Below are 191,263 nucleotides of genomic sequence, written 5' to 3' on the forward strand. Positions count from 1 at the left end.
TGTTCCCCATCCACATGCCGCCCCTGCGCGAACGGCAGAACGACATCCAGCCGCTGGCGGCCTATTTTGTAGACAAGTACGCTGCGGCCAACGGACGCTCAGGCATCCGCATCTCGCTGGCCGTCATGGACATGCTGCAACGTTATTCCTGGCCCGGCAATATCCGTGAGCTGGAGAACGTCATGGAGCGGGCCGTGCTCCTGGTCGGTCAGGATGGCCTGATCCTGCCCCAGCATCTGCCGCGTGAACTGCACAGTACGCATTGCCCGTTCGGCCCGGAGGCGCACAAGGGGGCTGTGGAGCCCTATACGGCTTCCGGCACCTTGCAGGATCGTCTCGACGAGCTGGAGCGCGCCTGCATCACCGATGCCCTTGCCCGGCACAAGGGGCACATGGGGCATGCGGCCCAGGCCCTAGGGCTCACGGAGCGCGTCATGGCCCTGCGTATGAAGAAACATGGCATCAGCTACAAGGATTTCCGCCAGCACTGATGCAAGGATTTGCTTGGGAAGGGCGGAGGCTGTCCCCATCCGTGATGGCCGCAGCGTCCGCTCTTTGCCTGTTACAGCACGAAAAAGGCCCGCCGGAGTCATGCTCTGGCGGGCCTTATGCATAAGGGAGCGCTTCGTGCCTTCCCCGCGCTCCGGTATGCCCTTGGGGAAAAGAGTGTCTGTCCTTCCAAAAGAAGACAAAAGTGTGGCGGAAGGGCCCTGCCGCTTTGCTGGCAAGGGCCCCTCCCCCGAATGAGATTTACAAGCTCAGTCCCTGCAAACGTTCCAGGGCCTCGGTGGTGTCCTCCTCACTGCCGAAAACGGTGAAGCGTACATAGCCTTCGCCGCTGGGCCCAAAGCCCGCACCGGGGGTGCAGACCAGGGAAGTGCGGGAGAGCAGAAAGTCGAAGAACTCCCAGGAACCCATGCCGTCAGGCGTCTTCACCCAGATATAGGGGGCATGGATGCCGCCGTAGCAGGAAAGGCCCATGCCCTCGATGCCGGAACGGATACGGGCCGCATTGGCCATGTAGGCCGCGATGGTGGCGCGGACCTGTTCCTGCCCCTCTGGGCTGTAGACGGCCTCGGCGGCACGCTGCACGATGTAGGGACAGCCGTTGTACTTGGTGCTCTGGCGGCGCTTCCACATGTCCTGCAGACGGACGCGGGAACCGTCCGGGCCGGGGATGGTCACCGCGGCCGGGATGGTGGTGAAGGCGCAGCGCAGGCCCGTGAATCCCGCCGTCTTGGAGAAGGAGCGGCACTCCACGGCCACTTCTTCGGCGCCGGGGATCTCGAAGATGCTGTGCGGCACCTCGCTGTCCGTATCCTTGATGAAGGCTTCGTAGGCCGCATCATAGATGATGAGGGCCCCGTGGCGGCGGGCATAGTCCACCCAGGCAGCCAGAGCATCCCTGTGCAGCACCGTGCCCGTGGGATTGTTGGGATAGCAAAGATAGATGATGTCGGGTACCGCGTCGGGGAAGTCCGGCACGAAGTCGTTGGCTTCCGTGCAGGGCAGGTAGATGAGGTCGCTCCAGCGCTCGCCCGTCCACCGGCCCGCGCGGCCTGCCATGGCATTGGAATCCACATAGACGGGATAGACGGGGTCGGTGACCGCCACGCGGCAGGACAGGGAGAACAGTTCCTGGATGTTGGCCACGTCGCACTTGGAACCGTCGCTGATGAAGATGTCCGCGGCGTCCATCTGCACACCGTGGGCTCGGTAGTCATGCGCAGCGATGGCCTCGCGCAGGAAATCATAGCCCTGTTCCGGGCCGTACCCCTTGAAGGAGGCGGACGAGGCCATCTCGTCCACTGCCGAATGCAGGGCCGTGATGACGGCGGGCGGCAGGGGGCGGGTCACGTCGCCGATACCCAGGCTGATGACAGGCAGGGCGGGATGCTGTTCCCGGTGCGCGCGGACCCTGGTGGCCACCGTGGCGAAAAGATAGGCGCCGGGCAGTCCGGCGTAATGTTCGTTGCTGCGGATCATGGCTAGTCCTCCTGTCCCTGGGCAGGGCTGTATTCTCCAGAAAAAACGGTGCGGGCCGGGCCGGTCATCAGGACGTGTCCCGTCCGTTCATCCCAGCGGATGTCCAGCGTGCCGCCGCGCAACTGCACCGCCACTTCCCTTCCCGTACGTCCGGTCAGATGGCAGGCCACGGCCACGGCACAGGCGCCGGTACCGCAGGCCAGGGTCTCTCCGGCACCCCGTTCCCAGACGCGCATGCGTACATGTCCCGCGTCCATGAGCTGCACGAATTCGGTATTGGTGCGGCTGGGGAACCAGGGGTGGTGTTCGAAGGCCGGGCCCACCACAGGCAGATCCAGACTGTCTACATCGTCCACGAAGACCACGGCATGAGGATTGCCCATGGACACGCAGGTCACGGCCCATTCACGATCCAGCACCCGGATGGGCTGGCCGATGCACGGGCTTTCGGGATCCGATGTCGTGTCGGGGCGGACGGGGATGCGCTGCCGGGCCAGTTCCGGCGTGCCCATGTCCACACAGACACGGGAGGGGCAGCCTCCGGCATCGTCCACCCGCTGCAGGAGCTTGACCCCGGCCAGGGTCTCCAGGCGGATGACGGGCCTGTCGGTCAGGGCATGCTCCCAGGCAAAGCGTCCTACGCAGCGGGAAGCGTTGCCGCACATCTCGGCTTCACTGCCGTCGGCATTGAACATGCGCATGCGCAGGTCGGCACTGTCCGGTGAGGTGGGCGGCAGGATGAGCACCAGCCCGTCGGAGCCCACGCCGTAATGCCTGTCGCTGACGGCACGGGCCAGCGAGGGGATGTCCCCTTCCGCGAGCCGCAGATCTTCCGAGAATCCGTCAAGATAGACGTAATCGTTGCCGCAGCCTTCCATCTTGGTGAAGGCGATCTTACGCATGGTCGTTCTCTCCTCGTGCATGGAACACTTCTTCGGTGGCGGAGGCGGTCTCCGCGTCGTGGGCGGCTTCCGCCTGACGGCGGAGCACGTTCTTGTAATCCAGCGGCATGACCTTGACGAAGAGCGGCAGGGCGGCATCCCAGTTGGCCAGCAGGGACGCTGCCTTGGCGCTGCCGGTGCAGGCCGCGTGCCGTTCCACCAGGCGGCGCAGCAGGGCCTGATCCTCTTCCTGCCAGACGGATTCCAGATCCACGCTTTCGATGTTGCAGCGGTTCTGGAAATGCTCGTCCAGATCGTAGACGAAGGCCGTGCCGCCGCTCATGCCTGCGGCGAAGTTGTAGCCGGTGCGTCCCAGGACGACGACGGTACCGCCGGTCATGTATTCGCAGCCGTGGTCGCCCACACCTTCCACCACGGCGCAGGCACCGGAGTTGCGCACGGCAAAACGTTCCCCGGCCTGGCCGCAGAAGTAGGCCTCCCCGGCGGTGGCGCCGTACAGGGCCACGTTGCCGGCCACGGCCTGTTCCGCCGCCACGAAGCGGGCCCCGGCATCGGGGTGGACCACGATGGTGCCGCCGGCAAGGCCCTTGCCCGCGTAGTCATTGACGCTGCCTTCCACCTCAAGGGTCACGCCGGGGGCCAGGAAGGCCCCGAGGCTTTGCCCGGCCTGACCGTGGAAGTGGAGGTGCAGGCTGTCCTGGGGCAGACCGGCGGCCCCGTGACGCAGGACGATGCTGCCGGAAAGGCGCGCGCCCACGGCACGGTCCACATTGCGGATGGTCCGCTCGATGCGCAGATAGTCGCACTGGCCCGCCAGTACGGGTTCGGCGGCCTGATCGAGGTCCTGTTCCAGGGCCGTGGGTTCACAGACCCGGGGGAAGCCCCCGGCATGGTGTTCGCAGGCCGCGTCAGGCGTCCAGAGCAGGCGCGAGAGGTCGAGGGAGGCCGCCCGGCCCGTGATGTCCGTACGCTGTGCCAGCAGATCGGCATGGCCGACGGCTTCGTTCAGGGAGCGGAAGCCCAGGGCGGCCAGTTCGCGGCGCACGTCCCCGGCCAGCAGGCGCAGGAAACGTTCCACATATTCGGGGCGGCCCTTGAAGCGGGCACGCAGCTTTTCGTCCTGGGTGGCGATGCCCGCCGGGCAGCGGCCCTTCATGCAGTTGCGGCACATGACGCAGCCCATGCTGACCATCAGCGCCGTCCCGAAGGCGAATTCCTCGGCGCCCAGCAGGGCAGCCACGAGCACGTCGCGTCCGGTGCGCAGCAGACCGTCGGTCTGGAGGGACACCCGCCGGCGCATGCCGCAGGTCACCAGCGCCTGATGCGCCTCGGCCAGACCGGATTCCCACGGCAGGCCCACATAGTGGATGGCGGAATGGGGGCTGGCACCGGTGCCGCCGTCATGGCCGGAGATGACCACGCAGTCCGCACCGGCCTTGGCCACACCCACCGCGATGGTCCCGACACCGCTTTCGGCCACCAGCTTGACGGAGATGCGGGCCGAAGGATTGAGGTGACGGAGGTCGTAGATGAGCTGCGCCAGATCCTCGATGGAGTAGATGTCGTGATGCGGCGGCGGGGAGACCAGGGAGACCCCGGGCATGGTGGCACGGACACGGGCGATGTCCACCGTGACCTTGTAGGCGGGCAACTGGCCGCCTTCACCGGGCTTGGCACCCTGGGCCGCCTTGATCTGGATCTCTTCCGCATGGGCAAGATATTCCGCCGTGACGCCAAAGCGGCCCGAAGCGATCTGGCGGATGCGGGAGCGCGCGTCATGACGACGGCCGTCCGCGTCCGTCCGGGGCGTGTTGCGGGCCGGATCCTCGCCGCCTTCACCGCAGTTGGAGGGCACGCCGCAGGCATTGCAGCCTTCGGCCAGGGTGCGGTGGGCTTCGTCACTGATGGCGCCATAGGAGATGGCCGCACCGACGAAGTGCCGCAGGATGGCCTCTTCCGGCTCAACATCGTCCAGAGGGACGGGGGCGCGGGCCGGGTCGGGCGCGATCTCCAGCAGGGAGCGCAGCGTGAAGCCCTGGGCTTCCTGTTCGTTGCAAAGGCTGGAGAAGGTCTGCCAGGCCGGGGAGGGAGCCTGTCCGTCCGTGTCTTCATTGACGGCCGTATGCAGGGCGCGCACGGTACGGGGGCTCCAGAGACGCGCCGCAGGGGCGGCAGCGGTGGTATCGGTATCGTCCCAGGCCTGCGCGTGACGCAGGGCGGCATCGCGGGCCAGGGTCTCCAGACCGATGCCGCTGATGGAGCAGGGCGTGCCCGTGAAATAGCGGTCGATGACATCCTGTGACAGCCCCAGGGCCTCGAAGGGCTGCGAGCCGCGGAAAGATCGCAGGGTGGAGATGCCCAGACGGGCAAAGGCCTTGAGCAGGCCCTTCTTCAGGGCGTTGATATAGCGTTCCTGCGCGTCTTCTTCGTCAAGAGGCCCGGCGTCCGTGCTCAGGCGACCTTCCCGTGCCATGCGGCGGACGGCATCCAGGGCCGCGTGCGGGCAGACGGCATTGACGCCGTAGCCGATGAGCTGCGCCATGTGGATGACCTCGCAGGCTTCGCCGCTTTCCGCGATGATGCCGCAGGCATGGCGAAGCCCGGCACGGATGAGATGATGGTGCAGGCCCGCGCAGGCCAGCAGGGCGGGGATGGGCGCCTTGTCCGCCGTCATGGCCGTATCGCTCACCACCAGGATGGTGGCCCCTTGGGCGATGGCAGCCTCGGCGTCAGCGAACAGGCGATCGAGGGCCGCGCGCAGGGCTTCCCCGTCGCCGTGGGCCGGGAAAGTGGCGTCAAGGGTGACGGCCCGGACGGCGGGACGCCGCGAGGCCCGGATCCGGCGCATGTCGTCCGTGGTGAGGAAAGGATGGGGCAGGCGCAGGACAGCGCAGCTTTCGGGGCCCGGTTCCAGGATGTTGCCCGCACGTCCGGCATGGCCCATGAGCGACATGGACAGCTGTTCCCGGTAGGGGTCGATGGGCGGGTTGGTCACCTGGGCGAAACGCTGCTTGAACCAGCGGAACAGGGATTGCGGCTCGTCGCTGAGGCAGGGCAGGGGCTTGTCCGTCCCCATGGAGCAGACGGGCTCCTGGGCGTTCTCGGCCATGGGCACGAGGACCTGACGCTGCCATGTGCTGTCGCAACCAGCCTGACGCAGACGGCGGTCCAGCGGCGGCAGGGCGTGCGCGGCATCGCTTTCTTCGCCCATGCCGTTCAGGGTCTCAAGGCGCACGGCGTGCTTCTGGAGCCAGCGGCGCCAGGGCTGGGAGCGGATGACCTGCCCCTTGATTTCCGCATCAGGCGCGATGCGGTGGTGTTCCACGTCCGCCAGGATCATGCGCCGGGACTGGAGCTGGCCGCGCTGGATGATGTCCTCTTCAGGCACGTCCACAAGGCCGCTTTCCGAGCCGAGCACCATCAGGCCGTCCCGGGAGACGCTCCAGCGGCAGGGGCGCAGGCCGTTGCGGTCGAGCATGGCGCCCACGCGCCGCCAGCCATCGGTGAAGACGAGGCAGGTGGGGCCGTCCCAGGGTTCCATGAGGGACGAGTGATATTCGTAGAAGGCTCGCTTGTTGTCGCCCATGACGAAGGTGGGCCCGAAGGGTTCGGGGACCATCATCATCAGGGCGTGGGGCAGGGTGTAGCCCGCGCGGACCAGCAGCTCCAGCACGTTGTCCAGGGTCCCGGAATCCGAGGTATCGGGATTGATGACCGGCAGGGCGTCCTTCAGATGTGCTCCCAGCAGGGGCGAGGCGAGCACGGCCTCGCGCACGCCCATGTGGGCCGCGTTGCCGCGCAGGGTGTTGATCTCGCCGTTATGGGCGGCCAGACGGAAGGGCTGGGCCAGGGGCCACGAAGGCAGGGTGTTGGTGGAAAAACGTTCGTGGAACACGGCAAAAGGCGCGGCGCAGTCCTCGTCCGTCAGATCGGTATAGAACTCGCCCAGCCGGGAGCCGGGGAGCATGCCCTTGTAGACGATGCTCCGGCAGGAGCAGCTGGCCACATAGAAGAGGCGGGTGTCCTGTCCCTGCCGGCGCAGTTCCTTCCAGATCAGGTTCTCGGCCATGTGCCGGGCAAGGAACAGGCGGCGTTCAAGGGCTTCGGGATCATGGAGCTCGGCGGCTTCGGAGGAGCTGGTATCCGGCAGGACGAGCAGCTGCAAAAAGCCGGGCATGGTCTGACGGGCGGCGGGAGCCAGCACGTCTTCGCGCACGGGGACGTCGCGCTCGTCTTCCACGCGCAGGCCGCAGGCCGTGAAGATCTCGCGGAAGCGCTGCAGACACAGTGCCCGCAGCGCCGTATCCCGGGGCAGGAAAAGCTGGGCCACGGCCCAGGGGGCGGCGCAGACCGACAACGCGGGCCACTGGCGCAGGAAGAAATCGCGCGGCAGAGGGAAGAGGATGCCGGCGCCGTCACCGTTCTTACCGTCACCGCCGCCACGATGGGCCATGCGGGTCATGGCACCCAGGGCCATGTGCATCACGTCATGACGGCTCTGGCCGTCCAGATAGGCAACAAAACCCACACCGCAGGCATCATGCTCCCGGCGGGGATCGAAAAGACCGTTCATATGTCACTCCTGGGAAGGCTGGGGGAGTGGAGGGAAAACGTCCCCGGGCGGGGATGGTCATGCCCGGCCCGGGGAGACAAAGGGACCAGTTCGGGGATCAGTGCAGCCAGAGCATCTCCGCATAGGAGGGCAGCGGCCAGACGGCGGCATTGAGCATGCGCTCAAGGGCGTCGCAGTGTTCGCGGCAGGTCTGCATGGCAGGGACCACGCCGTCACGGGCGATACGGGCGGCCGTGTGGGCGTCCGCAGCGGCACGCAGCGCGGCGAGCTGCTGTTCCAGGGCGGAAAGGGCAGCGTTCAGGCCCACGGTATGGCCGCGCAGGCAGGTGAAGCGCTCTTCTTCCATGGCGGCCTCGGTGCTGACGGCCCGGGTCTTGAGCACCAGATCGGCGGCAGCGGCCTGCTCCTGCAGGGCGACGGGCAGGATCTGCGTGCGGGACATGTCCAGCATGAGCGAGGCTTCGATGGCGATGGTCTTGGCGTAGGTGTCCAGCAGGATCTCCTGCCGGGCCAGCATCTCGCGTTCGGAAAGCACGTTCTGGCGCAGGAACACGTCCATGACTTCAGGCGTGTTGTAGCGTTCCAGGGCATCCACGGTGGTGGCCAGGTTGGGCAGGCCGCGACGGGCCGCCTCCACGGGCCATTCCTCCGAGTACCCGTTGCCGTTGAAGACCACGGCCTGATGTTCCCGGAACAGACGGGGCAGCAGCTCCTGCAGGGCGGCGTTGAGGCTCGTGCCGGAGCCCACGGTAGCTTCCAGCTCGGTGGCGATGTCGTCCAGGGCGCAGGCCATGGCCGTATTCAGGGCGATGTTCACCGGCGCGATGGACTGGGAGGAACCCACGGCCCGGAATTCGAACTTGTTGCCGGTGAAGGCAAAGGGGCTGGTGCGGTTGCGGTCGGAAAGATCCACGGGCAGGGGCGGCAGGGAGGAAACGCCGATCTCCATGCTGGTGCGGCCGGGCTTGTGGGTCACACCGTTCATGATGGTGTCGATGACGTCGGTCAGCATGTCGCCCAGATAGACGGAGATGATGGCCGGCGGGGCTTCGTTGGCGCCCAGACGGTGATCGTTGCCCGCACCTACCGTGCCCAGACGCAGGGCGGCGCTGTGCTTGTGCACGGCCCGCAGCACGGCGGCCAGGAAAACGAGGAACTGGGCATTGTCCAGCGGGGTCTTGCCGGGATCGAGCAGGTTGTTGCCCTCGGAATCGCTGATGGACCAGTTGTTGTGCTTGCCGCTGCCGTTGACGCCGGCAAAGGGCTTTTCGTGGAGCAGGCAGATGAAGTCATGCCGCGGCGCGATCTCGTGCAGCAGGTTCATGATGAGCATGTTGTGGTCGGTGGCGATATTGGCGTCCTCGTAGATGGGCGCGATCTCGAACTGACCGGGGGCCACCTCGTTATGCCGGGTCTTGGCCGGGATGCCGAGGCGGAACAGGGCGTCCTCCACATCCTGCATGAAGGCCATGACGCGCGCCGGGATGGAGCCGAAGTAGTGGTCCTCCATCTCCTGGCCCTTGGCAGGCGGGGTGCCCATCAGCGTGCGGCCCGCCAGCAGCAGGTCGGGGCGCAGGGCGGCCAGACGGCGGTCGACAAGGAAGTATTCCTGTTCCGGTCCCACGCTGGGGCGCACGAAGGTGGCCGTATCGTTGCCGAACAGGCGCAGGATGCGCAGGGCCTGGCGGGAAAGGGCGGAAATGGAACGCATGAGCGGGATCTTGCGGTCCAGGGCCTCGCCCGAATAGCTGTAGAACAGGGTGGGCACATGCAGGGTGCGGCCGATGATGAAGGCAGGGACCGTGGGATCCCAGGCCGTGTAGCCGCGGGCCTCGAAGGTGGAGCGCAGACCGCCGGACGGGAAGGAGGAGGCATCCGGCTCGCCGCAGATGAGCATCTTGCCCGAGAACTCGTTGATGACGCGTCCTTCGCCGGTGGGGGTCAGGAAGGCGTCGTGCTTTTCGGCCGTCAGGCCGGTCATGGGCTGGAACCAGTGGGTGTAGTGCGTGGCCCCCTTGCTGATGGCCCAGTCCTTCATGGCGCAGGCCACGGTATCCGCGATGTCCGGGTCAAGGCGTTCACCGCGGGCGATGGTGGCCTTCAGCGTGCGGAACACGGGCTTGGGCAGACGCTTTTGCAGGATGTCGAGGGAGAAAACGTCACAACCGAAGATGGTGTCGATATCGGTGGCAGGGGGCTGGTGGTCCAGATGGCTCTGGGCGATCTGCCGGATGGCATCAGTTCGAGCATTCATGGGGAGACTCCTTGGATCTCTTTTTTCAGGCGCGCCGGAAAGGAGAGGGTGACACCTTTCACGGCGGCCTGATGGGGAGGAAAACGGAAAAACTTTGGGTAGCGGATCCTTACAGGGCGTCAGGGCCGCGTTCACCGGTACGGATGCGGATGGCATCCAGCACGTCGTAGATGAAGATTTTGCCATCGCCGATCTCGCCGGTGCGGGCTACGGTAACAGCCTGCAGCACTTTTTCCAGTGCTTCGTCATGGACCACAATCTCGATCTTGATCTTGGGCAGGCAGTCCACGGCGTAGGTGGTGCCGCGATAGACTTCCGTATGCCCGTGCTGGCGGCCGAAACCGCGCACTTCACTGTAGTTCATGCCGTGGATGCCGATAGTGGTCAGCTGTTGCTTCACTTCTTCGAACTTGGAGGGGCGGATGATGATTTCGAGCTTTTTCATAGTAGGCTCCAGATATTCCTAGTGACAGGTGGAGATGTCTCGGCAGTTACAGGGTGTAGCCGCGTTCGTTGTGCAGGCTGAGGTCCAGACCCCGGGTCTCGGAGGCGGGATCCACACGCAGGCCCACCAGGGCATCCGTCAGCTTCAGCAGGATGCGGCTGACCAGGTAAACAAAGCCCCAGGTGGCGACGATGGAGATGATCTGAACCACAAGCTGCCACGGATTGCCGTAGAACAGGCCGTTGACACCGTTGATGCCGGCGGAGGCGAACAGACCGGTGGCAAAGGCGCCCCAAGTGCCGCCTACACCGTGGATGCCTACCACGTCGAGGGCGTCGTCATAGCCCAGGCGGTTCTTGAGCAGGATGCCACCGTAGCAGATCATGCCGCCGGCAAAGCCGATGGCCAAAGCAGGCATGACTCCCACGAAACCGGCTGCGGGCGTGATGGAGACGAGGCCCGCCAGCGCACCGGAGATGGCACCCAGGGTCGTGGCCTTGCCGAAGCGCAGGTATTCAAGGAGCATCCAGCCGAAGATGCCGCCGGCCGTGGCCAGATGGGTGGTGACCAGGGCGTGGCCCGCAAGGGCGTTGGCAGCCAGAGCACTGCCGGCATTGAAGCCGAACCAGCCGAACCAGAGCAGGCCGCCGCCAAAGAGCGTCATGGGCAGATTATTGGGGATCATGGGCGTCTTGCCGAGATCAGCGCGGGGCCCCACCGCATGGGCGCAGGCCAGGGCAGCTGCGGCGGAAGCCATATGCACTACGGCACCACCAGCAAAGTCCACGGCGCCCAGCTTGGCCATCCAGCCACCGCCCCAGACCCAGTGTGCCATGGGGCAATAGGCAAAGACCGTCCAGAGTGCGGAAAAGACCAGCATGGCCGAGAAACGGATGCGTTCGGCATAGGCACCGGAAATGAGCGCCACGGTAAGGGCTGCGAACATGCACTGGAAGGCCATGAAGACATTATGCGGCAGATTGGCTGCGGGGCCGTTGGCTTCGCCCCCCACGCCCATGAGGAACACATGGTCAAGGTTGCCGATAAGGCCGGAGATATCGCCGCTGAAGGCAAGGGAATAGCCGAACAGGGCCCAGATGATGGAAACCATCCCCAAGGAGGCATAGCTGTGCATGCATGTGGAGAGGATGTTCTTTGACCGGACGAGCCCGCCGTAGAATAAGGCCAGAGCCGGGGTCATGAGCATGACGAACGTGGCGCAAAGGATGATGAACGCGGTGTCTGCAGGATTCATGGAAAACCTTCCTGTGGTCTGGCGGTGCGACAGGTATCGGGCCTGTGCACTGCGGAAAATATGATTGCCGTTTTCTCAGACAGCGAGCAGCGGCAGACGGCACAGGACAAAGCAATCCTTGTGCCAGAAGCAGATATGAGGAAGGTTTGTTGATGTAATAAGCTAAAATTATTTATAAAAAATTTATATTTAACGAAAGCGCACCATAATGCAGAAGAAAAAGAGTCCTTGGGAAAGGTATATTTCTACCAAATGGTAGAAATGTGCCGAATGTACGAACATGCGCTTTACGGCACAAACGGGATTTGAGGTTGATAATCTTTATAAATCAACTAGATATGAAGATATTTTTATTTTTCTACCAGAATGTAGAAAGTGGATGCGCTCTGCATTGATTGAACACCCAATCACTGAAAATTGAAATATATCATATTGATATAATTATATTTTTTTAATTTTATACCAAAATGTGGACAAAGCGGAGCCGCAGGTCCGGACGGACAGACGCTATGTTACGAAGCGTTGTTTTGTGCCGGATAGTTCCCTGCGGACCAAGACAACAAGGGCGGAAAGATATGCCCTGGACAGGATCTGTGCAAAGGCGAAGCTGGCCTGCCTGCATGGTGAGGAATCCATCCTGCTTCTTGCCGGGAAAAGATGGTTTTCGTGCGCCCGCACACGGAATCCCGGGCGTGATGCGGGTATCTCCCTGTGGAACAAGAGGATGACCTTCAAACACAGACAAGGAGATCAGGATGCCCGGACAAGCATGGTTGGCAGGAAGGGGCGCAAGTGCTCTCAAGGTAGGGCGTGCCTGGCTGGGGAGCTGCTGCGGCCTGTTACTGGTGGTGGCTTTGGACAGACTGGCCGTAGGCGATTACGGCGTGCCCATGTTGATAGGTTCTTTTGGTGCCTCGGCGGTACTGCTGTTCGCAGCCCCGGACAGTCCGTTGTCCCGTCCACGCAATCTGCTGGGAGGGCACTTTTTTTCTGCTCTGGTCGGTGTGGCCTGCGCACAATGGCTGCCGCCCTTCTGGGCTGTATGCCTTTGCGTGCCCACAGCCATCGCCGTCATGCTGCTGAGCGGGACAGTGCATCCGCCGGGAGGGGCCACGGCCCTTATCGCCGTCACAGGCGGAGAGCAGATCCGGCAGCTGGGCTTCTGGTATGCTGTAGTCCCCTGCCTGGCGGGTGCTGCCCTCATGCTGGCTGTTGCCTGGTCCATGACGGCAGCGGCATATCTGTGGGCCCGCCTGTACGGTCGTGTGCGCGTGAAAGAGGGAGAGACGACGGGTCTCCATATCCTGTCAGGAAGGTAAAGTTCACGGGCGGTTGGGCAGGGAGCAGGCTGCCGCATGACAGGATCGGCGGATCCGGCAAAGAAAGGACTGTCCTCCCTGTATGTTCCCTGTTATCCAGCTGTCTTGCCTGCGGAAAGGGAATAGGCTACATTATAAAAGGAGTAACCGAAGCACTGTCCTCCAGTGGCTATTCCCTTTTTAAAGGAGATTGTTGATGATAAAAAAGGTCTTTACCGTGCTGCTGGGCCTTCTGGTGGCGGGCGCCATGATCTCTGTGGACTGTTCGGATGCGGCGGTCAAGCGTAACCGTGTGCGCCCGCGTACGGTCAGCAAACCGGTGACCCAGCCTGCCCCGACGGCCACGCAACAGACGACCGCTGCCCCGGCAGCGGCGGCTACGGCGACCGCTCCCAAGACGACTACGGCTCCTGCCGCTACGGCCACCCAGCCCACTACGGCCCAGGGCATGCCCTATGGTCAGACGATGGCCCCCGGCCAGACCATGGCCGCACCGCAGTCGCAGGGCAGCGGCATGGGCAGCGCCCTGCTGGGCGTGGGTGCCGGCCTTGCCGGCGGCTATCTGCTCAACAGCGCTCTGTCCGGCTCTGATGCCACCGCCGCTACCGCCGCTGCGCCTGCCGAAGGAGGGCAGTCCGCCGTGGCTGCTGCCCCGGCTCCTGCGGCTGCTCCGGCCTCGCCTGTGGCGAACCTGCTGGGCTACGACACGGCCAACTACTGTACCCAGCTCTCGCAGGGCAATGCTGACGTCATGCAGCAGTGTACTGCCGCTGAGGCCGCAGCTACGGCGGCTTTCCGCCAGTGTGTGGCCATGTCCACTGGGTTGAACGGCATCGGCAGCTACGATGCCCTGCTGCGCTGCCTGCGCGGCACGCCCGCTGCCCAATAGGTCGGGCTTCCTGTCAAAAGAATCGCCCCGTCTGATGGTTTCAGGCGGGGCGATGTTATTTTCAGGGCATGGCAGGAGAAATGGTAAATGGAAAGACGCCTGACTAGAAGGCCTGGCGAGGCTCTGCCAGCATCCTGTCGATATCTGCATACTGGATGGAATGCTTTTTCAGCAAGCCCTCAAGGGCAGGGCGGTCCCATAGGATAACGCCCGGTGACCACTCCCCGGAGTACGCTTCAAAAAAAATCATTTTCTTTCCTCAAGAGCATTGACAGGCTGTCCGCTTTTCTATAAGAACACCCTCACGACGCGCTCGTAGCTCAGCTGGATAGAGCAACAGGCTACGAACCTGTAGGCCAGGAGTTCGAATCTCTTCGGGCGCACCACAACAAAAACAAGCGGTTAGCTGTAACAGGCTGACCGCTTTTTTTGTATCTTTTCTTCAGCAGGGCGTGCGGGCAAAGATGCCGCATGCTATCGCGCTGTCCCTGTCCGGAGCCTCCCCCTTTGCTTGAAGAGGAAGGCTGAGCAATGTTTTTCGCGCCTAAAGCAAGGCGAGGAGAGGCTGACTATCGCTTTGTCCTGCTATCCTTCCTTCATTGATCTTGCTCATGGCGGACACCGGCCTCCCCGCTCTGGGGGGCGCCTTATTGTTTTGAACAGTGCAGCAGGGATGGGCTTCCCAATGTCCCAAGGGAGTCTGCCCAAGTAAGTTGGCTCCACCTCCGTTTCGCTGTTGTCGAGGCAAGTGTGCCCGGTCGTGATCGTATTACCGGGAAACCTCGGATACAAAAAAGGCCCCGCCGGAAGCGGGGCCTTTTTCATTCAGTCGGAAGCGGGGGCTTCGCGGCGGCTTAGTACATGCCGCCCATGCCGCCCATGCCACCCATGCCGTCAGGCATGGCAGGAGCGTCCTTCTTGGGTTCGGGCTTTTCGGAGATGGCGCATTCGGTGGTCAGCAGCAGGGAGGCCACGGAAGCGGCGTTCAGCAGGGCGGTACGGGTCACCTTCTTGGGGTCGATGACGCCGGCCTTGATGAGGTCTTCGTATTCGCCGGTAGCGGCGTTGAAGCCGAAGCCGTCCTTGCCCTGGCGGACCTTTTCCACAACGATGGAGCCTTCAAAGCCGGCGTTGTGGGCGATCTGGCGCAGAGGAGCTTCGATGGCGTTGCGGATGATGTTCACGCCGGCCAGTTCGTCGTCGTCAGCGGGCTTGATGCTGTCGAGCACCTTGGACACGCGGATCAGAGCGGTACCGCCGCCAGGCACGATGCCTTCTTCCACGGCAGCGCGGGTAGCGTTCAGGGCGTCTTCCACGCGGTCCTTCTTTTCCTTCATTTCCACTTCGGTAGCGGCACCCACATGGACCACGGCCACGCCGCCCACCAGCTTGGCCAGGCGTTCCTGCAGCTTTTCGCGGTCGTAATCGGAGGTGGATTCTTCCACTTGGGCGCGGATCTGCTTCACGCGGGCCTTGATTTCGTCGGCCTTGCCGGCGCCGTCAACGATGGTGGTGTCTTCCTTCTTGACCACCACGCGCTTGGCGGTACCCAGGTCGTTGAGGGTCATGTTTTCCAGCTTGGTGCCGGTGTCGTCAGAAGCCACCTGGCCGCCGGTCAGGATGGCGATATCCTGCAGCATGGCCTTGCGGCGGTCACCGAAGCCGGGGGCCTTGATGGCCACGACCTGCAGGGCGCCACGCAGCTTGTTGACCACCAGGGTAGCCAGGGCTTCGCCTTCCACGTCTTCGGCCAGGATCACCAGAGGACGATTGACCTTGGCGACCTGTTCGAGCACGGGCAGCATGTCCTTCATGCTGGAGATCTTCTTCTCAGTGCACAGGATGTAGGGGTTGTCCATCTCGCATTCCATCTTCTCCGCGTTGGTCACGAAGTAGGGAGAGAGATAGCCGCGGTCGAAGCGCATGCCTTCCACCACGTCCATGGTGGTTTCCAGGCCCTTGGCTTCTTCAACGGTGATCACGCCTTCCTTGCCCACCTTGGCCATGGCTTCGGCGATGATGTTGCCGATGGTGGCGTCGGAGTTGGCAGAGATGGTACCGATCTGGGCGATTTCCTTCTGGTCGCGGGTGGGCTTGGCCAGGTTGGCCAGTTCGCCGATCAGGGCTTCCACGCCCTTGTCGATGCCGCGCTTGATGGCCATGGGATTGCGGCCGGCAGCCACCAGCTTCACGCCTTCGTGGTAGATGGCCTGGGCCAGGATGGTGGCGGTGGTGGTACCGTCACCGGCGGCGTCGGAGGTCTTGGAGGCGACTTCCTTCACCAGCTGGGCGCCCATGTTCTCGAACTTGTCGTCCAGTTCGATTTCCTTGGCGACGGTCACGCCGTCCTTGGTGATGACGGGAGCGCCGAAGGACTTTTCGATGGCAACGTTACGACCCTTGGGGCCGAGGGTCACCTTCACGGCATTGGCCAGCTTATCAACACCACGCGCCAGTTTTTCGCGGGCTTTCACGTCGAAGAGAACTTCTTTAGCGGACATTATATTTTCCTCCTGGGAATAATCGAAAAGCGGAGAGTGTGTATGACCGGCGCGTATGCGTTAGTCGGTCAGGATGGCGAGGATGTCTTCTTCGCGCATCACCAGATGGTCGATGCCGTCCAGCTTGACTTCGGTGCCGGCGTACTTGTTGAAGAGCACCTGATCACCCTTCTTGACGGCCAGTTCAACGCGGGTGCCGTTTTCCAAGACCTTGCCGGGACCGGTAGCGATCACCTGACCCTTGCAGGGCTTTTCCTTGGCGGTGTCGGGGATGTACAGACCGCCGGCGGTCTTTTCTTCGGTTTCCAGGCGCTTGACCAGCACACGATCGTTCAGGGGCTGCAGTTTCATGGTGTCAGATCCTCCAAAAATTTTTATGGCCACGCTTGGGTGGCATGCACAGCGTCCGCGGGGCGGAGCTGAAATTATCGCGTCATGACCGCCGTAAACCATTGCTGCGGTCCCGCAACGGGATAGTAGATAAGACACTCTTTGCGCTTGAAAAGGGGCAAAAAGGAATTTTTTTTGCAGAAAAGTTATTTTTTAAGTATAAAATAAATAAAATCAATATGTTATAAAAACAAAAAACTTTTCTTCCCAGCTGTTTTCCCGGGTACTGGGGAATGGCCGGGAAAAACGCGGCAGGAGCAGGATGAAAAGCGGAGGATGCGGCAGCAAGCGTGCAGCCAGCCTTGTGCCGGCACAGGCAATCCGTGAGCTGTGAGGGCGGGGATACCGGATGCATCAGGGCAGGCGCCGGGCTGCTTGCGGGCCGAAAAAAGAAAGGCCCCGCATGGGCGGGGCCTGAAAACAGCTAGCTGCAAGATAGACTAGTCTTTGTTGCCGAACAGCTGATCCGGCGGCAGGACAGTGAAGCCGTTGCTCTTGAGCAGATCCACGGCCTGGTCGGTCTTGTCGAAACGGAAGATCATGATGGCACAGTCAGCTTCACGGGTGATGAAGGCATACATGTATTCCACATTGATGCCATGCTGCGAGACGAACTGCAGCACGCTGTCCAGACCGCCGGGGGTATCGGGCACCTGCACGGCGACCACACTGGTGCGGCCCAGGGTGAAGCTGTGTTCCTTGAGAACGGATTTGGCTTTTTCCTGGTCATCAACGATGAGGCGCAGGATACCGAAATCGGAGGTATCAGCCAGGGAAAGAGCGCGGATGTTGACGCCGGCCTCAGCCAGCGTATGGGTCACTTCGGCCAGACGGCCGGCGCGGTTTTCCAGAAAAACGGAAAGTTGTTCAGCTTTCATGGCAGGATCCTCTACGCTTTGGGAGCATCGTCGCCCGAGGTGGGCTTTTTGTCCTTGCCGGGGGTGATGTCGATCTCGTCAGGCTCGGACGAGGCCCGGCGGAAATTTCGGATGGCCCGTCCCAGCCCGCCACCGATCTCCGGCAGTTTGTTGGCGCCGAAGATGAGCAGCACTACGATCAAAATAAGTAACAGTTCCTGCATGCCGATGCCGAACATGGGGGCCTCCCTTGAATGTTGAGCCTTTCAGGCCATTGATTTGAAAAACATACGACGTGAAGGTGCCGAGGTCAAGACGTGCTGCGCTAAAGGACACCTCGCATGCGCTTGCGTACCTGCTGGGGAGAGGCGGGTGCCTTGAATCCCGCTTCGATGAGGCTGTGGGCGACCATGTCGCGGGCAGCGCGGCTCCTGCCGCCCATGACCACCACCAGCAGGCGGGTCTTGCCACGGCGGGCCGTGACGATGATGTTGTAACCGGAGGCCACGGTCCAGCCCGTTTTCAGGCCATCGACACCGGGGATGCCCAGCATGGTGTTGGTGGCCCCCAGGGTGCGCCCATTGAAGCGGAAGGAGCGCAGGCTGTGGTAGCGCATGGCCTGGGGATGGCTGCGCAGATAGGCGCGGGCCAGGGTGGCCATGTCGCGGGCCGTGGTGCGCTGGCCCGCTGCGGGCAGGCCCGTGGGATTCTTGAAGACCGTCCGGGTCATGCCGAGCTGGCGTGCCTTGTGGTTCATGAGGTGGGTGAAGTTGCGGCTGTTGCCGCTGATATGCTGGGATATGGCCATAGCGGCGTCATTGCCCGAAGCCACGGCCATACCGGTAAGGAGCTGGTCCACGGTGACTCTCTGGCGGGGACGCAAACGCATGCTGGAACCGCCCACCCGGGCCGTAGGATGGACACGGATGCTGGTGTTGCGTTTCAGGCGGCCCATCTTGATGCGGTCCATGACCACATACATGGTCATGACCTTGGTCAGAGAGGCGGGCGGGATGGACAGATTGGGGTTGTGCTCGTACAGCACCTTGCCGTTGCTCAGGTTGATCATGACGGCAGCGCGGGCCCTGCGGGCCGCATCGGCACCGGCAGGCAGCGAGAGCATGGCAAGGACAAGCAGCAGGACGCACAGCCAGCGCCCCGGGGTGGAGGGGGAGTGGAACATGAGCTTCAGGCCATATGGTGGTAGGTTTGATGGGCTTCTTCCACAGCCTGCATGGCGATGGCCAGCAGCACGGGGCCGATGATGAGCCCCATGGGACCAAAACTGCCAAGACCGCAGAGGATGGCGATGATCAGTACGAAGAAAGGAGCATTGATGCCCTGTTGCAGGAACAGGGGGCGCAGGATGTTGTCCACGCTGGTCACGGCCAGCGTGCCCCAGAGGGCCAGGCCCACGGCGGGCATGGTGGCGCCGGAGAACCAGAGGGAAAGACAGAGCGGGCCCCAGACGAGCGCCGTGCCCACAAAGGGGATGGGCGCCACGACCGTGGCCAGCAGCCCCCAGAAGGCAGGCTGCTTGATGCCCGCCACGGCAAAGCCGATACCGCACAGGACCCCCTGGGCGATGGCCACCAGGACGATGCCCAGCATGACGCCCTGCAGGGCCCGACGGATGGCCAGGACGAAACGGCGCAGCATGGTGGCCGGTATGTGGAAGATGCGGGCCGTAATCAGGTTGATGCGGCTTGCGTAGGCGGCAAAGATGACCGTGAGCGTCACGAAGAGGAACAGGGTCCAGAGGACGGTCATGGTGCCGCCCAGCACGTCCACGCTGCGGTTGATGAGCAGGCCCATGGTATCGGCCAGCATGGCATCGAGGTTGCTGAGGAACTCCGAGATCATCTTGTCCACTTTGGGATAGTCCGCCAGGCTGTGGCGCAGCTCCTGGAAGCGCATGACCCATTCGGGCGGCAGCTGGAAGTTGTTTGCCTGGAGTTCCCGCAGCCTGGACAGACCGCCGGCCACCTGGGGCGACACCAGCAGCACCAGGGTGCTGATGGGGATGACCACAGCCGAGAAGATCATGACGATATAGCCGTACAGCGGCAGGCGATGGGAGCAGGAGATCACGATGTGCCCCAGCCTGCCCGGATGGCGCAGGCGCAGACGCTTGCGCCAGTGCCGGATCGTGCAGCGCATACGCCGGTAGACGGGCAGCGTCAGGCAGGCGAAGCATCCGGCCATGACGATGGTGACGGGGTTGGGGCGGAGCAGCAGGAACCAGGCCAGTGCGGCAAGGATGTACAGGAGGCGCGGCAACATGTTGGGCATGCGGGGAACCTTTAAGCGGCAGAATGGGTCTGGGCGAGGATAGCACGCGGGGCCGGAGCTGCCAAGTTCCCTGTGGGAAGAGGGACGACCGCGGGGCAGAAGCCGAAAAAAAGCCCTGTGCAGGGATGCAGCAGGGCTTGATGGTGTTCCGGTGCCAACGGTTAGTCGAAGATGCTGGAGCCGCGGAAGGTGATGTCCACGATCTCGTAGGTGACGCGGCCGCGCGGGATGTCCACGCTCACTTCGTCGCCCACTTCCTTGCCCAGCAGGGCCTGGCCCACGGGCGAGAGGAAGGAGATGGAACCCTTGGCGGGCTCGGCTTCGTCGGGACCGAGGATGGTGTAGGTGCGGCTTTCTTCGGTATCCACGTCTTCCACTTCCACCGTGGAGCCGAAGATGACCTTGTCGCCGCTCAGCTTGTCCAGGTCGACCACCTGGTAAAGAGCCATGCGGGACTCGATATACTTGATGCGCGCTTCCGCCATGCCCTGGCGTTCGCGGGCGGCATCATAACCGGCGTTTTCGCGCAGGTCGCCTTCTTCACGGGCCTCCTTGATGGCCTGGATGATGGCGGGGCGTTCGCTCTTCAGGCGGGCCAGCTCTTCTTCCAGACGCTTGTAGCCCTGCTTGGAAATGGGGATATTGGTCACGGCCATGATACACCTCTGTTCGTCAGATGAAAAAAAAGCGTCCGCTGCGCGGGCAGCGGAGCGCGTGAAAACTGCATTCGTTATTTGGACTATAGCCGTTGCCCCAATATTGGTCAAGCCCCGCAGACCATACGGATCACCCGTCTGCCGGGATGCCGCCGGGCATGTTGAGGCTTGCACCGGGAGGCAGCTGCGTATATGATGAAGATAATTTGAACAACTTCTTACCTTGCCGGAACGCCATGAAAAAATACTTGCGTTACCTGGGGCCTGTACTCATAACGGCACTTTTCGTGCTGGCCATATATCTCCTGTATCACAAGCTCAAAGCTTACAGCATCGCCCAGATCAGAGAAAGCATCCAGCAGGTCTCCACGGGCAGTATCTGTTTCTCCATCGGCCTGATGATCGTCAACTACATCATCCTGGTGGGCTATGACTGGCTCGCCCTGAAGGCCATCCACAAATCTTTGCCCCTGCCGCGTGTGGGGCTCGTCTCCCTGGTAGGGCAGGCCGTCAGCTACAACTTCGGGGCACTGCTGGGCGGTACGAGCGTCCGCTACCGGTTCTATTCTGCCTGGGGCTTTTCCCTGGTCGAGATCGTCCGTCTCGTGCTCATGCTGGCCGTCACCTTCTGGGTCGGTGCCCTGGGACTGTGCGGCGTGGTCTTCCTGCTGGCGCCGCCCGTGATCCCTGACGAGCTGCTGGCCAAGATGCCCATCCATGACGTACGCTTCCTGGGGGGCATCCTGCTGGCCATTGCCCTTTCCTATCTGGTGCTGTGCTTCACCATCCGCAAACCGGTCCATATCTTCGGCAAGGAATTCGTCTTCCCCATTCCCCGCATCGCCGTGGCCCAGATGGTCGTGGCCGGGGTGGACCTGATCGCTGCCGCCGCCTGCATGTATGTGCTGCTGCCCGATGATCTGGGCATCGGCTTCATCGACTTCCTGCCCAGCTACCTCATGGCGCAGGTGGCCGTGGTGCTGACCCACGTGCCCGGTGGCGTGGGGGTCTTCGAGCTGGTCATCCTGCACCTGACGCATACCCCGCGCGAGCAGGCCGTTTTTGCAGCCGTGCTGCTGTTCCGCCTGATCTATTTCATCCTGCCGCTGCTGGCCGCCGCGGCCCTGCTGGCCGTGTACGAAGCCCGGCAAAGCCGCAATACCCTGCGGGAAGCGGGGCGCTGGCTTTCGGTACTTTCCCATTCCATCGCGGCCTACACCACCTTCGTGGGCGGCTGCATCCTGCTGGTCTCCGCCATGCTGCCGACGCTGCCCGCCGTGGTGGCGCAGCTTGACGACTTCCTTCCCCGTACCCTGCTCATGGGCGGGCATCTGGTCTGTGCGCTTTCCGGGGCCTTGCTGCTCTTCGTGGCCTATGGGCTGGAGCGGCGCCAGAACCGTGCCTTCTGGATGGCGGTGATCCTGTTGCTGTTGGGCATCGCAGGGGCTTTGCTCAAGGGCCTCTCCTTCCTGGCCGCCGGTGCCGCTCTGGTGGTGCTTATAACGGTCTGGCTGTCCCGGCGCCGCTTCTACCGTTCTTCCTTCTTCTGGGAAGAAGCCATCCCGGCACACTGGCTGGTCCTCGCCTTTGCGGCTCTGGGCCTGGCCATGGGCCTGGGCTGGTTCATCTACCATCCGGCATGGGACAGGGCCACCCTGTGGGGCTTTGAGCAGCACTTCAACGCTTCGCGCGTACTGCTGGCCGATGTGGGCATCGCGGTCGTGGTCCTGGTGTCGTGGCTCGTCCGGGTCAGCCTGCGGGCCCGCAAGCGCCTGCAGGAACGCAATCTGCAATCCGGGCGTGTCCCGCGCGCCTGAAGTCGAGATGTATCTGAGGGCTGTCCCGCATGGGGCAGCCTTTTTCGTTGGCGGGGCGGAGGGGCCGGAGTTCTTTTTGAGGCTGCGGGCAGACTGTCAGCCGCGGCAAGCATGACCGGGGCAAGCGTTTTCTCCGGTCGGACCGGTAAAAAGGAGGCCGGAGGGCTTCCGCCGTCTGGCTGCAGGTGTCCGGGCCGGGACATGGCATGTGCCTGGCAACGTGGCGGATGACAGGGCAGCAAAAACGCCGGCTATTGCCGCTATACTGGTGTTTTTTTGGGGCGTCTTTCAGGCTGGAAGACGCCCGTTACCATTTGGAGGTATGGACCATGATGACGGAAGAAATCCTGTATGCCCGCCTCAAGGAGGCATTGCGTGATGCCATCGCACGGCATCATCTGGACGAGCGCAGCATCAGCCTGAAAAGCCGCGGCCTTACCCCGGAAGAAGCCATAGGGAGGACCGCGCGCACGGACTATCCCATTCTCAACGGCAGGGAAGTCATGCTTCAGGCCCGGTTCGGCGAGGCCCTTGGGCAGGCCTTCACCAGTGCGCCGGTGGATTTCGAGGGCTCGCTGGCCGATGTGCTTGAACTGGACACGACACATGATCCCCAGGCAGCCGGGATGCTGGTGGCTACGCTCAATGCCGTTTTGCGGGCGGTGGGCGAAATCGGCAATACGGTCCACTGCCGCGATGACGGGCCGGAGCTGTGCGCGGAACGGTATGCCGCTCTTGTCCGGGAACGCTTCGGTACGCCGCGCATCGCCCTGGTGGGGTTCCAGCCTGCGCTGCTGGCACGGCTGTCCAAAGAATTCAGCGTGCGGGTGCTGGATCTCAATCCCGAGATCGTGGGGACGGTACGGTCCGGCGTGCTGGTGGAAGACGGCATGGCAGCCTATCAGGATGTGGTGCGGGACTGGGCCGAGCTGGTGCTGTGCACGGGCAGTACGCTTTGCAACGGTTCGTTCGTCAATTTTCTGGATATCGGCAAGCCGGTGCTGTTCTTCGGTACCTCCTGTGCCGGGGCGGCGCATGTCCTGGGGGCGGAACGCTTCTGCCCCATGTCGGCCTGAGGCCTGCCCGGCGGGACTGGCCATGGCGTCCTCTTGCTTGGCTGTCGGGAGAATGTCGGTTGTCCGACATCATCCTGACAGGTGAGGGGCTCCAGACTGTCGGCATATGCGGAGGTAAGCATATGACCGACAATGACAGGATACTTTGCCAGGTACTGGAACAGCAGCTTTCCCTGCGCCTGCGGGAAGGCTGCCGCGATGTGCTGCTGCATCTTCTGCCCGCGCCCCTGCGGGGGCTACTGTATATCGCCCTGCGCAGCAGTGCCGCAGGCTATGCCCGGATGTGGGCGGGGACCCGCAAGATGGAATACCGCAGGCAACAGCCCCGAAAGGCAGGTCTCCTGCGGCAGGAAGAGGTTTTGTGCGGCAGGCCGGCCTGATGACGGCGTCAAACATGTCCGGCCCGCATTTTACGAAACCTAGAATTTGTAGATGAAGCTCATGTTGACGTTCCAGGCGTCCTCGATGCTGTTGGCACGGTGCCAGCTGCCGTTCTTGCTGAAACCTCCCCAGACATCGGACGACTGATCCAGCCAGAGGGCTATATAGTTGGCTTCCACCAGCAGACGCAGGTTGTCATAGATCTGGTAGGAGCTCATGATGCCGAATTCCGCGGCATAGTCCCGCTGCGTCAGGTAGATGCCGCCATTGGTGTTGACGTTATTGAAGTCCGAAGCCGTGCCGTACAGGCTGCGGCCCGCATGGCCGGGAACGTCCAGTTCTCCCTTGATGTAGCGGGCCATCCTGGGGGCATTGGTCCCGTTATAGAAGTTGACACGGATGGTGTGGCTGAGTTTGTCGATGAAGCTCAGGTCCCGGATGCGCGCACCAAAGCCCCATGTACCGGCCAGGGTATAGCCCAGTACGGCATCGCGGCCGATGGTCCAGGTCCCGAGCGTCCCGAAGCCGGAAAAACCGCTGGTGCATTCGTTATTGTAATCAAAGGACGGCAGCCGCTCGGAACCGTTCGTCGGATCGTCGTCATCACCGCTGCTGTACCAGGCATAGATGCCGGGCGTGCCCCAGTCCAGTTTGTATTCGGCCAGCAGTGAGGCATACCAGCCGCTGCGGTTCAGGGCTTCTTCACCGGAATCGAAGGTGCCGTAATTGACGCTCCAGGCCAGCCGGAAGGGATCGGCAGCCGTGATCTCGCCGGTCAGGCCTGCCCAGAATGCCGTTCCGTAGGCATTGGCCGAGGTGCCATCAGCCTTGTGGGCGGGCAGGGCATACCACGAAGGGCCTATGCCCGAACCGTAGCCGCTACCATAGTAGTCATTGCCGGAGCGGAAGGCATTGCTGCCCACCATGCCCAGCATGGCCCAGGGGGTCAGGCGTACGCCTTCGAAGGTCAGGGGCAGCAAAAGGCCGAATACGTCCACATTGTCCAGGTAGTGGGTCGTTCCGTCCGCCCCCCCGCTCCAGTTGTCATTGAATGGCCGTGCCCAGAATGCCGTCACGGCGGCATGCTCGCCAAGAGGGGCGGACACGTTGATCCCCGCCACGTCGGCATCGAAGACCTGCGAAGCCTCGGAGGCGTAATCCGGCAGGAAGATACGCTGGATGCCCATGCGGGCCTTGACGGCCGTGCCGGGGACGACCCAGTCCAGATAACTGTGCTTTATCTTGACGATATTCTTGTCAGCACCCAGGGCACCTCCTTTGGATGCGCTGCCCCAGGTGGCGGCGCCGATCTCAAAATAGACGGTCCCCGAAAGGCTTTCCGAGGCGATGGCCTCCAGTTGCAGGCGGACACGTGTCTTGGCCTCGAACTCGTCCTCTCCCCAGCGTCCCCATCCGGTCACGTTATGGCCGTTGCGGTCATTTTTAACGAAATTTCCCCCGCCGCCGTACTCGAGCATATTGATCCATACGCCCTTGGCTTTGAAGTCCACGGCCTGGCCCTGCTGAGCTCCCCCCAGAAGCATGCCGGCCGCAAGAAAAAGGATGGCCAGGTGTTTCTTCATATCCGTTACTCCTTTGACAGTAGTTTTATGCTGTTGTTTTTTTGTTTTGGGGATCGCAAAGATATTTTTTTACAAGCTCAAGAAAGGTTTCATATTCCGTGGAAAGAGTCGTATTCCTCTTTTTGATGTAGCCAAAAGAAAGGCATTTTCCGCATCCATCTATGGGAATATCCCGGATGGCATACTTTCTGAAGGAATCATTCATCAGACGTATGCCGAAACTGCAGATATCCGTATGCAGCAGCATCTCGATGATCTGATTGTCGCTGTTGGTGGAAAAGAGACTTTTGAAATTTGCCGCTTTGGACATCCCCACACTGATCCTGTCAGGTGATGCTCTATGGAAAAAAAGTCATTGACCGGCTGGATGAAGCTGTTGTCATCAAGGTCGGAGAAGCTGATGCTTTCCCGGTCATACAGGGGATTCTTGGGTCCTACGTAGATGCAGGGCTCATGCTGCGAAATCTCGATGAATTCGATGTCCTTGTGGGCAAGGACATGCGAGAAGCATTTATGCTGGTCCTTGGAAAAGTAGACGATGCCGATATCGGAAACGCCGGTATGGACATTGTCCACGATGTCCTCCACCGTCCCTTCCAGAAATGACATCTTGTATTCATCGTGGTTGATGGTGTTGTACAAAAAGCAGAACAGCCGCGAGATCATGGTGGACGGATAGCAGGAGATGTTTATTTTCTTGTATTTTTTTTGCCGTCCCATCTGCTTCATAAGGCGGACGTTCTGCAGGATGGCGTGGGCCTGGTCATAAAATTCCCTGCCTGCCTCTGTCAGGGAAACACCGCGGTTGGAGCGGACGAACAGCGTGACCCCCAGCTCTTCTTCCAGCATGCTGATATTTTTGCTCACGCTGGATTGCGAGGTATACAGGGTCTCGGCAGCACGCCGGGTGCTGCCGAAATCGGCTGTAGTGACAAAGTGTTCAAGTTGGCGCAGTTCCATGATGATGCTTGCCGGAAGGCGTATTTTTTATGTGAAAAGGGCGCCTTGCGGGACGAGGCCCGTCAAGGATGCTTTTTCGCGCCCCGGACGAGGAGAGTGCCGGCATGTTGCAGACTGCCTGTGTTTCCGGGGCGGAGGCCCCCCGGAGAGGCGGATCTGCACGCTGGCCGGCAGCCCTTGTGTCTAGCCGTAGGCCACCAGGGGCGTACCGGCCTTCACGGCAAGAGAGACCGTCATGTACAGGATGATGCCGTCCTTTTCGGCCCGGTAGCAGTCGATGGCACGGCCAAAGATGTCGCGGACGGTCCCCAGTACCGTGCCCCGGCTGACAGGCGCTCCGGGCGTGACTTCCGGGTACCAGCAGCCCTGGTCCTTCGACGTCAGATAGACGGCATCCCGGATCTCGCGCTGCTCCCGGCAGGGCAGCCCCGTGACGGGCGGCAAGAGCTGCAGATGGGCCAGCAGCGCCCGGATGTCCCGCTTGTAGGCATCCACTTCGGCCCGGGACCAGACGCCGTTGCCGCCCCGTTCGATGAGCAGGGACGGTACGCCGCGCAAGGCGGCGGAGTTGTAGGCTCCTGTCGTGGCCGAAGAAAGGACGCGCACGTCCACATCCAGGACCTTGGCAGCCTCTCTTGCCCTGTCCGTGATCCGTTTTTCGGCCACGCCAGGGATGAAGACGAGGGGGTGCATGCTTTCGTGCAGATCACCGCCGTGCATGTCCACATAAAAATCGGCATCATCCTGCAGGCTGGTGATGAGATGGGCCAGACGTTCGGCCTGGCTGCCGTCATCCCTGCCCGGAAAGACCCGGTTCAGGTTCTTGCCGTCTTCCGCCACGATCTCGGACAGCCGTTCGCTGAATCCCGAAGCGTTGGCCAGGTGGACGATGGTCAGCCGTCCGGCCACGACGTCCTGGTCCAGTTCTGACGCCAGCTCTATGGCTGCCTGTATGCTGCAATATTCGCATCCGTGTATGCCGGCGGTAAGCAGCACGCGCGGCCCGGGTCTGTTGCCGTGTATGGTGGTCACGGGCAGGGAGAGGTCACGGTCACGGAGCAGGGCGATCGTTTTTTGTCCCGGGGCGGCTTCCGCCCGCGAAGCTTGATGAAAGTTCATGTACGTCTCTGTCAGGATAAGGTTCAGCAAAGGGCCGCGCCGCCATGCCTGAAGAAAGGCGCGTCACGCAGCCGGGGCCAGTAGCGCAGCAGGAAGAACGACCTGCCGGCATAAAAGATCAGGTATGCGCCCCACAGGCCGTGGTTGCCCCAGAAAGGGACAAAAGCCAGCCAGGCCAGACCAAAAGCCACGAGGGCCTGCAGGGTGGAGAGGAAGACCGGGCGGGTCAGGCTGCTGCCCGTGAACAGGCCATAGTAGGTCAGGCCCAGGGCCGCACATGCCGGGAAGCATATCCCCCAGTCCGCATACCGTTCCGCAGCGGCCAGGACTTCCGGCAGATCGGTGAACAGGCGCAGCAAAGGCGTGTGCCCCAGGGCGTAGATCAGGGTCATGCCCAGCAGCGCCGCCAGGGACCAGTGCAGGGTAAGGCGCCGTGTCCTTTCCAGAATGGCGGCACAGCCCTGTCCGGCGGCCTTTCCGGCAAATACGCTCGATGTATTGGCGATCCCCTCGAAAACATAGGAGAAGATCAGCATGATCTGGAGGATGACGGCATTGGCCGAGATGGTCAGGGTCCCGAAAGATGCCGTGGTGATCATGAAGATGTTGGTCTGGGTCAGCAGGCAGACCGTACGCAGGAACAGATTGCCGTTGACCCGTGCCATGCGCAGCATTTCCCCCACGCGGACGAGACTGGGGAGCGGGGCAGGGAGGGGAGGCAGGGAATCCCGCATGGCGACCAGCCCGGTGATGGTGGCAAACAGGCAGGCCAGTACGGATGCTGCGGCCACTCCCGGTACCCCCCAGCCGAACAGGCTTACGAAAAGCAAGTCGAGCAGCATGTTGACCGCATTGCCGCCTATCTGCATGAGCAGGGAGGCCCTGATGCGGGCCTGCCCCATGAGCCAGCCCAGTATGGCGTAGTTCAGCAGCGTGAGGGGAGCCGTCCAGATCAGGATGTCGTAATAGATCCCGGCGACTTCTCTGGCAGCCGGATCAAGGCGCAACAGGAACATGGCACCGGAAAAGACGGCATCCCGGCACAACAGGATGAGCGTGCCCAGCAGCAGGGCCATGAGGCCCGGCAAAAGGAATGCCTTCCAGGCGGCCTCTGCATCCCCTGTGGCCAGGGCCTGCGCGCTGAACCCCGTGGAGCCCACGCGCAGGAAACCCAGCAGCCAGTACAGGGTATTGAAGATGACGGCACCTACGGCCACTCCCGCGATATAGGAAGGGTCGGAAAGGCGTCCCATGACAGCCGTATCCACGGCGCCGATGAGCGGCTGCGTCACCGTGGAGAGGATGAAGGGCAGCAGCATGGCTGCATATTCCCTGCGGGAGGGGGCGGACAGGGCGGCCGCCTGGGGAGGAACCGGGGGCATGAATCTGTCCTTCTCAGGCAATGGCAGCGTAACGATCCTGCCCGGTGCGGGCAGCCCCGCTGCCGTGCTCCACACCGATGCCCATGACGGATCCCAGCAGGTTGCGGGCATAATCGTTACGGATCATGGCGATGCACCGGATATCGTCCACCTGTTCCACGATGGTGCCCGCGTCGATGAAAACGACCCGGTCACACAGGTAGGTGATGCTGGTCAGGTCGTGGGTAATGAACAGGTAGGAAAGCCCCAGATCCCGACGCAGCTCGATGAGCAGGTCCATGATCTGCACCTGGGTGGAAGCGTCCAGCGAGCTGATGGCCTCGTCCAGAAGGATGATGCGCGGCCGGATGGCCAGGGCACGGGCGATGCATACACGCTGCAACTGACCGCCGCTCAGTTCATGCGGATAGCGGGAGATGAACGCGGCCGGCAGGCCCACCTGCTCCAGCAGCTCACAGATCCGGGCACGACGGTCCACACGCTGGCCCGTACTGCGTTCCAGGGCCCGCAAGGACTCCCCGATGATATGTTCCACTCTGAAACGGGGATTGGCCGAAGATGTATAGTCCTGAAAGACGACGGAAAGGCTGTGGTGCAGGGCGGCAGCCTCGCGGGCGGAGCGTCTGGCATACAGATCCAGCCCGTTGATGCGCACTGTGCCCCGCTCCGGTTTGAGCAGGCCGGAAAGCACACGCCCCAGCGTGCTCTTGCCGCTGCCGGACTCACCGATGATGCCCAGGCATTCCCCCTCGCGGAGGCTCAGGGAGATGCCGCGCAAGACCTGCTGCCGTTCCCGGCCGAACAGGCTTTTCTGGTTTTCCTTTTTGAATGAGACGTGGATGTCGTCTGCATGGAGCAGTGTGTTCATGCGGGTATCCTTCCGGGGACAGGAGCATGCAGCGCATCCAGGAAGCGGTGCATGACGGCCCTGTGCTGTTTGATGAGGTGGCGGGTGTAGGTGTCCGTGGCGTTGTCGAAGATCTCCTGTGCCGTACCGCTTTCCACCGCCTTGCCGTCATGCATGACGATGAGCCTGTCAGCGATGAGCGACAGCACGCCGAGGTCATGCGAGATGAAAATCATGGAGACTTCCCCGCGCTGCTTGATGCGCAGGAATTCTTGCATGATGGCATACTGGCTGATGGAGTCGATGGCTGTCGTTGGCTCGTCGGCGATGATCAGCGAAGGCTGCATGCAGATGGCCAGCCCGATCATGACGCGCTGCAACATGCCGCCCGAGAGCTGGTGCGGGTATTTGCGCAGCACGTCCGCCGGATCGTGGATGCGCATCAGGCGGAGGATGTCCTCCATCCTTTTTTGCAGGGGCCTGCCTTTCAGGGCGGTGTGCTCCTGCAGGGTCTCGGCCATCTGCTCCCCGATGCGGTACAGGGGATCGAAGCAGGACATGGGATTTTGCAGGACCATGCTGATCTTGCCGCCCCGCAGGCGGCGCAGCTGCTCCGGTGTCTGGCTCAGCAGGGGCTTGCCTTCAAAACGGGAACTGCCGGTGACCTGGAAGTTGGCGTCCAGCAGGCCCAGCAGGGCCTTGCAGGTCATGCTCTTGCCGCTGCCCGATTCTCCCAGGATGCCCAGGCATTCTCCCCTGGCCACGGAAAAGGAGACCCGGTCCACCAGCTGCACCAGACGTTTCCCCTGTCGGAAGTGGACGGACAGGTCCCTGACGGTGAGGATATCGTTCATTGGCGCACCGCCTTGGGATCGAGGGCGTCGCGCAGGCAGTCGCCCAGCATGTTGAAGGCCCCTACCAGCACCACCACGGCGATGCCGGGGACGATCATCTGCTCGGGGTTGGAGACCATGACGTTCTTGGCTTCATTGAGCATGGCGCCCCATTCGGGCACAGGGGCCTGGACGCCCAGCCCGAGGAAGGAAAGGGTAGAGATGTTGAGGATGGCCCATCCCGTATCCAGCGAGGCCAGTACGGCCAGTTCTGCGGCGATGCAGGGAAGCATGTGCCGGGTGAGGATGTAGAAGTTTCCGGAACCGATGCTGCGGGAGAAAAGCACGAAGTTCATGCCCGTATACTTGATGGTCGCAGTCCTGATCATGCGGGCGTACCAGGCCCATTTGATAAAGATGCTGGCAATGACCACATTGCGGATGTCCACCCCCAGCAGGGCGACCACGGCCAGGATGATGATCTGGCTGGGGAAGGAGAGCATGACGTCCACCACACGCATGATGACTTCATCCACCGTGCCGCGGAAGTAGCCTGCGGTGATGCCCATGATCACGCCCAGCCCGATGGTGCCCAGCATGGTCAGCAGAGAAAGAAAGAGCGTGGGCCGTATGCCGAAGAGCATGCGCGAGAACACGCAGCGCCCCAGATGGTCCGTGCCCAGGGGATATTGCCAGGAGGGGCTGTCGAATTTGTTGAGGATGTCGTTGGCATAGGGATCGTTGGGGGCCACCCACGGAGCAAAGATGCCCAGCAGGGCCGTGACCAGGACGATCCCCATGCACAGCAGGGCCATGGGATTCTTGAAAAGTTGTTGCAACATTTACGCTTTCCTTTCGCGCAGGCGCGGGTCGGCCACATACTGCAGGATGTCGAAGAACAGATTGAAGAAGACGAAAAGCACGCCTACCAGCAGCACATAGGCCTGGATGACCGGATAGTCGCGATTGAAGATGGAGGCGATGCACAGGCGCCCCACACCCGGCCAGGCGAACACGTTCTCCACCACGATGGTGCCGGCGATGAGCTGGGGGATGCTCATGCCGATGGCGGTCACGCAGGATTGCAGGGAGTTCTTCAGGATATGGCGTACGAGGATGCTGCGCTGCTTCAGGCCGCGGGCCTGGGCATAGAGCACATAATCCTCGCGCATGTTTTCCAGCATGTTGTTGCGGATCAGGCGGATATAGGTGGAGATGTAGCTCAGCGCCACGGTGAAGGCCGGCAGGATAAGGCTGGAAAAGCCCCCGTAGCCGCTGGTGGGCAGCAGGTCCAGCTTGATGCTGACGATCCAGATGAGCAGCAGGCCTACCCAGTAAACGGGCATGGCCGTGGTGGCAAAGACCACGCCGCGCATGATGCGGTCGAACCATGTGTCCTTGTAGACGGCGCTCAGGAAGCCGATGGGCAGGCTGAGCACGATGACGTAGACCAGCGAGAGCCCGGCCAGTTCCAGGGTGGCCGGCAGACAGCGGCCTATCTCGCCCAGCACCGTCCGGGCAGGATTGGTGTAGCTCACGCCCAGGTCGAAGTGCAGGCAATCCCAGAGCCAGTGGGCATAGCGCACCAGAAAGGGCTGATCCAGACCCAGTTCGGCACGGGTTTGGGCGATGAGTTCTTCCGTGATGATGGGGGTCTGGCGGATGCGCAGGGCCACCTCGGCAGGGTCGGAAGGGATAAGGTTGATAAAGACGAAGCACAGGAAGGATATGCCCAGCAGCAGGGGCACGGTGGCCAGCAGGCGCATGATGATGTAGTTTTTCATGAGGCGATCCGGGCGGGAAAGGCGGGGAAGGGCCGGCCTGTGGCGGGATAGCCCTTCCCTGCGGGGACTTCCGTCCCGCTATTTCCCTTCAAAGTACATTCTGGTGAACGGCACTTCGTACTGGGTCTGGTTGAAGCCCACCCCCTTGAGGCGCTTGGTGAAGAGTGCCTTGTTGGTCTCGTAGGTCAGGGGGATGTAGATGGCATCCTCATGCAGATGGGTCAGGGCAAAGGTGAAAAGCTCCTGCCTGCGGACCGGATCGGTGGAGGACATGATCTCCGTGATGGCCGCATCGATCTGGGCCTTGTCGGGCAGGGAAAGCTGGGCGGCATAGTCGCCGTAGACGCGCTGGCGCATGGCGGCCATGGAAGACTGCGGGTCGTAAGGCATGCCCCAGCAGATGTTGAAGATCATGTCGAACAGGCCGTTCTTCATGTTGTCGCGATAGGACTGTTCTTCCTCGCCGCGCAGGCTCACCTTGATGCCGAGCTTGCCGTATTCATGCTGCAGGTATTCGGCGATGGTCTTTTCCGTCACGCTGTTGCTGTTGTAGAGCAGCCCCAGCTCCATGCGCTTGCCGTCCTTCTGGCGAATGCCGTCGGAGCCCGGCTTCCAGCCGGCCTCGTCCAGGATCCTGGCGGCCTTGGCCATGTCATATTCGTAGGGTTTCAGATCGATGTCGCAATAGGGGACACTGCGGGCATACAGCGTATCTGCGGGAAGTTCGGTATTGTGGAACACCCCCTTGGCGATGGCGACACGGTTGGTGGCATGCTGCAGGGCCTTGCGGACATGGATGTCGGCAAGCACGGGATTCTGCCCGTTGAGGACGATGTGCCGGGTGGACGTGGGGGCGGAAAGGGCAACGCCGAACCCTTTGCTGTCCTTGTATTTGTTCAGGGCATCGGCATCCAGCATGTTCTTGCCCCAGATCAGGTCGATCTCGCCTTTTTCCAGAGCCAGGATGCGGGTCTGGTTGTCGGGGATGACCTTGACCACGACACGCTTGATCTTGGGCTGTTCGCCCCAGTAGTTCTCGTTGGCCTCGAACACGGCGTATTCGTCCGTGACGACCTTGGTCAGCTTGTAGGGCCCGGTTCCCACATAGGCCGTCACGCCGTTCTTGGTGGATCCGTTTTTCATGGCCTTGGGCGAGATGATGGCAAAGGGACGGGTCACGCCCAGTTCCGTAAGCATGGGCCAGTACGGAGCCTTCATGAAGATGCGGAAGGTCTGGGCATCAGGTGCGTCCACCTTTTCCAGCAGGTGCATCATCTCCAGCCAGGTATGGCGGGCACGGTTTTCCAGGATGGCATCGAAGTTGGCCTTGATGGCAAAAGCATCGCACGGGGTCCCGTCAGTGAACGTGACGCCCTTGCGGATATGGAAGGTGTAGACTTTGCCGTCGGCAGAAATATCCCAGCTTTCGGCCAGGCAGGGCTTGTAACCGTCGGCCGTGATGTCCACCAGGGTCTCGAAGATCATTTCCTGGGCATACATCTCACCGGCATACAGGTGGGGGTTGAGATCACGGACATCCCGGTAGTTGACAAAATTCAGCGTATCGGTCGTGTCATTCGCGGCCCGGGCGTCAAGGCCGGGAAAAAGGAATGTCCCTGCCAGGGCAAGAGAGAAGGCCAGCTTGCCGAAAGTGGAATGAATGGTCATGCAGTCCGTCCTTTGTTATGGAATAAAAATTCATTTTCATTTCCAATGGACTCTATGCCATAACCTTCTGATGCCGCAAAATACTTTTTTCCCATTACCCGTGATAGGAAAGAGGAATCACGGCAGGGCGGAGCATGGGTATCCCAGGAGCCCTTCAGGCGCTGGGGCAAAGTAGAGTACGGACTGACTGAAACCTGCGTGGATGCGAACGGGGTGGCCAGGACGAAGTACCTGATAGAGGAACATCCGGTAGGGATGCACACAGGTCCGGCATCGTGGGTTACTCCCGCAGCCGCAGGGAGCAGGCCGCGGCAGGCGAGCCGCCGCTTTCGGCCGTGTCTGCCGGTTTGTGCGGCGTGTGGTACAGGCGGGCCATGGCATAGACCGTTTTTTTGATCTCCCTGCGCAGCCAGTCCGGGGCCAGCACCTGGGCCCTGTCAGCAAAGCCCAGCACCCAGGAAAGACACTCCGCTTCGTTATGCGCCCTGATAGGCAGCCTGACGGAACCGTCGTCATGCATTTCGCAACGCTGGCTCCGGCTCCAGCGGCGTTCGGCCGCATAGGTGGCGGCCTCCGGGGCAAAGCGCACGCTGACTTCGAAAGGTTCTTCTTCCATTTCCCTGATGCCCAGCCCCTCGCCGGACGGTGCGGGGATGTCCGGCAGGGCGGCAGAGCTGCGTCCGGTGACGCGACTGGCCGTGATGCGATGCACGCCAGCAGGGTCGTATCGTCGAACAGACGCTCCACCGGACCGTCATCCGTGACCATATAGCCTTGCACGAAAAGGCTCTCGCGATAGGCCAGCAGGCGCAGCGGCGCATACTGCCAGGTCTTTTCCTGCCGGTGCAGGGCGGCACGGTAGCTCACGGTACAGACGCTGCGCGCTTGCATGGCCTGGGTCAGACAGTCCAGCGTGGCCGCAAAGGGGTCGTAGTCGATATGGCCCTTGCTCAGCCGACCGCCGATACCGCCTGGCGGCAGGCTCTCCGTATCCGGCAGCCGGGCGGCCGCCAGATACGGGCTGTCACACATGACGCGGTGCATGTCGTCCGGCAGACAAAAAAGGCGTACCGGTATCCGGTACGCCTTTCGTGTTTCGTGCGTCCTAGGGGGCTGTGGCTACTTCATCTCCTGATAGAATTCGTCCACGGCGGCCAGCACTTCCAGCGGCGGGTTCCAGCCGATGAGCGTGGCCATGAAAAGGTTCAGAGCCATGCTGACGGGGCTTTCGAAGACCGGCGAGAGATCACGCGGGCGTGCGCCCTTGAGGATGGCCTCCACCAGACCGGCGCTGAAGCGGCCTTCTTCGGCCGTATTGGATTGCGCCACACTCAGCAGGGCCCCGTGGATCACGTCCGGTGCGCCCAGCTGGGAAAAGGTGGGGACATGCGCATCGGCCAGCGGCTGCAGCACCCTGCGCATGGCACCGGCCTGCAGACCGACATTATACGTGAGGTAAACAGCCTCGGCCCCTTGGTCCACCAGTTTTTTATGACAGGCCAGCAGACGCTCCGAGGCCAGGTCCGTGTCCTGGATGTCGAAGGTATCGGTACAGCGCAGCAGGGTGATCCCCAGTTCCCTGGCGGCATCCTCGATCTCGTTGAGGGCGATGCTGCCGCGGCCGGCCGGGGTATCTTCGTAGGCGATGCCGAGCTTTTTGAAGGCGAAGATGTCGTGGAAGAGCAGGACCTGGCGCTTGAAGCGGTCAGGCTCGATAGGGGCCACCAGATTGTCCCGCCCCGAATCTTCCACCGAGGGGATGATGCCCGCGTCCACCGCATTGGTCACGGACGAGACGATGACCGGAACAGGCAGATCCTGCGCGGCAAGATCCTGTCCGGCCCAGGTCCCGAAGGCCAGGACCATGTCCACGTCCTTCTTTTCCCGGATGCGGCGCAGGACCTCCTGGCGTACTTTTTCCCGTTGTTGGCCGTCCCAGTCCGCGGAGTAGAAACCGTCCGCCGGAAAGACAAGACGTTTGCCGCCTGCATGCTGGTGCAGCCATTCCCACATGCCGCGGGCTTCTTCGCTGTCCTTGGGCAGGGGCACATGCCCGTTCTCGATCAGTCCGCGTTCCTCCAGTCCCAGGGCCAGTCCCTGAAAGATACGCTGGTAATCGGAAAAGGGGCCGCCTTCCACATAGATCACCCGCCATACCTTTTCCCCGTCGGGATCGGCCTGCGCAGGGGCGGCAAAGGCGCAGTCCCGGAGCAGCAGAGGCAGGAGCAGCAGGCAGGCAAGCACAGGGGCAACATATCGTGACGTCTTCATGAAACCTCCGAAAGGGGCGCCGTCTCCTGCTGGAGAGAGGCGGGCCGGGAGTCGGGAAGGGATGGTCCCGGCAGAGTATCGTGGATAAGGGTCTTGCGGATGTGGGGCATACGGCAGGTACGGGCCACGGCCCAATAGGACGGGATGAACCGGACATGTTCCCCCGGCACGGGAGCCTGTGGGCAGCCGCTCAAGTCCAGGATGGCGTAATTGCCGCTGAAATCGGATATCCGCCAGTCCGGGCGGGCCAGGGAAAGGCCCCGGACGTCCGTATGCAGGCTGCCGCAGTCCACCAGCGCCTGGAGCCGTTTTCCCAGATCAGGGCAGTCGGCGTGCAGCCCCCGTCCGTTGTGGACGCTCTGTCGGGGCGGACGGATGTCCCGTTCCGTCACTTCCAGCACCGTGGCCGACAGGCGGAAGATATCCTGCCGGAAGTCCCCGGCCAGCAGGGCTTCGTCCCGGTACATGTCCCGGCCAAGCAGCAGGGGATCCCCCATGCGGAATTCCATGATGCAGCCGGGCGGCAGATGCGGTCCATGCCCGTGACGGCGGGCGAACCAGTTCCAGAAGATGCTCCCGCCCAGGCTGACCCGGTGCAGGGCATGCCCCAGCAGGGTGCCTGCCCGGGCCGCCAGGGCTTCGAGCAGGGCCATGTTCTCGTCGTCCGGACAGGTCCCGTACAGGCAGCCGAGATTGACGCCGATGCCCGCCACATGGGCGCCCGGCCCATGGGCCGCACGCTGCGACGCGGTCGCCACGGCCCGCAGCAGGGCGGGGGCATCTTCCTGCGGGATCCCTTCGCGCATGTCGCCTATATCCACCATGAGCAGGGCCTCGTGATGCAGACCCGCGGCACGGGCAGCAGCATCCAGGGCCCGGAAGGTCGTCTCACAGGAAAAGGCGCTGCGTTCGAACAGGCGGACGACGTCGTCCGCCCTGTCCGGGGGGGCCAGATTGATCAGGACGCGCCCTGTGCGTGCAGGCGGCTCCTGTCCGTACAGAAGATGCTCCGTCATATCCGCGATGCCGTAGCGGGCATAGCCCTGCGTACGCAGGAAATCGACGACGTCCGGGTGGGAAGCCACCATCTTCAGCACCGGCAGGAAACGGAAGCCCCAGGCCTGTTCCTGGCGCCGCACAAGACGCAGATTATGGGCCAGGGCATCCAGATTTATCTCCAGTTCAGGCATGAGGCATCTCCAGGGGGGAAGGCGCAAGAAAGGGCAGGCTCCCGATGGGCGGGGCCTGTTGCAAAAGGCTGTCCAGCAGCAGCGGTCGCATCTCCTGAGCGGACAGGTCTTCATAATGATACGGCAGCGAGGCTGCCAGGGCATGATCGACCCGGCTGTGCCGCAGTGACTGCCACAGGGCGGGAGAAAGGCCGCCGGCCAGCCAGAGGTCCGCGGCGCCGGCTCCCCGGCCGGTCTGCCGCAACGGGCCGTCAGGGCAGGGCAGACGCAGGGGCAGCAGGCCCGTGCAGGGCGGACAGGGCCGGAATGCCCCGGCGATGCGCGTGGCCGGCCCGTCGGCACCGCAGTGCCGCAGAGCCGTACAGATGCCCCGGATCATGCGCGGCAGGTACGAGGTCTGGAAGATGCCTCCGGCACAGCGCAGGCCCCTGGCCGCCGTCACGGTGGCGAAATAAAGGAAAAGCGAGGGGAGGATGCGCTCTTCCGTCAGGGCCCTGCCCAGGGTGCGGGCATCCAGCGGCAGGCGCCAGCCTGCATCCCGGACAGCCACCAGCGAGCGGAAATCGCAGGCAGGCCGCAGGGCCAGGGCCCGGCCTTTGCCGTCCACGCCCCAGAACAGGAAGGTGCCTCGCTGCAGGCCTTGCGCGTCCCCGGTCCAGCAGGCCCGTTGCCCGTTGAGGGCATCCCAGATAGCAGCGGCCAGCGGCGGATGCAGGAGCAGGTGCCGGACAAGGCTGTCCGGTTGTTCCAGATCGGCCGTGATCAGGCGACCGCACAGCCATTGCATGTCCAGCGAGACCAGCGGCGGGAGATCACAGCTTTTCGGGATGACCTGCTGCCACAGCAGGGCATTCATGAGGCTGGCCTGATCCCGGAATGTCTGCTGTTCCAGGACGCGGGGATGGCGGTAGACGGCCTGGACAAGACGGTCCAGAGCATGCGGCTCTTCCGGCTGGCCGGAAAGCTGCGAGGGCAGGATGACCTCGGCGGCGGTGAACGCCGGGCGCACGCTGATGAGCCCATGCCGGTCCCTTCCCGGCAGGATGGGCAGTTTGCGGCTGCGGAAACTCACCTCTTCCGGAGTGCCGCATCCCAGCAGGATGCCGCGAGGATACGCCACGTTGTTGGCCGGGACAGCGCCGCAGTTGAACAGGGGCACGGCGTGACGGCAGCTCATGGCGAACAGCAAGTCGCCCTGGAAGAATTCCGGGTGGAAATCCACACCGTGATGGTTGGCCGTGAGGGCATGGAGATCGCTCTCCAGTTCACGGCGCAGGGCCTGCCCCAGATCGGGCGAATACAGCCGGGCGCAGGTCGCGGCGGCCAGTTCCACAAGGTCGTCAGCGGCTTGCGGCGGCCTGGGCAGGGCGGCATCCGCGCCAAAGCCTGCCGCATAGTCCGCCAGTGTCTGCGCTCCTGCCTGTTCGAAGGCAGCCAATGCCTCTGGGCAACGGCTGCGGATCCAGTCCCGGGCGGAGGTCATGCCCTGTCTCCCGAATGGCGGGCCGGGCGGACCAGCAACAGGAAAAGAAGGGAAATGGCCACCAGGATGATGCCTGCCCAGCGGGCGGCGTCATCCACGCTCATGATGGCCATGACAGCCCCCACGCAGACCGGGCCGATGACCTGCCCCACGCGTTGCAGGGCATCCAGCAGGCTCATGGCCTGATCCACACCGATGGCCCGGGCGATGTCCAGTTCCAGCAGGAATTCGCTCTGGGCCGGGATGTTGAGACCGGTGGCCAGTCCCAGCAGGATGGAGCCCGCCACCGAAGCCGGCAGGGGAGGAAGGAAACAGAAACAGGCCACGGACAGGGCCGAGAGGATGCCGGCCCAGAAAAGGAGCGGGCCTTTGTGCAGGCTGTTGCCGACCAGACGGGCGAAAAGGGGACCGCTGTAGATGACGATGAGGCAGTTGAGCATGTAGATGCGTCCGATGTTGGACTGGGCCACATCGGCCTGCTTGAGGAAGACAGGCAAAAAGTAGTTGAGGAAACCCACGCAGAGCAGGGCCGAGGGCAGCAGAGCCAGCAGGATGAAAGCCAGGAAGTGGCGGTCCGCCAGCAGGCGGCGGATCTGCGGCAGCGTCAGTCTGGCGGCCGGGGCTTCTTCCCGGACGTCTTCCTGCTTTTCCTGTCCGCGCAGCAGACGCAGGGGCACCAGGGCCAGACAGGCCAGGATGACGGCGGAGATGGCGAAAACGGGACCGTAGCCCAGACGTTCGGCCAGCATGGCCCCCAGGGCGCTGCCGCACAGGGATCCGGCATAGACACCGGCAAACATGTCGGCCAGTTTGCCGTTCCGCACCGTGTAGGCTTGGGCAGTGAGCAGGGAAAGGCCGTAGCCCAGTCCCACCAGCGCCCGGGCGGCGATGAAAAGCCAGGGGGTCCAGGCCAGCATGGAGGCCAGATAGCCCAGGGCCATACAGATGATGCCCGTCATGAGGGGCGGCCGGGCCCCTTTGCGCTTCATCCATGTCCCGGCGATGAGCACGCTGAGGCCGGTCATGCCCATTTCTGCGGAGATGGGCAGGCCCAGCAGTACGTCGCGCGGGAGTATGCTCGTGGTGGTGAGTTCGGCCATGCGCAGGGGGATGAAGGAAATGGTCATGTCCATGGCCAGGATGAAGACGAACATCAGCGGGCGGAACAGGGCGCTGCGGTGAGCGTGGGATTGCGTCGTCCCCTGCAGGCGGGCTTCCAGACTGCGGGAGAGCAGCAGGAACATCTCCACCATGAAGATGAGGGAGATGGCCACCAGGGTCAGGATGTCCAGCCCGTTGGCGATCAGGCGCTCCAGCCAGGGACCGCGCGTGAGGGTGGCCCGCAGTTTCCAGCCCTGCTCCGGCGAATCCCCGCTGACGGAAAAGGCCGAGGCCAGCTCCAGCAGGGGGAATTCCTCGCCGGGCGGCAAAAGTTCGGGAAGGGGGCCGGAAGCGTGGCTCGATGCGAATACCTTACCGGAAGGCGCCAGGACCTCCAGGACAAGATCGTCACCGTGGGCGGTGGCGGCCCGGGTCAGATAGGCGGACAGGCGGCTGGTATCGTCCAGGGAGACACCCACCAGCAGCAGGCGGTTGAGGTCCTCGGTCAGGATGGCGCCGGTATGCGCGGCATCGTTCCTGAGCCCCTGCGTATATTGCCGGCTGACGGCATGCAGGGCCAGGGCCCCATTGCCCAGCATGAGCAGCAGGAAAATGGCGATGCACAGATTGCGGGGCATGCCTCCGGAACGGCGCAGGCCAAGGCAGAGGGACAAAAGCAGTATCCCTGCCAGTGCCAGCCCGCCCTGAAAGAGCAGCTGCTGCCGGAAAAGATCCCTGAGTGTGGCATCCAGATTGCGGGAAGGCATCCAGACCGCGATATGGCCCACGATGTGTTCGTCCCGGTCCGCGACGGGGGCCAGCAGCAGTTCCCCGTCCTTCAGGGAAAGGACAGCCTCTGTTCCCGTTTTCGGCAGGCGGTCGCTGATGTCCGGCAAAAGCGGGAAGCGCCCCCAGTGATGCAGGGCCATGCCCCGGGCATCCAGTACGGCCAGCGGCATATCGGCAGCCTGGCCCACACTGGCCAGCAGACGGTCGACATTGTGGTAGGTCTCCAGCTTTTTGCCAAAGCGGATCCCTATGGCCATACGGCTTTTCAGGGCCGTGGCCGCCACACTGGCCGATGCCTGCGTCCCCTCCCGTGTGGCCGTGCGCAGGGAGGAATAGAGCAGGGCATCGTACAGCAGCAGGCTGCACAGGAGGATGGCGATCCATCCGGCCAGGATGCGGCCCAAGGGCGCGCGCTGGTCCATCGAAGAGCAAGGCATGGTCATGAGAATGTCCGGGGAGAGGCAGGTTGGGCCACGCTCGCACTGTGCGTGCGACAGAAGGCCAGCATGGTGATGTCGTCGGATTGGGGCTCTTCTCCCCGGAAGCGGACAAGCTCCGAGAAGATGAGCGTCAGCAGTTCCCTGGGCGAGGCCCCGCGATGGGCGGCCAGGAAATCCTGCAACCGGGCCTCACCGTACAGTTCCTTGTCGCCGTTCATGGCTTCGGTCACCCCGTCGGTAAAGAGCAGGCAGGTCTCCTGTTCCTTGAGGGTTTCCGTGAACAGCGTGTATTCCATGTCCGGGATGACGCCCACCAGCGGGCCGCTCAGCTTGTCCAGCATGCGGGGCGGGGCGTCCGAGGCCGCATCGATGATGTAGGGCGGGCAGTGCCCGCCGTTGGCGTAGCTCAGTTCACCGCTTTGGGGGTCATACAGGGCCAGGAAAAGGGTCACGAACATGTTGCCCGGGTTGTGGGCCTCGAGCATGGCGTTGACCTGCGACATGGCGGCCGCCGGATCGAGCCCGGAGCCGAGGGCGTAGCGCACGAGCGTGACGGTCATGGACATGAACAGGGCCGCCGGGACACCTTTGCCGGACACGTCTCCCAGGACAAGGGCCCGCCGCCCGTCGCTGGTGACGAAAAAGTCGTACATGTCGCCGCCCACTTCCTTGGCGGGATCCAGAAAGGCCGAGGCCCGGAAACCGCACACTTCGGGAGCTCCGTCCGGGGGCGGGAGGATGCCCATCTGGATCTCGCGTGCGGCGGAAAGCTCGCCCTCCATACGTTCCTTGCTGGCGGTGGCCTCCATCAGATTGCGGATGTTGGTGGCAAGGGCCCCGCCCAGATGGGCATAGGCCCGGGCCAGCTGGCCCAGCTCGTCGCGACGTTCCAGCGGCAGCCCCTGGCTGAGGAGGGGCTCGAGCCGGTCAAGGGCATCGGGGGCGGCAAAATCCACTTCGGCCAGCTGACGGGTCTTGCGGGTCAGCAGTTTCAGGGGACGCAGCGTCCTGATGAGCATGAGCAGGGCCGCCAGAGCCACCAGCAGCATGATGGGCAGGCTCACGGCCAGCAGGCTGGCCAGCAGGCTGTCGGAAGGTTCCCGTATCTCGTCAAGGGGGGCCGTCAGGGCCACATACCAGCCAAAGGCCCGGATGCTGCCCAGCAGGCAGAGCATATCGCCCTGTGCCGACGGCAGGATGACCTTGGCCATGCCCGTCTGGCGGGCTTCTGCCCGGGCCGCGTCGAGGCCGTCAGGAAGAAGACCGTCACCACTGGAGACCAGGATATGCCCGTCACCGTCCAGCAGCGCCACGAGCCCGCCGGGATAAAGGGACATCTCCCTGAATTTTTCCCGCGTGTCCTCCAGCAGTTGCATCTGGGCCCGGACAGCCATCTTTTCCAGATCGTCCAGGGGGATCATGGAGACCAGGATCTCCCGTGACGGCCTGTGGCCGTCCAAAGGCAGGAAATAGGTCAGCACGGGGCGATAGGTGCCGGAGGGGACCATGCGGCCTTCGTTGGTGGCCACGAGGCGGGGCAGGTCAAAAACGGCAAAATCACCATCCCGGGACAACTGTTTGAGCAGGCGCTGCACGGGCCGCTGTTTGGCATCCCGCAGACTGGACGACAGGCCCAGAAGACTCGTCTGGCCGCTACGGAGTTTTTCCGTATCCAGGATCTCCATGCGGATACTGTCGACGTCATCCACCAGAGCGATGCTGGCGGCGTCCATGGCGGACAGCAGGGGTTGCAGGACGAGGTGGGCCTGCCCGCTGCCCGCGGGACGTTGCGGGGCCAGGGCCCGCAGCAGTGCCTGGACGCGGGCGGAGGTGTCCCGCAGCTGCGCCTTGCGCAGGAGCACGGAGCGCACCTTGGCCGCCAGATGGTTGAGGGTGGCCGTATTGAGCCGTTCCTCTTCCACCAGCAGCAGGGTGGCGAAATTTTTTTCTTCCATCCCGATCATGGTCTCCCCGACCCGCTGCCAGGTCAGGTAGAGGACCAGCGCGACGGTGAGGGCCACGGAACAGACCACCAGCAGGGCCAGCCGCAATCTCAGGCTTGCGTTCATGCCTCCTCCCCGTCATGGCCGTGGGCCGTCTTGTCGAGGCGCAGCAGTTTTTTGCGCAGGCCTTCCCGGGTGATGCCGAGCAGTTCCGCCGCCCGGCTCTTGTTGCCCTGGCAGGCGTCGAGGGCCCGCTGTACCAGCAGGCGCTCCGCCTGTTCCAGATTAAATGTCGTCCGGATGTCCGGCAGCGGTTCCCGGGGGGCGGTGGCGCTTGTCTTTATGCAGCCGTGGCGCGCCAGGGCGGCCAGCAGTTTGGGAGAAAGATCCGACGGACGGATGACCGTATCCACGGTAAGGGCCGCTGCCCGTTCCATCTCGTTGCTCAGTTCGCGCACATTGCCGGGCCAGTCGTAGGCCAGCAGGCACTGCTGGGTGGCCGGGGCCAGGGTCAGGGCAGCGCGTTCCATATTGTGCGCATGCTGGGCCAGCAGATGCCGGGCCAGCAGCAGGATGTCGTCGCCCCGTTCGCGCAGGGGAGGGAGCGTCAGCTCGGCCACATTGAGGCGGTAGTACAGGTCTTCCCGGAAGCGCCCCCGGGCCACGGCCTGCCGCAGGTCCACATTGGTGGCCGCGATGACCTTGATGTCCACGGGCACGGGCCGGGCGCTGCCCACGCGCAGGACTTCCCGTTCCTCGAGCACGCGCAGCAGTTTGGCCTGATTGGGCAGGGACATGTCCGCCAGTTCGTCAAGGAAGAGCGTCCCGCCCGAAGCTTCTTCCACCAGGCCGCGGCGGGCGCTGACGCCGGTGGCCACGCCCTTTTCGATGCCGAACATCTCGCTTTCGAACAGGGAGTCGGGGATGGCCGTACAGTTGACGGCCACGAAGGGGGCATCACGCCTGGGGGAGTGGTAATGGATGGTCTTGGCGAAGATCTCCTTGCCCGTGCCGGAAGGCCCCAGGATCAGAGTGTTGATGGGCCGCCGGGCGATGGCCAGGGCCTGGGCCACCACCTGGCGCATGGCCGGGCAGCGACCGATGATGCGGCGGACATTGTACTCCTTTTGCAGGGTCTCCACCACCTGCCGGTTCTCCTCGTGCAGGCGCAGACGGCTTTTTCCCAGCTCCTGCGAAAGCTGTTCCACCTTTTCCAGCAGTTCCGCCCGGTGGAATTCACGGGCTTCCACCTTGACGATCATCATGCCGAAGGCCTCGGCCAGACGTTCCAGCTCCGGCGAGGAGCTGCCTTCCCGGGTCAGGGCGAACAGGGCATCCTCGTCCGCGGGACGACCCCAGGCAAGGTCGTCGCACAGGCGTATCAGCAGGGCAAGGGTTCGGGCGTTCTTTTCGTGCATGGCTTATCCTTGGCGCAGGGATTGCACCCAGCGCAGCACTTCCGCCACGGGGCCGATGAGGTCCTGGGGGATATAGGCGTTTTCCGTGCCTTGCTCGTACAGGCTGCGTGCCAGCGGCACGTTGCGCATGATGGGGATGCCCTCTTCCCGGGCGGTCTCGATCATGCGCTGGGCCAGCACGCCCTGGCCCTTGGCCAGGATGACGGGCAGGGGGGTCCTGTCTTTTTCATAGTCCAGAGCCACGGCAAAATGGGTGGGGTTGGTCACAAGCACCTTCGCTTTCCTGACGTTGGCGATCTGGTTCTGGGCGATCATCTCCTGGTGCAGCTGCTTGCGCTTGCCCTTGATGAGCGGATCGCCCTCGCTTTCCTTGAATTCCCGTTTGACTTCTTCCTTGCTCATCATGTGCTGCTTGTTGAACTGCCACTTCTGGAAGCACCAGTCCGCGGCGGCGATGACGCAGAACACGCCCGCCGAAACAAGGACAAGGTCACCGCAAACGGAACCGAGAAGGCGCCACATGTCGCCGATGTCACCCTGCGGGATGCGGAACAGCTGCGGCATGTAGTCGGAAAAAATGACGTACACATTGATGCCCAGGATCAGCACCTTGATGATGTTCTTGAGGAACTCCACCAGGTTCTTGAGGGAAAAGACCTGCTTGAACCATTTGTTCATGCTCAGGTTTTCCAGTTTGGGCATGGCGGCCTGTACGGAAAACAGCACCCCCACCTGCATCATGTTGGCACAAAGGGCCACGACCATGACCATGCCGATGAGCGGCAGGGCCACACGCAGGGCGCAGAGCAGGGTGGACGTGACGGCCAGGGGCAGGGCCTCCTCGAACGGCCTGTCCATGAGCAGCATGGGGGCCTCGCCCATGGCCAGCAAGGTATTGAGCATGTCGGAAGACATGGCCAGCAGATAGACGGCCACCGCCATGACGGTCAGGGCCGAAGGCACGTCCTGGCTTTTGGCGACCTGCCCTTTTTCCCGGGACTCCCGCAGGCGTTTTGGGGTCGGTTGTTCTGTTTTTTCGCTGCTCATAGGCTCAAAGTCTCCCGCGCTCCGCATCTGCCGTCATGGCCTGCGGGCATGGCGGCATCATTCCCCTCCCGGCAGGAGATTATTCAGCTTGAGGATGGATTCCCGTGTAAAATCAAAAAGTTCCGGTGCATGCGACAGCAGCAGTCCAAAATAGAAGCACAGCAGGAAAGCCGCGATGCCGCACTTGATGGGCATGGCCAGCACATACACGTTGAGCTGGGACGCAAAACGGTTGATCAGGCCCAGGGCCACGTCGGTCAAAAGACAGGCTGCCGCGATGGGCCCGGCCAGCAGCAGCATGTGCCCCATGAGCCAGCCGACCTTTTCCGCAAAATACAGGGGCGCTCCCTGGGGCACATCCAGGGGCAGGAGCTGCGTCACCGGCCAGATGCCGTAACTGGCGTACACCAGCCCCATGAAGGCCAGGAACGCCCCGGAAGTATAAAAAATGTAGACCAGGCTCTGGAACAGCAGCTGGCCCAGAGGGCTGCTCTGGTCGCCGGAAAGGATGTCCGTTCCTTCGGCCATGCTGGCCCCGCGCTGGTTGTCCATGAAAAAACCGGCACTTTGCACGGTCCAGAAGACGATGCCCGCAAGAAAGCCGATCATCAGGCCGAGCACGGCCTCCTTGAGCAGGAGCAGGGCCAGCTTGCCGCCCACCGCCAGGGAGAGCGCTGCGGAAAGCGTGATCTCGTCGGTCAGGTGGCTGACGATGACGGGATGCAGGGGCAGGTACAGGGCCAGCACCAGCAGCAGACGTATCTGGCCCGTCACCACCGCAGAGCCCAGGAAGGGCGCCACCGTGACCAGGGCGAAGAGCCGCGGCATGCCCAGCAGCAAGGCCGTGAGGTGCCCGTAGACCCCGAGTTCCTGCAAAAATTGCGAAAAATCCATGCGTGTCCTGTCCGTGGCGTATCCTGGGGGCACCTCTTCCGTCAGCCGTATCCAGGCCTGCCGTTCAGAGTAGGTAGAAGCGGTTGAAGATGTCCTCGCTGTACCGCAATATCTCGCCGCTCAGCCATTTGCCCATAAGGAAGAGCGTCAGGCCCACGGCCAGCAGCTTGACGCCGAAGGCCAGGGTCTGTTCCTGCAGCTGGGTGATGGCCTGGATGAGGCTGAGCACGATGCCCACCACCGAAGCCACGATGATGGGCGGCAGGGACAGGATCATGACCAGGTACAGGGCCTTGACGGCGTAATCGATGGCAAGTTCCATGCCTAGCTCCTAGAGGCGGATCCGGTTCATGGGCTGGACGCTGATCTCGGGGGTGAGCTCCTGGTAGGAGACCACGGGCAGGCGGTAATGCTCCCCTTCGATAAGGCGGCGCACATAGCGCCGGATGTCCATGCTGGCCAGAAGGACGGGCATCTGGACATGCTTGCGGTAATCGCCCGCCGCTGCTCCCACGGCCGCGATGAAGCGGCGCGAGGTGTCGGGATCCAGCGCCAGGAAGGCCCCGGCCGAGGTCTGGCGGATGGCCTTGCGGATGGTCTCTTCCACCGAGGGATCCATAAGGATGGCCGGCAGCATGTTCTGGCCCCGTGAATACATGTAGCTGATCTGGCGCTTGAGGGCCCCGCGCACGTATTCGGTCAGCATGACGGTATCTTTTTCCTTGGGGCTCCATTCGATGATGGCCTCGAGGATGTTCCGCAGGTCGCGGATGGAGACCTGTTCCTGGGCCAGACGCTGGAAGATCTCCGCGATACGCTGCACGGGCAGCAGACGGGTGGCCTCGCGCACCAGGTCCGGGGCGCGTTCTTCCATGCGGTCCAGCAGGTATTTTGTCTCCTGCATGCCGATGAAGCTGGAGGCATGCCGTGCCAGGATCAGGGAAAGGTGATAGGCCAGGATGCGCGAGTGGGTCATACAGGAGAGCCCGGCCTGCTCCAGCAGGGCCTGTTTTTCCGCCGGGATCCACAGGCTTTCCACATCGGGCAGGAAGTTCTCTCCGCGCCGTACGTCCAGGCCGAGCATGCGCAGGGTGTCCTCGCTTTCGCGCGCCAGCACCATGCCCTGTTCCAGATGCCCGCGCGACATGGGGATCTCGTTGACCTGGAGCTCGTAGGTCAGGCCCGACAGGGACGAGGAAACGCGCAGGTTGATGCCCGGGAAGGGCACGCCAAGGTCGAAATACAGCGCACGGCGCAGTGCGGAGAGCTCGTCGTTGAGGTTGTCGTAGTCCAGGGACGCCGCCAGGCCCTCCGAAATGTCGAGGATGATGGGGACCGTGGGGGCAAAGTCGTCCTGGGGACCGGAGGGCCGCCCCTTGCGTTCCTTGCGGGTGGCGGACTTGAGGGACTGGTTGAGCTCCTTGCGGGCATCCCGGGGCGCGGGGGCGGAACGTATCCTGTCCAGGATGTAGCCGAGCCCGGCGATGGCGAAGGCCAGGGCGAACAGCTGCGGCTTGGGGAAACCGGGGATGAGGGCGAACAGGAAGATCAGCCCGCCCGCCATGAGCAGGGCCTTGGGCTGGGCGAAGAACTGGCCGCCGATCTGCGCGCCCACATCTTCCTGGGTATCGCCGGAACGGGTGATGAGGATACCGGCCGAGATGGCGATGATGAGCGAGGGGATCTGGGAGACGAGGCCGTCACCGATGGTCAGGATGCCGTAGATCTCCAGGGCTTCCCCGGCAGAGATGCCGTGCTGGGTGATGCCGATGACGGTACCGCCCACGATGTTCACCACGGCCACGATCATGCCGGCGATACTGTCGCCCTTGACGAACTTCATGGCGCCGTCCATGGCGCCGAACATCTTGCTTTCCTGGCTGATGACATCGCGGCGGCGCTGGGCCTCTTCCATGTCGATGACCCCGGCGCGCATGTCCGCGTCGATGGACATCTGTTTGCCGGGCATGGCGTCCAGGGTGAAGCGCGCGCCCACTTCGGCCACGCGTTCGGCACCCTTGGCGATGACCAGGAACTGCACGATGGTCAGGATCAGGAAGACCACGGCACCAACGACGAAATTGCCGCCCAGGGCGAACTCGCCGAAGGTCTGGATGATCTCGCCGGCGTCGGCGTTGAGCAGGATCAGGCGGGTGGTGGTGATGTTCAGGCCCACGCGGAACAGCGTGGTGAACAGCAGCATGGTGGGGAAGGAAGAAAACTCCAGCGGTGTCCTGACATACATGGTCATCATCATGATGGCGAAGGACAGGGCCAGGTTGGCGCCGATAAGCGTGTCCACCAGGGCCGTGGGCAGGGGCATGATCATCAGGGCGATGACGGCCACCAGCAGGCCCACCAAGGCCAGGTCACTGTGGCGCGTGGTCAGGGAGACGATGTTGCGTGCGTCGGAGAACAGGCTCACAGGCGGCTTCCCCCTGCGGCAAGATAGGCATTGAGGGCATTGCGGGCCTCGTCGGGGCGCTGCGCCTGCCACAGGGCACGGGCCCTGAGCAGATGCAGCACGGCATCACGGGAGGCCAGCGGTCCGCCCGCCAGGACGAGGTCCAGCTGTTCCAGGGCGCGCTCGGGATCGCCCAGCTCCAGCCAGGCCACGGCAAGACAGCGCCGGGCCCAGAGGTCGGCGGGATCCAGGGCGAGCAGGGCCAGGGCCAGCTTGCGGGCACGCTGGAACTGCCCCATGCGCAGAAAAAGATGGCCCAGCACCTGCAGGGCACGGCCCTGGCCGGTGGTGAGCGGGGAGGTGGCCTCCGCCATGCTAGCCTCCTACCATCAGGCCGGTATAGGCCCGGAGCAATTCGGTGTTCTCCAGCAGCGGCGCCAGCTCGTCACGCACGAAAGCCCGCACGGCGGGCTTGTCGCTGTCCCTGAGGGCCGTCAGGGCGCCCTGCAGCTCCATATGGAAAAGTTCGGGCTGGAGGAGGGAGCCGTCGCCCACGGGCGGACAAAGGGCCGCCTCCAGCTGCTGGGCTGCCTTGCGGCTGTTGTACAGCTCATCCAGACCGGCTTCACGCATGGCGCTGGAGGCCAGCGGACGGGCATCAGGCAGGTGCCCCGCCGTCCCGGGGTCCATGATGTTCTGTATCCCCAGTCCGGGATCCAGCAGGTTGATGGAGGATGTTGCCATGATCAGGCTCCCTGTAGATGGTTCATGACGCGGGCCAGCTCCATGACGGCCTCTTCCAGCAGGGCGGCCGTGGTCTGCCGTTCGGGCAGACGGGTCAGGAGGATCAGGGTATCTCCTTTCATGCCGGCGGTCAGGGAAAAAGCGTGTGCATGCCGGTAATGGCACAGGGCCAGGGCCCGTTCGGGCAACGTGCTGTCATGCGGGGGGAAGGGGCGGGCCAGATAGACCAGCAGCTCTTCCCGGCCATGCCGTTGCTGCTTTTCGAAATACAGGCGCCCCATGCCGCTGACATCAAGAGCCACCAGCCCCTGCGGTGAAAAGGCCAGTCCGGGCAGGCCCATGCGCATGCCGAAAGCGTTCAGTTCGTGGTCCAGCATAAGATCTCCGCGTATGTCTTGGACAAAGGCTTATCCCTGTTCCGCCAGCCAGGCGTCTTCCTCGGCGATGGCGGCGTCCACGGCATCCTGGACGGCATCCAGCACCTTCATGCGGCCCTCGTTGCCGTCGAACAGGGACGGGGCGAAGGAACGCGTAGTGTTGAGCAGCTCCTGAAGGAAAAGCACCTTGTGCTCGATGTCCGGGGCACCGGCTTCCTCGGCCAGGCGGCTGATGCGGCTGCCGCTGATGTAGCGCTCCTTGCGCAGGTCCAGCACCTTGCCCAGCAGGGCCATATCGTCCAGAGGACAGTGCCGGATCCCGTGGATGCTGCTCCAGCGTTCCAGCAGGCGGGCGCACAGGCTGCGGGCGCTTTGCAGCTGCCGCAGCTCGCCCAGGCTGCCGTTGACGTGCTCCAGATGGCTGGTCTCCATACTGGGCACGTCGGCCGCAAGGTCGCTGGCCAGTGCCTTGTAAAGGAAGTCCAGCGCGGCTTCAAAATTATTGCCGTACGTCTTCTGGATATGGTCGTAGAGGCTGTTGACGTCTTCAAAATGACGGACGGTTTCCCGATAAAAGCTCCCCAGCGCGCCGGCATCGCCCAGTCCTTCAAATCCCCGGGCATTGAGCGCGCCGTTGATCCCGGCCCGTATGGCGGGGCCTTCCGTGCGTTCCAGCTCTTCCAGAGCTTCGTTCAGGACACGCAGAGTCTCCGGCGAGGTGTCGGGGGTGGCGGACAGCTCTTCCTGGATGTCCTTGAGGGCGGCCCATGCCTCGGAGGGGTCGGGAAAGAAACGGCGCAGCTGGCGCAGGGCTTCTTCCTTTTCGGTCCGGGAGTCCAGAAATCCCTTGAGATCCCTTGTCTTCTGGACCTCGCGGGCTTCACGCATCATCTCCTGGTACTTCTTGATGCGTTCCTCCATGGCCTCGTTGATCTCGTCCCGCTCCTTGCGTTCCTCCAGTTCGAAATCGTCCGTGGTATCCACTGCAAAGGTCAGTTCTTCGGCAGCCTCGGCCAGCAGGGAAAGAGGAGATTCCACCACGGTGGCCGTATTGCCGAACAGCGAGCCTGTGGCTGCGGAGGATGCCGTCGTATTGCGGGACGTGGGCTGCACCTGGGAGTGCTGGATGGAAAAATCGATGCTCATGACGAACTGCGCCTCCCGATCCCGTAAAAAAAATGTTGGCAACACGATATGCGATATGCCAGAATCATGCCATATGTTTCTGGTAGCACGAGCCTGTGGCAACAGCAAGGGTACTCCCTGCGGGATCTGGCGTCCTGTTCGTAAAAAAGTCCTGTCCGGGAGAGTGTTGCGGGAATTTTGTTGTTTATCGGAGAAAATGAAGTATCAAAAAAGTTGGCAATCGGGAGCTTTGTTGGGCATTTTTGATGCGTTTTTAGCCAAATACAAGCATGGCACGCTTTATGCTTTGCCAATTGCAACCGCACTCAAAAGGAGATTTGTTATGTCGTTTACGGAACAGGATATGAAGAAGCAGATGGAAGATTTCGCCGCCCTCCGTGAAGAGTTTTCCCGTCTGGAAAGCCAGGAAAAAGCCATGCGCAAGCAGCTCGGCCTGTCAGAGCAGGAAAAGACGGATCCGGCCACCCTGACTCCCGAACTGCGTAAAATGGCCGAAGAAGCCGAGGCCGAAGCCCGTCGTGCCGGTGAAGCCCGTGCCGCCCAGGCCCGCACCGCTGCTAGGCCGGCCGCTGCCGGCGGCATCCCCGGAGGCGGCCGCCGGAATATCGTCCGCCTGTAAGCGGACAGGCATCGGGCCCGCCGTTTTTGACCATTATCCTTTGCGTCGTTGCAGAACAACAAAAATCAGGGGTTATACATGAGCAAAGTCAATTTCGATAGCACGTCCTCTGTTTCGTTCGGTGAACTGGGCCCCACCACGAGCCTGCAGCTGATGTTCGCCAAGCTGCAGCTGGAACTGGCCGAGACCGCCAAGACCCAGGCCAAGGACAAGATGGACGCCATCGCCAAGGCGCAGGACGAACAGAAGCTGGTCTCCCAATTGCTTAATGAAGCCCGGCAGTCCAAGGCCAATGCCAAAAATAAAAATAGCGAGGATATTACGACAACTTATTATAAATATGACAAGGATGGCAAAATCACCGGATCTTATACGGAAACAGCACCCAAGGGGAAGAACTATAACCCTATGAGCAACGATATGGTGAAATATATGGACGAGCATAATCTTGCCTATGACAAGACAGGGAACGACCACATGCATACTGCGGAAGAATGGGACGTGGCCATCACGGCCCTGGAAGGCCGTCTGGAAGAGCTGGGCACCAATACCCAGCAGGAGATGGTCTATATCCAGGATTACATGGGCCAGTACAACTCCTATCTGCAGGGCGCCAACACCCAGATCGCCAACTCCAACCAGACCCTCACCAGTCTGGCCCGTGGTCAATAGGCTGCGGCCGACATAAGGAACTGATATGAGCCAGGTCAATTTTTCCTCGACATCTTCTGTTTCGTTCGGTGAACTGGGCCCCACCACGAGCCTGCAGCTGATGTTCGCCAAGCTGCAGCTGGAACTGGCCCAGACCGCCAAGACCCAGGCCATGGACAAGATGGATGCCATCGCTTCGGCGCAGGACGAGCAGAAGCTGGTCTCCCAGTTGCTCAACGAGGCCCGTCAGGCCAAGGCCGATGCCAAGGCCGGGGTGGGCAATGACGCGGCCAAAACGGAGACGTTCAACGTGCCCAAGAAGGATGCTAACGGCAAAGTTTTAGTCGACGACAAAGGAAACATTATTTACGAAGAAAAGCCCCGTACCGAGACTGTGCCCAAGGGCAACAATGCGACTTTCATGAGCCAGGAAATGGTGGATTATATGGAGCTGCACGGTCTGGCTATAGACAGGACAGCCAACAATTATTCACATAGTGCCGACGAATGGGACGTGGCCATCACGGCTCTGGAAAGCCGCCTGGAAGAACTGGGCACCAACACCCAGCAGGAGATGGTCTATGTCCAGGACTACATGGGCCAGTACAACTCCTATCTGCAGGGCGCCAACACCCAGATCGCCAACTCCAACCAGACCCTCACCAGTCTGGCCCGTGGCCAGTAGCCGTCAGACAGGCAGACGGCATCCACCCCAAGGAGCGAGTATGAGTCAGATCACCGAACAGGAAAAAGACATCCAGTCCGCCCTGCTGGACATGGCCAAGGCGGCGGGGTTCACGGAAGAGGAGTTCCACACTATCCAGGCTGCCCTGGAAAAGGGGGCGACCCTGGCCGATGTGTTCAACATCAGCAAAGACACGCTGGAATCCGGTTATGCCTATGCCTACAATCTGTACAAGGCGGGCAACTACAAGGATGCCGAAAGCATGTTCCGCGGCCTGTGCATGTATGATGGCGACGATCCCCGTTACTGGATGGGTCTGGCCGGTTGCCTGCAGGCCCGGGAAGCCTGGCAGCAGGCCATCGATACCTACGGCATGGCCGGTGTGGCCGGCGGCCTCAAGGATCCCGCGCCGTTCTACTATGGCGGCCTGTGCCATCTGAAGCTGGGGGACGGCGAGAACGCGGCGGCTTCCTTCCGCGCCGCCCTGGGGCTGGGCGATGCCTCCATCCCCGCGCACAAGGCCGTCCATGACCGTATCCGTGCCCTGCTTGCCACGCTGGTCCAGTCCAAGGAGTGATGTCATGAGCATGGTTCAGGGAACACGGTCCGGGACGCCCGCGACCGATCTGGGCGCGCTGCTGCAACTGGCGGCGACCCAGCAGGGGGCGAACAAGGCCCCGGATGTCAAGGATCTGGAAGAGAGCCTCAACGCGCTGCGTTCCTTCCTGACTGCGCGCTGCGGTTCGCTGCTGCCGGATCTTGAAGAGCCGTCCCCGCAAAGCGGCACCACGGTCTCGCTGTCCGCTTTGACCATGAGCGGCCTTTCTCTGGAGACCCTGCTGGATGCCGTCGGCTTCGAGCAGCGCCGTACCGAGACCAAGGCCGGTGTGGCCTCGCTGGAGGCCCGCGCCCAGGAGCGCGCCATGGCCAATGAGGAAAAACTCAAGTCCATCCAGGAGCAGCTGGAAAAGGCCAAGAGCCAGAGTTTTCTGGATGGCCTGCTCAAGGCGTTCAAGTATATCGGCATGGCACTGGCGGCCATCGGCTCCGTGGCCATGATCGCCGCCGGTGCGGTAGGCCTGGCGGCCGGTGGCTCCGGCGCGGCGCTCATCGCCGTCGGCGTCGCGAGCCTGGCGCTGCTGACCAGCTCCATCATGGAGGAGGCGTCAGGCGGCAAGGCCGGCTTCAGTCCGGCATTCATCATAGGCAAGATCATGGAGGCGTGCGGCGCCAGCGATACGGCGATCCAGTGGACGAAGTTCGCCGTGGATCTCGCCACCACCATCGTCCTGGCGGCGTGCACGTTCGGTGCCGGGGCGGCAGGCGCGGCCGGTAAGGCGGCCCAGACCGCCACCAAGGCGGTTTCGGACACGGCCCAGACCATCCAGAAGGCGGCCTCCTGGACGGCCCGTGTGGCCACCATGGCCGGTGGGGCGAACACCATAGCCCAGTCGGCCACCACCATAGCTTCCGCCGTCAACGAAAAGGATATCAGCTTCCTGCAGGCCCAGCAGAAGCGTTTACAGGCCATTCTGGAGCGCATCGCCATGGCCAATGAGCTGGATGTGGAGCATATCAAGGAAATGATGCGGCGCTCCGAGCAGACGCTCCAGACCGTGTCGGACATCGTCCAGGAAAGTGTGCAGGCCAATGTGGCCATCCTCAGCGGCAATCCGGCCATGGCCTGATGCCTGAAAAGGGAGATAGTATGGACACCATCATCACGAATGCAACGGGATACAGCTCCGTCGAGTACAGCAGGCTGCTGGAGCAGGCCCAGGCGAAGGGTGTCAGCGCCGCCAAGGTCGATGAGACCCTGATCAATGCCATCCAGGCCGGCAAGGACTTTACTGCGGCCGTCAAGGACGTGCGGAGCCAGCTGCCCGACCTGGCGTCGCCCGGAGAAAATTCGGGAGACCTGTCGGGCTGGACGGCCCTTCCCAGCCCCGGCGCCCTGTTCGCTTCCGTGATCCTCAAGGATGCGGCGGAGCAACGGCGCACCAACCGCAGCATCATCCAGGCGCAGGGGTTGCAGATCGTCGACCTGATGAAACAGCAGGCCGACAAGATCGAGACGGGCGCCATCCAGAAATTCGCCTGCGCCGTGACCGGGGCCTTGGTGAACATGGCGGCCGGTGCGGCCAGCGTGGGCGTGGCCATCGCCGGTGTTGGCAGATCCTCGAGCGGCGGGCTGGACATGCTCGCCCGCAAATCCGCGGACGGACAGCTCACGACCGCTGTCGCACAGTCGTTCAGTACCATGATCTCTGCGGCCGGGAGCATGTTCACGGCGGGCGGGGAGTTCGGCCAGAGCCTGCAGTCTGCCGAGGCCAAGCGTCTGGAGGCCCAGCAGGAGCAGATCCGCACCATGATGGAGCAGACCAAGCAGACCAACGAGGCGCTCAAGGACCTTGTCTCCAAGTCTCTGGATTTCATGAATTCCATGCAGGCCAACATGAACCAGACCCGCACCAAGATCCTGGGATGATCCGGCAGCGCCCGTAAGGGCGCGCCGGTCCGGAAGAAAAGGTTTGACGATGACGCTTGTTTTTGCGTACCGTTGAACTGTGTTTGGACATGAAAAACGTATGCAGGACTGCCTATGGTTTCGCTGGATGACAAGGTCCGTGCCCTTGCGGTGACGGCCGGTTGGAAGTCCCCCCGTCCGGGACAGGACGGCTCATACAGCTTTCGGCTGGAGGATGGCCTTGACCTGAAAGTCTTTTCTCCCGACGGGCGCTTGTGTTTCCTTCTGGCTGACCTGCGCGCCCTGCCGGAGCCGGGACATGAACGGGACAGTCTGCTCCGCAATGTGGCAGGCCGGCAGGCCGGCATCTGCCGCGAGCGCGCCTCGGTCGTGGCCCTTGAACGACAGGAAGATGCGGCTGCCCGGGGCCTGGACGGGGAGCGCCTGATATTGCAATCCCGGGTGCCTGTGGACGTACCTCAGCAAGAGTTCGACGATGCTGTCCGGGATTTCCTCAATGACCTCGCCTGGTGGAAAAAAAGCCTGGGGGACTCGCCGCGTGAGGAGTTGCCTCCCATGTTCTCCATGCCGGGTACGTTTTTCGGAGGCGTCTATTGAAGCGCCTTGTAGCTGTCTGCCTGTGCTGGACCTTCTGTTGCCTTCTGGCAACAGAAGGTCTTTGCGCGTCTTCCCGCAGCGCCTTCCCGTTCCGGGCGGCGTTCTCTCATTATGCGGACAATGAAAATATCTGTACGGTCCTTTCCGCTTTTGCCCGTGCCGAGGGCTATGGCTCGGTATGCAGTCCTGCCCTCAAGGGGCAGATGAGCGGCCGTTTCGAGCAGGTGGACCCCCGTACGTTCCTCAACGGCATGCGTTCGGCCTTCGGGGTGCGCTGGTATACGCAGGGACGTACGGTGACGTTCTGGACCGACAGTGAACAGACAGAAGCCTTCCTGGCGCCGTCTACGGTCTCGGCCGCTGCCTTGCGGGACATGCTGCGCAGTGCGGGCATGATCTCGCCGCAGCTGCCTGTCAGGCTGCTGCACGCCCAGAATCTGCTTTCGGTCAGCGGTCCGCCCATCTATCTGGACCAGCTGCGCGGGGCCATGAAAGCCTTTGAGGATGCCCAGGGCAGCCGCAGCGTCATGCGCGTGTTCCCGCTCAAGTACGCCTGGGCGGAAGACATGAAAGTCAACAGCATGGATTCCACCGTGACCATCCCCGGTGTGGCCAGCATCCTGCAGGCCATGGCCAACGGGACCCCGCTGACCGGGTCACAGGTGACGGCGCAGCCGTCGGCGCAGGGTGGTCTGCGGGGCAAAGGGCTGATCGCCATGAACGCCTCGACGGATACGTCCCAGGCTTCGCCGGCAGTCCCCCAGAACGGGAAGGATCAGTCCGGGACGACTGCCGGGCCCAGCATCATCGCCGATCCCCGGGTCAATGCCGTTGTGGTGACCGATGCCGAATACCGCATGAGCTATTATGCCAAGGTCATCGCCGATCTGGACAAGCCTGTGGAGCTTGTGGAGATCCATGCGGCCATCGTGGATATCGACAGCGATTTCTCCCGTGATTTCGGCGTCAACTGGTCGGGTACCGGTGCTTACGGCAAGCACTGGACAGGCGGCGGCAGTGCCGGGGGCACTTCGACCAGCGGCATCTTCCCCTCTGCCGGGGCTTCCAGTGCCGGGGGCCTTTCCTATTCCACCCTGTATTCCTACGGCTCGGACTACTTCCTGGCCCGCGTCACCGCTCTGGAAGAAGACGGCCAGGCCCGCGTGCTGGGCAAGCCTTCCGTGCTGACCATGGACAACGTGCAGGCCTCGCTGGAGAATACCAGCTCCTACTACGTTCCCGTATCGGGCAACGAATCTTCCGACCTGTTCAAGATCGACTCCGGGACCGTCCTGAAGGTGACGCCCCACATCATCCCCGGCCTGCCGGGGCAGGCGGACAGCATCAAGCTCATGGTCAGCGTGCAGGACGACCGGGACGACGGCTCCAGCCTTTTTTCCGTGGATCCCAACAACCTTTCGCCCATCAAGCAGACCAAGATCAATACCCAGGCCATCGTGGGAGAAGGGCAGAGCCTGCTCATCGGGGGACATTATTACGAGATTCAGAGCGATGCGGAGACCGGCATCCCCGGCCTCAAGAACATCCCCATCCTGGGCGGCCTGTTCGGTTCTACGGGCAAAAAGCATCAGCGCATGGAGCGTCTTATCCTGATCACGCCGCGCATCGTCCGCATGGATACGGCCTCCAATGTGCCGTCCCGCGTGGATGACCCCCGTTTCAGCCGGACGCCGACACAGGCCGACTATGAGGAACGCCGTCCCAAGGAGATGCCTGTGGGCGGTTGTGCACGTCGCCGTGAACTGGCGCCGGACGTGCAGCCCGCACCTTCTGTGACGCTCACGCCCCAGCCGGTGCCTGTGCCCGCCACCAACAAGAGCATCCAGAATTCGACCATGCCGCAGCCCATACTGACTCCTGTCAGCACGGGGGCCCAGCCGGTGCCGGCCCCTGTCGGCAGCACGTCTGTTTCTGCCGGAGGGCGGCAGTGACCTGCAGCCGGGGCAGTGCCATCTGCCTGTATGTCTTTTCCGGGCCGCATCTGGGGGCCTGCGTTGAACTGACGGAAGGAAGCTGGGTCGTCGGGTCTGATGATGCCTGCGACATCATCCTGACCGGTCTTGCTCCCCGTCATGCCGTTCTGGACATTTCGTCCGAAGAGAATGCCTTTCCCGTACTGGCCGTGACGCCCCTGGATGGTCCCCTTCGCCTGCAGGGAGAAGAGCCCGTGGAGCCCGCCGAGGCCGATGGTCCCTTGCGCCCCGCAGCCGGGAGCGCCTGGTATCTTGGCACGACCTGTTTTGCCTGGAACCGTCCCGGAGTCCCCCAGGAAAGCCTTGTACCGGAGCTGTCCCCGCACGCCCGTACCGTCGGGGCCGAAGAAGCGGCGTCCGCAGAGGCAGAAGCTGTCCCCGCTGTCACGGAGACAGCGGAGCTGTTGCCGACCGCCAATGATCTTGGCATGGACGCCGGGGCTTCGGAAACACTGTTGCCGGATGTCCCGGAATCTTCTCCCGCTCGCCGTGTCGGCTGGCGGGCCTTGCTGCTGGTACTGGTGGCGATTTTTCTGCTTGCGTTGTCGCTGATGGTCAGGCCTGCGGACTCTGATCCTGAACATTATCCTGAGATCATTAAAAAATATCTTGAAGATGCCGGCATACGCGGGCTGGCTGTAAGCCGCCGTGATCCCGGAGTGGAGATCCGCGGGACAGTGGCGGACGATGCTGCCATGATCCGTTTGCGTGACATGGCACGTGGCTTGCATATCCCTGTGTACCTGGAAGTTGCCGTACAGGAAGACATGCTGCGTGCTGTGCGCAGTTCGCTTGGTATCCGCGGTTTCCATCCTGATGTCGTCCTGTGGGAGAACAAGGGCAATCCGCGTTTGCAGGTCAGGGCCTATATGAAGGACGAGCTGCTGGAGGCAGCGGCTTTCACGGCCCTCAAGGCCGAAGTCCGGGGCCTGCCGGCGGTGGACCGGCACATCGTTTACGAAAAGGATCTGGCGCCGGTGCTGGATGCGGCCCTGCAGCGGGAAGGTCTGGGGAGCGTCCGGGTCATCTACCTGCCGGGCAGGGTGGATTTTTCCGGTGATTTCCGGCCGGAAGACACCAGAAAACTGGACGCCATCCGTCAGGATGCCAGCGAGCTGTTCGGTGTTCGGTTGCACGGGACCTCGTCGGCGTCGGGCGCTCTGGCAGCTGCAGAGCGCTCCCTGACACCTTCCCGGGACGGTGAACCCGCCGCTGCCACACCGGCCCGGCCTTCGGGCGGTACCGGCGGGGATCCCCTGGGCGGGCTGCGCGTGACCGGTGTCACCATGTCGCCCATGCGTTTCGTGACTACCGCCGACGGCAGACGCCTGTTTGAAGGCGCCGTGCTCCCCAGCGGCTGGACCCTGGAGAGCATCGATACCAAAGTCCTTGTCCTGCGTAACGGCAGCCAGGTCGTCAGTCACAGATTGAGAGGTAAATGATGGAAATGGAATCAGCCTTTGACATGCTGGCGGAAGATCCTTCGGGCCGTGGCCTCAAGCAGCTTCGCGAGGAGCTGTTCGAGATGCGGACGGACGTCAAGCGCGCCATGGATGCCGGCATGACGTCAGACGAGATGGCTGTTGCCCGGCAGGTCATGACCGCCGTGGATGCCGCGGAGAAAGTGGCGGAGCGTGTCTACGATACGCTGAACCGCTGATCCGGGGAAAGCCGCCGCAGACTGCGGATGGCCGGTGTGGCCGGTCCCCGCAGCTTAGGAGCGGCCCTTCCGGCCGCAGCGCCGGGCAGCAGAAAGCGTAAGAGCAAGATGACCGCATTGCGGATCAGTCAGGAGAATATCATGAATATAGGAAGCTCGGGCGGGATCGATATCGGCCAGCTGTTCCAGAATGCCACCAACGGGCTGAGCCAGGACGGGCAGGCCCTGCAGGCCAAGATGGACCAGATCAGCGCCTCCGGCGAGGTGGACCAGATGCAACTGCTGGAGCTGCAGTTCGCCATGGGGCAGTACAACGCCAAGCTGGAGACCATCTCCTCGGTGACCAAGAGCATCCAGGATATGCTCAAGTCGCTGGCCCAGCGGACGGGCTAGCCTCCGGGAACGGAGGCGTGCAGGCAAGAATGTTGTGATGGGGCCGTTTTCCGGCCCCTAAAACGGGAGAGATATATGGTTTCCGAAAAACAGATGGCCCGCCTGCTGGATCTGGCCAATCTGGCCTGCCAAAAGGGGCTCGTCGGGGAGGCAAGGACCATTTTCCAGGCAGTCCTGGCGCTCAGGCCGGGGTTCGCGCCGGCCCTTGTGGGGCTGGCATTTTCTCATGTGGTCGTGGATGATTTCGATACCGCGCTCACCATCCTGGACCAGGTCCTTGCGGATAATGCCGCTGATGCCGACGCCCTTGCCATGCGTGGCCTTGCCTGTCTGCTGGCCGGGCGCAGAGGGGATGCGGAGCAGGCCTTTGCCGCCATTCCGCAGGATTGCGCTGCGGCCGATATGGCCCGGGCCGTCATGGAAGTCGCCTGACCGGCGGCATGACGTTTTGTCCACCGGGAGGCACGGCGTATGATCCCCGCATCGGCACAAGGGGCGACCAAGCTGCTGGAAGCTCTGGAAAAGCTTTCCCAGTGGGCGGGCGAGCCTTCCGGGGGGGGGCCTTCCGGTGCGCCGTCGCGTGAGCTGGTGCGGGCCTTCGAGGAAGCGCTCTCCACGGCTCCGCCAGAAGGCCCCGCAGCTGCGGCCGGTGAGGGCGGCCCCACTGCATCGTCGGCAGCGGCGCTCCTGCCGGGACCGGCGGAAGCCATGCCGTGCCCGCCAGTTGACGGGGCGGGGGCGGAAGGCTCTCTTGCTGTGGAACAGAGCGGGAATACTCTTGCCGTGGAGCAGCCCGCCGCAGCCGGTGGCGCTGATGTCCCCGCCGGGCAGGAGGTGACGGAGCCTCAGGCCGTCTTCCAGAGCGAAGGGATCTCCCGCCAGGATGTTCTGGAAGAGCTGGGCCAGTTGCTGGAGCGTGTCTCCGCGCAGGGGGCGGCCATCAGCCCGCAGGAATTGCTGCATGTGCAGCAGCTTGTGGGCATACTCAACGTACAGGCCAAAGTGGGTGTCCAGACATCGCAGCAGACGACGCAAGGCCTGGAAGGCCTGCTGCGCCAGTCCGGTTAGGCACCCGTATCTTAAGAGGTTTTTTCATGCTGCGTCCCATGCTTTTTTTGCTGCTTTCCCTGCTTCTGCTCCTTTCCGGCTGTAAGGTGGAGATGTACTCCGGCCTGTCCGAGGATCAGGCCAACCAGATGCTTTCCACCCTGCTGCGACGGGGGATCGAGGCGGAAAAGCAGGCCGCAGGCAAAAACGGCTATACGCTGCTGGTGGATGACGACCAGCTGGTGCGCGCCCTGCAGGTCCTCAAGGAGAACAGCCTGCCGCGCGAAGCCTTCAAGAACCTGGGGGAAGTGTTTGCCGGTGACGGCATGATCTCGTCCACCTCCGAGGTCCAGGCCCGCATGTCCTACGCCCTTTCGCAGGAGCTGGCGGACACGCTCTCGCGCATCGACGGTGTGCTGACGGCCCGCGTCCATGTGGTGCTCGGCGTCAACGACAAGGTGAACAACATCACCATCGCGCCTTCAGCGGCGGTCTTCCTGCGCCATACCCTGGATTCGCCCGTAGTCAACCTTGTGCCCGAGATCAGGGAACTGGTGGCGGGCGCCGTGGCCTCGCTCAAATACGACAATGTGAGCGTGATGCTGGTCCCGGTGCGGGAAAGCGTGACGGTACCGGATACGAAGCTCCCGTCCCCGCTGCTCTCGCCGGGGGCCCATACGCCCGCCCTGCTGTTGCAGATGCTGGCCATGGCGGCCGTGCTTCTGGCCCTGGGCGTGGGCGGCTGGGTCTATGGTCGCCGTCTGCTGGCCCGTCGTCGCGCTGCCCGTGAAGCCCTTGAGGCCGGGGAAGGGGATGACACCGGCAAGCAGGGTGAGGCCTGATGCACAAACAGTTTTTTGCAGACGTCCTCGCGCGTCGTCCGGCTTTGTGGCAGCGCCTGCTGCAGGCCAATCTGCCGGAAGGCGGACCGCGACTGCCGGATGACTGCCGTGAACAGCTGGGCGGGGCTGCGGACAGTCTCTGGGCCTGGCTGCAGCAGCGCCCGTTGACGCACGGGCCGGACGCTGCTGAAAGCGAGCCTGCCGTACCGGTCCCCTTTTGGGATTACGCCGAGGAGTCGCGCCGCCTGGCTCTTCTGGATGCTCCGGCGCTGCTGGAACTGTGCCGGGTGACGGGTGTCGTCCTGCATGCTCCGGCCATCGCGACGGTGCTGCTGCGGGATGAGGTCCTGCCCTTGCGGGAATCCCTAGGAGAGGAGACGTATCGGTACGCCCTGCAGCGGGGCCGCTACCAGCTGGGGGGCGTGCGGCGCTTCTTCCAGTGGCGGGATACGGATCTGCCCCTGGCGGAACGCTGTGCCCTGCACGGCAATATGGCGCTGCGTCTGGTGGCCGGGCTTTGGCCGGAAGACGTGGCCCTGCGCGTCTGCGATCGTCTGCCCGCGCTGCCGGAGGCGGCCGTGCTGCCGTCCCTGGCGGAAGATGAACGCCACGAACTGTGGCGCGGGGTGAAAAAACTGCTGCTCAAGGAGGTGGCTCCGTCATGGGCGCCGTGTTTCGACTGACGGGCAATACCGTGATGCCCGCCCCTGGGGTGCGGGTGCTGCGCGCGGCCGATTATGCTCGTCTTGTGGAAGCCAACGATGTGCTGGCCGCTGCCCGGGAACGGGCTGCCGCCATGGCTGCCGAGGCGGAAAAAGCCTACGAGGAGCGCAGGCAGGCAGGTTATGAGGACGGCCTCATGGAAGGCCGCATGGAGCAGGCCGAAAAGATGATGGAAACGGCCATGCAGGCCGTGGAATACATCGAAGGTGTGGAAGCCAAGCTCGTGGGCGTGGTGACCTCCGCCGTGCGCAAGATCATCGGCGAGCTGGACGACCGGGAATGCACGGTGCGCGTGGTGCGCAATGCCCTGAACGCCGTGCGCAGCCAGCAGCGTGTGCTCATCCGTGTCTCTCCCGACGACAAGGACGCGGTGCGGACCTCGCTGGCGGCCATGATCTCGTCCGCTCCCAACGGCGCCACGTTTCTGGACGTGACGGCCGATCCCCGCATGAAGCCCGGGGACTGCATCCTGGAATGCGAGCTGGGGGTCGTGGACGCCAGCCTGGAGACCCAGCTCAAGGCTATCGAGCACGCCTTGCTGGGCAAGATCAGGGAGTCGTAGATGGCCTTCGAATACATCGGCGACCTGCTGGAAGAGGCCGTCCGCGACGTCAATCCCCTGGAGACGCGGGGACGCGTGGAGCAGGTGGTGGGCACCATCATCCGTGCCGTGGTCCCCGGTGTGAAAGTGGGGGAACTCTGCCTGCTGCGCAATCCCTGGGAAAACTGGAGCCTCAAGGCCGAGGTGGTCGGCTTTGTCAGGAACGTGGCCCTGCTGTCGCCCCTGGGCAATATGCAGGGCATCTCTCCGGCCACGGAAGTCATCCCCACGGGCGAGATACTCTCCGTCCCCGTGGGCTATGAGCTGCTGGGCCGCGTGGTGGATGGTCTGGGGCAGGCCATGGACGGCGGTCCGGCCATCAGGACGCGCACCCACTATCCGCTGGTGGCCGAAGCGCCCAATCCCATGACCCGCAAGGTCATCAGCAAGCCCATCTCCCTGGGCCTGCGCGTCATCGACGGCGTGCTGACCTGCGGGGAAGGGCAGCGCATGGGCATCTTTGCCGCAGCCGGCGGCGGCAAGTCCACGCTGTTGTCCAGTATCCTCAAAGGCTGCACGGCCGATGTCTGCGTGCTGGCGCTCATCGGGGAACGCGGCCGCGAAGTGCGGGAATTCATCGAACGCGACATCGGTCCGGAAGGGCGAAAAAAGGCCGTGCTCGTGGTCTCCACGTCGGACCGTTCCTCCATGGAGCGGCTCAAGGCCGCCTATACGGCCACGGCCATTGCCGAATATTTTCGCGATCAGGGCAAGAGCGTGCTGCTGATGATGGATTCCGTGACCCGTTTCGGACGCGCCCAGCGCGAGATCGGTCTGGCGGCCGGAGAACCGCCGACCCGCCGGGGCTTCCCGCCGTCGGTCTTCTCGGAGCTGCCCAAGCTCATGGAACGGGCGGGCAATTCGGACAAGGGCTCCATCACCGCCCTGTATACGGTGCTGGTGGAAGGTGATGACATGACCGAACCCATCGCCGACGAGACCCGGTCCATCCTTGACGGGCATATCGTGCTTTCGCGCAAGCTGGCCGCTGCCAACCATTATCCCGCCATCGACGTCCAGGCCAGCGTCAGCCGCGTCATGAACGCCGTGGTGGACAAGGAGCACAAGGCCGCGGCCCAGGCCCTGCGCAAGATTCTGGCCAAGTATGCGGAAGTGGAGCTGCTGGTGCAGATCGGCGAATACAAGAAAGGGGCCGATGCCGAGGCGGATTTCGCCCTGGGACATATCCAGGCGGTCAATGCCTTCTTGCGCCAGGGGCTGGAGGAAAAAAGTTCGTTCGAGGAGACCCTGGCGGCCCTGAAAAAGGTCGTGCTGTAAGCGGGGCCCGGCCTCTGCATATGGCAAAGGTGCATCATGGCGCAACGACTCTATCCCTTGCAGGCCCTGCTGTCCGTTCGCCACTATCGGGAGGACGCCGCCCGCAACGCCTTGCGGCTGGAGGAACGCCGGCTGGTACAGGCTCGTGAGGAAGTGGGGCGGCGGCAGGCCGAGCTGGAACGCTACCGCATCTGGCGGCAGGAAGAAGAGGAGCGGCGTTATGCCGCCATCCTGGGGGCCAGCCTTTCTCTGGAAGAGGTGGCGGATTTTCGGGCCTCTCTGGGCATGCTGGCCACCGGAGAGCAGGAACGCTTCCAGGCCGTGCGCCAGGCGGAAGAGCAGGTGCGGCAGCAGGAACAGGCCGTGACCGGTGCGCAACGGGCCGTGGCCCTGGCCCGCCGGGAAGCGGCGAAGATCGAGAAACATCGTGACATCTGGCAGGAGAACGCCAAACGGGAGCAGGAGCATCTGGAAGATCTGGAGCTGGAGGAGTTCGCCACCCCTTCCCGCGCCAGTGACGATGCCTGAGGCCCCCCGCAGGGTGTTCGGCCGGATCCGCATGGCGGCATATGCTGGAGGTGCCCATGGGCATGGAGATCAGTTCCCGACGCTTGCAGGAAGCGGATTCCCGCATGCAGGCGGAGCGTGAAGGCGCGGATCGTCCCGTGGACGACAGGGACAAGGAACGTTTTGACCGGGCCATGCAGGAATCCCGGGAACGGGACGGGCAGGGCGGTCAGGAAAATGGTCGGGGCGGTTCCCGGCAGGATGCCCTGTCGCCCCAGGCGCTGCTGGACAGCCTTTTCGGCAGCCGCATGCAGAGCATGCAGACGAGCGCCGCACAGGCGGCTCCGGCTCCCGGGGATGTGGACGCCCTTGTGAACGAACTGGTGGACCGTATCCTGGTCTCCGAGCCGGGCAAGGGCTCTCCGGAAGTCCGCATCACGCTGGGGCAGGGCCCGCTTTCGGGCGCGGAGCTGTGTCTGGCACGGGCGCAGGACGGCCAGCTGTTCATCCGGCTCGCCTGCGCCGATCCGGCGTCCTTCCAGACGGCGGTGGGGGCACAGGATGCCTTGCGCAGCGCTCTGGAGCGCAGTGGCGAGAACGTTCGCGTGGAGATCGTCCAGAGCCGGGCGGACGGCGGCAATGAAGGCGATGCCCGGCAGCAGTCCCGGGGCCGCCAGGATTACGTCCCTGACGTGGAGTAGCTACGGCCGCCACACGGCGCGCCACGATATTTTCCCCCTCCGAAGGGGAGCGGACAGATCCCGCTGATTTCGGAAAAGGTGAGTCATGTCCCAGGTGATCCCTTCCCGGCCTTTCATCCCGCCAGCGCTGCCGCCGTTGCAGGCGCGGCTGGTCAATGCCCTCGTCTGCCGGGCCCTGCCGCTGACCGTAGCGCTGGATGCCGGTGCGGAGCAGCCTGTTCCCTGTACGTTGTCGTTCAATGTCGCGGCGGCCACCGCGGAGCAGGATGCTCCCTTTGTTCCGGCGGCCGTGCTGTATCTGAGCAGTGGCGAGGATCTGTGGCGCTTGGAATGGTCATCTCTGGAGGCACTGGCCCTGAGGCCGGATCTTGCCGCCTGGCGCAGCGCCCTGCCCGCAGGGGAGCAGACCTTTGCCCGCCTGCCCGGCGAATTGTGTCTGGCTGTTCTGGAGCGTTTGCTGCAGCCTGCGCTGCAACGGCTGGAACCCTTCCTGGGCTGTGAACTGCGTTTTAGCGGTACACCGCAGGCCGGGATCGCCTGGGGCGGTTCGTTGCCCCTGCGGCTGGATCTGCCCGGTGGTGAGGCTGTCTTCCTGCGTCTGTCCTGGGCGAAGGAAAATGCCGCACGCTATGTGCTGGAGCGGCTGGAACAGCTCCCCATGCGCACGGAGGCCGGGGTCTGTTTCACGGGGACATTGGCCTGTCCGCTGGAAGCGGGGCGCATGCATCTGTCCGCAGACGAGGCGGCGACGCTGGTCCCGGGGGATGTCCTTTTGCCGGAGAGCTGGGCCCCTGAGACGCCGCGTCTGCGCCTGCCGCAGGGCAGGGCACTGGCCTGCCGGCTTGGGGAAGGGATCTTGTCCGTGCTGGGGCCGGATATGGGTGATCCCGGCCGGGAGTCTGCAGAGAAAGAAAGCGAGGACGGCATGAGTGAGGAACAGCTGGCCCCTGCCGGGGCCGTCCAGGGCGATGGGCCCGCCACAGAAGCCCCCACGGTGGCCCCCGCACCTGTCGGGGCACTGGAACTGCCTGTGGTCTTTGAGATCGGCAGGCTGCATCTTCGTCTGGACGAACTGGCGGCGCTTGTCCCCGGGCATACGCTGGCCCTGGGCGGCGAGACGCCGTCGCCCGTCGTGGACATCCGTGTGGCGGGGCAGCTGCTGGCGCAGGGACGTCTGGTGGATGTGGGCGGCATGCCGGGCGTGCAGATCACCCGCATGCATGCTGCCGGACAGGACGGCGGTACGCCGCAGGGGGTCGGGGATGGAACTGGCCGGGATTAATCCCCTCTATCTCATCGCGGGCCTGGCGCTCTTAGGGCTGGCGCCCTTTTTGCTCATGATGGTCACGTCCTACGTGAAGATCGTGGTGGTCACGAGCCTTGTCCGCAACGCGCTGGGCGTGCAGCAGGTGCCGCCTGCCATGGTCATGAACGGCCTGGCCATCATCCTGACGGTCTTCATCATGGCGCCGGTGGCCATGGATACCAAGGCCCTGCTGGAGGAACAGCGGTTCAGCGCGAACCCGAAGCCTTCGGAGATGCTGGAGACCCTGCAGGCCGTCTCGCCGCCGTTGCGGCAATTCCTGGAAAAGAACACCAGCCCCGCCATCCTGCAGGAATTCATGGGTACGGCCCAGCGCATATGGCCGGAGCATCAGCGGCAGAGCATCACGCGTGACAACATGTTCATCCTGGTGCCGGCCTTTACCATCACGGAACTGACCAAGGCGTTCCAGATCGGCTTTTTGCTCTATTTGCCTTTCGTTGCCATAGACCTTATCATTTCCAATGTCCTGCTGGCCATGGGCATGATGATGGTTTCGCCCATGACCATTTCCCTGCCGTTCAAGCTGCTGCTGTTCGTGACGCTGGACGGCTGGCTGAAGATCAGTCAGGGCCTGCTGCTCAGCTATCAGTAGCCAGATTCGGAGGTTCTATGGAAGTCATCGTAACGGAACAGGACGGTATCGCCATCGTGGAGCTTGCAGGCCGCATGGACGCCACGACGACACCGGAATTCGAAAACGCGACCCGCGCCCTGCTGGAAGCGGGCAAGCAGCGTTTGCTCATCGACATGTCCCGGCTGGAATACATCAGCTCCGCCGGACTGCGGGGCATCCTGGGGCTCGTCAAGGCGCTCAAGGCCTGTGCCGGCAAGCTGGCCTTCTGTTCCCTGCAGCCCATGACGGCGGAAGTGTTCCGCATCTCCGGGTTCAACGCCATGCTGACTGTCCGGGACAGTCGGCAGGAAGCCCTTGCGGCTCTGGCCGGCTGAGAGGGCAAGGAGGTAGGCTGTGGCCAGAATCATGCTTCCCGCCCGTGTTGACAGCTGCGCGCCGGCCATGGAATTCCTGCGTGAACACCTGGCCGCCGACTACGCCGACATCCTTGGTTTCGTGGAACTGGCAGTAGAAGAACTGCTGGTCAATGTGGCCACCTATGCCTATGCCGGCACCTGCCCGCAGGAAGGCGACAGGAGCGCCCACTGGGGGCAGATGGAACTGGGCTTCAAGCGGGTGAGCATGGACAGCGCGCCCTTCCTCTGCGTCTGGATACGGGACTGGGGCACGTCTTTCGATCCGTTCATGGAGACCGCCACGCCGGACACGTCGCTGGCCGCAGAGGATCGCCCCATCGGCGGTCTGGGCGTCCACCTGGTCAAGAACGTTTCCGCGCACCACTGCTACAGCGGTGATGACGGCACCAATACCATCGAACTCTATTTCCAGCTTGCCCACGACGAAAATTGAGCCGTGAAGGATAGCCGCTGCCTTCATATTTTCTGTTTTTTTTGCCTGCTGCTGTGCCTTTTGCCGGCCGGGGGCTGTGGCTCCCGGACGTCCGGGCATGTGGCGCCTCCGCCGGAAGCGGCATTGCCGCCGGTGCCCCTGCAGCCCGGTACGGGCATCCTTTCCCATGAATATCAGGAGCAGAAGGTCCTGCCGCGCATGGTACGGGTCGCTTCCCTGCCGCAGAAAAAAGCCCCGGGCGATGCCCGGCAGGCCGCAGCGGCCATGACGGCTCCTGCCCCCCAGACCATGACCGTGGCCGCCGTATCAACGGCTGACCGGGACGAGCGGCAGGCTTTTGCTGCCGCACCGGAGGAATGGCGCCGTCTGGCCCGTGAGGCCGAGGAGATCTTCGGCCTTGATGCGGGGCTTGTGCTGGCGGTCATCCAGGCCGAATCCTCCTTTGACCACACCGCAGTCTCACCCGTAGGGGCCCAGGGGGCCATGCAGATCATGCCCCATACCCAGGAAGAGCTGGGACTCATCGACCCCTTCGATCCCCGGGCCAATGTCTATGCCGGTTCCCAGTATTTGATGCACCAGCTGCAGCGCTTCGGCTCCGTGGAGCTGGCCCTGGCGGCCTACAATGCCGGGCCCGGCAGCGTGGAGCAGTACGGCGGCATCCCGCCTTTTCCTGAAACGCAGGAATTCGTCCGGCGCGTCCTGGTCTACTGGAACCGGAACATTCCTGCGGACCAGCCGACGCATTCTTAAGAACAGGCGGGGCGGGAGCCCTTGCTGCCGTCTCTCATCTCCTCTGCCAGCCTTTATGCTGACGTGGGGCCGCCGCAAGCCTCGCCTCCCTGGTGCCTCGGCTGAGCCCTTCCGGCCCTGAGCCGGTGCCCTTCCCCTGTCTATCTTCTCTTTTCCTTCCGCTTCCTCGTTCCCTTTTGCTTCCTGGTTTCCATGGCCGAAGGCTAAGCTGCCTGTCGGCGCATCCGGGATTTCTCGGGCGTATCCTGTCCGTATCGATCCTTCCGGGGGCCTGTTTGCCGTCCTCTCCCGGCTTACTGCGGGCTCTGGACGTTCGCCCGATCAAGGATGATACGTTCCCCTCGTGGTGCCGTCAGCGGGGAATGACGCCGGATGTAGTCGCCCGTCAGCTCCCTGACGGACAAGGGACTGGTGGCCAGCAGACGGCCTTGCCGCAACATCCCGAAACCGTCGCCGCCTGACGCCAGAAAATCGCTCAGGACCACACCATAACGGCCCTGAGGATCGAGCACATGCCGCCGACCGCGTTCGTCCACGATATGGACGGCCTGCAGACGCCGGCCTGCAGGGCGGCTGGTGTCCGCCTCATAGGCCAGGCCCGCCACCTGCAGCAGCTGCGGCCCTTCCCCGTCGGGCCCGGACACGGCGTGCTCCAGGGCGTCCATGATCTGTTTGCCTGAATATTCGCGGACATACACCTGACCGTCAAAAGGATGCAGGGCCAGCAGATCTCCCCGGGAAATGTCGCCTGCGGGCAGGGAGGCCCGGATGGCGCCGCCGTTAACCAGAGCCAGGCGGGCCCCCTGTTTCCTTCCGTATTCCAGAAAAGCGTCTGCCGTCAGCAGGCCGCTGAAGCAGTCGCCCTTGCGGCAGGCTTCCATGCCGTCCGGCATCCGCACGCTGTGGCGGCCTACGATCTCCGTACGATAGCGCTCCAGGCTCTTCGCGTAGCCGGCCACCAGACGGGTCATGGCTTCGTCCTGCGGCAGGGCCGGGAGGAGTTCCCGGGGACCGCCCGTCCAGGACACAGGGGTGCCCGCCGCATCGAAGGTGATGCTCAGATCCCCCAGATAGCGGGTCGCACGGGCGGCTGTCACCACGAGGACAGGAGCGCCATCCGGCGCGTGTTCCACGATGGGGTAGGGGCCATCCTTGGAGCCGGGGCCGAGATAGGTGTGGGTATGGCCGCCCACGATGACATCCACGCCGTTGACGCTGCGGGCCAGCTCCCTGTCCCGTTCCAGCCCCAGATGGGTCACGATGATGATATGCCGGATGCCCTGAGCCTCCAGCTCGGCGACGTACTGCTGCAGTGTTGTCCGTGCATCCCGGAACGTGGTCCGGGGGCAGGCGGCCGCCAGTCCGGTGACTTCGTCATTGGCCAGCCCGATGATGCCCACCCTGGTCCCGCGTACCGTCCGGACAAGGTAGGGGAGTATGCGGCTCCCGGCCAGCGGGCAGCCCTGCTGCGGCGTCAGATTGGCGGCCAGCACCGGCAGGGGCTGGGCCTCCAGGAAACGGGCCAGTTCGCGGCATCCTTCGTCGAACTCATGATTGCCCAAGGTCATGGCGTCGTAGGGCAGCAGCGCGTCCGCAGCGGCGATCACGGGCCACTTGTTGACGCTGTAGAACAGGGTGCCCTGGAACTGGTCGCCCGCGTCCAGGGCGATGACGTTGTCCTGCTCCTGCCGGGCAGTCTGGATGGCTGCGCTGATGCGAGCCAGGCCGCCGCGGCAGTCCGCGGCCTCGAAACAGGCGTTCATGTGCTCATCGATACCGGCAAGAAAGGCATGGGTATCATTCACGTGCAGGAGGCGCAGCTCCAGACCTGCATCCGGGGTTGTCTTGCGGTGCGCAGGAGCGCAGGCAACCATGAGGAGGAAAAGAGCACAGAGGAGGGCCGTGAACGGCAGGAGCCGCATTCGTTCCCGTAGCAGGTGATGCATGGATATATCCTTTCTGTTTGCCTGATGTGCGGGAGAGCCGACGCCAGCACGATGGTGAGGGCCCCAATGCCTGCCAGGCTTATGCATGGAGGCATCCGTTGCAGGATCGCATGGTGAGGCTGGTCATGCGCAGGCAGCGTGCCTGTGCCTTCCTTGGGGCAGGATGGCCGCAGCCGGACGGTATGCACGGACGGGATAGGCAACCCGTCCCTCGCCCGACGATTGTTATACGGGGAGGGCGTGAAAGGGAAGGGCATATCCGGGGTGGCGGGTGTGCCTTTGTTTTGCTTTTGGCTGAGGCCCCCGGGAACAGAAAAACGGCACCTGCATGACTGCAAGTGCCGTTGGACATGTTGCCGGATCGGGGCAATGGTGTGTATGGCTGGCAGCCTGCCGGTCAGACAGGCCGGGGAGAGGCGTTAGAGCGCTTCCCGGTAGATGTTGATGGCATCCTGCAACGAGACGCTGCGCGGATTGTTGCCCAGCAGGCGGGTCACTTGCAGTACGGATTCGGCCAGTACGGGTACATCGTCGGGCGTGACGCCGTAATCGGCAAGATGACGGGGCACCTGCAGGTCGCGGGCCAGGCTTTCCAGAGCATCAAGGCAGCGACCGGCGGCCTTTTCGTGGCTCAAACCGGTGGTGTTTTCTCCCAGCATGGCGGCCAGTCGGGCAAAGCGTTCCATATTGCCTACCATGTTGAAGCGGAAGACGGGCAGGAGCATCAGGGTATTGGCCAGACCGTGCGGGATGTGGTAGCGCGCGCCGATGGGATAGGCAAAGGCATGCACGGCCGTGACGCCTGCATTGCAAAAGGCCACACCGGCGTAGAAGCTGCCGGTCAGCATGGCCTGCCGGGCCTGGATGTCCTCACCGCGGGCCCAGGCCTTGCGCAGGTTGGGAGCGATGAGGGCGATGGCATGCTCCGCCCACATGTCGGTAAGGGGCGTGGCATGGATCGAGGTGTAGGCTTCCATGGCGTGGATGAGGGCATCCATGCCGCTGGTCGCGGTGGGGCCCTTGGGAAGGCTCAGGGTCAGTTCGGGATCCAGGATCACGCTGGCGGGCAGCATATGGCGGCTGACGATGCCCATCTTAAGCTGGGCGGCTTCGTCGGAGAGGATGGCGATGTCCGTGACTTCGCTTCCCGTACCGGCAGACGTGGGGACGAGGATCAGGGGCGCTCCCGGCTTGGACACCTTTTCGATGCCGTACAGTTCGCGGATGTCCTGCTGGTTGCCCAGCAGCACGGAGCAGGTCTTGGCGGTATCCAGCGAGGAGCCGCCGCCGATGCCGATGACACAGTCGGCCCCAAAGGCACGGGCCTGCTCGGCGGCGGCCAGGACGCTCTCCACCCGGGGTTCGGGTTCCACGTCGGCATGGATCGCCACCTCAAAGCCCTTTTCACGCAGCAGGGCCGCGGTCTTCTCCGTCAGGCCCAGCTTGGCCAGGATGGGATCGCAGACCAGAAAGATCCTGTGGCCGTTCAGCGAGGCGGCCTCTTCGGCGATATTCCCGTAAAAGCTGCCGCATCCGTTGACGATACGGCGACAGATCTTGAACGTCGTGATGTCCATGGTGTTCTCTTTGATGTTGATGGTTCCGGTACGCCTGCCTACAGGCTGCTGAGGCCCAGCAGCTTCATGCCGTTCTCATAAAAGAGCTTGCGGCGGCATTCTTCAGTAAGATCGAGGCGCTGATATTTTTCGACGGCCTTGTGGACTTCCACGAAGGGATTGGCGCTGGCAAAGACGACTTTGTCCGTGATGTATTCGTTGGCGGCCTGGATGTAGTTCTGTCCCATCAGCTTGGATTCGCAGGTGGAGAAGTCCATGTAGACATTGCTGTGGCGCAGGACCAGGGCGATGGCTTCCAGCACCCAGGGATAGCCGCCGTGGCTGAGCAGGATCTTCAGTTCGGGGAAGTCGGTGGCCACGCGGTCGATGTGGCGGGGATCGGTAGAATCCAGGACTACCTTGGGCATGAAGGGCGAAAGACCGGCGGTCATGATGACGGGGATGTCAAACTCGCAGCACATGGCGTACAGCGGATAGAATTTGGCATCGTCCACGGCACAGTGGGCCATGGCGGCGTCGATGGCGGCACCGCGGATGCCGTCTTCGAGAACGGCCTTGCGGAAGCGGCGCACTGCCGTCATGCCCTTGTGGGGATCATAGGCCCAGAAGCCGATGAACAGGTCGGGTGCGGCCGCCATGCATTGCAGCACGTCGTCATTGGTGCTTTGGATGGCATAGGTGGATTCGATGTCGCGCCCGGAGACCACAGCCTTGGCGATGTCGAGGCCGCGCAGTTCGTCAATGCACTCCGGCAGGCTCTTCTCGGGGCGGGAGCAGAAATCCGTCTTTTTGATGTATTCGCAGTACACGGGGTTTTTGATGACACTGTCGAGAGAGGCACGGGTGCTGGGACGATAGCGGAAGTCGATGATCTTCATGATGTTCTCTTATAGGTTGATGGTGAGGTTCTTGCGGACGAGGGAAAGGGCCAGAGCGAAGACGCCCGTGAGGCAGAGGACATAGGAAACGATGCCGAAGTGGCTGTAGACCATGACAGGCAGCCAGGTCCCCAGGGCGCTGAAGGTGTAGTAAACGGAAAGATAGACGCCATTGGTCATGTTCTTTTCGGCCAGGCTCATGCGGTTCACCACGCCGGGCAGCGTGGTGTAGACCAGTACGAAGCCCGTCGTCATACCGAATATGGCCAGGAGCAGGGAGAGCGGGCTCGAAGGGAGAAGGCTCGGGACAGAGGCGAGGAAGAGCAGGACGCCGCAACGGATCGTGCGCATCTCACCGTGCAGCAACCGCATGATCTTTTTGGAAAAGATCCCCAGCAGGGAGCAGATGAAGGCAGGGACATAGAGCAGGCCTGTAGCCCAGCTGCCGGCATCAGGCAGGAGTTCCCGCATACGGAAGGGCGCCAGGTTCAGGACAGAGGCATGCGCGAAGATGCACAGGGGGCCGATGAGGATGAGCAGCAGCAGGCCCGGCTGGCGCAGCACCCCTAACAGGTGGGCCGGGGAGAAAACGTCATGCTGTGCGCTCCTGGTCCGCTGCAAAAGCAGGAGGCAGGGCAGTGCAGATCCCAGCAGAAGGGCATATGTCAGGAAGGCGGCCTGCCACCCAAGCCAGCTGGTGATGAAACCGGAACCTATCCTGCCCAGGAAGGCCCCGAACATGGTGGTCGTGGTATAGATGGCCATGGCCCGTTGCAGGGACTCCTGCCGGCTGTGCAGGGAGATGTGCGTCATCAGGGCCAGCAGGATGGCAGGGACCAGCAGCCCGGTCAGGGTGCGCAGGGCCAGCAGCTGCCAGAAGGCCGTCGTAAACGAGGCTGCCAGCAGGACAAGAGCGCACAGAGCTGTGGTCAGCTGCAAAAGGCGGCGGGTACTGCACAGGTTGAGGATATAGCCATAGCAGACCGGCGCCAGCCCCAGCGGCAGGATTGCCAGCGTCATGAGCAGACTGGCAGACTGGCTGCCGACCCCGAAATGTTGCTGGATGACCGGCAGCAGAGGCTGGGGACCATAAAGAGCGGCAAAGGCCGCAAAGGTCGTCCAGAGCAGGACAAGGAATTCCACCTTGCCCAGGCTGGGGGCCGGTGAACGCATGGACATGGGGACTGCTTCCTCCGCATGGTTTTGGGGAGGCTGGCAGGATCTCCCCGTTGCGGAGGGGCAAAGCAAAAAGGGTGCCGTTATGGGGAATTTACTATGTTTTTACGTATAACTAGTTTATAATATTTATTAAATAGTTTTTTATGGATGGCCTGCCCCTCGCAGACAGGGGAGGAGTATAGAAGGAGGGTATTGCATATTTGCATTGCGCAAATGCATGATGATCCCTGTAGCAAAGGAAAGTCTTCACAATTTGCATAAATGCAGTATCATCGCAAAAACAGCCGGGGCCGCTCCGGCCTGCCGGTCTGTACCGTGACATATCTCCAATCTTTTCAGGGCGTGCCATGAGTTCTATGGGTATTCAACTTTTGCCGCAGCAGCTTGTCCCCCTCATGCCCATCCTGGATGCCATGAGCGATGGTGTCCTTGTGGTGGATGCCAGCGGCAGCATCATTGCCGTCAATAAAAGCATGAGGCGCTTTTACCAGGGGGGCGAGACGCCTTTTCCCGGGTATCCGCTGGCGGATTTCAATGCCGCTGACTGGGTGGAAGCCAAACGGGTCCTGACATCGGGAAAACCGCTGCTGGGGCAGACCATGCACCTGCCTGCGGCCACGGTGGTGGCCAACCGGTTGCCTATCCTGCAAAACGGCAAGGTGGCGGGCGTGGTCTGCGCCATGCAGGAGATCTCATCGCTGGATGCCGTGGTGCGCCAGCTGGGGGCGTATCGGGAGCTGGACAGCCAGCTGAAAGGATTGCTGGAGGCCTTGCCGCAGGCCGTACTGGTGACGGATGCGGAAGGGCGCATCCTGCGGGTCAATGCTCCCTGCTGTCGCTTGTGCGCCATGGAGCGCGACAGCTTGCAGGGGCGCAACGTGCGCGAGCTGGAAAAAGATTTTCCCGAGCTGGCCGTGGAGGTTGCGCACTGCCTCCAGCGGGCCCTGCCTGCCCAGAGCATCGCCCGCTGCCAGGGACGGCCCCTGCTGTTGTGGTCGGTCCCTTCTCTGGACAATCACAAAAAGCCCCGCTTCGTCGTGGTCTCGCTGATGGATCTGGAGCGTTTCGATTATGTGCGCCAGCAGCTGGAAGACAGCCGCCGGAGTGCCGAAGAGGCGGAAGCCGTGGCACACGGGGGCGACATCTTCAGTCAGGTGACCCAGGAAGTGGGCATGGTCGTCCGCAGCGCGGCCATACGTCGCGTGGTCGACAGGGCCATCAAGGTCAGCCAGACGGACAGCTCCGTCCTCCTGCAGGGAGAATCGGGGGTGGGCAAGAGCATGCTGGCGGCCATCGTCCACCGTCTTTCGCCCCGGAAGAGCGGGCCGTTCGTTTCCATCAACTGCGGTGCCATCCCCGAGCAGCTCATGGAGAGCGAGCTTTTCGGCTACGAACGTGGGGCCTTCAGCGGCGCCAATCCCAAGGGCAAGACAGGCTTGCTGGAAGCGGCCCACGGCGGTACGGTCTTTTTTGACGAGATCGGCGAACTTCCCCTGCCCATGCAGGTCAAGCTGCTGGAAGCACTGGACAAGCACGCCTTTTTGCGGGTGGGGGGGACGAAGCCGGTCTCCGTGGATGTCCGCATCGTGGCGGCCACCAACAGGAACCTGGCCGAGGATGTGGAGCAGGGCAGGTTCCGCAAGGACCTTTTTTACCGGCTCAACGTCATCCCGATCCTGATCCCGCCATTGCGGGAACGCAAGGAAGATATCTATGCGCTGGCCCTGGACATGCTGGACAGGCATAACGCCCGGCATGGCTGCCGGAAGCGCCTTTCTCCCGAGGTCATCGACCTGCTGCTTTCTCACTCCTTTCCGGGCAATGCCCGGGAGCTGGGCAATATCATGGAGTGGATGCTGGTCATGTCCGAAGGCAATGTCCTGCGGCCCGAAGACCTGCCCCTCGCCATGCGGCAGGGAGGGGCGGCGCAGGCGGCAGCCCCGGCCGAACAGGAGGGGGATGCCGCGAGCCTGGTCTACCAGCACGGCAAGCCCCTGAAGGACATCCTTTTTGCCGTGGAGGAGGAATGCCTGCGGCAGGCGCTGCAACGCTGCGCGACCATGCATGAGGCGGCCCAGATGCTGGGCATGCATCCCACCACCCTGTGGCGCAAGCTCGCGCAGCACAACATGGGACAGGAAGGTAAGGCGTGATGGCATACGGGGAAGCAGTGGAGAATCTTTCCAGAGAGATGGTCCTGGTCTCCCATATCCAGCGGGGGGCCGTCCAGGACGGGCCCGGCTGGCGGACGACGGTCTATCTCAAGGGCTGCCCCTTGCGCTGCCCGTGGTGCTACAATGCCGAGAGCCTGCATTTTCAGCAGGAATTGCGCTATGTACCGCAGTTCTGCATCGGTGCGGCGGCCTGCGGCAGGTGTCTGGAGGTATGCCGGTCCGGAGGGATCGTCCCGCCGGGACCGGATACGGACGGCAGGCCCGTGGTGCGGCGGCAGCTTTGCCGTGTCTGCGGAGAGTGCACGCAGGTCTGTCCCTCGGGGGCGCTCTCGCTGGTAGGGCGGGCCATGACGGCCGCGGACATCGTGCAGGAAGCGGAAAAAGACAGGGATTTTTACTGCACCTCCGGCGGGGGGCTGACCCTGAGCGGCGGTGAGCCGCTGGTCCGGCCGACCCTGGCCGCCGCAGTCATGACGCTGGCCCATCAAAAGGGACTGCATACCGCTATCGAGACCTGCGGCTGGTTCGATCTGGATGCCCCGGAAAACAGGACGGCCCTGCGGCATTGCGATTTGCTGATCTTCGACCTCAAGCATCTGGACAGCCGCCAGCACCGGGCGTTCACCCATATGGACAACAGCCGGATACTGGAAAATCTGGACAGGATCGTGCGTGAGTTCCCGGCCTTGCCCCTTTGGGTCAGGACCCCGGTCGTCCGGGGCTTCAATGACAATGAGGCGGATATCCGGGACATGGCACGGCATGTGGCCCAGTTGCCCACGGTGACGCGCCACGAGCTTTTGCCGTGCCTGCCGGTGGGGGAAGAAAAATATGCCCAGCTCGGGATGGTCCGTTCCCAGCTGGCCAGCGTTGGTCCCGACAGCGCCCAGTTGCAGGAGCTGCGGGCCGTGGTGGCGGCCTGCCGTCGTGAGGCGCGGCACGGACGGGCAGAAGGGGCGGCGTGATGAAGACTGTCATGACGAGTCCGCGGGCACGTACGGCCCGCATATTGTCCCGCTTCGCGGGCCAGGTGCCTCGCCTGTCGGTGGACAGAGCACGTTATTTCACCCGTTCGTTCCGCACTACCGAGCACCTGCCGCTGGTGGTGCGCTGGGCCAAGGCCCTGGCGCACGTCATGGAGAATATAGACGTGCGGATCCTGCCGGACGAGCTCATCGTGGGCAGGGGCGGGCCTGAAGGGCGCTACGGCATCCTTTATCCCGAACTGGAAGGAGCCTATTTTGCCACCGCCGGCAGCCTGCTGGAGTCGGCGGAAGATATGCCGCATCATTTTTCCGGGCAGGACATCGCCGTCATACGCGACGAGCTGCTGCCCTTCTGGGCCGGCAGGACCTTCCGGGAAAGTCTGGCCGATGCGGTGCCCTTGCATCTGCGCAGGCTCCTCTACAAGGACGGGGACATCTACGTACCGTCCTTCATCATCCACGAGACAGCCACGGTCCGCCATTCCCTGCAGTGGGTGCTGGATTACGGCAAGGTCCTGCAACGGGGCTTTTGCGGCATCTATCAGGAGGCCGCCCGGCGCCTGGATGCCCTGGACATCAACGACCCGTCCAACAACTGGGACAAGGCACCTTTTTACCGGGCGGTGATGATCCTTTGCGAAGGCATACGGAGCTTTGCCTGCCGCTATGCCGCGCTTGCCCGGCAGCAGGCGGCGGCCTGTGGCGATACCGTGCGCCGTGAAGAGCTGGAGCGCATCGCGGCCATTTGCGAGCATGTGCCCTGGCAGCCCGCCCGTACGTTCCACGAGGCCTTGCAGGCCCAATGGTTCACCCAGCTGGTGTCGCGCCTGGAACAGCTGCACGGCGGCATCATCAGCAACGGCCGCATGGATCAGTACCTGTATCCTTTTTACAAGAAGGATAGGGAGGAGGGCCGCCTGGACGAAGATCAGGCCCTGGAGCTGCTGGACTGCCTGTGGCTGAACATGGCGCAGTTCGTGCGTGTCCAGCCGACGGCGGCCGGGATCCAGATCTATGAAGGCAATGCCCACTGGGAACACACCTGCATCGGGGGCCAGCTGGCGGACGGCAGTGATGCCACCAACGAGCTTTCCTGGCTGCTGCTGCGTTCCCGGCGCGAGTTCCCGCTGGATTATCCCGAACTCAGCCTGCGGATCCACGAAAAGACGCCGGAAGATCTGCTGCAGGCGGCCTGTGCCGCCATCCGGGAGGGGCGCGGACCGAAATTCATGAACGATGTCGAGATCATCGATCTGCTCGTGAGGAAAGGGGCCGGCCTTGAGGAGGCGCGTGACTACAGCGGCTCCGGGTACAGCGAGGTGCGTCTGATCAACCGGACGACTTATCTGACCGGCACGACCTGGTTCAACCTTGCGGCCGTGCTCGAGATGGTGCTGTATGACGGGCATTGCAGCATGGAGGGAAGCGGCCGGCTGGGGCTGGAGACAGGCGATCCGTGTGCTTTCAGCACATACGCTGCCTTTGAGGAAGCCTTTTTCGCCCAGCTTTCCTTCATTCTGGAGCAGGTCCTCATCCAGCAATATGTGGCGGATACCCTGCGCCCCGCCCATGTGGCGGCACCGTTGCTTTCCAGCCTGCATGACCTGTGTATGGAGCAGGGCAGGGACATCAACGTGGGCAGACTGGAAGGCGCCCTGATCCTGGGCGGGCAGATCGGCCCTACCGGCTTCGCGACAGTGGTGGATTCGCTGGCGGCCATCCGCTGGCTGGTCTATGAGCGGCGCGTTCTGGACATGGCCCGCCTTCTGGAAGCTCTCAGGAACAACTTCGAAGGTTTCGAGCTGGAGCGTCAGTACTGTCTGGCCGCTCCCAAGTTCGGTAATCAGGATGACAGGGTCGACGACATCGCTGCCAGGCTCGACCGTTTCATGGTCGAGTTCTGTGGCCGCCATCTCAATTATTACGGCGGCACCCCCGAGATCTTCTACGTGCCTGTGACCAGTCACCGGGCCATGGGGGGCGTCACGGGCGCCACGCCTGACGGGCGCCGGGCCGGCGATGCGCTTTCCGCAGGGATCTCGCCGGGGGCGGGCTGCGCCCGCAACGGCTTTACGGCGATCCTGCATTCCGTGGCTGCCTGCAAATATGAGCGGGGCCTGGCCCGTGCCGCCCGCATGCTGGAGATCCCCATGCCGCCGCGTGCGGTGGCTGGTAAGGACGGCTGCGCCAGGATGGCGGCTTTTGTCAGGACCTGGAGCCGGCAGAAGCACTGGCACCTCAATATCTGCATGCAGGATGCCCTGCAGCTGCTGGCCGCTCGTAACGACAAAGAAAAATTCTATGCCCAGATGATGCCTTTCGAGGGCTATGCGGCCCTTCCGGGGCCGCTTCGACCGGAGGTCCAGGCGGAATTGTTGCGGGATGCGCTGGAGCAGGACATCCAGACATGATGGCCTGTTTCATGTGAACCTTTTCCTTATATGCGAAAAAAGGGAACGCTGTGCGTTCCCTTTTTTTGTGCCCTGATGTCCTTTGTCGGCATCATTTTCCCCTTCGTTTTCGAAAGGATGCATTCCATTTAATATTATGGATAATCATTATTTACTTTTACATTGCATCCCTACAGTATTGCAAAAATGAAATAAATATTATAACTATTTGTTTTTATTTATTTTATTTATGAAATAGAATGTACACTGCGAATTTGCAAATGTGCAGGCGTCGCACGGGCATTGATTATTGCAATAATGCAATAATCACAAAAGGAATCGAGAGGATTATTTTTTAACATATTGAAAATATTGCTTGTTATTTTTGTGGCACAGCCTTTGCTTTATACGGACCAAGAAATCAACAGGAGTTTCCCAATGGCAAACCATAAGATCACCATTTACCATGACGGTACCATCCTGACCATGGATGCGGATTTCCCCCAGGTCGAAGCGCTGGCCGTGATGGACGGGCGTATAGTGGCCACGGGCTCTCTGAAGGATGTGAAGCAGGCTGTGGGCGATGGCGCCGACCTGGTTTCTCTGGAAGGGGGCACGCTGCTGCCGGGATTCATCGACGGGCACAGTCATTTTTGCAGCGGCGGCATGAACCGTCTGTATGCGGCCGACTGTGCTGTGGAGAACATGGAAGCCCTCAAGGAGAGCCTGCGCCGCAAGCTGCATGACGACCGTCCTTCCCAGTGGGTCGTCGGGCACAGCTTCGACGAAAAAGGCATGGAGGAGCAGTGTTATCCCACCCGCGAGATCCTGGATGAAGTTTCCACGGACGTTCCCATCTTTTTCCGCCGTGTGACGGGCCATACGGGCATCGCCAACAGCAAGGCCCTGGAGATCGCGGGCATCACCCGTGATACGCCCGATCCGGCCGGCGGCATCATCGGCCGTGATGCCCAGGGCGAGCCCAACGGCATCCTGGAAGGCATCCCGGCCCAGACCCTGGTGCGCAAGCACATCCCCGGCTTTACCCTGGACGAGATGCGTGCGGCCCTGGCTGACGACAGCGCCCGCTATGCCTCTTGCGGCATCACCACGGCGCAGGGTGGCCCGGCCTTTTCTCCCATGGATGCGGAACTGGGCCACAAGGTGACCGAGCTGGTCCTGGACTGCGTGCACGACGGCACCCTGACCATCCGTACCGTGCTTTTCATCCGCGCCAATGACATGAGCCGCCTGGCTCCGTATCCCAACCATGTGCCCGGCACGGATCTTTCCGGCAACGGCCGGGTGACCATGGGCGCGGCCAAGCTGTGGGCCGACGGGGATCCGCGCGGCCATACCGGTTACTTCCTGGAGCCCTATCCCTTCGTGGATCCTGCCAAGGGCGCGGATTACCGCGGTGAATTCCTCTATACCGTGGACGAGCTGGTGGAAAAGATCCTGCCCATCCACAAGGCCGGCTGGCAGATCGCCATCCATGCCAATGGCGACGGTGGCATCGAGATCGTGACCCAGGCCTACGAGCGCCTGCAGCAGCTCCATCCCCGTCCCAATGCGCGGCACCTGGTCATCCATTGCCAGTATCCCAGCTACAGCCAGTTGCAGCGTCTCAAGGCTGCCGGGGCCTATCCCTGCTTCTTCATCAGCCCTCTGTACCACTGGGGCGAGATCCATGCCGGTTATGTGGGCGCGGACCGTGTGGCCCGCTTCTGCCCCTGCCATGACGCTGATGAACTGGGCCTGCCCTACAACCTGCATACCGACGCCCCCATCACGCCGGTGGATCCCCTGATCCAGGTCTGCACGGCCGTGACCCGCACCAGCCGCAAGGGCACCGTGTACGGGCCTGACCAGGCCGTGACGGTCATGTCGGCCCTCAAGGCCGTGACCATCCATGCTGCTTTCCTCAACTTCGAGGAGCATGTGAAGGGGTCCCTGACGCCCGGCAAGTACGCCGACATGGTCCTGCTGGCCGAGAACCCCCTGACGGTCGCCCCCGAACACATCAAGGACATTGCCGTGCTGCGCACCTATGTGGGCGGCGATGTCGTGTACAGCCGCTCCTAGGATGGAGGAGATCATGGAAAACCAGTCCCTGATACATCGCGAGGCCAATTGCCTGTCCCGCTTCGACCGCCTGCCGGTCAAAAGCGAAATGCTGAAGATCATCGCCGTGCTGGCCGCGGTGAGCGTGGTGGAAGCCTTTGACCTGGGCCTGATCGGCCAGACCGTGCTGGTCCTCAAGCAGATCTGGAACCTCGGCCCGGCGGAGACCGGCCTGCTGGCCACCTGCTCCACCATCGGTGTGGTGCTGGGCACCTTCAGCTGCGGCTTCCTTTCGGACCGTTATGGTCGCAAGCGCGTCCTTTTCTGGGCCGTGTTCATCTTCACGGTCTTCACCTTCATGGGCCCCCTGATGGAGAACTTCTACTGGGTCGTGGCCATGCGCTTCCTGAGCGGCCTTGGTTCGGGCGCCGTCTTCCCCATCCCGTACCTGTACATTTCCGAGCTGGTGGGGGCCAAGCAGCGCGGCGTCACCTTTGCCTACTGCAATTCCATCCTCGTGCTCTCCTATGTGCTGCCGTCTTCCTTCGGCGCCTGGGCCGTGGCCACCTTCCCGCTGGAAGTGGCCTGGAAGCTGCCCTTCCTCGTGGGTGGTCTGCCCATCGTGATGCTATACTTCATCCACAAGTACATGCCGGAATCTCCCCGCTGGCTCATGCGCCACAACCGTCATGACGAAGCCGAGGCCCTGGTGGAACGCCTGGAAAGCAGCCTGGGCATGGAGCATGACAAGAACTACATGGATCCCGCCATCCTGACCGCCGTGAACGAAGCCCGCTCCGGCAACAAGCCCAAGGTCAGCTGGACCATGCTCTTCAAGCCCCCGTACCTGAGCCGCACCATCGTGTCCTACTCCATGTTCTCGGCCGCCCTGGTGTTCTGGTACGTGGTCATGGTCTATGCGCCCACCATCCTCACGGGCAAGGGCTTCCAGATGTCCAGCTCCGTGCTGATGGGCGGCCTGATGATGGCCATCGGTGCCGTGGCCGGCATGGTCTGCGGCCACATGATCGAAAAGTACGGCCGCAAGCCCATGTACATCATCCTGGCCCTGCTGACCGCCGGTTGCAGCATCCTGCTGACCATGGTGGAGAGCCTCAATGCCTGGCTCATCGTGGGTACGGCCCTGGCCTTCTTCGGCAATGCCATCTTCTCCATCTGCAAGCTCTACATCGCCGAACAGTATCCCACGGAACTGCGCGGTACGGGCGCCGGTCTCGGCGAAGCCGTGAGCCGCATCTGCGGCGGCGTGCTGGCGGCCTACTTCATCGCCTTCCTCATCGCCTCCGGCAACCAGCACGCGGTGTTCTGGTTCCTGGCCATCTGCTACCTCGTCTCCACGGCGCTCCTGGCCATCTGGGGACAGGAGACCATGGGCAAGAGCGTGGACGCCACGGGCAGCTCCAGCGGCAAGTAGAGGATCGTACAACAAGAACAAACAACGGGCCTGCGGGCCCTGGAGGAACATATCATGTCGTGTGCCTGCACTTATTCCGAACAGGAACAGCTCCTTCTCGATACCATCGCCGGCAAGAGCAATCCCTATGCTGAAAAGCATCCCCGCCTGTACCGTCTGGTGGCTGCCTTTGAAGGTAAAAAGCCCCATATCGACGTGGAGCGCGCGCTGCTGTTCACCGAATCCATGAAGCAGACCGAAGGCGAACTGCTGGTGCTGCGCTGGGCCAAGGCCCTCAAGCACATCGGCGAGAACATGACCGTCTACATCGACGATGACCAGCTCATCGCCGGTCGTTGCGGCCAGCAGGGCGCCCGTTACGGCATCCTGTATCCCGAACTGGACGGCGACTATCAGGCGTCCGCCCTCAAGGAACTGCCCGGCCACGAGGCTTCCCCCTTCGACGTCAACGCCGAAGACGCCCGCGCCGTGGAAGAGATCATCACCCCCTACTGGAAGGACAAGACCTTCCACCAGGATCTGAACAGCCGTCTGGATCCCGAGTCCCACCGCCTGGCTTATGCCGACAAGGGCGGCTACATCTCCCGCTACATCTGCTGCGAAACGGCCTCCAATCGTTCCAGCCTGCAGTGGTGCCTGGACTGGGAACGCCTGTTCAAGCTGGGCTTCAAGGGCATCCGTGAAGAAGCCCTGGCCCGCATGGCCGAACTGGATCCCGACGATCCGGTGGACCAGAGCGAAAAGCGTCCCTACCTGGAAGCCATCGTCACCGTCAGTGAAGGTATCGTCACCTGGGCCCGCCGCCATGCGGAACTGGCCCGCCGCAAGGCCGCCGAAGAGACCGATCCCCGCCGCAAGCAGGAGCTGCTGACCATCGCTTCCAACTGCGAATGGGTGCCCGAGAACCCGCCGCGCACCTTCCATGAAGCCATCCAGGCCCACTGGTTCACCCAGGCTTTTGCCCGCCTGGAGCAGAAGATCAGCTCCAACCCCACCAACGGCCGCATGGACCAGCTTTTCTGGCCCTACTACCAGAAGGACCTGGCCGAAGGCCGCATCGACGAGGAAGGCGCCATCGAGCTCTTCCAGTGCATGTGGGCCAGCATGGCCCAGTGCCTGGACCTGGCCATCACGCCCTACAACAAGGCCACGCATGAAGGCTATTCCCACTGGGAAGCCGTGACCGTGGGCGGCCAGACCCGCGACGGCCGCGACGCCACCAACGAGCTGTCCTACATCATCATGCGTTCCAAGCGGGAATGCCCCCTGCATTACCCCGACCTGGCCGCCCGTGTGCACAGCCGTTCTCCCGAGCGCTTCCTGACTGCTGTGGCCGAGATGATCAAGCAGGGCTGCGGCTTCCCCAAGCTGCTCAATGACGACGAGATCATCCCCCTGCATCTGGCCAAGGGCGCTCCCCTGGAAGACATCTATGACTATGCCGCTTCCGGTTGTGCCGAGATCCGTATGCCCCGCGTGGATACCTACACCAGCGGCCATGCCCAGATGAACTTTGGTGCCGCCGTGGAACTGGTGCTCTACAACGGCCGCATGAAGAAGTACGGCGACGAACTGCTGACCGTGGAAACCGGTGACGTGCGCAACTTCACCACCTGGGAAGAGTTCTGGCAGGCCTACGCCACCCAGCAGAACTACCTGATGCGCCACGCCTTCATGCAGCAGTACCACATCATCAAGGCCCGCGCGCAGCACTTTGCCACGCCCATCTCCGATGCCCTGCATGTGCTGGCCATGAAGGAATGCGTGGACCTGCACCAGGATCACCACTACGAAGGCGGCCTGGATCTCGGCTACTTCGAATGCCTGGGCTACAGTACGGCCATCGATTCCCTGTCGGCTGTCCGCAAGCTGGTCTTCGACGACAAGAAACTGACCATGCAGGAGCTGCTGGACGCTCTGGAATGCAACTTCGAAGGCAAGGAAGACGTCCGCAAGATGCTGCAGAGTGCCCCCTGCTACGGCAATAATGATGATTACGCCGACAGCATCGGCCTGGAGATCGACCGCCTGGCCCAGGAATTCAGCAAGAAGTACGCGCCCCGTCTGGGCATCAAGTGCGACTTCCGCATGGTGCCCTTCACCTCGCACGTGCCCTTCGGCCGCGTGGTCTCCGCCACGCCCAATGGCCGCAAGGCCTGGACGCCGCTGTCCGACGGCTCTTCCGCTTCGCACGGCGCCGACGTCAACGGGCCTACCGCGGTGCTGCTCTCCAACTTCAACTCCAAGAACTACAACATGTTCCAGCGTGCCGCCCGCCTGCTGAACATCAAGTTCACCCCCAGCTGCCTGGCTGGCAAGGAAGGTACCCGCAAGCTGGTGAGCTTCATCCGCGCCTTCGTGGACCTGCGGCTGTGGCATGTGCAGTTCAACGTGGTCAACCGCCAGACCCTGGTCAATGCCCAGAAGGATCCGGAAAAGTACCGCGGCCTCATCGTCCGCATCGCGGGCTACAGCGCCTACTTTACGGAACTGTCCAAGGATCTGCAGGACGACCTCATCGCCCGTACCCAGCACGAGCAGGTCTAGTAAATCGCCAATCCAACCTCAGGGAGGGGGCTTCGGCCCCCTTCCGCCTTTCGGGAGAGATGCCATGTCGGACAAGAATCGCGGTACCGTTTTCAACATCCAGCGCTATTCCGTGCATGACGGCCCGGGCATACGGACGCTGGTCTTCCTCAAGGGCTGTCCGCTGCGCTGCCTGTGGTGCAGCAATCCCGAATCCCAGGAGGCCGCACCGCAACTGGCGTACAATGCGGACAAATGCCTTGGCTGCGGGCGCTGTGTGGCCACCTGTCCGCAACAGGCCCTCCGCCTCGAGCAGGACGGCATCCATCGGGACAGGGAACGCTGCGATCCTGCTTGCCGTGCCTGTGCGGAGGTTTGTCCGGGACAGGCGCTGACCTTTTACGGCAAGACCATGACGGCCCGCGAAGTGCTGGACAAGGTGGAAGAAGATGCCGCCTTTTATGCCCGCTCCGGCGGCGGCCTGACCCTGAGCGGCGGCGAGCCGTTGCAGCAGGGGGATTTTTGCCTCTCCATCCTGGAAGAGGCGGAACACCGGGCCGTGCATACCGCCATGGAAAGTTGCGGTCAGGCCCCCGAAGAGACCATCCTTGCCGCCTGCGGCAAGCTCGACTACCTTTTGTTCGACATCAAGCATCTGGACAGCAAGGCCCACAAAAAGGCGACGGGCATGGGCAATGAGCGCATCCTGCGCAACCTTGCGGCTGTGCGGAGCGCGTATCCGCATCTGCCCATCCACCTGCGTACGCCGTTCATCCCCGGTATCAATGATGACGAAGAGCTGATCCGGCGTATCGTCGAGCTGGCCCGCTCCATGGATGCCGTCCATTACGAGCTTTTGCCCTACCACCGTATGGGTGAGCAGAAATACCGCTTTTTGGGCAGGGAATATCCCTATGGCGGCCCTGCTCAGGTGGACGCCGGGATACTGGCGCGCCTGCGGGGTATCGTCGAGGAAGTTTTCCCGGAAAAGGACTGATGTCCGTTAAAGAATGTGTCTCCATTGCCGGAATATCCTCCAGTGCTGCCAGCATTGGAGGATATTTTCATTTTTGAATATAGGTATGTATTGATTTTTTATCCTGATAATAGAATGTTGTTTATGTATTTCTTGAATAGATCATGTTATATGTTTTAATAGCTATTTATTATGTATTAGAATGATGACGGATTGTTTATTTTTCGACTAAATTGTTTTTATAATAAAATTATTGCTTATTGTGTATTTATTCTTGAAAGCATCATCCTTGAAATAATTTTTTATTTTTGCTATCGGTGCCGTCGGCATCCAGGAAAGGAAGGAAGAGAAGCCAGGATACATGATGAAGGGAGTGCTTTCTGCTGATGCAGAAAATATTGCCTGCTGATATGCCAGGGAATTAGCTATTGATTAGAAGTCATTTCATAATTCTGGAGAAAATTTAAGGTTTCGGTTAGTCTCAAAAAATGAGCAAAGCCGAAATGCTAACTGATGATCAATGGTCTGTCCTGGAACCTCTTTTTCAGAAAGAGCGCACAGGCGCAGGACGTCCACAAATTCATTCTGACAGAGAAGTTTTAAATGGCGTCCTCTGGGTCTTGCGTACAGGCGCGGCATGGGCGGACTTACCGGACAGGTTTCCATCTTCCGCAACTTGCTATCGGAGATTCAGCAAATGGGTAAAAGATGGAAGGCTTCGAAAAATTCTGGAGTCTCTGGCCCGGCATCTTGAAGATAATGGCCTGATAAATCTGGAAGAATGCTTCATTGACGGCACATTCGTTGTCGCAAAAAAAGGGGCCCAAAAGTGGGAAAGACCAAGCGGGGCAAAGGTACGAAGCTCATGGTTATTGCTGACGCTTCTGGTTTACCTATCGCCGTGTACACGGATTCTGCTAACCCTCATGAAGTCAGACTTGTCCAGGCTACAATCAATGAAATTGTCACGTTGGGACGATCCCGAAGAATTATTGGGGATCGTGCCTATGACAGCGATCCGCTTGATGAAGCCCTTGCTTCTCAGGGAATTGAACTCATCGCGCCGCACCGCAAGAATCGTAAAAAGCCGGCGACGCAAGACGGACGGCTCTTGCGCCGTTACAAAAGAAGATGGAAAATTGAACGCCTTTTTGCGTGGCTTAACAAATTTAAAAAGGCAATAACTCGTTGGGAAAGGTGCGTTGAACGTTTTACGGCTCTTGTCCACCTTGCTTTTTCTATGATTTTGTTGAGAAGAGTTATAAAAATTGCCCATTAATTATGAAATGAGTTCTAGCTTGAGGAGAATACTGTGAGAAACGTGTTTGTGCTGATGCTCATGCTTTTGGCGATACCTTTGAATGCATTCGCTTTTGATATCCGTGGCTGGTGGCAGCTTGAAGAGATGCCATCCATCTTCATGAAGATCAACGAAGAAAAGATATACGGATTCAAGTATAGGATAAGCAAGGAGACCGAGGAAAGGGTGGAGATCTTTGTCGATAACTCGGATGTTCCCTGCTATCTTGATAAAAAAGGCGAAGATGGGCTTTTGCTCATTAATGCCCTTGGAGAGCAGAAGTCCTACAAGCTGGTGACGCGAGATACCAGCCTTCCGCAAAAGGACGTACGGAAATTGTGCGGTATTGAAGAATAGTCCCCCTGTGCCCCAATATTGGGGGGCAGGGGAGAGTGCTTTTGGAATATGACGGCATGCCTGCAGATAACGGGCATGCCGTTTTTATGTATGCTCTGTAGAAACGGTATCGTATGCTGTGCGGTAGCAGGGTACCATGCGTATGATGCTGGCATGTGGAGGCGTCCCGGTGTTGCTGGGGCTTCTTTTAGGGAGGAGCTTGCACTTCGGCGTAGACATCTGGAGCTGTCATCCCACGCAGGAAGGGAATGATGGGCGGCCTTACGGCCAATGGGTCCCCACCCATGTCATCGCCGAGCCGTACCGCACCATCATCCACTGGCACCCCAATACGGAGTTTCGCGAGGATCAGTCCAGCTGCGAGGCCCTGTATCAATCCGTTCTGCAGGCCAATGAGGTTTACGCCCAGGAGCAGGCCAAGGCGGATCAGGAGCGCCGCGAGCGGGAAAGCCGCTGCGAGGCCTTCTGGCAGGAACACACGTCGGAATGGGCCAAGGGCTACATCGTCGCCGAGCTGCGCGAGGAATGAGAGAGATATCATGACCGACTACTTCGCGCATAGCGTGACCAGGCGCGTCCTGCTGGGCTTCTCCAAGTCCGACCGCAACAACTTCCGCGAGATGCGCAAGCTGGCGGCCACCTTCGGCCCCACGGAAAAGCTGGCCACGGAAGGGGAGGAGAATCGCGAGAACTATGCGGGCGGCTCCGGCTACTACCTGAGCGGCCCCTATCGTCACTCCGGTTGGACAATCCGCAAGGAGAGCCTCAAGTACGGCCTGCCTCGCGGTAGCCAGGCCGTTCTGGATGTCGCCCACTGGCTGGAGACCGCTTCCCGCTAAATGACAAAGGCCCCGGCAGAAGCCGGGGCTTAAAGAAATATGCAGGAAAGATACAAGTATTTACTGACGTCTATAGTAAGTATACATTATACTATTATTCTTCAGGATAGACGCGCTCAACAAAACTGAGGAACTTTTCTGATGCGCGCAGTACTTCTAAATCTCTATCTTTATTACACTTTTAGTTACACGGTTGGTAAGCCTCCTTTCGAGGGGCTATATCAACACCACCTCTGGTGGTATCTGATTTTTCGATTGTAGTATCAAGATACCTTTTGCCAAAACAACTCAAAAAGTACGAATACTCTTCAATTCCGCTTTGCTGTTGATATTCAGTTTGCGGTATATATTTTTTAATATAGTGTTTACAGTGTGTATACTGATACAGAGTCGCGCCGAGATTTCTTTTGCGCTCAGCCGCTCTCGGGCCAAGACAAATACCTCACGTTCCCGCAGTGTCAACAGTAAAGCTCCCTCCTGCTCTTTCCTCAGGCGTACTACTCCTCGTTCACGGCGGGAACAGACGGCCCGCAATTCCGCAACCTGTTGCGGCATGAGGGCAAAAAGCGGCTTGAGGTCGGAAGCCAAGCGGGCAAACGGAAGATATATCCCGTCCGGCAGGGCAAGCTGCAAAGCCTCTTCCATATGGGAGGCAGCGCCCGACATGGCACCTTCCCTCGCTTCGACTATGGCCAGATACAAGGCATGGTACAGTCGAGGAAGGATATAGTTCATTGCGCGAGCCTGCTGCATAATCAGATCCTCGCACCTGCGCAATTCCGCGTGTCGTCCCTCCAGCAGGAGATAGTGCTCATACAGAATCAGGGCATAGGGAATGCTGTGGGTGTAAACTACCCGCTGTATTCCCGCAATATCGCGCAACCATTGAGGAATATTCTCAGTCTGTCCCAGACTGAGGTCCAGGGTCGCCTGACATAGTTCCCCTAAACGCAGCACGGAACGTTGCCCTGATTCTTTCATATTGCGGACAATGCTTTCACGGGTCATTCCATAGGTTTCAACGTCTCCGCGCAGAATCGCGACTTCGGCCAGGAGAAGATCCGCGCTGAGAATGACTCCGTATTGCCCCTCCTTGCGTGCCCGGTATGCAGCCTTGTAAGCCATGAGTTCCGCTGCCTCGTCATCACCGGAGGCAAGAGCCGCCTCTGCGCGGAAAATGTGTTCCGCTCCAGCACCGTGTCCGGAAGCCAGCTCAGAATACACTGGCAAGTAGGTGTCCATAAGATCCGTCAGATGGCTCAGACTGCCCAGGCTATTCCAGTACAGGCAAAGAACAGAGACCGTACCGAAGGGCATGGTGCCCCGGAAAACCTCGGAACGGGGAATGTCCGAAACAGCCCGCAGATGATGCAGGGCCTTGCGGTGGAACTCCCCCATTCTGGCGATGTCGTTATATTCGGTGAAGGACATGAGCATGGCATATTCACCGCAGGCTTTCTCCCATTCAATTCCATGCCTTCCTTTGTTCGCCTCAAGCAGATTACTGAGAACTTCCGTGGCATGCCGAAAATAGGCATGAGCCCCTCTCCGAAAAAAATTATACGCCATGAGTACGAGAAAAACCGGGTGAGCCTGTAGAATTTCCCGTGGGCATCTGTCCATTAAGCTCTCGAACAGGGCTGTGATGTCCCGTTCTTGATTATTATAGACATACTGGGTGGATATGGGGAGGGCCAAAATTGCCTGGTAGTCTTCCACCTTCATGAAGAAGAGAGCTGCCTGCAACAGGTCGTCTATATCAAGACTGGCAAGGGCGGCCTTGCGGTACGCTGCTTTTTTGAACTCTGCGGACTGCATGGAAAAGCGTTCCAGCAGATAATCTCGCAGGATGCTGTGCATGATATAGGCCTGTCTATCCGCTGCGTAGCGAATGAAGAAATCAAGAGAAAGCAGCTCCGCGACAGTATCTGGCAACGCCATGCCGCCACTCATGATGGCGGCCTGATGGCTGTTGAAGGACTCCAGCAGGGAGAGTGCCATTATGAGGTTCCGTTCTTCGGGTGAAAGTCGATTCCATATGGCAGTTTCCACCAGAGGACGAATGTCACTGAAATCGAGAAAATTTCCGGTGTGCCTGTAGTTTTGCAGCTGCAGACGGATGGCGGCTACCCAACCCCTTGAGCTCGTCTGGAGCAACTCTATCTGTTTCTGTGAGATGTCTATGCCCGTCAGACGGCAATATTCAACAATGCATTTATTATCGAAAAAGAGGTCGCGCGTCGTGATACCGAGATATGGCTGAGCATGAAAGGTCAATCCTTTTCCTTCATCCTTGAGGGGCTGTGTCACTAGAATGATATGTATGTTCTCATCCCGGCAGGCGGAAAAAGCGGCGATGCAGCGCTTTCGCACCGGGCTATCGAAGAGCTGGTAATTGTCGATGACCACAAACGTGGGTTCTGCGCAGGTATAGCCGGAAATGAGAAAAGCTATATCAGCCAGATTCTCCAGAGAGGGTTCACCAAGTTCCAACAGCTCATCCGTTATGCTGTCCTCCGCCCCGCCGAAAAGTGCGCAGATCCCCGCCCATGTCCTGCCTGCTGATTCGCCGAAACAGGTATACCAGCGCACTTCGGCCATTTGTTGTTCCCGTGCCAGATATTCGCGCAACGCCGTGGTTTTGCCGAAGCCTGACGGTGCCTCAATGACCGTCAGGCCATACATGGGAATATCCGCCAGAGTTTCCCGAATGTGTTGAGAGAAGTAGTAACTGTTATTCTTTTGCGGACTGCACCTCATGGGGTTCCCTCACCTGTTCCTGATTCTCTTCCTGTTTGCTCTCCTGTATATACCTAATTTCTGGTGATAGCTACTTTCTTCTGTTTGGGGTAGTCAGATATTTAAATTAGCATGACCCTATAATGGTAGAATTGCAGGGAGAGACTGGTATGAAACGGTTTACTTCATTCGGATGCCTGATGATGTTTTTTCTCCTTTTGACGCCTCTTCCGGCCAGGGCGGAGATGACTGTAACTATCGTCAATGGTTCGTCACTGGAAATCAATTATCTGTATCTGGATAGTGGAGAAGGCGGTATGGGGTCATCGATGAGCCTTGTCCCCGGCAACAGAATCAATATGAATGACGGCAATGCTTCTATCCTCAAGGGGCTTACGGTATTTGCCGGAACCAAGCGCTATGTCTTTGAGTCAATGAGTCTTCCCGGCCCGAAGCAGGTCCTGCGTTTTGTCCTGCACGATGACGGTGTACCGGCGCTTGTCCCTGAGGGAGAGTCCCAGTCGTCTGCCCAAGGAGAGAGCTTTGATGTTGAAACTGGTCCCATCTGGGACAACGATGATGCTCAGGAACGCTGTCCTGAAGTGCTGGCAGCCTGGATGGAAGCCAATCCCGGCAAGGAGGCCGAATGGACAGGCAACTGGACGACGACTGTTGAAGGGGAGACGAGTGTTTGCAATCTTCGGCTCAGAAATGCTTCTTCCAAGGTTTCGGCGTTATCTTCCGGAAGTATCACCGGAAAATCAATCCCGCTGATCCCCGAAGGAACGGTACCCGTTGACCTGGCACAGGTGCTTGCCGCCCACACTATGGCGGATCTACGCCCGATGAACATCACTGAAGCATCCTATCCATTCGCGGGTGAATTCTTCCTGCCTGTAAACTTTGCGGAGACAACCTGGCTGGCCAGAATTATTCCTGAAAACAGTGGAGAATTTTTCGGCAAAAACGTGGATGAATGCCCCATCAGCAGCATCGTGTTTCATACGGCCATTGACGATGAAGGTCTCAAGAACATCATTCTCGCTTTGTCCTCCGCAGGATACCGCCCCTGGTTCGCTTATGTGAAGAACGGGGAAAAGATGAATATTACCGATGCAATACATTTCTGGGATAATGCGGATACGCCCACTCAGTCCGATGCCGAGGAAACGATGGCCGAGAGTTGCGTTACTGTTTTCAGCGAGACCGATCCCATCATCCTGGAAGGTATTTATATTTCTGCGAAATGCTGGGACGAGGCCGTCAAGGGGGAAAACCCGGTCGCCCCTGTCATGCGTCTGCATGTTACCTCCAATAAGAACCTTTCCCTAGTCTGGATGGCCGATGGTTCCACGCTTATTGAGGCAAGCCGCGAATAGAATCATGCGTAGGGGAGTAGCGATTGTAGCGACGATAGTAGCCTGTGCCGTACTGTTCTGGGTCATGGGAGTCCTGCTGCTGACACGGCAAACCTGCCAGCTGCTGATTCTCATGTCCGGAGTAGGTATCGGGGCCATCTGTATGGCTTTCCACGCCCGGAAAAGAGGCAGCCGAGTTCTTCTTGTCATTGCTCTTGCAGGCTTGGCGCTGGCTGTGGGGCTTGGCTTCATGGCCCTAGTGGACATGCTCGAACCGGAAATCCTCTCCTTCCGGATCATGCCGGAATATTCGCCAAAAACTCTCTCATAAGCCACATGTAGGTGAGGAAGGTATGAAACATTATTTTTTCTTCTGGAATGTCTGTCTATGCACACTTCTGCTCTGTTTTGGTCCTTGTTGCGGACAGGTGTTTGCCGAGAATGCTGGTGAAGTTCGGCCCGGCAAATGCGCGATTACGTCCGGTGGACATACATACAGGCCTTCAGGTTGTCTAATCAGGAAGGGAACAGATGAGGGGCTCGGCTGGCGTATTATCGAGAAAAAGGACGGCAGCCCTTTGCTGGATGAAATACTTACCGTTTCCATAGTCGAAACTGGCCCCGGGACTGCCGAGGTAAGCGGACTGACGCAAGGCGGCATCAATTCCCGCTGGGGGGAGGCCAAGCGCGACGGAACCTGCTGGTCAGGAGAAGACTTCCGTATCTGTATCGAATAGGATGATCGATTTTGCGCACAACGCAGAGCAGGAAAAAACTCGGGAGGATACATGAACATCTGGCTTTTGGGGGCGCTGGCAATCGTGGTGGCAGCGGTTCTGTGGTACATCATGACCATGAATCGCTTCGCCAGACTTCTGGTGAAAATCAGGGAAGCCGATTCCGGTATTGAAGTGGCTCTAACCAAGCGTTTCGATACCCTGACCAAGATGCTGGAGGTGACTAGGGCTTATGCTAGGCATGAGGCCGACACTCTGGGGAACATAGTAAAAATGCGCCAGGGGATGAACATGACGCAGCGGTCTGATGCCAACAGTCAGATGGATGTCCTGCGTGAAAAAATCAACGTGCTGGCCGAAGCCTACCCGGAACTGCGTTCCAGCGACAATTTTCGCGCATTGCAGACCTCCATTACAGACGTCGAAGAAGACCTGCAGGCCGTGCGGCGTATTTATAATATGAATGTCTCGCAATTCAATCAGATGCTGGTGACTTGGCCAGACAGTATTGTGGGGCATATACATGGACATAAAAATCAGGATTTCTTTAAGGCAGAGAAAGATAAAAAACAGGATGTGGCAATACATTTTTTCCTGTAACCTTTAACATCTTTCCCGATAAGGAGTGGAAGATGAAACACACACTGAAGAAGCTGTATACATATTTTTCTATAATACTCTTGACTGCATTCTGTACTTTTTCCTTCGCTCAGGATGCCTTTTCCGCGCCAAAATGGATCAAAGTCACCTACAGTAAGCCTACACTTCAAGTTATCGGAAAAGATAAAAATAATTCAGGCTACCTAGCTTTAAAAGTTTCTGTGACCCACAAAAACAACAGTAAAAAGGGCGAAGTAATTAAAGCTATTTTTGATAAAACCCTTCAGGTTTCATATGCATTAGGACCAGGCCGGTATACTTCCTTGTCTAACCCCGTCAATGTCACCTCAAGAGTTAAATCAAATAAGGTTAATAAAGTCGAGATATACCCTGGTCAGAAATTCACCCTTTACTATTTAGTTCCCATTGATAAAAAAGGAAGTATTGGTAAAAGCTGGAGTTCTTTAAACGATCAGATTATTTCTGATTACAAGGCAGGGAGAGTGAACGATATTTTTAAAAATAGAAAATATGCTTATGACTTCCAGGTAAAAAAGGGCAAATAGATTTCATGGAGTTAGGCAGTAGAATGCCATAACGGCTCTTCCTCTCTCAAGAGTTTTTATTGATGAGCGGCCTTTGGTGAAGGATGTATTTTTGATGTGCATACATCAAATTGCACAGCAGCATATACGTTGTATGCGTGTCTTGGTGCTGGCTGTAGCGCTGTTTTTTCTACTGCCCGTGAAATGGAGTTTTTGCTCCCCAAATGACATTTCAGTACATTTCAAGGAATTTGTAGTCAGAGATGGCAGATGGGGAGCAAAATTCTCGCTGAAGAACAACACCAGAGATCATGTGGTAACACACATCGACTACCGCGGCGAATATAAGAAAGATGGCAAGAAGAAAACCTTCACGAGAAAACGCGAGGGGAAACTGAAGCTGAATAAACCGCTGCTGCCAGGGAAATCCTTTACACTCACAGTTCTTTTGTCCGCTCCTGCGACATCCCATATTGAGAATATCACTCTTGCCGTTACTGATTACAGGTATAGAAATAAAGCCCAAAAAAGTACCTCTCCGGGAGACCATCTCGGCAAACAACTCGCTGCAACAGTGCAGGATTATCTGGGAAGCCAATATGTCTGGGGTGGTACAAGTCCTGCAGGCTTCGATTGCAGCGGCTTGGTGCAGTATGTCTGCAAGAAACATGGCATTACCATCCCCCGCACCAGCGCAGAACAGGCCAAAAGTGGAATATTTGTTGCCAAAGAACATGTTCGCCCCGGAGATCTGGTATTTTTCGGCCGAAAATCTTCAGGTCCGGTGGATCATGTAGGCATATATATCGGCAATGATATCTATGTTCATGCTCCAAACCCGGACTATACCGTCATGAAGACACGCCTCAGCGACAACTCCTTTACCATGGATGGCACTCGTTATGTTTTTCAGGGGAAATATGTGACGGCACGGCGGGTGACTCCCTGACGCCATATTCGTTTTATTCCAAACCGGCACACGTTGCTCAATCGATATGTCTGACGTTATTTTTATTGTCATTGCCCTTCTTTTCGAGTTTGTCGGCCCTGTTCTGCTTGCGGGTCTGCTGATCTGGGGAATCTGGAAATTCATACGGATCCGCCGTCTCCGCAGGAGTCTCAAGGCCGCAAAGAGCGATGCCGCGGCCCTGCAGATGGAATATACCCGCATCGGAGCCGGCGCTGTTACCTTTCTTGGCTGGGCGTCGTTCCCTGTGGTCATGGCTGCGGCCATGAGTATGGGAATGGAGATGGGAGTGTCCCTGATCTTAGCGAGCCTGTGCTGCAGCCTAATCCTGTATGGCTCACAGCGTCTGAAAGGCCGCTACAACCAGGATTTCAAGGAAAAAGTTGTCCGGGCGGAACTGGAAAAAGCCTTTGACGATCTTTCGTTCCAGCCTGAGGGCGGCCTGAATACCGATGTTCTGGGTTCCCTCGGCCTGTTCCCTTCCGGCAGCATACATTGCAATGACCTGATCACAGCCAAGTATCACGGTCTTGACTTTTCCCAGTGTGATATCCGCATTCAGGAGAACAGCGAGGTCGTCACCACCACGGAAGACGGTCACGAAGAGCGCCATACCTCCAGACAGACGTGTTTTCAGGGCAGGGTCATGCGTTTTGCCGTCGCCTCATCGGTCAAGGGCCCTGTGCAGGTGATACGGCGCGACTTCAGCGCTGCCTGCGTACTTTCGAATCCGGGCCAGTGGCAGCGGGTGGAAACGGAACTCGCGGCCTTTGGGGAGCGCTTTGAAGTCTTCGCACACGATCCGCGGGACGCTATGCGTGTCATGACGGCACAGATGATCGAGGGGATGTATTATCTCGATCGAAAGCTCAATGTTCCCTTGGCGTTCCATTTTGAAAACGGGGAGATGTTTGTCTTCATAGCCCTGCGCCGCGACGCATTTGATGTCTCCGGTAAAAAAACACTGCTGGAAGAGCGGAAACTGCTGGAAGAAGATATCAGCCTGATCACGGGATTTCTGGACACCATGTACTTCAAGGAAGACAGGAGGCACATGGATGGCGAAGGGAACGAGGAGAAGGCGCGAGAAACGGCAGCATTGGAAGCGGCATCTGCCGGCAGTGCCGGATTTCCCCTGCCCGGCAGACTTTCTCGCCTGAGAGTTGGGCTGCAAAGGCCCATTCGACTGCTTTGCCACCTCGTTTTCTGGCTTCCCGCCGCTGTGTGGGGAATTTCTGTGATTGCAGCATTCCTGCGCCTGCCGGACGGCATCGCTCTTTCCTTCAGCATCACGAACGGGACAACAGAATTAACGGACTCCTGCAACACATTCGCATATATTGTAGTGGGGGCCTTTTTTGTTCTGCCGTCGGCCTTTTTTGTGGGGAGCGTTATGGCCAGGGCCTTAAATGTGTTCCTGCTGGGCGGAGGGAGCGGCATTAACAGCGGCAGCCGCATTCTCCAGATGCTCAAGTCTCTCGTTCAGGCCCTGTTCGTCGGTATTCCCCTGTGGCTACACCTTTTAATCATCAACATCAATTTGGACGCGCTCTAGGGACGATTCCGCCGGAGGCTACCAAGGAGAATGTCATGCACGCACTTCACCCGAGAAATCTTTTTGCGCTGTTTTGTCTTCTGCTGCTGACAGCATCGGCGGCAGCCGCCACCCCGGCAAATCACGATGCCCTCATGACCGACGGCGAATACCGGAAAGCCTTTGAGGCCTATTCCACAACAGAGCAGGAAGCCGGGGAACGCCTTGACGCCCAAGATTTTGCCGCCGTCCAGAAAGTTGTGCAGGCAGAAATGGCGGAATGGGCCGAGATGGAAATATCCGCTGGCTCATCGGAAACCGAAGCATGGAGCAATGCCTATGCGACGGGACGCGACAGCCTGAACCGCGAACTGATGTGGGACTGGCTGCGCCGTCACCCTGAAGGCGTTCAGGGATTCTACCGGATGCAGAGCAAGACCTTTGACGGCTGGATGACCGTGCGGAAGGAAAAAAACGCGGATATGTACGCAGTGCATATTGTTGCCAGCCAAAAGAGCACTCCTTTCAACAGCGGTGAGCTGGATGGCGTGAGCAGGCTCAAGGACAACAGCATGCAGGTTGCGGATCAGTCCGATGAAAAGAATCCTGTCCAGATTGCCTTTCATGGAGAGACGGCAACCATCGTCGAACCCGAGGCTTTCAAAAAAAGCGGAGCCCTGGGCTCCGGTGTCAGCTTTGACGGTGACTTCATACGTGAAAAGAAATTCGAGGAAAAAAACTTTTCTACGGAAGAGAGAAAACGTATGAGCGTATTCCTGTCTTATTTCACCGAAATCGGTATGATGAATTTCACGGCTGAAGATGTGCTCAGTACAGATACCCCCTATGAAATGATTCGATTCGGCATTTGGCATAATTTCATGAACGACGATAGCCACATTCAACCTTGTGCCGCGCATGGATGTCCATGGGGTTCTCTGACCATAGACTGCGCTTACGTCAAAGACAGCCTTCAGCATTATTTTGGCTATAACCTCAGGCAATGTCTCTCTGCAACACATCCGGATTCGAGTTCTCCCTATGACAAGTATCAGTTCGATGGCACGCGGTATCATTTTGAAGGGGCTGCCGGTGAGGCTGTCTACTATACGCAGGTCAACGAGGCCAGGCAACGCACGGATGGGTTGATTGAGATGAAAGGCATAGTCTACAACGCGGACGGCAAAAAGGACATTCTAGGCAACGTTACCGCCCTAGCCAAACCTCATACCTGGAAAGGAAAGGACACTTTGGCTATTGTGAGCCTGAAAACACAATTCAAAGAGTAGCTTTGTATCTGTTTCGGAACAAGGCCAACCTATGCAACCTGATAAAGGAGTAGACAATGCCTAAAGCCATACCTTTTCTCTTTCTTGTCCTCTCGTCTTTTTGTCTATGCCCGTTCGCTTTCGCTCTGCCGCAGCAGCATGAGGCATGGTATCAAGATAATGATGCCTACCGCACAATGTATGACCGTTACGAGATCGGGCTTCAGAGAGCCTATGACGCATTACCCGAAGAATCATACAAAATATTGGAGAAAGAAAATGATGCGGCCATTGACGAAAGTGTGAAGCATGCCGAACCTGCAGGGAAAAACGCCGCCTTGACCTGTGCTCAGGCTTTGGCGGAACGCATCTTGATTATGGAAGAAATGGTGAGCAATGCGGACTCGGAACGGGTTGCGGGCACGCCCAATCCTCTTGAGGGATTCTACCGCCTGATCGGGCGTCAGGGGGATGATGGCTATCTGACCATTAGCCGGGATGGAAACGGCTGCTACTGCCTGGAAATTGCCGTATGGCAGACAGACACGCCGCAAAGTTTCGGGTGGAGCCAGGCTCAAGCAGCTACAGTGAGCGATAGTTTCAGCACTACGGCGGTGTATCATCCGCAAGCTGCCGAAGAAAGCAACGCCAGGGACATCCAACTGCATTTCACCATCAAAAGCGGCCAAGCTACGGTCACTACCACAGAAGTATTCAAAAAAGGGGGATACGTCTGGTTTAGCCGAGGAGAAAAATTCGTTGCAAAAAATATTATCCTGGATGGAACCTATCGGCGTATGCCCTACAGCCAAACTGGCAAGTAACAATGGATGCGAAAAATAACCTCGGAATGGCCGCCTGGAAAATCTTTGTCCCTGTTTTTGACGTAGAGCCGTAAAATTTGTAGGGCAGAGCGTGGTTCCGTTCGAGCCTCGGGAATAATTGCTGTATAGACTCTCCCGTTTCTCTTCAGCAGACCCAAAACAGCTATTTTTCCGGCAGATCTCCGCCCCCGTTTACCTTTTCTTACTCCTCCAAAGTAACTTTCATCAGCTTCTATCTCACAGGCCATGTGATAACTGGGGAGATGAGAAGCAATAAGACGGCGTAAGCGCATGAAATAGAATGCAGCTGTGTTACGTTTTACTCCGACTATCTCTCCCGGCAGCCCTTGCCGTAGCACCTGCTACAAAAAATTTTATGAGTTCTGTCTGTTGCCGATTACTTAGTTTGCTGCGCCTTTCACATATATGTCGCTATCCTCTGTCCAGGATGGAAGCCGGAGGTTTTCTGCCTAACGCCGAGTGAGGACGGAGAAAATTGTAATACTGTGTCCATCTCGGCAGGCAGACTGTCCTCTTCCATGAGTGGGTATACGTTTACGCGTATGCCCACTCTTTTAACGCCGTTCGGATGAACCGCTCCGCTTTACCGTTGGTTTGGGGTTGGTAAGGACGAGTACGCTTGTGCCGAATACCGAACTCACGGCAGGCTTCCCGGAATTTGTATGGTCTGTAGCAGTAAGTACTCTTTCAATCCTGATGCCGCAGGAGGCATACCAGGCAAAACCGCACACCACAAAAACTCGACGGCGGATTCGACAGTTTCGTCTGGGTAAATGCCCGTACAGGCTGCCCGGGAAGCATCATCCACACAGACATGCAGATATTCCCAGCCGGGACGGCGACGAGGGACTTGTCGCGTTCTCGTCTTTCTGTGTCCCACGCCATCAATCTTGCCCAGACGCTTGATATCCAGATGAAGCATTTGTCCGGGCTTTTCCTATTGATAACGTCGCACAGGAAGTTTTTCCTCCAGAGAGGAGAGGTGGGCGCAATCAAGTTTGTGCAGGATGCGAAAACCGTACTGCGCGAAAGGCCGAGACTTGCCGCTATGTCATCGCCGGTCTGCCGTTGTTTGCGCAGGGCAAAAACTTTTCCGTGTATCGACTCTGTCAGCTTGCTTCGACAGCGGACAGAGCGGGAACTCCTGTCAGCCAGAACTTCTACGCCACCCTGCTGATAACGTTTTTTCCGTTTTCTGGCGGTTCGTACACTCACGCCAAAAACAGCCGATACTATCGCGGCTGGGCTATGCGCCATCCGCCTGACCATTTCCTCTCGACCTCGTGCCGTCAATTTGGCATTCTTATGGCTGTTCACCTTCTCCCCAAATTCTGTTGCTGTTCTATGATAAGAGAATGTCCGGCCTACACCTTGCTATACCAGTTTTTTCCAAAGGATACAGGCCAAAGCAAGGTAAAGTAGTCCCATAAAATTGACGAGGTAACAACAGTAGCGAGTGCGTAAGCTCCGAAAACCCTTCAGCCAGGCAAATGTCCGTTCCACTACCCAGCGGCGGGCTGGATTCCTCCGGCCTTCACGGACTTCTTCCCCCCGGCTGCGGATATGTTCCTCAAATCCGTTAACATAAACTTCCTCGCTGACTCGCGGATAATCATACCCCTTGTCCAGACAGAGGTGTCGAACTTCAGCCCCCAGGAACCAGCCGCCCATTTCCCGAGATTTTTTCAGCGTTGCTCCTATCAGGCGGCTGTCATGCTCATTGGCGCCTACAGCCGTCACTCCCAGAGGAATACCCTGACCGTCCACATGGAGATGGATCTTGCCGCCACTTCGCCCTCTATCCGTCGGGTTGCGTCCGAGGCCCTCAGCCGCTGATTTTTTGAGAGCGCGTCGGCGCTTGCAGCAAGGTGCCGTCCATAGCTTGCCATTGGGCATCTACGCCGACCTTTTCCCCATATTCCGCAAGAAATATGCGAAAAATCTCCGCCATGACACCGGCTTTGTTCCAGCGTTGGAAGTGTTCGTGGACAGTGCTTTTTGAGCCATAGCAGGCGGAAAGCATGGCCCATTGGCATCCGCTCCGGCATTTGTAGAGAATCCCGGCAAGAATCGTGCGCTGTGAAAGCGGCTTGCTGCCGCCACTTCTTTTTCGTTTGAATGGGGCAAGAAGAGTCTCGATACGTTCCCACAGTTCATCAGGCACATCGCGAAAGTCTGTCTGTTTCATGGGACGAGCTTACCAGATTTTTTTAGAATCAAAAATCATGCCGGATATCCTCTTAATTCTGGATGATCTTCACACTCTATACCTTCTGGAACAATGCGATATATTTTATCCCATAAGAGCGAGGCTCCTAAAACCCAATTCTTATATCTAAAATTTATTGAAGGATAATAAATTGCTGCATTCATTTCTATTCTTCAAGATCATTTGTTGACTATATTTTGTGCAAGCACTTATCTATCCTGCGCATCAAGATATGCATCCAGTGCCGCCCGCACGACATCAACCTCTGAGCGCTCCTGTTCAAAAGCAAAGCGGCGCAAACGTTGATTCAGGCCAACAGGCAAGGCAAAGGACTTGACCTTGACGGCCTCTCCCTTTGGCCTGCCAACGGGACGTATTTCGGCTTTTTCCACGAGGGACTCTCCTGATGCCGCCGTGCCAGTAGTCTCAGTCGGTTTGAAAAGTTCATTTACTTTCAAAGCATTGCCCTCGATACGGTGCTTTCCTCGTTCGCCAAGGCCCATATCCCTATCTCCATATTTTCATATATCACTATTATTATTTTTTAATATAGAAAAATAATCATATTTTTCTTGTGCGTGCAAGGAACTCGTTGGCAAGAGCGCCGTAATCCTGTGCGCCAAAGGACTTCGCCCGGTACTCAAAAATGCTCTTGCCATTACTGGGCGCTTCGGCCAAGGCAACATTGTCGCGGATGCAGGTAGAGAACAGCATATCCCCCAAACTTTCCCGCAGTCCCTCGGCCACATCCCGATTCAGGGACTTACGCTTATCATAAAAAGTCAGGAGAACCCCCAGAAGAGACAGCGATGGATTGAGGGCCTCCCGCACGCTTTGCATCGTCTGCTGGATCAGTTCCAGCCCCGCCAACGCATAATATTCTGCCTGAACCGGGATCAGCAGGCTGTGCGCTGCGGTCAGGGCGTTGACGGTCAACAGCCCCAGTGAAGGAGGACAGTCAAGCAGGATGTAGTCATAATCGAGACCCAGCAAAGCCTTTTTAAGCAGGTTTTCCCGTCCCATGCGCGTTGCAAAGGCCAGTTCGGCCACAGCAAGATCCCGCGACGCCGGGAGAAGATGCAATGTATTGGACAGAGGGAATACTGCCTCCGGGACAGCTCTGTCTCCTGCCATGACTTCGTAGGAAGACGCCTGAACATCGGCAGAGGCCAGTCCGCAGGCATCCGTCAGATTTCCCTGGGCATCGAGATCGACCAACAGGGTTTTCATCTGGCGGCTCAGGGCCATTCCCAGATTGTGCACTGTGGTGGTCTTGCCAACGCCCCCTTTCTGATTTGCAACTGCGCAAACATGCATAGCGCACCTCCTGTTTTATATAAAAATATATCTATATTAAAATTTTTTCATGTCAATATTTTTTCATATGGAAATATTAAAAAGCAGTTTCCAAGTCCTAGAAAAATCATCGTCTCCCCGTCCGCACAAAAATCTTCTTAGGCGTAACACGTTAATAATAAATAAAAATATGAGAGTATTGCTAAAAGAATGATAAAATATCTTCTCTTTGCCCGTTCACATGAAATCTGGCAAAGAGAGATATTGTGAGATCAACCATTCGCAAGGACCTTGAAACCACCTGAGATTTACGTTTGAAACGGGCAAACCAGTGTCTTTGGCGGGCATTATTTCGTTCAATTCGCACGGTTCCCCGTTTTCCTTGAATGAGGTCGTCCTCGGGTATTTCCCGTGGATATACTTTCCAGTTGTCGGTACAGAAGAACCAGACAGACCAACAGCGAAGCCTTGCCATCAATCTTGCAAGAGTGCTTTGGTCACGATTGCCACATTCCCAGTCAATGAGTTGACCGGTATCGCGACAATAAGCTTTCCAGAGCCATAGTTTGTTTTTTTTGAATGCAAATAGTGCCACATCTCATCAAGTTCTATGATGACAGCTTCCCCAGGAGAAGGCTTTTCATAAGTTTTTTCAGCGAAATCCCGGACCCAACGCATGACGGTCGATGTTGCAACTCCATAAATACGTGCTATGGCATTAAACGAAAGGCCCAAAGTATAAAGCAGGATGGCCATTGCCTTTTCCGTTGCCGGTCGTCCTCTGGGAGTGTCACGGGTAAATTGAAAACCGCAGTCTTTGCAGCGAAATCTCTGACGCTCCAAGTGTCTTCCATTCTTCACAATCCGCTCTGACGCACATTTTGGACAGTATTGCATAAAGAACTCCTTAACTGGAGTATGCCATTATAACATTCTTTATGCAATACTCTCAAAAATATCAGTTCCCCCTTCCTGACAGTCGGGATTCTCTCCCTGCTTTCCTTGGCCTGCCGAATAGGGTATACAAAGGTTTCTTTAAGATTTTTCAGGAGTTCCGGCAATCCATGAAAATTATTGACAATATCAATATTCTTCTTGGTGATGACCTCAAAAAAGCACTTGGAAGAAAGGGCCGTCTGAAAATAGCGGCTTCCTGTTTCTCCATGTACGCCTATGAGGCATTATGCAAAGAACTCAAGCACCTGGAAGCCTTTGAGTTCATATTTACGGAGCCGACATTTGTACCGGACGAGGCCGCAGGCAAGATCAAAAAAGAGCGGCGTGAATTTTTCATTCCCCGGCAGCATCGGGAAAGCAGTCTGTACGGCACGGAATTTGAGATACAATTACGCAACAAGCTGACGCAACGGGCCATTGCCCGGGAATGCGCTGACTGGCTCCGGCGCAAAGCCACGTTTCGATCCAACCGGACACAGGCTCCCATGCAGCAATTTGCCTGCGTGTCATCTCCGGAAGGAGAGACTGTCTACTGCGGCATTCAGGGATTCACGGCTGTAGAGCTTGGCTATCAGAAAGACAATGCCGTCTCCCGCATGATCAACTGTCTGGAGGAACAGCCCTTCACATCAACCTATCTTGCCCTGTTTGACCAGATTTGGAACAACACCGACCAGCTCCAGAACGTGACGGAAACAGTCTGCGACCATATCGCTTCCGTCTACACGGAGAATGCGCCGGAACGCATTTATTTTTGGCTCTTGACTAGCTGAGAGGATTTTCTCTGAGCAGTTTTAGCACCAGAAGGTAAATGTTCTCTTGTCTATGATTAAACCGAAACTCACATTCTTTCAAATGGAGATAAAACGTTTGTTTTTGAAGGCCCCTAAAACGAACCAGCCGGGTTTTTGCATAGCTCCAAAAACTTTCTATCCCATTGATATGTGAGTGCTTATTGGAAAATTCATTGTGCGAATGCTGGACGCGGAAGTGTTTTTGGTATCCCAAATCGACGAGCCCGTCATAACCTCGCCAACCATCGGAATGAATGACGCTTTCAAGGTCTACACGTCCACGTATGATGCCCTGGAGAGTGGCTCTGGAGCAATCAGGAACGATTTCCGTATAGACGTTATCATTGCGTTTGAACAGGCCGAAAACAATGGTTTTTTCGCGTGCTCCACGGCCTCTGATGCCCCTGACCCGGCGAGCGCCGAAGTAGCTTTCATCAACCTCGACTTCCCCTTTGACGGGAGACTCCGCCTCGCAATAACGGGCAATTCTTTCCCGGAAAGCCGTCACATACCGGTTGACGGTGTTTCGGTTAACACCGGACAATTCCGCAATCTGTGAAGCTGTCAAATCAACGGAAAAAAGCTTCACAAGTTGCCGAATTTTTGCCTCGGAAATTCTTGAACGATATGCGTACTTGTTTTTCATTGCCATGGCTGCCTGGATAACCTTTTTAGGATATCTCAGCTAGTCAAGAGCCAAAATTAATAGCAAATATCTTATTATGCGATCTTATACTGTCACTATTAACCTCAGTATTCTCTGTTTGTAATATCTTTGGCGTCCATTGTGAGATATAGCTGGCATCCTCCTGCATCCGTTGCAATTCACGAATGACGGCGCTGTTATTCTCGCGTGCCAGCGCCAGTTCCGCCTTCTGGGGGAATTCCTTGCCCAGAGCGTCCTGTACTGTTGCCAGTTCGGCCTTTTCCTGTCGGCATTTCTCCCTGAATTTTTCCATACTTTCGTCCAGTCCCTTGCCCAGAAAGTTGTCCATGCGCAGGAACAGACCGGACAGGCTGAGTTTGTCATCGAACGTGTAGATCAAATTGTCGGGCCTGAACTCCTGCTCTCCAGGACCACTGACGACAATACGGAACCCGTCCTTGCCGCCAAAGGGTTGCGTATAGCGCACAATGTGCATGGCAAAGCCCCGGTAGGAGCCGAACAGGGCCTTTGCGCCGACATTGCGCGTAACACCCTTGACGCAGCCCAGCAGCAGGTCTTTCATCTTGTCGCCGTCCTTGTCGGTCAGCAGCCCTTCATCCGTGCGCAGCTCGATCCGGATTTTCTCTTTGTCCTTTTCCCGGACAATATGCGTATTGGCGTCGCGGCAACGCAGATTTGCGGCATGGTCGGCTTCTGCTGCGGCAAGACGCGCATCCGTGCCTTCGAGCCATTTCAGGCGGTCACGCAGGCGATGCTGGCCACGCTGATGCTGGGAATACAGCGCTTCCAGCTTGCGCAGATCGGCGGCAAGCTGCACCTGCATGAGTATGAGCGGATTGCCGGATGCGGCAGCCTTCATTTCCGCCGCGTTGGCGGCCTCGCTCTGGACATCGTCAATCACGCGCTGCAACAAGTCCCCCTTGCGGAACTGCTCAATGGCAGCCGCCTTGTACTCGATGGTTTGCCACATCCGGGCGTCATAGGTCTGCTTTGTGGCATAGTTGTAAATGCCCACCGAAAAATTGTCGGGATCGCGCTCATAGAACAGATTTCCCTGCCGGATGATGCGCCCGTTCCGCTGCTCCAGGTCGGAAGGACGCCACGGCGCATCCAGATGATGCGCGGCCACCAGACGTTTCTGGACGTTCATGCCCGCTCCCATCTTGCTGGTGGAACCAAGCAGAATGCGAACGTGCCCGGAGTTCATGTCGGAAAAGAGCTTTGCCTTGCGGACATCGGTATTGGCCTCATGGATGAAGGCAATCTCTTCTGCCGGAATCCCCCGCGCAACGAGTTTGCTTCGAATGTCGTCATACACGGAAAAGCGGGATGACAGCGCAATAACGGCATCCATATCAGAAGCAACGGTCGCGTCCTCGCCGTTCTCGTCTCCCTCTTCAAGGCTATCCGTGCCGCGTGCCGCCAGTTCCTGCCGTTCCGGGATCAGCGTCCCGTCCACGTCCAGCAGCGTTTCAAATTCCGTATCCCGCTGAGGGCTGGCATCAGTAAAGAGTACCTTGCCACCCTTGGGGGTGGACAGATCGCAGAAAACAAGCTGCGTTCCTCTGTCGGCTGCCGTGCCCTGCCAGATGCTATGAATGCGCTCGACAGCAGCATTGATCTTGGAGCCTGCAAAATCCTCGGCTTCCGGGAGAATCAGGCGAAAATCCAGACCTGCCTTGCGGGCGTCATTGGTAATCTTGAGCGGATTGTCCTGACGCGGGTCTGGCGGCAGATTCTCCATGCGGTGAATGATGCTGTTCATGTATTCGGCCTGATTCGGAGATCGCTCAGCCACGTCATTATACGGCTTGCCGCCGGTAACAGGGGGCGTCAGAGGACACAGCCCGGCCTGCTTTGCCTGTTCGTCAAGATCGTTCTTGGTGACAACATCGGCAAATGTCCGGTACATAGAGAGCAGTTCCGGGATATTCTGGAACTTTGCGAACCGGCTTTTCAGCTTGTAGTTGACACTTGTTTTATGTCATAATTACATGAAATAATAGATTGAACACTCCACCGGCTAAAGCCGGTGGATTCACCGTGGCGACTAAAGTCGCGTTCCGGCTAAAGCCGGTATGGCCCCTGCTGAAGCAGGCTGAAGTCATTCCCCCTCAATTCGGAAGGTTTCATCTGCATCTTCCTGTTGCGTGATGTATTGCTTAATGACCTCATCGGTCACATTGCCACTGCTGCAACAGAAATAGCCACGCGCCCACATATGACGTCCCCAGTACTGGCGGCGCAACAATGGAAATTCATTTATCATGGCATGCGCGGTTCGGCCTTTCAGTTGTTGCATCAACTTGCTCACAGCAAGGCTTGGTGAAATCGAAACGAAAAGATGGATATGGTCGGGTGCTATATGTCCTTTGAGAATTTCCACCTGATGCTTTTCACAGATGCCGCGTATCAGCGACCTGGCTCTCTGGGCGATGTCGCCTGACAAAATCTTTTTCCTGTACTTGGTTATCCAGACCAGGTGCAGGTGAATTGAAAAAACACTGTGGGAGCCTTTACGATAATTGCTCATGCCCACAGACTACAAAAGAAACGCTAAAGCCGCCACCTAAAGGTGGGGGTTTTACCCCTCCCTGAGTGGGACAATAAAAACTTTAAAAATATTTTTGATACCCTGAAATTTACCCTGTAAAATACTGGATGAGAAAAGCTGCTCCTAGTCAGTACCAGACAGAAATGAGGGGCGGCGCTGTACCGGGATTGATCAGTATGTCCAAGGAACGAATAGGCTGGTAAGCTGCTTGCCGGGTAACCTTTTGCCTGCTAACCTTATATTTCAGAAATTTTTCATGGAGAAGAAAATGGGGAAGCAGAGTACAAGCAATATTGGTTTTGAAAAACAGATATGGGATGCCGCCTGCGTTTTGCGTGGCAATCTGGATGCTTCTGAATACAAATCCGTCGTGCTTGGGCTTATTTTTCTCAAGTACATATCCGATAGCTTTGAAGCCAAATATCAGGAGCTTCTCGCTGCTGGAGAGGGGGACGAGGAAGATCGGGATGAATATACCTACGAAAATATTTTCTTCGTGCCTCCTTCTTCCCGCTGGTCTCGCATAGCGCAAGCGGCGCATACGCCGGAAATCGGTGTAGTTATTGATGAGGCTATGCGCGAGATTGAAAAGGAAAATTCGCGCCTCAAGGATATATTGCCCAAAAATTTTGCCCGCCCGGAGCTGGACAAGCGTCGCCTTGGGGATGTGGTGGATCTCTTCACCAATATCAAGATGATTGAACACGGCAATGAGAAAGATATTCTGGGGCGAACCTATGAATATTGCCTTTCCCGTTTTGCTGAGCAGGAAGGCAAGCTGGCTGGAGAATTTTACACGCCTTCCTGTGTAGTTCGTACCCTTGTGGAAATTTTACAGCCTTACAACGGCAGAGTGTATGACCCATGCTGCGGTTCCGGCGGCATGTTCGTCCAGTCGGCAAAATTTGTCGAAAATCACGGCGGCACAATCAACACCATTTCCATTTTCGGGCAGGATTCCAATCCCACCACATGGAAGATGGCGCACATGAACCTTGCCATTAGGGGGATTGAAGCCAATCTTGGAAAATTTCATGCCGATACGTTTTTTGACGACAGGCACCCCCAGCTCAAGGCGGACTTCATCATGGCTAATCCGCCCTTTAACCTCTCAGACTGGGGCGCGGACAAGCTGAAAGATGATGTGCGCTGGAAATACGGCCTTCCTCCGGCGGGAAATGCCAACTTTGCCTGGATGCAACACATGATTTTTCATCTGGCCCCACGGGGGAGGATCGGGCTTGTGCTGGCCAACGGCTCGCTTTCCTCGCAATCCAGCGGAGAGGGAGAAATCCGCAAAAAGATTATTGAAGATGATTTGGTGGATTGCATCATTGCCATGCCGCCGCAGCTTTTCTATACCACCCAAATCCCCGTCTCCCTCTGGTTTCTGGCTAGAGACAAGAAACAGAAAGGAAAAACGCTATTTATGGATGCCCGGAATATGGGCACAATGGTGACGCGAAAGTTACGAGAACTAACCGGAGAGGACATAGCGAAGCTGACGAAAACCTATGTCGCTTTTACCGAAGGTTCCCTTGAAGAGGTGAAAGGCTTTTGCGCTATTGCGGCAACGGCTGATATTGCCAAGCAGGATTATATCCTCACCCCCGGACGTTACGTGGGTATTGAAGAGCAAAAGGACGATGGCGAACCCTTTGAAGAGAAGATGGGGCGTCTGACAAAGGAACTCTCGGAACTGTTCCAGAAGTCCCATGAGCTGGAGGCACAGATTAAGAAACAGCTGGAGGCGATTGGGTATGAAATATCGTAAACTATCTGAACTATGCGAATATGCAAGTGACAAGATTTTAGTAAGTATATTATCTCGGCAAAATTATATTTCTACAGAAAATATGCTTCAAAATCGTGGTGGGATATGTGACGCAGAGATATTACCAAGTACATTGAAAGTATCTAATTTTGCAGAAAATGATATCCTTATTTCCAACATCAGACCATATTTTAAGAAAATATGGAGAGCAAAATTTTGTGGCGGTTGTTCAAATGATATACTTGTAATGCGTGCAAAACAAAATTGCAATCCGATTTTTTTATATTATATACTTTCTAGTGATAGTTTCTTTTCGTATGCTACACATACATCAAAGGGCACAAAAATGCCTCGCGGTGATAAAAAAGCTATTATGAATTATCAAGTTCCAGATCTTTCATATCAAGCTCAAAAAATAATAGGGGAATTCTTAAATGTCTTTGATCGCAAAATCGAACTGAACAACAAGCTAAATGATAATTTAGCTGAAATACTTCAAACGCTTTATCAGCAGCAGTTTTGCTATTCAAAAGGCACTGGTAATCAGGGGAGACTGGCCGATCTCTGTGACTACTCTAAAACAAAAGTTGCCGTAGCAGAACTTTCGCTTAGCACTTATTACTCAACAGAAAATATGCTACCTGGAAAAGCTGGTGCAGTAGATGCTGCAAGTTTGCCAACAACAGCACAGGCGACAAAATGTCAGATTGGCGATGTTTTAATTTCTAATATCCGCCCCTACTTTAAGAAGATTGTCTACTGCCATTCTGATTGCGGCTGTTCTGCGGATGTTCTCTGCTTTACTCCTAAAGTGTCACAGTTGTCAGCCTATCTATATAGCACTCTATATGTGGATTCTTTTTTTGACTTTATGGTAGCGGGTTCAAAAGGAACTAAAATGCCGCGCGGCGATAAACAACAGATTATGGCTTATGTTATCCACATTCCCACTGAGGAAGAGATTAGAACATTCAATAAGCTTGCCATACCAATCTTGGGGCAAATGGAAAGCACTCATCGCGAAAATATGCGTCTATCATCTTTACGGGACAGCCTTCTTCCTAAACTCATGTCCGGCGAGCTGGATGTCTCCGAACTCGACATTTAGGCCGCTAAATTATCATTTATCGGCGGATATTGCCATTCTGACGGTTTCCTGCCATACCTGCAATGAGCGATAACGCGGAGAAAACGCCATGTCGGAAAAATATTCAGAAAGTAATTATGAAAATGCCGTACTGGAGATTTTCAGAGCCTCGCTTGGCTATAACTATATCTATGGTCCTGATTTTGAAAGGGATTACCATAAACCTTTCCATGAAGCAGCGTTGCGGGATGCCCTGCCGCGCCTCAATGCGCATTTGCCCCGTCAGGCTATTGCCGAAGCCCTTTCCAAACTGGAAAATCTGGAAAGTGGTTCGCTGCTTCAAAAAAACATGGTTTTCATGGATTATCTGCAAAACGGCATTCCTGTAAAATTTTTTGAAAACGGTACGGAACGTTCTTCCATTGTCCATCTGCTGGATTACAATGATCCATCAAAGAATAATTTTGTTGTTGCCAATCAGTGGACATTTATTGAGCATTCAGAAAAACGGCCAGATATTATCCTCTTTATCAATGGGCTTCCTCTGGTTGTTATAGAACTGAAGTCTCCTTCTCGTGAAGAGACGGATGCTTCCGCAGCGTACCGGCAACTGCGTAATTATTTCCATGAGATCCCTACCTTGTTTGCGTATAATGCCATCTGTGTCATGAGCGATATGACGACCTCAAAGGCAGGCACTATTACCTCCGGTGAGGATCGCTTCATGGAGTGGAAAACAAAGGATGGAAGCTATGAAAATACGCAGTATGCGGATTTTGATACCTTTTTTGAGGGGATGTTCGAGAAGGAACGTTTTCTCGATATTCTGAAAAATTTTATCTGCTTCAATGTCGATGGGCAAAATACTTTCAAAATCCTTGCGGCCTATCACCAATATTTTGCTGTGAAAAAGGCTGTGTCCTCAACACTGACTGCTAGTGTTGGCAATGGGAAAGGCGGTGTCTTTTGGCATACTCAGGGAAGCGGGAAATCCCTCTCGATGGTTTTCTATGCTCATGCCTTGCAAGAGGTGATGGAAAGCCCGACCATCGTTGTGCTGACAGACAGAAACGACCTTGACGACCAGCTGTATGGACAATTTTCCCGCTGCCGCGATTTTTTGCGGCAAATTCCGCAGCAGGCAGAAAGCCGAAAGCATTTGCATGAGCTTTTGGCCAATCGACAGGCCAACGGTATCATTTTTACCACCATGCAAAAGTTTGAGGAAAGTTCCGAGGCTTTATCTCTGCGAAAAAATATCGTCGTTATGGCGGATGAGGCACATCGCGGACATTATGGATTGGTGCCCAGAATACAAACCCGCACACGGGAAGATGGCGAGGTGGAAACAAGAACAATAACAGGCTCAGCCAAAATCATTCGTGATAATCTGCCACATGCCACGTTTATTGGCTTTACCGGTACGCCAATATCCTCCAGAGATCGCAGCACACGAGAAGTGTTCGGCAATTACATTGATATATACGATATGACTCAGGCGGTCGAGGATGGAGCAACCCGCCCGGTATACTATGAAAGTCGTGTTGTCCATTTGAATCTTGATGCTGAGATTCTCAAACTCATTGACGCCGAGTATGATTTGATGGCGCAAAACGCCGAGCCTTACGCCATCGAAAAAAGCAAGAAAGAACTTGGCAAGATGGAGGCCATTCTCGGAGCGGATCAAACACTGAACTCATTAGTTGATGATATTCTTGAACATTATGAAGGAAACCGAGCGTTTTTGCTGACAGGCAAAGCCATGATAGTGGCCTATACACGCTCCATTGCCATGAAGATTTACCACAAGATACTGGAACGGCGTCCTGACTGGACGGATAAGGTGGCAATCGTCATGACGCAGGGGAACAATGACCCGGAAGAATGGAGAAAAGTCATTGGAAATCAGGCCCACAAAGAGCATATGGCGCGTCTCTTCAAAGATAATGCCTCGTCCCTGAAAATTGCCATTGTCGTTGATATGTGGCTCACGGGGTTTGACGTGCCATCTCTTGCCACCATGTACGTCTACAAGCCCATGTCCGGACATAACCTGATGCAGGCTATTGCCCGTGTAAACCGTGTGTTCGGCGACAAGGAAGGCGGGTTGGTGGTGGATTATGTGGGTATCGCATCGGCACTCAAACAGGCTATGCACGACTATACCGGACGAGACCAGAAAAACTACGGCGATACGGACATCAGCAAAGCGGCTCTGCCCAAATTTCAGGAAAAGCTGTCCATTTGCCGTGACTTTCTGCATGGTTTTGACTATGGGGCATTCCTGCACGGCAATGATCTGGATCGGGCGAAAAGCATCAGCGGCGCGGCCAACTTCCTGCTTGCAAAAAGCACTGCTGAGCATCAAGCCGGGGTTGATGACAAAGATACCAAGGAAAAATTCATCAAAGAGGCCTTGCTGCTGCGGCAAGCTCTCTCTTTATGTGCGAGTTTGGTAGATGAGCTTACCCGCCTTGAAGCCGCTTTCTTTGAAGCCGTGCGCACTGTGCTGGTGCGTCTTGCCAGCGGAGGAACAGAGCAGAAGTTATCCCTTGATAAAATAAATGCCCGTATTAATGAGTTGCTGAAACAGAGTATTAAAAGTGATGGAGTCATCAATCTTTTTTCGGATGTTCAAAAAGGATTTTCACTTTTTGATCCAAAGTTTCTTGAAGAAATAGCCGGTATGAAAGAAAAGAATCTGGCTATAGAAATACTGAAAAAGCTTATCGCTGAGCAGGTTTCGGTATACCGAAGAACAAATATTGTCAGATCGGAAAAATTTTCTGAAATCATTCAGCGCGCTATGAATCAGTATCTCAACGGTATGCTTACCAATGAAGAAGTAATTCAGGAACTCTTGAAGCTTGCTGGTGATATTACCGCTGGAAATGAAGAAGGTGAATCTCTTGGCCTTACGACAGAAGAACTGGCCTTTTATGATGCCTTGACAAAGCCTCAGGCTATCAAAGATTTTTATCAGCATGAAGAGTTGAAGTCACTTACCAAAGAATTGACTGAACTATTGAGGAAAAATCGTACTATCGACTGGCAGAAGAAACAAAGCGCACGCGCCGGTATGAGGATACTTGTGAAGCGTCTTCTCAGACGTTACAAATATCCTCCTGAGGGTATGGAGGATGCTATCCAAACTGTGATGAAACAATGTGAATTATGGGTAGATAATCAATAGTAGTATAGGATATTACGATGGAAAACAATTTTTGCGACATTTCTGTAGATGATTTTGTGGAACTTTTTCGTAATGCTCAGGTAATGCACAGTACGAAAGTGAAGATTTTAAAAACACATTTTCAATGCACAGAACATACCGCGACAGCAAGACAATTATCTGAACTTCTTGGATATAAAAATTTTAATGCTGTTAATTTACAATATGGTCTATTTGTAAAATCTTTAGCTCTAGAATTTGGGATTTCAAAAAATCAACAGAATTTTGATTGGCTTTTCTTCCTTATGGATTTTATTCATCAACCAAATGAAGAATGTAAGTTAAGGCTCAGAGAGAATACTGTTCAGGCATTAAGAAAAATTGGTTGGTGAAAAACAACATGTTCGTAGTGTTATATGGAATTATGAACATGACTAGCAGTAAAAATAAAGGAGCCTTAGAATATATAGGTATAGATATACTATTTCAATATGTTATTAAATAAACAAACATGCTGCATCCTGTAAAAATAAGTAATAGTGCCGAGATTCCTTGTTTCCATATCCCCTTTTTTTCTTCGACGAAGCTCTTTGCGCTCAAAACGCCGCAAAATAACCCTGCCGCGAGACACAGCCCGCTGATGAGCCAGCCTGAGGGCATGTGCAGAATTGCCGCCAGAGGAACATCCCGTCCGGTGTTGATACGGAAGCCCGCCCAGAGCATCAGACTCCCGTAGGCCAGCAGGCAAATCAGAGCAAGCAGTCCCATCGGCACCAGCCTGTCGTATCGAATTTTCGAGGCAAGATTCCGCGATTCCTTCACCACACTGTTGGTAAGCCGGGCTTGGGCGGCGGCAGTTTCCTTTTCGGCGGCAGCGGCCATGCTGTCCACGATGGCTCTGGACGCTCCGGCGATTTTTTCCGGCAACGCTTCATAGTAGATGCGTTGATATTCCATCGCGGCCAGCAGCGGCCAGAGCGCGTCATCCTCCCGGAGATTCAGCCTGTTGCCGATTTCCCGCAAACGCGCCGCTTCCGCTTCGGACAATTCCCTGCCGCACGCCTTGCCGAGATCAATCACAGTATCCATGCTCATGACGCTTCCCCCATGACGGAATCAAACATGTTCGCGCACACTCTCCGCCAGCGCTGCAATTCCACCCGTGTGCCGATGGGCATTTCAGTCTGGGCGGCGCGGATGGACATGCGTCTGGAATACAGCCAGTCGGCCACGCGGTTGCCGACCGCCGGAAAGTCCAGCGTCCTGCCGTTCTTCTCCACCGCTTCCCGTGCCTTGGAACTGTTATACATATCAAAACGCCGCGCTTCACCGAAATACAGATTCCGGCAAACGTGGATGGGCACGTCCGTGAATACTTCCTGAAAGGAGTGCAGAAGCTCGATGGAATCGCGGTGACGATTGATTATCCAGAAGACAACCAGTTCCCGCCGCATCTCTCGCAGAGCTTGCTTCATGATGTCGCCGTGACTGGCCGTGCTGGTCTTGGTACGGGCGGCGGCATTGATGACCACGGCATGATCCGGGTAGTTCTGTACAGTGTCCAGCAAATCCGCCCAGCCGTCGGCGTCGTCCAGACAGTTCAGACGGCAGAGCAGATTCGGCAGGGCAAGCTCCTTGTGCGCCTTGAAGACATCAGGGTTGTCGGTATCGGTATCCACAAGCAGGACGTTTGCGTTTCTGTTGAGAAGATAGTCCACAAGGGCGAAGGAAAAGAGGCTCTTGCCGACGCCGCCCTTGCTGCCGCCGACATAGAATACGCTGTTCTGAATGTTCATGATCAAAGCTCCGAATCGGGTTTGTCCGGCGTGTAGAAGTCCGGGATTTCTTCCTGTGCGTGGGACGTGACGGGAGGAGCCGCGACGGGTTTCGCGGTTTCGGGCCGGGGCTTCGGCTCACGTTTTCGCGAAGCCGCCTTCGCGGGAAGCACCTTTGCCCTGATGACGGGCGCGGGAATGACCACGTTGCCCTGGGCCAAGATGTCCGCCAGCTCCTTCACCGTGTATCCCTTTTCAAACGCTTTCAGGATATTGGCGTTGAGCAGTTCGGCGGCTTCCTCCCGTGTCTTGCCGAGATTTTTGTCCGGCAGGTCGTCAAGGATTTTCCGCATGGCATTGATGTCTTTCACCGGAATGCGTTTGAACTTTCCCATGCGCGTCGCTCCCTATCGCATCCGCATACGCGGTCGGTTCTGCCGTTCGCCTTCTATGCGCCGTTTTTCAAGGTCGCCAGCAAGGTCTGCAAGCTGCTGTACACTTCGCTGACATCGGTGAACAATCGCTTCAAGGTGCGCAGTTCCGTCTGAATCAGCATCTGCCTGTCCTCCAGTACGTCGATCCTCGTGCCGAAGGCCGTCAGTCGGGCGTTGCAGTTCTCCTCCATCCGTTTCAGGCTTTGCATCAGCATCCGTTCGGTTTCGGTCATGAAGGGGCTCCTCCTGAAGCTGGGGCAAAAGAAGGGCTTCCTCGTCAGGGAGCTGTTTCCATTTTGCCGGATAGCGTTTGATGTTGCAGGCGGCGCGTTTTTCAATGACGCGCTCAAAAGCCGGTTGCAGGCGGGCGACCATGCGCCGTGCTGTTTCCTTTTTCTTTTCTTCGGATTCTTCTTCCTGAGCGACTTTGGGTGTCCAGCCTCTGGCGTAAAAACCTCCCCGGAAGCGCATCTTCATGCCGCTGTTCGGGGCAATGACGCTGATGTAGTCCCTGCCTTCGCGGTTGATGCTCAGCCCCTGTTCCTTCAGGGCGCTCAGAATATCTTCCCGGTTCCGGACAAGTCCCTGCGTCACTTTTTCCTTTAGGAAAGCATGGATAACCTCTTTGGCCCGGTCGCGGTCGCTTTCTCTGATTTCCTTGCCCCATCTCGCCATTCGCGCCTTGAACAGGTTGGCTTTTTTCGGAAGCTCATCCCTTGCCCGCGCCGGGTCGTCAGGCCGCGCCCAGCCTTCGCGCCAGTTGAACAGGTCGCGGAACACGTCAAAGTCCTTTTGCCAGCCGGGAGGACAAGCATTGAAATCCTTGCCGCTGGAAAGCTCCAGGCGCGGAATGAGGAAATGCAGCTCGTGATGCCCGGCATGGGTATGCCTCACCCAGAGGATATTGCGCTGATCCGCGTCCAGACCGGCGAAGGCCACCCGCTCGAAAGCGTCCATGACTTCCTCTTCCTGTGCCTCGCTGATCTTCTCATCCGGGTGCCATGACAGAACGCCGGAAGTGAATTTCCATCGCCGCTCTATGCTGTCGATAAGCGCGCGGGTCATGACTGGATCGCCGCGCAGCACCTGGGGCGGGGCTGTGTCTCTCCCCGGATAATCCGGGCGTACAAGATAGCGGCTGGGCTTGTCGCCTTCTCCGGTGCCGTGCGGAAAGACCTTCATCAGCATGGTTCCGCCTCCGGTTCATCTTCCGTTGAGGCGCATGATGCGAACTCGATAATGCGCTGTTCGATGCCCGCCAGCGCCACCAATACCTCCACGGCTTCCGCCGCGCGTTTATAGGTGTTGGCCCATCTCGCAAGTTGATTGATGTTCGCGCCGATGCGTGCCAGTTCCCGCAACCGCCGTTTCTCTTCCGGCGTTTTCCGCAGACGGATGCCAAGGCAGGTCTGGCGGATGTACTCCGACATGCTCATGCCGTGCAGCCCCGCGTTGAGGCGGAGGATGTCGCGCTCCTCCGGGAACACACGCACGACGACAGAGGCAGTGCGAACGGGTTTGACGCGTTTCACCGCTTTCCCTGCCTTTGGGCTTTGCGGGGTTCAAAGGGGCAGCGCCCCTTGCCAGCCGTGAGGCTATACGCGCAGCGTATAGACGAAACGTAGGCTGGCCCTCGGAGACAATGCCGGACGAGCGAACAGGCATCCGCGCAAAAACGGGGATGCATGATGCGGGCATCGGGAATGCGGCGGGTGCGTATCGGGCGCGGCGCGGACTTGTATTCGGCGAGTCGCTGGTGGGTATACTGACGGCTCCAGATAAACATCCGACACATGAGGAGATGGTATGCGGCAAATGCCTGAACGCCATGCACAAGCCGTGTAGTCAGTATCCGACACAAGGCAAGGTCGGCATAACGCACATGACGGCGCGGACATATAAACGCTGGGCGGGCGGTCACAGCGCATGTATGGGGAGAACTCTGCGGAGCGCAAGCCGGGGCGGCCTTATGTGCATCGTGTCCGCCGCTTGTCGGTATGCGGGAAAATTGCGGGAGGCGGAAAATGCTTTTTTGTATTGCTGCGTTTGTGTTTTTGAACAGCGGACTTCCTTTGACAGAGCCCCCGCCGGAGGCTTCCTCGTCCGTCGCCCGCAACCGTCCATAGCCGGAAAGCAAGGGCATCCTGTCAAGGCCCGCGAAGCGGCCCGACAGGGCATGGCCTTGACCGGATGACCGCTTCCGGCACCCGTGCGGGTGTGACGGACGAAAAGCCGGGGAAGAAGCGAAGTTCATTTTTCCTCCGGTTCGGCGGTGAGCTTTTCCAGAAGTGCGGCAATATCCGCCGCTCTCCACGCCGTTGTGCGCGGGCCGAGTTTGACGGGTTTCGGATAGCGGCCGCTTTTGCAGCCCGCCCACCACGCGCTGCGGCTGACGGGAATGAGCGCGAGTACCTGCGGCAAACGAAGCAGAGCGTTATTGGGTATATTTTGCATGGAGTTCCTCCTGGCTGGTTATGTTCGGCACAGTATATCATGGGTTTTCCCGCTCTTTCGTTTTCGAAGTCCCCGCATACAGCGGGATAAATCCAATAGCGTCCTGTGAGATGCCGCTTGTGTTCAAAAAAATTCAAAATACAGCTTGACATGTTTTTGTGCTTTAAAGCGATATCGTGCAATATATTGAAATTACACAACTCTAACAACACATAAAAACACTGTTTGCACTGTGTTGTATTAGCCGTATTTGTCTTTTACGGACTTCAGATGGCGCTATAGCATGTCATTGTCCGTCTGTGTTGCTTCGCGCAAGCCGTCCAGATAGTCGGCCCATGCCTGCATCATCTGGTGCCGCTGGGGAAGATATTGGGCATGGTTGTAGGCGAACCGGGAAGTATTCTTTTCCTTGTGGGCCAGCTGACGCTCAATCCAGTCAGGCTCAAAGCCCTGTTCATTGAGCAGGGTTGAGGCCATAGCCCGGAAGCCATGAATACACATCTCTTCCTTGCCGTATCCCATAGCGCGTAACGCCTGTAAGGGCGTGGAGTAGTGGATAGGCTTCCTCACACTGTTCCTTGAGGGGAAAAGGTATGTTCCGCCTCCGGTGACGGCGTGAAGCTCTTTGAGAATGGCAACGGCTTGTGATGACAGCGGAACAATGTGCGGCTTTCGCATTTTCATGCGTTCGGCCGGTATGTGCCATTCCCGCGTTTCCAGATTGAACTCGCTCCATTCGGAACGGACAAGTTCGGCGGAACGGACAAAGAACAGGGGAAAAAGGCGCAGCGCGCATTTGACCTGAAAATGTCCGTGATAGTTGTCCAGCCTGTTCAGAAGCACGCCGATTTTTTCGGCGGAAACGATGGTGGCCCTGTGCCTGCCCCGATGCGGACGTATGGCTCCGCGAAGATCGGCGGCAATGTTGCGCGGCACTCTGCCTGTGGCAACCGCATAGCGGAAAACCATGCCGCAATACTGGATGATTCTGTGGGCGATAAGTTCCTTTCCCTTTCTTTCAAGCGGCTTGAGTATCAGCAGCAGGTCTTGCGCCGTGACCTCGGAAATGGGCTTCCGTTTCAAGGCGGGGAAAAGATAGTGTTTGAACGTGTGCAGTTTTCTCCCTCTGTCTTTTTCGGAATTGTGGACTGTCTGCGTATCGTGCCATTCACGGACAACATGCTCGAAGGTATTGGCTTCCGCGAGGAGGGCGGCGTTTTTCATCTCCTTCTTGCGTTTGCCCGGATCAATGCCGTCGGCAAGCAGCTTTTTCGCCTCATTTCGCTTTGTCCGGGCATCCTTCAGGGAGACAATCGGATATTCCCCGAAGCTGAGCAGCTTTTCCTTATCGTTGAAACGGTACGCCATACGCCAGAGTTTTGAGCCGGTTTTGGCGACATAGAGGTACAGGCCGCCGCCGTCCGCGTACTTTTTCGCTTTTTCAGCGGGCTTCAGATTCCTGATTTGCGTGTCGGTCAGCATGACGTACCTCCCTGACTGGATGTATCCTGCAACGCCTTGTCCCGCAGAAGAAAAAGATATCTGGCCCATTCCCGCATCATGGTTTTTCTTTCCGACAGATGCCGCCACGGGTCAAAACGTGTGCGCCCGGAGTGTGCCAGCTGCACGTCGATGATGTTCTGTTCGTACCCAAGGTCGAACAGTAATTTGGCGACAAGAGAGCGGATTCCGTCAAAGGACAGTTTTACGCCGTCATATCCGCGTCTGCGCAGGGAAACGGTGATGGTGGATATGTCGATGGGGCGTTCAGGAGAACGGACGCCGGGGAACAGCAGGGTTCCATGACCGGAGTATTCCTTCAGTTCCCTGAGTATTTTGACTGCCTGTGGCGCGAGAGGCACAACATGCTCATGTTTCGTCGCCATGCGTTTCGCGGGGATAACCCAGAGCCTGCGGGAGAAATCAAATTCATTCCATGCCGCACAGCGCAATTCACCGGAACGGACGAACAGCAGGGGAACCAGCCGCAGGGCGCACCGCACAGGGAAATAGCCGTCATGCCGCTCAAGGTTCAGCATAATCTGACCGAGTTTCCCGGCGTCGAGCGCGGCGGCTCTGTGCCCTGTCTGTCTGGAACGCAGCGAAGCGGGCAGGTCTTCCGTGGAGTTCCGCGCGGTCTTGCCGGTGGCGACGGCATAGCGGCATATCTGGCCGCAGACATCCGTCAGCCTGCGTCCTCCGCGCAATTTCCCGGATTGCCGCAACGGTTCGATGGCGCTCATAATGTCCTCGGCGGTAACGTCTGTCATGGCCTTGCCGCCGAAGACGGGAAAGAAATATTCCGTCATCCCCCGCATCATGAAGGAGCGATAGCGGTTTTTACAGTGAAGGGTTTCCCGCTCGTACCATTCCATAGCCACGGATTGGAACGTAGCGTTGGAGGCGGATGTCCGTGCGGCCTTCCTGTGTTCCGCCGGGTCGATGCCGTCCTTGAGCAGGGCCTTGGCTTCATCCCGGCGTTGCCGTGCGGCGCGGAGTGATACCTGAGGATATTCACCGAAGGAAAGGAGCTTGGCCTTTCGCTCAAAACGGTACGCCAGCCGCCAGAGTTTTTTGCCGCTGGTCGGAATGAACAGGAACAGCCCACCGCCGTCCGCATACTTTTTCGGTTTGTCGGCGGCTTTCAAGCCTTGAATAATGTGGTCATCCAGCATGATTTTCTCCGTATTCGGGATACCCGTAAATCCCCATGAATCCAGTGGTATCAGATACCCACAAATAAAAATATTTGTAGTATTATCAATTGACTATATGAGAATATTTCAGAATGCCAATTTGTATGGATACCCTGAATAATACCCGGAAAACAGCGGGATGCAAGGCGCTATTTCTGGACTTCTCTGGATGACTGTTTTAATATAACATATTGAAATATAAAATATTATAACTCTAAACAAGTCTATTTGGACGTAAAATGAGAGTTTGTAGTTTACCCCGGTGGCATCAAGTTCCCAGCCGTTGGTAATCTGGCCGAATGTGGATGCCCAGGCATCAAAATGCTCGATGCCCTTGGCCTGCAATTCCTCATACTGCATATAACGCTGGAGCGTGTAGACTTCGGCTATCGTGTTCGATATGGGCGTGCCGGTCAGGAAGTAGACGCCGCGCCCTTCATTCTTGCGTTGCAGATAGCGGCACTTGATGAACAGATCGAGGGCCTTGGCAGAGCCGGTGATATTGCCCAGACCGGAAACATTCATGGTCGTCTGATAGGCAAGATTCTTGAATTCGTGACTTTCATCCACAAAGAGCGCATCAACGCCCAGATCGGCAAAATCAACGGACGTATCTTTCCTGCCCGTTCCGGCCAGCAGAAGCTCATAGCGGGCCTCCATCTTTTCCCGCTGTTTCTCAAGCTGCTTGATCGTCGCCCGTCCGCCTTTGGCTTCTTTGACGGCTCCGATGGCGTCCACGACAGCGTCAATCTGCTCCTTCAGAATTTCCTGCTGAATGTCACGGGGCATGTCGATCTTGCGGAAGGAACTGTGCGCGACCACAACGGCATCCCAGTCCCCCGTTGCAATACGGGAAAACAGGCGCTCCCGGTTCTGTTTGGTGAAGTCCGTCTTGTCTGCCACAAGAATATGCGCATCGGGATAAAGCTTGTAGAACTCATCCCGCCACTGATGCAGCAGATGGTTGGGGACGACGACCATCGGCTTGGAGACAAAGCCCATGCGCTTGGATTCCATGATGGTGGCAATGCAGGCCATTGTCTTGCCCGCGCCGACAACATGATCATAAAGGGCGGTTCCTTCCTGAATGGCTCTCCAGACAACGTCCTTCTGATGCGGGCGGAGCTTCACTTCTGCGGAGGCTCCGACCAGCTCAAGGTGGGAACCGTCATAGCGGGGCGGCACATGCGTATTGAAGCGGTCATTATACAATCTGGCCAGACGCACCCGCCGGTCGTCATCCGTCCATATCCAGTCCACAAAGGTCTGCCGGATTTCATCGGCCTTTTGCATGGCAGCCGCCGTCAGCTCCTGATCCAGCTCCATAATCGGCCTGCCCTGTTCATCCCTCTGGCCGGTATCCTTCTCCACCTTGATGGGCTTGTTCATGAGCAGGGCTTCGATAATCCTGCTTGCCGGATATTCGGGAATGCCCCAGACGCTGGTATTCAGGGCCCCGTCGGTAATACCCACATGCGCATTCCATCTGCCGAGCGTCGGCAGATATTCCACGCGTTGAAAGCCGTGCCCGCCATGCAGATGCTCAATGAATGCGTGCACCACGTCAGGCGGCAGCCAAGTTGAGCCAAGTTTTACCCCGATATCCACGGCTTCGATGTCGGGGGGCTGCGCAGCTGTCAGGGCTTCCACATTGCTTAAAAAACGGCTGTCCGTTCTGGCGGCTTCCTGTGCCAGTCGCAACTTTTCCCGGACATTGCCGGTCAGATATTTGTCGCGTATCTCCCAGAGTTCCGTCCCAGGATTGAGAAAAATCAGCCCCTGCCCCTGCAGCTCCTGCCGCACAGTGTCGGCAGGCTTCCCAAGGAGCTGCTCCATACGGGCAAAGTCCACCTTGCCGCTTTCCCTCAAGGCAATAAGTAGCGCATCCTTGGGACTGTCGGCAGTCTGCGCTGTTTCCGCCGGTTTAAGAACGCGCTGCCGGAAGATGGCCGCCTTTCGTGCGGAAGCCGGTCTGGCGGCCCTGCCGGTCTTGCGGGCCATATCCGGGGAAATGCCCTTGTCATACTCCATTTCCAGAGATTCCAGCAGGGCATGTTCCGGGTCTTCCCGCATAAGACTTCTGTTTGTCTGGGAATTGAGATGGCCGTATTTTCTGACAAAGGTGTCATACTGCGTATTGAGCCTCTGTCGCAGCGAGGCCATGCGCCCTTCATCGCCGCTCCCCTTTTCCTCATTGAGCAGCTCGCGCACGCTGTCCCTGATTTGAATCATAGAAATCAGACGTTGCCGGGCAGACTCGCTCTTTGTGGAAACAGGTTCATAGCCGCCGTCGCCAAAGTTGCCGGAGGTCTTGAAAACGATTTTTCTGCTTCGGGGTTCGAGGCAGAATGCCCCCATTTTCAGCGCCTGGAAGTAGGCGGAGTCAATAAACTCCCGGTTCAGCGTCTGTGAGGCGGGCGCTTTTTCCTGCTGTTGCTCTCGCGGCCTGAACTGTGCCGCAGGCAGGATCGCAAGGCGGGACTCGATCTCCTGTCCCAAATCCGTAGCGGGACTGTCTTTGACGCAGTTCAGCGCATCGGCAAACATGCCCCCGGAGTAGACCATTCTCCCGATAATCTGCTCCGGGTGTGCGGCAAAGAAGCTGTTGACGACAGCAGGCCGCCTGATGCCCTGCTTGAGGTCGTCAACCTCAATTTCTGACGTGGTAATCCAGTCCCGGCTGCGCTTGTTTTCGCCGTTGTGCTTCTGGAAAAAGACAATATCCGTCGTAACGTCCGTCAGGGCATTCTGACGGAATGCCGTCTCCGGCAGGCGCACAGCCCCCAGAAAATCAGCCTGATCGGCAATATACTCACGGGCGGACGAGTCTGCCGCATCCATGAAATAGCGGCTGACGACAAATGCCGCTATGCCGCCCTCACGGAGCAGCCGCATGGACTTGGCAAGGAAGTAGTTATGGATGGAAAACTTTTTCAGTTCCGGGAAATCCGGATCATACAGGGACTGCTGGCCAAAGGGCGGATTCCCTATGATGAGATCAAAGTTCGGAGAAAGAAGACCGGAAGATTGAAAGCCCTTATTGTTATGGCTTGATTTGGGATACAAATAGCTGGCGATAGCCGCCGTCGTGGGATCAAGCTCCACGGCCAGAAAACGCGCATTGAACTCTTCCGGGCAAAGGCCGATAAAATTACCGATGCCCGCCGACGGTTCAAGGACATTCAGTTTTTTCCCGGAACCGACGCCCAGCCGGGAAAGTCCCTGATACATGGCCCGGATGACGGTTTCCGAAGTGTAATGCGCATCCTGGGTGGAACGGCGGGCGGCAGCATAATCACCCGGAGAAAGAATCCCTTGCAGCTCCCGATATTCTGCCGCCCACTGCTCATTCTTCGCATCAAAGACCTGCGGCAGGCCACCCCAGCCGACAAAGCGCACCAGCGTCTTCTTCTCTTCCGGGGTGGCCAGTTTTACGCCGCCAGCCTGTAGCTGTTGCAACAGGCGAATGGCGGCCACATTGTCCGCGTATTTGCTTTTTGCGCCGCCGACGCCGAGACGGTCTTCCGGCGTTATGCGGTAGTTGGCAGGTTCAGTTCCACCCCGCAGCTCTCCAGAATTTCCCAATCCGACATCCCCCTCAGGCTCGCCTGCCGGGCTGTCTCGCTGCACAGAATCCTTCTCTCCAGAGATTGCTGCTGATCGAGGCGAATCATCAAGTCGAGATTGTCTCTCGCTTCCAGCTTCTTCAGTTCGTCCGGGCAGTTCAGCGCCCAGCGATCCAGAATCAAATAGGCTGAATTGGGAAATCCCCCCGTCTTTACTTCCTCTATTGTTTCCGGCTTGAGTACGGTTCTTGCGATGTCCAGCGGGTTTGTCGGCTTGTCCAGCATGTTGTCGCTCCAAAGAAGGGGAATGTTGTTGTCTGAAGGCTGCAACTTCCTGAATCGTCAGGAAGTTGTGGTTATTTTGCAGGAACAGTTCTTCCGGGGTGCTGCCGTCTCCGTCAACGGTCTGCATGAATTCGGGATTACGGCTGTACATCCGTACCCCGTTTTCCATTTCATATACCGTCTCTCCGCGTCCGTTGAGGCCAAGCGGTCTCATCGTTTTCGGAGAATCGCCGAGCAGCTCGAACCAGCCTCTGGAAGGCCTGGTCTGCCTGTCTTCCTGAATGTTCTGTTGGTCTGATGCGGGAATAACGCTTGCAGGCCGCTGTTCATCCCTTGGAAAAGACGCCGACTGCGCCTCTTCCCGCATGTCATCCTGAATATTTTCTTTTCGTATCTGCTCAATATGATGCACCATCGCATCGAACAGAGACATCTGGCGGGGATCATGGGTCTGCTTGCGTCGTCTGGCCATCACTTTCGTCCCTCAAGGCGCAGGAAGCGAAAGCGCGTGGCGCGCCCTGTCGATTCCTATTCGCCGGAATTCTGTCTGGGCGCGACTGTCAGCTTTGCGGCATTTTCCACAACAATGCGCCCGTTTTCTTCATAAAAAACGACTTTATCCCCTTCCTGCACCTCAAGTTTTTTCCTGATGGCCAGGGGCAGGGTTATCTGTCCGCGAGACGTTACCTTGGCAATTTCCATGACCTTTTCTCCCTGAATCTTACTTAAAAGATTTTCATTGAAAATAAGATTTACAGGGAGAAAAGGCAGGTGTCAACGGGAAGGGTCACATCAGGGCTTCATGCAGCAGACCATGCGTAATCATCTCAACGATACGCTCCCCGGCTTCCGCATCCCCGGAACGTGCCCTGTCGGCAAGTTCCAGAGCATGGCGAAGCTGCGCTGCCGTAAAATCGCAGGCAGGGAAACGGATTCCTTGCAGCACATAGGTAGGCGTCGAAGTGATGCGGGAACGCGCGGCAAACATATCCGCGCTTACCAGCGTGGACGCCTTGCGCAGGGCGTCTCCAAAGGCTTCTGGCGCAATGGCCGCTTCCTGCAGCGCCGCTTGAAGGATGCCTTCATAGGGGGCGGGAATCCCTAGTTCCGTTCTGGGAACAACAGCATCCCAGAACCGATGCGCGGCATTGACTGAAAAGCTGTGCAAGGCCTCATAGCAGAGCGCCTTTTTCAGGGATTCTCCATAGGCCTCTGCGGGCGCATGGCGCACCACAATGCACAGATTGATATCTTCGCGCTGTGCCCTGATGACTTCCTGAATGCCGCAGTAGGAGGTAGAGTAGGGGCGCGTTATCCGGTCTGGATGCACTACCCCTCTCTCCGAACCGTGCTTGCACCTTTCGATGCACACGGCTCTCACGGATGCCTCCTTGCTTTGGCTCGCCAATAGGGAAGGTCACGGCGGTGAAGCTCATTGTGGCAATCAACACAGAGAACCATGGTCTTTCGACGCATGGCGCACATCATTTGTTGCCACAGTTGCTTCTTTCCCTGTACATCCTTCAGAGCTTTAATGTGATGAACCTCCATATATCCCCCTGTTTTCCCACAATATTCGCAGGTGTTTGCATTTAATCGCTGCACCAATTCTGAACGAGTCATTGTGAATCGTGTAGTATCCCAAGGAGTATCCACATTAGAATTATGGATTTTTGGAGGTTCATGGTCTTTCAACCTGAAAAGCCTGTAGGATTTTGGAATTCCGTTGATATTTACCTTCAGTTCATATCCAGATTGAGCAGATAGTTTCATTTTACGAGCTACTTTTCCTATGGAACTCTTGTGCTTATGAGAGAGTGTTGCAAAGAAACTCCATTGGGCTAGACCAATAACTCTTTGCAGAGCTGTTTTGTAGCCTTGAGCAAGGGAATAATAATTTGCTAATCCTCTCATTTCCGCATTATATGTCATCAATATTTCCACATCGCTACGCCGTAACAATGCAGGACGACTTTTTGGGCGGAATATTGCCATATCTCCATAGCCATTTTTACTCGCGTATTGGAACATCTTTTCAGATGGAATGTGGAGCTGCATTTTTTCTGAAATTGTCCTTCGATTACAAGTTCCCTTTCCCCATGCAATTTTTGTCGTCTTTGTGCTTGTGTATGTCTTTATATCATACCCAAGAAATCTAACTCCATCATTTGCATCTGCGATACAAGTTTTCTCTTCAGACACTTCAAGCAGAAGAACATTATTTATATATTCCTTCACTTGTAGCATTACTGATTCAGCTTCTTTGCGTGTACCAATGACTCCAATGATGAAATCATCAGCATACCTAACGTAACGAAGCCTCCTATATTCAGAGTCAACGTGTAATCTGGAATTGATAACTCGCATTTTTTTCTGTATCTCTCGGCGTTCGCGTAGTATCTCCTTGCGGGCATCATTCAAAGGTTTGCCTTCTTTGAATTTCTGCCTAAGCTCTCTAAGCTCACGATTGATTATAATCATCTGCCTACACAGCTTTTTGTAATCGGGATTATCCTTTCGTCTTTCACCTTTGTTGAATTGGCAAATCATATCTTCCATAAACGTATCAAGTTCATGAAGGTATATGTTAGCTAATATTGGTGAAATGACGCCACCTTGTGGTGTCCCACTCCATGTAGCATTGTATTTCCAATCTTGAGCGTATCCAGCTTTGAGCATTTGACGAATAATATGAATTATGCGCTTGTCATCAATCTTCTTCTCCAGAAATTCAATCATCTTATTATGATTGATATTGTCAAAGAATCCTTTGATATCAAACTCAATAATCCACTTCGTTCCGTTCCAGACGTTTTTTACCTGTCGCAAAGCAGAATGACAGGATTTTCCCGGTCTGAATCCATGAGAATTTTCAGAGAAAATAGGCTCATAGATTTGCTCAAGAAGGATTCTGACCACTTCTTGCACCAGTTTGTCGTCTCCGGTTGGAATACCGAGAGGACGCAACTTTCCATTCTTTTTGGGAATGTATGTGCGCCGTACAGGTTTCGGACAATATTCACGCCTTGCCAACAGCCCAATCAAATGGTTCACCCTTTCTTCGGAGAACCCATCAAGCGTATTTCTATCTACGCCCTTTGTTATGGCTCCCTTGTTAGAGTATATGTTGGCATAGGCTTGCTTCCACAGAACTTCAGGGTTGGTCGCCAGCCTGAACAGGCCATTGACCCTTCTTCCACTCATGGAAACCTTTGCAATGGAATTCATAGCCTTTATCGTAGTTTCTGTTCGCATTAGCGCAACCTACTTATGACTTGTAATTCCGACATCCATAGCTCCCTTCCCCCACATATTTCCGGCTTTCGTCGCATTCCTGCTTTACTTATACCGTAATTGCGGACCGATTGGATACGTTCTGCCATTGTCATTACAACATGACTTTGGGTACTACGGAGCCTCCGTTGCCATACAGGTTGTCTTTTATAACAAACCAGCTTAGGCAATCCTGTGTTTATCTGTAAGTAAAGATACGTCATGGTTAGGTGCCCTTTTCGTCTTTTCATCCCTATTGGGAAGTGCCATGAGGCAGCAAATTATGACAGATAGAATGCCAGTCCATCATATACCTCATTACAACGTCTCAATCACCTTTTCTTCGTTGTTATAGAAACCAAATATTGCTCAGACTAGGGTTCAGGCAATTCAGCTTTCACCATACATGACTTGCACTTGCATAAGACTATGACCGGTGATTGTCATTCTTTGTGCCTTTTCCAGAGATGCTATGTTCACGTTCCGCTTTCGCAGTTTCAGCTTTTACAAGCACCGCTAACTCTGGCGTGCATGGAATCTATTTGCAATTCCAGGGTATTCAACCCACTTCCCTTACAAACTTACACAGCGCACCATTCAAGATTGGCCCAGTATTCGACGACTTCCCCCTGAATGCCGTCCACGGGCCTGCCGTCAAGACAGCGTCTGCCGGAAAGATCGGACAAGGCCGGAGGCGGCAGGGCCAGGTCCTTTGCAAGCTCCGTTCGTACTCCGGCCTCCACGGCAACACGATCCGACATCGGCGTTCCGGCCCGAAGCGACGACACAGGCAACACGAAAGAACAGGCAATCGCCAGTATGAACAACACATTACAGAGCGGATGCATGACTGGCCTCCTGAGATATTTGAAGAAGCTGGGGGATTCGCAGCTGCGCATTTTTCAGGGGAGGATTGGCAAAGAACATATCCCCGCGAACAATCTGTCCGTTGAAGATGAAATGTGCCTCGCCTTCGATCTGCTCCTGCAAATCCCGCAGGACGACGCGGTCTTCCATCTCCACCGTTGTGGCGTTGGCATCCCGATATTCAGGACTGATTTTTTCATCAATGCTGTAGCCGGTGGTGCGGAGAACAGTGCTTTGTCCGGCTTGTCCGCGCAGCAATTCCCAGGTTTTCTCGGCATCCTGCATCTTCATGAAGATTTTGACGCAGGTATTGGCAACCATCTGCTGCGCCCCCTTCTGGTCAGCTTCAAGGATGCCCGCATAATCCTGACTGGCCACAATGGCGGCGATGCCCAGCCCGCGTCCCTGAGTGAGGACAACTTCAAATCCGGGAGTGACAATGGCCGCATACTCGTCCACGATGCAGAGGTAAGGCCCTATGCCTATGGTATCTGTGGGCAGAGACTCCAGCACATCGGCGGCATTACCTTCGATACGCGCCCCAAGACCCACGGAACAGGCATTGCGAATGGCGGAAAGACTGATTTTTCCGAGGCTCTCAAGTTCGGCGGGAGCCTTTTCCAGAGAAGGCAGGGGAACAACCAGAATCCGGCGCTGCATGATGGCATCAGCAAAGTCCACTTCTCCATCTTCCACGCCATAGATATGGGAATAGGTATCCGTCAGACTGGCCAGCGTCTTGCCGAAATATGACTGGGCGTAGCCGAACTGCTCCGCAAAGGACGGCGGCTGATCCTTCAGCTCCCGTCCGGCAATCCAGCTGGTGCTTCCCAGAGCTGCCTGAATGGAGGCGCGGGATTCCTCGTCCAGCTCCGGGCGCATGGCCAGCTCTACGCACTTTTCCAGCGTCAGCGTCTCACGGAGGACTCTGGTGGAGAGCTTGATCAAGCCCTTGTCGCGCAAATCCACCAGCGCATACATGATGCCGGTGATCAGAGTCTGCGCCTTGTCGGCAAAGATGCTGTTTGCTCCATCCGAAACCGACATCAGGGAGACAAGAAGCTGGGTCAGGCCCTCGGCACTGCCGAATGTGAAGGGATTGTTCGTGTTTGACAGCCGTTCCGGCGTCTTATCCCGTGTTTTGCCGCTGGTGCTGTAGTTGAGAACCCGGAAATCATCGTCACGTCCCAGAAAACGCGCCATCTGCCAGAGTTGCACAGGGAGTTTGGCGCTCGATTTGGGATCGATGTAAAAAAGGCCGCTTCCTGTGGCCAGCGCATTGTAGGAAAGCGAGACAAGCGTTTCCGTCTTGCCGGAACCGGTTGTGCCGAACAACAGGCAGTGCGTGAGAATATCCTTGGCTTTCAGCCAGAGTTCCTGCCCGTCCTGCGTGCGATTGCCCAGAAAGAAGATTCCTTCCGGCGCAGCGTATCCGCGCCGTCCGGGCAAGGGATCGCCCCAATCCTTTCCCCTTTGTCCCAGCGGCATACGAAAGGGCAGATGCTCTCTGGGGATGGCACAGCGCCGGGCGGCAAAGAAAGCCATGCCCACACAGAAGAGCGGGATGGCATAGCCGGGAAAGAGGACAAGACACAGCCCGGCCGCACAAAGACCGCCGGTCTGAACCTGTCTCAGCTTGAGCATATCGTTCAGACGCTGCAAGGGAGAGCGCACATCCCGAAGGAGCTGTTTGCGCTCCTGGGTTTCATGATCTTCAAGACCGCGTATTTTTCTGGTCATAGAGCCACCTCAGTACTGTTCCTGCGCCAGAGTCTGATCTTCATTAGCGTCATATTCGGGATCGTCTTCGGCTTTGGAAAAAACGATTTCCGGCAAGGATGCGTCATGGGCGCCGGACATGGGAGGAATGAAAATCTCCGTCAGCCAGCCCTGGGCATTGAGCGCCGCCCTGAGACTGTGCACGACAGCGGCCACATGCGGCTCGGAAAGAGCCTGTCCGGCCTGTTCTTCCGCATGGTAATGCGCCCATGCGGCAGCCCCTTCCATCATGGCCGTGCGTCCCCCGCATTGGCAGAGCGCATACCAGAGGGGCCGATCCAGCGGACGCAGCCAGAGAAATTGCGAATTGGCCAGCACCCCCTTGCGCCGTGCGCGGTACAGCAGGGCCATGAACCACGGCAGTTCAAAGGCCGCATGGCGGGAAAGGCAGCGCTCGGAGAGCAGCGCGTTATGCCGCTCCCAGAGTTCTTTCAAGCGATACTGGAAGGTTTTCTTTTGCAGAATGGAGCACGTCGCCCACTCTCCTTTTTCGACGTAGGACAGGGACATGGCATCCAGAATGGAGACACCGCTTTTTTTGTCCCCACCTGCGTATGCCAGAAACGCAACGGCCAGAGCCTGGCGGCATGGCGCAAGTTCCGCATAGTTCTCAAACGGTTTACCGAGTTGCGCCCGCAGCACCTCAAGCGTTTTTGCCTCGTCCAGACGGGCATTGCCCCAGACGGGAAGTTCCGTATCCGGGAGTCCGTCACGCAAGCCCTGTTCGGGGGAAAACGGCTGTCCGTCCGCATCAAGCAGCAGCCCCTGCTCCAGCGCAAACTGGCCAGGCGTGCGGGCAATACGCCACAGTCCGCTATCAAAGGATTTCTGTGAAAGCAGATAGCTGCCACGCTCGACAACAGGCCACAGACAGGGGAAGGAGGCCGCATTGTTCTTCAGCAGACGATTCATGTTGAAACGACGAACAAGACGCCCGACACGGTCATGGAAAAAGACATGCAGGAAGCAAAGGGCAAGAATCAGTGCCAGCGGCCAGCGTATCCAGGAAGCGGAGTAATGCAGGATATGCCGCATTTGCTCCCAGTTCAGCGATGCCGGGTCTATGTCAGACAAGCGGGCGAGGGCTGTCCGGGCTTCTTCCGAAAAAGGCGCAAATATCTTGACCTGCGCCAGAGCCAGACGGAGCAGCGGCCCGTTGATACTGCCGCAGTGAGCAGCATACAATCCCGGAATGACGACACAGAACAGAATAAGCAAGGCGCAGCACAGGAAGAGCAGATCATCCCTGTTATCGGAAGGCTGACTCATGGGCGCGCCTCCTGAAGGGATGGCAACATGGCAATTCCCCGGTGATGCAGCTTCTCCAGATTGGCCCGTACCCGCGCCATATAGGCATCCCGGTGATGGGGGGTTCTGGAGTGATATGCGCCGATGGCCTGCCAGATGTCTCCGGTACGCAGGTATTCCCTGCGCAGCAGCCAGGCTGCCGCATACGCATTGACGCAGCCGTCCTGAAGGACGGCTTCCGGGGCGATGCCCATTGCCGCCAGCGTATCGACATGAACCGTATTGACTTGAAACGGTCCCATATCCCATGTGCCATTGGTGTTGCGCAGAGCTTCGCCCGTCTTGCCGCCTTCTGTCGCAAGGATGCCAAACAGCGCGGCTGCAGGCAGACCTCCGGCACGGGCCGCATCAAGAACGCAGGCCGCCGTCAAGGGGCGTGTCTGCGGTAACGTGACTCTGGCGCGTTCGGCGGCACAGGAGATGCCCGCCAGGAAGCAAAGGGCCACAAGCGAAAAAAGCATGGCCGGCACCTTCATTTGAGGCCCCCTTTCAGCTGGAGGAGAAATTCTCCGCTTGTGCCATAAACCTTGAAGGGGTTGTTACCGCCGATGCCGTTGACGCTGTTGAGCACCTGATTGTGGGCGTCATTGACTTTCTGCTGGATCAGGGAATCCACCTGATTGCACATGCCCTCGATAAGCTGTTCTATGCCCGGCAGAGTGACGCCGAGATTGAAGGCATCGCCAATGTCATTGACGCAGTCCAGACAGGTAGCCAGAGGTTTTCGTTCGGACTCAGGATCAGGAACAAGGGTGTTGTAGACATCCGTAATGCGCCCGTTTCGCTGCTGCATGGCCGTGCCTGCAACGTCCTGAACATCCTGACACGACGAGGCAGGACAAGGAGAGGCGAAGGAAAGGCAGAGGACAGAAAGGAGAAGAATGCGCTTCATTTCCTGCTCCTTTTTTTCGTGTCGGGAGCGCCATTTGCGCCGACAGGATAGATTTGCTTGCAGGCGGGATAGCCCGAACAGCCAAAGAACTCGCCTTTTGCACCTGTCCGCAGTATCAGCGCCCTGCCACAAACGGGGCAGACATGTTCAGATAGTACCGGTCTGGCCCTGGGAGTGCCGGGTTTGCCCTTGTCATCGGGCAGCAGACGCTTGCAGGCCGGATAGGCGGAGCAGCCCCAGAACCATGAGCCGTCTTTTTTGCTTTTGCGGCGCAGAAGGGCCGCGCCGCAGTCCGGGCAGGGATAAAGCGGCTTCTGTTTACGCTCCAGAATCGGGGCCAGCAGTTCGGGCAGAATGCGCTTCTGCTCCTCAAGGAAGAATTCCAGAGATTCCTTTCCCTGCGCTATGGATTCCAGTCGCTCTTCCCAGGCGGCTGTGGTGACGGGGTCTTTCAGCGCCGGGGGCGTCAGGTCGATGACTTCTCTTCCAAGAGGCGTGGAAACAAGCGATTTCTTCTCAACAGCCAGATAACCGCGTTCCTTCAGGGTTTCGATGATGTTGGCGCGAGTGGCTTCTGTCCCGATGCCATTGCTGTCCCTGAGTGTGGCTTTTGCCCGTGCATCCTGAACATGGCGATGGACATTGGCCATTGCCTCAATCAAACTTCCTTCTGTAAATCTGGAAGGCGGAGCAGTCTTTTTGAGCACGCTTTCCGCAGTGTCACACCGCACGCCGTCCCCCTGTTCCACCAGAGGAAGAAGGGGCTGTTCCTGCGCATCTTCGTCTTCCTGCTCTCTGGCAAAGGCCGTCCACCCGGCTTCCAGAAGACGGCGTCCCGTGGCTTCCCAGCGGGTATCTCCAAGAGCAACCACGATTTTCTGCGATTCATGGCGCATGGGAGGATGAAATTGCAGGCAGAAGGCTGTGGCGATCAGCAAAAACAGAGAGCGTTCATCCCCGGAGAGCTGTTCCGGGCATTCGCCGGTGGGAACAATGGCATGATGCGCTGTTACCTTCCGGGTATTCCAGACAGCACTTTTTCTTTTGCCGTCCGCCTTGCCCGCGCACTGTTCCAGACCCGGAATCGAGGCCAGTGCCTTCAGGACTCCGTCAGCTGCCTCAAACTGCTCCTCCGGTAGATACCGGCAGTCAGTTCTGGGGTAGGTGGTCAGCTTTTTTTCATAAAGGGATTGGGCGGTATCAAGGACGCGCTTCGCGGACATGCCGAACCGGGAAGAGGCGGCCTTTTGCAGCGAAGACAGAGAGTGCGGCAAGGGAGCGGGAGTGCTTTTCTTCTCCCGCAGGGATTCCAGAATAGTCCCCTGTACCCCATTGACCTGCTCAATGATGGATGCAGCCTGTGATATGTCCACAAGACGTCCGGCGTCATCCAGCCCGCCCTGTGTTTCAGAAGGCATAAAGACGGCTGAGAAGTTGCCGCTGGCATGAGCAAGCCCGACGCGCAACACGAAATAATCCGAGGGGGTAAAACTGGCGATTTTCCTGTCGCGACCAACGACCAGCGCCAGTGTGGGCGTTTGTACGCGCCCCAGGGACAGCACTTCCGCTCTCCCGCTTTCTCTGCCCGAAATGGTCAGGGCACGAGTGGCATTCATGCCCACCAGCCAGTCGGCCAGCATCCGGGCGCGTGCGGCATCCCGCAACGGGGCGTTGGGCGCATTGTCCCTGATATCGTTCAGCGCGATACGAACAGACTTGTCATCAAGAGAGGGAAGCCAGATACGGAACACTGGGCCGCGATAGGCGAAATGTTCAAGCACCTCGTCAACAAGAAGCTGCCCTTCGCGATCCGGATCACCGGCATTGACAACGGCAGCCGCGTCACGCAGCAATTTCCCGATGAGCTTGAGCTGGGCAGCCGCCTTTTGCTTGACGACATATTTCCAGGAAGAAGGAATGATGGGCAGATGCTCACGCCGCCATTGCGCATATTCCGGCGCGTAGGCTTCGGGCCATGCAGGTTCAAGAAGGTGTCCGAAGCACCAGGTAACGCAATCGTCACCGCACCTGATATGCCCGTTTTCCGTATGACCGCCGCCAAGTCCTCTGGCGATGGCCTTTCCAAGACTGGGTTTTTCGGCAATAAAAAGTCTCATGCTACAACCTCATACGCTGCGCGGCAGCCGCCCGCTGTTCTTGCAGGGGTTCAGGATTTTCCAGAGTTCCCGGAGCGGTACGCATTTTTTCGTCCGCTTCCATATGAAGCACATGCGCCATACGGTCACAAAGCCGGGCCAGATCCAGCATGGAATGGGGGTCTTCACGAAGCGCCAGATCAAGAAAGTCCGGGCTTTGCAGGATGATGCGGGCCCTGCTGACAGGGTTGTCCGTTCTCTTGAAGGCAACAGCGGCCTCATCAAGTGACAGCGGCTCCACAGGTTCCCTGCGCTGAAGGGGGCGCTCGAATATCTGTGTACCGGAGTCTTCCTTTTCATGGACAAAGACGCCGCTGGCCACATCACGCTGCATTTGCAGCTCAATAAGTTCCGGCCACGACTCACTTTTGGGAAACCACCGGGCTGCGGGCTGCTCGCCCACTTCAAACTGATGCAGCATGGTCAGGATGCGGGCAGCTTCCGATGCCGCCTGAAAAACAGCTTTGGCATCGCCGCCGGAAAAGGTTTTGTTCCAGTGTGCGATGTAGGCCGCGGAATTGGTCTCAGGCATGGGCAGTCGGAGATGCGCGCCTGCCAGCATGGAAAACATTTCAGCCCGCATCTCCTCGAAGGCATAGCCCTTGAGCGTCTGCACCTTTTTCTGCTGCCGGTTCTCCCGGCTTTCGTGTCCGGTTGCATGAAAGAATTCATGCAGCTTGGCAGCATAGTATTCATCCGTACCGCTGAATCGGTCAGGATAGGGCAGAGACACTTCATTTGTCTTGTGGCTGAAAAGAGGATCGCCACCGTAGTGTTTGACGATAACGCCGGAACTGGCGATGAAGCGTTCCACCAACTCATTCCGTTCGATTTCCGTCATAGTATGCGAGGACTGTTCCTTGGCGGGAAAGCCTTCGATCTGGGCGGCATTGAACACCGTGAAGGGATAGAAAAGCGTCTTGCGCTCCACGTCGGGCACCACAGCCCCCTGCGTCTTGAGTTCCTCAAGACGGCGAAGTTCTTCCCGGCCAAGAAATTTCCAGCTCCCGTCTTCCTCTACGATGTAGGCAACCTCTTCAGGGCGCAGCACCTTGACACCATGCTCTCCCTTGCGAATATTCATCTTCAATTCGGGATGAGCTTCCTGAAGGGTCTGGAGCTGTCTGAAGGTCATCCAGCGGTCATCGGCATAGCCTCTGGCAATACTGGCCAGCAGCAGACGCACCATATTTGCACCGCTGTATTCCCTGCCGGTCACAGGACAGAAGGGCATCCCCACAGGCGTGTCGGAAGTCCACCCCTGCTGCCATTTACCGGCCTTTTCCGCCAGCGAGAGCATGGTTTCGGCAATGCCGTTGACGAACTCCTCCTGAACTTCACGGCTGACCTGAAAGCGATTTTTCCTTTCTTTTGCAGGGCTCACTGGTCGGCCTCCCTGATGTCGATAATGACGCAATCCTGCATATCCTGCGGATTGAGGAAACCTGCCGCGACGGCTTCTTCCCGCGGCAGCAGAAAGGCTCCGGCATCAAGCTGGCGTTCAATATCTTCGCGTGAAAAAAGCACGCATTCCTTTTCGCCAGAGCGCCGGGAAGCGTCGAAAAGTCCGAGGCTGTTACGCTGATTGTTCTGCATACGCAAAATCTCCACGAAGCAAGGCGGCTTACCACCGGCACCGCTTGCGCCAAAGGGTTTCGGAATATCTGGTTTCCCGCCTCCTGCCCATAATCGCCGTTCGGATGGCGCGAAGGCAGGCAAGAGGCGACATGCCGGTACGCTGAACAAGATACAGACCGATGATGCCCAGCATCGCAAGGCTTGCCGTCCACCATGCCCAATGGAAAAGCCACAGAAGCAGCGGAAAGACGGCGCGGGCATCCAGAACAAGGATTTTGGGCGTAATGCCCGTATCCCGCCAGAGAATGTCGCCGGTCATCATGCTTTTACCTCCCGTCTTTTGCGTTCCGCCAGAATTGCCAGATAGTTCTCCCTGCCGATGCGCCCGGCGGCATAGGCGCGTTCCGCAGCGTCCTGAATCCGCTGGCCGTATTCGCCCAGCAGGATTTCCGCCTGCGGAATCAGACGTTCCAGCGGCGTGTCCAGCAGTCTTTCCCGGATTGTCGGCGTGAAGGCCAGATATTCGCGCAGGGCCGTGCGCCCGCTGTTGTCCGGCAAAGGGACAAGGCGCTGCGAAATGACAAGGCGCAGACTGGCCAGCAAGGTGGCAGTAACCTGAAGACGTTCCGCAACGGGAAAGACATTGATGATGCGGCTGAGCGTTTCCGGCACGGAACGGGTATGTACGGTCGAATAGGCGGCAACACCGATTTCAGCACTTTCAATCATGCCCCGGAGCGTATCGGGGTCGCGACTTTCCCCGATCAGCACCACATCCGGGGCTGTCCGCGTGCTGTTGCGCGTCGCAGTCAGAAAAGACTTCAGATGTTCCGGGATGGTGCTTTGCGATACCGGCCCGCCGGGATGGGGAATGGCGTCAAAATCGAACTCAATGGGAGCTTCATAGGTACTGACGTTGCGCCCGCCTTTTTCAATGATGCGGCGAAGAATGGCGGCAAGCAGCGTACTTTTTCCGCTTCCCATGACGCCCGTGACCAGAACCAGCCCATGAGGCGGCATGGCATGTTCAAGAATCTCCGCTTCGACATGCAGGTCTTCCAGCGCGGGCGGCATGGAGGGAATTGCCCGAAAGACAATCTTGACGCCCGTGGAATATCCGTCGGCAACGGGCGTGGCATTGCCGCGATACCGAAGGCGAACCCCGCGCGATTCCTCTATTTCATGGGCAAAATCATAATCGGACTGACCGGACTTGATCAGGGCGGCAACGGAATTGTTGCGCGTCAGACGCTCCAGCGCTGCCAGCAGCTCATCCGTGGAGATGGCCTTCTTTGTCACAGGACGCCATGTTCCGTTCAGGCGCATCCAGGCCGGAAGCCCGGAACGCAGGCATAAATCAGACATACCGCGCTGTGTGGCCCAAAGCAGGAGATTGTTGAATTCGCCATGATCCCAGCGGATACGCGGCTCGTATGGATAATAGTCCGAAGTCATCTGCCTGCCCCCTTTTTCGGGGAAGTCGGCAGCGAAACCGTAAAGGCCGATGGGGCGGTAATCCTGTAGACGCGCTGACCGATATGCAGCAGATTTCCCTTCCCGGAGGTGCGCATACCCGTCTCGGAGGATGCCGTGCGGATACGACTCAGAAGATGCTGCGCTGTCAGAAGGTGATAGAGCATGGCTCCGCGATAACTGCGCGTCATGCGGGCCACATTGTCCGCATAGAGCAGATCCGCTTCCGCCAGCCCCTGTGCCCAGGCTTCACGCACGGCACTGCGCCAGATGGCCCGCTCTTCGCTGTTTCTGGGCAGTACCGCGGGGTGGGGGCTCTCCGGCGCGGGGAAGTCATCCATCATCAGAAATTCGCGCCAGTGCGGCGCAGCAGCGATATAGCGGGCCGGTTCCAGCAATTCATAGGTGGACGTTGCCGCCGTGGCCGTCATGCTGTCTTCAATCCTCATGGACGCGCCGGATCGCGCAATCAGAGGCGGCATAATCAGCGCATCTCCCTGCGTCAGCAGCAGAGGGGAAAAATTGAAAGCGGCATCCATGACGGCGCTATGGCGTTCCGTCTGCCTCACAAGCTGGCCATAGCGCCAGGCAATGGCCGTCTGAAATGTCACGAGCTGGGCAGCCTCTCTGATAGCATTGGGACGCATCCGGCTGACAGCCGTGTTGCCGGCGCTTTTTTCTCCCTTCATTTCCAGAAGAGATGTCAGTTCCGCAGGCTCTCCCGGACGAGGGCCGGAAGCCGTGTCCACTGGTGTGTGAACCGCCAGATACTGCCCGGAACCATCTTCACGATAGGATGCGTCATGAGGCGTAAAGGCATTCTTGGTCCTGTTGCCGTTCGCAGGTGCGGGAGCATTCTCAACCGTGGGCGGAATCGGGGCGGGATTGGAAATATCTCCCTGTGTTTTTTCCGCACAGCCGGTCAGCATGATGCAGACCAGCAAAGGAAGAAGGCAGGATTTAAGATAGCGGAAACCGTCTTCCCCCAGCCGGTCAAGATAACGGCAAAGCGTCGAGACAAGACGCGAGGTATGACGGGCAAGCAGGCCACAGGCAAGCAGCAGCACTACCATACCGCAACCGCACAGTACGAAACCAGCGGCAGACATGTCCGCAGCGGCAAATCCGTCCTGAAAACCGTCCCTGTAGGCTGTCTCATGGGAAGGTACAAACTGTGCACGCGGCATGGGGGCGGGGATCAAATCACTGCTCATGACCGCTTCTCCCTGTCGGATGTTCTTGCCAGCGTAATGGTTCTGTTGATGGGATCGACACGCACAAAAGCCAGCGGCTGCGCCTGCCAGGCAATATCCTCCAGCAGCTCATACGCGGGGCGATTCTGCCCCCGTACAACAACAGTCATGGTCTGGGCGGACGGCCTCCCCACTTCCTGATAGCGATAGCCGACTTGCAGGCATATTTCCTTGAGCGCTCCTTCCATCGGCCCTGTCCATGCCACGGACACGGGACGTTGCAATGCCGGATCAGGAGGCGGCAACAGTGGCTGCATTCCCTGACCGCGCAATCTGGCGACCATAGCCAGGTCTTCATGCGCCTGTTCCGCAGCCTGACCGAGAGTTGTGGAAACGATATCCGCAGGGGACGGTACAGACGATGCGCTTTCCCTGACCGCGCAGGCACAAAGCCAAAGGCAGCACAGGCACATTGCAAATTTTTGAAACATGGCTTCCTCCTTTCTCAACGCTGAAATGAGACACACCCCCGCCCCTCATGCACGCCTGCGGCATAGCCCGACGCAGTGCCACAGCCAGCGCCCGAACGGCAGAAAGCGACGTTGCCGCAGGATGGAAATTCTCCAGGCTGTCGTCATGATCCCCAGAAGGCAGGGAGGCACAACAAGACATGCGGTAATCAGGGCCAGAGGGCTTTGCTGCCATGCTGCCGCCGTCAGGGCAGCAGCAGAGGGAAAACCGAACAACGGAAAACGCAGACGCAACCCTCTGATGACGCGAGGGATGGCCGCTGAATCCTCAATGCCCCATGCCACAAGCAGAAGATGAAATTCCTGCGTTACGGCAGCCTGCTCCGGGGCGGAGCGGTGCTTACGAAAGGCCGCAATGCGCGAGCTGAAGCCGGAACCAAGTGCCGCAAGCTGTTGTCTGGATTGCCGTACTGCGGTTCTTACCCCTTGATATTTTGTGTTTTCCTGCATGGTATTCAGCTCCTGAAGCTCTCCTGTGAAATAGATTCAGATGGGGCGGCAGCCTGTGGGGCTTCCGGGGCCACGGACGGCGGCTGATTCCAGCGTCGCACGGCATCCCCGCGCAGTTCACGCGCTCCATGCGCCCCGGAACTGACAGCATTGGTGGAGCCGACAAAAACATTCTTGGCTCCGGCCTGATCTTCCTTTTCTCCAAGGCTATGAAACTGCTGTCCAATCCAGTTCGTCACATGTTCCGGTAGGTAGTGAATGAGGGAAAAAAACTTGTTAGCCGCCATGATGACGACAATGCCAAGGATAACCAGCATGGCGAACGTGCCTGTTATGCCGATTATTCTGGTCTGTGCCGTTCCGGCAATGAACAGCTCAAACCCCGCCCCGACAAGTCGGCCCAGCACATTCATCAAGAGAATCGCGGCAAAAAAGCCTGTCACCATCAAAGGAGGACGAATGACGATGCCCAGCAAAAGGATGTAGCCGCGCCTGCCATGTTGACCGGCTGCGCCGTCGCCTTCGGGTAACGCATGGGCACAAAGCCAGAGAGGGGCCGCAACAAGGGCTTCCACGATAAGGATGATCCAGCCCACCAGCGCGGAAATCCAGCGAATGAAGGGAATGGCCGGCAGATAATAGGCCAGTGCCAGGCCGTACAGCAGAAGGGGGAGAAAGACGGAAAACAGCGCAAAGGAAATATATTTGTCCAGATTGGGAACGGCCTTGCCGACAAGAGGCAGTGCCTTGCCGAGAGCGTGCGTCACGTCCACAACGCCCAGAGCAGAAGCAAGGCCCCAGGCTGTGCCAATCAGGTAGTCTCCCACATTGGAAACCGCCAGAATGGGGTCCTGACTGGAGAGTTTCTCAACCGCAACAGGAAGGATATTCCCGGCAACAAGCTGATTCAGCGTGGAGCGCAGCCAGTTGATAATCTCGTCAAAGGCCCTGCCCTCATCCGTAACGGCGGGAGTGGAGGCCGCGCGGGGAATTTCCCGGCGGATGGAATAGGCGGTCTTGATATAGTTCGCTACCCGTTCCCTGACGGCTTCGTAATCCTGTAAGCCGCGCATTTGCGCATGAAGTTCCGATTCCGTGTATTCATGCGGACTGTAGGCAATGCCGGAATACATGGCTTCCCGAACTTCTTGATTGATCCACGCCACAGACCAGTAGGAAGAACCGGCCATGATCCAGCCGTAGCGGGCAGCCCATTCCTGAAACTCTCCGAGCTTGCTCTGAAGCTGGCCTTGTCGGGCATACTCTTGCAGATTGGAAAGAATGGCCTCATTAACTTGATCCGCAGCGTCATAGAGGGCACGGGCCGGAATGGCTGACGCTGGCGTGTCAGGATTGGCCAGCTCACGGGCAACAGCCGAAAGAGACGAAATGGCCGCCCCGACTGCATTGACCTTCCCTCGGCACAAGGCGTCGCCTTCATTAACACAGCTGACGCTGATACTTCCGGCATTGCCACTGAAGATGAACGTATATTCACCACCGGACTGAAACCAGTTTCCGCTGTACTGCCATGCGCCCCCCGGAGAGACATTCAGACCGCGCCGCTCGCTCATGTAATACTGGAGCGTCAGGGATTCCAAAGCGCCATTGGTAATGGCCGCATAGTGGGAGACATTCTGGGGCGGAGCCTGCACGGACATCTGCCCCCCATGTTCCACAAAGTAGTCTGTTCCCAGTTCCCAGACGTAGTTGCCGAGATTGATGGAAAAACCGATGCAGGCCAGAATGGCAACCTGAAAGAGGCTCAATCCCTTGAAAATAGGAGCAAGCGCCCCCATAGCTCCCACAAAACGCACAGGCATCCAGAGAGAGCTGTACCGCTTGCCGAAAGGTACACCCTCATGGGCAGTTCCAGCTACGGCAATGGCTGACACCCAGACGAACAGCGCGGAAATGACAGCCAGAGCCACGAGATTAAAGACGCTGAAAAGTTGCAGCATCAGTTCCGCAGCCTGCGAACCGCCAAGCCCTTGCCCCCAGGCATCCCAGCCCTTTCCCAGAAAGGCATCAAGAATCTGTTTGCTGCCGTCCGTTTCCAGCAGGACTTCCGAAGTGGCGGGAATGTCAGAAGCGGCCATAGGTCACTCCTCGGCAGAATTGACATTATGCCCAAATGGGCTACAGTTAGCAAAACAAGGAGAAAAACTATGCCTGCCAATGATTATGTTCGTGCTCGTATCGATCCATCTATTAAGAATGAGGCTGCTGCAGTGCTGGCGGGGATGGGCCTGACGGTTTCCGACGCCTGTCGTATGATGCTGACCAAGATTGCCAAGGAAAAGTGCCTGCCTTTCGGGACGGAAGTCCCCAATGAATTGACTTGCAGAACGCTGGAAGAAGTTGACAGAGGTGAAAATCTGCACCGCGCCAAGGATGCAGACGATCTTTTTCGTCAGCTGGGTATTTAAATGCGTAATCCTGTTTACTCGACGCAATTTCGCCGCGACTTGAAAAAAGTGGAGCAACGAGGATATGACCTTGAAAAGCTCAAGGTGGTCATGCGTATTTTGTTGAATGAAGAAGAATTGCCGCCGGAGTACAAGGATCATCCTCTGAAGGGTATCTGGAAGAAGCACAGAGATCTGCATATTGCTCCAGATTGGCTGTTGATTTATAAAATTGATGGAAAAGATTGTATTTTTTCCAGAACAGGGACTCATGCGGATATTTTTTCTATGTAAAAGCATGTTGTCATCCTACTGCTGTGCACCGACCATGCGGGCATAAAGGTCTTCCATATCTTTACCTGAGGTTCCCTCCATACGGGCGAGAAAGTCCAGCGAGGCTATGACGCTCAGTCGATCCAGAAATTCAGTATTCTTGCGCGTCAGCTCCAGTTGCAAGGCCTGCATCATGGCAAGCTCACGCAACAGGCCGGTATCTGTCGATGCGGCAAGCTGGGCAAACCAGTTAGGATTGCCGACGCGCATCTGCGAGAGCAGCTTGAACAGACCGACTTCTGAAAGTCTGCCATCCACAAGGCCGGGAGGCGTTCCGCTTCCCCCGGCTTCTGTCCACTGATTTTGCGCCCATGCGGCCACGTCTTCCGGCAGCGTGGGAGAATGCAGCACCACATGGTGATTGAGGGCTTCGGCTACAGCGGCAAGCCGGTTCTCATGGATTCTGCGGGCGGCCGCGTAGGTCTGTCCCGCTGCCGTCTTCTTCTGCGCATCCGTCACCACCGGCAGGGGGCGCGGATTGGCCAGCGTCTTGATACTTTCATGCGCCTGCGCCACCTGCTCCCCGGTCAGCGTGCCCTGCAAGGGGAACAGTGCTTCCAGTGTTTCCTGTTCCGAAGGATGCTCTTCCGCCAGAACTCGTTGCAGAAACTCCACAGGGCGGGCGCCCTGGGTATTGCCGTAGTCATGCTGCTTTTCACGCATGGTCGCCTGAAGTTCCTGTCCGGCCCGTGCGCCAAGCTGTATGCCTGCCCCAAGCGTACTTGCCCCGCAAAGGCCGGACGGCTGGGCAGCCTTACCGTACATATCCTCCGTTTTCAGGCTTTCATCCGCCATGCCCTGCCCCTTGAGGGCTGCCGCATTGCTTTCCTTAAGGGCCACAATCGCCCGGATAATGGTCGCAGACTCACTTTTGATCGTGCCGATGACATTCTGTGCCGTAAGAACAATTTCTGAACGGATGGCCTCAGCTTCGGCAGCCGTATGGGCATTGACAGCCTGTATTGTTTCCATCTTTGCCGCCGTAATCATGCTGTTGATGGAACCGCAGCTACAGCCCCCCGACCATGCCTGGGCAGGAACGAAAATCAGCAGCAGGGCGAAAAGCATCTGTTTCATTGTTCCCCCTCGATTTCGTCTACGATTTCAAGGATCACATTAGCGATTTTCTCATCGCTTCCGTCTGATCTCCGACCAGACGACGACGGCGCTCCACTTCTGCCTTGGCGGAACCTCCGGGAAAGCGACGCGCCAGTCTGCGCAGGGCTTCCGAAGGCCCAAGCCGACGATAGAGATGGTTGCGAATGGTCACGTCTTCCGTCGTTGTGGAGAAGGCCCAGAGAGACTGCGGGCCAATGGTCAAGCTGAGGACGAGCTGGGACATGCCCGCGCCTGTTCTGAACAGCGCAACAAGATTGGAGCCTGCTCTGTCCGGTTTTCCCAGACGGGAAAGCGCATGGCGGCAGCTTCCATTCAAGCCGAACCGCCGGGAAAGATTATCGATGCTCTTTTCCGTGCCGGAGCCGAGAATGACGACGGTTGTTGCCAGTTCGTCGGTAATGATGGGAGGGATATCGTCAACGGATTGCGTGTACAGGCCGATGGACAGATTCCATTTGCGGCTTTCGCGGGCCATTGTGGTCATATCCGCCTGGAGCTGGCCGGAAACAGAGGTGTTTACGGTCACACGGTGCGCTTCATCGTAGCTCAGTCTTTTTTGGTAAATATCTACTTGATATAATTTAATAAAAATTTTTTTGAAAAAAATTTACCCTGCCAGTTACCCCAAAAAATTCGGGATAGCTGAGGACGTTTGCGGACGGGATTAGACAGAAGGGAGCGGGACTCGGAAAAATTGGGCAACTGGAGTGGGACGAAAAAGCGGGGTAAACGTATTCCATTTTAAGGCATTTTTTGATAAGCACATCGGAGAAGCACAGCTAATGCTCATAATTTCAAAATGCGGAGACGGGATTTAAATTACCTATTTAACTCTCTTAATTTATACGGCATATTTAGAAAAATAAATTTTATACCCCTAAAAATTTTAGCTTTGAGTGGACATTTTAGGGTTTGCCCGGACAAGCTCTAGGTGTAGAGTGTCAACACGTTGTTCACCCTCCGTTCAGCCTTGAGGCTGGAGGTTTTCTGCCAAGAGCCGTATGCGGACGCACAAAGTTGTAGCGATGCGTCCAGACCGGCAAGTTCGCTGTTCTTTTCTCTGAGTGGGTATACGTGTGTGCGTATGCCCACTCTTTCAAGGCCGTCCTGATAAAGCGTTCCGCCTTGCCATTGGTTTGAGGCCGGTAAGGTCGGGTCCGTTTATGCTTTATGCCAAACTCCCGGCACGCATCCCGGAATTTTTGGGATTTATAACACGCTCCATTATCCGTCAGTACTCGTTCCACTTTTATGCCGTGGGCGCTATACCAAGCTACCGCAAACCATAAAAACTCTATCGCTGATTCCGCGGTCTCATCCGGGAGCACCGCTGTATACGCTGCCCTGGACGCATCATCCACGCAGACGTGTAAGTATTCCCAGCCTGGGTGGCGGCGACGGACTTGCCGTGTTCCTGCTTTCTTGTGGCCAACGCCGTCAATCTTGCCCAGTCGCTTGATATCCAGATGCAGCATTTGCCCGGGCTTTTCCCACTGGTAACGCTGGATGGGCGCTTTTTCCTCCAAAGATGAAATCCGGGAGCAGCCGAGTTTACGCAAGGCCCGGAACACGCTGCTGCGGCAAAGGCCAAGACGTAACGCAATTTCATCACCAGTCAGGCGCTCTTTGCGCAAAGCCAAAATGGAACCAAAATCTTGTTCCGTCAGTGTGCCCCGGCATCGCTTCGGGCGAGAACTTCTGTCCGCAAGATTCTCAAAGCCTCCCTGCCTGTAGCGGCTCATCCACTTTCTGGCGGTACGCAGGCTTACACCAAAACCCGCCGCAACTGCGGCTGCGGGCTTTTCGCTCATCCGCCGGATCATTTCCTCTCGACCGCGTGCAGTCAATTTGGCATTCTTATGGCTGTTCACCCTGTCCTCGGCTCGGTTTACTGTTGTCTGTCAACTCCAGCTTTACCGGCTTGAGGCAGGGTGAACAACCTATTGGAACATTACATCTAGGTTTGAACATAATAAAATTGGGGGCTGTCCTAGCTAAGAAAAAAGAGCTAGGATAAGACCATGTATGAAAGACGCAGCAGACTAAATTATCGGCAACAGGCCGAACTCATAAAATTTTTTGTGGCTGGTGCCACGGCAAGGGCTGCCGGAGAAATGGCAGGAGTAAACCGTAACACAGCCACATCCTATTTCATGCGTTTGCGACGTCTCATTGCTTCGCATCTCCCCAGTTATCGACTGTCCGGTGAAATAGAAGCCGATGAAAGTTACTTTGGAGGTGTAAGAAAAGGTAAAAGAGGACGGGGAGCTGCCGGAAAAATAGCTGTTTTTGGTTTACTGAAGAGAAACGGCAGAGTTTACACGGCAATCATTCCTGATGCCCGCACTGAAACACTTCTCCCCATCATCAAAGAACAGGTGGAACCCGACAGTATAGTCTATACGGATACATTTTCAGCTTACAATGCCCTGGATATCAACGGATTCCATCATCGCATCAATCATTCCCAGAAGTTTGCGGAACAGCATAATCATATCAATGGAATAGAAAATTTTTGGAATCAGGCCAAAAGGCACTTGCGTCGCTTTAACGGTATCAAGCCTGAACACTTTTACTGGTTCCTCAAGGAATGCGAATGGCGTTTCAATGGAGGCAATCATAAACAGCTCCTAACTCAGCTAACTTATTGGGTAAAACAAGCAAAACATTAGTCTTAACTAGGACAGCCCCTAAAATTGAAAAAAATTTTCAAGCTGGACAGGCATAATCAAAAAATATTTATTCCTAAATAATTTCTTAACAACTCTCCTGTAAATCTGAGCTCAAGACGGCTGGCAACCCGCTGAATGTAGCCGGTCCCAGCAGGCAACACGCTTGAGTGTTCATTTTTACATACCTGGAGGGTATTATGAAAAAGCTTCTTTCCATTCTCAGCATTACGGCCATTATCTGCTCACTGTCCTTAAGCCAGGCCATCGCCATGGAAGCCAAGTCCGGCGACATGAAAAGCGACAAGACCATGATGGACAATGGCATGAAAAAAGACGGCGCCATGGGGAAAGACCATAAGATGATGGACGACGGCATGAAAAAGGACGGGATGATGAAAGATAAGGGCATGAAAGACGACAAGGGTGTGATGAAAGGCGACAGCATGAAGAAAAAAATGTAGCTCCCAAGCTGCCGGTGGTGAGCGGGGCCTTTGCCTTGGCCCCGCTTTCCACCGTTAAAACAGGGGAGCCGGAGGCCAAATTCTCCATTGTGCCTCCGACGCCTAGAAGCTAAGTTTGGCGAAAGCTGTGGAGAACTCCCTACTACGCTGAACAGCAGGTGTTTATGTACAATATTTTGGTAGTGGAAGACGAACTGAAAATCGCCCAAACCGTGATGGACTACCTTCGCCGCGAGGGCTACGCGGTGCTCCACGCCGCGACCATCGCCGAGGCCTTGAAACTCGTCAGTTCCGATATCGACCTCATCGTACTCGACCTGATGCTGCCCGACGGCCAGGGTGAAGACCTTTGCGCACACGTGGTCGGCCTCTACAACACGCCTGTAATCATGCTCACCTCGAAACGTAGCGAGCAATCCAGAATCAACGGTTTCGCCTCTGGGGCCGACGACTACCTGGCCAAGCCTTTCAGCCCGCGTGAGCTGGTGGCCCGGGTAAAGGCCGTGCTCAAACGCTGTCGCCCGATGGAGAACGTCATCCACTTGGGCAAAAACATTGCAATCTACATGGATAAACATACGGTCAGCAAAAACGAGACGGAAATCAAGCTGACCCCCAATGAATACAAGGTGTTGCTCTGCCTTGCCAGCAACAGCAAAGCCGTGGTCAGCCGCGACAAACTGGTGGAATACATCGATTCGCCGGATGCCATGGATCGTATTGTGGATGTGCATATTGCGCACCTACGCCAGAAGCTTGAAGACGACCCAAAAAAGCCGGAGATTATCAAAACCGTTCACGGCCAGGGCTACAGCCTGGGGGTGGAGCGCCATGCGTAAAAACAAGCCATTCCGCAGACTCTTCACGGCCTATTTTGTGGTGATAACGGGCATCACCGTGGTTGTATTCATCTTTTTCGGCCTACATATCATCGACCGCTTCTTTTCCTATTACGTGGACAAGGTGCATGAAGAGACCCAGCACATGCTGGTCATGCAGGTGGCCATGCACTACAAGATGTATGGTAGTTGGAACGGCTATGACGGCAGCGAGACCGGGGCCGCAGCCAAACTCTCCGGCGATTATTTTACCATAACCGACCTGGCCGGAAACACTGTTTACACCAGTGAAAAAGGCGTGGAGCGCTGTTGCGCCAACCCCAACCACAAGTACACGCGGGTCAGGCTGCCCATAACGGTTGACGGCAAAACAGTTGGCGAACTTACGGCCGGCTATTTCAGCAACCACATCAGTTCACCCGAAGCCGATGCATTCCGGGGCGGCGGCATTTGGCTGGTGGTGCTTTCAATAATCTGCATCAGCGTGGTGGGCGCGGCCATCTCCATGCTGTTCTTTTACCGGCTCTCCAAGCCAATCCGGCAAATTGCCGTGGCGGCCAAGGATATTTCGACCGGGCACTTGCAAACCCGTATAGCCATCAAGGGCAATGTGGCCGAAATGCACGAGATCGCGGATTCCATCAACACCCTTGGCGAATCGCTGCTTAACCAGGAAAAATTCCGGCAGGAGCTAATCGTCAGCCTTTCGCACGAACTGCGCACGCCACTGCAAATTTTGCTTAGCCAGCTTGAAGCCATGCTCGACGGCATCTACGAGGCGGACAGGGAACGGCTTGAGGCAATGCGCGCCGAAGTTGCCCGCACCGGCGAGTTGCTTAACGAGCTTGAAGACCGCCTGATTTACGAAAACGACGCCTTTGATCTGAACATTACCCAGGTAAACGTTTCCGATCTGGCCCACAGGGTCGCCATCGGCCACGAGGGCGGCTTCGCGCAAAAAAAACTGGATTTTATCTACAATATTGAGCCGGACGTGATTATCGAGGCAGACTCGGTACGTCTGGCCCAGGTGCTGATTAACCTGCTTTCCAACTCCATCAAGTACACACAGGCTGGCGGGGCCAGCCTAAGCCTCAAACGCGAGGGCCGGAACGTCGTAATCGAAATAACTGACAGTGGCGAGGGCATGGATGAAGAAACGGCAAAGAATATCATCAACCGTTCCAGTCAGGCTTTCAAGGCGGTAAACAGCAAGGGCGTTGGCCTTTATATCGCCAAGCTCATCGTGGACAAACACGGCTGGGCGCTCGACATTGAGAGCCATAAAGGCCGAGGAACCACGGTCAGAATAATCATGTAACGAGGCCGCGCGTGGTCATGCAATAGAGTAATATTATGGAAATGCTCACAATGGGATTTGTAGCCACGGTGTTTGCCGCTGGCCTTCTATCTTTCTTCTCGCCATGCGTGCTTCCGATCTTGCCGGTGTATTTCGGCTATCTTTCCGGAGGCGTTAACTCCGCACAGGAGCAAGACAACACCAGCCTTTTTAAAGCGTTTGCCTTTGTTGCGGGCCTGGCCGCTTCCTTTTTCATTCTTGGTTTCGGAGCCGGAGCTTTGGGCGGGCTCATAAGCAACAGATGGTTCTTTATGGCTTGCGGTGCAATAATCATCGCCTTCGGACTGCATCAGACCGGATTGATCAGCATCCCCCTGCTTGAACGGGAAAAAAAGCTGGATGTGGCTTTCAATCCACGCAAAGGTTTGATCGGCGCGTTTGCCCTCGGCTTTCTTTTCTCTTTCGGCTGGACGCCCTGCGTAGGGCCGGTGCTGGGGGCAGTGCTCGGCATTTCCTCACAGCAAGGCAGCGCCCTTACCGGTGGCGGGCTGCTTTTGGTCTATGCTTTCGGCCTGAGCCTGCCCTTTGCCGTGCTGGCCCTTGGCTCAAGGAGTCTGTTTGGGCGCATCAAAGGCATATATCCGCATTTTCCCAAAATAAAAATTGCCGGGGGTATCCTGATCATCCTTATGGGTTGCTGGATGATTTGGGGGCAAATCACGTTGCTGAGGGCCGGGCAGAATGAGCCAGTCTCAAACTCTGAAAGGCATCCCGCCCGCATGCAGGCCCTTAACGCCGCCCCGGCCAGCCTGGACGATTTCCGGGGCAAGGCTGTGTGTATAAAGTTCTGGGCTACCTGGTGCCCGCTCTGCTTGGCCGGTCTCGAGGATTTTGCGGCATTATCCGCCGAGTATGCCGGCTCAGAAGATATAGCCGTTATCTCCGTGGTCGCTCCCGGCCTGAACGGCGAGGTAGGCAAGGATGATTTCACTGCCTGGGCCAAGGCGCAGGGCCTGTCTTTCCCGATTTATTTCGATGAGAACGGCGCTTTAACCAAGGAATTCGGAATCAGAGCCTACCCTACTTTCGTCTATCTGGGAAAGGACGGCAGGCTGTTCAAACAAAGCGTCGGAGACGAATCCAACGAGCGCGTCATTAAGGAACTTTCAAACCTCGGCGCGCAAGAGAGGTGATATTATGAAAAAAAATATACTCATGCTGGCTGCGGTCATACTCGGCTCAGGCTTTTTTGGCGTAAGCGCCCAAGCAACTGAACCCCTAAAAGATGCCTATTTCGCAGGTGGCTGTTTCTGGGGTGTGGAAGAATATTTTTCGCGTATTCCGGGTGTGCTTGACGTCACATCCGGCTACGCCAACGGGAATACTGAAAAACCAACTTACAGGGAAGTCTGCTCGGGAAAAACCGGCTATGCCGAGGCCGTGCACGTCAGCTACGACCCGGCCAAAGTAAGCCTGGAAACATTGACCAAGCAGTTTTTCAAGATCATCAACCCCATCAGTGTGAACAAGCAGGGCAACGACCTGGGCAGCCAGTACCGAACCGGCCTGTATTACGCCGATGAAGCCGACAAGCCGGTTCTGGAAAAGGTCTGGAAAGAGATACAGGGCAAATATTCGCAGCCTCTGGCTGTGGAGCTTCTACCCCTGAAAAATTACTATCCGGCCGAGGAATACCATCAGGATTACCTGAAAAAGAACCCAGGCGGCTATTGCCATATCAGCTTTGACAGTCTCAAAGATATTCCTGCAAGCGACAGAGACTCGCTGGACGCAAGCAACTACTCTAAGCCGCCGGCCGAAGAGCTGAAAAAGCTGCTCAGCCCGGAACAATACAATGTAACCCAGAAAAACGGCACTGAACGGGCCTTTTCAGGCCGGTATTTGGATAATGAAGAGCCGGGCATATATGTTGACGTGGTAACCGGCGAGCCCCTATTTTCTTCCGCCGACAAGTTTTACTCCCGCTGCGGCTGGCCCAGCTTCACCAAGCCCATCTCGCCGGTGGTGGTCACCGAGCACAAAGACAGAAGTTTCGGTATGCTGCGCACCGAAGTACGCAGCCGGGTCGGCGACTCGCATCTCGGCCATGTCTTCGACGACGGCCCGAAAGACCGTGGCGGTTTGCGCTATTGCATCAACAGTCTGGCGATACGGTTCATCCACTATGACGACATGGACAAAGAGGGGTACGGAGATTTGAAAAGCGCCGTGAAGTGATGGTCTTAGTGTCTGAAGCCAGCCTACCGGCTTTAGATAAAACACGGAGAGCGCCTTGTTTGAGGGCGCTCTCCGTGTTTCAGCGCATTCTCATACGGTATTGCGGCTGTTCTTCCGGCGGCTTGGGTTTCTGCCGCTCGGCTTCAATCCGCTCCGCTTCCCTCTGAAACGTCTGTATGAGTTCTTTTGTGGGCTTGGCCGCCGCAAGGTCAATATCTCCGGGTGCGCCAAAGGCGTACCAGACCATGCGCCGGGCATAGTCTATCCAGTCGCGGTTTTCTTTCTCCCGCCGGAGCGGACGGGCCTGCCTGTACATTTCATTGGCGGTTTCCTGCGGGGTGTATCCGGCAAGGCGCATGTGCAGGGCAAGCAGGCTGTCCATGCGGGAAGCGTCGATAGCTCCGGGATTTTCCTTTTGCAGAATTTCCAGACAGGCGCGGTACGGCGCGGCCAGACTGCCGATTTTGGGAAACTCGAATTTTCTGACTTCCATATCCGGCCTTATGCGCTTCCTGAAGCGCCAGAGATTGGCAAGGCGGTTGCTTTTCCGCCCAAGCCAATATTTGAAGCTGCCCAGCGGCGTGGGCTTGGGCGTTTCTTCCCGTAGCCGTTCCCTTTCTTCCCGCTGTTGCTCCTTGAGAAAATGCCGGGCAATGTTCAGCATGGGGAGGCCGTGCGGCGCGAGGGCGGCAAGGCTCTTTCGCCGCTGTTCCCGCTGTCGCTCCCGTATTCGCCGCCTGTCGGCGGCAACGCGCTTCCTGCCGCTTCTCCGGCGCTCCGCTTCATCGGCGCGAGCCTGCCGGTACTCCCGCCATTGCTCGATGAAAACTTCGCTGACCGGCTCCGGCTCAATTTTCGGCATGTCCTCCGCTTCCGGCGGGTACACTCCGGCTTTATACTCGCCAAGCCGTTTGCAGAGCCTGGACAAGCCGAAATTGCGGTCTATGGACGAGGCTTTGACGGCTGTTTCACCCACAAACACGATTGCGCCTGACCCTTTCTTTTCAAAGCGCAAGCCGACCGCCGCCAGTTTTTCATGCAGTTCTTTCCAGCTTCCGGCAGTCTTGATGATTTTGTGGCCGCGCTCCTGGGCGATACGCATGGCCGATTTTTCGCCGGTAGCGTTTTCAAAGTCTTCGGCCTTGGCCGTGGGCTTGACGGTTTGCGGCATTTCAAGAAACGGTATCTACTTTATATTGCGCACTATCTCGCCTTTTTCGTTGACGCGATAACGGGCTTTTTCCTGACTTGCCCAGCCCTGCTTGTGGGTTATGAGGGCCGCTATCCTGTGGCCTTCCTCAATGTCAAAACCCCGGTGCGGCTGAACCGTTTTCATGGTGTAGGGGTTTGTCCGGTTGACGGCGATATGCACATGATAATTGCCGGTGTTCCCGTGCAGGGTGTAAAACGCCTGATGTTCCTGTAAACCCATGCGTTCAAGAAAAATATGCGCGGCCTCGTCAATCTGTTCATGGCTCGGCAGTTCGTTTTCCTGCCAGGACATAACCCAGTGGGCAATCGGCATTTTGCTTTGTACGGATTCCTCGGCAAGAGCAATCATTTCATTTTTTTGCGCCGCCAAAGTCCCTGTGATGAAGTTCAACGCTCCTGAATACATCAGCTTGTCGTTGCCGTATTCGTCCTTTTCGGCAAAGATGTAGTCCACCAGGGCGGCTATCATGGTCGCCTTGGGCTTCTCAAAATTGGTGCGCTTCAGCTTTTTCAGGATCATTATCTTTCGCTCAATCTCTCAATGACCGCCCGTATGGCGTTCAGGGTCGCGCTCAATTCCGCAAGCTCATTCCTCCCGCCTTTTTCCCTGACCGCTTCAAAATTGTATTTGAGCAAGCCGCCAAGTCGCCGCAACTCCCGGATGGTCTGGCCGTCCGTCTTGGCGACAAGCGGTCTGCCCCCAAAGAACAGGCGGCGCATGTATTCGGAAACGGAGATTCCGGCGATTGCCGCCTGTCCGCTCAAACGCGCGTCCTCCTCGCCGGTAAGCCTGAGCGTCCGGCGGCACTGAAAACGCGCGAGGGTCTTGTCTTTTGCTTTCATGCCTTTCCTGCCTTTTCAGCGCGTGAGAAGCGAAGCGCCGAATGCGCTGTGGAGTCCAGAGGCGCAGCCTTTGGCAAGGTGTGTGGCTGTCGTCAGACAGCTACCAACTTGTGAAGAAAAACCGCAATCGTTATGCAAAACAACCTCCATTCAATCCAGTAATCAGCGCATGACGCTTTCCGCTGAATTTTGTTTGGAACATATATGAGATTTTTCTTTATGTGCAAGCAAAAAAGGCAAATGGACGGTATTATTCTTTTGAGTACAATAGCCATTTTCTGTATGATGAAACATGATTTTTCACTTCATAAAAAAGTTACTGTGCATATTTGTGCGCTACAGTCTTTTCTGTGCATTACTGTACAATGCCGTCTTGCCCTTGGTACTTGAAAATAAAGTCGCAATTATGATATGTCTGTTCGCAAAAATCAGTTTCGCAACAGGAGATAAGGCAATGGGAAAAGCGCAACGCTACACAATGGAACAGATTCAGGCCGCGCAAAAATCATTGCGGGGGCTGGCGGTGAAAAACGCCGGAAAGACCAGAGCGGAAACGGTGGAGTTTCTGGCGGCGGATATTCGCAAGGCCGTGGAGCAAGGTTACAGCCTGAATGAAATCAGGGACACTCTCGCCAAAGCGGGCATATCGGCTCCGCTCTCGCGCATGAAAGCTCTGCTTGGGCAAGGCGAGGGTGGAAGCGGCGCAAACGGTCGGGGATATGCCGGAAATTCCGGGCAAGCCTGAACCGGAAAGCATGGTCACGGCTCAGGCTGATACTGCCGTGACTACTGACCTGCCCGGCGGGAAAAAGTGCAGTTATTTTTAACTGTGAAGGGTAAAAGCGGTTTCAGAAAAGGCGTGAGCGTATTTTGCCTTTCGGCCTTTCTGCCTTTTGCTTGTGTGGAGTTTTTTTGTTCGGAAGCCCCCTGCGGAGCGTTTTTTCGTCCCGTCGCCCGCGAAGCGGAAACGCCGGAAGCACGGCGGCGAATGTCAAGGCCGGGCAAAGCCCGCCCGCATAGCGGGTTGCCTTGACAGAGCCGCCGCTTCCGGCACAGTTGCGGGCGTGACGGGCGAAAACAGGGGCAATTTTCATTTCTGCTTTTCGTCCTTTTTCTCCTCCGCTTTTTGTTGTTCCCCCGTCAGTTCCCTGAGCGTTTTGGCAATGTCCGAGGCTTTCCAGACCGTTGTTTTGGGGCCGATTTTTATCGGCTTTGGGTACTTGCCGCTTTTGCAACCTTGCCACCATGCGCTTCTGCTTATGGGTATAAGCTCCAGCACTTGCGAGATTCGCAAAAGCGCGTCTTCGTTTATGGTTTGTGACATACTTTCCTCCGTTGGTTGTGGGTGTTGTTTCAAAAATTGTTTTCATACACCACCAAGACTGTTGCGCGTTTTTTCGCGTAATTCATCAAGGTAGTCGGCCCATTCCTGCATCATCTTCCGCCGTTCAGGCAGATATTCGGCGCGGTTGTATATGCCGCGAATGATGTTTCTTGGAACGTGCGCAAGCTGGCGTTCTATCCAGTCAGCGTTATAGCCAAGCTCGTTAAGCATGGTGGAGGCCATAGACCTGAAGCCGTGCGGGCACATTTCATCAGTGTCAAAGCCGATGCGCCGTATTGCCCCAAGCAGGGCTGATTTGCTCATGCTCCGCTTTTCTGTTTTGTAGTTGGGGAATACATAAACGTCATTGCCGGAGTAGTTTTGCATTCTCCGCAGTATCGCTATGGACTGGCGGCTCAGGGGTATCAGGTGGTCGCGGGACATTTTCATGCGTTCCGCCGGAATGCGCCACAAAGCGTCATCAAAATCAATTTCCCGCCATTCGGCGTTGCGCAGTTCGCCGGTGCGGCAAAACGTGAGCGCCATAAGTTGCAAGGCGCTCCGCACAACAAGAGTTCCGGGGTAGTTGTCCAGGGCAATCAGCAAATTGCCCACGGCTTCCGGCGTGGTCTGCGAAGGCAGGTTTCGGCGTATGCGCGGGGCAAGCGCGCCTTTCAGATCCGCCGCCGGGTCGCGCTCGGCGCGGCCGGTAGCAATGGCGTAGCGGAAAACGCACGAACAGATTGTACGCACACAATGCGCTATGTCCCTCGTTCCCCGCGCTTCGATTTTTCGGAGTATCGCCAATACTTCCGGCGCGGAAATTGTGTTGACGGGCTTTGAGCCTATGGCCGGGAAGAGATTGCGCTTCATGCGGCAAAGGTTGGTCTTGGTGTATGCTTCGCTCCATTTGTCGCGCTGTTGCTCATACCATTCCATAGCAACCAGTTCAAAAGTGTTCTGGTAGGCGACTTTTTCCTGTTTACGCTGTTCTGACGGGTCAATACCGCTTTCAAGCGTCTTGCGGGCCTGTTCGGCGCGTTCTCTGGCGTCCTTCAGGCTGACGGTGGGGTACAGGCCAAGGGAAATGAGTTTTTCCCTGCCGTGAAACTGGTATTTGAACCGCCATGCTTTTGTGCCGTTGGGGGACACGAGCATGAAAAGTCCCTTGCCGTCGAACAACTTTTGCGCCTTGTCGCCGGGCTTTACGGCTCTGAGGGCTGTATCGGTCAATGCCATTGGGGTAATCCTCCGTGTTGAGATTGATTTACCCCATACGCTACCCCCAAAAATGGGGTATGTCCATGCGTCCAAGAAAATCCATGTATATCCAAATTTTCAAATTTATCTTGTATTATCAATATGTTTTATATCAAAACGGATGATATTTTTCTGCGATAGTCCTCTTCGTAGCAAAGCCGCTTGGGGTCTTCCCGGATCGCCTCAATACGCATGGCATGGTAGGCTCGATAGCGTTCGGACATCAGCTGCACATCGCTGGGCATGAGGAAGAAGCGTCCGCCCAGAATATGTCTGGCCAGCATGTACATGACTGCCGACTGCCTGTCTGCGGCCGACCCTCCGCGAGGAGCCACTTCATCAAGATCGAGGCTGACTATCTGGGCATCGCCAATATCGAACTGTGTCGGTTCCTTGAGCAGCGGATAAGCCTCAATGGCATCCGACAGAGCACGCCAGACGCCGAGAATGACAGGCGGCTCATAGGTGTTCTGAATTCCTGTATTCTGGCGAAGCTGCGTCAGAACATCCGCAAGCAGGGGGACTGCATAGCGCTGCGCCAGCAGAGCCTGATGCGGATAGCCTAGATCAAACAGGGCATCCACCACTTCCCACCAGCTTGTCGAAGCATCCAGAGGAACAGCGGCCTTGAGAAGCAGCTCATGAATTTCAGGCAGAGTATTCGCCTGATAAAGCCGGGGATGTCGTTTGTCCGAAAGTTCGTCATAGGCAAGGCTGACGGCTCTGCCGATAATGCCGGGCACGCTGTCGGCAGGCGCTGACGATTCCAGCGGCGTTGCCAGCAGATTGAGGAAATTCGTCAGAAAGGCCTTGTGCGACGGCAAGGGCGTGCGATTACCGAGCGGTAAATCAAAGGGATTGACGGCATAGTCGGGCGTCATCCTGAGACGGTGATATGCCGCAAGATGCTTTTGCCCTTCGGGAAGATTCTCTTGCAGCAAGGTGATCAGGCCGGAACTGGACGGCCCCACGTCCACAATGGACAGCCACGGAAGGCGGGAAAGCCCGGCCTGCGTCACAAAGGCAAAGTTCATGGCATTGAGGAAGACCGACTTGCCCCCGCCCATCGGGGCAACGCCAATATCTATCCATGCGGCCTGCTCCGAAGAATTGGCCGCAAAGGGAATGATCTTGCCGTCTCCGGTACGGAACAGCAGACTGCCTTCCCTCCAAGGAGAGGCGGGACGCAACGGCGTCATGCCGATGGCATCCTGCAAGGGGGCGGCTGTTACCGGAGCCGGAGACGCGGGCATCATGCCGGGAAGCGTCGCCGTCACACCAAGAAGCGGATCGCCAAGAGCTTCGGCCACATCCGTTGTGCCCCAGCCCTGAATAGTCTTTGCCAGTTCCGCAACGCGGCGTCTGAGCAAAAGAAATGCCTCCTGTTCCGGCAGCTCCCGCACGCTGGCCCAGGTGCAGAGGCAGATGCGGAACTTCACGCAGCACATGCCTTCAAGGTTCAGCGCTCTCAGCACATCCACAGCCTTGTTGAAGCGCTTGTTATCCGAGGAGGTAAAAGCAAGGAGCGTGGAAAGCAGAGGTCGCAGCCCCATACGCAAACCTCCGTCCTCGATAAGAAAGGAGATGCGGTACGGCAGACGCTCATCCCGCCTGGCAAGAATGCGGAACAACTCCTGAAAGGGCTTCGGGGTCTGCGGCATGAGGGTCATGATTAGCGGCCCGTAAATCCTGTCTCCGATGCGGATGGCGTTCCGGGAGAGCAGCTGCCCTTCTTCCGGCCAGAGCTGCGTCCTGAAATCCGGGTACAGCATGTTGTGACGCTCATCCCCTGCCTCCGGGTCCGGCAGACGAAGAGGCAGCGGATCGCCGGGCATGAGGGCTTTCCAGTTCCGGCTTGTCAGCTCCGGGGCGATGCACGTTCTGATGTCCCGCAAGGCCGCATGGGCCGACAGCGGCCATGCCAGCAAATCCGTCTGTCGGAAAGCATCCAGAACGCCCGTCAGAAAGCCGTTGTGCGCATCATGCAGCGCGGAGACGGCACAGGAAACCTGCTGACATCCCGGAATGACCGGAGTCTTTGACATGGCGGCAGCCCGCTCTTTCAGTGCCGTTTTCCGCAGCGTATCGGAAAGCACAGAAGGCCGTGTCCACAGAACCAGCCAGCATGTTTCCAGAGCGCAATATCTTTTCAGTGCATTTCCCCAGTCATCCAGAAGACTGCCGACATGCAGGCCAAGATTTTGCGCGGTAAGCCGCGAAGGCCGCAGGAGTTCCGCAATCCGCTCCCCGCTTCCCTCCGGGTCATACTCAAAAAGCACCTGAACAAGATGGCCCGGTCTGGAAAGGCTGGATTGCAGCTTTTCCGTCAGAGAGGAAACAATGGAACCAAACTCTTCGACGCCAATCTGTTTGAGCGACCCCTCAAGGCGCAGCAGGCTGATCAGGCTGCCGTCATCGGCTACCAGTACGCCGTCATCCACCGTTTCCAGCCGGCAGTAGCTGTGTACCGGCCCGGCAAAGACTTCCGACAGGGCACGAATGCCGCAGTCCACTCCATGAACCAGACGATCAAGCATCACGACTCCCTCTTCAGAACGATCTGCTGGATAACGACGCCGCGCGGCGTTATGGCCGTGGAAGCCCGGCGCACAAGAACAGTGGCAAGAAGGCGTTGCGTACTTTCAACGCCCTGGCTGGATTCGTAGGAAACAACAAGAGGGAATTCGATACGCCATGTGGCCGTATCTCCTACCAGACCGGAGGCGATAATGACCGGCGCTCGCGTGGCGACAGCGGATGCGGAAAGGCGCTTCTCCCTGATCATCTCCAGAATGCCGGAAGTTTTCAGAGACGCGAGAAAGGACTTATAGGCATCCTCATCGAAATGGCTCCGCAGGGCTTCCAGCTTCTTGCGCCATTCCAGAAAGTCCAGAGACATGGCCCCCGCAATGGTATCCGCTGTCCATGAAAGGAGGCCCTGCTGCGTCAGCAGGGGCTGATTCAGCGGGATCATGGGAGCAAGCCGCAAATCGGGAGTAGCCGCGAAATAACGCGGCGTCGGGCGATGCAGAAGGAGCAGCGCAATGACTCCCAGACTGACGGCCAGCGCAACGGATAAACCCAGTGCCAGCTTCATGACGCGATAAAACTGCGCTCTGTACCAGCTCAGACCGCCAATGACGCCTGTTGCGTCATGGACAGAAAAAGAGGCATGAGCATCCGATTCGCTCATGGTCTGCGCCGGGGGCCTGGATTGATGTTTCTGTATCCATGTGAAGATGCTCATGCCTCATCTCCTTTTATGGGGTTACAGGCCGAGTTCTCCCAGGCCGGAAGTCTGATCGGAACCGAAAAGGGTAGCCGAGCCGGAACCGAGCGTCTCTCCCAAGCCGAGGATGATCGCGCCGATCAGCAGCTTGATGATGCCGCTGGTATAGGTGGACTGCCCCTGCTGACGTGTGGCCTTGTACATGTCCACGCAGCCCCAGACCCCCATAGCAAGACCGGTTGCGAATCCGGCAAGGGATATGCCCTTGGCAACACCCTTGGAGTTTTCAGCCACATTCTGCCCGATTTCTCCGAGCGGAACGGCAGCCTGAACAAGTTCGGGTGCAAGCAGCCAGACAGCGGCGATGCCGAGCCCTGCGGCTGTCCAGCGGCATGACGAAATGAGTCCGGGATTCCCTGCAACGCTCTTCATGACTTCCTCCGAATGTCAGCCAAGGATTCTGGCGACATATGTTTGGACGTCACCGCCTATCGTAGCTCCAAGGCCACGCAGGAAGGTGACGAGGTTGACGGCGAGAATGCCACCAAACAGGTGCACGATTCCCCTGCTGAAATTCATGGCCTGATTGGGCGTATCGCGCATAAGATACAGCCCGCGCGCAATACCAATGACGCCGACCGTAGCGATGGCGTAGACGGCAAACTGGATGTAGACAGAACCGGGAGAGGACGGCGGGCTGTAGCTCAGGCTCTGTTCTGAGGACTGATTGAAGACAGTCATGGCCAGTGAATCCATGAGTGCCGGCAAGTTGAGCAGCAAAACAGCGCAAACGAACGTCCAGACAGCCGACGAGCGATTGAAGCGATGTTTGCCGCTTATCGCCAGCACACAGGCTGTCAGGGCAAAGCCCAGTCCCGCCAGGTACGACAGTCGAATGATGACAGGCCACCATTGCTGCAAATGGGGGATGACATTGGCAACATAGTTGTCCATCGCATCACCTGCCCTTGACACTCACGATGAGGATACCAACAGGCGTTCCGCTCTCAAGGCGGACAGTCGGCGGACGATCAAAGCCCCTTTCAAAGATTTTTCCGGCTTTTTCCCCAACCTTCCCGGCAGCTATCCATGCCTGATCGCCCACGCTGTAGGTATTCCAGACCATCTGATCGCTGGTTTCGCCGTTGTAGCCGTAGATCGTACTCTGAGAGCCGCTGTAGCGCTTGGCCGTTCCCAGCCCCTCAAGAAAAGCCGATGCAATGAGTCCGCCCCAGCGGCTGAAAAAATGGGTATTAACCGAACTGGCCACCGACGCTTCGGACGTGCCGGGGTCAACCGCATAGGCTTCTATCTGGACGGGTTCACCGTCAGAAGGAATGATTCTGTTGAACGCCAGTACGAGGCGTTCATCATGGCGCTGAAACGTGCCCATGATACGGGCATTGCAGTATTTGCCGGAGGTAATGGTTGCCAGTACGGCAGACGGCACATCGGAATTCACGCTGATGTCGATGATGCCGTACAGCAAATCTCCGGCCCGGATTGCCACCGGAGCAACGGGGGACTTTTCCGGGGTGGCCAGCGTCCGTCCTTCATCGGACACAGAAGTTTTCTCTGCTTCCTTTGAAAAATCCCGCTGATAAACGATTTGTCCCTGTCCTGTCGAAGCTGCGGCCAGCCGGGCATCCAGCGTCGCCAAATCTTCCTGCATACGCTTGAGCATGGCGTTATCCGTGCGCGGGGGCTGGACAGGCGCGACGCGCACAGGAGCAACAGGGGGCGTGGCAGGAGGCGTTTCCGCCTTCTTCACGACCACGGGTTTTTTGTCTCCCACAGGCGTCGGGACAAAACTTTCCCCGCTCTTGAGCGCCTCGCTGGCCTGACGCTGATCATGTTCCCGGAGCTTCTGATTGTACTCCTCGGAACCAATCCCCCCGGCCTGCCCGCTGACACGATCCGATTTTGCAGGAGACATGCGGGCTGAGCTGGACGGTTCTTCCGCAGCAAAGAACAGGGAAAAGGCAAGGACAAGGACGGAAAGCCCTATCACTATGCCAAGAGCCAGAACCACGAGGCGTCTTTTCTTTTCCAGACTTGTCATGTCGCTCATGGCACAATCCCTATCTGCCTTCCTTCAGGATGAAGGTTTGCATGGAACCTTCATGCGAGGTCATAATCCGTGCGGTCACGGGCAGCTCATAACATTTCGTTGCCCCGGCTCCATTGACGACGGCAGTCCATGACGGCCACATCAACGTCTGCGTCGTTCTGGCATAATGTCTGCCGCCATACTTCCAGACCTGTAATGATTCTCGGGGCGGCTCCACACGAAGGCGAACGGCTCCTTCCGGCGGAACACGATCCAGAAAGGCCAGCATGACGCTGTCTGCCGTGTCCCTGACTTCCCTGATCAACGGCACGGCGGCTCTGGGGCCATGATGGGCTATCTGGAAAAGCACCAGAGCATCCGCCTTGCGTTCCGGGGAACGGACGGAATCAGACTCAAGGCGCACAACAAGCGGCACATCCCGTTTTTCCAGCGTAACCACGAGCGTGGATGTCGCATGTCCCTGCAAAGGCATGACACTCAGAAGATTTCCCTCCGGCAATTCAGGATGCAGTACCTGAAAAAATGTGGGGCCGCCGTTGGTAACGGATGTGATGGGCCACGGCTGGCCTGTCGCATCGTGAAAAACCAGCGAGGTAGCGACATTGGCCGTCGTCAATACCGGCACAGGGACCCGCCCCGGCTCCAGAGATACGCGCACAGAGCGTGTTCTCAGGCTGGGCGGCACTGGCAGCAATGCGCGTTCCCGCTGATCCGAGCGTTCCCGATATTGCTGAATATGCTGCTCATCCAGCGGCATCATCTGGCGCAGACTTTCCTCAAACAGTGCCTGCGCATCCTGTTTGGGGGCTGGAGCAGCTTTCCCGGCAGCAGGCTGCTGATCCTGCTGCGTCGTTATCGGAGCTGTTGGCCGGACAGAAGATTCGGCCTCTTGCGAAGACGACGTTTGAACCGCCGGGGCGGTTCCCTCCGACATCATCAGCAGCACCACAGAAAGAACCAGTGCAATAACCCCTTTCACAACAGCTCCTTTCATGCGCACGCGGTTACGGTTGCGAAAGACGCGACACTCTTCTCACAAGGAACAGGCTCTACACCGTAAGACTGACTTACAGGCGTTTTGCGCAGGGAGGTCAGATAGCGTTCTTCCTGAGCTTGCCTCTTTCTCTCCCGCAGAAAGGCCATGATGTTCCTGCCTGCTGTCTCAGGGACATCCGCAGCCGATGGCGCACAACGCAGCGAATGCAGGTGCATCCAGATGCCGAAAGCCATTGCTTCATTGTCGGGAGCATCGAATTTCGCGGCAAAGGCCCGGAACAAAGGGCGGAGTCTTTCTTTCTCCCGGCATTGCCGCGACAGCTCCAGTTGTTCCCGCTCTTCTTTCTGCCGCATGAATTGCCGCACACGGGGATCAGGCGCGGGAACACATGGCGACACGGGCAGAGACGAGTCCAGCCAGCGCTGTCCGCGCAGCCAGTTAGCCATTTGCGGGATAAAGCGGCCCTGTTCCTTCTGCCAGCTCTCCGATGCGCTGGAGCGGGCAATGGCTGACAGCAGCTCCTGCAACGACGGAAGCTGCCCGCTGTGCAGAAGTTTGAACCATGCCATCCGGGCAAAGCCCTTGGCTTCCTTTCGGGGATAACTCTCCCAGGCTGTTTCAAAATCCAGCTCAGCAGAACCCACGCCCCCCGCCGAAGGCGCAGAAGATGACAGCGCGTCTTTTCTTTCCGACTTCATGGGGGGAAGGGGGGGATTTTCTTCTTGTTGTTTGCTAAGATTATTTATGTGGCCAGATTCTGGCTGCCCGAAGTCAGATTTTGGCCGCTCTCCGGCAGGAGCTGCCCTCTTGCGCAACGCTTCCGGCTGAAGAATGTAGTAGACCGAGGAACGGTAGTTTTCATGGCGAACCTCAATCAGCCTTTCCCGTACCAGCTCCGCGAGGTAGTTCTTGATGCTGCTGACGCTGCACGCGAGCCTTGCAGCCAGCGTCTTTTGCGAGGGCCAGCAGTGATCCTTGTCCGAAGCGTAATTGCACAGCAGCGCGTACATGACCTTTGCTCCTAATGAGAGGGGCATCTCTAGGATGAATTGCGGTAAAATAGGGCCAAAAATATTTCCTTTGGGGGCGAACGTCTTCATGCTTGCGTCTCCCAGTCCCCAAAAGACGACAGAGCAGACTCACATCTTGACAATATGAGGCCTTTCGGCTAACGTCCTTTCAATGTTCGTTTGAAAAGCGTTACTGCTTTGGAAGCCGTTGAGTTGCCGCTCAACGGCTTTCTTTTTTGGGGGCTTTGTCTGCCTCAAACTTGTTGAGGTTGCTCAAGAGCGGCTGGCTCATCAGGCCGTGACCACCACGTCACGACGACATTCCTCCCGGCTCTGGCGAAAGACGACACGAAAATGCCTCTCAGAGCATGGGAATGTTTCGCTGCCTTTTCCGCGTTACGGGTGCAAAAAAAGCCCTACCTGCCAACGGCAGGGGGGGCTGATAACAAAGGCAGCGAAGGCCAGAACGCGCAGAAAAGCTTGCCGCGCATTGCTGGTGGCATCACTTTTCGGAGACGCGATAAGAAAAGCTAGATCAAGCGCGGAATGAATGGAGCCTTGCCCGGAAATGCGCTTGAAGGCAGGGTTACAAAAAAGGGTTACAATCGCATATGCTCTTGGGTGCATCTATATGCCCTCATATGCAGTTGTAACTTGCTGAAATCTAAGACGGGCAGGCGCATGACAACGGCCTTTCACGCCGTCGACAGGGGTTCAAATCCCCTTGGGGACGCCAACGAAATCATGCCCTTACGAAAAATCGTAAGGGCTTTTTTCGTTTTGAGGCATTTTCAAAAAATGTCCGTGCACCCCAGCGGCTATTCAGCTGCGATCCCTACCACACTCTCCCAGACATACTACTCCGGCCGCCGTGTAATCCGGCACCACGAACATAGCGGAACACCTTCCCCCTGCCGCGCTCTGGCATTCTAATACCTCGGGCAAATCACCCAATCCTGATTATACGTCTACTGAAGGACTTTTCGCATCATCGGACACGGCCTCGGTGGAGATACCGCGAGCGTGTATTTGGCGCGTGCTGACACAACATCCTGATTTGTTGATCTCTTGCCTTGCGTGACGCTGCCGGCCGGGCAAGCAAGATTCGTGTCCCACCCCGGACAGTGCACCCATGGCTGAGCCAGTCGGGAGAAAATGGGCTGGCAGCAGACAGGCCCAAGATGACCGTCAAACGGCTTCGGAAGCAATTCTTCGTAAAAGTCCAGCCGAAGGCAGGTGGCATGGTGGTGGGGCGGTATAGTCTCCGCGCAGATCATCCTGCTGACCAGCTGCGCGTCCCCCCCAGCTGGTCAGCAGGGTCTTGTGCGATTGAACACTCCACCGGCTTTAGCCGGTGGAGTGTTCAATTTTTTCTTTCAATTTTCTGAAAATCATCGCAAAGGTATAGCCTTCGGAAATCATCGTTTCTATTTCTTGTTTTGCAGCAAGAAATTCAACACGGGCAATTCCATAGTGCATATTCATGGCTTAACAGGCGTATCGTGCTGTTTTCAGGAAATCCAGGACACTCATGCTCCCTTCGGGAGCCGTGGACGCATCCGGGGCCTTCCCCTGACGCCAGAGCAGTGACCACAGGCCCCATGCAGGCCCCCGCTTTATGTGTCCGTCAGCAAAGCGGGCCAAAAAGGCTTCAAACACAGGGCGAGCCGCTTCCAGTTCCGGTTCCGTGCGTCGCCAGCTTCTCTCAAGCTCATCCACACGCTGCCTGATACGGCCCGACCGGACGGAATCGGCGGCGCATTCCGTGATCGGGGGGAGGGAACTCCCCTGATGGGGTTCATCCAGCCAGCGCTGGCCGCGCAGCCAGTTCACAAGATGCGGGATGAAGCGCCCATGTTCCCGATTCCATGAGGGGGATTGCTTGAAGCGATCCAGAGCGGTCAGCAGCGTGCCCAGCGACGGCAGCAGACCACGCCGCCAAAGACGATGCCAGACGGCACGCGCAAGTTCCTTGGCTTCTTTGCGTGGATAGCGCTGCGAGAACTGCTCGAATGAAGAATCGGCAAGAGAAGAATCCCCCCTTCCGCCCCGGCAGGGGCGTGGACGCGGAAAGGTTAGAGCCGAGGAGGAACGGCCACATGCCCGTTCACGGGGGGAAAGGGGGGAATATTTATTCTTGTTTCTTAAACTTATTTCCGTAGCCAGGGGTTGCCTGTGGCTTTGTCCAGCAGTAGCCACGGTCTGGCTATCGCCGGACAGGGGCATCCCGGACGTCCCGTCAGGGCCGGAAGGTGTGGAGCCATCAAGAGCGGCAGGGCAAAGCAGGTAATAGGTACTCGTGTACCTGCCTTCTTCCCTTCGGATGGCGATCAGCTTGTTTGTCACCAGCTCATGAAGCCAGTTTTTGATGCTGGAGACACTGCAACCAAGCTCACCGGCCAGAAGCTTGTGGGACGGCCAGCAGTGGTCTTTGTCATGGCAGTATTTGCAAAGAAGCGCGTAAAGCAGTTTCGCGCCGGAAGAAACCTCTTCCCGAAGGATAAAGGACGGCAAAAGAGACCCGGACAGGTCTTGCGGAGTGATGGTGTCCATGTCTGATGCTCCAGACAGGCCTTGGAAAAAGCGTAAAACAGAGCTGCGGAGCTTGACGCCGCTAAGCCTTTCGGCTAGAGTTAATCCACAAAATTTGCGGATGCTCCCGCAGATAGCTCCTGTGTTCGTACCACAGGAGCTTTTTTCTTTTGGCCTACAGTTTTCTCAGGTTCGCTCCAGCGATTGAGTTGTTTGTTGTTCGAGCGGGCTGGCTCGTCAGACCGTGGGCACCTATCCCCCGGTGACGCTGGTCGTAAAAACGCCAGCGTTTCGCCTTTCTTTTTCTGATCCCCAGGAATCGTCTCCGGCGGGAAATTTATGTAAGCGTTTACAAGCAAGGCTTGCCCGGACGCGGGAGGGCATTCCCTCTCCGTGGACTTTCGGGTAAGACAATGCCTGTCAGTCAACTTGCTCGTGCAATGGAGAAGGTGGAAAAGACAAAAAGCCCCTTCCAGGCTGGATCACCAGCGCTGAAAAGGGCTTTTGAAAAGGAAGGGAGATTGAGAAAAGAAAAAAAGCGTAGAAATATACTTTGAAAAGCACATTGCTACGCTTGATTTCTTGTTGGCGTCCCCAAGGGGATTTGAACCCCTGTCGACGGCGTGAAAGGCCGTTGTCCTGGGCCGGCTAGACGATGGGGACGCACTATGAAGTTGTGATGGCTGGGCTGCAAGGACTCGAACCTTGATTAGCGGAGCCAGAATCCGCCGTCCTGCCAATTGAACGACAACCCATCGCGAAAATGGAACCTACGCAAAACCGCCTCTCTTGTCAACAAAAAAATCGAAAAAAATTTAAGGCCTCGTATCCGGCAGAAAAAATGCGGGAGCGGACAGGAGGGAAGTGCCCTTTGGCACAGCTACGGGATGCCGCATTACAAAATATTTCACATGATATCTAACCTGTTGATTTTCCATGGCGACATGATGGGATGAATGTTTCTATCCTGTGAGAATAGTTTACTTTACTTTGCCCCTTTGCCCGGTATTATCCTTGGGATGTGCGGCCTGTGCGCGCCGCAAGAGCAAGATGGTTTGTGAAAAAAGCCGCTGTCTTTTTTCGGGATGGGAGGGAACGCTCCGCAAGAAGCCTTCTTGTTGCCATTTTCAATACGACGTGGCGGGGAGCAGCCCGGCCGCAAACGGAGGTTGTCTGTTATGGAACAAAACAACGAAGTCGTTGTCGACCGTGCCAAGTCGCAGTGGTCCGACTTGTGGAAGAAGGAAGACTACTGGGCCATCTGGATCGGCTTCTTTTTCCTGATCGTGGCCGCATGGCTGTGCTTTGGCCAGCGTCCGGCCCTGGAAGCCAAGTTCAACGAATATGAGACCATCATCAAGGCCGAGGAAAGCAAGCCCTTCAAGACCATCGAATGGTACAAGGCCACTGCCGCCCAGAAAAACGTGCAGGCCCAGAAGCAGTCCCAGGTGGCTGATGTCATCGCTTATCTGAAAACGCCCGCCCGCTGGACCGACAATCCTCTGGATGCCCTGATGATGGATCAGGCCCGCGCGGACGAGCGCAACGCCGCCCTCAAGCCCAAGGTCGACGCTGCCAAGCAGGCCGCTGCCGAGGCTCTGGCCACGGCTAAGGCCGCCCAGGATGTCGCCGCCGCTGCCGGTTATCAGGACGCCGGTCTGAATGATGCCGCCAAGGCCGCCATCGACTCCTGGCAGAGCGCCGAGAAGAAGGCCTCCAAGGCTGCTTCCGGTCTGGCCAAGCCCTTCAACCGCATCCCCACCCTCATCGTGCTGGGTCTGGTGCTGGGCGCCCTGTGCACCGTCGGTGCCGTGTTCATGGGCATGAATCCCGGCAAGTTCTTCGTCTCCTTCCTCATCATCTACGCCCTCTGCGTGCTGGCCAACATCCTGGGCAACCAGAAGACCATGCGCCTGTACGGCATCAACGCCGAGATCTGGTCCATCGCCATCGGCATGATCATCGCCAATACCATCGGCACGCCCAAGCTGGTCAAGGACGGCGCCCAGGTGGAATACTTCATCAAGGCCGGTCTGGTGCTGCTGGGTGCCGAAGTGCTGTTCCACAAGATCCTGGCCATCGGTATTCCCGGCATCTTCGTGGCCTGGGTGGTGACCCCCATCGTGCTCATCAGCACCTTCATCTTCGGCCAGAAGGTGCTCAAGATGCCTTCCCGTACCCTGAACATGGTCATTTCCGCCGACATGTCCGTGTGCGGTACCTCGGCGGCCATCGCCACCGCCGCTGCCTGCCGCGCCAAGAAGGAAGAACTGACCCTGTCCATCGGCCTGTCCCTGACCTTCACCGCCATCATGATGGTGGCCATGCCCGCCTTCATCAACTGGGTGGGTATGCCTGAGGTCCTGGGCGGCGCCTGGATCGGCGGTACCGTGGACGCCACCGGCGCCGTGGCCGCTGCCGGTGCCTTCATCGGTCCCAAGGCCCTGCAGGTGGCCGCTACGGTCAAGATGATCCAGAACATGCTCATCGGTGTGACGGCCTTCTGCGTGGCCATGTACTGGTGCGCCAAGGTGGACGTGCAGGAAGGCCAGAAGGTCAGCGCCATGGAAATCTGGCACCGCTTCCCCAAGTTCGTGCTGGGCTTCCTGACGGCTTCCATCGTCATGTCCGTGGTCAGCTCCTCCCTGGGGGCTGATGTGGGCAAGATGCTGGTGGATAACGGCATCAACAAGATCTCCGTGCCCCTGCGCGGCTGGTTCTTCGCCCTGGCCTTCGTGTCCATCGGTCTGACCACCAACTTCCGCGAACTGGGCAAGTACTTCAAGGGCGGCAAGCCCATCCTGCTCTATGTTTGCGGTCAGTCCCTGAACCTGGCCCTGACGCTGCTCATGGCCTGGATCATGTTCTACAAGGTCTTCCCCGAAATCACGGCCAAGATCTAAGTTTCATCTGCAATCAAGGGGGCCGCTCCGGGAACGGCCCCCTTTTTTTCCCGGATGTTCCGGTGTAGGGTGATCCTCATGAATGACAGAATCTTCAAGATGGGCAAGCTTGTCCTCTGGGGCGTCGGCCTGTGGGTCTTTTTCGCGGTCATCACGCCGCGCCTTGTGGCCCTGAGCCCTGCCTGGCAGCATTATGACCGCGTCCAGGAAGAGAATGGGCTGGACAGCGGTGCCCTGTATTACACCAATGTCCCTGTGGTACAGTCTGCCGAGGAGGCCATGAAGCATGCCGTCAAAGCCGGGATGGCCGAGCGGCGCGAACTGGCCATAGCCCAGCGCCGGAATGCGGAGCTGTGATGACGACGCCCGTATGCCGTTTTGTGGTCAGCGCCTGTCTGGCCGGGGAATTTTGCCGCTATGACGGCGGGAGCAACGCCTGTGCTGCGGTCCAGGAACTGGTGCGCAGGGGAGAGGCCGTCACGGCCTGTCCTGAAGGGCTGGCCTGCCTGCCCGTGCCCCGCCCGCCGTGCGAGATCAGAGAAGGGCGCGTCCTGTCGCAGGATGGCAGGGATTTGACGGAGGATTTCCTCCGGGGGGCCCGCCTGGCCATGGAGACGGCCCGCAGGCACGGCTGTACGGCGGCCATCCTCAAACGGCGTTCGCCCTCCTGCGGTGTGGGGCAGATCTATGACGGCACGTTCAGCCGTACCCTTTGTCCCGGTGACGGGCTGTGGGCACGCATGCTGCGCGAGGCCGGGTTCGCCCTGTATACCGAGGAACATCTGCCCGAAGATATCTAGACCTGCGAAAGGTCGTTGCCGTCGTTGCCCGTCTTCCCTGAGGACGGGCTTTTGTTTTGGGGCGCTGCGGCTTGTGTTTCTCCTATCCATCAGATAAGAAAAAAGGCCGGCAGACGCTGCCGAATGGACTTTTTACGGAACGAGGAACCCATGAAAACCGAATCGCTTTGCCTGCATGCGGGCTATACCCCCAAGAACGGTGAGCCCCGGGTACTGCCCATCGTGCAGAGCACGACCTTTACTTATGACTCCACGGCCGAAGTGGCCAAGCTTTTTGACCTGGAAACTTCCGGCTTTTTCTACACCCGTCTGGGCAATCCCACGGTGGACGCCGTGGAGCAGAAAATCGCGGCTCTGGAAGGCGGCGTCGGCGCCCTGTGCACCTCTTCGGGACAGGCTGCCAACCTCATCGCCATCCTCAACGTGGCCCAGAGCGGCGACCATGTGGTCAGCATGGCCAGCATCTACGGCGGCACCTTCAACCTGTTCGCCGTGACGCTGAAGAAAATGGGCATCGAAGTGACCTTCGTGGACCAGCGGGCCGATGACGCCGAGATCAAGAAGGCCATCCGCCCCAACACCAAGGCCGTGTTCGGCGAGCCCCTGACCAATCCTTCCATGGACGTGCTGGACATCGAACGCATCGCGGCCCTGGCCCATCGTCACGGTCTGCCCCTGATCGTGGATAATACCTTTGCCACGCCTGTGCTCTGCCGTCCCTTCGATTTCGGTGCCGACATCGTCGTCCACTCCACCACCAAATACATGGACGGCCATGCCCTGCAGATGGGCGGCGTCATCGTGGACAGCGGCAAGTTCGACTGGACTTCCGGGCGCTTCCCCGAATTCACCGAGCCCGACGCCTCGTATCATGGCCTGATCTATACCAAGGCCTTCGGCAAGGCCGCTTACATCGTCAAGGCCCGCGTGCAGCTCATGCGCGACCTGGGGTGTTGCCAGACGCCGCAGGGCGCCTTCTACATCAATCAGGGCCTGGAGACCCTGCCCCTGCGCATGGAACGTCACTGCCGCAATGCCGAGGCCGTGGCGACCTTCCTGGCCGGGCACGACAAGGTGGAGAGCGTCTGCTACCCTTGGCTGCCGGACAGCCACGACAAGGCCCTGGCCGAAAAATACCTGCCTAAGGGCTGCAGCGGCGTCATCTCCTTCTCGCTCAAGGGCGGCCGCGACGCCGGGGCCCGTTTCATCGACAGCCTGAAGATGGTGTCCCTGCAGGTGCATGTGGCCGATATCCGTACCTGTGTCCTGCATCCGGCCAGCTCCACGCATCGCCAGCTCAGTGACGAGCAGCTCACGGAAGCTGGCATCACGCCCGGCATGGTCCGCCTGTCCGTCGGTCTGGAAAATATCGACGACCTTCTGGAAGACCTGTCGCAGGCGCTGGCTCAGGCCTAAGCCATAACAAGACGGTACAAAATGAGAGAGCGGGTCCCGCAGGGGCCCGCTCTCTTTACGTTGTGGCTGATGGGCTGATCCTGCTCCGTCAGGGACAGGCAGGAGAGGACGTATCAGACTTTTTTGCTGTCTTTTGCAAACTGTTTCAGTCTGCATTATTGGCGATCTCGGCCATGGTGGCGCCGGTGGCCCGGCACAGGTCGTCCGGCGAAAGGCAGAGCTGCACCCCGCGCTGTCCGGCGCTGATGTAGATCTGCTCCCAGAGGATGGCATGCTCATCCAGAAAGACGGGGTAATCCTTTTTGGCTGCCAGCGGCGAACAACCGCCGCGGATGTAGCCTGTCAGGGGCAGGACTTCCTTGAGGTGGACCATCTCCACATGCTTGTTGCCGGATGCCGTGGCCAGGGCCTTCAGGTTCAGTTCCGCCGCGGCGGGGATGCAGGCCATGATGACGCCTGTTTTGTCACCGCGGGCCACCAGGGTCTTGAAAACGCAGCCGGGATCCACGCCCAGCTTGTGGGCCATGGTCACGGCGGAAAGGTCGCTTTCGTCCACATCGGCCTGATGCAGGGTGAAGGGGATCGCCAGACGCTCCAGCAGGCGCGCGGCATTGGTCTTGGCTATTTTTTTGCTGCTCATAGTGCTTGCGATAAATTTGTGATCGAAACGGGGGATGGCGTCATTTGACCTGCCAGCAGGCCGTGACCTGCCGGAGGATATCATCCTGTGCCTGTTGCCGCAGTGCTGTCAGCTGTTCCAGCAGGGCAGGGATGCGGGCGCGAAGGTCCGCCGGTGTCCCGGCATTGTCCACCACCAGATCGCTGGCGGCTTCCTTGCGCTCGGCTGGCCACTGCCAGGCTTCCAGAGTCGCGGCTTTTTCTTCGTTCCAGCCGCGGGTGGCCATGATGCGTTGCAGGCGGATCTCGCGCGGGCAGCGTACCGTCAGGCTCAGGGCACCGGGCAGACCGGCCTTGTGCCAGCCGCATTCGAAATACAGGGGGATCTCCGCCACGGCGCAGTCCTTGCCCTCGGCTTCCGCCTTGTCCCAGAAGGCCAGGATGGCGTCCCGGACAAGGGCATGGACCATCTGCTCCACTTCTTTGCGCAGGCCGGGGTCCTGCTGCATGGCCTCCAGCAAAGCGGGTTTGCACACGCTGCCGTCATCCTCCAGCAGACGTTCCCCGAAGCGGCGGCCCAGATAATCGGCCATCTCCCCACCGGCGGCATAGAGCTGCGCCACCAGGGCATCGGCGCTGACCGTGGGCAGGCCCGCCTTTTCCAGGGCATGGGTGAGGGTCGATTTGCCGCAACCGGGATTGCCGGTGATGACCAGCCGCTGCATGCGGCTGCTGTTGTTCAGGATGGTCCGGAGCATGTCGTCGGGCGGCGGGCAGAAAAATTCCAGCGCCTCGCCCGACAGGGGATGGCAAAAACTGATGTGCCAGGCATGCAGCATCTGGCGCGGGGCACGGGCTGCCACAGGGGCCGGGGCGTACAGGGCGTCGCCCAGCAGGGGATGGCCCACATGCGCCATGTGGACGCGGATCTGGTGCGTGCGCCCGGTATGGATGCGCACGGCCACCAGCGAGAAATCCTTGCGCGGGCTGCTCCAAAGCACGCGCCAGTCGCTGTGGGCCGCCTTGCCGCCCCGGTTCTCCGGGACAACGGCCATCTTGACCTTGGCGGTAGGATGGCGGCCCAGAGGTTCCCGGCAGGTGCCCGTCTGCGGGGGCACGCCCTGCACCAGGGCCAGATACTCCTTGTGGACTTCCCGCCGGGCAAAGGCCTCGCTCATGCGCAGACGGGTGGGCTCGTCCAGGGCCACGAGCAAAAGGCCGCTGGTGTCCTTGTCCAGACGATGGACCACACCGGGGCGCAGGCCTTCCTGTTCCCGCAAACGCGGGAAGTGGTGCAGCAGGCGCTGGACAAGCGTGTTTTCCGGGCAGGAGGGACAGGGATGGACCGTCAGGCCCGCGGGCTTGTTGCACAGCAGCAGATGCTCGTCCTGCCAGAGGATGTCCACGGCTTCGTCTTCGGCGCGAAGCTCGTTGGCCGTATCGGGCAGATCAAGACGGACCTCCTGGCCGGCCTTGAGCTTGAGGGACGCCGTGGAGACCGGCAGCCCGTCGATGCGGCAGGTACCGGCCGTGATGGCACGCTGCACGGCGGCCCGTGAGAGGTCGGGCAGCAGACCGCACAGGGCCTTGTCCAGCCGCTGCCCCACCAGAGCGCCCGCCACGCGGAAGTCCAGCTGACGAGGGCTTTCCCCGCTCATCAACGGCCTCCCAGGACGGTGATGCTGTTCACGCGGTCACCAAAGGTGGTGGTGCGGTACAGATTGCGCAGTTCGCTGCCGGGCGTGATGGAGCTGACCACGGCACGGCCGATGACGAAGCGCTCGTTGTCGCTGGCACCCTCTACGGTGCGCACGCCCCAGACGTTGTGGAAGATGGCGGGCCGCCCCTTGTAGGGCCCCACATAGAGCATGATGTGCCCGCGCAGCCAGACCAGGGTCAGGAAGGGGACGCCGTCGCGCAGGATGGCCTTTTCCTTTTCCTTGATGCTCATGCCGTCCAGCATGATGCGCCGTCCGCTGCGCGCCTGGGACAGGGAGTTGCGGGGCAGCCAGATGCCGAAGGGCGTCAGCAGCTCGCGGGTCAGGGCGGAGCAGTCGCGGTCGCCGAACATGCCGCCCCAGCCGTAGCGCTGCCCCATCATGACGTTGCCGATGAGGGCCACCTGCGCCGGGGTCATGGGCAGGGGCTTGATGGCGGCGTCTTCATGGGCCAGCGTCAGTGTGACCACGTTCGCCCGGCTGCCGTTCTTGACGGGGACCAGCACCGCCAGGCGGGTGTTGTCGCTCTGGGACGGGGCCAGAGGCAGGACAGTGCCGATATTGACCTGTCCGGCCAGGCTTCCGGGCAGGGGGACGTTGTCGCGCAGCACGGCCACATAGCTGCCGGTCTTGTAGCTGGCCTCGAAGGCCTCGTCCACGATGCCGATATCATTGGCGTCCACCCAGCCCGCGGCCACGGGGGTCTCCACATAATACCAGTTGCCGTCACGGCTGGTGTGGGCGATGAAGACCGGCGTCCCCACCGGCAGCAGGGAATACTGGAAGTAGTCGAAAGGATTGATGCGCGGGTCAGGCGTGGGCTCGCTGAAACGCGGCGTATGGCTGGGCATCTCGCGCAGGTCGGCATTGCGTACCGTGATGCCGTACATGGCCGTGTTGGGGAAGCTCTTCAGACCGGCGTTGGCACGCATGGCGTCCCATTCGTCCTGGGTCCAGCGCACGTCACCGTATTTGTAGCCCTTGGCCTTGCGGAAATAGATCTCCACGTCCCGTTTGCGGATGGAGGTCTTGCGCATGTCCCAGGGGCCGAAAAAGATGCGGTTGAAGCGCGCGTCCTGCTCCGCCTGGGCCTGGCTGTCCAGCAGGGGCGTGTCGGCACCGGCCTGCTGGGCGAACACGGTCAGATCCTGCGGAAAGCTCCGCATGTCACGGATGGTGCCCAGATGCGGGGAAGGGATGCCGTCACGCGGCGGGATCTGTTTGCCGCCGCAGGCGGCCAGCAACAGCAGCGAACACAGCGCCGCCAGCCGTACCCCTGTCCAGAGGAAAGACCGAGTCATGATGCCCCCTTATTTGAAGCTCACCTGATACTTGCGCAGAAAGTCCGTCGGCAGATAGGTCATCTTGGCCTGGCGCAAGCCTTCTTCATCCAGATCCTGGGCCCGGTTCAGCAGCTCGAAGCCGTTGCCCGCCTCTCGGGAGAAGCAGGCATTGATGGTCTGGTAGACGCCGCGGAAACCGTTGAGCCCTTTTTCATAATGGACCCCCAGCGTCTTTTCGTCCAGTGCTTCCCCCACGCTGAAGGCCACCATCTGGCCGTCCACATACAGGGAACCGCCGCACAGGCCGTCCAGAAGTTCCCAGTGGGAGAGCACGCGGTTGATGGCTTCGTTCTCGGCACGCAGGGAAGGGGAGTCCTCGCATTCATGCCACTGGCACCAGTCGTCCTGCAGGCCCAGCACGTCTTCCACCATGGCGTCGTCCAGCGGCCGGTAGTCGATTCCGTAAGCCTTTTCGAAGCCGCGCAGGTGGTTACGCTTTTTATGGTAGCGGTTGCCCGGCAGGGTGGCCAGATCGCTCTGCAGATACAGGTATTCCCACTGGCCGCGCGAATCATGCTCTTCGACCTTGTCCGGCAGGGCCGCGCGCCAGCGCTCCAGCAGTTCTTCGGGCACGCGGATGAAGCTGCGGCAGGCGTCGATGCCGCTGGCAGCCCAGTCCACGGCGTCCCAGTCGCCCACAGGGGCCCAGTAGGTGACGAAGGGCACGGTCTGGCGCAGCCAGCACAGATCGCCGTCAAAGGCCCACTGCAGGCCGAAATACTGCTGCCAGCCCCAGATATTGGGCAGGCTGTAGTCCAGGGAACGACGCGGGGTCTTGTGCCACAGTTCATAGAATTCGGAACGACCGTCCAGGGTGACGGGAGTGAAAGAAAGATTCTTCATCAGGGGAACCTGTTGTTATCTGTTGTCGTGATGGTGCCGGGCGCGCATGGCAAAGCGGGCCCAGTCGCGGTACAGCAAAACATAAAACATGATGGCCGTTTGTAAACACTGCGAGACCAGCATGGCCAGGAACACGCCGGAGGCCGTGCCCCACAGCCAATGGCCCAGCAGCCAGCCCAGCGGCAGACGTACCAGCCAGAAGGTGCCGCCGTAGACCATCAGATTGTAGCGTGTGGCGCCCGCGCCCACCATGACGCCGCCCATGACGGTGCTGGCGATGGAAAAGGGCGTGGAGAGCAGATTGTAGGTCAGATAGTTGATGATCTGGGCCTGCGTGCCCGCCTCGTGGGAGAGCAGGGCCGCCAGTTCGGCCCGGAAGGGCCAGAGCAGGGCCGCCACGACGCTCATGCCCAGCGAGGCGATGACGATCATCTGCAGAGCGACGCGCTTTGCCTTGGCGGGCTCGCCCATGCCGAGACAGTTGCCCACCAGCACGGAGACGCTCATGTTGAAGGCCATGCCCGGCAGGAAGAGCAGGGCCTCGATGCGCAGACCGGCGGTGAGGCCCGCCAGGGCGTTGATGCTGTCGAAAGGCAGGGAGGCCACCAGGACGAAAAGCATGAGATAGCCGGACTGCCAGACGATCTGGGCCGCGCCCGCAGGCAGGGCCACCTTGAGCAGGTAGGGCAGACCGGCCCGCAGCCAGCGAGTGGTGGGCATGGCCCGGCGGCACAGGTAACCGGCACGGCAGAGCAGCAAACAGTTGGCCACGGCTCCCAGACACTGGGCACCGGCATTGGCCCAGGCGATGCCCATATAGCCCATGCAGGGCAGGCCGAACCAGCCCAGGCCCAGCCCCAGACAGCCCAGCAGGTCGAAGATGCAGACCGTGGCCGCCACCCAGAGCGGCGGCAGGACCTGCCGGGTGGCACGGAACATGACGCCGGTGGCGGCGTAGACATACTGGGCGGGCAGGGCCAGCATGGTGATGTCCCAGAAACCGGCGGTGACCGGCAGGATGCGCTCCGGGACCTGGAGGACGCGCAGGATGGGGCTGCCCAGCTGCCAGCCCAGCAGGGCCACCAGGATGCCGGCCAGCAGGCTGCCCAGGACGGTGGTGCCCACATAGCGCTGGGCGCGGCGCATGCGCTTGGCCCCCAGCGACTGGCTGACCGCTGCCGTGGCGCCGCTGGACATGGACATGGCCACGACCATGAGGAACAGGCCGCACTGATTGACCATGCCGAGCGCGGCCTGCACGTCGGCACTGATGCGTCCGGCCACCCAGATATTGATGAAGCCCATGAAGAAGACCAGATACATCATGAGCATCTGCGGCCAGGTGAGCTTCCATATGGCACGGGGAGAAACGCTGAGATCCGGTTCCGGCATGGGGTGTTCCAAAGATGTTTGCGTGCGGATGACACGGAAAAGGTTGGTGGACAGCAAGGGGGCTCTGGCCGGGAAGGCTTCCTGCTCCGGCAGCCCGGCGGCAGGCCGTGAACGGCAGCGCACCGGCGTATCGGGGAGTCGTACGCCCCGGCAGAGCTGGGGACAGGCGACGTGCAAATACTGTGGCCCTGATGGGGGATCAGGTCCCGTGGACTGCCGGGCAGGGCAGGACGCCGTCACTGCAAGGAAAAAGGAGGAGCGATCGTAGCTGGCCGAAGCACTCGAAGGGGGAAGAGGGCGCTTTCCCGCTGGAAAAGTCCCCTTCCCCCTTCGTGGAAATCAGGCAGGCGGCCCAGGATTACAGCAGGCCCTCGTAACAGGCGGCCAGATCTTCCAGGGTCTCGCGGCGGCGGATCAGACGCACGCTGCCGTCGGCCTGGATCAGGATCTCGGCGGCCCGGCAGCGCTGGTTGTAGGAGGAGGACATCACGAAACCGTAAGCCCCGGCGTCCAGCACGCCCAGCACGTCGCCTTCATGCAGCAGGGGCAGCTGGCGGTTCTTGGCCAGGATGTCGCCACTTTCGCAGATGTTGCCCACGACGCTCTGTTCCACGGTCTCGGTATCCGGGCCCTGCGCGCCCTGACGGTACACTTCCACATCATGGAAGGAGTCGTACATGGCGGGACGCACCAGCACGTTGAAGCCCAGGTCGGTACCGGCATAGCGGCTGTCACCGTTGGTCTTGGTGGCGTTGACGCTCCCCAGCAGGACGCCGCATTCGGCCACCACATAGCGGCCGGGCTCCACCAGGAAGCGGCCGGTGTAGCCGGTCTTTTCCGCCCAGCCGCTGATGAGGCCGTGCAGGCGGCTGCCCAGGTCGTCCATGTCCAGACGGGGCTGGTCTTCGTATTTGTGGTAGGGGATGCCGAAACCGCCGCCGAAGTCGATGACTTCCAGTTTTTCCAGCACGTCGGCGGGCAGACGTTCGGCCAAATGCAGCAGGACCTCGGCAGCGGCGATGTAGCCGTCGGCCTCCATGAACAGGGAGCCGATATGCTGGTTGATGCCGGCCAGATGCAGGTCATATTTTTTCAGGATGGCGAACAGGTCGTCCAGCAGTTCCGGCGAGACGCCGAACTTGGTCTCCTTGCCGGCGGTGACGACCTTGGCGTGATGGCCGGCGCCGATACCGGGGTTGAAGCGCACCATGACCTTGCCGCCGGGATTGACGCGGCCCAGGGTCTCCACCTGGGAAAGGGAATCCACGCTGATCAGCACGCCGTGCCGGACGGCATTGCGCAGCTCGTCTTCAGAGATGTTGTTGGAGATGTAGAGGATCTCGTCGGCGGTGAAGCCCGCCAGCTGGTCCATGTACAGCTCGCCGGGGCTCATGGCGTCCACCACCAGGCCTTCTTCGCGGATGATGCGCAGCAGCACGGGGTTGGTGTTGGCCTTGACCGAATAGTTGACGCCAAAGCCGGGCAGGGAGGAAAGGGCCTTGAGTTCGCGGCAGCGCTGGCGCAGCACGGTCTCATTATAGACATAGAGCGGCGTACCGAACTGTTGGGCCAGATCCAGAGGAGAATGGCCACCATAAAAATTGATACTGTCGGTATAGCTGGAGCGGATCTGGGACATAGGGGATTCCTTGGTCTGAAAGGCTGCCGGCTCTGGCCGGCTCAGGAATTGTTTGGGCGCTCAATATATGCTGTTGCCTCCCCCGGCTGTCAAGATGGCAGGCCCGCGGCAAGGACGATTTCATGGCCGCCCGGGCCATGCCGCAAGGGGAGGGCGGGCCCGCCCGCATTGACATGGCAGCCCCCCTGCTTTATTCCAAAACAGCGGACCGGTGGAAAATGCCCTGACGGCATCCGGGTTCCAGCCTTTCACGCGGCCCTTTGCCGCGCATTCTTTTTTGTAATCAACCGGGCTTGCCCGAATCATACGGAGTATCCATGGCTATCAAGAATGGCGACACCCTGCGTGTGCACTACACCGGCACTCTCAGCGACGGCACTGTTTTCGATTCTTCCCGCGAACGCGAACCCCTGGAATTCACCATGGGCAAAGGCATGCTCATCCCCGGCTTCGAAGCCGCCGTCATGGGCCACGAAGCGGGCGAGACCGTGACCGTCACCATTCCCCCGTCCCAGGCTTATGGCGAAAGCGATCCCGAGCTGGTCTTCACCGTGGACCGCGCCCAGGTGCCCGATCATATCCCGCTGACCGTGGGCGTGCCGCTGCAGCTTTCCAATGAACAGGGCCAGATGGACGTGACCATCACCGAAGTCACGGACGAAGAGATCACCCTGGATGCCAACCATCCCCTGGCCGGCAAGGAACTGACCTTCGAAATCGAAATCGTCAGCGTCAACTAGGTTCCCGGACGTTGACAAGGGAGCTTTCATGAGCAGCAATTCCGCCCGCAGAAGTGCCGTTCAGGCCATCACCACCTACAAGCCGGAAGCGTCGCCGCTGAACTTTTACGATACCAAGCCCACCGACATTTTCGGCTGTAACGTGTTCACCGACAAGGTGATGCGTGAACGCCTGCCCAAGGATGTCTACAAGGCCCTGCACAAGACCATCGAATTCGGCGAACGCATGGATCCCGGCATCGCCGATACCGTGGCCGCCGTCATGAAGGACTGGGCCATCGAAAAGGGTGCCACCCACTTCACCCATATCTTCTACCCCCTGACCGGTCAGACGGCGGAAAAGCACGACAGCTTCCTGATGCCTGACGGCCAGGGCCGCATCATCGCCGAATTCTCCGGCGCCATGCTGATCCGCGGCGAGCCCGACGCTTCGTCCTTCCCCTCCGGCGGCCTTCGCTCCACCTTCGAGGCGCGCGGCTACACGGCCTGGGACGTGACCAGCCCCGCCTACATCATGGAAAACCCCAACGGGACCTTCCTGTGCATCCCCACCATGTTCCTTTCGTGGACCGGTGTGGCCCTGGACAAGAAGACCCCGCTGCTGCGTTCCGGCCAGGCCCTCAACCGTGAGGCCCGCCGCGTGCTGAAGCTGTTCGGCATCGAGACCAAGCTGCCTGTGGTCTCCTACGCCGGTCTGGAGCAGGAATACTTCTGCATCGACCACAACTTCAACTTCGCCCGTCCCGACCTGCAGGTGGCAGGACGCTCGCTGTTCGGCGCCCGTCCGGCCAAGGGCCAGGAATTCAGTGACCAGTACTTCGGGGTCATTCCCCAGCGCGTGCTGTCCTACATGATGGAAGTGGAACGCGAGCTCTACAAGCTGGGCGTGCCCGTGCGCACCCGCCATAATGAAGCCGCTCCCAGCCAGTACGAGATCGCGCCTCTGTACGAGGCCAGCAACCTGGCCGTGGACCACAACCACATCATCATGTCCACCCTGCGCAACGTGGCCAAACGCTACGGGCTCAAGTGCCTGCTGCACGAAAAGCCCTTCTACGGCGTCAACGGCTCGGGCAAGCACGTGAACTACTCCATCGGCAATGCCGAGCTGGGCACGCTGTTCAACCCCGGCGAGACCCCGCACGCCAATGCCAAGTTCCTGGTGTTCTGTGCGGCCATGATCCGCGCCGTGCACAAGTTCGGCGGCCTGCTGCGTGCCACTGTGGCCAGCGCCAGCAACGACCACCGTCTGGGCGCTCACGAAGCCCCGCCGGCCATCATGTCCATCTTCCTGGGCGATCAGCTGACGGAAGTGTTCGAAGCCTTCCGTGCCGGTCGTATCGACGATGCCGCCAACAGCAAGAGCGGCCGCGTCATGAACGTGGGCGTGGATACCCTGCCGCCCCTGCCCACCGACCCCGGTGACCGCAACCGCACCAGCCCCATCGCCTTCACGGGCAACCGCTTCGAATTCCGCGCCCTGGGTTCCAGCCAGTCCGCGGCCGATTCCATCACGGCCCTGAACGCCATCATGGCTGATTCGCTGGGCCATGCGGCCGACTTCCTGGAAGGCGACCTGGCCCGCGGCAAGGACCTCAACACGGCCATCCAGCACTATGTGCAGCATGTCATCGAAGAGCACAGCGCCGTTATCTTCAACGGTGACGGTTACTCCAGCATCTGGCATGCCGAAGCCGAACGTCGTGGCCTGTCCAACCTGCGCACCACGCCCGAGGCCATGCCCGAGCTGATCCGTCCCGAAGTCATCGACCTGTACGAGCGTCTGGGCATCCTGAACCGTGCCGAGCTCAAGGCCCGTTATGACATCTATCTGGAGCAGTACTGCAAGACCGTACGCACCGAAGCCATCCTGACCATCCGCATCGCCCGGACCATCATCTTCCCCGCGGCCATGCGTTATCAGGGCGAACTGGCCGAGACCGCGGCCCGCATGAAGGCCATCGGCAAGGACTTCCGTACCATCACGTTGGACGAGGTCACCGAGCAGCTGCGCGGCCTGCAGGATGCCACCCGCAGCCTGGAAGCCACGCTGGCCAGTGTGGACGGCAAGGGCGACTTCCTGGCCCGCGCCACCCGCTACTGCGAAGAAGTGCTGCCCATCATGGGCGAAGTGCGGCGCTATGCCGACCTGCTGGAGACCCGCGTGGCCGATGACCTGTGGGATCTGCCCAGCTATCAGGAAATCCTTTTCGGAAAATAATTGACAGCCGAAAAGAATTGTGATTTTCTACGCAAAGAACTTTTAACCAACAGGATTATTTCCATGTCGTGCACTTTCTCCAACATCTGCTTCCGCACCTTCTGGTGGCGCGCGAGTCAATGTACGGGGGACGTGCAGGCATAGCCTGTTGCGATTGATACGTCACATGCATTGCGCAAGCGCCGTTCCCCCACAGGGGAGCGGCGCTTTTTTTTATGTTTTGAAGGAATGACCCTATGAATACGACCACACTTCCCGACGCGGCCTCCCATGCTCCTCTCGTTTCCCTGCAGCAGCAGGCCCGCTGGCGGCCCGCCGACATGGATACGCCCATCAGCCTGTATCTGGGCATGGTGGGCCGGCAGGACGGCATCCTGCTGGAAAGCGCGGAGGTGGACGGCCGCTGGGGTCGCTACAGCGTCCTGGCCTGCGATATGGCCCTGTATGTCCGCTGCCGTGAGGGGCGGCTGGATCTGCGCATCGAGGACGAACGTCTTGCCCCTCTCGCCGTCCTGCAGGGGCTGCCTTTCGTGGAAGGCCTGCGCCGCCTGATGCAGGGCCTGCACCTGGAGGCCCCGGCACAGATCGACGGGCTCCCGGCCATCACCCGTGCCCTCTACGGCTGGGCGGGATTCGGTATGGCCTCCCTGTTCCAGCCCCGTCTAGCCGCGGTCATGCCGCCGGAAGAGGCGGAGAGCATGCTAGTGCTGCCCGGGACGCAGCTGGTCTTCGACCATCTGTACAACAGGCTGTGCCAGATCAGCCTGGGCGGACACCGAAAGGTGCTGGGCAGCCGCGGGGCGGAAGGAAATTTCACTGTCCGCGGCGATGTCCGTGCCGATCCCGGAGAGGCCGGCTACAAGGCCATGGTGGAAAAGATCAAGGCAATGCTGCACCAGGGCGAGGCCATACAGGTGGTGCCTTCCGTCAATTTTTCCGTGGCCTGCGAAGGGGATCCCTTCGTGCTGTACCGGCGCATGCGCCGTTACAATGCCTCGCCGTACATGTTTTTCATGCGCCTGGGAGATTTCTGCTTCTGGGGGGCCTCGCCGGAGGTCATGGTGCGCTGCGAAAAGGGGCGTCTGCAATTGTCGCCCATTGCCGGAACGCGCCGTCGCGGCCGGGACGATCTGGAAGACGCCCGGCTGGCGGAAGAATTGCGCAGCGACCCCAAGGAACAGGCCGAGCATGTGATGCTGGTGGATCTGGGGCGCAACGATCTTGGCCGGGTGGCCCAGCCCGGCAGCGTGAACCTGGAGCGTTGCATGGATGTGGAGCGTTTTTCCCACGTCATGCATCTGACCAGCCGGGTCACGGCCCGTCTGGCCCCCGGGCGGGATGCCCTGGACGTGCTGGCGGCCACTTTCCCGGCAGGGACGGTGAGCGGGGCGCCCAAGGTCAGGGCCATGGAGATCATCCGCAGCCTGGAAGGTCGTGCCCGCGGGCCCTATGCGGGCTGCATCGGCTGGCTGGGACTGGACAAGGACAGCGTGGATCTGGACATGGGCATCGCCATCCGCAGCATGTGGAGCCGCGAAGGGCGCCTGTTCTGGCAGGCCGGTGGCGGCATCGTCCATGACTCGGATGCCGCTCTGGAATGGAAAGAAGTTTGCAACAAATCAGCCATCATGCGCCTTGTGCTTGAAGAGGGTGACGACCATGTTCCTGCTCATCGATAATTACGATTCTTTTACCTACAACCTGGTCCAGGCGTTCTACGCCCTGGGGCACGAGCCCGTGGTGCTGCGCAACGACGATCCCGCCATCCTGGACATGGCCGCGGATCCCGCTCTGGAGATGGTCTGCATCTCGCCCGGGCCGGGACATCCCTCGCAGACGGGCTTCTGCCCCGAATTCCTGCGCCGCCTGCCGCACCATGTACCGGTGCTGGGCGTCTGCCTGGGCCATCAGTTGCTGGGCCTGCATGCCGGGGCGCGGGTGGATGTGGGGCCCTGCATCATGCACGGCAAGCAGTCCGAGATCGTGCACGACGGCAGCGGCCTGTTCGAAGGCCTGCCCAATCCCATGAAGGTGGCCCGCTATCATTCGCTGGTGGTCCATGCCGGAGAAGGGGAGGGCAATGCGCTGTTCACGGTGACGGCCCGCGCCCCTGAAGGCGAGGTCATGGCCCTGCAGTATCGCGACAGGCCGTGGGTGGGCGTGCAATTTCACCCCGAGTCCATCCTGACGCCGGACGGGCTGCGCCTGCTGGGCAATTTCCCGCAGGCCATCCTGCCCCGGCAGGGACGGGACGGCGGCATGGCCGAGGTGCTGGAACATCTGGCGCGGCGGGAAGACCTGACGGCGGACATGGCGTCCCGCAGCTTCGGAGCGCTCATGGACGGCAGACTGACGCCTGCCCAGGCCGGGAGCTTCCTCATGGGGCTGCGCATGAAGGGAGAAAGCTCTCTGGAACTGGCCCACGCCACCCGGGCTGCCCTGGCCCGAGCCGTGCGCGTGGAAGGCATCTCGGGTCCGTGCATCGATGTGGTGGGGACCGGCGGTGACGGCCGTCATTCCTTCAACTGCTCCACAGCGACGTCGCTGGTGCTGGCAGGCATGGGCTACAAGGTGGTCAAGCACGGCAACCGGGCTGTCTCGTCCACCTGCGGCAGTGCCGATGCCCTGGAGAGCCTGGGCATCCCGCTGGATACCGATCCCGCGGCGGTGGCGGATATGGTGGCCAAACGCAACTTCGCCTTCCTCTTCGCCCCGCATTTCCACCCGGCATTCAAGAATATCGGCCCGCTGCGCAAGGAGCTGGGGGTGCGTACCCTGTTCAATCTGCTGGGCCCCATGATCAATCCGGCCCGGCCCAGCCATCTGCTCATGGGGGTTGCCCGGCCCGAGCTGGTGCCCCTTCTGGCCGATACCCTGTCGCAGTCCGCGCTTTACCGGGCGGCGGTGGTCTGCGGGGCCGGGAATTATGACGAGCTGACGCCCATGGGCCCGGCCACGGCCATGCTGTTGCACAACGGCAGCGTCCGGCCGCTGGAGCTGGATCCGGCCGACTTCGGCTTCCAGAGCTGCACGCCGGAGGATCTGGCGGTGGAGAGCCGCGAGGAGGCTGTGGCAGTACTGCGCCGTCTGCTGGATGGCGAAGGCCCGCGTCCCATGCGCGACATGGTGGCCCTCAATGTGGGGCTGGCCATCTTCCTCATGGAAGAAGGGATGCCGCTGGATGTCTGCATGGCCCGTGCCCGTGAAGCGGTGCGTGCCGGTCTGGGAAGGAGGGTCCTCCATGCTGCTTGAGCGTTTCCTCTGGGCCAAGGCGGACGAAGTGGCACGGTTGCGGCAGCAGGAAAGGAAAGGGGCCCTGCCTGTTCCCTTCAGCGGGCAGCGCGGCGATTTTATCGCGGCCCTGCAACGACGGGAGGCAGGCGTGCCGCTGACCGTCATCGCGGAATTCAAACAGGCTTCACCGTCCCGCGGGCCCATCTGTCGCAGCCTGACGGTGGAAGAGGCTGCCCGGCAGTATGTGGCGGCCGGGGCAGGGGCCCTGTCCATCCTCACGGAACGGCGTTTTTTTGCCGGTGAGCTGGATTTTCTGGGGCGGGCGGCTGCCTGTTGCCCCGGGACGCCCCTGCTGCGCAAGGACTTTATCTTTGATCCGTTGCAGGTGCGGGCCACGGCAGCCACTCCGGCAGCGGCCCTGCTGCTCATCGTGGCTCTTACCCCGGATGCCGCGCTGTTGCGCCGTCTGCGGGAGCAGACGGAAAGCCTCGGCATGCAGGCCGTGGTGGAAGTCTGCGGCAAAAAGGATCTGGTGCTGGCCCGGGAGAGCGGGGCGCGCATCATCCAGGTCAATGCCCGCGATCTGGATACGCTGCGGGTGGACAGACAGGCCTGCCTGGAGCTGGCACGGCAATGCCCGCCGGAACGGGGCGAGATCTGGATCGCTGCCAGCGGCATGGATCGCCGCGAGCATCTGGAAGAAGCCGCCCGGGCCGGATTCTCCGCCGCTCTGGTGGGGACGGCCCTCATGCAGGAAGGGCAGCCCGGTGCCGCGCTGCGGCGGCTGCTCCGCGGCCGGGAGGACGGGCATCATGCTGCTTAAATTCTGCGGTCTGCGGCGGCAGGAAGATGTGACGCTGGCAGCCCGGCTGGGGGCCACGCATTGCGGCTTCGTGTTCCATGCGGGCAGCCCCCGTTGTGTGGATGCCGTGACGGTCTCCCGCCTGGAGAGCGGGGACATGGTGCGTGTGGGCGTCTTCACCGGGCAGGACAGTGACGAGATAGCCCGCATCATGCGGCTGGCGCGACTGGACATGGCCCAGCTGCATGCAGACCAGTCCGTGGACTGTGCCCGTCAGCTGGGTGCGGAGCGGGTGATCCGGGTGCTGTGGCCGCAACGGTATGGTGATACGGCCGCTCTGGAAGTCGCGGCGGGACAGTATGCCGACAGCTGTGCCCTGTACCTGCTGGATGCCGGCAGGTCAGGCGGCGGCAGCGGTCACACGCTGGCCTGGAAAACGCTGGGCGGCCTGCACCTGCCCCATCCCTGGCTGCTGGCCGGGGGCATGTCGCCCGCCAACTTCCGTCAGGCGCTGACGGCGTGCCGTCCGGACGGCGTGGACTGCAATTCCGGCGTGGAAGATGCGCCGGGGCAGAAGGATGCCCGGGCCATGACGGATATGGCCCGCCTTGTCGAAGAAGTTTTCCGGGATGCTCCGGCAGATCCTTCCAGACGGGCCTGACGGCCTGATCCCGGCAGGGCTGGAGAGCCGGACGGATAAAAGTTATAAAATACGATACAGTTCAGATACAGTGGAGAACGACCATGAAGAAAGGCTATTTTGGCGAATTTGGGGGATGTTTCGTTCCTGAGTTGCTGATGCCGCCGCTGCTGGAAGTGGAAGCCGCCATGCGGGACATCATGCCGACGCAGCAATTCCAGGACGAGTTGCAGGATCTGCTGCACAATTATGCGGGGCGGCCCACGCCCCTGACCTTCTGTCCGCGCCTTTCCGAAGAACTGGGCTTTGAACTGTGGCTCAAGCGTGAAGACCTGCTGCATTCCGGCGCCCACAAGATCAACAACACCCTGGGGCAGGCGCTGCTGGCCAAGTATATGGGCAAGACCGCTCTGGTGGCCGAGACCGGCGCCGGGCAGCACGGTGTGGCCACGGCTGTGGCGGCCGCCCGCCTGGGCATGAGCTGCACCATCTATATGGGGGCGGAAGATGTGGAGCGGCAGGCACCCAACGTCATGCGCATGCGCCTGCTCGGGGCCACCGTGCACCCGGTGGAAAGTGGTTCGCGCACGCTCAAGGATGCCATCAACGAGGCCCTGCGTGCCTGGATCGTCAGCCAGCAGACCACGCATTACTGCTTCGGCACGGCTGCGGGACCGCACCCCTTCCCCACGCTGGTGCGCATGTTCCAGCAGGTCATCGGACAGGAAGTGCGGGAACAGATGCTGGCCCGTGCCCAGCGCCTGCCGGATGCCGTGGTGGCCTGCGTGGGTGGCGGCTCCAACGCCATCGGCCTGTTCCATCCTTTCCTGGAGGACGAGCGCGTGCGCATCATCGGGGTGGAAGCCGCCGGTACGGGCGAGCCGGGTTGCTTCAATTCCGCGCCGCTCAATCTGGGCAGCCCCGGCGTGCTGCACGGCAACCGTACCATGCTGCTCCAGAACAGTGACGGCCAGATCGAGCCTTCGCACTCTGTTTCGGCCGGGCTGGATTATCCCGGCGTGGGGCCTGAGCATGCCTTCCTGCACAAGACGGGCCGTGTGCGCTATGTGATGGTCCGTGACGCCCGCGCTTTGGCCGCCTTTGAAAAGCTGTGCCATGCCGAAGGTATCCTGCCCGCCCTGGAATCTTCCCATGCTCTGGCCTGGGTCCTGGATCATCCCGAAGAGTTCGAGCCCGGCAGCAAGGTGGTGGTCAACCTCTCCGGCCGGGGAGACAAGGACTTGGCCATCGTGCGCAAAGCCCTGAACCTGCCGGAAAGCGGAGACATCTGCTAGCGCCATCCGCGGAATAGAGCCTCCGGCCAACGGTCGGGCAGGGGAGCCGCGCTGGGATGGTACATCCCCCGCGTGCGTGGAGAGGGGAAACAGCCTCATACCTTGCTGTCGTTCGGGAAAAGCCGGCAGAGAGCCACATAACAACAGCCATAACGGGAGTGGTCGTCAACGGCCGCTCCGGGAGTTCGTCATGCATATCCTTGAAGAAAAGATCCGTGCGGCCCGTGCCGCCGGACGTCATGCCCTGATCCCCTTCGTGACCTTCGGTTTCCCGGATGAAAAACGCTTCTGGCCCGCTCTGGTGGAACTGGACGAGAGCGGGGCGGACATCATCGAGATCGGTGTCCCCTTTTCCGATCCTGTGGCCGACGGCCCAGTGGTGGAGGAGGCCTCGCGCCGGGTGCTGAGCGACGGTGTCTGTCTGGAACGGATCATGGAAGAGCTGAAGTTGCGCGCCGGTGTCTTCCGTGCGGGCATCGTCCTGATGGGCTACCTGAACCCCTTCCTGCAATACGGTCTGGAAAAGCTGGCTGTGGAGGCCCGCGAGGCCGGTGTGCATGGTTTCATCATCCCGGATCTGCCCTTTGAGGAATCCGGGGACATCCGCCGCATCTTCGCCGCACAGGGCCTGGCCCTGATCGCTCTGGTGGGTCCCAATACGCCGGAGGAACGGATGCGCCTGTATGCGGACGTCAGCGAAGGCTATGTCTATGTGGTCTCGGCCATGGCGACCACCGGGCAGCGCGCCCGCATGGAGATGCAGGTCGCCGAGACCCTGCAGCGGGCCCGCTCCGTGTTCCGCCTGCCGCTGGCGCTGGGCTTCGGTCTGGAGCAGCCGGAACAGATGCAGGGGCTGCCGCCGGACACCCTGCCTGATGCCGTGGTCTTCGGCAGTGCCCTGCTGAAGCATCTGGATGCCGGAAAACCAGCGGCCGAATTTATTGCACGCTGGAAGTAACACATAGGGATATATTGTTTTTTCAGAATTAGGTGAGGGCGGTATCGCGTGTTGTCCTTACCGGAAAAGAGGAGCCATCTCTGCCAGAGCAGGGACGGCTCCCCTTTTTTAGGGAGTTGTTGATTTTTTTATTGACATTGAAATTCGTTTTCAATTAGGTTGGATCTGCAGCAAGTGGGGGCTGAGCGTGAAAACAAGATAAGGAGCCATATATGTGCGTCACTCTCATCGGCGGAATGGACAGACTCAAGCAGGACTATATCGCCGCTGCCCGTCAGGGGGGAGCAACCCTCAAATGCATCAGCCGTAACGAACGGAATTTTATGGACAAGATCGGCAACCCTGATGCCATCATCGTGTTCACCAACAAAGTCTCGCATGAAGCCAAGCGCAAGGCTCTGCTGCATGCCCGCTCCCGCAATATCCCCATCCATCTGGTGCACTCCTGCGGTGTGTCCAGTCTTCGGGATTGTTTGTTCTCTTCATAAATATTGACATTCATTTTCAAGTTGGGTAGGGTTCGGGAAATGAAATTCGTTTTTTCGAACCCTTACCTTTGTTTTGCCAATTAGTCACACAAGGCCTCAAAGAGGAGTTTTTGGAATGAGTGCTGAAGCCCGGTTTGATGGTGGTCAGGGGAAAATGACCATGGGAGCGTTGCGGATCGCTCTGGCAGGCAATCCCAACTGTGGCAAGACCACGGTGTTCAATGCCTATACAGGCGCGCGGCAGCATGTGGGCAACTACCCCGGCGTCACGGTGGACCGCAAGGAAGGCCATGTGCGCCACGGCAACGCCGACATCACTCTGGTGGACCTGCCCGGGACCTATTCACTGACCGCCTATTCCATGGAAGAGCTGGTCGCCCGAGCCGAACTGGGCAGCGGCGATGTCCAGGCCGTCATCAACGTGGTGGATGCTTCGGCTCTGGAGCGCAACCTGCTGTTGACCGTACAGATGATGGAGATGGGTCTGCCTGTGGTGCTGGTCTGCAATATGATGGACGAAGCCCGCAAGGCCGGCGTGCATATCGATATGGAGCGCCTGTCCGCGATGATGGGCATCCCTGTGGTGTCCGCCGTGGCCCGTACCGGCGAAGGCCTGCAGCA

The 191,263-nt window shown here is 58.7% G+C and carries 179 protein-coding genes, 4 tRNA genes, 2 other RNA genes and 2 pseudogenes (2 of these 187 cut by a window edge); 80 read left to right on the forward strand and 107 right to left on the reverse strand.

Features of this window, described 5'->3' with window-relative positions; genetic code table 11:
- Positions 1-491, forward strand: partial view of a sigma-54 interaction domain-containing protein gene (locus Q4I12_RS09555; protein WP_302261424.1) — the final stretch only. Its footprint begins 1,177 nt before the window's first position; 491 of the gene's 1,668 nt are visible here — the last part of the coding sequence; the start codon falls outside the window, past its left edge; the stop codon is at positions 489-491.
- A 259-nt stretch (positions 492-750) separates the two neighbouring features.
- Here Q4I12_RS09555 and Q4I12_RS09560 read toward each other — a convergent pair whose 3' ends face one another.
- From Q4I12_RS09560 to Q4I12_RS09585, 6 genes are all read right to left on the reverse strand, one after another.
- Positions 751-1,986, reverse strand: coding sequence for an LL-diaminopimelate aminotransferase (locus Q4I12_RS09560; protein ID WP_302261425.1), 1,236 nt, complete (start codon positions 1,984-1,986; stop codon positions 751-753).
- A 2-nt stretch (positions 1,987-1,988) separates the two neighbouring features.
- Entirely contained in the window at positions 1,989-2,888 is a 900-nt protein-coding gene (gene dapF / locus Q4I12_RS09565) for a diaminopimelate epimerase (RefSeq protein ID WP_239463842.1), read from the reverse strand.
- Positions 2,881-7,461, reverse strand: a complete 4,581-nt coding sequence (gene gltB, locus Q4I12_RS09570) for a glutamate synthase large subunit (RefSeq protein ID WP_302261426.1) — start codon at positions 7,459-7,461, stop codon at positions 2,881-2,883. Before gltB ends, dapF begins: the two co-directional genes overlap by 8 nt.
- 97 nt (positions 7,462-7,558) lie before the next feature.
- On the reverse strand, positions 7,559-9,715 hold the full coding sequence (locus Q4I12_RS09575; RefSeq protein WP_302261427.1) for a glutamine synthetase III family protein: 2,157 nt from the start codon (positions 9,713-9,715) through the stop codon (positions 7,559-7,561).
- Positions 9,716-9,824: 109 nt separating this feature from the next.
- Positions 9,825-10,160 carry a P-II family nitrogen regulator gene (locus Q4I12_RS09580; protein WP_297137744.1) on the reverse strand — a complete coding sequence of 112 codons (336 nt, stop codon included), beginning with the start codon at positions 10,158-10,160 and terminating at the stop codon, positions 9,825-9,827.
- Between the two features lie 46 nt (positions 10,161-10,206).
- The gene (locus Q4I12_RS09585; protein ID WP_297137745.1) at positions 10,207-11,415 is read right to left on the reverse strand and encodes an ammonium transporter; all 1,209 of its coding nucleotides are present in this window, start codon (positions 11,413-11,415) and stop codon (positions 10,207-10,209) included.
- A gap of 755 nt (positions 11,416-12,170) precedes the next feature.
- On the opposite strand from Q4I12_RS09585, the gene Q4I12_RS09590 reads away from it, so the two are divergent.
- Both Q4I12_RS09590 and Q4I12_RS09595 read left to right on the forward strand, forming a co-directional pair.
- Positions 12,171-12,734 (forward strand): HPP family protein, encoded by a 564-nt coding sequence (locus Q4I12_RS09590; RefSeq protein WP_302261429.1) that lies wholly within the window; start codon positions 12,171-12,173, stop codon positions 12,732-12,734.
- 196 nt (positions 12,735-12,930) lie between these two features.
- Complete coding sequence (locus Q4I12_RS09595) at positions 12,931-13,623, forward strand: hypothetical protein (protein ID WP_302261430.1); 693 nt, start codon at positions 12,931-12,933, stop codon at positions 13,621-13,623.
- A 103-nt stretch (positions 13,624-13,726) separates the two neighbouring features.
- Here Q4I12_RS09595 and Q4I12_RS09600 read toward each other — a convergent pair whose 3' ends face one another.
- The gene (locus Q4I12_RS09600; RefSeq protein WP_302261431.1) at positions 13,727-13,873 is read right to left on the reverse strand and encodes a hypothetical protein; all 147 of its coding nucleotides are present in this window, start codon (positions 13,871-13,873) and stop codon (positions 13,727-13,729) included.
- 59 nt (positions 13,874-13,932) lie between these two features.
- Between Q4I12_RS09600 and Q4I12_RS09605 the strand changes: the two genes are divergently transcribed.
- Positions 13,933-14,009: transfer RNA gene (locus tag Q4I12_RS09605), tRNA-Arg, on the forward strand.
- Positions 14,010-14,477: 468 nt separating this feature from the next.
- On the opposite strand, the gene groL is transcribed toward Q4I12_RS09605, so the two are convergent.
- The 7 genes from groL to greA all read right to left on the reverse strand — a co-directional run bounded on the left by groL (position 14,478) and on the right by greA (position 20,313).
- A complete protein-coding gene (groL, locus tag Q4I12_RS09610) occupies positions 14,478-16,124 on the reverse strand; it encodes a chaperonin GroEL (protein ID WP_006004682.1) in 1,647 nt (548 codons plus the stop codon).
- A 60-nt stretch (positions 16,125-16,184) separates the two neighbouring features.
- Positions 16,185-16,475, reverse strand: a complete 291-nt coding sequence (groES, locus tag Q4I12_RS09615) for a co-chaperone GroES (protein ID WP_006004684.1) — start codon at positions 16,473-16,475, stop codon at positions 16,185-16,187.
- A 479-nt stretch (positions 16,476-16,954) separates the two neighbouring features.
- Positions 16,955-17,392, reverse strand: a complete 438-nt coding sequence (locus Q4I12_RS09620; RefSeq protein ID WP_168934985.1) for an ACT domain-containing protein — start codon at positions 17,390-17,392, stop codon at positions 16,955-16,957.
- Between the two features lie 11 nt (positions 17,393-17,403).
- Entirely contained in the window at positions 17,404-17,610 is a 207-nt protein-coding gene (locus Q4I12_RS09625) for a twin-arginine translocase TatA/TatE family subunit (RefSeq protein ID WP_006004692.1), read from the reverse strand.
- 86 nt (positions 17,611-17,696) lie between these two features.
- Complete coding sequence (locus tag Q4I12_RS09630) at positions 17,697-18,554, reverse strand: D-alanyl-D-alanine carboxypeptidase family protein (RefSeq protein ID WP_302261432.1); 858 nt, start codon at positions 18,552-18,554, stop codon at positions 17,697-17,699.
- 5 nt (positions 18,555-18,559) lie between these two features.
- Complete coding sequence (locus Q4I12_RS09635) at positions 18,560-19,663, reverse strand: AI-2E family transporter (protein ID WP_302261433.1); 1,104 nt, start codon at positions 19,661-19,663, stop codon at positions 18,560-18,562.
- 161 nt (positions 19,664-19,824) lie between these two features.
- Complete coding sequence (greA, locus tag Q4I12_RS09640) at positions 19,825-20,313, reverse strand: transcription elongation factor GreA (protein WP_168935013.1); 489 nt, start codon at positions 20,311-20,313, stop codon at positions 19,825-19,827.
- Between the two features lie 242 nt (positions 20,314-20,555).
- Here greA and Q4I12_RS09645 point away from each other — a divergent pair, with 242 nt between their 5' ends.
- The 3 genes from Q4I12_RS09645 to Q4I12_RS09655 all read left to right on the forward strand — a co-directional run bounded on the left by Q4I12_RS09645 (position 20,556) and on the right by Q4I12_RS09655 (position 23,592).
- Positions 20,556-22,136: a putative bifunctional lysylphosphatidylglycerol flippase/synthetase gene (locus Q4I12_RS09645; RefSeq protein WP_204626520.1), complete on the forward strand. Its 1,581-nt coding sequence runs from the start codon at positions 20,556-20,558 to the stop codon at positions 22,134-22,136.
- 329 nt (positions 22,137-22,465) lie between these two features.
- Entirely contained in the window at positions 22,466-23,212 is a 747-nt protein-coding gene (locus Q4I12_RS09650; RefSeq protein WP_289615799.1) for a Rossmann-like domain-containing protein, read from the forward strand.
- 122 nt (positions 23,213-23,334) lie between these two features.
- A complete protein-coding gene (locus Q4I12_RS09655) occupies positions 23,335-23,592 on the forward strand; it encodes a hypothetical protein (protein ID WP_302261434.1) in 258 nt (85 codons plus the stop codon).
- 39 nt (positions 23,593-23,631) lie between these two features.
- Here the strand turns inward: Q4I12_RS09655 and Q4I12_RS09660 are convergent, their stop codons facing one another.
- From Q4I12_RS09660 to sctW, 24 genes are all read right to left on the reverse strand, one after another.
- Positions 23,632-25,176, reverse strand: coding sequence for an outer membrane homotrimeric porin (locus Q4I12_RS09660; RefSeq protein WP_168934980.1), 1,545 nt, complete (start codon positions 25,174-25,176; stop codon positions 23,632-23,634).
- A gap of 204 nt (positions 25,177-25,380) precedes the next feature.
- Complete coding sequence (locus Q4I12_RS09665; protein WP_302261435.1) at positions 25,381-26,136, reverse strand: LysR family transcriptional regulator; 756 nt, start codon at positions 26,134-26,136, stop codon at positions 25,381-25,383.
- 183 nt (positions 26,137-26,319) lie between these two features.
- On the reverse strand, positions 26,320-27,255 hold the full coding sequence (locus Q4I12_RS09670) for a M14 family metallopeptidase (protein WP_302261436.1): 936 nt from the start codon (positions 27,253-27,255) through the stop codon (positions 26,320-26,322).
- Positions 27,256-27,278: 23 nt separating this feature from the next.
- Entirely contained in the window at positions 27,279-28,637 is a 1,359-nt protein-coding gene (locus tag Q4I12_RS09675) for an MATE family efflux transporter (RefSeq protein WP_302261437.1), read from the reverse strand.
- Between the two features lie 13 nt (positions 28,638-28,650).
- On the reverse strand, positions 28,651-29,505 hold the full coding sequence (locus tag Q4I12_RS09680) for an ABC transporter ATP-binding protein (protein ID WP_204625480.1): 855 nt from the start codon (positions 29,503-29,505) through the stop codon (positions 28,651-28,653).
- Positions 29,502-30,338 carry an ABC transporter ATP-binding protein gene (locus tag Q4I12_RS09685; RefSeq protein ID WP_302261438.1) on the reverse strand — a complete coding sequence of 279 codons (837 nt, stop codon included), beginning with the start codon at positions 30,336-30,338 and terminating at the stop codon, positions 29,502-29,504. The genes Q4I12_RS09680 and Q4I12_RS09685 overlap by 4 nt, the downstream gene beginning before the upstream one ends.
- Positions 30,335-31,159: a nickel/cobalt ABC transporter permease gene (gene opp1C, locus Q4I12_RS09690; protein WP_006004722.1), complete on the reverse strand. Its 825-nt coding sequence runs from the start codon at positions 31,157-31,159 to the stop codon at positions 30,335-30,337. The genes Q4I12_RS09685 and opp1C overlap by 4 nt, the downstream gene beginning before the upstream one ends.
- A complete protein-coding gene (opp1B, locus tag Q4I12_RS09695) occupies positions 31,160-32,101 on the reverse strand; it encodes a nickel/cobalt ABC transporter permease (protein ID WP_006004724.1) in 942 nt (313 codons plus the stop codon).
- Positions 32,102-32,179: 78 nt separating this feature from the next.
- Positions 32,180-33,769 (reverse strand): nickel ABC transporter substrate-binding protein, encoded by a 1,590-nt coding sequence (gene nikA, locus Q4I12_RS09700; RefSeq protein ID WP_302261439.1) that lies wholly within the window; start codon positions 33,767-33,769, stop codon positions 32,180-32,182.
- Positions 33,770-34,049: 280 nt separating this feature from the next.
- Positions 34,050-34,481, reverse strand: a complete 432-nt coding sequence (locus Q4I12_RS09705) for a WYL domain-containing protein (protein WP_302261440.1) — start codon at positions 34,479-34,481, stop codon at positions 34,050-34,052.
- 407 nt (positions 34,482-34,888) lie between these two features.
- Positions 34,889-36,040, reverse strand: a complete 1,152-nt coding sequence (locus tag Q4I12_RS09710) for an ABC transporter substrate binding protein (RefSeq protein WP_205906014.1) — start codon at positions 36,038-36,040, stop codon at positions 34,889-34,891.
- Complete coding sequence (locus Q4I12_RS09715) at positions 36,037-37,230, reverse strand: alanine racemase (RefSeq protein ID WP_302261441.1); 1,194 nt, start codon at positions 37,228-37,230, stop codon at positions 36,037-36,039. The genes Q4I12_RS09710 and Q4I12_RS09715 overlap by 4 nt, the downstream gene beginning before the upstream one ends.
- Positions 37,223-38,713 carry a hypothetical protein gene (locus tag Q4I12_RS09720; protein ID WP_302261442.1) on the reverse strand — a complete coding sequence of 497 codons (1,491 nt, stop codon included), beginning with the start codon at positions 38,711-38,713 and terminating at the stop codon, positions 37,223-37,225. The genes Q4I12_RS09715 and Q4I12_RS09720 overlap by 8 nt, the downstream gene beginning before the upstream one ends.
- Positions 38,710-41,046 (reverse strand): MFS transporter, encoded by a 2,337-nt coding sequence (locus tag Q4I12_RS09725; RefSeq protein WP_302261443.1) that lies wholly within the window; start codon positions 41,044-41,046, stop codon positions 38,710-38,712. Before Q4I12_RS09725 ends, Q4I12_RS09720 begins: the two co-directional genes overlap by 4 nt.
- Positions 41,043-43,112 carry a SpoIIE family protein phosphatase gene (locus Q4I12_RS09730; RefSeq protein WP_302261444.1) on the reverse strand — a complete coding sequence of 690 codons (2,070 nt, stop codon included), beginning with the start codon at positions 43,110-43,112 and terminating at the stop codon, positions 41,043-41,045. Before Q4I12_RS09730 ends, Q4I12_RS09725 begins: the two co-directional genes overlap by 4 nt.
- On the reverse strand, positions 43,109-44,404 hold the full coding sequence (locus Q4I12_RS09735) for a sigma-54 interaction domain-containing protein (RefSeq protein WP_297137923.1): 1,296 nt from the start codon (positions 44,402-44,404) through the stop codon (positions 43,109-43,111). Before Q4I12_RS09735 ends, Q4I12_RS09730 begins: the two co-directional genes overlap by 4 nt.
- Before the next feature lie 3 nt (positions 44,405-44,407).
- Complete coding sequence (gene sctU, locus Q4I12_RS09740) at positions 44,408-45,451, reverse strand: type III secretion system export apparatus subunit SctU (RefSeq protein WP_297137921.1); 1,044 nt, start codon at positions 45,449-45,451, stop codon at positions 44,408-44,410.
- 57 nt (positions 45,452-45,508) lie between these two features.
- Entirely contained in the window at positions 45,509-46,345 is an 837-nt protein-coding gene (gene sctT, locus Q4I12_RS09745) for a type III secretion system export apparatus subunit SctT (RefSeq protein ID WP_302261445.1), read from the reverse strand.
- 64 nt (positions 46,346-46,409) lie between these two features.
- Positions 46,410-46,667 (reverse strand): type III secretion system export apparatus subunit SctS, encoded by a 258-nt coding sequence (gene sctS, locus Q4I12_RS09750; protein WP_006004747.1) that lies wholly within the window; start codon positions 46,665-46,667, stop codon positions 46,410-46,412.
- A 9-nt stretch (positions 46,668-46,676) separates the two neighbouring features.
- Positions 46,677-48,770: a type III secretion system export apparatus subunit SctV gene (sctV, locus tag Q4I12_RS09755; RefSeq protein WP_168934964.1), complete on the reverse strand. Its 2,094-nt coding sequence runs from the start codon at positions 48,768-48,770 to the stop codon at positions 46,677-46,679.
- Entirely contained in the window at positions 48,767-49,123 is a 357-nt protein-coding gene (gene sctY, locus Q4I12_RS09760) for a type III secretion apparatus assembly chaperone SctY (protein ID WP_168934963.1), read from the reverse strand. The genes sctV and sctY overlap by 4 nt, the downstream gene beginning before the upstream one ends.
- 1 nt (position 49,124) lies before the next feature.
- Complete coding sequence (sctX, locus tag Q4I12_RS09765) at positions 49,125-49,493, reverse strand: type III secretion apparatus assembly protein SctX (RefSeq protein WP_168934962.1); 369 nt, start codon at positions 49,491-49,493, stop codon at positions 49,125-49,127.
- A 2-nt stretch (positions 49,494-49,495) separates the two neighbouring features.
- Positions 49,496-49,870 carry a type III secretion chaperone SycN gene (gene sycN, locus Q4I12_RS09770; protein WP_204625466.1) on the reverse strand — a complete coding sequence of 125 codons (375 nt, stop codon included), beginning with the start codon at positions 49,868-49,870 and terminating at the stop codon, positions 49,496-49,498.
- Positions 49,871-49,900: 30 nt separating this feature from the next.
- Positions 49,901-51,016, reverse strand: a complete 1,116-nt coding sequence (gene sctW / locus Q4I12_RS09775) for a type III secretion system gatekeeper subunit SctW (protein WP_302261446.1) — start codon at positions 51,014-51,016, stop codon at positions 49,901-49,903.
- Between sctW and Q4I12_RS09780 the strand changes: the two genes are divergently transcribed.
- The 24 genes from Q4I12_RS09780 to Q4I12_RS09895 all read left to right on the forward strand — a co-directional run bounded on the left by Q4I12_RS09780 (position 50,997) and on the right by Q4I12_RS09895 (position 69,305).
- Entirely contained in the window at positions 50,997-51,635 is a 639-nt protein-coding gene (locus Q4I12_RS09780) for a hypothetical protein (RefSeq protein ID WP_302261447.1), read from the forward strand. The two genes, sctW and Q4I12_RS09780, sit on opposite strands and share 20 nt — an antisense overlap.
- 78 nt (positions 51,636-51,713) lie before the next feature.
- On the forward strand, positions 51,714-52,307 hold the full coding sequence (locus tag Q4I12_RS09785) for a USH1C-binding protein 1 (RefSeq protein WP_297137908.1): 594 nt from the start codon (positions 51,714-51,716) through the stop codon (positions 52,305-52,307).
- 25 nt (positions 52,308-52,332) lie between these two features.
- The gene (locus Q4I12_RS09790; RefSeq protein WP_302261448.1) at positions 52,333-52,971 is read left to right on the forward strand and encodes a USH1C-binding protein 1; all 639 of its coding nucleotides are present in this window, start codon (positions 52,333-52,335) and stop codon (positions 52,969-52,971) included.
- 40 nt (positions 52,972-53,011) lie between these two features.
- Positions 53,012-53,548 (forward strand): SycD/LcrH family type III secretion system chaperone, encoded by a 537-nt coding sequence (locus tag Q4I12_RS09795; RefSeq protein WP_302261449.1) that lies wholly within the window; start codon positions 53,012-53,014, stop codon positions 53,546-53,548.
- A 4-nt stretch (positions 53,549-53,552) separates the two neighbouring features.
- Positions 53,553-54,659, forward strand: coding sequence for a hypothetical protein (locus Q4I12_RS09800; RefSeq protein ID WP_302261450.1), 1,107 nt, complete (start codon positions 53,553-53,555; stop codon positions 54,657-54,659).
- 20 nt (positions 54,660-54,679) lie between these two features.
- Positions 54,680-55,459, forward strand: a complete 780-nt coding sequence (locus tag Q4I12_RS09805) for a hypothetical protein (RefSeq protein WP_302261451.1) — start codon at positions 54,680-54,682, stop codon at positions 55,457-55,459.
- A 114-nt stretch (positions 55,460-55,573) separates the two neighbouring features.
- Positions 55,574-56,056, forward strand: a complete 483-nt coding sequence (locus tag Q4I12_RS09810; protein ID WP_297137899.1) for a type III secretion system chaperone family protein — start codon at positions 55,574-55,576, stop codon at positions 56,054-56,056.
- Entirely contained in the window at positions 56,053-58,008 is a 1,956-nt protein-coding gene (sctC, locus tag Q4I12_RS09815; RefSeq protein WP_302261452.1) for a type III secretion system outer membrane ring subunit SctC, read from the forward strand. The genes Q4I12_RS09810 and sctC overlap by 4 nt, the downstream gene beginning before the upstream one ends.
- Positions 58,005-59,492 carry a type III secretion system inner membrane ring subunit SctD gene (gene sctD / locus Q4I12_RS09820; RefSeq protein ID WP_204625456.1) on the forward strand — a complete coding sequence of 496 codons (1,488 nt, stop codon included), beginning with the start codon at positions 58,005-58,007 and terminating at the stop codon, positions 59,490-59,492. Before sctC ends, sctD begins: the two co-directional genes overlap by 4 nt.
- On the forward strand, positions 59,489-59,710 hold the full coding sequence (locus Q4I12_RS09825) for a hypothetical protein (RefSeq protein ID WP_204625455.1): 222 nt from the start codon (positions 59,489-59,491) through the stop codon (positions 59,708-59,710). The genes sctD and Q4I12_RS09825 overlap by 4 nt, the downstream gene beginning before the upstream one ends.
- A gap of 141 nt (positions 59,711-59,851) precedes the next feature.
- Entirely contained in the window at positions 59,852-60,103 is a 252-nt protein-coding gene (locus Q4I12_RS09830; RefSeq protein WP_040369130.1) for an EscF/YscF/HrpA family type III secretion system needle major subunit, read from the forward strand.
- 75 nt (positions 60,104-60,178) lie between these two features.
- Entirely contained in the window at positions 60,179-60,535 is a 357-nt protein-coding gene (locus tag Q4I12_RS09835; protein ID WP_168936552.1) for a tetratricopeptide repeat protein, read from the forward strand.
- Between the two features lie 39 nt (positions 60,536-60,574).
- A complete protein-coding gene (locus Q4I12_RS09840) occupies positions 60,575-61,171 on the forward strand; it encodes a hypothetical protein (protein WP_302261453.1) in 597 nt (198 codons plus the stop codon).
- Between the two features lie 26 nt (positions 61,172-61,197).
- On the forward strand, positions 61,198-61,992 hold the full coding sequence (sctJ, locus tag Q4I12_RS09845) for a type III secretion system inner membrane ring lipoprotein SctJ (RefSeq protein WP_040369131.1): 795 nt from the start codon (positions 61,198-61,200) through the stop codon (positions 61,990-61,992).
- Positions 61,992-62,675, forward strand: coding sequence for a SctK family type III secretion system sorting platform protein (locus tag Q4I12_RS09850; RefSeq protein WP_302261454.1), 684 nt, complete (start codon positions 61,992-61,994; stop codon positions 62,673-62,675). The genes sctJ and Q4I12_RS09850 overlap by 1 nt, the downstream gene beginning before the upstream one ends.
- A complete protein-coding gene (locus Q4I12_RS09855) occupies positions 62,654-63,277 on the forward strand; it encodes an HrpE/YscL family type III secretion apparatus protein (RefSeq protein ID WP_168936122.1) in 624 nt (207 codons plus the stop codon). Before Q4I12_RS09850 ends, Q4I12_RS09855 begins: the two co-directional genes overlap by 22 nt.
- Positions 63,278-64,594 carry a type III secretion system ATPase SctN gene (sctN, locus tag Q4I12_RS09860; RefSeq protein WP_168936123.1) on the forward strand — a complete coding sequence of 439 codons (1,317 nt, stop codon included), beginning with the start codon at positions 63,278-63,280 and terminating at the stop codon, positions 64,592-64,594.
- Positions 64,595-64,630: 36 nt separating this feature from the next.
- Complete coding sequence (gene sctO / locus Q4I12_RS09865) at positions 64,631-65,122, forward strand: type III secretion system stalk subunit SctO (protein WP_204625450.1); 492 nt, start codon at positions 64,631-64,633, stop codon at positions 65,120-65,122.
- Between the two features lie 56 nt (positions 65,123-65,178).
- On the forward strand, positions 65,179-65,802 hold the full coding sequence (locus Q4I12_RS09870) for a type III secretion protein (protein WP_168936125.1): 624 nt from the start codon (positions 65,179-65,181) through the stop codon (positions 65,800-65,802).
- Positions 65,803-65,887: 85 nt separating this feature from the next.
- Positions 65,888-67,084: a type III secretion system cytoplasmic ring protein SctQ gene (sctQ, locus tag Q4I12_RS09875; protein ID WP_302261455.1), complete on the forward strand. Its 1,197-nt coding sequence runs from the start codon at positions 65,888-65,890 to the stop codon at positions 67,082-67,084.
- Entirely contained in the window at positions 67,071-67,721 is a 651-nt protein-coding gene (sctR, locus tag Q4I12_RS09880; RefSeq protein WP_320620020.1) for a type III secretion system export apparatus subunit SctR, read from the forward strand. The genes sctQ and sctR overlap by 14 nt, the downstream gene beginning before the upstream one ends.
- 17 nt (positions 67,722-67,738) lie before the next feature.
- Positions 67,739-68,077, forward strand: a complete 339-nt coding sequence (locus tag Q4I12_RS09885) for an STAS domain-containing protein (protein ID WP_168936127.1) — start codon at positions 67,739-67,741, stop codon at positions 68,075-68,077.
- Between the two features lie 19 nt (positions 68,078-68,096).
- Positions 68,097-68,552, forward strand: a complete 456-nt coding sequence (locus tag Q4I12_RS09890) for an ATP-binding protein (RefSeq protein ID WP_168936128.1) — start codon at positions 68,097-68,099, stop codon at positions 68,550-68,552.
- A gap of 99 nt (positions 68,553-68,651) precedes the next feature.
- Positions 68,652-69,305 (forward strand): lytic transglycosylase domain-containing protein, encoded by a 654-nt coding sequence (locus Q4I12_RS09895; RefSeq protein ID WP_302261456.1) that lies wholly within the window; start codon positions 68,652-68,654, stop codon positions 69,303-69,305.
- 293 nt (positions 69,306-69,598) lie between these two features.
- On the opposite strand, the gene Q4I12_RS09900 is transcribed toward Q4I12_RS09895, so the two are convergent.
- The 4 genes from Q4I12_RS09900 to Q4I12_RS09915 form a co-directional block, all read right to left on the reverse strand.
- Positions 69,599-71,251: a bifunctional metallophosphatase/5'-nucleotidase gene (locus Q4I12_RS09900; RefSeq protein ID WP_367891470.1), complete on the reverse strand. Its 1,653-nt coding sequence runs from the start codon at positions 71,249-71,251 to the stop codon at positions 69,599-69,601.
- A 419-nt stretch (positions 71,252-71,670) separates the two neighbouring features.
- Entirely contained in the window at positions 71,671-72,828 is a 1,158-nt protein-coding gene (locus tag Q4I12_RS09905) for an iron-containing alcohol dehydrogenase (RefSeq protein ID WP_302261457.1), read from the reverse strand.
- A 38-nt stretch (positions 72,829-72,866) separates the two neighbouring features.
- Positions 72,867-73,706 (reverse strand): amidohydrolase family protein, encoded by an 840-nt coding sequence (locus Q4I12_RS09910; protein WP_204625444.1) that lies wholly within the window; start codon positions 73,704-73,706, stop codon positions 72,867-72,869.
- 9 nt (positions 73,707-73,715) lie between these two features.
- Positions 73,716-74,885 carry an MFS transporter gene (locus Q4I12_RS09915; RefSeq protein ID WP_302261458.1) on the reverse strand — a complete coding sequence of 390 codons (1,170 nt, stop codon included), beginning with the start codon at positions 74,883-74,885 and terminating at the stop codon, positions 73,716-73,718.
- Positions 74,886-75,241: 356 nt separating this feature from the next.
- Between Q4I12_RS09915 and Q4I12_RS09920 the strand changes: the two genes are divergently transcribed.
- The 11 genes from Q4I12_RS09920 to Q4I12_RS09970 all read left to right on the forward strand — a co-directional run bounded on the left by Q4I12_RS09920 (position 75,242) and on the right by Q4I12_RS09970 (position 89,932).
- Entirely contained in the window at positions 75,242-77,038 is a 1,797-nt protein-coding gene (locus Q4I12_RS09920; protein WP_204673969.1) for a sigma 54-interacting transcriptional regulator, read from the forward strand.
- Positions 77,038-78,024, forward strand: coding sequence for a glycyl-radical enzyme activating protein (locus tag Q4I12_RS09925; RefSeq protein WP_302262105.1), 987 nt, complete (start codon positions 77,038-77,040; stop codon positions 78,022-78,024). Before Q4I12_RS09920 ends, Q4I12_RS09925 begins: the two co-directional genes overlap by 1 nt.
- The gene (locus tag Q4I12_RS09930) at positions 78,024-80,456 is read left to right on the forward strand and encodes a pyruvate formate lyase family protein (protein WP_302261459.1); all 2,433 of its coding nucleotides are present in this window, start codon (positions 78,024-78,026) and stop codon (positions 80,454-80,456) included. Before Q4I12_RS09925 ends, Q4I12_RS09930 begins: the two co-directional genes overlap by 1 nt.
- Positions 80,457-80,873: 417 nt before the next feature.
- Positions 80,874-82,520, forward strand: a complete 1,647-nt coding sequence (locus tag Q4I12_RS09935) for an amidohydrolase (protein ID WP_302261460.1) — start codon at positions 80,874-80,876, stop codon at positions 82,518-82,520.
- A 13-nt stretch (positions 82,521-82,533) separates the two neighbouring features.
- Complete coding sequence (locus Q4I12_RS09940; protein ID WP_204625438.1) at positions 82,534-83,934, forward strand: MFS transporter; 1,401 nt, start codon at positions 82,534-82,536, stop codon at positions 83,932-83,934.
- A gap of 54 nt (positions 83,935-83,988) precedes the next feature.
- On the forward strand, positions 83,989-86,481 hold the full coding sequence (gene hpsG, locus Q4I12_RS09945; RefSeq protein WP_204673965.1) for a (2S)-3-sulfopropanediol dehydratase: 2,493 nt from the start codon (positions 83,989-83,991) through the stop codon (positions 86,479-86,481).
- A 64-nt stretch (positions 86,482-86,545) separates the two neighbouring features.
- Complete coding sequence (locus Q4I12_RS09950) at positions 86,546-87,457, forward strand: glycyl-radical enzyme activating protein (protein ID WP_302261461.1); 912 nt, start codon at positions 86,546-86,548, stop codon at positions 87,455-87,457.
- 467 nt (positions 87,458-87,924) lie between these two features.
- A protein-coding gene (locus Q4I12_RS09955; RefSeq protein WP_437438857.1) for an IS5 family transposase occupies positions 87,925-88,715 on the forward strand; the annotation gives its coding sequence in 2 pieces (ribosomal slippage) (positions 87,925-88,267 and positions 88,267-88,715; 792 coding nt in all).
- A gap of 33 nt (positions 88,716-88,748) precedes the next feature.
- Positions 88,749-89,093 (forward strand): hypothetical protein, encoded by a 345-nt coding sequence (locus Q4I12_RS09960; RefSeq protein WP_168936547.1) that lies wholly within the window; start codon positions 88,749-88,751, stop codon positions 89,091-89,093.
- A gap of 199 nt (positions 89,094-89,292) precedes the next feature.
- Positions 89,293-89,622 (forward strand): hypothetical protein, encoded by a 330-nt coding sequence (locus Q4I12_RS09965; protein WP_302261462.1) that lies wholly within the window; start codon positions 89,293-89,295, stop codon positions 89,620-89,622.
- 10 nt (positions 89,623-89,632) lie between these two features.
- On the forward strand, positions 89,633-89,932 hold the full coding sequence (locus Q4I12_RS09970; RefSeq protein ID WP_302261463.1) for a hypothetical protein: 300 nt from the start codon (positions 89,633-89,635) through the stop codon (positions 89,930-89,932).
- A 288-nt stretch (positions 89,933-90,220) separates the two neighbouring features.
- Here Q4I12_RS09970 and Q4I12_RS09975 read toward each other — a convergent pair whose 3' ends face one another.
- Positions 90,221-92,617 (reverse strand): LuxR C-terminal-related transcriptional regulator, encoded by a 2,397-nt coding sequence (locus tag Q4I12_RS09975; protein WP_302261464.1) that lies wholly within the window; start codon positions 92,615-92,617, stop codon positions 90,221-90,223.
- A gap of 224 nt (positions 92,618-92,841) precedes the next feature.
- Here Q4I12_RS09975 and Q4I12_RS09980 point away from each other — a divergent pair, with 224 nt between their 5' ends.
- The 9 genes from Q4I12_RS09980 to Q4I12_RS10020 all read left to right on the forward strand — a co-directional run bounded on the left by Q4I12_RS09980 (position 92,842) and on the right by Q4I12_RS10020 (position 100,504).
- Positions 92,842-94,050 (forward strand): mannan-binding lectin, encoded by a 1,209-nt coding sequence (locus Q4I12_RS09980; protein ID WP_302261465.1) that lies wholly within the window; start codon positions 92,842-92,844, stop codon positions 94,048-94,050.
- Positions 94,051-94,114: 64 nt separating this feature from the next.
- Positions 94,115-94,360, forward strand: a complete 246-nt coding sequence (locus Q4I12_RS09985; RefSeq protein WP_302261466.1) for a hypothetical protein — start codon at positions 94,115-94,117, stop codon at positions 94,358-94,360.
- Positions 94,361-94,382: 22 nt separating this feature from the next.
- Complete coding sequence (locus Q4I12_RS09990; protein WP_278899946.1) at positions 94,383-94,766, forward strand: hypothetical protein; 384 nt, start codon at positions 94,383-94,385, stop codon at positions 94,764-94,766.
- 51 nt (positions 94,767-94,817) lie between these two features.
- A complete protein-coding gene (locus Q4I12_RS09995) occupies positions 94,818-95,366 on the forward strand; it encodes a LemA family protein (RefSeq protein WP_278899947.1) in 549 nt (182 codons plus the stop codon).
- Between the two features lie 32 nt (positions 95,367-95,398).
- Entirely contained in the window at positions 95,399-95,932 is a 534-nt protein-coding gene (locus Q4I12_RS10000; protein ID WP_302261467.1) for a hypothetical protein, read from the forward strand.
- Positions 95,933-96,065: 133 nt separating this feature from the next.
- On the forward strand, positions 96,066-96,860 hold the full coding sequence (locus tag Q4I12_RS10005) for a C40 family peptidase (protein WP_302261468.1): 795 nt from the start codon (positions 96,066-96,068) through the stop codon (positions 96,858-96,860).
- 46 nt (positions 96,861-96,906) lie between these two features.
- Positions 96,907-98,433: a DUF3137 domain-containing protein gene (locus tag Q4I12_RS10010; protein WP_302261469.1), complete on the forward strand. Its 1,527-nt coding sequence runs from the start codon at positions 96,907-96,909 to the stop codon at positions 98,431-98,433.
- A 35-nt stretch (positions 98,434-98,468) separates the two neighbouring features.
- Complete coding sequence (locus tag Q4I12_RS10015) at positions 98,469-99,701, forward strand: hypothetical protein (RefSeq protein WP_302261470.1); 1,233 nt, start codon at positions 98,469-98,471, stop codon at positions 99,699-99,701.
- Between the two features lie 56 nt (positions 99,702-99,757).
- On the forward strand, positions 99,758-100,504 hold the full coding sequence (locus tag Q4I12_RS10020) for a hypothetical protein (RefSeq protein WP_302261471.1): 747 nt from the start codon (positions 99,758-99,760) through the stop codon (positions 100,502-100,504).
- 56 nt (positions 100,505-100,560) lie between these two features.
- Here the strand turns inward: Q4I12_RS10020 and Q4I12_RS10025 are convergent.
- From Q4I12_RS10025 to Q4I12_RS10045, 8 genes and pseudogenes are all read right to left on the reverse strand, one after another.
- Positions 100,561-100,930 (reverse strand): annotated as a pseudogene (locus tag Q4I12_RS10025) (IS1595 family transposase); the annotation flags it as partial.
- Between the two features lie 6 nt (positions 100,931-100,936).
- Positions 100,937-101,155, reverse strand: a pseudogene (locus Q4I12_RS13980) (integrase core domain-containing protein).
- Between the two features lie 57 nt (positions 101,156-101,212).
- Positions 101,213-101,842 carry a helix-turn-helix domain-containing protein gene (locus Q4I12_RS13985; protein WP_367891471.1) on the reverse strand — a complete coding sequence of 210 codons (630 nt, stop codon included), beginning with the start codon at positions 101,840-101,842 and terminating at the stop codon, positions 101,213-101,215.
- A gap of 57 nt (positions 101,843-101,899) precedes the next feature.
- Positions 101,900-102,421, reverse strand: a complete 522-nt coding sequence (locus Q4I12_RS13990) for an IS5 family transposase (protein WP_367891472.1) — start codon at positions 102,419-102,421, stop codon at positions 101,900-101,902.
- Positions 102,351-102,713: a transposase gene (locus tag Q4I12_RS10030; RefSeq protein WP_302261472.1), complete on the reverse strand. Its 363-nt coding sequence runs from the start codon at positions 102,711-102,713 to the stop codon at positions 102,351-102,353. The genes Q4I12_RS13990 and Q4I12_RS10030 overlap by 71 nt, the downstream gene beginning before the upstream one ends.
- Positions 102,714-102,943: 230 nt before the next feature.
- The gene (locus Q4I12_RS10035; RefSeq protein ID WP_302261473.1) at positions 102,944-103,237 is read right to left on the reverse strand and encodes a hypothetical protein; all 294 of its coding nucleotides are present in this window, start codon (positions 103,235-103,237) and stop codon (positions 102,944-102,946) included.
- Between the two features lie 58 nt (positions 103,238-103,295).
- On the reverse strand, positions 103,296-104,051 hold the full coding sequence (locus Q4I12_RS10040) for a ParA family protein (protein ID WP_204625100.1): 756 nt from the start codon (positions 104,049-104,051) through the stop codon (positions 103,296-103,298).
- Between the two features lie 181 nt (positions 104,052-104,232).
- Positions 104,233-104,927 (reverse strand): IS1 family transposase gene (locus tag Q4I12_RS10045; RefSeq protein ID WP_302261474.1). Its coding sequence is split into 2 segments (ribosomal slippage): positions 104,233-104,609 and positions 104,609-104,927, totalling 696 coding nucleotides; the frame shifts between segments, so codons are not numbered across the junction.
- A gap of 167 nt (positions 104,928-105,094) precedes the next feature.
- Here Q4I12_RS10045 and Q4I12_RS10050 point away from each other — a divergent pair.
- Positions 105,095-105,760 (forward strand): phospholipase D-like domain-containing protein, encoded by a 666-nt coding sequence (locus tag Q4I12_RS10050; protein ID WP_302261475.1) that lies wholly within the window; start codon positions 105,095-105,097, stop codon positions 105,758-105,760.
- On the opposite strand, the gene Q4I12_RS10055 is transcribed toward Q4I12_RS10050, so the two are convergent.
- From Q4I12_RS10055 to tnpA, 3 genes are all read right to left on the reverse strand, one after another.
- Positions 105,753-106,433, reverse strand: a complete 681-nt coding sequence (locus tag Q4I12_RS10055; RefSeq protein ID WP_302259875.1) for an IS1595 family transposase — start codon at positions 106,431-106,433, stop codon at positions 105,753-105,755. The two genes, Q4I12_RS10050 and Q4I12_RS10055, sit on opposite strands and share 8 nt — an antisense overlap.
- A gap of 37 nt (positions 106,434-106,470) precedes the next feature.
- On the reverse strand, positions 106,471-108,360 hold the full coding sequence (locus Q4I12_RS10060) for a helicase-related protein (protein WP_302261476.1): 1,890 nt from the start codon (positions 108,358-108,360) through the stop codon (positions 106,471-106,473).
- Positions 108,361-108,552: 192 nt separating this feature from the next.
- Positions 108,553-108,981: an IS200/IS605 family transposase gene (tnpA, locus tag Q4I12_RS10065; RefSeq protein WP_302260190.1), complete on the reverse strand. Its 429-nt coding sequence runs from the start codon at positions 108,979-108,981 to the stop codon at positions 108,553-108,555.
- A gap of 277 nt (positions 108,982-109,258) precedes the next feature.
- Between tnpA and Q4I12_RS10070 the strand changes: the two genes are divergently transcribed.
- From Q4I12_RS10070 to Q4I12_RS10085, 4 genes are all read left to right on the forward strand, one after another.
- Complete coding sequence (locus tag Q4I12_RS10070) at positions 109,259-110,776, forward strand: class I SAM-dependent DNA methyltransferase (protein ID WP_227118466.1); 1,518 nt, start codon at positions 109,259-109,261, stop codon at positions 110,774-110,776.
- The gene (locus Q4I12_RS10075; protein WP_227118467.1) at positions 110,763-111,884 is read left to right on the forward strand and encodes a restriction endonuclease subunit S; all 1,122 of its coding nucleotides are present in this window, start codon (positions 110,763-110,765) and stop codon (positions 111,882-111,884) included. Before Q4I12_RS10070 ends, Q4I12_RS10075 begins: the two co-directional genes overlap by 14 nt.
- Positions 111,885-111,972: 88 nt before the next feature.
- Positions 111,973-115,056, forward strand: a complete 3,084-nt coding sequence (locus Q4I12_RS10080; protein ID WP_227118471.1) for a type I restriction endonuclease subunit R — start codon at positions 111,973-111,975, stop codon at positions 115,054-115,056.
- A gap of 17 nt (positions 115,057-115,073) precedes the next feature.
- The gene (locus Q4I12_RS10085; RefSeq protein WP_196982985.1) at positions 115,074-115,427 is read left to right on the forward strand and encodes a hypothetical protein; all 354 of its coding nucleotides are present in this window, start codon (positions 115,074-115,076) and stop codon (positions 115,425-115,427) included.
- Positions 115,428-115,521: 94 nt separating this feature from the next.
- Here Q4I12_RS10085 and Q4I12_RS10090 read toward each other — a convergent pair whose 3' ends face one another.
- From Q4I12_RS10090 to Q4I12_RS10215, 26 genes are all read right to left on the reverse strand, one after another.
- Complete coding sequence (locus Q4I12_RS10090) at positions 115,522-116,130, reverse strand: hypothetical protein (RefSeq protein WP_196982984.1); 609 nt, start codon at positions 116,128-116,130, stop codon at positions 115,522-115,524.
- Entirely contained in the window at positions 116,127-116,831 is a 705-nt protein-coding gene (locus Q4I12_RS10095; protein ID WP_196982983.1) for a nucleotide-binding protein, read from the reverse strand. Before Q4I12_RS10095 ends, Q4I12_RS10090 begins: the two co-directional genes overlap by 4 nt.
- A 2-nt stretch (positions 116,832-116,833) precedes the next feature.
- Positions 116,834-117,205 (reverse strand): hypothetical protein, encoded by a 372-nt coding sequence (locus Q4I12_RS10100; RefSeq protein ID WP_196982982.1) that lies wholly within the window; start codon positions 117,203-117,205, stop codon positions 116,834-116,836.
- A 12-nt stretch (positions 117,206-117,217) separates the two neighbouring features.
- Positions 117,218-118,432 carry a relaxase/mobilization nuclease domain-containing protein gene (locus tag Q4I12_RS10105; protein ID WP_196982981.1) on the reverse strand — a complete coding sequence of 405 codons (1,215 nt, stop codon included), beginning with the start codon at positions 118,430-118,432 and terminating at the stop codon, positions 117,218-117,220.
- On the reverse strand, positions 118,426-118,776 hold the full coding sequence (locus tag Q4I12_RS10110; RefSeq protein WP_196982980.1) for a plasmid mobilization protein: 351 nt from the start codon (positions 118,774-118,776) through the stop codon (positions 118,426-118,428). The genes Q4I12_RS10105 and Q4I12_RS10110 overlap by 7 nt, the downstream gene beginning before the upstream one ends.
- A gap of 718 nt (positions 118,777-119,494) precedes the next feature.
- Positions 119,495-119,698, reverse strand: a complete 204-nt coding sequence (locus Q4I12_RS10115) for a helix-turn-helix transcriptional regulator (protein WP_165178278.1) — start codon at positions 119,696-119,698, stop codon at positions 119,495-119,497.
- A gap of 276 nt (positions 119,699-119,974) precedes the next feature.
- The gene (locus Q4I12_RS10120) at positions 119,975-121,180 is read right to left on the reverse strand and encodes a tyrosine-type recombinase/integrase (protein ID WP_196982979.1); all 1,206 of its coding nucleotides are present in this window, start codon (positions 121,178-121,180) and stop codon (positions 119,975-119,977) included.
- A complete protein-coding gene (locus tag Q4I12_RS10125) occupies positions 121,174-122,373 on the reverse strand; it encodes a tyrosine-type recombinase/integrase (protein ID WP_196982978.1) in 1,200 nt (399 codons plus the stop codon). Before Q4I12_RS10125 ends, Q4I12_RS10120 begins: the two co-directional genes overlap by 7 nt.
- 108 nt (positions 122,374-122,481) lie before the next feature.
- The gene (locus Q4I12_RS10130; RefSeq protein ID WP_302261477.1) at positions 122,482-126,717 is read right to left on the reverse strand and encodes a helicase-like domain-containing protein; all 4,236 of its coding nucleotides are present in this window, start codon (positions 126,715-126,717) and stop codon (positions 122,482-122,484) included.
- 56 nt (positions 126,718-126,773) lie between these two features.
- Positions 126,774-126,947, reverse strand: a complete 174-nt coding sequence (locus Q4I12_RS10135; protein WP_302261478.1) for an AbrB/MazE/SpoVT family DNA-binding domain-containing protein — start codon at positions 126,945-126,947, stop codon at positions 126,774-126,776.
- A gap of 85 nt (positions 126,948-127,032) precedes the next feature.
- Entirely contained in the window at positions 127,033-127,617 is a 585-nt protein-coding gene (locus Q4I12_RS10140; protein ID WP_302261479.1) for a hypothetical protein, read from the reverse strand.
- A gap of 5 nt (positions 127,618-127,622) precedes the next feature.
- Positions 127,623-129,473, reverse strand: a complete 1,851-nt coding sequence (ltrA, locus tag Q4I12_RS10145; protein ID WP_229772605.1) for a group II intron reverse transcriptase/maturase — start codon at positions 129,471-129,473, stop codon at positions 127,623-127,625.
- Between the two features lie 626 nt (positions 129,474-130,099).
- Entirely contained in the window at positions 130,100-130,279 is a 180-nt protein-coding gene (locus Q4I12_RS10150) for a hypothetical protein (protein ID WP_302261480.1), read from the reverse strand.
- Positions 130,280-130,349: 70 nt separating this feature from the next.
- Positions 130,350-132,125 (reverse strand): type IV secretory system conjugative DNA transfer family protein, encoded by a 1,776-nt coding sequence (locus tag Q4I12_RS10155; protein WP_302261481.1) that lies wholly within the window; start codon positions 132,123-132,125, stop codon positions 130,350-130,352.
- Between the two features lie 9 nt (positions 132,126-132,134).
- Positions 132,135-133,433 (reverse strand): secretion/conjugation apparatus DotM-related subunit, encoded by a 1,299-nt coding sequence (locus Q4I12_RS10160; protein ID WP_302261482.1) that lies wholly within the window; start codon positions 133,431-133,433, stop codon positions 132,135-132,137.
- The gene (locus Q4I12_RS10165) at positions 133,430-133,933 is read right to left on the reverse strand and encodes a lytic transglycosylase domain-containing protein (protein WP_302261483.1); all 504 of its coding nucleotides are present in this window, start codon (positions 133,931-133,933) and stop codon (positions 133,430-133,432) included. The genes Q4I12_RS10160 and Q4I12_RS10165 overlap by 4 nt, the downstream gene beginning before the upstream one ends.
- An 11-nt stretch (positions 133,934-133,944) precedes the next feature.
- On the reverse strand, positions 133,945-134,364 hold the full coding sequence (locus Q4I12_RS10170) for a hypothetical protein (protein WP_302261484.1): 420 nt from the start codon (positions 134,362-134,364) through the stop codon (positions 133,945-133,947).
- Positions 134,361-136,481 carry a DNA topoisomerase 3 gene (locus Q4I12_RS10175; RefSeq protein ID WP_302261485.1) on the reverse strand — a complete coding sequence of 707 codons (2,121 nt, stop codon included), beginning with the start codon at positions 136,479-136,481 and terminating at the stop codon, positions 134,361-134,363. Before Q4I12_RS10175 ends, Q4I12_RS10170 begins: the two co-directional genes overlap by 4 nt.
- Before the next feature lies 1 nt (position 136,482).
- Positions 136,483-137,904: a zincin-like metallopeptidase domain-containing protein gene (locus Q4I12_RS10180; protein WP_302261486.1), complete on the reverse strand. Its 1,422-nt coding sequence runs from the start codon at positions 137,902-137,904 to the stop codon at positions 136,483-136,485.
- Positions 137,901-138,116: a hypothetical protein gene (locus Q4I12_RS10185; protein ID WP_302261487.1), complete on the reverse strand. Its 216-nt coding sequence runs from the start codon at positions 138,114-138,116 to the stop codon at positions 137,901-137,903. Before Q4I12_RS10185 ends, Q4I12_RS10180 begins: the two co-directional genes overlap by 4 nt.
- Positions 138,117-138,144: 28 nt before the next feature.
- On the reverse strand, positions 138,145-138,420 hold the full coding sequence (gene icmT, locus Q4I12_RS10190) for an IcmT/TraK family protein (protein WP_204625119.1): 276 nt from the start codon (positions 138,418-138,420) through the stop codon (positions 138,145-138,147).
- Positions 138,417-139,553 carry a type IV pilus twitching motility protein PilT gene (locus Q4I12_RS10195; RefSeq protein ID WP_302261488.1) on the reverse strand — a complete coding sequence of 379 codons (1,137 nt, stop codon included), beginning with the start codon at positions 139,551-139,553 and terminating at the stop codon, positions 138,417-138,419. The genes icmT and Q4I12_RS10195 overlap by 4 nt, the downstream gene beginning before the upstream one ends.
- On the reverse strand, positions 139,550-140,785 hold the full coding sequence (locus tag Q4I12_RS10200; protein WP_302261489.1) for a type IV secretory system conjugative DNA transfer family protein: 1,236 nt from the start codon (positions 140,783-140,785) through the stop codon (positions 139,550-139,552). The genes Q4I12_RS10195 and Q4I12_RS10200 overlap by 4 nt, the downstream gene beginning before the upstream one ends.
- Positions 140,782-141,255, reverse strand: a complete 474-nt coding sequence (locus tag Q4I12_RS10205; protein WP_302261490.1) for a DotD/TraH family lipoprotein — start codon at positions 141,253-141,255, stop codon at positions 140,782-140,784. The genes Q4I12_RS10200 and Q4I12_RS10205 overlap by 4 nt, the downstream gene beginning before the upstream one ends.
- 45 nt (positions 141,256-141,300) lie before the next feature.
- Entirely contained in the window at positions 141,301-141,744 is a 444-nt protein-coding gene (locus tag Q4I12_RS10210) for a hypothetical protein (protein ID WP_302261491.1), read from the reverse strand.
- Positions 141,745-141,749: 5 nt separating this feature from the next.
- Positions 141,750-143,843: a DotA/TraY family protein gene (locus Q4I12_RS10215; protein WP_302261492.1), complete on the reverse strand. Its 2,094-nt coding sequence runs from the start codon at positions 143,841-143,843 to the stop codon at positions 141,750-141,752.
- 69 nt (positions 143,844-143,912) lie between these two features.
- Here Q4I12_RS10215 and Q4I12_RS10220 point away from each other — a divergent pair, with 69 nt between their 5' ends.
- Together Q4I12_RS10220 and Q4I12_RS10225 are read left to right on the forward strand one after the other, a co-directional pair.
- Positions 143,913-144,173 carry a type II toxin-antitoxin system RelB/DinJ family antitoxin gene (locus Q4I12_RS10220; RefSeq protein ID WP_204625125.1) on the forward strand — a complete coding sequence of 87 codons (261 nt, stop codon included), beginning with the start codon at positions 143,913-143,915 and terminating at the stop codon, positions 144,171-144,173.
- Entirely contained in the window at positions 144,174-144,446 is a 273-nt protein-coding gene (locus Q4I12_RS10225; RefSeq protein ID WP_204625126.1) for a type II toxin-antitoxin system YafQ family toxin, read from the forward strand.
- Between the two features lie 15 nt (positions 144,447-144,461).
- Here the strand turns inward: Q4I12_RS10225 and Q4I12_RS10230 are convergent, their stop codons facing one another.
- The 3 genes from Q4I12_RS10230 to Q4I12_RS10240 all read right to left on the reverse strand — a co-directional run bounded on the left by Q4I12_RS10230 (position 144,462) and on the right by Q4I12_RS10240 (position 147,475).
- A complete protein-coding gene (locus Q4I12_RS10230) occupies positions 144,462-145,562 on the reverse strand; it encodes a conjugal transfer protein TraW family protein (RefSeq protein WP_302261493.1) in 1,101 nt (366 codons plus the stop codon).
- 34 nt (positions 145,563-145,596) lie between these two features.
- On the reverse strand, positions 145,597-146,130 hold the full coding sequence (locus Q4I12_RS10235) for a putative type IV secretion/conjugal transfer ATPase (RefSeq protein ID WP_302261494.1): 534 nt from the start codon (positions 146,128-146,130) through the stop codon (positions 145,597-145,599).
- A gap of 427 nt (positions 146,131-146,557) precedes the next feature.
- A complete protein-coding gene (locus Q4I12_RS10240) occupies positions 146,558-147,475 on the reverse strand; it encodes an IS481 family transposase (RefSeq protein ID WP_009368907.1) in 918 nt (305 codons plus the stop codon).
- A gap of 150 nt (positions 147,476-147,625) precedes the next feature.
- Here Q4I12_RS10240 and Q4I12_RS10245 point away from each other — a divergent pair, with 150 nt between their 5' ends.
- The 6 genes from Q4I12_RS10245 to msrA all read left to right on the forward strand — a co-directional run bounded on the left by Q4I12_RS10245 (position 147,626) and on the right by msrA (position 153,114).
- A complete protein-coding gene (locus Q4I12_RS10245; RefSeq protein WP_302261495.1) occupies positions 147,626-148,276 on the forward strand; it encodes an IS1595 family transposase in 651 nt (216 codons plus the stop codon).
- A gap of 197 nt (positions 148,277-148,473) precedes the next feature.
- Complete coding sequence (locus Q4I12_RS10250; RefSeq protein ID WP_009368905.1) at positions 148,474-148,737, forward strand: hypothetical protein; 264 nt, start codon at positions 148,474-148,476, stop codon at positions 148,735-148,737.
- Between the two features lie 164 nt (positions 148,738-148,901).
- Positions 148,902-149,576, forward strand: a complete 675-nt coding sequence (locus tag Q4I12_RS10255; protein WP_009368904.1) for a response regulator transcription factor — start codon at positions 148,902-148,904, stop codon at positions 149,574-149,576.
- Positions 149,569-150,897, forward strand: a complete 1,329-nt coding sequence (locus Q4I12_RS10260) for a HAMP domain-containing sensor histidine kinase (RefSeq protein ID WP_302261496.1) — start codon at positions 149,569-149,571, stop codon at positions 150,895-150,897. Before Q4I12_RS10255 ends, Q4I12_RS10260 begins: the two co-directional genes overlap by 8 nt.
- Positions 150,898-150,932: 35 nt before the next feature.
- Positions 150,933-152,069 carry a cytochrome c biogenesis protein/redoxin gene (locus tag Q4I12_RS10265; protein ID WP_009368902.1) on the forward strand — a complete coding sequence of 379 codons (1,137 nt, stop codon included), beginning with the start codon at positions 150,933-150,935 and terminating at the stop codon, positions 152,067-152,069.
- Between the two features lie 4 nt (positions 152,070-152,073).
- On the forward strand, positions 152,074-153,114 hold the full coding sequence (gene msrA / locus Q4I12_RS10270) for a peptide-methionine (S)-S-oxide reductase MsrA (RefSeq protein ID WP_009368901.1): 1,041 nt from the start codon (positions 152,074-152,076) through the stop codon (positions 153,112-153,114).
- Positions 153,115-153,193: 79 nt separating this feature from the next.
- Here the strand turns inward: msrA and Q4I12_RS10275 are convergent, their stop codons facing one another.
- Genes Q4I12_RS10275 through Q4I12_RS10285 form a run of 3 tightly spaced genes read right to left on the reverse strand, consistent with a single transcriptional unit; the run spans position 153,194 to position 155,169 of the window.
- The gene (locus tag Q4I12_RS10275) at positions 153,194-154,285 is read right to left on the reverse strand and encodes a hypothetical protein (RefSeq protein ID WP_302261497.1); all 1,092 of its coding nucleotides are present in this window, start codon (positions 154,283-154,285) and stop codon (positions 153,194-153,196) included.
- Positions 154,286-154,300: 15 nt separating this feature from the next.
- Positions 154,301-154,846 carry a relaxase/mobilization nuclease domain-containing protein gene (locus tag Q4I12_RS10280; protein WP_302261498.1) on the reverse strand — a complete coding sequence of 182 codons (546 nt, stop codon included), beginning with the start codon at positions 154,844-154,846 and terminating at the stop codon, positions 154,301-154,303.
- A complete protein-coding gene (locus Q4I12_RS10285) occupies positions 154,846-155,169 on the reverse strand; it encodes a plasmid mobilization protein (RefSeq protein WP_009368899.1) in 324 nt (107 codons plus the stop codon). Before Q4I12_RS10285 ends, Q4I12_RS10280 begins: the two co-directional genes overlap by 1 nt.
- A gap of 292 nt (positions 155,170-155,461) precedes the next feature.
- Between Q4I12_RS10285 and Q4I12_RS10290 the strand changes: the two genes are divergently transcribed.
- A complete protein-coding gene (locus Q4I12_RS10290) occupies positions 155,462-155,914 on the forward strand; it encodes a hypothetical protein (protein ID WP_029434644.1) in 453 nt (150 codons plus the stop codon).
- A gap of 103 nt (positions 155,915-156,017) precedes the next feature.
- On the opposite strand, the gene Q4I12_RS14020 is transcribed toward Q4I12_RS10290, so the two are convergent.
- From Q4I12_RS14020 to Q4I12_RS10340, 10 genes are all read right to left on the reverse strand, one after another.
- Positions 156,018-156,539 (reverse strand): hypothetical protein, encoded by a 522-nt coding sequence (locus tag Q4I12_RS14020; RefSeq protein WP_437438858.1) that lies wholly within the window; start codon positions 156,537-156,539, stop codon positions 156,018-156,020.
- Entirely contained in the window at positions 156,536-157,732 is a 1,197-nt protein-coding gene (locus tag Q4I12_RS10300) for a tyrosine-type recombinase/integrase (protein WP_009368896.1), read from the reverse strand. Before Q4I12_RS10300 ends, Q4I12_RS14020 begins: the two co-directional genes overlap by 4 nt.
- Positions 157,733-157,860: 128 nt before the next feature.
- Entirely contained in the window at positions 157,861-160,290 is a 2,430-nt protein-coding gene (locus Q4I12_RS10305) for a putative type IV secretion/conjugal transfer ATPase (RefSeq protein WP_302261499.1), read from the reverse strand.
- Positions 160,290-161,000 (reverse strand): DotI/IcmL/TraM family protein, encoded by a 711-nt coding sequence (locus Q4I12_RS10310; protein ID WP_302261500.1) that lies wholly within the window; start codon positions 160,998-161,000, stop codon positions 160,290-160,292. The genes Q4I12_RS10305 and Q4I12_RS10310 overlap by 1 nt, the downstream gene beginning before the upstream one ends.
- A 21-nt stretch (positions 161,001-161,021) precedes the next feature.
- Complete coding sequence (locus Q4I12_RS10315) at positions 161,022-161,414, reverse strand: hypothetical protein (protein ID WP_302261501.1); 393 nt, start codon at positions 161,412-161,414, stop codon at positions 161,022-161,024.
- A 15-nt stretch (positions 161,415-161,429) separates the two neighbouring features.
- The gene (locus Q4I12_RS10320) at positions 161,430-161,936 is read right to left on the reverse strand and encodes a hypothetical protein (protein WP_302261502.1); all 507 of its coding nucleotides are present in this window, start codon (positions 161,934-161,936) and stop codon (positions 161,430-161,432) included.
- Between the two features lie 4 nt (positions 161,937-161,940).
- Positions 161,941-163,053 (reverse strand): DotG/IcmE/VirB10 family type IV secretion system protein, encoded by a 1,113-nt coding sequence (locus Q4I12_RS10325; RefSeq protein ID WP_302261503.1) that lies wholly within the window; start codon positions 163,051-163,053, stop codon positions 161,941-161,943.
- Positions 163,054-163,063: 10 nt separating this feature from the next.
- Complete coding sequence (locus Q4I12_RS10330; protein WP_302261504.1) at positions 163,064-164,032, reverse strand: DotH/IcmK family type IV secretion protein; 969 nt, start codon at positions 164,030-164,032, stop codon at positions 163,064-163,066.
- Between the two features lie 11 nt (positions 164,033-164,043).
- A complete protein-coding gene (locus tag Q4I12_RS10335; protein ID WP_302261505.1) occupies positions 164,044-165,150 on the reverse strand; it encodes a helix-turn-helix domain-containing protein in 1,107 nt (368 codons plus the stop codon).
- A 187-nt stretch (positions 165,151-165,337) separates the two neighbouring features.
- An RNA gene (locus Q4I12_RS10340) (hammerhead ribozyme type II) lies at positions 165,338-165,445 on the reverse strand.
- A 248-nt stretch (positions 165,446-165,693) separates the two neighbouring features.
- Between Q4I12_RS10340 and Q4I12_RS10345 the strand changes: the two genes are divergently transcribed.
- Positions 165,694-165,796: transfer RNA gene (locus Q4I12_RS10345), tRNA-Leu, on the forward strand.
- A gap of 611 nt (positions 165,797-166,407) precedes the next feature.
- Here Q4I12_RS10345 and Q4I12_RS10350 read toward each other — a convergent pair.
- The 5 genes from Q4I12_RS10350 to Q4I12_RS10370 all read right to left on the reverse strand — a co-directional run bounded on the left by Q4I12_RS10350 (position 166,408) and on the right by Q4I12_RS10370 (position 168,347).
- On the reverse strand, positions 166,408-166,545 hold the full coding sequence (locus Q4I12_RS10350; protein WP_302261506.1) for a TraK family protein: 138 nt from the start codon (positions 166,543-166,545) through the stop codon (positions 166,408-166,410).
- 3 nt (positions 166,546-166,548) lie between these two features.
- Complete coding sequence (locus Q4I12_RS10355) at positions 166,549-167,613, reverse strand: helix-turn-helix domain-containing protein (RefSeq protein ID WP_302261507.1); 1,065 nt, start codon at positions 167,611-167,613, stop codon at positions 166,549-166,551.
- 202 nt (positions 167,614-167,815) lie between these two features.
- Positions 167,816-167,889: hammerhead ribozyme type II (locus Q4I12_RS10360), an RNA gene on the reverse strand.
- 289 nt (positions 167,890-168,178) lie between these two features.
- Positions 168,179-168,255: transfer RNA gene (locus tag Q4I12_RS10365), tRNA-Glu, on the reverse strand.
- A 17-nt stretch (positions 168,256-168,272) separates the two neighbouring features.
- Positions 168,273-168,347 (reverse strand) — tRNA-Gln (locus Q4I12_RS10370).
- A 423-nt stretch (positions 168,348-168,770) separates the two neighbouring features.
- Between Q4I12_RS10370 and Q4I12_RS10375 the strand changes: the two genes are divergently transcribed.
- The 4 genes from Q4I12_RS10375 to Q4I12_RS10390 all read left to right on the forward strand — a co-directional run bounded on the left by Q4I12_RS10375 (position 168,771) and on the right by Q4I12_RS10390 (position 172,711).
- Positions 168,771-170,495 carry a YeiH family protein gene (locus Q4I12_RS10375; protein ID WP_302261508.1) on the forward strand — a complete coding sequence of 575 codons (1,725 nt, stop codon included), beginning with the start codon at positions 168,771-168,773 and terminating at the stop codon, positions 170,493-170,495.
- A gap of 78 nt (positions 170,496-170,573) precedes the next feature.
- Positions 170,574-170,852 (forward strand): hypothetical protein, encoded by a 279-nt coding sequence (locus Q4I12_RS10380; protein ID WP_168935989.1) that lies wholly within the window; start codon positions 170,574-170,576, stop codon positions 170,850-170,852.
- On the forward strand, positions 170,852-171,295 hold the full coding sequence (locus tag Q4I12_RS10385; RefSeq protein WP_297138535.1) for a 2-thiouracil desulfurase family protein: 444 nt from the start codon (positions 170,852-170,854) through the stop codon (positions 171,293-171,295). Before Q4I12_RS10380 ends, Q4I12_RS10385 begins: the two co-directional genes overlap by 1 nt.
- Positions 171,296-171,445: 150 nt before the next feature.
- On the forward strand, positions 171,446-172,711 hold the full coding sequence (locus Q4I12_RS10390) for an O-acetylhomoserine aminocarboxypropyltransferase/cysteine synthase family protein (protein ID WP_302261509.1): 1,266 nt from the start codon (positions 171,446-171,448) through the stop codon (positions 172,709-172,711).
- Between the two features lie 145 nt (positions 172,712-172,856).
- Here Q4I12_RS10390 and ybaK read toward each other — a convergent pair whose 3' ends face one another.
- From ybaK to lysA, 6 genes are all read right to left on the reverse strand, one after another.
- Positions 172,857-173,351 (reverse strand): Cys-tRNA(Pro) deacylase, encoded by a 495-nt coding sequence (ybaK, locus tag Q4I12_RS10395; protein ID WP_289616669.1) that lies wholly within the window; start codon positions 173,349-173,351, stop codon positions 172,857-172,859.
- 40 nt (positions 173,352-173,391) lie between these two features.
- Positions 173,392-174,987 (reverse strand): dephospho-CoA kinase, encoded by a 1,596-nt coding sequence (gene coaE, locus Q4I12_RS10400; protein WP_302261510.1) that lies wholly within the window; start codon positions 174,985-174,987, stop codon positions 173,392-173,394.
- Positions 174,987-176,348 (reverse strand): NlpC/P60 family N-terminal domain-containing protein, encoded by a 1,362-nt coding sequence (locus Q4I12_RS10405; RefSeq protein WP_204626230.1) that lies wholly within the window; start codon positions 176,346-176,348, stop codon positions 174,987-174,989. The genes coaE and Q4I12_RS10405 overlap by 1 nt, the downstream gene beginning before the upstream one ends.
- A 9-nt stretch (positions 176,349-176,357) precedes the next feature.
- Positions 176,358-177,233, reverse strand: coding sequence for a DUF2156 domain-containing protein (locus Q4I12_RS10410; protein WP_204626231.1), 876 nt, complete (start codon positions 177,231-177,233; stop codon positions 176,358-176,360).
- A 15-nt stretch (positions 177,234-177,248) separates the two neighbouring features.
- Positions 177,249-178,625, reverse strand: coding sequence for an MATE family efflux transporter (locus tag Q4I12_RS10415; protein WP_302261511.1), 1,377 nt, complete (start codon positions 178,623-178,625; stop codon positions 177,249-177,251).
- Positions 178,626-178,983: 358 nt separating this feature from the next.
- Entirely contained in the window at positions 178,984-180,264 is a 1,281-nt protein-coding gene (lysA, locus tag Q4I12_RS10420; RefSeq protein WP_302261512.1) for a diaminopimelate decarboxylase, read from the reverse strand.
- Positions 180,265-180,581: 317 nt separating this feature from the next.
- Here lysA and Q4I12_RS10425 point away from each other — a divergent pair, with 317 nt between their 5' ends.
- From Q4I12_RS10425 to feoB, 10 genes are all read left to right on the forward strand, one after another.
- Positions 180,582-181,004, forward strand: coding sequence for an FKBP-type peptidyl-prolyl cis-trans isomerase (locus Q4I12_RS10425; RefSeq protein ID WP_006004972.1), 423 nt, complete (start codon positions 180,582-180,584; stop codon positions 181,002-181,004).
- A gap of 28 nt (positions 181,005-181,032) precedes the next feature.
- Positions 181,033-183,225 (forward strand): glutamine synthetase III family protein, encoded by a 2,193-nt coding sequence (locus Q4I12_RS10430; protein ID WP_168935998.1) that lies wholly within the window; start codon positions 181,033-181,035, stop codon positions 183,223-183,225.
- Positions 183,226-183,461: 236 nt separating this feature from the next.
- Positions 183,462-184,904 (forward strand): anthranilate synthase component I family protein, encoded by a 1,443-nt coding sequence (locus Q4I12_RS10435; RefSeq protein WP_302261513.1) that lies wholly within the window; start codon positions 183,462-183,464, stop codon positions 184,902-184,904.
- A complete protein-coding gene (gene trpD / locus Q4I12_RS10440) occupies positions 184,885-186,477 on the forward strand; it encodes an anthranilate phosphoribosyltransferase (RefSeq protein ID WP_168936000.1) in 1,593 nt (530 codons plus the stop codon). The genes Q4I12_RS10435 and trpD overlap by 20 nt, the downstream gene beginning before the upstream one ends.
- Positions 186,467-187,282 (forward strand): indole-3-glycerol phosphate synthase TrpC, encoded by an 816-nt coding sequence (locus Q4I12_RS10445; RefSeq protein WP_289616663.1) that lies wholly within the window; start codon positions 186,467-186,469, stop codon positions 187,280-187,282. Before trpD ends, Q4I12_RS10445 begins: the two co-directional genes overlap by 11 nt.
- Entirely contained in the window at positions 187,272-187,922 is a 651-nt protein-coding gene (locus Q4I12_RS10450) for a phosphoribosylanthranilate isomerase (RefSeq protein WP_302261514.1), read from the forward strand. The genes Q4I12_RS10445 and Q4I12_RS10450 overlap by 11 nt, the downstream gene beginning before the upstream one ends.
- Before the next feature lie 83 nt (positions 187,923-188,005).
- Positions 188,006-189,196, forward strand: a complete 1,191-nt coding sequence (gene trpB / locus Q4I12_RS10455; RefSeq protein WP_204626237.1) for a tryptophan synthase subunit beta — start codon at positions 188,006-188,008, stop codon at positions 189,194-189,196.
- A gap of 190 nt (positions 189,197-189,386) precedes the next feature.
- Positions 189,387-190,154, forward strand: coding sequence for a tryptophan synthase subunit alpha (trpA, locus tag Q4I12_RS10460; RefSeq protein WP_302261515.1), 768 nt, complete (start codon positions 189,387-189,389; stop codon positions 190,152-190,154).
- A 212-nt stretch (positions 190,155-190,366) separates the two neighbouring features.
- Complete coding sequence (locus Q4I12_RS10465) at positions 190,367-190,642, forward strand: DUF2325 domain-containing protein (RefSeq protein ID WP_168936005.1); 276 nt, start codon at positions 190,367-190,369, stop codon at positions 190,640-190,642.
- Positions 190,643-190,757: 115 nt separating this feature from the next.
- A protein-coding gene (gene feoB, locus Q4I12_RS10470; RefSeq protein WP_302261516.1) for a ferrous iron transport protein B crosses the window boundary here: on the forward strand, positions 190,758-191,263 show its beginning. 1,717 nt of this gene lie beyond the right edge of the window; the window shows 506 of its 2,223 coding nt (coding positions 1-506); it begins with the start codon at positions 190,758-190,760; the stop codon falls past the right edge of the window.

It is taken from the genome of Desulfovibrio piger (assembly GCF_951793255.1).
Classification (GTDB): domain Bacteria; phylum Desulfobacterota; class Desulfovibrionia; order Desulfovibrionales; family Desulfovibrionaceae; genus Desulfovibrio.

Coding starts and splice junctions, on each gene's coding strand:
- Q4I12_RS09560 (WP_302261425.1), bottom strand. CDS start 1,986: ATGATCCGCAGCAACGAACATTACGCCGGACTGCCCGGCGCCTATCTT.
- dapF (WP_239463842.1), bottom strand. CDS start 2,888: ATGCGTAAGATCGCCTTCACCAAGATGGAAGGCTGCGGCAACGATTAC.
- gltB (WP_302261426.1), bottom strand. CDS start 7,461: ATGAACGGTCTTTTCGATCCCCGCCGGGAGCATGATGCCTGCGGTGTG.
- Q4I12_RS09575 (WP_302261427.1), bottom strand. CDS start 9,715: ATGAATGCTCGAACTGATGCCATCCGGCAGATCGCCCAGAGCCATCTG.
- Q4I12_RS09580 (WP_297137744.1), bottom strand. CDS start 10,160: ATGAAAAAGCTCGAAATCATCATCCGCCCCTCCAAGTTCGAAGAAGTG.
- Q4I12_RS09585 (WP_297137745.1), bottom strand. CDS start 11,415: ATGAATCCTGCAGACACCGCGTTCATCATCCTTTGCGCCACGTTCGTC.
- Q4I12_RS09590 (WP_302261429.1), top strand. CDS start 12,171: ATGCCCGGACAAGCATGGTTGGCAGGAAGGGGCGCAAGTGCTCTCAAG.
- Q4I12_RS09595 (WP_302261430.1), top strand. CDS start 12,931: ATGATAAAAAAGGTCTTTACCGTGCTGCTGGGCCTTCTGGTGGCGGGC.
- Q4I12_RS09600 (WP_302261431.1), bottom strand. CDS start 13,873: ATGATTTTTTTTGAAGCGTACTCCGGGGAGTGGTCACCGGGCGTTATC.
- groL (WP_006004682.1), bottom strand. CDS start 16,124: ATGTCCGCTAAAGAAGTTCTCTTCGACGTGAAAGCCCGCGAAAAACTG.
- groES (WP_006004684.1), bottom strand. CDS start 16,475: ATGAAACTGCAGCCCCTGAACGATCGTGTGCTGGTCAAGCGCCTGGAA.
- Q4I12_RS09620 (WP_168934985.1), bottom strand. CDS start 17,392: ATGAAAGCTGAACAACTTTCCGTTTTTCTGGAAAACCGCGCCGGCCGT.
- Q4I12_RS09625 (WP_006004692.1), bottom strand. CDS start 17,610: ATGTTCGGCATCGGCATGCAGGAACTGTTACTTATTTTGATCGTAGTG.
- Q4I12_RS09630 (WP_302261432.1), bottom strand. CDS start 18,554: ATGTTCCACTCCCCCTCCACCCCGGGGCGCTGGCTGTGCGTCCTGCTG.
- Q4I12_RS09635 (WP_302261433.1), bottom strand. CDS start 19,663: ATGCCCAACATGTTGCCGCGCCTCCTGTACATCCTTGCCGCACTGGCC.
- Q4I12_RS09645 (WP_204626520.1), top strand. CDS start 20,556: ATGAAAAAATACTTGCGTTACCTGGGGCCTGTACTCATAACGGCACTT.
- Q4I12_RS09650 (WP_289615799.1), top strand. CDS start 22,466: ATGATGACGGAAGAAATCCTGTATGCCCGCCTCAAGGAGGCATTGCGT.
- Q4I12_RS09655 (WP_302261434.1), top strand. CDS start 23,335: ATGACCGACAATGACAGGATACTTTGCCAGGTACTGGAACAGCAGCTT.
- Q4I12_RS09660 (WP_168934980.1), bottom strand. CDS start 25,176: ATGAAGAAACACCTGGCCATCCTTTTTCTTGCGGCCGGCATGCTTCTG.
- Q4I12_RS09665 (WP_302261435.1), bottom strand. CDS start 26,136: ATGGAACTGCGCCAACTTGAACACTTTGTCACTACAGCCGATTTCGGC.
- Q4I12_RS09670 (WP_302261436.1), bottom strand. CDS start 27,255: ATGAACTTTCATCAAGCTTCGCGGGCGGAAGCCGCCCCGGGACAAAAA.
- Q4I12_RS09675 (WP_302261437.1), bottom strand. CDS start 28,637: ATGCCCCCGGTTCCTCCCCAGGCGGCCGCCCTGTCCGCCCCCTCCCGC.
- Q4I12_RS09680 (WP_204625480.1), bottom strand. CDS start 29,505: ATGAACACACTGCTCCATGCAGACGACATCCACGTCTCATTCAAAAAG.
- Q4I12_RS09685 (WP_302261438.1), bottom strand. CDS start 30,338: ATGAACGATATCCTCACCGTCAGGGACCTGTCCGTCCACTTCCGACAG.
- opp1C (WP_006004722.1), bottom strand. CDS start 31,159: ATGTTGCAACAACTTTTCAAGAATCCCATGGCCCTGCTGTGCATGGGG.
- opp1B (WP_006004724.1), bottom strand. CDS start 32,101: ATGAAAAACTACATCATCATGCGCCTGCTGGCCACCGTGCCCCTGCTG.
- nikA (WP_302261439.1), bottom strand. CDS start 33,769: ATGACCATTCATTCCACTTTCGGCAAGCTGGCCTTCTCTCTTGCCCTG.
- Q4I12_RS09710 (WP_205906014.1), bottom strand. CDS start 36,040: ATGAAGACGTCACGATATGTTGCCCCTGTGCTTGCCTGCCTGCTGCTC.
- Q4I12_RS09715 (WP_302261441.1), bottom strand. CDS start 37,230: ATGCCTGAACTGGAGATAAATCTGGATGCCCTGGCCCATAATCTGCGT.
- Q4I12_RS09720 (WP_302261442.1), bottom strand. CDS start 38,713: ATGACCTCCGCCCGGGACTGGATCCGCAGCCGTTGCCCAGAGGCATTG.
- Q4I12_RS09725 (WP_302261443.1), bottom strand. CDS start 41,046: ATGACCATGCCTTGCTCTTCGATGGACCAGCGCGCGCCCTTGGGCCGC.
- Q4I12_RS09730 (WP_302261444.1), bottom strand. CDS start 43,112: ATGAACGCAAGCCTGAGATTGCGGCTGGCCCTGCTGGTGGTCTGTTCC.
- Q4I12_RS09735 (WP_297137923.1), bottom strand. CDS start 44,404: ATGCACGAAAAGAACGCCCGAACCCTTGCCCTGCTGATACGCCTGTGC.
- sctU (WP_297137921.1), bottom strand. CDS start 45,451: ATGAGCAGCGAAAAAACAGAACAACCGACCCCAAAACGCCTGCGGGAG.
- sctT (WP_302261445.1), bottom strand. CDS start 46,345: ATGGATTTTTCGCAATTTTTGCAGGAACTCGGGGTCTACGGGCACCTC.
- sctS (WP_006004747.1), bottom strand. CDS start 46,667: ATGGAACTTGCCATCGATTACGCCGTCAAGGCCCTGTACCTGGTCATG.
- sctY (WP_168934963.1), bottom strand. CDS start 49,123: ATGGCGGAGGCCACCTCCCCGCTCACCACCGGCCAGGGCCGTGCCCTG.
- sctX (WP_168934962.1), bottom strand. CDS start 49,493: ATGGCAACATCCTCCATCAACCTGCTGGATCCCGGACTGGGGATACAG.
- sycN (WP_204625466.1), bottom strand. CDS start 49,870: ATGCTGGACCACGAACTGAACGCTTTCGGCATGCGCATGGGCCTGCCC.
- Q4I12_RS09780 (WP_302261447.1), top strand. CDS start 50,997: ATGGAAAAATCGATGCTCATGACGAACTGCGCCTCCCGATCCCGTAAA.
- sctW (WP_302261446.1), bottom strand. CDS start 51,016: ATGAGCATCGATTTTTCCATCCAGCACTCCCAGGTGCAGCCCACGTCC.
- Q4I12_RS09785 (WP_297137908.1), top strand. CDS start 51,714: ATGAGCAAAGTCAATTTCGATAGCACGTCCTCTGTTTCGTTCGGTGAA.
- Q4I12_RS09790 (WP_302261448.1), top strand. CDS start 52,333: ATGAGCCAGGTCAATTTTTCCTCGACATCTTCTGTTTCGTTCGGTGAA.
- Q4I12_RS09795 (WP_302261449.1), top strand. CDS start 53,012: ATGAGTCAGATCACCGAACAGGAAAAAGACATCCAGTCCGCCCTGCTG.
- Q4I12_RS09800 (WP_302261450.1), top strand. CDS start 53,553: ATGAGCATGGTTCAGGGAACACGGTCCGGGACGCCCGCGACCGATCTG.
- Q4I12_RS09805 (WP_302261451.1), top strand. CDS start 54,680: ATGGACACCATCATCACGAATGCAACGGGATACAGCTCCGTCGAGTAC.
- Q4I12_RS09810 (WP_297137899.1), top strand. CDS start 55,574: ATGGTTTCGCTGGATGACAAGGTCCGTGCCCTTGCGGTGACGGCCGGT.
- Q4I12_RS09825 (WP_204625455.1), top strand. CDS start 59,489: ATGATGGAAATGGAATCAGCCTTTGACATGCTGGCGGAAGATCCTTCG.
- Q4I12_RS09830 (WP_040369130.1), top strand. CDS start 59,852: ATGAATATAGGAAGCTCGGGCGGGATCGATATCGGCCAGCTGTTCCAG.
- Q4I12_RS09835 (WP_168936552.1), top strand. CDS start 60,179: ATGGTTTCCGAAAAACAGATGGCCCGCCTGCTGGATCTGGCCAATCTG.
- Q4I12_RS09840 (WP_302261453.1), top strand. CDS start 60,575: ATGATCCCCGCATCGGCACAAGGGGCGACCAAGCTGCTGGAAGCTCTG.
- sctJ (WP_040369131.1), top strand. CDS start 61,198: ATGCTGCGTCCCATGCTTTTTTTGCTGCTTTCCCTGCTTCTGCTCCTT.
- Q4I12_RS09850 (WP_302261454.1), top strand. CDS start 61,992: ATGCACAAACAGTTTTTTGCAGACGTCCTCGCGCGTCGTCCGGCTTTG.
- Q4I12_RS09855 (WP_168936122.1), top strand. CDS start 62,654: ATGGGCGCCGTGTTTCGACTGACGGGCAATACCGTGATGCCCGCCCCT.
- sctN (WP_168936123.1), top strand. CDS start 63,278: ATGGCCTTCGAATACATCGGCGACCTGCTGGAAGAGGCCGTCCGCGAC.
- sctO (WP_204625450.1), top strand. CDS start 64,631: ATGGCGCAACGACTCTATCCCTTGCAGGCCCTGCTGTCCGTTCGCCAC.
- Q4I12_RS09870 (WP_168936125.1), top strand. CDS start 65,179: ATGGGCATGGAGATCAGTTCCCGACGCTTGCAGGAAGCGGATTCCCGC.
- sctQ (WP_302261455.1), top strand. CDS start 65,888: ATGTCCCAGGTGATCCCTTCCCGGCCTTTCATCCCGCCAGCGCTGCCG.
- Q4I12_RS09885 (WP_168936127.1), top strand. CDS start 67,739: ATGGAAGTCATCGTAACGGAACAGGACGGTATCGCCATCGTGGAGCTT.
- Q4I12_RS09900 (WP_367891470.1), bottom strand. CDS start 71,251: ATGCATCACCTGCTACGGGAACGAATGCGGCTCCTGCCGTTCACGGCC.
- Q4I12_RS09905 (WP_302261457.1), bottom strand. CDS start 72,828: ATGGACATCACGACGTTCAAGATCTGTCGCCGTATCGTCAACGGATGC.
- Q4I12_RS09910 (WP_204625444.1), bottom strand. CDS start 73,706: ATGAAGATCATCGACTTCCGCTATCGTCCCAGCACCCGTGCCTCTCTC.
- Q4I12_RS09915 (WP_302261458.1), bottom strand. CDS start 74,885: ATGTCCATGCGTTCACCGGCCCCCAGCCTGGGCAAGGTGGAATTCCTT.
- Q4I12_RS09920 (WP_204673969.1), top strand. CDS start 75,242: ATGGGTATTCAACTTTTGCCGCAGCAGCTTGTCCCCCTCATGCCCATC.
- Q4I12_RS09925 (WP_302262105.1), top strand. CDS start 77,038: ATGGCATACGGGGAAGCAGTGGAGAATCTTTCCAGAGAGATGGTCCTG.
- Q4I12_RS09930 (WP_302261459.1), top strand. CDS start 78,024: ATGAAGACTGTCATGACGAGTCCGCGGGCACGTACGGCCCGCATATTG.
- Q4I12_RS09935 (WP_302261460.1), top strand. CDS start 80,874: ATGGCAAACCATAAGATCACCATTTACCATGACGGTACCATCCTGACC.
- Q4I12_RS09940 (WP_204625438.1), top strand. CDS start 82,534: ATGGAAAACCAGTCCCTGATACATCGCGAGGCCAATTGCCTGTCCCGC.
- hpsG (WP_204673965.1), top strand. CDS start 83,989: ATGTCGTGTGCCTGCACTTATTCCGAACAGGAACAGCTCCTTCTCGAT.
- Q4I12_RS09950 (WP_302261461.1), top strand. CDS start 86,546: ATGTCGGACAAGAATCGCGGTACCGTTTTCAACATCCAGCGCTATTCC.
- Q4I12_RS09970 (WP_302261463.1), top strand. CDS start 89,633: ATGACCGACTACTTCGCGCATAGCGTGACCAGGCGCGTCCTGCTGGGC.
- Q4I12_RS09975 (WP_302261464.1), bottom strand. CDS start 92,617: ATGTATGGCCTGACGGTCATTGAGGCACCGTCAGGCTTCGGCAAAACC.
- Q4I12_RS09980 (WP_302261465.1), top strand. CDS start 92,842: ATGAAACGGTTTACTTCATTCGGATGCCTGATGATGTTTTTTCTCCTT.
- Q4I12_RS09985 (WP_302261466.1), top strand. CDS start 94,115: ATGGGAGTCCTGCTGCTGACACGGCAAACCTGCCAGCTGCTGATTCTC.
- Q4I12_RS09990 (WP_278899946.1), top strand. CDS start 94,383: ATGAAACATTATTTTTTCTTCTGGAATGTCTGTCTATGCACACTTCTG.
- Q4I12_RS09995 (WP_278899947.1), top strand. CDS start 94,818: ATGAACATCTGGCTTTTGGGGGCGCTGGCAATCGTGGTGGCAGCGGTT.
- Q4I12_RS10000 (WP_302261467.1), top strand. CDS start 95,399: ATGAAACACACACTGAAGAAGCTGTATACATATTTTTCTATAATACTC.
- Q4I12_RS10005 (WP_302261468.1), top strand. CDS start 96,066: ATGCGTGTCTTGGTGCTGGCTGTAGCGCTGTTTTTTCTACTGCCCGTG.
- Q4I12_RS10010 (WP_302261469.1), top strand. CDS start 96,907: ATGTCTGACGTTATTTTTATTGTCATTGCCCTTCTTTTCGAGTTTGTC.
- Q4I12_RS10015 (WP_302261470.1), top strand. CDS start 98,469: ATGCACGCACTTCACCCGAGAAATCTTTTTGCGCTGTTTTGTCTTCTG.
- Q4I12_RS10020 (WP_302261471.1), top strand. CDS start 99,758: ATGCCTAAAGCCATACCTTTTCTCTTTCTTGTCCTCTCGTCTTTTTGT.
- Q4I12_RS13990 (WP_367891472.1), bottom strand. CDS start 102,421: ATGCCCAATGGCAAGCTATGGACGGCACCTTGCTGCAAGCGCCGACGC.
- Q4I12_RS10030 (WP_302261472.1), bottom strand. CDS start 102,713: ATGAAACAGACAGACTTTCGCGATGTGCCTGATGAACTGTGGGAACGT.
- Q4I12_RS10035 (WP_302261473.1), bottom strand. CDS start 103,237: ATGGGCCTTGGCGAACGAGGAAAGCACCGTATCGAGGGCAATGCTTTG.
- Q4I12_RS10040 (WP_204625100.1), bottom strand. CDS start 104,051: ATGCATGTTTGCGCAGTTGCAAATCAGAAAGGGGGCGTTGGCAAGACC.
- Q4I12_RS10050 (WP_302261475.1), top strand. CDS start 105,095: ATGAAAATTATTGACAATATCAATATTCTTCTTGGTGATGACCTCAAA.
- Q4I12_RS10055 (WP_302259875.1), bottom strand. CDS start 106,433: ATGGCAATGAAAAACAAGTACGCATATCGTTCAAGAATTTCCGAGGCA.
- Q4I12_RS10060 (WP_302261476.1), bottom strand. CDS start 108,360: ATGTACCGGACATTTGCCGATGTTGTCACCAAGAACGATCTTGACGAA.
- tnpA (WP_302260190.1), bottom strand. CDS start 108,981: ATGAGCAATTATCGTAAAGGCTCCCACAGTGTTTTTTCAATTCACCTG.
- Q4I12_RS10070 (WP_227118466.1), top strand. CDS start 109,259: ATGGAGAAGAAAATGGGGAAGCAGAGTACAAGCAATATTGGTTTTGAA.
- Q4I12_RS10075 (WP_227118467.1), top strand. CDS start 110,763: ATGAAATATCGTAAACTATCTGAACTATGCGAATATGCAAGTGACAAG.
- Q4I12_RS10080 (WP_227118471.1), top strand. CDS start 111,973: ATGTCGGAAAAATATTCAGAAAGTAATTATGAAAATGCCGTACTGGAG.
- Q4I12_RS10085 (WP_196982985.1), top strand. CDS start 115,074: ATGGAAAACAATTTTTGCGACATTTCTGTAGATGATTTTGTGGAACTT.
- Q4I12_RS10090 (WP_196982984.1), bottom strand. CDS start 116,130: ATGAGCATGGATACTGTGATTGATCTCGGCAAGGCGTGCGGCAGGGAA.
- Q4I12_RS10095 (WP_196982983.1), bottom strand. CDS start 116,831: ATGAACATTCAGAACAGCGTATTCTATGTCGGCGGCAGCAAGGGCGGC.
- Q4I12_RS10100 (WP_196982982.1), bottom strand. CDS start 117,205: ATGGGAAAGTTCAAACGCATTCCGGTGAAAGACATCAATGCCATGCGG.
- Q4I12_RS10105 (WP_196982981.1), bottom strand. CDS start 118,432: ATGCTGATGAAGGTCTTTCCGCACGGCACCGGAGAAGGCGACAAGCCC.
- Q4I12_RS10115 (WP_165178278.1), bottom strand. CDS start 119,698: ATGCAAAATATACCCAATAACGCTCTGCTTCGTTTGCCGCAGGTACTC.
- Q4I12_RS10120 (WP_196982979.1), bottom strand. CDS start 121,180: ATGCTGACCGACACGCAAATCAGGAATCTGAAGCCCGCTGAAAAAGCG.
- Q4I12_RS10125 (WP_196982978.1), bottom strand. CDS start 122,373: ATGCTGGATGACCACATTATTCAAGGCTTGAAAGCCGCCGACAAACCG.
- Q4I12_RS10130 (WP_302261477.1), bottom strand. CDS start 126,717: ATGGCCAGACGACGCAAGCAGACCCATGATCCCCGCCAGATGTCTCTG.
- Q4I12_RS10135 (WP_302261478.1), bottom strand. CDS start 126,947: ATGGAAATTGCCAAGGTAACGTCTCGCGGACAGATAACCCTGCCCCTG.
- ltrA (WP_229772605.1), bottom strand. CDS start 129,473: ATGAATTCCATTGCAAAGGTTTCCATGAGTGGAAGAAGGGTCAATGGC.
- Q4I12_RS10150 (WP_302261480.1), bottom strand. CDS start 130,279: ATGTCGGATCGTGTTGCCGTGGAGGCCGGAGTACGAACGGAGCTTGCA.
- Q4I12_RS10155 (WP_302261481.1), bottom strand. CDS start 132,125: ATGACCAGAAAAATACGCGGTCTTGAAGATCATGAAACCCAGGAGCGC.
- Q4I12_RS10160 (WP_302261482.1), bottom strand. CDS start 133,433: ATGAGTCAGCCTTCCGATAACAGGGATGATCTGCTCTTCCTGTGCTGC.
- Q4I12_RS10165 (WP_302261483.1), bottom strand. CDS start 133,933: ATGCTTTTTTCGCTTGTGGCCCTTTGCTTCCTGGCGGGCATCTCCTGT.
- Q4I12_RS10170 (WP_302261484.1), bottom strand. CDS start 134,364: ATGAAGCGCATTCTTCTCCTTTCTGTCCTCTGCCTTTCCTTCGCCTCT.
- Q4I12_RS10175 (WP_302261485.1), bottom strand. CDS start 136,481: ATGAGACTTTTTATTGCCGAAAAACCCAGTCTTGGAAAGGCCATCGCC.
- Q4I12_RS10185 (WP_302261487.1), bottom strand. CDS start 138,116: ATGCAGAACAATCAGCGTAACAGCCTCGGACTTTTCGACGCTTCCCGG.
- icmT (WP_204625119.1), bottom strand. CDS start 138,420: ATGATGACCGGCGACATTCTCTGGCGGGATACGGGCATTACGCCCAAA.
- Q4I12_RS10195 (WP_302261488.1), bottom strand. CDS start 139,553: ATGACTTCGGACTATTATCCATACGAGCCGCGTATCCGCTGGGATCAT.
- Q4I12_RS10200 (WP_302261489.1), bottom strand. CDS start 140,785: ATGAGCAGTGATTTGATCCCCGCCCCCATGCCGCGTGCACAGTTTGTA.
- Q4I12_RS10205 (WP_302261490.1), bottom strand. CDS start 141,255: ATGTTTCAAAAATTTGCAATGTGCCTGTGCTGCCTTTGGCTTTGTGCC.
- Q4I12_RS10210 (WP_302261491.1), bottom strand. CDS start 141,744: ATGCAGGAAAACACAAAATATCAAGGGGTAAGAACCGCAGTACGGCAA.
- Q4I12_RS10215 (WP_302261492.1), bottom strand. CDS start 143,843: ATGGCCGCTTCTGACATTCCCGCCACTTCGGAAGTCCTGCTGGAAACG.
- Q4I12_RS10220 (WP_204625125.1), top strand. CDS start 143,913: ATGCCTGCCAATGATTATGTTCGTGCTCGTATCGATCCATCTATTAAG.
- Q4I12_RS10225 (WP_204625126.1), top strand. CDS start 144,174: ATGCGTAATCCTGTTTACTCGACGCAATTTCGCCGCGACTTGAAAAAA.
- Q4I12_RS10230 (WP_302261493.1), bottom strand. CDS start 145,562: ATGAAACAGATGCTTTTCGCCCTGCTGCTGATTTTCGTTCCTGCCCAG.
- Q4I12_RS10245 (WP_302261495.1), top strand. CDS start 147,626: ATGTATGAAAGACGCAGCAGACTAAATTATCGGCAACAGGCCGAACTC.
- Q4I12_RS10250 (WP_009368905.1), top strand. CDS start 148,474: ATGAAAAAGCTTCTTTCCATTCTCAGCATTACGGCCATTATCTGCTCA.
- Q4I12_RS10255 (WP_009368904.1), top strand. CDS start 148,902: ATGTACAATATTTTGGTAGTGGAAGACGAACTGAAAATCGCCCAAACC.
- Q4I12_RS10260 (WP_302261496.1), top strand. CDS start 149,569: ATGCGTAAAAACAAGCCATTCCGCAGACTCTTCACGGCCTATTTTGTG.
- Q4I12_RS10265 (WP_009368902.1), top strand. CDS start 150,933: ATGGAAATGCTCACAATGGGATTTGTAGCCACGGTGTTTGCCGCTGGC.
- msrA (WP_009368901.1), top strand. CDS start 152,074: ATGAAAAAAAATATACTCATGCTGGCTGCGGTCATACTCGGCTCAGGC.
- Q4I12_RS10275 (WP_302261497.1), bottom strand. CDS start 154,285: ATGCCGCAAACCGTCAAGCCCACGGCCAAGGCCGAAGACTTTGAAAAC.
- Q4I12_RS10280 (WP_302261498.1), bottom strand. CDS start 154,846: ATGATCCTGAAAAAGCTGAAGCGCACCAATTTTGAGAAGCCCAAGGCG.
- Q4I12_RS10285 (WP_009368899.1), bottom strand. CDS start 155,169: ATGAAAGCAAAAGACAAGACCCTCGCGCGTTTTCAGTGCCGCCGGACG.
- Q4I12_RS10290 (WP_029434644.1), top strand. CDS start 155,462: ATGATTTTTCACTTCATAAAAAAGTTACTGTGCATATTTGTGCGCTAC.
- Q4I12_RS14020 (WP_437438858.1), bottom strand. CDS start 156,539: ATGAAAACAATTTTTGAAACAACACCCACAACCAACGGAGGAAAGTAT.
- Q4I12_RS10300 (WP_009368896.1), bottom strand. CDS start 157,732: ATGGCATTGACCGATACAGCCCTCAGAGCCGTAAAGCCCGGCGACAAG.
- Q4I12_RS10305 (WP_302261499.1), bottom strand. CDS start 160,290: ATGCTTGATCGTCTGGTTCATGGAGTGGACTGCGGCATTCGTGCCCTG.
- Q4I12_RS10310 (WP_302261500.1), bottom strand. CDS start 161,000: ATGAGCATCTTCACATGGATACAGAAACATCAATCCAGGCCCCCGGCG.
- Q4I12_RS10315 (WP_302261501.1), bottom strand. CDS start 161,414: ATGAAGAGCGTTGCAGGGAATCCCGGACTCATTTCGTCATGCCGCTGG.
- Q4I12_RS10320 (WP_302261502.1), bottom strand. CDS start 161,936: ATGGACAACTATGTTGCCAATGTCATCCCCCATTTGCAGCAATGGTGG.
- Q4I12_RS10325 (WP_302261503.1), bottom strand. CDS start 163,053: ATGAGCGACATGACAAGTCTGGAAAAGAAAAGACGCCTCGTGGTTCTG.
- Q4I12_RS10335 (WP_302261505.1), bottom strand. CDS start 165,150: ATGAAGACGTTCGCCCCCAAAGGAAATATTTTTGGCCCTATTTTACCG.
- Q4I12_RS10350 (WP_302261506.1), bottom strand. CDS start 166,545: ATGAATATGCACTATGGAATTGCCCGTGTTGAATTTCTTGCTGCAAAA.
- Q4I12_RS10355 (WP_302261507.1), bottom strand. CDS start 167,613: ATGGACACCATCACTCCGCAAGACCTGTCCGGGTCTCTTTTGCCGTCC.
- Q4I12_RS10375 (WP_302261508.1), top strand. CDS start 168,771: ATGGAACAAAACAACGAAGTCGTTGTCGACCGTGCCAAGTCGCAGTGG.
- Q4I12_RS10380 (WP_168935989.1), top strand. CDS start 170,574: ATGAATGACAGAATCTTCAAGATGGGCAAGCTTGTCCTCTGGGGCGTC.
- Q4I12_RS10385 (WP_297138535.1), top strand. CDS start 170,852: ATGACGACGCCCGTATGCCGTTTTGTGGTCAGCGCCTGTCTGGCCGGG.
- Q4I12_RS10390 (WP_302261509.1), top strand. CDS start 171,446: ATGAAAACCGAATCGCTTTGCCTGCATGCGGGCTATACCCCCAAGAAC.
- ybaK (WP_289616669.1), bottom strand. CDS start 173,351: ATGAGCAGCAAAAAAATAGCCAAGACCAATGCCGCGCGCCTGCTGGAG.
- coaE (WP_302261510.1), bottom strand. CDS start 174,987: ATGAGCGGGGAAAGCCCTCGTCAGCTGGACTTCCGCGTGGCGGGCGCT.
- Q4I12_RS10405 (WP_204626230.1), bottom strand. CDS start 176,348: ATGACTCGGTCTTTCCTCTGGACAGGGGTACGGCTGGCGGCGCTGTGT.
- Q4I12_RS10410 (WP_204626231.1), bottom strand. CDS start 177,233: ATGAAGAATCTTTCTTTCACTCCCGTCACCCTGGACGGTCGTTCCGAA.
- Q4I12_RS10415 (WP_302261511.1), bottom strand. CDS start 178,625: ATGCCGGAACCGGATCTCAGCGTTTCTCCCCGTGCCATATGGAAGCTC.
- lysA (WP_302261512.1), bottom strand. CDS start 180,264: ATGTCCCAGATCCGCTCCAGCTATACCGACAGTATCAATTTTTATGGT.
- Q4I12_RS10425 (WP_006004972.1), top strand. CDS start 180,582: ATGGCTATCAAGAATGGCGACACCCTGCGTGTGCACTACACCGGCACT.
- Q4I12_RS10430 (WP_168935998.1), top strand. CDS start 181,033: ATGAGCAGCAATTCCGCCCGCAGAAGTGCCGTTCAGGCCATCACCACC.
- Q4I12_RS10435 (WP_302261513.1), top strand. CDS start 183,462: ATGAATACGACCACACTTCCCGACGCGGCCTCCCATGCTCCTCTCGTT.
- trpD (WP_168936000.1), top strand. CDS start 184,885: ATGTTCCTGCTCATCGATAATTACGATTCTTTTACCTACAACCTGGTC.
- Q4I12_RS10445 (WP_289616663.1), top strand. CDS start 186,467: ATGCTGCTTGAGCGTTTCCTCTGGGCCAAGGCGGACGAAGTGGCACGG.
- Q4I12_RS10450 (WP_302261514.1), top strand. CDS start 187,272: ATGCTGCTTAAATTCTGCGGTCTGCGGCGGCAGGAAGATGTGACGCTG.
- trpB (WP_204626237.1), top strand. CDS start 188,006: ATGAAGAAAGGCTATTTTGGCGAATTTGGGGGATGTTTCGTTCCTGAG.
- trpA (WP_302261515.1), top strand. CDS start 189,387: ATGCATATCCTTGAAGAAAAGATCCGTGCGGCCCGTGCCGCCGGACGT.
- Q4I12_RS10465 (WP_168936005.1), top strand. CDS start 190,367: ATGTGCGTCACTCTCATCGGCGGAATGGACAGACTCAAGCAGGACTAT.